Genomic DNA, 230686 nt, shown 5'->3' on the forward strand with positions numbered 1-230686 from the left:
TATAGGTGCTATATCCAATTAACGTCGCAATAACAATGGCTGCGACAATGTATAACGCCAGGCGCCGTCCGCGATAAATACCAAACATGGTTCCCCCTCGTTTAGGATTGGTTTAGAAATATTTTGTAAAAATCAGCTCGTCGAAATAATTTTAATCAATTTTGAATAACCCAGTGGTAAATATATTGCGGTAGATCAATTTTACCCGCAAGACTTTAAAATCAATTTATTTAAGCCAGAAAGGAATTCAGGCTTCTGTTCACCGGATATTGAAGGAAAAATACGATGACTGAAAAAAAATACTCCCCAAACATGCCGCCTTCCGGCGGGCTGGCATACCAGCAGACCGCAGAGCAGGTGCTTACGCACGTGCAGAGCCAGGCCAGCGGTCTGGATCGTGCAGAGGCGCAGGCGCGTCTGCAAAAACAGGGCCCGAACGCGCTGCCGGAGAAAAAAGGTAAACCCGCCTGGCTGCGTTTTTTAGCCCATTTTAACGATGTGCTGATTTACGTTCTGCTGGCCGCCGCGGTATTAACGGCGGTAATGGGCCACTGGGTCGATACGCTGGTTATTTTGGGCGTGGCGGTTATCAACGCCTTAATTGGCCATATTCAGGAAAGCAACGCGGAAAAATCCCTGAAGAGCATTCGTAATATGCTCTCCAGCGAGGCGCGCGTTATTCGCAACGGCAACCACGAAACTATACCCACAACTGAAATAGTCCCGGGCGATATTATTGTATTACGCGCGGGGGATCGTATTCCGGCGGATATGCGTTTAATCGAGGCGCATAATTTACGCGTGGAAGAGGCGATTCTGACCGGTGAATCCACCGTGGTGGATAAACACACGAATCCGCTGAGCGGCGAATTACCGCTGGGCGACCGCACCAATATGGTCTTCTCCGGAACGACCGTGAGCGCGGGCGGCGGCGTCGGCGTGGTCACCGCGACCGGTAAAGAGACGGAACTCGGCCACATCAACCAGATGATGGCGGGCATTGAAAAGCACCGCACGCCGCTGCTGGTGCAGATGGACAAGCTGGGCAAGGCGATCTTCGCCATTATTCTGGCGATGATGGCGGCGCTGTTCGTCTTCAGCCTGGTGTTCCGCGAGATCCCGATGGGCGAGCTGCTGCTCTCCCTGATCAGCCTGGCGGTCGCCTCCGTACCGGAAGGTCTGCCGGCCATTATCTCCATCATCCTCTCCCTGGGCGTGCAGGCGATGGCGCGCAAGCGGGCAATTATCCGCAAGCTGCCGACGGTTGAAACGCTGGGCGCGATGACCGTGGTTTGCTCGGATAAAACCGGCACCCTGACCATGAACGAGATGACGGTAAAAGCCATCATCACCGCCGACGTCTGCTACCGCGTGGACGGCAACAGCTACGAGCCGGTGGGCAATATCTACCTCGAAGGCAGCGACGAGCCGGTGCAGATCCAGCCGGGCACCGTGCTGGAGCAATACCTGCGCACCATCGACCTGTGCAACGACAGCCAGCTGATTCAGGACGAGCGCGGCCTGTGGGGCATTACCGGCGGGCCGACCGAGGGCGCGCTGAAGGTGCTGGCGGCGAAGGCCAGCCTTGAGCCGGTGGCGACTGCGCTGGTTAACAAGATCCCGTTCGACTCGCAGTACAAGTACATGAGCACCCACTACCAGATTGGCGGCGAGGAGCAGATCCTGATCACCGGCGCGCCGGACGTCATTTTCGCCCTTTGCGCCCAGCAGCAGACCCGCAGCGGTGCGGAAGCCTTCAACCGCGCGTACTGGGAAAGCGAGATGGAGCGCTATGCGCGTCAGGGGCTGCGCATGGTCGCCGCGGCGTTCAAGCCGGCGAACGGCGAGCAGGCGCTTACGCACGATGACCTGAGCCACGGCCTGATCTTCCTCGGCATCGCCGGGATGATGGATCCGCCGCGTCCGGAAGCGATTGATGCGATTAACGCCTGTCAGCAGGCGGGGATCCGCGTGAAGATGATCACCGGGGATCACCCGCAGACGGCGATGAGCATCGGCCAGATGCTGGGGATCGCCAACAGCGAGCAGGCGGTCACCGGCTACGAGCTGGAGAAGATGGACGACGCCGCGCTGGCGGAAGCGGCGATGAAGTATGACATCTTTGCCCGTACCAGCCCGGAGCATAAGCTGCGCCTGGTGAAAGCGCTGCAGGACAAAGGCGAAATCGTCGGTATGACCGGCGACGGCGTGAACGACGCCCCGGCGCTGCGTCAGGCGGACGTGGGCATCGCGATGGGCATCAAGGGCACGGAGGTGACCAAAGAGGCGGCGGACATGGTCCTGACGGACGATAACTTCGCCACCATCGCCAGCGCGGTGAAAGAGGGGCGTCGCGTTTACGACAACCTGAAGAAGACCATTCTGTTCATCATGCCGACCAACCTGGCGCAGGGTCTGCTGATTGTGATTGCGCTGCTGGCGGGGAACATCATTCCGCTGACGCCGGTGCTGATTCTGTGGATGAACATGGCGACCTCCGCCACGCTCTCCTTCGGCCTGGCCTTTGAGGCCGCCGAGCGCAACATCATGCGCCGCCCGCCGCGCCAGACCGGGCAGCACGTGATGGACGCCTACGCCGTGTGGCGCGTGGCCTTCGTCGGCACCATGATTGCCATCGCCGCCTTTGCGCTGGAAGCCTGGCTGGCCCCGCGTGGCCACAGCGCGGAGTTCATTCGCACCGTGCTGCTGCAGATGCTGGTCTGCGCCCAGTGGGTGTACATGATTAACTGCCGCAACACCGAAGGGTTCTCCCTGAACCGCGGCCTGCTGGCGAACAAAGGGATCTGGCTGGTGACGGGCGTGCTGTTCCTGCTCCAGGCGGCGATTATCTACCTGCCGTTTATGCAGATGCTGTTCGGCACCGAAGCGCTGCCGCTGCGCTACTGGTTTGTGACTCTGGCGGTGGCGGGCGTGATGTTCTTCGTCGTCGAAATCGAGAAGCGACTGACCCGCAGGTTCCGTAAGGCTGCATAACAAAGACCCCACACCCCTCACCCTAACCCTCTCCCCAAAGGGGAGAGGGAACTTGAACACCCTCGCCCCTTTGGGGAGAGGGCCGGGGTGAGGGGAAAACACTGAGGTACTTCTTAATGAAACTCCCACTCCTCCTCGCACTCCTCGCCTGCACCTTGCAACCCGCATTCGCCGCCATTCCGGTGCGCGTCGCCGCCGTGGAGCAGACCGCCCACGCCGCCGAGCGCCAGATCCCGGGCCGCGTCGAAGCTATCCACACCGTTGAGCTGCGCGCCCGCACGGAAGGCGTGATCACCAAAATCCACTTCCGCGACGGGCAGTACGTGAAAAAAGGCGACGTGCTGTTCGAGCTGGACGACGCCGAGCCGCGCGCCGCCCTGCGTCTGGCGCAGGCCGAGGTGAGAAGCGCCGAAGCCACTCTGCGTCAGGCGCAGCAGCAGCTTTCCCGCTTTGAAAGCCTGGGCAGCAGCAACGCCATCAGCCGTCACGACGTGGACAACGCCCGCATGCAGCGGGACGTGGCGAGCGCCGCGCTGGAGCAGGCGAAAGCCCGGCTCGATACCCGCAGCGTCACGCTGAACTACACCCGCATCACCTCGCCGATTGACGGCCGCGTGGGGCACAGCCAGTTCCACGTCGGCAGCCTGGTGAATCCTGCCAGCGGCGTGCTGGTGGAGGTGGTGCAGCTTGACCCGATCCGCATCGCCTTTGCGCTGGAGGAGGGGGCGTTTGCCACCAAAGCCGGACAGCATGCGGATATCAGCGCCATGAAGCAGGCCTGGCAGGCGTTCATTGACGGCAACGGCCAGCGCGTCAGCGGCGAGCTGACGTCCGTAGACAACCGCATCGATCCGCGTACCGCCAGCGTGATGCTGCGCGCGGAGTTTGCCAACCCGCGCCATCAGCTCCTGCCCGGCGGCAACGTGAACGTAACCCTGCGTCCGGCCAGCGAGCAGCCGGTGCTGACCCTGCCCGCCGCGGCGGTCCAGCAGAACGGCGACGGGTTCTTTGCCTGGATAGTTAACGCCGACGGCAAAGCCGAAATGCGCCCGCTGAAGGTCGCCGGGCAGCCTGGGCAGCAGTTTCACATTGCCTCCGGCGTAAAGGCCGGTGAGCGAGCGATTACTGACGGCGCGCAGCGCGTGCAGCCCGGCGCTGCCGTCCAGATACTCAATTAAGGAGCCATCATGCTGACGTTTTTCATCAAACGCCCGCGCTTTGCGATGGTGATTGCGCTGGTTATCACCCTGCTGGGGGCCATCGCGCTAAGGATTATCCCGGTGGAGCAGTACCCGCAGATCGCCCCGCCGGTGGTGAATGTGTCTGCCAGCTGGCCGGGCGCCAGCTCGGCTGACATGGCGGAGGCCATCGCCACGCCGCTGGAAACCCAGCTGAACGGCGTGGATCACATGCTCTATATGGAGTCCACGAGTTCGGACGAAGGCAGCTACAGCCTGAACATTACCTTTGCGGCGGGCACCGACCCGGACCTCGCCGCCATCGACGTGCAGAACCGCCTGTCGCAGGCCCTGGCGCAGCTGCCGACCGAGGCGCAGCAAAACGGCGTGCAGGTGCGCAAGCGCGCCACCAACCTGATGATGGGGGTAAGCCTTTACTCACCGAATAACACCCACACGCCGCTGTTCGTCAGCAACTACGCCAGCACCCAGGTGCGCGAGGCGCTGTCCCGCCTGCCGGGCGTCGGGCAGGTGCAGATGTTCGGCGCGCGCGACTACAGCATGCGCATCTGGCTGCGTCCGGACCGCATGAACGCCCTGAATGTCACCACCGACGACGTGGCCCAGGCGCTGCGCGAGCAGAACGTGCAGGGGGCGGCAGGCCAGGTCGGCACGCCGCCGGTGTTTAACGGCCAGCAGCAGACCCTGACCATCAACGGGCTGGGGCGCTTAAATCAGGCCGAAGACTTTGCCGACATTATCATCCGCGCGGGCGAGATGGGCCAGCTGGTGCGCCTGAAGGACGTCGCCACCATCGAGCTTGGCTCGCGCAGCTACAGCTCCGGCGCGCAGCTGAACGGGCACGACTCCGCCTACCTCGGCATCTACCCGACCCCGTCCGCCAACGCCCTGCGCGTGGCCGACGCGGTGCGCGCGGAGCTGGAGCGCCTCTCGACGCGCTTCCCGGACGACCTGGTCTACGAGGTGAAATTTGACACCACCGCCTTCGTTGCCGCCACCATTCAGGAGATTGGCGTCTCGCTGGCGCTGACCATGCTGGCGGTTGTGGTGGTCGTTTCCCTGTTCCTGCAAAGCTGGCGCGCGACGCTCATTGTCGCGCTCGCCATTCCGGTGTCGCTGGTGGGCACCTTTGCGGTGCTCTACGCGCTCGGCTACTCCGCCAACACGCTGAGCCTGTTCGCCATTATTCTGGCGCTGACCATGGTGGTGGATGACGCCATCGTGGTGGTTGAGAGCGTCGAAACGCTGATGGCGGAAGGGCAGAGCCGCACGGCGGCGACCGCGCTGGCGCTGCGCCAGATAGCCGGGCCGGTGATTGCGACGACGCTGGTGCTGCTGGCGGTGTTTTTGCCGGTGGCGCTCCTGCCGGGGATTGTCGGCGAGCTGTACCGCCAGTTCGCGGTGACGCTTTCCACCGCCGTGACGCTTTCAAGCCTGGTGGCGCTGACCCTGACGCCCGCCCTGTGCGCGCTGCTGCTGCGTCCGCGCCCGGAGAAACCCGCGGCAGTTTATCGCGCCTTTAACCGCGGGCTGGATGCCGCGCGCGGTTTCTACACCCGCATTGTGAACGTCTTAAACCTGCGCCCGTGGCTGGCGCTGCTGGCCACCGCGGGCGCGGCGGCCGTGTTGGCGTTCAGCTTTACGTCGATGCCCAAAGGCTTCCTGCCCCAGGAGGACCAGGGCTACTTCTTCGCCAGCGTCCAGCTGCCGGAGGCGGCCTCGCTGGAGCGCACCGAAGCGGTGATGGCTACCGCGCGCGAACTCATCGCTAAACATCCGGCGGTGGAGGACGTGATTCAGGTCTCGGGGTTTAACATCCTCAACGGCACCAGCGCCTCCAACGGCGGGTTTATCTCCATCATGCTGAAGGACTGGAGCGAGCGCCCGCCGCTGGACGAGGTGATGGGCACCCTGCAGCGTCAGCTGCTGGCCCTGCCGGAAGCGACCATCATGGCCTTCGCGCCGCCGACGCTGCCGGGGCTTGGCAATGCCTCCGGCTTCGACCTGCGCATCCAGGCGCAGGCGGGGCAGAGCCCGGCGGAGCTGGAGCGCGTGACGCGTGAGGTGCTGGCGAAAGCCAACCAGCATCCGCAGCTGAGCCGCGTGTTCACCACCTGGAGCAGCAACGTGCCGCAGCTGACGCTGGCCGTTGACCGCGAGCGCGCGGCCCGCCTCGACGTGCCGGTGTCGCGTATCTTCAGCAGCCTGCAAACCGCCTTCGGCGGCACGCGCGCCGGGGATTTCAGCGTCAACAACCGCGTCTACCACGTGGTGATGCAGAACGAGATGCAGTGGCGCGAGCGCGCGGAGCAAATCAGCGAGCTGTTCGTGCGCAGCAACGGCGGCGAGCGGGTGCGACTGAGCAACCTCGTCACCATCACGCCGACCGTCGGCGCGCCATTTATTCAGCAGTACAACCAGTTCCCGTCGGTATCGGTAAGCGGTTCGGCAGCGGAAGGGGTAAGCAGCAGCACCGCGATGGCGGCGATGGGCGAGATCCTGGCGCAGAGCCTGCCCGCCGGGTACGACTACGCCTGGAGCGGCATGTCGTATCAGGAGCAGCAGACCGGCAATCAGGCGATATGGATTGTGCTGGCGGCGGTGGTGATGGCGTGGCTGTTCCTCGTGGCCCAGTACGAGAGCTGGACGCTTCCGGCGAGCGTGATGCTCTCGGTGCTGTTCGCCATCGGCGGGGCGCTGGTCTGGCTGTGGATGGCGGGCTACGCCAATGACGTGTACGTGCAGACTGGCCTGGTCCTGCTGATCGCGCTAGCGGCTAAAAACGCCATTCTTATCGTGGAGTTCGCCCGCGCGCGGCGCATGGACGGCATGGAGATTGTCGATGCCGCAAGAGAAGGGGCATCGCGCCGCTTCCGCGCGGTGATGATGACCGCCGTGTCGTTCATTATAGGCGTTCTTCCGATGATGCTGGCGACCGGGGCGGGTGCCCAGAGCCGCCGCATCATCGGCACCACGGTGTTCAGCGGCATGCTGGTGGCGACCGTGGTGGGGATTGTGTTTATCCCCGCGCTGTTCGTGCTGTTCCAGCGCCTGCGCGAGTGGGGCCACGGCCTTACGGACCCGTCGCCCACAGCTCGCAGTGCTTCTGCACCAGAGAAATAAGCGAGCCGCCGTCGGCGATAAAGTCCCGCATGCGCTGCGCCTCGCTCTTGCCCTGCTTTAACAGCAGGGCAATTTCATTGACTGCGCTCGTCGCGCCGAGCTTCTCGGCCGACGGCGCAACCTGCTCCAGCAGCCAGGCAATGTCTTCCGCCACGGTTTTGTGCTCGCCGGTGTGCACGTCCGTCAGGATCCCCTCCAGCCCGTAGCGACAGGCCTGAAAGCGGTTAAAGCGGTACAGCAGAAAATCCCGTTCCTGATGCTTATATGGCCGCGCGGTCAGCAGCCAGTGGGACGTCGCCTGAATCAGCCCGGCGATGTTAATCGCATGGCCGAGCGTCAGCGGCGTATCCATCACCCGCACCTCGACGGTGCCGAAGTGCGGGCTGGGGCGGATGTCCCAGTGCAGATCCTTAATGCTGTCGATCATGCTGGTAGAGCTCAGGCGGCGGAACAGCCCCTCGAACTCCTGCCAGCTGTTGACCCACGGCATCTGGCCGTTATCCGGGAACCCGGAGAAGATGTTGAGCCGCGACGAGGAAAACTTTGTGTCGGTGCCCTGCATGTACGGCGAGGCTGCCGCCAGGGCGATAAAGTGCGGCACGAAGCGCGACAGGCCGTGCAGCAGGTAAATCGCGTCGTCCCCGGTCCGGCAGCCGACGTGCACGTGCTGGCCGAACACCGTCGCCTGCAAAATCAGATAGCCAAAGCGCTCCAGCGTGACGTTATAGCGCTCGTCGTCGCACACCTCCTGACGCTGCCACTTCTGGAACGGGTGCGTTCCGCCGCCGCAGATCTGGATATGCTGCTCCGCCGCCGCGCGCAGGATGCTCTGCTGCATCACCGAGAACTGCGCCGCCGCCTGGTCAATGTTCTGGCACACGCCGGTGGCGATTTCGAGCATGCTTTCGGTGATGTCGTGCTTAACCTCGCCGCCTTTGATCTCGTCTTTGACGGCAGCGATAAGGGCGGAGGAGTCCTGGCTCAGATCGTAGCCCGGCGGGTTAACCACCTGCAGTTCGAGCTCGATGCCGAGGGTGAAAGGTTCAGAGGACTTAAAATCGGGTAAAGGCATGGCGCACTCCGTTGTCTGTTGTGTGTTGAGTATAGACAACGACGTGGCGCTCACTTTTCAGGGTGGTATAACTGTTAGCAGGCTTAGCGAAAAGGGGAGTGAATGATGTCTGACAATCCAACCATTGCGCTGATAGGTCCCGGTGCGATTGGGACCACCATTGCCGCGGTATTGCATGACGCGGGCCGCACGCCGCTGCTGTGCGGACGTACCGCGCATCCTGAGCTGAGTTTGCGCTACGACGAGGGGGAAACGGTGGTGCCCGGTCCGGTATTAACCGATCCGTCCATCATCACGCGCCCTGCCGATCTCGTTTTTGTGGCGGTAAAAACGACGCAAAATGCCGACAGCGCCGGGTGGCTGCGCGCCCTGTGCAATGAAAACACCGTGGTCTGCGCCCTGCAAAACGGCGTGGAGCAACAAGCCCAGCTTGAGCCGTTGGTTAGCGGCGCAGCGGTGCTGCCGTCGGTGGTCTGGTTCCCGGCGCAGCGCGAGCCGGATGCCTCCGTCTGGCTGCGGGCGAAGCCGCGCCTGACCCTGCCGGAGGTGCCGCAGGCGCAGCGGGTGGTTGAGGCGCTTCACGGAACGCGCTGCGCGGTTGATCTCTCGGCAGACTTCGCCACCGTCGCCTGGCGCAAGCTGCTGCAAAACGCGGTCGCCGGGCTGATGGTGCTGGCCAACCGACGCGCCGGGATGTTCAGGCGCGAGGATATCAGCGAGCTTGCGCTGGCCTACCTGCGCGAGGGGCTTACCGTTGCCCGCGCCGAGGGGGCGAAGCTGGATGATGGCGTGGCCCAGGAGATTCTTGCGAACTTCCTGCGTGCGCCTGAGGACCTTGGCACGTCGATACTCGCCGACCGCCAGGCGGATCGCCCGATGGAGTGGGATATCCGCAACGGCGTGATCCAGCGATACGGCCGCAAGCACGGCATTGCGGTGCCCATCAGCGAGGTAGTGGTGCCGCTGCTGGCGGCGGGGAGCGAGGGACCTGGATGAAGAAAAGACCCGGCCAATATGCGCCGGGTAACGTCTCTACTTTGCCTGACGGGCTTTCTCAGCTTTCAACTCTTCCATCGTTGCCTCCAGGATCCAGAGGCATTGAGCACCGTCTACGGTTTCCAGCAGCGCCTGGCGGGTACGCTGATAAAACGCGTCGATTTCGGCGGGTGATTTCTCTAAAGGCGGCGTGCAGACGATATCGCTGCCTACCATGTGCGGCCACTTTCCGGCATCAAGGATACGGAGCGCTTTCAGCGTGGCGTTGGTGTTTGTGGTGAGCGCTGCGGCTAAGGCATCCTCCAGCTGCTGCGCCTGCTTAACGTCAGCCGTGGCAGCCAGCGCTGGGGCTTGCTCAATCCAGTGTGCATCACCTGAGGTGATTCCATTAAGTGCTGAGGGCCAGTCAGTCCTGGATGCAATGGCTGGGACGGTAAGCGCACATAGCAGCAGTACGATCGCGTATTTCATCGCACTACCTCCAGCACGCCGCCGTCGCGAAGAATCTTACGTCTCGTTGACGGTGAGAGAATGATGCACCCCTCGGATGCAAAACCGGCGGGACCATACTTGTGGTCACCATGAATGCGGAATTCTGAGCGACCAAAACTTTCTCCCGAGGTTTGCTCAAGAATGATGGTTATCGGTCCTTTAGAATTTGAATGACCCGCGATTTTATACGTCCCGCGAGGCAGTGGCCCCAGGCCTTTCACATGCTGACGGTCCGGGTTGTTTTTATTCGTAAGAGCACCGGAATACCCGGTCTCAATTAATTTACCGTCTTTATACATCTTGCCGGTCGACTGCTCATACTTCCATCCCATAACGTTCTCCTTATGCCGTCTTGCGGTCGCTCCAGCTATCTGAATGTATGATGTTACCGTCGACATAGCGCCAGGTAATTTTTTCATACAGCAGCTCTACCAGCTCAAGATGGTTATGCTTCTCGTAGTCAGGATCTTTGATATCTAGCATCATTGGACAGACGCTGACTATCGTCACTCCCTCCATAAGGGTGGAGAAATATTCCACTTCCTGACCGGCATCGTTGATATGGTAAAACTTTACCTCTGCGGATTTTAGCTTCTGACCTGTGCTGACAGCCCTGTACAAATAGGGGCTGGAGGCGTCGATCTCTTTATCAAAAGAGTAGGGGGAATGGACGCGAAGACTTGTCGCCTTACCGGTATGTTTGTCCGTGGGCTGCATTATGCCGTGGTTCATTGCGATTATCTCGATACTTCCATCACGACCATGTATATCGACAGAGCCTTTGATATCGGCACCGCCGTCATCTTTGAGCCATAAATAAGCGGGAATAGCCATTTGTTTAAAACTCCATGTAAGGAAATACTTAAAAAAAGCCTTTTAGTTTAGTTGGTTATGTAACAAGTGCAACGCTAGCGCTTACAAAGTGGTTCGTCAATTTTTGTACGGTATGGATATTAAATGATCTTCTGTTTCGTTGATGAAAATTAAGAAATGATGAGTTTTTACGGTTTGAAACTGGATAAATCATTAATGTTTAATACGGTGGTTTTGCTTAAAATTTAATTAAGAAAATGTTGATTGAAAGTGTAATGATAAATAGTTTGGCTAATATTAGGTCTACATTTATTTGACGATTTGTTAGCTGATTAAAAAACATAACGGCTCGTCAGAATATCCGCCGTACCGTAGTTGCACGCCTGAAAACGTTTAAAGCGGTACAGCAGAAAATATTTTCCCTGATGCTTATAAGGCATTATCGCCAGTAGGCAATGCGATATCGCTAGGATCAAATCCCGCGATATTAATGGCGTGGCCGAGTGTCAGTGGAGTATCCATCACACGCACTTCCATGGTGACAAAATGCGGGTTGGGGGGAATATCTCATTGAAGATCTTTAATGCTGTCGATCATCCTTGTGAAACTCAGGCTGCGGAACAACCGCTGAAAATCCTTTCAGATGTTTACCCACGCATCTGATTGTTATCCGGGAACCCGGAAAAGATGTTGAGCCGCGATGAGGACAACTACTTTTTCGTGCTCTGCATTTACGGCGAGGCGGCCGACAGCATGCTGGCCGAATACCCTTACTTGCAAAATGAGATAGCCAAAGCACTCCAGCGTGACGTTATAGCGATAGCGCTCGTCTGATAGAACCAGTTCTGGAATGGAGGCGTCCCGCAGCAGTACGTATGATGCTCTGATGCATCACCGAAAACTGCGCCTGGTCGATGTGCTAGGACACGTCGATGTCGATTTAGAGCATGCTGTGGTGATGTCATACGTCACTTCGCCGCCTTTTATCTCATATTTGATGGCGGCGATAAGGATAGAGGAGACCTAGCTCAGATCGTAGCTCGGCGGATTAACCACCAGCAGTTCGGGTTCGATGCCGAAGGTTTAGGGAGCAGAGAATTTTTTAATCGGGTAAGGGCATGGTGTACTCCGTTGTCTGTTATGAGTTGAGTATAGACAACGGCGGAACTTGGATTTTATAGTTGAGATTGATGTTTTTTTAATCATTTTTTTGATTTGAAATAAATTTGACTGAAGTTTACATGGCTGAAACTTGAATCAGAAATACTAAATTCTTGATATACTTCATGGTATTTTTTTTATTTTTTTCTATATTAACATTGTTTTTAATATCGAGAAAAATGTAAATGACAATTGTCACCGAAATTCCTCAGACAGCAAATAGTGTCCCAGCTTCAGCTACTGCCGGTGTCCAAGCCCGTCGTATAGGGCAAAAGCTCTTCGAACGATTTGAACCTCATCTTGATACTCGAGAATGTGCGGCGGGAAGTAGCCAATATGTTGAGAAAATGACTAGTCGAGCAATCGCAGCATTTGCAATTCAGTGCTACGGAGGCACTGATGACGTCGAGGCTAGTCATGCGGTATGTGATAGTTCAAATGATGGCGGAATTGACGCAATTTACGTTTCACATGTCGAAAAAAAACTTATTTGTGTTCAAGCTAAATATAACCAAAGCGGAAATAATACTTGGTCATTAACAGATTTTCTAAGATTTAAAGATGCCTGTTCTTGCTTGCAAAGAGAGGAGTATTACAGATTTGATGAGCGTCTTTCAGCTATTTCACAGGATATTTCATTAGCTCTGGACTCTATAGATTATAAATTTTATTTTGTTATGGCACATACCGGTAAAACCGGAGCTGCAAACCAAATATTATCTGACATGCAGTCTTGGCAGTCGGAGTTAAATGATGATGCATGCGTTAATGTTAGTTCAATGTCTTCATCAGATTACCCTTTTCAGGTGCATCTTTTTTCTGCAGAAGATATTTCCAACGCAATTCAAGGACAATCATTATCAGCAATCAATCTTGAAGATGTTGAGCTTATGGAATATGGAAAAATAACAGAGCCGCATAATGCATATTTTGGAGTTGTTACTGGTGAACAGATCTCAGAGTGGTGGTCTACACATGGAACACAACTTTTTTCGAAGAATATACGTAATATACTTGGTCAAACAGATGTAAACGACTCAATAAAGAAAACCATATCAGACGAGCCGAATAATTTTTGGTTTTATAATAATGGCATAACGGTATTGGTTCGAGAGGCTAGTCCACATCGAAGAAATACATCCGATAACGCACGAGGCCTTTTTACGTTTCATGACATAAGTATCATTAATGGTGCTCAAACAGTTAGCTCGATAGGCCTCATTTCCAAACAGCACGATTTATCAGAAGAGTATCTTAGAAGTATAAAGTTACAGGCTAGATTTATCGTTACAGATGATAATGATTTAGTGAAAAATATCACTCGAGCAAATAACCATCAGAACCGTGTTTTAGGTAGGGATTTTGCCTCCCAAGAAAGTGAACAGGTTAGGCTTAACAAGGATTTGATTGTTGAAGGATACGTTTATCAGCTATTGAGAACTAATGAAATACAAGTAAGTAGCGAGAAAGTTATAACGATTGATGAAGCGTTAAATGCTTTGGTTTGTGCAAATGGTACACCAAGTGCAGTTGTAACTTTAAAATCACAACGTGGTAAATTCTTTGAAAATCTTGATGGCTCGTTATATCGCTCAACTTTTAATTCTTCTGTGTCTGGTGTAAAAGTAATAAATGTGGTTAATTTCAATAAAATTATTGAACGGAAAGTTCATGAAAAACTCGCCAGTATAAATAGACAAAGGGATAAGAAACTTTACGGAATCTTAACTCATGGTAATAGATATTTATCTGCTATGATGTTCAAGTTAGATGATGCATGGAAAGCTCGGTCTATTGCAATATATGATGAGGATGAAATTGACCGTAAATTCAATGCTCTTACTAGTACTACGGAAATTTATCTCACACATTTCCATGATGGTGCTTATCTGGCAAGGTTGTTTACAAATGTAGAAAAAACAACAGCAACTATGAGTTACATTCAAAGCTCTTTAGTTCATTTGGAAAGCTAGTTGGGATAAAGAAATACTGGTTTTAGTGACCAGTATTTCGTGTTCCGAAAGATTTAAAATTAATAATCTTTTATTTAATCTTATGTGTAAATAATCCCTCACTTTCTTCGGGATATAATTGAGCGACATAAGTGTGAAATGTTTTCTGAGAGATTCTACCTTAGGAAAATATAAAACGTATATAGTAACTACTTACTTTTGATCTCTGTAATATACGGCTCCTTCACAAACTCCGCCAATAGCCAGACCATATCATGCAGCAGTCCGGTGAGTTCTTTCGCCACGCTCGCAGGCAGTGTTCCGCCCATCACCGCCAGCGTTAACGCCACGGCATAGTCCACTTGCAGCGTCGTCTCCTGCCAGCAGTCCGGTACACAGGAAACAATCTTCTCACCAGCGATTAGCTGTTCAACAAGATACGCCGGGAGTTCAGCATCGCAGCATTCACGCAGCCGTTTCAACACAGCCAGCAATCGCTTACAGAGCATGGCAAACGTCACTGCGTCGTCAGTTTCCACCAGAACGCTGACATACGCAGTGCAGGCATCGGCCAGTTCAAAAAGATCCGCAGAATCGGAAACTGAAGTGTTGATGAGGTGATGAACTGCGCTTTCCTCTGAGAGCGCGTAAGAAAATCCTGGGGTAGTCGCCATTTAGCATCCTCTTTGTCTAAAAAAACGTCATGTTATGCTAACGGGTTCCTACGCCCGGTTACGGATGTGCCGCAACGCAGGCACTTTACGACTGCGAAGAAGGGATGAAAAGGGATAACCCTGAATTACATAAGGTTGCTTGCAGGTTTGCGAGGCGGCTTCCAGAAAGGCATTGCCGGGCACCGTCGCACTGACGCTACCCCTCGCTCATCATCCCCAAAAACCGCTTCACCGTCCGCGAGCGTTCAAACCGCCGCCAGCAGAGCGCGATATCGGTGTAGAGCTCCGGCGAGTTCAGCGCATGATAGGTGACATTCGGCGGTGAAATGGCCGCCATGGATTTCGGCACCAGGGCAAACCCGCCGCCCGCGGAAACCATGCTCAGGGAGGAGGAGAGCTGCGACGACTGCAGCGCGTGCTGCACGTCAATCCCGGCCCGCTCGCAGCAGCCGTGCACCCGGTCGTACAGGCCCGGCGCGACCTCCTGCGGGAACAGCACCACCGGCGTATCCCGAAGCTGATCTAACGCCAGCGAACCGCACGCCGCCAGCGGATGATCGCGATGCAGCGCCACCACCATCGGCTCCCGGTCGAGGATTTTTATTTCGAACATCTTGCTGCTCTCGCAGGGCAGGCGCACGAAAGCGATATCCAGCTCACCTTCCGCCAGCATCGTCGTCAGCGAGGACATATTGGCTTCCACCTGGTGAACCTGCACCGCCATGTTCTGCACCTGAAACTGGCGAATCAGCGCGAAAATTTTGGGGTGGAAAGCGTCGGAGCTGGTGATGCCAATCGACAGGTTGCCGTTCAGCCCGCGCGCGATGCCGCGGGCTTTCTCCAGCGCGGCATCGCTCAGCGCCAGAATTTTACAGGCGTCCTCGTAGAATGCCTCTCCCGCTTCGGTCAGCTCCACGCCACGCGTCAGGCGCCTGAACAGCGGCGTGCCCACTTCCTCTTCGAGCCGTTTGATCTGCTGACTCAGAGGAGGCTGTGAAATACCCAGCGCTTCGGCCGCCCGGGTGAAGTGTCGCTCGCGTGCAACCGCGACAAAATACCGCAGATAACGAAGTTCCATATCTAAAACGTCTCAAACCAGCATGGTTTCTATATTGGAACTCTCTGCTGAATCGGGTCAACATTTATTTAACCTTTCTAAATAAAGTTGAAGAGGACGAGCACGATGATGCATTCATCTGCCTGCGACTGTGAGGCGAGTTTGTGCGAGACCCTGCGCGGGTTCTCCGCCCAGCATCCTGACAGCGTGATCTACCAGACATCGCTAATGAGCGCCCTGCTAAGCGGCGTGTACGAAGGGGAGACGACGATCGCCGACCTGCTGGCACACGGTGATTTTGGTCTCGGCACCTTTAACGAGCTGGACGGTGAAATGATTGCCTTCAGCAGCCAGGTGTACCAGCTGCGCGCCGACGGCAGCGCCCGGGCCGCGAAGCCGGAGCAGAAAACGCCGTTCGCGGTGATGACCTGGTTCCAGCCGCAGTACCGCAAAACCTTCGATGCGCCGGTCAGCCGCCAGCAGATCCACGACGTCATCGACCAGCAGATCCCCTCCGACAACCTGTTCTGCGCGCTGCGGATTGACGGTAACTTCCGCCACGCCCACACCCGCACGGTGCCGCGACAGAAGCCGCCGTACCGGGCGATGACCGACGTGCTGGACGACCAGCCGGTGTTCCGCTTTAACCAGCGCGAAGGGGTGCTGGTCGGGTTCCGCACGCCGCAGCACATGCAGGGCATTAACGTGGCCGGGTATCACGAGCATTTCATCACCGACGACCGCCAGGGCGGGGGACATCTGCTCGACTACCAGCTGGAGAGCGGCGTGCTCACCTTCGGTGAAATTCACAAGCTGATGATTGACCTGCCCGCCGACAGCGCATTTTTACAGGCCAACCTGCACCCCAGCAACCTTGATGCGGCTATCCGCGCCGTCGAAAACTAACAGGAGTACTACCGTGAACAGTGAGAAACAGTCACGTCAGTGGGCGCACGGCGCCGATATGGTTGTCGGCCAGCTGGAAGCGCAGGGCGTGAAGCAGGTGTTCGGCATACCGGGGGCGAAAATCGACAAGGTGTTTGATTCCCTGCTGGACTCCTCCATCGAGATTATTCCGGTGCGCCACGAGGCCAACGCGGCGTTTATGGCGGCGGCGGTGGGGCGGCTGACCGGCAAGGCCGGGGTGGCGCTGGTCACCTCCGGGCCGGGCTGTTCGAACCTGAGCACCGGCATCGCCACCGCCAACAGCGAGGGTGACCCGGTGGTGGCGCTGGGCGGGGCGGTGAAGCGGGCGGATAAAGCCAAGCTGGTGCACCAGAGCATGGACACCGTCGCCATGTTCAGCCCTGTCACCAAATACGCCGTGGAGGTCAGTTCGCCGGACGCGATTGCCGAGGTGGTATCGAACGCGTTTCGCGCCGCCGAGCACGGCAGGCCGGGGGGCGCGTTCGTCAGCCTGCCGCAGGATATTGTCGACCAGCCCGCGACGGGCGCGATTTTGCCCGCCAGCGGTCCGGCGCTGATGGGCCCGGCACCGGAGTCCGCGATTAACGACGTGGCGAAGCTTATCGAAAACGCCAAAAACCCGGTCATCTTACTCGGCCTGATGGCCAGCCAGCCTGCGAACAGCGCCGCGCTGCGCAAGCTGCTGGAGAAAAGCCGCATTCCGGTCACCAGCACCTATCAGGCCGCCGGGGCGGTGAACCAGGAGCACTTCACCCGCTTTGCCGGACGCGTCGGCCTGTTCAACAACCAGGCGGGCGACCGGCTGCTGCATCTGGCGGACCTGATTATCTGCATCGGCTACAGCCCGGTGGAGTACGAGCCGTCCATGTGGAACAGCGGTGACGCCACGCTGGTGCACATTGACGTGCTGCCGGCCTATGAAGAACGCAATTATGTACCGGATCTGGAGCTGGTGGGGGACATCGCCGAAACGCTGAACCTGCTCGCTAACCGGATCGATCGTAAGCTGGAGCTGAGCCAGCGTGCGTCAGAAATTCTGGTCGATCGCCAGCATCAGCGGGATCTGCTCGACCGCCGCGGCGCCTCGCTCAACCAGTTTGCCCTGCACCCGCTGCGCATCGTGCGCGCCATGCAGGACATTGTGAACAGCGACGTGACGCTCACCGTCGACATGGGCAGCTTCCACATCTGGATCGCCCGCTACCTCTACAGCTTCCGCGCGCGTCAGGTGATGATCTCCAACGGTCAGCAGACCATGGGCGTCGCGCTGCCGTGGGCGATTGGCGCGTGGCTGGTCAACCCGGGCCGCAAGGTTGTGTCAGTCTCCGGTGACGGCGGTTTTTTACAGTCCAGCATGGAGCTGGAAACCGCGGTGCGCCTCAACGCCAACGTGCTGCACATCATCTGGGTGGATAACGCCTACAACATGGTGGCGATTCAGGAAGAGAAAAAATACCAGCGTCTTTCCGGCGTGGAGTTTGGCCCGGTCGACTTCAAAGCCTATGCCGACGCGTTCGGCGCGAAGGGCTTCGCCGTGGAGAGCGCCGAGGCGCTGGAGCCGACGCTTCGCGCGGCAATGGATGTCGACGGCCCGGCCGTGGTGGCTATTCCCGTCGACTACAGCGATAACCCGCTGCTGATGGGCCAGCTCCATCTCAGCCAGATTTTGTGAATCAATATAAGGACAGAGAAATGCAAAAAGTGGCTCTCGTAACAGGCTCAGGCCAGGGGATTGGTAAAGCGATTGCGCTTCGCCTGGTGAAAGACGGCTTTGCCGTCGCCATCGCAGACTATAACGTTGAGACGGCAAGAGCCGTCGCAGATGAAATTATCCGCAACGGCGGTAACGCCGTCGCCGTGAAGGTCGACGTCTCTGACCGCGAACAGGTGTTTGCCGCGGTGGAGAAAGCCCGCACCGCGCTGGGTGGCTTCAACGTCATCGTTAACAACGCCGGGGTAGCGCCGTCTACGCCCATCGAATCCATCACGCCGGAGATTGTCGACAAGGTCTACAACATCAACGTGAAAGGGGTGATCTGGGGCATTCAGGCTGCCATCGACGCGTTTCGCAAAGAGGGGCACGGCGGGAAAATCATCAACGCCTGCTCCCAGGCGGGCCACACCGGCAACCCGGAGCTGGCGGTATACAGCTCCAGCAAGTTTGCGGTTCGCGGCCTGACCCAGACCGCCGCGCGAGACCTCGCGCCGCTGGGGATCACCGTGAACGCCTACTGCCCGGGCATCGTCAAAACGCCGATGTGGGCGGAAATTGACCGTCAGGTGTCTGAGGCGGCAGGCAAACCGCTCGGCTACGGGACCGAAACTTTTGCCAAACGCATTACGCTTGGCCGTCTGTCCGAGCCGGAAGATGTGGCCGCCTGCGTCTCATACCTGGCTGGCCCGGATTCCGACTACATGACCGGTCAGTCGCTCTTAATTGATGGTGGAATGGTGTTTAATTAAATTCTAATAAGCTCTGACATGAGTTTTCCCCTGCCTCCGTGCAGGGGCTTTTTTTTGTCTCCTCCGCCATTGTGCATTACACTGCGCGCTGCAAAACTTTAGTCATTACGATCTGACAGGCGGTAACAGCGATGAACGGTACAATCACAACGTGGTTTAAAGATAAAGGCTTCGGATTTATCAAAGATGAAAACGGCGACAACCGCTATTTTCATGTGATTAAGGTCGCGAACCCCGATCTGATTAAAAAAGACGCTGCGGTGACCTTCGAGCCAACCACCAACAACAAAGGCCTCTCCGCCTACGCGGTGAAGGTGATCCCCGAAAGTAAGCACCTCTATATTGCGGGCGAGCGCGTGAAGCTCACCTCGATCAAATCCTTCGTGGTGTTCAGCGAAGAAGAGCCCGTTGATACCAAAATCGACAAAGAGAACGCGGTGCTGTCGGTGGGGCTGCTGATGAACAGCATCAAACCAAAATCCGACAAAAAGCCGGGCGAAATGCGTACGGTGAAGAAGCTGGCGATCACCACCTTCCAGAACACGACGATGATCTTTACCGAAGATGAAATCGATATCGACGCTACGGTTAAGCTGCTGAAGTAATCTTATGCCGGGCGGCGGTTCCGCCTGACCCGGCCTGCAAATCCTCCCTTTTCGCCCGCTTTTTAACCTGCTATAACAAACTCCTTACCTTTCAGGGAGTCATCGCCGTGCCCGAAATCAATCAACATGGTCAAACCGTTAACGATATCGTCCCGGACTGGAAATGCGCCCGGGTCTTAACCCGCACCCCGCTCACCGGTCAGTATTGCCGTCTGGAGCCGCTGGACGCCGATCGTCACTCGGCTGATTTATACGAGGCCTACGCGCTGGGTGATGACAGCGACTGGACGTGGCTTGCCAGCACCCAGCCTGAAAGTGTGGAAGCCACCGCGCACTGGGTGCTCGGCAAGGTGATGGATGACGATCTGGTCCCGTTTGCGGTAATCGATTTACGCACTGAAAAAGCGGTAGGGCTGGTCAGCTACATGGCGATTGAGCGGTTTCAGGGATCGGTGGAAATCGGCCACGTTACCTGGTCGCGCAGGATGAAAGGCACCCGCATCGGCACCGAAGCGGTGTGGCTGCTGTTGAAAAATGCCTTTGAGCACAAGTACCGTCGGCTTGAGTGGAAGTGCGATTCGATGAACACCGCCTCACGCAGCGCGGCGGAACGGCTGGGCTTCGTCTGGGAAGGGCGCCTGCGCCAGAAGCTGGTGCGTAAGGGGCGTAACCGCGACAGCGATATGCTCTCTATTATTGACGGCGAATGGCCGCAAAGGGATGCGGAGCTGCGCGCCTGGCTGGCGGCGGAGAATTTTGACGCCCAGGGGCAGCAGATTACGCGGCTGGAGGCGTTTCGTTTATAAGCTTTATATGTAGGGTACAGCGTAAACGCGCGGTTAATCCGCGGAAATTACGATTTCAATCAGATTGGTTTTTCCTGACAGCAGCCCGCGGGCTACCGCTTCGGCGATGTCTGCGGCATCGGTTATCCGACAGCAGTGAATGCCCATGGCGGTGCCCAGGGACTGGAAGTCAATGTGCGGATTAATCAGATCCATTCCGATAAAGCGCCCCAGTTGCGTCGAGCTGTAGCCCGGCTGGCCCTTCATAAAGTTTTTAAGAACGTTGTACTCCAGGTTATTCATCACAATGAAGGTAACCGGCAGATTTTCGTGTGCCGCCGTCCAGAGCGCCTGCGGTGAATACAGTGAGGCGCCGTCGCCCATCAGGCAGACTACCGGCTCGCGGCCCAGCCCCAGCGAGTGACCCACCGCCGCAGGCATACCCCAGCCCAGACCGCCGCCGCGCATGAAATAGTAGCGCTGGTGCTGCTGGTCGGAAATAAAACGCCGGACATGTCTCGCGGTGGCAATTGCTTCATCAACAATGGTGGTGCCCGGCGGAACGGCTTTGATGACTTCATAGGCCGCCACCATCGGTGAAATGGCCGGGCGCAGCCTCTCTGCCGACAGGCGTTCTTCCTGCTGCTGCCACTCTTTTTCTCGTTCGCTGAGCGCTGTTTTAAGCAGCTGCTGATGAACCAGTTTGCCTGCCACCCGGCGTTGCTCAAGCTTCGGTAACAGTGCCTCCAGAGAGAGTTTGATATCCCCCATCACCGAGAGGCGGGTGGCGTAGGTGCGGCCCAGCTCGTTCATGTCGGCCGAAAGCTGGTAAACCGCGCACGTTCCCGGAATCGCGTCCCCTTCGCTGTATAAGATGGTGATCAGGCTTCTGCCGCCGATGATAAAGACGGCGTCGTAGGCGTTAACGATGCTGGCGATTTCGCAGGCGGTAGTGGGCATGTTGCCGCGCCAGAGCGCGTGTTGGGTGGGAAAGGGAAGGTTCAACGGCCAGGAGGAGCCGTAGACGTGAGCGCCCAGGTTTTCCGCCAGCTCGACAATCTCCTGCGTCGAGCCGCTGGAGTGAACCTCATCCCCCGCCACAATCATGATCCTGCCGGGCGTAACCTGGCTCAGCTCCTCCGCCAGCTCGTCCAGCGAGCCCGCGACGGTGTGATAGTTCACTTTGGATGCCGTTTGTATCCCGGCATCGCTGAGCTCTTCCATCACGTTCATCGGCAGTGAGAGCAATACGGGACCGGCGGGAGGATAACTGGCAGCGTGGAATGCACGACGCACCAGCACCGGAAGCTGGTCGGCGCTGGTGACCTCCTGCGCCCATTTCATGACCGGGGAACCGATGGAAACAATGTCATCATACAGGAGCGGGTCACGCACGTAGTGGCGCGTATCCTGTTGCCCGACGGTGACCACCAGCGGGGTTTTCATGATCCGCGAGTTAATGAGATTCCCCATGCCGTGCCCGAGACCGCTGGCGGTATGCAAATTGATAAAGCCCGTTTTGCCAGAGGCTTTTGCGTAGCCGTCGGCTATGGCGACCACGCTGCTCTCCTGGAGCGCCAGAATATAGTGAATGTTTTCATGCCGGAGCAGGGCATCAATCAGCGGAAGTTCGGTGGTGCCGGGGTTGCCAAAAATATATTCCACGCCTTCACTCTCCAGCACTTCAAGGAGAATGTCGGCACCTGTTCGCATATTTAAATCTGATAAGGACGTTAATGACTTAATCATAATGACACCTCATTCAGCGTTATTTAAGGCATGCTAAAATTCTTCCTGCGTGGGTCGGACGATAATTTCATTTACATCAACATCATCAGGCTGTTCGATAGCAAATAATACGGCCCGCGCAATGGCGTCTGCCGGAATAGCCTGCTTATAAAATTCATGGAGGAATTTTTTACTCTCTTCGTCAGAACTGCCGAATTGCAGTTCGCTTTCGACCGCACCGGGGGAAATAAGCGTTGTGCGGACCGTTTTACCAACCTCCTGGCGTAAGCCTTCGCTCAGCGCGCGGACGGCGAATTTCGTGGCGCTGTAGACCACGCCGCCGGGGGCAAGCACCTTAATTCCGGCCACCGAGGCAACGTTAATAAAATGTCCGCCGCCCTGACGCTGGAACACCGGTAACGCCGCCGCTATGCCATATAAAACGCCTTTGAGATTGGTATCGATCATCTGGTCCCACTCGTCGGTCTTGCGCTCGCTGATGGGGGCGATAGCCATAAAGCCCGCGTTGTTGATCAGCACGTCGACGCGTTGGTATGCGGCAACCGCAGCGTCAATCGCGTGCTGGACCTCCTCCTGACGGGTCACGTCCGCCTTAACGGCGATCGCCTGGCCGCCCTGCTGGACGATGCGATCCACCAGGGCGTTAACTCTGTCCAGGCGACGCGCCACCAGCACCAGCGAAAAGGACTTATTCGCTAAATACAGGGCAATAGCCTGACCTATACCGCTGCTGGCGCCGGTGATAACAACAACTTTGTTTGCACTATTATTCATGATCTTATCTCGCCGTTGAGTGATGCAAAAATAAAGGCGGGGGGGAATTAAAGAATAATGACGTTTTCTTTAATTTCAGGTTTAAATATATTGTATATTTCGAATGGAAAAACATTCGATTAAACATAGTTGAATTGCGGGAACAGTGTCAACAGACTTTTAAATGAACAAAATAATTGCCGGGTAATATTTATTTCTTATAGGTATCGAAAAATATTATCGTAATGAAGGGATGTATTGAAAACCCTCTCCTTTTACGGAGAGGGCAGAATATTAAACGTTCTGTAATGCCTGACGTACCGGCGCACCGTTCGCCACATAATACGCCACCGTGCTCTTCGCCAGCGGCTCGCGCCCGCGAATGGCGTCAGCAATTTTTTCACCGATCATAATGGTGGTGGCGTTCAGGTTGCCGGTAATAATCTGCGGCATGATCGACGCATCCACCACGCGCAGCCCTTCCAGCCCGTGAACGCGGCCTTCGCCGTCGACCACCGCCATTTCGTCGTAGCCCATCTTGCAGGTGCCGCAAGGGTGGAACGCGGTTTCCGCGTGGTTACGCACGAACTCGTCCAGCTGTTCGTCGGTCTGGCACTCAATCCCAGGGCTGATTTCCCGGCCGCGATATTTGTCCAGCGCAGGCTGGTGCATGATTTCGCGGGTGATGCGGATCGCGTCGCGGAACTCCTGCCAGTCCTGCTCGTGGGACATATAGTTGAACAGGATCGCCGGATGCTGGTGCGGATCGCGAGATTTAATGCGCACGTGCCCGCGGCTCGGGGAGCGCATGGAGCCGACGTGGCACTGGAAGCCGTGCTCTTTTACCGCGTTCGAACCGTTGTAGTTAATCGCCACCGGCAGGAAGTGGTACTGAATGTTCGGCCACTCGAACTCTTCGCGGCTGCGGATAAACCCGCCTGCTTCGAAGTGGTTGCTCGCGCCCACGCCGGTGCCGCCAAACAGCCACTCGGCGCCGATCTTCGGCTGGTTCCACCACTGCAGGGCAGGGTAGAGGGAGACCGGCTCTTTACACGCGTACTGGAGGTACATCTCCAGGTGATCCTGCAGGTTTTCACCCACGCCGGGCAGGTCGTGCACCAGCGGGATATCGAACTTCTTCAGCAGTTCCGCGCTGCCCACGCCGGAGCGCTGGAGGATCTGCGGGGAGGCAATGGCCCCCGCGCACAGCAGGACCTCTTTGTTCGCCGTCGCGTTGGACGGGATGGTGCTTTCGCCCTCCAGCCACTCGACGCCCACGGCGCGCTTGCCGTCAAAAATAATGCGATCGGTCGTGGCGTGGGTGCGGATGGTCAGGTTCGGACGCTGCTTCGCCTGGTCCAGATAGCCGCGCGCGGTGCTGGCGCGTCGGCCCTGCGGCGTGACCGTGCGGTCCATCGGGCCAAAGCCTTCCTGCTGGTAGCCGTTCAGATCGTCGGTGCGCGGGTAGCCCGCCTGCACGCCCGCTTCCACCATCGCCTCAAACAGCGGGTTCACGCCCGGCTTCGAGGTGGTAACGCTCACCGGACCGTCGCCGCCGTGGTAGTCGTTCGGCCCCACGTCGCGCGTCTCCGCCTTGCGGTAGTAGGGCAGGCAGTTGAGGTAGCTCCAGTGCTCCAGACCCGGTTCTTTCGCCCAGTTGTCCAGATCCATCGCGTTACCGCGCACGTAGCACATGCCGTTGATGAGCGACGAACCGCCCAGCCCTTTTCCGCGCCCGCACTCCATGCGGCGGTTGTTCATGAATGGTTCAGGCTCGGTTTCGTACGCCCAGTTGTAGCGCTTGCCCTGCAGCGGGAACGCCAGCGCGGCGGGCATCTGGGTGCGGAAGTCAAAGCGGTAGTCCGGCCCGCCCGCCTCAAGCAGCAGGACGGTGGTGTTTGGATCTTCGGTCAGCCGTGTAGCAAGGACGTTGCCGGCAGAGCCGGCCCCGATAATGATGTAGTCAAAGTGCAAATAAACCTCCCGGTTAAAATATGGACTGGAATTTACCCATCTCAACCTGGATGGACTTCACCTGGGTATAGCTCTGCAGCGTCATCACGCCGTTCTCGCGGCCAATGCCGGAGTGCTTGTAGCCCCCGACCGGCATCTCCGCGGCGGATTCACCCCAGGTGTTGATCCAGCAGATGCCCGCTTCGAGCTGATGAATCGCGCCGTGCGCGCGGTTCAGGTCGGCGGTGACGATGCCCGCCGCCAGACCGTAGTCGATGTCGTTGGCGCGGCGAATGGCTTCTTCATCGCTTTCATAGGTGAGGATGGACATCACCGGGCCGAAGATCTCTTCGCGCACGATGGTCATCTCGTCGGTGCAGTCGGTAAACACGGTCGGGGCAACCCACGCGCCGTTGTCAAAGCCTTCGCCCTTCAGCACGTCGCCGCCGCACAGCACGCGTGCGCCTTCCTCTTTGCCTTTGGCGATGTAGCGCAGCACGCTGTCGCGGTGCGGGAAGCTGACCATCGGGCCGAAGTTGGTCTTTTCATCGAACAGATCGCCCGCGCGGATGCGGCCCACGCGCTCAGCGATTTTTTGCTCAAACTCGGCCTTAAACTTCGCGGGCACGAACACGCGGGTGCCGTTGGTGCATACCTGGCCGGAGCTGAAGAAGTTCGCCATCATGGCGATGTCTGCCGCGAGATCCAGATCCGCATCGTCAAAAATAATCAGCGGAGATTTGCCGCCCAGCTCCATAGTCACCTCCTTCAGGGACGAGGCCGCCGAGTTGGCCATCACCTTTTTGCCGCTGGCGACGCCGCCGGTGAAGGAGACTTTGGCAATGCCCGGATGCTCGGTAAGGTACTGGCCGGTCTCCGCGCCAACGCCCGGCAGAACGTTAAACACGCCGTCCGGCAGGCCCGCTTCGGTGTAGATTTCCGCAAGCTTCAGCGCGGTGAGCGGGGTGACCTCGCTCGGCTTGAAGATCATCGCGTTGCCCGCCGCCAGAGCCGGGGCGGATTTCCACAGGGCGATCTGGATCGGGTAGTTCCACGCGCCGATGCCCGCCACCACGCCCAGCGGCTCGCGGCGGGTGTAGACGAACGAGGTCTCACGCAGCGGGATCTGGCTGCCTTCCAGCGCCGGGATCAGCCCCGCGTAGTACTCCAGCACGTCCGCGCCGGTGACGATATCCACGGTTGAGGTTTCGGAATACGCTTTACCGGTGTCGAGGGTCTCAAGCGTTGCCAGCTCGTCGTTGCGCTCGCGCAGGATATCGACGGCGCGACGCAGGATGCGCGAGCGCTCCATGGCGGTCATCGCCGCCCAGATTTTTTGCCCGCGCTGTGCGCTTTCCACGGCGCGGTCGACGTCTTCGCGCCCGGCGGCCTGTACGCTCGCCAAAACTTCACCGTTGGCCGGGTTGATGGTCTCGAAGGTGCGACCGCTGGTGGCGGATATATAACCACCATTGATATAAAGCTGCTGTTCTGCCATTCGGGACATAAATTCTCCTCGGTTATTCGGTCGGTAAATGCTGGCTGATAAAGTGGCTGGTGAGCGACTGCGCCAGGGTCTTGTCCAGCGGCTTGCCGCTCAGCGCGGCGCGCAGCCACAGCCCGTCGATCAGCGCCGCCAGCCCGTAGCCCGCCTCTTCAGCCTGTTCACGCGGCAGCTCGCGGCGGAACTCGTAGACCAGATTTGAGAGTAAACGGCGACTGCTCACCTGCTGCAGGCGGTAGAGCATCGGCTGGTGCATGCTGCTTGCCCAGAAGGCCAGCCAGGCCTTCATCGCCGCGCCGCTTACCTGGGTTTCATCGAAGTTGCCGGCGACAATCGCCTGCAATCGCTGCTCTGCGCTGCCGCCCGGCAGGGCGCGTAGGCGGCTTAATACCGCGTCGCGCAGCTGGCCGGTGATGTCGCGCATGGTCGCTTCCAGCAGACCGTTTTTGTCTTTGAAGTAGTGACTGATGATCCCCGTGGACACGCCCGCCCGACGGGCGATTTGCGCGATGGTCGCGTCATGCATGCCCACTTCATTTATTGCTTCCAGCGTGGCGTCGATAAGCTGCCTGCGCCGGATCGGCTGCATTCCCACTTTGGGCATTTTTGCCACTCCATTCATCAGCGTTGGTTATATATTAAAGCGGTTTTTGATTGGACGTTCAATATAAAATGTGTCTTAATTGTTGCGGATTTGGATTTTAATAGTTACAAAAACAGTGAGGATACTGGATGACAGACCTTTCACAGGACAGAGAAAAAGACAAAATCAACCCGGTCGTTTTTTATACTTCCGCCGGGCTGATTTTGTTGTTTTCCCTGACGACGATCTTCTTTCGTGATTTTTCTGCCGAGTGGATTGGGCGCACCCTGAACTGGGTGTCGAAGACCTTCGGCTGGTACTACCTGCTGGCCGCGACGCTCTATATAGTCTTCGTGGTGTGCATTGCCTGCTCGCGCTTCGGTTCGGTGAAGCTCGGGCCAGAGCAATCCAAGCCCGAGTTCAGCCTGCTGAGCTGGGCCGCGATGCTGTTTGCCGCGGGCATCGGCATCGACCTGATGTTCTTCTCCGTAGCCGAACCGGTCACGCAGTATATGCAGCCGCCGGAAGGGGCAGGGCAGACGATGGAGGCCGCGCGCCAGGCGATGGTCTGGACGCTGTTCCACTACGGCCTGACGGGATGGTCGATGTACGCCCTGATGGGCATGGCGCTCGGATACTTTAGCTATCGTTATAATTTGCCCCTCACCATCCGCTCCGCGCTTTATCCGATTTTCGGTAAAAAGATTAACGGCCCGATTGGTCACAGCGTCGACATTGCGGCGGTGATCGGCACCATCTTCGGTATTGCGACAACGCTCGGGATTGGCGTGGTGCAGCTCAACTACGGGCTGAGCGTGCTGTTTGACATCCCGGATTCGATGGCGGCCAAAGCGGCGCTGATTGCGCTGTCGGTGATTATCGCCACCATTTCGGTGACCTCCGGCGTGGATAAGGGCATCCGCGTGCTCTCCGAGCTGAACGTGGCGCTGGCGCTGGGCCTGATCCTGTTTGTGCTGTTTATGGGTGACACCTCGTTCCTGCTCAATGCCTTAGTGCTGAACGTGGGCGACTACGTGAACCGCTTTATGGGCATGACGCTGAACAGCTTCGCCTTCGACCGCCCGGTGGAGTGGATGAACAACTGGACGCTGTTCTTCTGGGCGTGGTGGGTGGCATGGTCGCCGTTTGTCGGCCTGTTCCTGGCGCGCATTTCGCGCGGGCGCACCATCCGTCAGTTCGTGATGGGCACGCTGATTATCCCGTTCACCTTTACCCTGCTGTGGCTGTCGATTTTCGGCAACAGCGCGCTGCATGAAATTATCCACGGCAATGCGACCTTCGCGCAGGAGGCGATGGCGCACCCGGAGCGCGGCTTCTACAGCCTGCTGGCCCAGTATCCGGCGTTTACCTTTAGCGCCTCCGTGGCGACCATCACCGGCCTGCTGTTCTACGTCACCTCGGCGGACTCCGGCGCGCTGGTGCTGGGGAACTTCACCTCGAAGCTCAAAGACATCAACAGCGACGCGCCGAACTGGCTGCGCATCTTCTGGTCCGTCGCCATCGGCCTGCTGACGCTCGGGATGCTAATGACCAACGGCATTTCGGCGCTGCAAAACACCACGGTGATCATGGGCCTGCCGTTCAGCTTCGTCATCTTCTTCGTGATGGCCGGGCTGTATAAATCGCTCAAGGTGGAAGACTACCGCCGCGTCAGCGCCAGCCGCGACACCGCCCCGCGTCCGATGGGCGCGCAGGACAGGCTGAGCTGGAAGAAACGCCTCTCGCGCCTGATGAACTACCCGGGCACGCGCTACACCAAACAGATGATGGAAACCGTCTGCTACCCGGCGATGGAAGAGGTGGCGCAGGAGCTGAAGCTGCGCGGTGCGTACGTGGAGCTGAAAAACCTGCCGCCGGAAGAGGGCGAGACCCTGGGGCACCTGGATCTGCTGGTGCACATGGGCGACGAGCAGAACTTTGTCTATCAGATCTGGCCGCAGCAGTATTCCGTGCCCGGGTTTACCTACCGGGCGCGCAGCGGTAAGTCGACCTACTACCGGCTGGAAACCTTCCTGCTCGAAGGCAGCCAGGGGAATGATTTGATGGACTACAGCAAGGAGCAGGTGATAACGGACATTCTGGACCAGTATGAGCGGCACCTGAACTTTATCCATCTGCACAGGGAAGCGCCGGGAAATAGCGTGATGTTCCCGGATGCCTAAACGAATTCTTAAAATATCTTTTCACTGTATATAAATACAGTTATTTGGCGCAGCATTACTCAAGGAAGAGTAACCATGCAGCAAGAGCCTGGTGCTGAAGCATTCGGGCTTTTGCTGCGTTTAGGGAAGGAACTATGGATGAGTCATGCGATAGAGTTTATCGAAACATCACTCTTTACCCGACAGATAAAAAACATTGCTACGGATGATGAATTAAAGGATCTGCAAAAGGAACTTATTGCCTGGCCTGATAAAGGCGACCTGATCCAGCAGACGGGTGGTTTACGTAAAATAAGGATGGCGGCAGGCTCAAAGGGAAAGAGAGGGGGTATCAGAGTGATTTACTTTCTGGCCACGGAGGAGGTGATCTATTTCATTATGGCCTATCCAAAATGCATAAAGGACAGCCTGACAGAAGCAGAGAAAGCAGAACTTAAAAAGCTGACTTCCATTCTGAAAAATACTGCTTCAAATGCCGTGAATGAAAGGTGTACTATGTACCCCAATCAGGCAGGGGGAGGCTGAAAATGAGTATCTTCGATGATTTAAAATCTTCGCTTGAAGAGGCGGTTGAGATCCATAGCGGAAGAAAAGCCGCTTCCCGAGTCACCCGCTATGAAGTTGCAGATGTGCGCGCCATCAGAGAGCAGCTCAATATCACGCAAAGCGAAATGGCGAAGGCGCTTGGCACGAGCGTCGATACGATAAAAAGCTGGGAGTCCAAACGCCGCAATCCAACCGGGCTGGCGGCAAAGGTACTCAATGTGATTCGGGAGAATCCTGCATTTTATAAGGCACTTGCCGGACAGTGAGTCGCCATTATGCCGGGTGGCGCTGCGCTTACCCGGCCTTCAAAACTGCTTTTCCGTAGGCCTGATAAGCGAAGCGCCATCAGGCACGCCCTTCATTGACACAACTTTAATGATAACTATTTTCATTTAAATATAGCCTGTGCTATACCTTATAGCACGGGCTAATTTTGCTTTGAATTTAATCACCTCTGGAGACTTCCGCGATGCACCCACTGCAAGGATTGAAGCGTCTGTTGCTCGGCGCGCTGCTTATGACTGCGACCACCACCGGCACGCAGGCGGCTGAAAAGTTTCAGGTCATCACCACCTTTACCGTTATCGCCGATATGGCGAAAAACGTGGCGGGTGACGCCGCAGACGTGACCTCCATTACTAAGCCGGGTGCGGAAATCCACGAATACCAGCCCACGCCGGGGGATATTAAACGCGCGCAGAAGGCGCAGCTGATCCTGGCGAACGGCATGAATCTGGAACTGTGGTTCCAGCGTTTTTATCAGCACCTGAACGGCGTACCGGAGGTGATTGTCACCAAAGGCATTACGCCGATGGGCATCAGCGAGGGGCCGTACGACGGCAAGCCCAACCCGCACGCGTGGATGTCGCCGGACAACGCCCTGATCTACGTCGACAACATTCGCGACGCGCTGGTGAAGTACGATCCGGCCAACGCGCAGACGTATCAGCGCAACGCGGAAGCCTACAAGCAGAAGATCGTCTCCACCCTTGAACCGCTGCGTAAGCAGGTCGCGGAGATCCCGGAAGACAAGCGCTGGATGGTCACCAGCGAAGGGGCGTTCTCTTATCTGGCGCGGGATCTGGGCCTGAAAGAGCTATACCTGTGGCCGATTAACGCCGATCGACAGGGCACGCCGCAGCAGGTGCGCAAGGTTATCGATCTGGTGAAAAAACATCGCATCCCGGCGGTGTTCAGCGAAAGCACGGTCTCGGATAAACCTGCCCGTCAGGTGGCGCGGGAAACCGGCGCCCATTACGGCGGCGTGCTGTACGTTGACTCCTTGAGCGCGGAAAACGGCCCGGTGCCGACCTATATCGATCTGCTGAACGTCACCACCCGCACGCTGGTGCAGGGCATCCGCGACGGGATGAAGGAGTGACCATGCAGAAGGGGATTGTCGTCACGGACGTAACCGTGACCTACCGCAACGGCCACACGGCGCTGCGCGACGCGTCGTTCAGCGTGCCGGGCGGATCGATTGCCGCGCTGGTGGGGGTGAACGGCTCCGGCAAGTCCACGCTGTTTAAGGCGATAATGGGCTTCGTGCGGGCGGCGAGCGGCACCATCACCATTCAGGGGCTGCCGCCTCACCGGGCGCTGCGTCAGAACCTGGTCGCCTACGTGCCGCAGTCGGAAGAGGTCGACTGGTCGTTTCCGGTGCTGGTGGAAGACGTGGTGATGATGGGGCGCTACGGGCATATGGGTTTCCTGCGTCGGCCCAAAGATCGCGACAGGCAGATCGTGACCGACGCCCTGAAGCGCGTGGACATGCTCGAGCTGCGCCACCGGCAGATCGGCGAGCTCTCCGGCGGGCAGAAGAAACGCGTGTTCCTGGCGCGGGCGATTGCCCAGCAGGGTGAGGCGATCCTGCTCGACGAGCCGTTTACCGGCGTGGACGTCAAAACCGAAGCCAGGATCATCAGCCTGCTGCGGGAGCTGCGCGACGAGGGCAAAACCATGCTGGTCTCGACCCATAACCTGGGCTCGGTCTCGGAGTTTTGCGATTACACGGTGATGGTCAAAGGCACCGTGCTGGCAAGCGGCCCGACGGAAACCACCTTTACCGCCGAGAACCTTGAGCGCGCCTTCAGCGGCGTGCTGCGCCACGTGGTGCTCAGCGGCTCGGAAGACCGCATTATTACCGACGATGAACGCCCGTTCGTGACGCACCGTCAGGAGGCCAAATGAACGCGCTTCTGGAACCGTTTGGCTACGAGTACATGCTCAACGCGATGTGGGTTTCGGCGATGGTGGGCGGGCTGTGCGCATTTCTTTCGTGCTATCTGATGCTCAAAGGCTGGTCGCTGATCGGCGATGCGCTGTCGCACTCCATCGTGCCCGGCGTGGCGGGGGCCTACATGCTCGGGCTGCCGTTCTCGCTGGGGGCGTTTCTCTCGGGCGGGCTGGCGGCGGGCAGCATGCTGTTTCTCAACCAGCGCAGCCGCCTGAAGGAGGACGCCATCATCGGGCTGATCTTCTCCTCCTTTTTCGGGCTGGGGCTGTTTATGGTCTCGCTTAACCCGACCTCGGTGAACATTCAGACCATCGTGCTCGGCAATATTCTCGCCATTGCGCCGGAAGATATCGTCCAGCTGGCGATTATCGGCGTGGTGTCGATGGTTATCCTGCTGTTCAAGTGGAAAGATCTGATGGTGACCTTTTTTGATGAGAACCACGCCCGCGCCATCGGCCTGCGTCCGGAACGCCTGAAAATTCTATTCTTCACGCTGCTGGCGGTCTCCACCGTGGCGGCGCTGCAAACCGTCGGCGCGTTTCTGGTGATCTGCCTTGTGGTCACGCCCGGCGCAACCGCGTGGCTGCTGACCGACCGCTTCCCTCGCCTGCTGATGATTGCCGTCGCCATTGGCAGCATCACCAGCTTCCTCGGCGCGTGGGCCAGCTATTATCTGGACGGCGCCACCGGCGGCATTATCGTGGTCGCCCAGACGCTGCTGTTCCTGCTGGCGTTCGTCTTTGCGCCGAAGCACGGTCTGCTCGCCAGCCGCCGTCGCGCGCGGGAGGCCCACCCATGATGACGCTGCTCCTTGAACCCTTCCAGTTTGCGTTTATGAACAACGCGCTGCTGATTTCACTCCTGGTGGCGGTGCCCTGCGCGCTGCTGTCGGTTTTTCTGGTGCTCAAAGGCTGGGCGCTGATGGGCGACGCCATGAGCCATGCGGTATTTCCCGGCGTCGTGCTGGCGTGGATGATGGGTCTGCCGCTGGCGATGGGCGCGTTCGTGGCCGGCCTGTTCTGCGCGGTCGCCACCGGATACCTGAAGGATAACAGCCGCATCAAGCAGGATACGGTCATGGGGATCGTCTTTTCCGGCATGTTCGGCGCGGGCCTGATCCTTTACATCGCCGTTAAGCCCGAGGTGCATCTCGACCACATCCTGTTCGGCGATATGCTGGGTATAAACGGGATGGACATTCTGCAAAGCGGCATCGTGGCGGGGCTGATCGCGCTGGTGATTGGCCTGAAGTGGCGCGATTTCCTGCTGTTCTGCTTTGACTATCAGCAGGCGCAGGCGAGCGGCCTGCGCACCCGCTGGCTGCACTACGGCTTACTGTGCATGGTCTCGCTGACCATCGTGGCGACGCTGAAGGCGGTGGGGATTATTCTGTCGATTTCGCTGCTCATTGCCCCCGGCGCGGTGGCGGTGCTCATCACCCGGCGCTTCCACATGGCGCTGCTGGTGGCGGTCGCCGTTTCAGCACTCGTGTCGGTTAGCGGCGTCTATGCCTCGTTTTATCTCGACAGCGCGCCAGCGCCGACCATCGTGGTGCTGTTCGCGATGGTGTTTATCGTGACGTTTGTGGTCACCAGCGTGAAGGCCCGTCGGCAGGAGAGCGTGACAGCAGGGTGATTGCCTGCTCGCCGCGCTGCTGCCAGTGCAGGGTGAAGGTGGCGCCTTCGTTAAAGCCTGCCAGCTGGCGGGTCAACGCCAGCGTAAGCGTCTTATCGTCGAGCAGGCTGACGCGGGCGCTGTCAAAACCCATATATGCCTGCACCTGAGGAAAGAGGGCCTTGAACAGGCTCTCTTTGGCGCTGAACGCCAGCGTCAGGGCGAGGGCAAACGGGTATCCCGAGCGGGAAAGCACGCCCTCTTCCTCGGCATCAATAATGCCGTCCTTGATTTCTCTGGCTTCATTTTCAGGCAGGATGGTTTCGCAGTCGATGCCGATAAGCGCGAGTCTGTCGCGAACCACCACCGCCATGGCCTGCGTGCCGCTGTGGGTGATGCTGCCGGAAACGCCCTCCGGCCAGAGCGGTTCCCCGCTGGGGCCGATGGCGGGAATGGTGCGCTCGTTTAGCGCATGCATGGCGGCGATGCGGCCTGCCAGGTGGTCGGCTTTGCGTTTGCGTCCGGCGTCAGCGAGCTGCGCGTGATGCGGGAGCCAGAGGAGATCGGCGTCGGTGAAGGTGGTGGGGTCGAAGGTGACGCGGTGGAGGGTGAGGCCGGCGAGAGAAAATGTGCTGTGGGTTGTGTGCATGGTTTTTCCCCTCACCCCTTCCCTCTCCCCGGAGGGGAGAGGGAAGGATTGACTTCAGTGCCTTAAAAACGCGTATTCACACTCATATACCAGGTGCGACCCGGTTCATTATACGTGTAGGCACCCGCACCGTACATATACGCACCGGTGGTGGCATTTCCGGTCGTTTGGGCATTACCCGCGCGCCACTGGCGCTTGTCGAAGACGTTGTCCACGCCGCCGGTCAGGCTGACGTTTTTGGTCATGTCCCAGGTCGCGCTCAGGCCAACGATGCTGTACGGGCTGACTTCGTCTTTCTCAGACCCGGTCACCGGCTGGCCTTTGTAGTTGTACTTCTTCGGCTGCTGCTTGCCGTACCAGGTGAAGGTGGACTGCAATGACACATCCTGGTGCACCTGCCAGCTCAGGGTCGAGTTCAGCGTGTACTCCGGGATGATCGACAGACGGTCGCCGGTCTCCTTGTTCTTGCTCTGCAGCATGTAGGTGATGTTGTTGGTCCAGTTGATCGTGTCGCTGACCGGCACGTTCAGGGAGCCTTCCAGCCCTTCCACCACCGCCTTCGGCACGTTTTCCCACTGGTAGATGTCCGTCTGCACTTTACCGGACGAGGTGTGGCCGACAGGCGCGTAGCCCGCTTCAATCTTGTCGCGGTAGTCGTTGCGGAACCAGGTCACGCCCGCCAGCCAGCCGTCGCGTTTCCACTCCAGGCCAATCTCTTTGTTGATGCTGGTTTCGGCTTTCAGGTCGTCGTTGCCCATCATGTAGCAGCCCACGCCGTCGGAGCTTGCGTAGCAGCCCTGGCCTTTGCTGTAGAGCAGGTAGTTCGGGTTGGTCTGGTACAGGCTCGGCGCTTTGTAGGCGCGCGCAATCCCCATCTTCAGCGTGAAGTCATCCCCCAGACCCTGCGACAGGTTAAGCGACGGGCTCCAGTTGTTGCCGACGATAGTGTGGTGATCGAAGCGCAGGGCAGGGGTCAGCATGGTGCTGTCGGTCAGCTCCATGTTGTTTTCGGCGAACAGGGAGAAGATCTCCGCCGAGGTGTACGGGCTGCGGTCGTCGCTCATGCCCGGAATGGTGCCGCCCTGCAGGGTTTGCGAGAAGGAGGTTGAGTCCTTCATGCGCTGCTGGTTCCACTCGGTGCCCAGCGTCAGGTTCTGGTTGACGAGGAAATCAATCGGCAGGTTGATTTCGCTGTGCAGCATCACGTCGGCCAGGTCGGTGTCGGTGAATTTATCGCTGTTGAACAGGCCTTCCGTACCGCCCGCCAGCCCTTCGCCCAGGCGGGAGTTGCGGGTGTGTTCGTACTGCGCCCAGCTGCTGGTGGTAATGCCGTTGTCCCAGCCGCCGTTCCAGGTCACCGCGAAGTTCTGGCGATAAATACGGTTAGTCTCTTTGCCGTAGTTCTTCTTCACCAGCGCGTTGTCGTTGTTGGTGTTCTGCGTGTCGCCCGCGTAGAGGTTGTTCTGGCGGCTGTAGCCCGCCTCAAACTCCAGGGACTGCATTGGCGCGAAGTCCCAGCGCACCACGCCGTTGATGTCTTTGTTCTCAACGCCCTCGCGGCCCGCGGGCAGGGTGTTGGCGTAGGCCCCGGTACGCTCGGACTGGTGGCCCTGGTTGATGTCCCACGCGTCGGCCTGGGTTTTATCCAGGTTACCGAACATGCGGAAGCTGAAGTCGCCGCCCAGCGGGCCGCTCAGGCTGAAGTTGGTGCGCTTGGTAGAGCCTTCATCCTTGTGTTCAGGCGCGTTCAGGTAGGTGTTCCAGGAGCCGTGCCACTGGTCGTCGAACTTTTTGGTGATGATGTTCACCACGCCGCCCGCCGCGCCGTTACCGTAGCGTGCGGCGGCCGGGCCGCGAATGACCTCGATGCGCTCGATCATCTCCGGCGGCACCCAGCCGGTATCGCCGCGGGTGTCGCGCTCGCCGCGCCAGCCCAGTCGGATGGAGTTGCGGCTGGTCACCGGCTTGCCGTCGATCAGGATCAGGGTGTTTTCCGGGCCCATGCCGCGAATGTCAATCTGGCGGTTGTTCCCGCGCTGGCCGCTGGTGGAGTTCCCGGTCAGGTTAACGCCCGGCATGGTGCGGATGATTTCCGCCACGTCGCGCGCGGGCGGGTTTTTGCGGATCTCGTCGGCGGTGATGGTCGACACGCCCGGCGCCTGCAAATTCTGCTCGGCGGCGGTGATCACCATGGTGTCTTCGTGCTGCGCAGAGGCGGTGTTGTCGTCTGCCATGGCGGGCAGCGCGGCGCCATAAATCCCTAAATTGACCAGCAAGGCCAGAGAGTGAATCTTCTTATTCATTGTACGTCCCGCTTTTATGGTTATTTAATGAGCGCGCTTCCCACAGCGCGGGCATTACGCTATTGCAAATGCAAATAGTTATCAATAATATTATCAATAAAATTTGCTCTGAAACAAAAAAGTCTGTTAAACATGGGGTTATAAGGGTGACGGCGTTAACAACCGGAAGTGAAGCGTGGTGGCAGTCGAAAAACGGGCCGGAATGGGAACGTCAGAAGGAGAGCTATCGCGTCACCTTCTGGTGGCGGGACCCTGCAGGCACGCAGAAAACGTCAACGGTTAAACGCGTCTGGCTCTACGTTACCGGCGTGACCGACCACCATCAGAATGCCCGTCCGCAGTCCCTGGAACGCATCCCGGATACCGACGTCTGGCAGTGGCAGGGCGAGTTCAGCCCCGAATGGCGCGGCAGCTACTGTTTTATCCCCTCCGTAAATGAAAACGATTTTGCCGATACCGTATTTGATGGCCAGCTGCCGGACCGCATGGCGCTGCGCGAAGGCTGGGGCAGGCTGCTGCCGCACGCGGTGTCCGACCCGCTGAATCCGCAGAGCTGGCGCGGCGGGCGCGGGCATGCCGTCTCGGCGCTGGAGATGCCGGAAGCCCCCGTTCAGCCGGGCTGGGATCGTCCCGATACGCCGTTTCAACCGCCCGTCTGCATTGAGTGGAACAGCGCGCGCCTGAAAAACTCCCGCCGCGTGTGGATTTTTACCACCGGCGATGAAGGCTCCGATCGCCCGCTGGCGGTGCTGCTCGACGGTCAGTTCTGGGCCGAAAGCATGCCCGTCTGGCCTGCGCTGGCCTCGCTCACCGAAGCGCGCAAACTGCCGCCTGCCGTCTATGCGTTAATCGATGTAATAGACATGGAACATCGCAGCCGTGAATTGCCCTGCAACCCCGATTTCTGGGTGGCGGTGCAGGAAGAACTTCTCCCTCACATAAACACTCTCGCACCCTTCAGCGACCGCGCCGACCGTACCGTGGTCGCGGGCCAGAGCTTTGGCGGGCTTTCCTCACTCTATGCGGGCCTCAACTGGCCGCAGCGCTTTGGCTGCATCCTCAGCCAGTCCGGATCCTACTGGTGGCCACACCGCGGCGGGCAGCAGGACGGGCTGCTTATCGGGCAGCTTAGAGCGGGTGAAAAAAACGCACGCGGGCTGCGCATCGTCCTTGAGGCCGGGCGCAACGAGCCGCTTATCTTCCGCGCGAACCAGGCGATTTACGCCGAACTACGCGCGCAGCAGGTTTACTGGCGTCAGGTTGACGGCGGACACGACGCGCTTTGCTGGCGCGGTGGGCTGACGCAGGGGCTGATGACCCTCTGGCAGCCGCTAATTCAATAACGGAGTCTGTATGGAATTCAGCAATCCTTTCGATAATCCGCAGGGACAGTTCGCCATTTTGCAAAACGACCGGGGGCAGTACAGCCTGTGGCCGCAGCAGTGCGAACTGCCCGCAGGCTGGCGCGTGGTGCGTGAAGCGCAGCCTCAGGAGGCGTGCCAGCAGTGGCTGGCCGGGCACTGGCAAACGCTTGAGCCGTCTTATTTTGCGGGAGAGAACGCATGAACCGTCTTCCTCTCGTCGCCGCCCAGCCGGGCATCTGGATGGCGGAGCAGCTGTCCGCATTGCCCAACGCCTGGAGCGTGGCGCACTACACCGAGCTTAAGGGCGATATCGACGCGCCGCTGCTGGCTAAAGCCATCGCCGAGGGCATGATGCAGGCCGATACCCTGCGCATGCGCTTTGCCGAAGAGAACGGTGAGGTGTGGCAGTGGGTGGATGACACCGTCATTCTGCCGGAGCCGTCCATCGTTCGCGTTGATTCACACGACGCCGCCGTAGCGCTGATGGAGGCCGATCTCAACCAGAACCTGCGCGTCGACAGCGGCCAGCCGCTGGCGTTTCACCAGCTCATTCAGGTAGGCGAAGGCCACTGGTACTGGTATCAGCGCTATCACCATCTGGTGGTGGATGGCTTCAGCTTCCCGGCCATTACCCGCCAGATCGCCGCAATTTACGCCGCCTGGAAAAAAGGTGAACCCACGCCTGCCTCACCGTTTACGCCGTTCGCTGAGGTCGTTGACGAGTATCAGCGCTATCGCGGCAGCGAGGCGTATCAGCGCGACGGCGCCTTCTGGGCAGAGCAGCGCAAGCGGCTTCCTTCTCCGGTCTCGCTCTCTTCCGCGCCGCTGCCGGGACGGGCCGCCACCACCGACATCCTGCGCCTGAAAATTGCCGCCGACGCTCGCGCCTTTAGCCAGCTTGCGCAGGCGGCAGGGCAGGCGCAGCGCACCGATCTGGCGCTTGCGCTGGTGGCGCTGTGGCTGGGCCGCCTCACCGGACGGCTGGACTACGCCGCCGGGTTTATCTTTATGCGCCGCATGGGGTCCGCGGCGCTGACCGCGACGGGCCCGGTGCTCAACGTCCTGCCGCTGGCGGTGAATATCAATCCGCAGGAGAGCCTGCCGGAGCTGGCGCTGCGCCTGGCTAACCAGCTGAAAAAAATGCGCCGCCATCAGCGCTACGACGCCGAGCAGATCGTGCGCGACAGCGGGCGTGCCGCGGGCGACGAAGCGCTGTTTGGCCCGGTGCTGAACGTTAAGGTGTTTGATTATCAGCTCGATATCGACGGCGTGGAGGCCATCACCCACACGCTGGCAACCGGCCCGGTGAACGATCTCGAGCTGGCGCTGTTCCCTGACCAGCAGGGCGGACTGAGCATTGAGATCCTCGCCAACAAGCAGCGTTACGATGAAACAGCGCTGAAGCGCCACGCGGCGCGCCTGAACGCGATGCTGACGCAGTTTGCCGCCAGGCCGGACCTGCGCTGCGGCGAGGTGGAAACCGTTTCAGCGCAGGAATATCAGAGGCTTGCCCGCATCAACGATACCGGGCTGGCGCTGCCGTCCACCACGCTGGCGGATCTGGTGGCGGAGCAGGCGAGCAAAACGCCGGAAGCCCCCGCGCTGGCGGATGCAAACGTTGAGCTGAACTACCGGCAGATGCGCGAGCAGGTGGTCGCGCTGGCAAACCTGCTGCGCGAGCGCGGCGTGAAGCCGGGCGACAGCGTGGCGGTGGCACTCCCGCGCTCGGTGTTCCTGACGTTGGCGCTGCACGGGATTGTTGAAGCAGGCGCCGCGTGGCTGCCGCTTGATACCGGCTACCCGGACGATCGCCTGCGGATGATGCTGGAGGACGCGAAGCCGTCCCTGCTCATTACCACCGACGAGCAGCTCCCTCGCTTTAGCGATCTGCCCATTTCTGCTTTTAGTTACAACATGCTTTTACCCGCTGCCGATGCTGAACCCCTGCGGCTGGCGAAGCCGGAGCAGACCGCGTACATCATCTTCACCTCCGGTTCGACGGGGCGTCCGAAAGGGGTCATGGTCGGGCATACCGCCATCGTTAACCGCCTGAAGTGGATGCAGGATCATTATCCACTGGCGGCGAATGACGTGGTGGCGCAGAAAACGCCGTGCAGCTTTGACGTGTCGGTGTGGGAGTTCTGGTGGCCGTTTATCGCCGGGGCGAAGCTGGTGATGGCCGAGCCGGACGCGCACCGCGATCCGCAGGCGATGCAGAGCTTCTTCGCACGCTACGGCGTGACGACGACCCACTTCGTGCCGTCGATGCTGGCGGCCTTTGTCGCCTCGCTGACGCCGGAAAACGTGGCGTGCTGCAAAACCCTTAAGCAGGTGTTCTGCAGCGGCGAAGCGCTGCCGGCCGACTTGTGCCGCGAGTGGGAGCTGCTCACCCGTGCGCCGCTGCACAACCTGTATGGCCCAACCGAAGCGGCGGTGGACGTCAGCTGGTATCCGGCGTTTGGCCCCGAGCTGGCGGCGGTGGAGGGCAACAGCGTGCCGATCGGTTTCCCGGTGTGGAACACGGGGCTGCGTATTCTGGACGCGATGATGCGCCCGGTGCCGTTCGGCGTGGCGGGCGATCTGTATCTCACCGGCATTCAGCTGGCGCAGGGGTATCTGGGCCGTCCGGACCTCACCGCCAGCCGCTTCATTGCCGACCCGTTCGCCCCCGGCGAGCGGATGTACCGCACGGGTGACGTCGCCCGCTGGCTGGACAACGGCGCGGTGGAATATCTCGGCCGCAGCGACGATCAGCTCAAAATTCGCGGCCAGCGCATCGAGCTGGGCGAGATTGACCGGGCGATGCTCGCGCTGCAGGACGTGGCTCAGGCCGTGGCGCACGCCTGCGTGTTCAACCAGGCGGCGGCAACGGGCGGGGATGCCCGCCAGCTGGTGGGGTACGTCGTCTCCGAGTCCGGCTTACCGCTGGACCGCGACGCGCTGCTGGAATCGCTAAAAGCCCAGCTGCCGCCGCACATGGTGCCGGTGGTGCTGTTGCAAATCAGCGCGCTGCCGCTCAGCGCCAACGGCAAGCTCGACCGCAAGGCGCTGCCGCTGCCGGAGCTGACCAGCAAAACATCCGGCCGCGCGCCGGAGACGGAAACCGAAGCCGCCGTCGCGCAGGCGATTTCCGCGCTGCTGGGCTGCGAGGTGAACGATATCGAAGCCGACTTCTTTGCCCTCGGCGGACACTCGCTGCTGGCGATGCGCCTGGCGGCACAGCTCAGCCGCACATTTTCGCGTAAGGTCACGCCGGGGCAGGTTATGGTTGCCTCGACGGTGAGCAAGCTCAGCGCGCTGCTGGACTCGCGGATGAGCGACGAGCAGGCGCAGCGTCTGGGGTACGAAACCCTCCTGCCGCTGCGCGAAAGCAGCGGGCCGACTCTGTTCTGCTTCCATCCGGCGTCCGGCTTTGCCTGGCAGTTCAGCGTGCTGGCGCGCTACCTCAGCCCGCGCTGGTCGATTACCGGCATTCAGTCGCCGCGCCCGGACGGCCCGATGCAGCAGTGCGCGGATCTGGATGGGGTGATCGAGCATCACCTTGCAACGCTGCGCGCGCAGCAGCCGCAGGGGCCGTATTACCTGTTCGGTTATTCCCTCGGCGGCACGCTGGCGCAGGGCATTGCGGCGCGTCTGCGCGAGCAGGGTGAAGCGGTGGCGTTCCTCGGCCTGCTGGATACCTGGCCGCCGGAAACCCAGAACTGGTCGGAGAAAGAGGCTAACGGGCTGGACCCGGAGGTGCTGGCGGAGATCGAGCGCGAGCGTCAGGCGTTTATTGCCGCGCAGCAGGGACAGGGCTCCAGCGAGCTGTTTAACGCCATTGAAGGCAACTACGCCGACGCGGTGCGGCTGCTCACTACCGCGCACAGCGCGCGGTTTGACGGCAAAGCGACGCTGTTTGTCGCCGAGCGCACCCGAACGATGGATCCGCATGTTGCGTGGTCGCCGTGGGTGGGTGAGCTTGAGGTCTACAGCCAGGACTGCGCCCACGTGGATATCATTTCACCGCAGGCGTTTGAGAAGATAGGGCCGGTGTTGAGGGAGATATTGGGATAACGTCAACAGCCCCTCACCCCAGCCCTCTCCCCATAGGGGAGAGGGTGTAATCGTCCCCTCTCCCCTATGGGGAGAGGGTCAGGGTGAGGGGTCATCAAACCGCACGTTTTCCAAGCGGCACCACCAGCGGCGTGCCCGCCACCGGATCGTCAATAATCATGCAGCGCATGCCGTAGATCCGCGCGATCAGATCCGGCGTGACAATCTCCTTCGGCGCGCCCTGCGCCACAATCTCGCCGTCGCGCAAGGCAATCAGATGCGTAGCGTAGCGGCACGCCTGGTTTAAGTCGTGCAGCACCGCCGCCAGGGTATATCCCTGCGTGCGGTTTAGCTCGCTCAGCAGCTCCAGCAGGTCAATCTGATGGCTGATATCGAGCCAGGTCGTCGGCTCGTCCAGCAGCATGATCGACGTTTCCTGCGCCAGCACCATGGCGATCCACGCCCGCTGGCGCTGGCCGCCGGAGAGGGTGTCCACGCTTTGCTGTGCGAGATCGGTAATCCCCGTCGCCTGCATCGCACGCTTCACGGCCTCGTCGTCCTCCTTGCGCCAGCGGGTAAACAGCGGCTGGTGCGGGTAGCGTCCGCGTGAGACCAGCTCCTGCACCGTAATGTCTCCCGGCGTTGTGGCGCTTTGCGCCAGCAGCCCGATGCGCCTGGCCACCTCTTTACTGGCGAAGCGCTGGATCTGCTCCCCGTCGAGGAACACGCTGCCCTCAGCCGGCGTCATCAGGCGGCTCAGCGTGCGCAGCAATGTCGATTTGCCGCAGCCGTTTGGCCCAATAATGGCGGTGAAGTGGCCGTCCGGAATGGCAACGGATAGGTCACGGGCAATGATTTTTTTGCCGTATCCGAGAGTGAGGTTTTCGCCGCGCAAGCGGGTGGTTGAGTCTGTCATTTCTTGCGTGACTCCTGAACGAGCAAGACGATGAGGTAAATCCCGCCGAGGCTGACGGTCACCACGCCCACCGGTAGTTGATAAGGCATAAACAGCCGCTGGGCGCAGAGATCGGCGGCCAGCAGCAGCAGCGCGCCGCACAGCGCTGCCTGGGTTAATCCCCACTTCGCGGTGCCGCTAAGACGCCGCGCGATGTGCGGGGCCACGAGGGCGATAAACGAGATCGGCCCGGCGATGGCGGTGGAGGCGGCGGTCAGCAGTACCGCGACCAGCATCAGCATCAGGCGCGAGCGCTCGACGCTTACGCCCAGCGCGCAGGCGCTGTCGTCGCCCATCTCCAGCAGGCGCATACGCCGCACCAGCAGCAGCGCGCCGATAAACATCAGCAAAATCAGCGGCGCGGCGGGCCAGGTTTTGCCCCACGTCAGGCCGTTGAGGGAGCCTGCGTACCACAGCCCGGCGGAGAGCGCGGTTTCCAGCGAGGCCTGTAGCAAAAGCCAGGTGTTAAAGGCCATCAGCATGGCGCGGATGCCAATCCCGATAATGATGAGGCGGAAGGTGTCGATGCCGTTGCGCCAGGCCAGCGCCCAGATCAGTAAGGACGTCAGAATGCCGCCCGCCATCGCCGTGAAGGTAATCGCCGTCAGGTGCTGGCCGAACAGCACCATCGCCACCAGCACGCCGCTCCAGGCCCCGGTGTTGAGGCCCATCACGTCCGGGCTGCCGAGCGGGTTGCGCATCAGCGACTGAAAAATCGCGCCGCTCACGCCGAGCGCCGCGCCGACCAGAATCGCCATCGCCACGCGCGGCAGTCGCCACTCCGTCACCACCATGGTGATGTTGCGCGGCGCGCTGCCTGTGAGGGCGTGAAAGACCTGCGTAAAATCGAGCGTCACCGCGCCGCTGCGCAGGCTCCAGACCGCCAGCAGCAGAATGGCGATCGTCAGCAGGGAGACGCCGATAACTAAACGACGGGACGGAGCCATCATGCGCCACCTCCGCGTTTACGACGAACCAGGAAGATCAGCACCGGCGCGCCGATAAAGGCGCTCACCACCGAAACGCGCAGCTCGCCGGGAACCAGCAGGCGGCCCAGCACGTCGGCAAACAGCAGCAGGGCAGGAGTGGCCAGCAGCGTTACCGGCAGCGACCAGCGGTGATCCGCCCCCACCAGCCAGCGCGCCATGTGCGGCATCATCAGGCCGATAAAGGCTATCGGGCCGACCACGGCGGTCGCGCTGCCGCACAGTACCGTTATGGCTAAAAGACCAATCAGCTGCGTGCGCGCAACCCGGTTGCCGAGGGCGGTGGCGGTGTCGCTGCCGAGGCTCAGGCTGTTCAGCGCCCGGCTTAAAAACAGCGCCACGGCGGCGGCGATAATGACCGGGATCGCCACCACGTTTAATGTTTCAAGGGTGCGGATATCCAGCGAGCCGGCCTGCCAGAAGCGCAGCTGGTCGTAGACGTCCGGGTTGAGCAGGGCGATGCCGCTGGACAGGCCTTCCAGCACCGCCGCGAGCGCGACGCCCGCAAGCGTCAGGCGCACCGGACTCAGCTGCCCGCCGCCCTGGCTGCCGGTAAAGGCGACGACCAGCGAGGCGGCCAGCGCGCCGCAGAAGGCCATCGCCAGCTGTTCAGAGGGCGACGTCAACCCGAACAGCGCCGCGCCGAGCACGATGGCAAAGCTGGCGCCGGAGTTGACGCCGAGAATGCCGGGGTCCGCCAGCGGATTGCGGGTGAGGGTTTGCATCAGGGCTCCGGCAAGGCCAAGCGCGCCACCGGCCAGCAGTCCGGCAAGGGTACGGGGCAGGCGGGCGTCGAGCACGATGACGCAGTCCGCGCTCTGACAGGTACCGGAGAGCGCATCAACAATAACGGATGCGGGTAGCGGCTTTGCGCCGACCAGCAGGCTGAGTGCAATCGCAAGGCTCAAAAGCAGCAATAAAGCGGGCACGGCAACGGCGCGCACCGCAGAAGAGGAAAACGACATAGCAACATCCATGATTTGATAATGATAGTGATTATCGTTATCTATCTTATTTGGCTATGTTAGCATGTGCGCCCATGGAATGGGTAGAAATAGACTCAAGGCTTTGTCATGAATCAAAAATCCTGGCTGCTCAACCTCAGCCTGTTGAAAACGCACCCGGCGTATCGCGCCGTTTTTATCGCTCGCTTTATCTCCATTTTGTCCCTCGGGCTGCTCGGCGTGGCCGTTCCGGTCCAGATCCAGACTATGACGCACTCCAGCTGGCTGGTGGGGTTATCCGTCACCTTAACCGGCGGGGCGATGTTTATCGGCCTAATGGTCGGCGGCGTGCTGGCGGACCGCTACGAACGTAAGAAGCTGATCCTGCTGGCGCGCGGCACCTGCGGCGTGGGCTTTATCGGGCTGTGCCTGAACGCCATGCTGCCGGAGCCGTCGCTGATTGCCATTTACGCGCTTGGCCTGTGGGACGGTTTCTTCGCCTCGCTGGGCGTGACGGCGCTGCTGGCTGCGACGCCCGCGCTGGTCGGGCGCGAGAACCTGATGCAGGCGGGGGCGATCACCATGCTTACCGTGCGCCTCGGGTCGGTGATTTCGCCGATGGTGGGCGGGCTGCTGCTGGCGACCGGCAACGTGGCGTGGAACTACGGGCTGGCGGCGGCGGGGACGTTTATCACCACCCTGACGCTGCTGCGCCTGCCGCTCCTGCCGCCTCCGCCGCAGCCGCGCGAGCATCCGCTGAAATCGCTGATGGCCGCGATTCGTTTCCTGTTCAGTAACCCACTGATTGGCGGCATTGCGCTGATCGGCGGCCTGCTGACGATGGCGAGCGCCGTGCGCGTGCTCTACCCGGCATTAGCGGGAGAGTGGCAGATGAGCGCCTCGGAAATTGGCGTGCTGTACGCGGCCATTCCGCTCGGCGCGGCGCTGGGGGCGCTGACCAGCGGCAACCTGGCGCAGAGCGCGCGTCCGGGGTTGATTATGCTGCTAGCCACGCTGGCCTCGTTTATCGCCATTGGCTTCTTCAGCCTGATGCCGGTGTGGGCGCTGGGCGTGTTGTGCCTGGTGATTTTCGGCTGGCTGAGCGCCATCAGCTCGCTTTTGCAGTACACGCTGATCCAGACCCAGACGCCGGAAGGGATGCTTGGTCGCATTAACGGCCTGTGGACCGCGCAGAACGTGACGGGCGATGCGATCGGCGCGGCGATCCTCGGCGGGCTGGGGGCAATAATGACCCCGGTGGCCTCAGCGAGCAGCAGCGGGTTTGCGTTAGCGATTGTGGGCGGAATTTTGTTACTGGCGTTGGTGGAATTGCGGCGCTTCAGGCAGGAGGTTGTGTTAAACGACGGTGCGGCCTGATGCGCTTACCCCGGCCCTCTCCCACGGGGAGAGGGAGGTAAAATGCTTACTTAAACAACGCATTCAATCTGTCTAACACCAGCATCGCGCTGTAATAATCCAGGCGGAACGTCTCCGTTCCCAGCGCCCAGACGCGTTTGTTCTTCACCGACGGCAGATGCGCCAGCAGCGGGTTGGCGTAAATCGCCTCCACGTCTTTCTGGTCGCCGGCAAAGACAAACAACCCTTCGCCGTTCAGCCCCGTCGCCAGGTTTTCTCCACCCAGCTGAATAATGTCGTGGCGTTTGCCCTGGCTTTGGGAGGTGTGCAGCCCGGCGGGCAGGTCCGCCAGCGTAAAGCCCAGCTGGTGCAGCAGCTTGCCCTGCGCGGATTCCGCGGTCCACAGGTTGGCCGAGTGCGCGGCGGCGGTGTAGACGATGGCGTTGACCGGCTGCGGCGGCAGCTTCATCTGCTGTTTCACCTGCGCGAGCTGTTTATCAAACGCGGCAATACGATCCGCGGCCTGTTTTTCCTGTCCGGTGAGGGTGCCCAGCTGCGTCAGCAGCGCCTGCCAGCTCTTGTCGTCGTAGTTGATGATGAGCGTCGGGGCGATGGCGGAGAGCTGATCGTACAGCGCCAGCGCGGAATCCCCGCCGGTGGCACCGATCAAAATCAGGTCCGGCATTTGTGCGGCGACCGCTTCGGCGCTCGGCTCGCCGATGTACAGCCGCGCAACCTTACGCTGTTTTGCAATATCCCCCCACTGGCGCAGGAAACCCTGCGCGTCCGCCACGCGGTTGTTGGGCGTGGTTGCGCCGCTGGCAATGACCGGCGCGTCAATCGCCAGCAGGGAGCCGGTTAAGGTCACGCTGGTGGAGACAATGCGCGTCGGTTTGCGCTCAAGCGTATGCACGCCGCGGCTGTCGGTGACCTGGCGCGGCCAGTCTGCGGCGGTAGCTGAGGTTAGTCCTAAAACATAAAGTCCTGTCAAAAAAAGGGCATTGCGGCAAACGGCAGGGAATTTCACTGAGCGGCATCCTGTTTTTGTTGAAGATAATGCTTCTCATTTTCATGGTTGTGGAGAGCGGATGCAAGGGTTTGTCGCACAAGTCTTTACCCGACGGTTGACAGCGGGGCGCTGTGGGATTAGGTTAGCCGACGAAAATATAAATGATAATCATTATTGCTTCTTTTATCATTTTGAGGAGGATGATATGGACACGTCCCTGGCTGAGGAAGTTCAGCACACCGCGACCGCGCTGCAATCAGACAGCTTTTTCTTTATGTCGCCTTACCGCAGTTTTACCACCTCAGGCTGTTTTGCCCGCTTCTCTGAACCTGCCGTCGGCGGCGACGATCCGGCGGGGCACTTCCAGCAGAAATTAGCCCAGGCTTTTCGGGATGCGAAAGCCAGCGGCATCGCCCATCCGGTCATGGTAGGGGCCATCCCGTTCGATACCCGCAAGCCGTCTTCGCTGTTTATTCCGCAACGCTGGGAGACATTTTCCCGTCCCGCGCGTCAGCAGTCCGCGCGCTATTTCTCCGGCGCGCAGGCGCTGAAGGTGGAACAGCGCACCGAGATCCCCGCTCAGCCCGTTTTTGAAGAGATGGTCGCTCGCGCCGCGTCGCTGACCGCCACGCCGCAGGTGAACAAGGTGGTGCTGTCGCGCCTGATTGATATTGCCACCGACAAAAAAATGGACAGCGGCGCGCTGATGGAGCGTCTGATCGCCCAGAACCCGGCGAGCTTTAACTTCCACGTGCCGCTGGAGGACGGCGGCGTGCTGCTCGGCGCCAGCCCGGAACTGCTGCTGCGCAAAGAGGGCAGGCACTTTAGCTCGCTGCCGCTGGCAGGCTCCGCGCGCCGTCAGCCGGACGACGTGCTGGATCGCGAAGCGGGCAATAAGCTGCTGGCCTCCGAAAAGGACCGCCACGAACACGACCTGGTGACCCAGGCGATGAAGGCCGTTCTGGCGCCGCGCAGCCATCACCTGAGCATGCCGTCTTCCCCGCAGCTCATCACCACGCCGACGCTGTGGCATCTGGCGACGCCGGTAGAAGGTGACGCGCGCGAGAACGAAAATGCCCTGACGCTGGCCTGCCTGCTGCACCCGACCCCGGCCCTGAGCGGCTTCCCGCATCAGGCGGCAAAAGAACTGATTGCCGAACTGGAGCCGTTCGACCGCGAGCTGTTCGGCGGCATCGTCGGCTGGTGCGACAGCGAAGGCAACGGCGAGTGGGTGGTGACCATCCGCTGCGCGCGTCTTCGCGAAAATACCGTTCGCCTGTTTGCCGGCGCGGGCATTGTGCCGGCCTCCTCGCCGGTGGGCGAGTGGCGCGAAACGGGCGTGAAGCTCTCCACCATGCTCAACGTGTTTGGCCTGCACTAAGGAACGCTCATGACTATTCCCTTTACCCGCTGGCCTGAGGAATTTACCCGCCGCTACCGTGAGAAAGGCTACTGGCAGGATCGGCCCCTGACCCACATTCTGACGGATCGTGCGGACAGCGATACGGTGGCGATTATCGACGGCGAGCGGCACATCACCTACCGCGCGTTTCATCAGGCGGTGAATAACCTCGCGTCCGCCCTTCAGGCGCAGGGACTGCACCGCGGCGAGACCGCGCTGGTGCAGCTCGGCAACGTGGCCGAGTTCTACATCACCTTTTTTGCGCTGCTGCAAATCGGCGTCGCGCCGGTTAACGCGCTTTTTAGCCATCAGCGCAGCGAGCTGAACGCCTACGCCGCCCAGATCAAACCCGCCGTGCTGATCGCCGATCGCAGCCATGCCCTGTTCGCGGGCGATGATTTTCTCAATACCTTTGTGGATGAACACCGTTCTGTGCGCGCGGTGCTGCTGCGCGGCGATAAGGGTGAACATGCGCTGGAAGCGGCGATTGCGCGCCCGGCGGACAATTTCATCCCCAACCCGACGCCCGCCGACGAGGTGGCCTTCTTCCAGCTCTCCGGCGGCAGCACCGGCACGCCGAAGCTGATCCCGCGTACGCACAACGACTACGACTACAGCATCCGCCGCAGCAACGAGATTTGCGGCATTACCGCCGAAACGCGTTACCTGAACGCGCTCCCCGCGGCGCATAACTACGCCATGAGCTCGCCGGGATCGTTAGGCGTTTTCACGGCGGGCGGCTGCGTGGTGCTGGCGAACGATCCGAGCGCCACGCTCTGCTTCCCGCTGATTGAGCAGCATCAGATCAACGTGACGTCGCTGGTCCCTCCGGCGGTGAGCCTCTGGCTGCAGGCGATTGCCGACGGCGCGGGCAACGCGCAGCTTAAATCCCTCAGGCTGCTCCAGGTGGGCGGCGCGCGCCTCTCCGCCACGCTCGCGGCGCGCATTCCGGCGGAAATCGGCTGTCAGCTTCAGCAGGTGTTCGGCATGGCGGAAGGGCTGGTGAACTACACCGCGCTCGACGACGCGCCGGAGCGCATCATCAACACCCAGGGCCGTCCGATGTGCCCTGATGACGAGGTGTGGGTCGCGGACGAGCACGGCAACCCGCTGCCGCGCGGGGAGGTCGGGCGTCTGATGACGCGCGGTCCGTATACCTTCCGCGGCTATTTCAACAGCCCGGAACACAACGCCAGCGCCTTCGACGCCGACGGCTTCTACTGCTCCGGCGATCTGATCGCCATCGACGAGCAGGGCTACATCACCGTGCAGGGGCGCGAGAAGGATCAGATCAACCGCGGCGGGGAGAAGATCGCCGCCGAAGAGATCGAAAACCTGCTGCTGCGCCACGAGGCGGTGATCCACGCCGCGCTGGTAAGCATGGAGGACAGCCTGCTGGGCGAAAAAAGCTGCGCGTATCTGGTGGTGAAACAGCCCCTGCGCGCGGTCGAGGTGCGCCGCTTCCTGCGCGAGCAGGGCGTTGCCGAATTCAAGCTGCCGGACCGCGTGGAGAGCGTTGACGCGCTCCCTCTGACGCCGGTCGGCAAAGTCGATAAGAAACAGCTGCGCCTGTGGCTTGCTGAACGCGCCCGGGGCTGAGGAACAGAATATGGCCATTCCAAAATTAACCGCTTACGCGCTGCCAACCGCCGCAGAGCTGCCGACCAACAAGGTGAACTGGGCGTTTGAGCCGGAGCGCGCCGCGCTGCTGATCCACGATATGCAGGAGTATTTCCTGAACTTCTGGGGCGAAAACAGCGCAATGATGCAGCAGGTGGTGGCGAACATCGCCAGACTGCGCGCCTACTGCAAAGAACACAATATCCCCGTGTACTATACCGCCCAGCCGAAAGAGCAGAGCGACGAAGACCGCGCCCTGCTGAACGACATGTGGGGACCGGGGCTGACCCGCTCGCCGGAGCAGCAGCGCATCGTTGCTGAGCTGACCCCGGACGAAGCGGACACGGTGCTGGTGAAGTGGCGCTACAGCGCGTTCCACCGCTCGCCGCTGGAGCAGATGCTGAAAGAGACCGGCCGCAACCAGCTGCTGATTACCGGCGTTTATGCGCACATCGGCTGCATGACCACCGCCACCGATGCCTTTATGCGCGACATCAAGCCGTTCTTTATTGCCGACGCGCTGGCGGATTTTACCCGCGACGAACACCTGATGTCGCTCAACTACGTGGCCGGACGCTCGGGCCGCGTGGTGATGACCGACGAGCTGCTTCCGTCCGTTCCGGCTTCAAAAGGCGCGCTGCGTGAGCTGATCCTGCCTTTGCTGGACGAATCCGACGAGCCGATGGATGACGAAAACCTGATCGACTACGGTCTGGACTCGGTGCGCATGATGGCGCTGGCCGCCCGCTGGCGTAAAGTGCACGGCGACATTGACTTCGTGATGCTGGCAAAAAATCCTACCCTCGACGCCTGGTGGGCGCTGCTCTCCCGCGAGGTGTAGTGATGGGTTTTGATTTCACAGGTAAAACCGTCTGGGTAACGGGCGCGGGGAAGGGGATTGGCTATGCGACGGCGCTGGCGTTTGTAGAGGCGGGCGCGCGGGTGACCGGGTTCGATCTGGCCTTTCCGCAGGACGATTATCCCTTTACCACCGAGACGTTGGACGTGGCGAACGCCGCGCAGGTGGGCGAGGTCTGCGGGCGCGCGCTGGCGTCGCTTGAACGCCTGGACGTGCTGGTTAACGCGGCGGGCATTCTGCGCATGGGGGCGACGGACGAGCTCTCGCTGGAGGACTGGCAGCAGACCTTCGCGGTCAACGTCGGTGGCGTGTTTAACCTGTTCCAGCAGACGATGGGCCAGTTCCGCCGTCAGCAGGGCGGGGCGATTGTCACCGTGGCCTCCGACGCGGCACATACGCCGCGCATCGGCATGAGCGCCTACGGCGCGTCGAAGGCGGCGTTGAAAAGCCTGGCTCTGACCGTCGGGCTGGAGCTGGCGGGGAGCGGCGTGCGCTGTAACCTGGTGTCGCCCGGCTCAACGGACACCGACATGCAGCGCACCCTGTGGACCAGCGACGACGCAGAACAGCAGCGCATTCGCGGCTTTGGCGAGCAGTTTAAGCTCGGCATTCCGCTCGGCAAAATCGCCCGTCCGCGGGAGATTGCCGACACGGTGCTGTTCCTTGCATCCGATGCCGCCAGCCATATCACCCTGCAGGATATCGTGGTGGACGGCGGCTCCACGCTGGGGGCGTGATGATCTGGAAACGTCATTTATCGCTTGAAGAACTGAACGCCACCAGCGTGAACACCCTGGTAGCGCACCTGGGCATTGTCTATACCCGCCTTGGGGACGACACGCTGGAAGCGGAGATGCCGGTGGATGCGCGCACCCATCAGCCGTTTGGCCTGCTGCACGGCGGGGCGTCGGCGGGGCTGGCGGAAACGCTGGGCTCAATGGCCGGTTATCTGATGACCCGCGACGGGCAGAGCGTGGTGGGCACGGAGCTGAACGCCACGCACCATCGCGCGGTCTCTCACGGTAAGGTGCGCGGCGTATGTCAGCCGCTGCATCTGGGGCGTTCGAGCCAGAGCTGGGAGATCGTGGTATTCGACGAGCAGGGGCGGCGGTGCTGCACCTGTCGGTTGAGTACGATGGTGCTGGGGTAGGTCATTCAGCTGAAAGTGATCGGCTTAACACTGTGGTGTAAATCTCTGGTTTGACCACGCATTATTGCGTTTCAAAGTTGTTAAATTTTATCCGTTGTTCTAGAAACAAAATGTAACATCTCACTGTTTCACAACAACGGAAAACAACTATGAACAACTCAGGGAAATACCTTACGTGGGCGGTGCTCTCCGTTGTGGGAGCCTTTGCCCTGGGCTATATCGCCCTCAACCGGGGGGAACAGATCAATGCGCTCTGGATTGTCGTCGCCTCCGTCTGCATTTATCTGATCGCGTACCGTTTTTATGGCCGCTATATCGCGAATACCGTGCTGGCGGTTGACGGCACGCGCATGACGCCTGCCGTGCGTCACAATGACGGACTGGACTACGTGCCGACCGACAAAAAAGTGCTGTTCGGTCACCATTTTGCGGCGATTGCCGGAGCGGGCCCGCTGGTAGGGCCGGTGCTGGCGGCGCAGATGGGCTACCTGCCGGGGATGATCTGGATCCTCGCGGGCGTGGTGCTGGCGGGCGCGGTGCAGGACTTTATGGTGCTGTTCGTCTCCACCCGCCGCGACGGCCGTTCTCTGGGCGAGCTGGTGAAAGAGGAGATGGGGGCAACCGCCGGGGTGATCGCCCTGGTGGCGACCTTTATGATCATGGTGATCATCCTCGCGGTGCTGGCGATGATCGTGGTGAAAGCGCTGACCCACAGCCCGTGGGGGACCTATACCGTCGCCTTTACCATTCCGCTGGCGCTGTTTATGGGGATCTACATTCGCTACCTGCGCCCGGGCCGCATTGGTGAAGTGTCGGTGATTGGCCTGGTGTTCCTGGTGTTTGCGATTATCTCCGGCGGCTGGGTGGCGGAAAGCCCGACCTGGGCACCGTTCTTCGACTTTACCGGCGTACAGCTGACCTGGATGCTGGTGGGCTACGGCTTCGTGGCGGCGGTGCTGCCGGTGTGGCTGCTGCTGGCCCCGCGCGACTACCTCTCTACTTTCCTGAAAATCGGTACCATCGTCGGGCTGGCGATCGGCATTCTGATTATGCGTCCGACCCTGACCATGCCTGCGTTGACCAAGTTCATCGACGGTACCGGCCCGGTCTGGACCGGTAACCTGTTCCCGTTCCTGTTTATCACCATCGCCTGCGGCGCGGTGTCCGGCTTCCACGCGCTGATTGCCTCCGGCACCACGCCGAAGATGCTGGCGAATGAAAATCAGGCCTGCCTGATCGGCTACGGCGGCATGCTGATGGAGTCCTTCGTCGCGATTATGGCGCTGGTCTCGGCCTGCATTATCGATCCGGGCGTCTACTTCGCTATGAACAGCCCGATGGCGGTACTGGCCCCGGCGGGCACCGCTGACGTGGTTGCCTCTGCCGCGCAGGTGGTGAGCGGCTGGGGCTTTGCAATCACTCCGGAAACGCTGACGCATATTGCTAACGAGGTGGGCGAGCAGTCGATCATCTCCCGCGCGGGCGGGGCGCCAACGCTTGCGGTGGGCATGGCCTACATCCTTCACGGCGCGCTGGGCGGGCTGATGGACGTGTCGTTCTGGTATCACTTCGCGATCCTGTTCGAGGCGCTGTTTATCCTGACGGCGGTGGATGCGGGAACCCGTGCGGCGCGCTTTATGCTGCAGGATCTGCTGGGGGTCATCTCCCCGAACCTGAAGCGTACCGACTCGCTCCCGGCTAACCTGCTGGCGACGGCGCTGTGCGTGCTGGCGTGGGGCTACTTCCTGCATCAGGGCGTGGTGGATCCGCTGGGCGGGATTAACACCCTGTGGCCGCTGTTCGGTATCGCCAACCAGATGCTGGCGGGCATGGCGCTGATGCTCTGCGCGGTGGTGCTGTTCAAGATGAAGCGCCAGCGTTACGCGTGGGTGGCGCTGGTGCCAACCGCCTGGCTGCTGATCTGTACCCTGACGGCGGGCTGGCAGAAAGCCTTCAGCCCGGACAACAAGGTGGGCTTCCTGGCGATCGCCAACAAGTTCCAGGCGATGATCGACAGCGGCAAGATCCCGGCTCAGTACACCGAGTCGCAGCTGTCGCAGCTGGTATTTAACAACCGTCTGGACGCCGGGCTGACCATCTTCTTTATGGTGGTGGTTGTAGTGCTGGCGTTGTATTCTCTCAAAACCGCGCTGGCTGCGCTGAAAGTCGACAAGCCAACGGCGAAAGAGACACCGTATGAGCCGATGCCTGAAAACCTGGAAGAGATTGTGACCCAGGCGAAAGGGGCGCATTAATTTAAACAATCGCCCCTCACCCTAACCCTCTCCCCAAAGGGGAGAGGGGACTTTTAACACCCTCTCCCCTTTGGGGAGAGGGTCGGGGTGAGGGGAAATAGCGAGAAACGACCTATGTTCGACACCCTATCCAAAGCAGGTAAGTACCTGGGCCAGGCCGCCAAAATGATGATTGGCGTGCCGGATTACGACAACTACGTCGAGCATATGCGCGTCAACCATCCGGACCAGACGCCGATGACCTACGAAGAATTTTTCCGCGACCGCCAGGACGCCCGCTACGGCGGTAAGGGCGGGGCAAAGTGCTGTTAACCCTCTTTGGGTAAATAGAGGCTGATTTGCTCCTGTTTACAGCCGTAGATGGCCGCCAGCTTTTCGCGGGTGCGCTTTTGCGGACGGGAGTCCAGCGCTTCCAGCTGTGACACGGCGGACTGGCTGATGCCAAGTTTCTCCGCCACCTCCTGCTGCGACATGCCGCGCAGGATACGCCACGCGGCCTGCAGGCTGACGTTCTGCCAGGTCATGATGCTGCACACTTCTCCGGGCAATTCCACGTCATCCAGGCTATCGTGTTCGACTTCAATATCCTCCAGGTCGTCATCGGTTTCGTCGTCAATTTCCGACATCTGTAAGAGCATACGAAAATATTCGTGATAGGGAATAACGGCGTACTGCGTTTTCCCGTTATCGTCCTTGATTAGCTGTACAGCCATAGGTGGCACTCTCCTCATGCAGGTAAGTCGTTGAAGTTCTGCGCTTGACGGCCAAAACATAACAATGGTTATCGGGATCGTCCCGAAGCGTATAGATGATGCGGTAATCGCCTACGCGTAACCGGTAACGATCTTCGGTCGCCGATATTTTTTTGATATCGGGCCGGGGAGCCGAGCGGTCATCCAGCTCAGTAAGCTTTACCTCAATGCGTCGCTGATACCGCTCGTCAATCTTTGAAAACGCCTTTTTTGCACCATTGGACCAGACAATCTTCATCCGTACCTCCACTGTACGACCACACAAAATATAAGGAAATAATAAGACTATTAGATAAATTCCGAATTTCTTATGGGGTACTGTAGAGCGGAGAAAAAACGCAGGTCAGAGGCAAAACGCAAACCGTCGAGGCGGCTCGACAAGGCCTCTGCCGGGCGACAGAGGCTTGCAGAAAATTTGCGATCAGGCGTTCAAACCGCCGTCCACGTCCAGACCGGTACCGGAGATCTGACCGGCAGCCGGGCTGGCGAGGAAGGTAACCGCCGCCGCGACGTCTTCCGGCTGGCCGTAATGGCCCAGGGCAATAAGCTGACGCTGTGAGTCAGCCTGCTCTCCGTCTTCCGGGTTCATGTCGCTGTTGGTGGGGCCGGGGTGGACCAGGTTGACGGTAATGCCGCGCGGCCCTAAATCACGGGCGAGTCCGCGGGTAAGGGAGTTCAGTGCAGATTTGGTCATCGAGTAAACGGCAATGCCCGGCTGCGCCACGCGGTTCGCCAGACAGCTGCCGATGTTGATGATGCGCCCGCCGTCAGACATGTGCACCAGCGCTTCCTGAATGGCGATCACCACCCCACGAATGTTGACGTTGATGAGGGCGTCGATGTCCGCCAGCGTCATCGATTCCAGCGGGCCGCCGCGCGCAATCCCGGCGTTGTTGACCAGAATGTCCAGCCCGCCGAGGGATCGCGCCGCATGGGTGACGGCATCCTGAATCGCCTGCGCGCTGGCGCTGTCCGCCTGAACGGCCTCGCCGTGCCGCCCCAGCGCCTTAATCTCATCGGCGACCGCCTGGGCTTTATCGGCGGATTTTTCATAGGTGATGACCACATCGGCACCGGCGCGCGCCAGCGACAGCGCAATGGCCCGACCCAGCCCGCGGCTGGCGCCGGTAACCAGCGCCTTTTTACCTGTTAAATCGATCTGCATGATGACCTCGTTACGAGAGTGGTGAGAACCATCATTAGGTATAGCCCGTCGGCGCGATTAACGGCAGAAGGATTCCACTTTCTCAAACGCGGTGCGAAGAACCTCAGGCGTTAGCGTAACGGGTAAATAGTGAACCGACTCCACCGGGCGCAGGGTGTGGGCAATGACCCTGTCCAGCTCGTCGCGGTTATTGATGTCGACGTCCAGCTCGTGAAGCGTGGTCGGCAGGTTAAAGCGCCGGTATGCCGCCACCAGCTGCGCCAGCACGTCGTCCTGGCCAAGCAGGGCGCTCTGCACCAGAATGCCGTAGGCCACCTTGGTGCCGTGGAGGAATTTTTCCGTCTGCGGCAGCACGGTTAAGCCGTTGTGCACCGCATGCGCCGCCGCCACGCGGGTGTAGCGTTCGCCCAGACCGCCGACCATCCCGCCGCCGGCGATAATCGCGTCCACCACGTCCCGGAACGCCTGCGTTTGCTCGCCGCGCTGCTGGTCGGCCAGCGCTTGCTCACTGTGTTCCAACAGCACGTCGCGGATCGCCAGCGCGCCGTTAAGGCCAAGACGCACGGTCAGCGGCAGGTTTTCCGGCTGCGGGGCAAGCACCACCGCCTCGTACCACTTCGCCAGCGTATCGCCGATCCCCGCCAGCAGGTATTCCGCCGGAGCGTTAAGGACGATCTGCGGCTCCACCAGCACCAGGAAGTTGGCGTCGTCGAAGATCTCAAACTGCAGCGCCTGCCCGGCATCGTTGTACCAGACGGAGAGCGGGGTCCACGCGGCGCAGGTGGCGGCAATGGTGGGAATGCCCACGAACGGCACCCCTAAGCGGCGCGCCACGGCCTTGACGGTGTCCATGACCGCGCCGCCGCCAACGCCAATCACCACGCTGGCATCGCCGCCGGACTCGTTCACCAGATGGGTGACGTCGCGCTCGCTGCAGTGGCCTTTAAACAGCAGGTGCTTCGCCCCCGGCGCGTTAAAGCTCTCCGGCAGGAACGGGCGCGCGCCCTCTATTGCACGCTCGCCGTAAATCCATACCGCACGGGAAAGCTGTTCCGGGGTAAAGAAGTCATTCAGATGCGCAAGGCTTCCGGAATGAGAGAAGTAGTTCGCCGGGCCGGGCACGACGCGGATGTCGGTGTTGCTCATGGTGTTGTCCTTTTTTCGCAAGCGCTAACCCGATGTTATGTCTGGACATCCGGATGGCTAATAATATTTCGCTTTATCTTATGCCTTTTCCGTCGTTGTCAGTCAACCGGAGCTGTGAAAAATTCGATAAATCAGAAGAGTTATGAAGGATTTACGCGGATGGTTTCCAGTCGCCTTGAAATGCGCGGTATCAGCCTGGCCTTTTCCGGCTTTCAGGCGCTGTCGCGCGTGGACTTCACGCTGAACGGCGGGTCGGTGCACGCGCTGACCGGCGCCAACGGCGCGGGGAAATCAACGCTGATGGCGGTGCTTTGCGGGACGCACGACCACTATGAAGGCGAAATCTGCATCAACAACCAGCCGGTAAGCATTCGCGAGCCGCTGGACGCCAAACGGCTGGGCATCCACCTCGTGCAGCAGGAGGTGGACGTGGCGCTGATCCCGGGGTTGAGCATTGCCGAAAACATCATGCTCGACCAGCTGGCGCAGCCGGGACACCGCTACCGCTGGCGCGATATCCGCCAGCAGGCGAGGCAGGCGCTGGCGCAGCTCGACGTTACGCTGGACGTTCGCCGCTCCATCGACGGCTGTTCGCTGGCCGAAAAGCAGCAGATTTTGCTGGCACGCGCCTTGTCACACCACTGCCGTTTTTTGATTCTTGATGAGCCCACCGCGCCGCTGGACGCGCACGAGAGCGAGCGCCTGTTTACGGTGGTGAGACGTTTAAAAGAGCAGGGCATCGGCGTGGTGTTTATCTCCCACCGCATTCACGAGCTGAAGGCCATCTGCGACACCTTAACGGTGCTGCGCGACGGCAGGCTGGTCGAGTCCGGCCCGATGGCGGATCTGAGCGGAGAGGAGATCGTCGAAAAGATGCTCGGCCACGTGCTGAGCGATATCTACCCGCCCGCGCGGCCGCCGCACGGCGACGAAACGCTGCTGCGGGTGGAAGGGCTGCACGACGACGCGCTGCTTAAAGATATCTCCCTGCACCTGCGCAAAGGCGAAATTCTCGGGATTGCCGGGCTGGCGGGGGCGGGGAAAACCGAACTCTGCAAGGCGCTGTTTGGCGCCACCAAAAGCCGCGTTGCGCGCGGTGAGCTGAATCATCAGGCCTGGACCCCGCGTGACCCGGCCGACTCCGTGCAGCGCGGACTGGCGCTGGTGCCGGAGGAGCGGCGTAAAGAGGGTATTTTTATCGACGAGCCGGTGAGCATGAACCTTGCCGTGAGCGCCGATAACAGCTTTTCGCGCTGGAGCCAGTTCGGCCATCGTCAGGCGTGGCGCTGGGCGGAAGAGGTGATTGCCCGTGTCGGCGTGCGCACCCGTGGGCCGGGGCAGGTGCTGCGCCGCTTATCCGGCGGCAACCAGCAGAAGGTCGCCATCGGCAAATGGCTGCGCAACGACGCCAGCGTGCTGATATTTGACGAGCCGACCAAAGGCGTGGACGTAAAGGCCAAAACCGATCTGTTCCAGCTGATTGACGGCCTGGCGCGCGAGGGCAAAGGGGTGATTTACGCCTCCGGCGAGTTCGCCGAGCTGGTGGGACTGTGCGACCGCATCTGCGTCCTGTGGGACGGGCGCATCGTGGCGGAAATCGCCGGGGCCGAGGCCCGCGAAGAGACACTACTTTATTATTCAACCGGAGGAACGGCGTCGTGAGCAAGACTCTTTCAGTAACGGCGGCGGCGTCTGGCCGTCAGCAACTTTTTGATTTTCTTTATAAGTGGGGCATGCTGCTGACCGTCGTCGCGCTGGTGGCTATCTTTGGCCTGGCGTCGGACAGCTTCCTCGACCCGAACAACATCATCAACATTCTGCGCGCGATCGCCATCGTGACGGTGATTGCCGTCGGCGTGTCGATTTCGCTGACCGTCGGCGGGTTCGATCTCTCCGTGGGATCGACCGCGTCGCTGGCGAACGCGCTGGTGATTTCGCTTTTTGTCTGGCACGGCTTCGGTACCACCGAGTCGATTCTGATCACCCTCGCGCTCTGCACGCTGGTCGGCCTGTTTAACGCCTTTCTGATCGTCATCCTGCGCATCCCGGACATGCTCGCGACGCTCGCCAGCCTGTTTGTTATCCAGGGCGTGGCGATGACCTACAGCTACGGCGGGTCGATTACCGAGAACATGGTGCTGCCGAGCGGCGACATGGCGGAAGGCACCATTCCGGCGGCGTTCAGCCTGCTGGGGCAGGTGCCGACCATCGTCATCATCATGCTGGCGGTGACCCTTCTGGCGCAGCTTGGACTGTCGCTGACCACTCATGGACGCCGGATGTACGCCATTGGCGGCAACCCGGAAGCGGCGCGCCTCTCGGGCATTCGCACCACGCGCTACAGGGTGGCGGCCTACGTCATCGCCTCGCTGCTGGCGGGGCTGGGCGGGATTTTGCTGGCCTCGCGCATCGGGTCGTCGCAGGTGAACGCGGGCGGCGGGTATCTGATGGACGCGGTGGCGGCGGCGTGGATTGGCTTCTCGCTGGCCGGGTCCGGCAAGCCGAACGCGCTGGGGACCCTGGTGGGAGCGGTTATTCTCGGTGTGCTGTCGAACGGGCTGGTGATGCTCTCCGTGCCGTATTACGCGATGGACATTATAAAAGGGCTGGTGCTCGCGGTGGCACTGGCGATTACTTACATACAAAAACGCTGACAACACAACGGGATAAAAAATGAAAAAGATTGCGCTCTCTTTGGTGGCACTGGGGTTACTCACGGCTCTGCCGGGCCATGCGGCCACGCCCGCGCCGGTTCCGGCTGCCATTGCGAACCACGACGGACCGATCCGCATCGCGGTGATCCGTAACCTCGGCTCGGACGACAACACCACGCAGTTTGTTGCCGGGGCGATTCAGGAAGGGAAAAAGCTTGGCTTTAAGGTCAGCACCTTTTTGAGCAACGGGGACGACGCCAAATTCCAGGACTTCGTTAACCAGGCCATCAGCCAGAAGTATGACGGGATCATTCTCTCTCAGGGCCGCGATCCGTACTCCACCGCGCTGGTGAAGAAGGCGGTGGATGCCGGGATTAAAGTCGCCGTGTTTGATACCGCCGTTAATGGGGAGAGCCCGGGCGTGACCGTGACGCAGCAGGACGATGCCTCCCTGACGAACCTCTCCTTCGGCCAGCTGGCAAAAGATTTCAACGGCAAGGCGAATATCGTCAAGCTGTGGGTGGCGGGCTTCCCGCCGATGGAGCGACGTCAGGCTGCCTATAAAGAATTGCAAAAGCAGTACCCGGAGATTAAAGAGCTGGAGTCCATCGGCGCGGTCTCCTCTGACGTGCAGGGCGACACCGCCAACAAGGTGGGCGCGATCCTGGCGAAATACCCGAAAGGCAAAATCGACGCCATCTGGGGCACCTGGGACGCCTTCAGCCAGGGCGCGTATAAGGCGCTGAAAGAGAACGGACGCACCGAGATCAAGCTCTACAGCATCGACATCTCCAACCAGGACTTACAGCTGATGCGCGAGCCGGGTAGCCCGTGGGCAGTGAGCGTGGCGGTGGATCCGAAGCTGATTGGTGCGACCAACGTGCGCCTGGTAGCCAACAAAATTGCCGGGGAAGCGACGCCTGCAACCTACGATTTCAAAGCGGCAGCCATTCCGCAGGCGCTGCTGACCGCCCAGCCGGGCGCGGTGAACGTGGCGTCGCTGGGGAAAATCATTCCTGGCTGGGGCCAGACGGAAGATTTTATCGCGCCGTGGTTTGCGACGCTGGAAGCAAAAAATAAATGAGCATCCTTCCCACGCCAGAATACAGCCGCAATATGCGGCTGATTGGCCATAGCGACCAGGGCGGCCGCCCGGACGGCGTGCAGCTGATGGTGCATCGCGGCTTCGCGTATGTCGGCCATATGGTGTCGCAGGGCTTTTCGATTGTTGACGTGCGCGACCCGAAAAAACCGAAAGCGGCGGGCTACGTGCCCGCGCCGCCGGGCACCTGGAACGTCCATTTACAGGCGCATGACGATCTGCTGCTGGTGATTAACGCACGGGATCTGTTTGCCGATGCCCGCTTTGCCGACGAGAAGGTCTACTACACCCGCCAGGTGGGGGAGACCGTCAGCGACGTGCAGGACAGGGGCTGGAGCGCCGGGCTGCGCGTCTTTGATATCTCCACGCCGGACGCGCCGCGCGAAATCGGCTTTCTGTCGCTGAGCGGCATCGGCATTCACCGCATCTGGTACGTCGGCGGGCGCTGGGCGTACGTGTCGGCGCTGATCGACGGCTTTACCGACTACATTTTTCTGACCATCGACCTGGCGGACCCGCGTAAGCCCGAGGTGGCGGGGCGCTGGTGGCTGCCGGGGATGAACCAGGCCGCAGGCGAACAGCCCAACTGGCCGGAAGGCAAACGCTACGCACTGCACCACGCGATTATCGCGGGCGATACCGCCTACGGCAGCTGGCGCGACGGCGGCCTGACGCTGCTGGACGTGAAGGACCGCAGTCAGCCGAAGCTGATTAGCCACCGCAACTGGAGCCCGCCGTTTGGCGGCGGGACGCACACCGCGCTGCCCTTACCGGACCGCGATTTGCTGGTGGTGCTGGACGAAGCGGTGCTGGATAACCAGCAGGACGGCGAGAAGCTGATCTGGCTGTTTGACATCCGCGAGCCGTCGAACCCGGTGAGCATTTCGACCTTCCCGCAGCCGAATGAAACCGACTACGTGGCAAAAGGGGCGCACTTTGGCCCGCACAACCTGCACGAGAATCGGCCGGGGAGCTTCGTCAGCTCGACGCTGATTTTTGCGACGTATCAGAACGCGGGCGTGCGCGCGTATGACATTTCTAATCCGTATCGCCCGGTGGAAACGGGGGCGCTGGTGCCCGCGGCACCGGAGAGGATGATGGACACGAGGCCGAATCGCCCGCATGTGATCCAGTCGTGCGACGTGTTTGTGGATGCGCAGGGGATTATTTACAGCACGGACTATAACGGCGGGCTGTCGGTGATTGAGTATTTGGGGTGAGTGCGGTTTGATGCCCCTCACCCTAACCCTCTCCCCAAAGGGGAGAGGGGAAAAATCAGCTGTACTGCCGCACCCTGGCCACCAGCTCTTCCGCACCGTCGATGCGGTCAGCAATCACAATCAGCGCTTTCCCGAGCGTTATCGCGTGGCGCAGGCATTCGTGGCGCATGGCCTCGTCCTGGATGCTGTCGATATCCGCGACGTGGGAAAGCCCGACGCTGCGGCGAATTAATTCGGTACCGCAGAAGCCGATGGCGTCGTGCCAGACCTTTTTCAGGAACGCGGAGGCATAGCCCGGCGCGCTGAGCGCGGCGTCGCGGGCTTTCTCGTTTGCCAGCGCCTGGAAGCGTTCCGCGAAGGTGTTCCACAGCTCCTGAATATCGGTCAGGCGCTGCTCGCGGGCGGCGGCGGCATCGCGAATGCCAAGATGCCCCGGCAGGCCGCAGAAGTTCAGCAGCAGGTTGCCGATGGCGGTGCCGACGTCAAAGCCAATCGGCCCAAAGTAGCCGAACTCTGCGTCGATGGCCTTCAGGCTGCCGTCGGCCACGAAAATCGACCCGCTGTGGATGTCCCCGTGCAGCAGGGCTTCGGCGTGTGAGAAGAAGCGGTGCTTCAGAGAGGCCACGGCAATTTTTAGCTGGGCGTCGTCGCGCAGGGCCGCTACGTCTTTTTCCAGCTCGGCCGGATAGCTGTTGCGCTCGTGGACCTGGTACGGATCGTTGAAGAACAGATCTTCGGTGATCTCGCACATCTCCGGGTTGATGAACTTCGCCACCTGCGCTTTTTTCTCGTGCGGATGCAGGTAGAAGTCGCTGGTGTGGAACAGCGCGTGCGCGAGGTATTCCCCCAGCTGGCGCGCCGCCTGCGGGTAGTAGATGTTGTTGATTAACTCGCCGCGCCAGATGCGATGGCTGGAGAGATCTTCCATTACCATCACCGCCAGTTCCGGGTCAAAGTGGTGGATTTTCACGGTGTGCTGCGGGCTGTGCTGGTAGTGCTCAACCAGGGTTTGCGCTTCAAGGCGAGCGCGATCCAGCGTCAGCGGCCAGGACTCGCCGACGCAGCGCACGTAGGGCAGCGCCTGCTTAACGATGATGCGGCTCACGCCCGCGCCGTCAAAAATTTTAAAGACCAGATTGAGGTTGCCGTCGCCTACCTCCTGCGCCTCTACCAGCGATGAAGGATCGTCAAGTCCGCCAAACTGCCTGGCATACTCCACGGCGTCCTGAGCGGTAAAGGTACGGTATTGCGACATGGCCTGCTCCTCACGAGTTTTACTTATTAAGACATGTAGACGTCTATACATCTGGATTTCATCCTGACACAATGTGCTACAACAACGCAACAGGGAATTAACGACATGCAGACATTACAGACGACCAGCCTGCGGGTGGCGGATAATCAGCTCTTTATTCTCGACCAGCAGGCGCTTCCGCAGGAGAAACGCTGGCTGGATGCCTCGACGGTTGAAGCGCTGGTTGGGCATATTCACGCTCTGCGCGTGCGCGGCGCGCCGCTGATTGGTCTCTCTGCAAGCCTGCTGCTGGCGCTGCTGGCGGAAAACGGCAAAAGCCGCGACGAGCTTGCGGCGGCGCTGGACACGCTTCGCGCATCCCGCCCGACGGCGGTGAACCTGATGAACAACCTCGACCGCATGAAGCGGGCGCTGTGGCAGGAAGAATTTGTTCCGGCGCTGGTCGCGGAAGCGCTGCGCCTGATTGACGAAGACAAACGGCTTTGCGAGGCGATTGCAAAAGCGGGCAGCGCGCTGGTGAAGCCCGGCAGCCGTCTGTTGACCCACTGCAACACCGGCGGGCTGGCAACGGCGGGCGTCGGTACGGCGCTGGGCGTAATTGCCCGCGCGCATCAGGAGGGTAACGTCAGCAGCGTCTGGGTGGATGAAACCCGTCCGCTCTTACAGGGCGGCAGGCTAACCGCGTGGGAACTCGGCGAGCTGGGCGTGCCGTATCAGCTGATTACCGACTCCATGGCCGCCAGCCTGATGGCGAAAGGGCAGGTGGACGCCGTGTGGGTGGGGGCAGACCGTATCGCCGCCAACGGCGACGTGGCGAACAAGGTTGGCACCTATTCTCTGGCGGTGCTGGCGAAGTTCCACGGCATTCCGTTCTACGTGGCAGCTCCGCAAACGACACTCGATCCGGACTGCCCGAACGGAGACGCGATCCCCATTGAGCAGCGCGCCGCCAGCGAGGTGACGGGCGTTGCCGGAAGCTTTGGCGCGGTGCAGTGGGCGCCGGAAGACGCGCAGGTCTATAACCCGGCGTTTGACGTCACGCCTGCCTCGCTGATTAGCGGCTGGGTGCTGGATACGGGCGTGGTCACGCCCCAGGAGGTTGCAGAAGGGAAATTTGCCTGAGTCCGGCTATCCTTTAAGGGGTTCCCTTAAGAGGACAACATCGTGACGCTCGATCCTGAAACAGACTTAAAACTGGAGCGCGTGGTGGATGCACCGCGCGACCTGCTGTGGCTCTGCTGGACCACGCCCGAGCACATCAAAAACTTCTTCATTCCTGCTCCCCATAAGGTGACCGAGTGCGACCTCGACCTGCGCGTGGGCGGGCGGTTCAACACCGTGTTTGAGGTGGACGGGCAGCGAATGGATAACCGGGGCGTGTTTCTTGAAATCGATCCCGGTAAAAAGCTGGTCTTTACCGACGGCTATACCGAAGGCTGGAAGCCGGCCGAGAAGCCGTTTATGACGGCGATCCTGCTGCTGGAGGATGTGGGCGAGGGCAAAACCCGCTACACGGCGATTGCGCGCCACCCGACGAAGGAAATTCGCGAGCAGCACGAGCAGATGGGCTTCCACGAAGGGTGGGGGATTGTGCTGGATCAGCTGGTGGGGTACGTGAAAGGGCTTAACGCGTAGCGCGCTGGTGCCCTCACCCCGGCCCTCTCCCTGTGGGAAAGGGAGAAAAGATTATGCGAGGCGCGGATAGGCATCCGCGATCGCATCGCCCGTAAACTTAGCAACCCAGCCTTCCGGATTGTCGAAAATACGAATCGCCGTAAAGTTCGGCTCTGAGCCCATATCAAACCAGTGGGGCGTGCCTGCGGGCACGGAGATCAGGTCGTTTTTCTCGCAAAGCACCTGATAGACTTCATCGCCAATGTGCAGGCAGAACAATCCCGCGCCTTCCACGAAAAAGCGCACTTCGTCTTCGCCGTGGGTGTGCTCGTTGAGGAATTTCGCGCGCAGCGCTTCTTTTTGCGGGTTGTCGGCGCGCAGGCTGATGACGTCCCAGCTCTGGTAGCCCTTCTCCGCCACCAGCTTGTCGATCGCATGTTGATACGCTGCGATCACGGCTTCGGGCGCAGGATCCTGTCCCAAATCGCGGTCCGCGTCCCAGCGTTCAAAACGTACGCCTTTAGCGTTGAGCTGTTGGGCAATCTCGGCGGCGTCGGTGCTGTGCCACTGGTGCTGGCTGGCGTCTTTATCGGAATAAATGGTCAATGCGCTCATGAAGGGATCTGCTCCGGATTAATCTCGTCAAACTGGTGGACCTGATGGTGATGGCTTGCGCCGTCATCATCACCGCGAATCAGCTGCAGGGTGCGAAAGCCTGCCCGTTCAGCCGCGTCCAGCTCCTGATGAATATCGGACAGGAACAGGATCTGCGACGGGGCGATGCCCGTTTGAGCCGCAATGTTCTGATAAGACTGCACCTCGCGCTTGGCGCCGATGTGGGTATCAAAATAGCCGCTGAACAGATGAGTAATATCACCTTCGTCGCTGTAGCCAAATAACAGTTTCTGCGCGGCGACGGAGCCAGAGGAATATACATAGAGATCAATCCCCTGCGCTTTCCACTTTTCCAGCGCAGGCAGAACGTCCGGGTAGAGGTGGCCGGTAAAGTCACCGTTGATGTAACCTTCCTGCCAGATGATGCCCTGCAGGGCTTTCAGCGCGGTGGATTTGCGGTCTTCATCCATAAAGGCAAACAGGGTGTCGATAAGCTCGCTCACGCTGGCCTGCGGGCTACCGATTTCCTCGCGCAGATTGTCCAGAATGGATTTCACCGGCTCGGCGTACTGCTGGGCGCTCACGAAGGCCGCCAGCCGCTCACGCGCGTAGGGAAACAAAACATCATGGACAAAACGAATATCGCTGGTGGTCCCTTCAATATCCGTCACAATCGCGCGAATCATACTCTCTCCAGTTGTCGTAAACGCATTTCGCATTCAAATAAGAACTCTAATCCTTCCAGATGACGGCGGGCTTCGGCCACGTCGCGTCCCCAGCAGGTTAAGCCATGGCCGCGCAGAAGAAAACCATAATTAAGCGGGCGTTCCTGCGCGTAATGGGCGATTCGTGAGGCGAGGGCGTTGATGTCCTGGTCGTTATCAAATACCGGGATGGCGACCGTATCCAGATGGGTAGTCTGCCCGGTAAGCGATTTTTGCATCTCGAAACCGCTGATATTCAGCTCGGCGTCTTTGACCAGACGCGAGAGCACCGTGGCGTTAACGGTATGAACGTGCAGGACGGCGTTGGCTTCCGGGAACAGACGATAGATCAGCGTGTGCAGCCCGGTTTCCGCCGACGGTTTACGACCGGACGGCGCGCGGCTGGTGGCGATCTCAACCTGCAGAAAATCCTCCGTCGTCAGGCTGCCTTTGTCTTTGCCGGATTCGCTGAGCCAGCAGAGGCGTTCGTCCTGACGCACCGACATGTTGCCGCCGGTGGCAGGTGCCCAGCCTTTGGCGCCGATCCAGCGGCAGGCGTCGACCAGTTGCGTGAGTTGCAGGTTGTCTGTCATTTCCTTTTACCCTCTCGGCCAGGAATATTTATAGCATATAGACGTCTAAGCGTCTTGATTGCCAAAGACTAACATCGTGTTATAGTGGCAGCAACATAAGTATTACAAGCAGGCACAACAAAATGAGCAATAACGCATTGATCCCGCAGAGTAAACTTCCCGGTCTCGGTACCACCATCTTTACGCAGATGAGCGCCCTGGCGCAGCAGCACAACGCCATTAACCTCTCGCAAGGGTTCCCGGATTTTGACGGGCCTGGCTATTTGCAGGAGCGCCTGGCGTACCACGTTGCGCAGGGGGCGAACCAGTATGCGCCGATGACCGGCGTGCAGGCGCTGCGGGAGGCCATTGCGGATAAAACGGCGGAGCTGTACGGCTATAGGCCCGATGCGAACAGCGACATTACGGTGACGGCAGGGGCGACCGAAGCGCTGTATGCGGCCATTACCGCGCTGGTGCGTGCGGGCGATGAGGTGATCTGCTTTGAACCGAGCTACGACAGCTACGCGCCAGCGGTTGAGCTCTCCGGCGGCGTGGTGAAACGCGTGGCGCTTCAGCCGCCGCATTTCCGCCCTGACTGGCAGGCGTTCGCGGCGCTGCTGAGTGACAAAACCCGTCTGGTTATTCTCAATACGCCGCACAACCCGTCGGCGACGGTCTGGCAAAAGGCCGATTTTGCCGCGCTGTGGCAGGCGATTGCGGAGCGTGAAATTTATGTCCTGAGCGACGAGGTGTATGAGCACATCTGCTTCGCGAAAGAAGGACACGCCAGCGTGCTGGCCCATCCGCAGCTGCGCGAGCGGGCTATTGCCGTGTCGTCATTCGGTAAAACCTACCATATGACCGGCTGGAAGGTGGGGTACTGCGTGGCCCCCGCCGCCATCAGCGCCGAGCTGCGTAAGGTGCACCAGTACCTGACGTTTGCCGTGAATACCCCTGCTCAGCTGGCGCTGGCGGATATGCTGCGCGCTGAACCCGAGCACTATCGCGACCTGCCGGATTTTTACCGTGCTCGACGGGATCTGTTCGTGACGGCGCTGGGCCAAAGTCGCCTGGAAATTTTGCCGTCTGAAGGAACCTACTTCCTGCTGGCGGATTACAGCGCCATTTCCGATCTGGATGATGTCAGTTTCTGCCAGTGGCTGACGAAAGAGGTCGGCGTGGCCGCCATTCCGCTGTCGGTATTCTGCGCCGATCCCTTCCCGCATAAGCTGATCCGCCTCTGCTTTGCGAAGCAGGAATCGACGCTGCTGGCCGCGGCGGAGCGTCTGAACACGCTCTGATTATTTTACCGTCCAGGCTTCAGAGTAACGGCGGTCTGCAAACAGCTCCAGCAGGCCGTTGATTTGTTTGAGACGCAACACCTCATCGCTGTCCATCCCGAGCTCTTCGCCAATTCTCTCATTGCTCCAGCCAAGCTGCGCAAGTTCCCGAACGATTTCGGACATGGCGTTGATTTGGTGTCGCCCGCGCGCCCGGTTGTGCCGAATGGTGGCGGCCATGCGGTCATGTTTATTCTGCCGGTCCTGGCGCAGGCAGGTGACGGGCAGGTAACCTCTGAGCTTACGCTTCAACGCAGCCCGACTTGTGCCAATTTCATGACGATGAAATCCATCCACAATTTCGTAATGTTGCGGTTCGCTTTCGGTCACAACAATAGGCTGGGTGAATCCATCAAGCTCCAGCGACTTGCTGAGCAGCCGTTTTTCCGGTGGGGCCACATTATTGGGATTGTAATCGTTGGCGGTAATGGCGTCCTGTTTGATCCACAGTACGCAGTCGATGGGCTGATCGTAAAACGGGCTATTTTTGTGCAGCGCCAGGCGAAAGGCATTAATGGCGTTAATTCTGTCCTCTTCGGGGAGAGACTGAAGATATGTTTCGATGTCGTTGATTATTCTTTGTCGCATAAAATGCCCCACTCCTTGCGTTTAGCCTTCACTCTGTCGCTGTAGCGTTGATAATGTTTGGGTTTGTTTGGGCTGAATGACAGTGCTCTGCACCAGTAGTCGTTATTCAGTAAAACCTTACAAATACGGCGCCATGAGGGAATGTCTTTGGCACCGATATCGCCTTCCTGGGTATCGGGAATATCCTCCATGCCTCTCTTTTGATACCAGTGCAGATAAACGGCGATTTTATTGCGGTAATGTTCGGCCGTATTTTGCGGCATGCTGTCGAGCAGCAGCATGGCGTATCCACGCCAGCAAAGGTGCTCGGGCTTCAGGATTTTCCTGTGACCATAGAAATGATTATCGTGACCAGCATAAATTCCCCCGCTGCGCACGCCGCTTACGCGTTCACACATATTCGCCCAGCGTTCAGGCTCCACAATGTGGTAGAGCCATAACCCCTGACGCTGCTCCGGGCCAAAGGGCTCGCAGATGCGCATGTAGCGGGGCGGCACGCCTGCCTGAAACATCAGGTCATACAGGGCGTTATAGCAACACCCCGATTTGGCGAACCAGGTCCAGATATCGGCGGTTTTCCAGTCGTAAAGAGGATAGATATACCAGGCATGTCCCCCCGGCGCGACGGTTGTCCAGGGTTTGTCGTCGGCAAAACGCTGCTTCCGCGCTGAAGCGATAGCCAGAAAGCGGTTGTAAGATTCATCGGCACGAATACCAATTAGCACGGCCGCCGGGCGATTGCGTGAATACCAGTCGGAGAAACTGCGAACGAAGACTTCAAACGTCATGCCTGGCTGGTAGAAAGGAAAAAAGGCGGGATCGGTAACTGCATCTTCTGGAGGTTGGCGAACCCACCGGGCGCCCGGTTCCCAGCATTGCCATTCCGGCTGAAATTGCGAAAGAGAATTTTGCGTCGTCAGGGGGAGGGCCACCCACCAGAAATGGTCAATGACGTCGCTGTATAATTCGCGCATATGTTCAACGTGGGCGATGGTATAAGAAAATTGCGCTTCCCAGTCGATAAACAGCACATCTATTTTTGTTTTCATCTGTCGCGCCCGAAGGGCAACCAGATGCAGCATGACGGTGGAGTCTTTACCCCCTGAAAAAGAGACACACACTCTGGATAGGTTTTCGAGCGTCCATGCGATGCGTTCCTGGGCTGCACAGAGGACATTTTTATCCAGCGGAAGCTTATAAATAGACATGATTATCCTCTTCCTGAGTATTCAAATCGGGTCGTTAAGTAAATATGTAAGAAGAGAATACTATTAGCTGATAATCACATCAGGAAATAAATTGTATAAATTCATTAAAATATAATTATTATGAATGCGTTAGAATGTGTTGGCTGAATGTGAATTCAGCCAGTCACCATTATCGATGCAAAGATAGCTCTTCAATAAAGCTTGAAAACGCCGAGCTATTCAATGCCGAGCGGTTGTACATCATAAATATTTGGATGGAAGGGAGGACTAATGTTGTTTCAATCTTCCGTAAATTTAACGACGCGCCATACTGATCGAATGCTGGTGTAGGAGCAAGACCAATTATATCGGTACAGCTGATCATTGACAGCAGAGAAATAAATGAATCACTACGAAATACAATGTTACGTTCTGGAAGGACTTTCTCTGCGCTTTCCTGATAGTTTTTAACGCTTAGTTCATCACTTAAAAATGCCGTGAAGTCTTCTTTAAGGAGTTCCTCAAGTGTTGCGCTCTGACCAATACGGGGATGATCCGCACGGCAAACAAGCGTAAAAGACATTTCATAGAACAGACTGCAGGCGATAGAACGACTGTTGAGAGATGAGAAGGAGAAAACCAGGTCTGCTTTACGGTAGGCTAACAGATCTTCTGCTGAATCTGGGGCGAGAAAAACATCATGAAGCTCAATTTGGTAGTTATGCTTTTCCATCAAAATTTGCATTGGACCCAGCATAATTTTGGGCGTCATAAACTGCGGGCAGTAAATGACAAAGTTCTTCTTTAACCCGCTGCTGTGCATGATGTTGATGGTCTGCTCAAGCTGATTCAGGTTTTGTTCAAGATGATGATGCAGATTGACGCCAACCGTAGTCGGCGTAATCCCCTTACCTGAACGAATAAACAACGGATCGTTGAGCTGCCCGCGCAAACGCTGCAGTGACTGGCTTACCGCGGAAGGTGTAATATAGAGCGTCTCGGCCGCTTTACTGATACTCAGATGTTGATAAATGCACTCAAAAATGACGAGCAGGTTGAGGTCGAATTTCTTGAGGTCGTAGAGATTTGCCATGTTTCGTCCTGATGATGTCGTGTTTGCTGTGGTTATCACATCACTGATAACTATAGTTTGAAGCTAACCATTTACAATCCTTTCGGTTAACTCTCTTAATTTTAAATTAAACTCACCTTAATATATCACGACGTCAGATTATTAAAATAGCGCTTCAAAGATGATTAAGATAATTTTATCTTAAAGAAGGGGTGAAACGCTTAAATGACAATTGTCATTTATATATTGAGGTATTTTTATCATAAAAATAAATTTATAACGCCTCGAAATGATGTTCGATACTGCCTATCACAGCCATAGGCAGAAATGCCTCTGTTATGGATTGCTCAATCTCTGCACGGGTGGTGTAATCAAACCGCTGTTACCGCCTTGATATTAAGGGTTGTAGAGCGCAACGCAACGCCAGCTTCGGCTGGCACTGAATGTACCTGCGGGGAATTCAGGTATCAGGGCCGCCCGTCGAGGCGGCCTTTTTACTTTTGGCGTTTCCTTTAAAAGGTTCACCTTACTGTCTTGTTGATGTTGTTAGGTTTGGCTGATTGATTTGATAAAGCATACGCATTAGCCCCGATGAAGAAAGTTGGTTACCTTACATCTCAACGAAAACACGGAGGAAGTACAGATGTCTTTGATTAATACCAAAATTAAACCTTTCAAAAACCAGGCGTTCAAAAACGGTGAATTCATTGAAGTCACTGAGAAAGATACCGAAGGCCGCTGGAGCGTGTTCTTCTTCTATCCTGCTGACTTCACCTTTGTTTGCCCGACCGAACTGGGTGACGTGGCAGACCACTACGAAGAACTGCAGAAGCTGGGCGTAGACGTTTACTCTGTCTCTACCGATACCCACTTCACCCACAAAGCGTGGCACAGCAGCTCTGAAACCATCGCGAAAATTAAATACGCGATGATCGGCGACCCGACTGGCGCCCTGACCCGTAACTTCGACAACATGCGTGAAGATGAAGGCCTGGCCGACCGTGCAACCTTCGTGGTTGACCCGCAGGGCATTATCCAGGCTATCGAAGTTACCGCTGAAGGTATCGGCCGTGATGCTTCTGACCTGCTGCGTAAAGTGAAAGCGGCTCAGTACGTGGCTTCTCACCCAGGTGAAGTGTGCCCGGCGAAATGGAAAGAAGGCGAAGCGACTCTGGCTCCATCTTTAGATCTGGTCGGTAAGATTTAAGTCTGTAAAGCCTGGCGGCGCTGCGCTTGCACAGGCCTACAGTATCGTAGGCCGGGTAAACGAAGTGCCACCCGGCAATCAATGGGCGCCCCCCGCGCCCATTTCATTTCAGCACCATGATGCAAGTTGCATTCAGGCCGCCCTTATAAGGCAGCTTGCATGATGACGTCTTAAGAGAGGGAAGAACCATGCTCGACACTACGATGAAAACCCAGCTCAAGGCCTACCTTGAGAAACTGACCAAACCCGTTGAGCTGATTGCCACGCTGGACGACAGCGCAAAATCGGCAGAGATCAAGGAACTGCTGGCAGAGATTGCTGAACTGTCACCGAAGGTGACTTTCAAAGAAGACAATACGCTTGCCGTCCGTAAGCCTTCTTTCCTGATCGCCAACCCAGGCTCTGACCAGGGGCCGCGCTTTGCCGGCTCTCCGCTGGGTCATGAATTTACCTCGCTGGTGCTGGCGCTGCTGTGGACCGGCGGTCATCCGTCTAAAGAAGCGCAGGCGCTGCTGGAGCAGATCCGCGATATCGACGGTGATTTTGAGTTTGAAACCTATTACTCGCTCTCCTGCCACAACTGCCCGGACGTGGTGCAGGCGCTGAACCTGATGTCGGTTCTGAACCCGCGCATTAAGCACACGGCGATTGACGGCGGTACGTTCCAGAACGAAATCACCGAGCGCAACGTAATGGGCGTTCCGGCGGTGTATCTGAATGGTCAGGAATTCGGCCAGGGCCGCATGACGCTGACCGAAATCGTTGCCAAAGTAGATACCGGCGCAGAAAAACGCGCGGCGGAAGAGCTGAACCAGCGCGATGCATACGACGTGCTGATTGTTGGCTCCGGCCCGGCGGGTGCGGCAGCAGCGGTTTACTCCGCACGTAAAGGGATCCGGACCGGCCTGATGGGCGAACGCTTCGGCGGCCAGGTGCTGGATACCGTGGACATCGAAAACTATATTTCCGTGCCGAAAACCGAAGGCCAGAAGCTGGCGGGCGCGCTGAAGGCGCACGTCAGCGACTACGAAGTGGACGTGATCGACAGCCAGAGCGCCAGCAAGCTGGTTCCGGCGGCGGTGGAAGGGGGGTTACATCAGATTGAAACCGCTTCTGGCGCGGTGCTGAAAGCGCGCAGCGTGATCGTTGCCACCGGTGCGAAATGGCGCAACATGAACGTGCCGGGCGAAGATCAGTACCGCACCAAAGGTGTGACCTACTGCCCGCACTGCGACGGCCCGCTGTTTAAAGGCAAACGCGTGGCGGTGATCGGTGGCGGTAACTCCGGAGTGGAAGCGGCTATCGACCTGGCAGGAATTGTTGAGCACGTGACGCTGCTGGAGTTCGCGCCAGAGATGAAGGCTGACCAGGTTCTGCAGGATAAAGTTCGCAGCCTGAAAAACGTCGACATCGTGCTGAACGCGCAGACCACGGAAGTGAAGGGCGACGGCAGCAAAGTGACCGGCCTGGAGTACCGTGACCGCGTAAGCGGCGACGTTCATAGCGTTCAGCTTTCGGGGATCTTCGTACAAATTGGCCTGCTGCCGAACACCACCTGGCTGGAAGGCGCGATTGAGCGCAACCGCATGGGCGAGATCATTATTGATGCGAAATGCGAAACCAGCGTGAAGGGCGTATTTGCCGCGGGCGACTGCACCACCGTGCCGTACAAGCAGATCATCATCGCCACTGGGGAAGGTGCAAAAGCGTCCCTGAGCGCGTTTGATTATCTGATCCGCGCCAAAACCGCATAATAAAAGAAAGTAAGACGATACCTGCACTAGCCACCTCTTTATGAGGTGGCTTTTTTTTTAGATTTTTTTTACCCTCAATTATCCTCGTTATTGACCACTTCATGCGTTAATTACCTGCTTCGATCAAAGAAATTAATGAGCCTGCTGATAATATCTCGTCGTTTTTTGTGTCGATAAATATTTATATTTAACATGAATGATAAAGATATATTCACCTCTTCAATATATGAGGCGTTAACCCCCTTTGAAATAAAGGGGTTGACGTTTCGTGATTTCTTTAACGCGGCAGACATGACATCGCGATGCGCCTCGTTACACCTTTTATTCCCTGAAAGTGAAGCCTGGCAGCAGGATGAGGCGTTAGAGGTTGAGTATGACTTCAACGCCCTGTTTGTCGGCCCTGCGACGCTGCTGGCGCCGCCTTATGCCTCGGTTTACCTTGACGAGGAGCCGCTGCTGATGGGGGCCACAACGCTGAGCGTGCGCGAATTCCTGCAAAGCATTGGGCTGTTCGTGACGGAGGAGAATAGCGTTCCCGACGATCACATCAGCTATGAAATGGAGCTGGCGGTGATGCTCTCCGTGCATGCCAGACATTCGCCGCAATATCATGATGCACTCACCCGCTTTGTGCGCGGCCATCTCGAATTATGGCTCCCTGCGTTTATCGCAAAAATAAATGATTGTGCAAAAACATCCGCAATGAAATGTCTCGCGTCGCAGCTGACTAATTGGTTTGATGAATTAAAAACGAGAGTAATATTATGAGTATTGATAAAGGGCAGCTAAACCGGCGCTCCTTTTTAAAAGGACTGATTGCGCTGGGTACCGTCGCCGCATTACCCGGCGGACTATTATCCTCCCGATGTGCCCTGGCACAGCCCCCCATTCCGTTTAACCCGAAAACCTACAAAATTTTCCGTAACGCTTGCCCGCGTAACTGCTACGACACCTGCAGCTTAAAAACCTGGGTCAAAGATGACGTAATCACCTTCGTCGACGGGGCAAGCGAGTCCACGTTTACGCACGGCGCGCCGTGTGTGAAGGGGCTGACCTACCCGCGCCGGGTCTACTCCCCGGACCGTATCAAATACCCGATGATTCAGGACGGTCGCGGCAGCGGTAAATGGCGTCGCATCTCCTGGGATGAGGCCATGCAGCGCATTGCCAGCAAGATGCTGGAGATTAAAAAGAAAGACGGATCTATGCTCGGCCTGGCGCTGTCGAAATACTCCGGCAACCTCGGCGTAATGAGCTATGCCGTGGAGGGGATGATGTCTTCTCTCGGTTACACCACGCGCTTTGCCGGTACGCCATGCTGGCCGGCAGGGATCGATGCCCAGCACTACGACATGGGCGACATGTGGTGTAACGACCCGGAAGATATGGTGAAAGCCAAATACATCATTATCTGGGGCGCAAACCCGGCGTGGTGCTCCATGCACACCATGAAGTACATCTATCAGGCGCGTGAGAAAGGGGCGAAAGTGGTGGTCATCGATCCGCTGTTCTCGCAAACCGCCGCCAAAGCCGATCTGTACCTGCGCGTGCGCCCCGGCTCAGACGGTGCGCTGGCGCTGGGAATGGCGCGCCACCTGCTGGATATCGGCCGCGTCGACCAGGAGTTTGTGAACAACTTTGCGCACGGCTTCCCGGAATTCGAGCAGTATCTGCGCAGCAACATCACCGTTGAGTGGGCGTCTGAAATCTGTGGTCTGTCGGTAGACGTAATTCACCAGCTGGCGGAAGAGTTTACCGCGGTAAAACCTGCCACCGTCTGGATCGGCTACGGGATGCAGCGCCACGTCAACGGCGGGGCGAACGTGCGCGCCATTGACGCCTTTGTTGCCATGACCGGCAACATCGGTGTGGAAGGCGGCGGTGCCCGCTACGGCCATCTGCAGACCTGGGGCTATAACTATCATGCGATGACGCAGAAGCCACCGGCCGGATCTGTTGGCATGGTGGGCGAAAGCGGCCCGGTAGGGGAGTTCGTCAGCGACAGCGGCGAAAAGAGCCACTATTCCGACCGCGCGCTGAACCTGAACCAGACCGCGCAGAGCATTCTTGATGCCAACGATCCGCCCATTCGCATGCTGTGGGTGGCATGCAAGAACCCGTTTGCCCAGGACTTTGACCGCAACAAAATGGAAAAAGCCTTCAGCAAGCTGGAGATGGTGGTCTGCGTCGATCAGTTCTTCAACGAGACGGTGCAGCATGCCGATATCGTGCTGCCGGTGACCACCACCTTTGAGCACTGGAACCTGTCGTCGTCTTACTGGCACTACTGGCTTTCGGTGAATGAACCGGCCATTAAACCGATGTACGAATGCAAGAGCGATCTGGATATTGCCGTGCTGCTCTCGCGCACCATCAATAAAATGGAGCCGGGCTCCTGTACCTTCCCGCAGGACATTGACCAGAAAAAATGGCTCGACCTGGAGTTCAATGAGGGCATGGCGAAGCAGTTTGGCATTCGCTCATGGGACGATCTGCTGGACGGGCCGGTGAAAGCCAAAATGGTCAGTTCTGCCGCCTGGCACGACCGCAAGTTTAAAACGCCATCGGGCAAGTATGAGTTCCTCTCCGAGCTGTGTGAAAAGAACGGCCATAAAGCGCTACCGGAGTATATGCCGGCCGCGGAGGGCAAGCTGCCGTTCCATCTCTTCACCCCGCATTTGCAGTACGGCCTTCACTCGCAGTTCGTCAACCTCGACTGGATGCAGGTCTTCTGGCCGGAGCCGTTTGTCTATATCCACCCAGCCGCCGCGCAGAAGAAGGGCATCCGCGAGCTGGCGAAAGTCCGCGTGTTTAACGAGGTGGGCGAAGTGGAGCTGCGGGCGAAGATCACCACCAACGTGCCGGAAGATTTCCTGGTCATGTATGAGTCCTGGTTTAACAAGCTTAAGTACAACGTGCAGAACGTCGTAAAAGATACGCCAGCCGATATGGGCAAGATGGCAACCGGCGCGCCTGGCGCGGCGATCCACAGCCAGTTTGTCGACATTGCCCTTATCGCGAATGAAGGAGCAGACGCATGAGACGCGCATTTTTAGTGAACAGTGATAAATGTATTGGCTGCCGCGGATGCGCCATGGCCTGCAAGAGCTTTAACCAGCTTGAGCCGGATCGCTTCTGGCGCTATGTCTATCCTCTGGATAAAGAAATTTATCCACATGAGGAGCGCGCGTTTTTCTCGCTGGCCTGTAACCACTGTGAAAACCCGGCCTGTCTGGCGGCGTGCCCGGTGGAAGCCTACACCAAACGCGATGACGGCGTGGTGGTGCATAACCCTGAGCGCTGCATCGGCTGTAAAAACTGCATCCGCAACTGCCCGTACGGCGCGCCGCGCTTCAACGAAGAGACGCAAAAGGCTGAGAAGTGCAGCATGTGCTATGAACGTCTGGATATCGGTATGGCCCCGGCCTGCGTGAACGCGTGTCCGGTCGGCGCGCTGACCATTATCGATCTGGATGCCGACCCGCTGCCGAACAATGCCGTGCAGTATCCGCCGGGCTTCCCGAAGATGCCTCAGCTTAATCCGGGTACGCGCTTCATTCTGGCCCGTCAGCCAAAACAGCCGGGGGATAAATAATGGAAAAGTATGAAATACCGCTCGTTATCTTTACCGTGCTGAGCCAGATGTCCGTCGGGATGACGCTGCTCCTGACCTGGCGCACGCTGCGTGGTGAAGTGCATGGCACCCGCCTTCACTGGCTGATTACCGGGCTGATTCTGGGCGTGGCCTCCGTCGCCGCGGTGCTGCATCTGGCGCACCCGGAACATGCTTACAACGCGTTGATTAACCTGAAACATGCCTGGCTGAGCCGCGAAATTCTGGGCGCGACCCTCTACGGCGCCATGATTGGGCTGGCCTTCCTGAGTAAGGGAAACAAAGGCGCGGCGCTGCTGGCGTCCCTGTTCGGGATCCTGCTGGTGGTGGTGCAGGGGATGACCTATGCGGCACCGGCGATGCAGGCTATTGCCAACGGCATCACCATGATGCTGTTCTTTGCGACGGTATGGGTGATGGGCTGTGCCGCCACGCCGCTGCTCGGGCTGAAAGCATCTAACGCCGCGCTGCGCCAGGGGATTGTCGCCCTGATGGCGCTGCTGATTGCCGCGCCGGTGATGTGGCTCAGCGGCGGCACCATCATGAAGATGACCGCTCACGCCTGGTTAAGCTCGCCGCTCTATCTGGGCAGCCTGCTGTGCTGCATTGTGGGGGGCGCGTTGTCGCTGAAGCGACAGCCGATGCAGAAAGTGGTGTTTGTGCTCCTGCTGGTGGGCGTGGTGCTCAGCCGCCTGACCTTCTTCGGCGATACCGTCAGCACCATCGTCAATATTGGTCACCTGTACTGATAAACAAAACCCCGCGAAAGCGGGGTTTTTTGTGGGTATTTACCGGACCACCATCACCGGAATATGGGTGTGGCGGATCACGCTGGAGGCGTTCGACCCCAGCAGGTGAGTGGTAATGGAAGGATTACGTGAACCGATCACCACCACGTCTGCATTCAGCTCTGCGGCCAGTTCATTGACGGCGTCGCGCACGCTGCCGAACCGGACGTGGGTTTTGATGCGGGAAGGGTCGATGCTGAAATGCCCGACCATGGTCTGCAGCCGCGTTTCGGCTTCGTGCTGTAAATGCTCCTCAAAGCGACGCACGTCGGCGGCAAAGCGGTGCAGGCTCAGGCTGGCAGAGCCCGGTAAGACATGTAAAAGATGAATAATTCCATCCTGCTGCGCGAGGAATTCCGCGTGGCGCACAGCTTTGTCGCTCAGTTCCATTTCGAAAACATCAACCGGCATAATGATTGTCTTATACATAACCGTTTCTCCTTGTTTATAAACGCTGGATACATTCAACCACAAAATATGAATGGTTTCTGTAAGCGCTTCGGCACTTTTCCTCTCTTGCCAGGATAAATCTCAAAAGGCGCGTATTTCCCGGCAGAGTTTCAGGGGTAGCTACCCTTTATAAACTTACCTGAAACCTTTCGGAGGTTGCATGAAAGCACTCACGTACCACGGTCCGCACCATGTTCGCGTTGAGAATGTCCCCGATCCCATCATTGAACAGCCCGACGATATCATCCTCCGCGTCACGGCCACGGCGATTTGCGGCTCCGACCTGCATCTCTATCGTGGGAAGATCCCAAAGGTGCAGCACGGCGACATTTTTGGACATGAATTTATGGGCGAGATCGTCGAGTGCGGTCGGGAGGTGAAGGATCTGCAAAAAGGCGATCGCGTGGTGATCCCCTTTGTCATCGCCTGCGGTGACTGCTTCTTTTGCCGTCTGCAGCAGTACGCGGCCTGTGAGAATACCAATGCCGGGCAGGGCGCTGCGCTGAATAAAAAGCAAATTCCCGCGCCGGCAGCGCTGTTTGGCTATAGCCATCTCTACGGCGGCGTGCCGGGAGGGCAGGCGGAATACGTACGCGTACCGAAAGGTAACGTCGGACCGTTTAAGGTGCCGCAGCTGCTCTCCGACGATAAGGCCCTGTTCCTGTCTGATATTTTGCCCACCGCCTGGCAGGCGGCAAAAAATGCGCAGATTGAAAAAGGCTCCAGCGTCGCCGTTTTCGGTGCCGGTCCGGTGGGGCTATTGACTATAGCCTGCGCGCGGCTGTTAGGGGCTGAGCAGATCTTTGTTATCGACCATCACCCCTACCGGCTGCGGTTTGCCGAGGCGCGCTACGGTGCTATCCCCATCAATTTTGATGATGATAACGACGCGGCGGAAAAGATAATCGAGCAAACCGCAGGGCAGCGGGGTGTCGATGCCGTCATTGATGCCGTCGGGTTCGAGGCCAAAGGCAGCACCACGGAGACGATCCTCAGCAACCTTAAAATCGAGGGTAGCAGCGGCAAAGCATTGCGTCAGTGCATTGCTGCCGTCCGGCGCGGCGGGGTGGTCAGCGTACCCGGCGTGTATGCCGGGTTTATTCACGGCTTCCTGTTTGGGGATGCCTTCGATAAGGGGCTGACGTTTAAGATGGGCCAGACGCACGTCCACGCCTGGCTGGGCGAACTGTTACCGCTGATCGAAAAAGGGCTGCTGACGCCGGAAGAGATTGTGACGCATTATCTCCCCCTGGCGGATGCGGAACGTGCCTATAAGATTTTCGAAAAACGGGAGGAGGAGTGCCGGAAGGTGATTCTGGTGCCCGGCGCGGAAACGCCTGAGGCCGCTGAACAAAAAGTGAAGGGCCTGGTGAATGCGTTCCCGGGCGGCGTGGTGTGAGGTCACTCGCCGGTGGCGGTCAAGATACAGGACCGCGGTGAAGCACAATCGGGTGAAGATGTTCGGAAAGAGGATGCAGACGCATCCTCTGTGCAACGCGGGTCGCGTTTGTTCAGAATGACATTAACGCAGGTAATCGCCCGCAGCTTCTGGCTGGTAGAGCAGCTCCAGCACTTCCAGATGGGTGGAGGCACCGCCCGGCAACTCCCAGTGGATGGTATCGCCCGTGCGCAGCCCCAGCAGCGCGGCACCCACAGGAGCAAGAACCGAAAGCTGCGCGCTGCTGTCGGTCATCTGAGCCGGATAAACCAGCGTGCGGGTCAGCTCTTCGCCGGTGGTCAGGTTGCGGAATTTCACCTGGCTGTTCATGGTGACCACGTCATGCGGCATGGACTCTGGCGTGCACATCTGCGCGCGGTCGAGCTCCTCATTCAGGGCGTCGGCCACCGGAAGTGAGGCGAATTCTGCTTTTTCCAGCAGCCTGTCGATACGTTCTGCGTCGAGCTCGTTGATGATGATTGTAGGTCTGGACATTTTTTACTCCATGTCGTTAATGCTGCGTCTAACGCAGAAACCAATCCAAAAGAAAACCCTCGCCGTCTGGCAGCGAGGGTTTAACTCTCCCGATGATACTGGCTGAACGCGCAAGTTTGAAGTGATGAAGGTCACATTCATGTGCCATATGAATTTTCACTGAAATTTATTCAGTCTTTATTCCTGGCGGATTGCGTTACGCTGTGTGTTCTGAACCCGGGCGCTGCGCGAAGCATCACCCTTACCAACGAGAGAGCGCTATGTACTTTTACCAACCGTCTCAGGGGCATGGCCTGCCGCATGACCCGCTGAACGCCATTGTCGGCCCCCGTCCGATTGGCTGGATCTCCTCTTGCGACCAGGCCGGTCAGCTGAACCTTGCGCCGTATAGCTTCTTCAACTGCTTCAACTATCGCCCGCCGATCGTTGGCTTTTCCAGCAACGGCTGGAAGGACAGCGTGCGTAATATTGTTGAAACAAAGGAGTTTGTCTGGAACCTGGCGACGCGCGATCTCGCGGAAGCGATGAATCTAACCTCTGCCACGCTTCCTCACGACCGCGATGAATTCACCTTTTCAGGGTTAACGCCTGCCGCAAGCCGGCTGGTGAGTGCTCCCCGCGTGGCGGAAAGCCCGGTCAATTTTGAGTGCCGCCTGTCTCAGTGTATTCAGCTTACCGGCGCCGACGGTACGCCGGTGGATACCTGGCTGGTGCTGGGAGAAGTGGTCGGGATCCATATTGCCGAAACGCTGCTGGAAGAGGGGATATACCAGACGGCGAAAGCGCGGCCCATCCTGCGAGCGGGTGGGCCGACGGCTTACTATGGTATCAGTGACGAACACCGGTTTGACATGGTGCGACCGGTGGTGGGCGATCAGTAACCGGCCTTATCAATGACAAATTGTTTTCCGCAGTTGCCTGGATGCGGCTGCGGAGCAAAGGATGCCGCAGAAAGCGGGGCGTTAATGGTGTCTGCTTTCAGTGAAATCTGCATCTCGGTCAGATACGCCGGATTACCGTTGCAGGTCAGCTTGAAGGCTTTGATATTTTCCTTGCCCCAGGTTTTGGCAACGGCGTTGTCAAAGTCGGTACGGCTGACGGTTTTACCGTAATTTTCCGCAAGGAAATGACCGACGGCGCTGGTTTTCATTTCCTGATTCATTCTCACCATGGTGCCGAAATAGGCATCGGGATCGAAGCCAAAGCAGACGCCATGTTTGGCATATTCATAACGTTCCAGACAGGAGTTTCCGCCCGCGCCCGGCATGACCTCGTTCAGCTTAGCCGCGCCGGAAAGCGACAGCCCGGTTTCGGCTGCTGCACATTTGCGGCTGGCCTTCACTTCCGGCATGTTCGGGATAGGGCGCGTGGCGCAGCCAAACCGCATCCATCGACGTTCATCCACGCCGCGTGCGGCAATGGATTTCGGCAGGCCGGGCCATAGCCCGTGAACGGTCAGAAAATCGGTTTTATTGTCGCGCTCTTTTTGCAGACGACATTCATCCGGCTCATTGCGGTTACGCTCGACCATGCTTTGACAAAACCCCGTTTGCCAGGACAAAGCCAGCACATAGCGATCGAAATCGCCGTACTGCGTGGCCTTGAGAGGTTCGGCCTGAGCTGAGAAGAGACTGAGTGCAAGCGCTACTGCGCCAGACGGGATAACGATATCCTTCCTGAACATGTGATTTCCTGATTGGTTGTGCGCAATTCATTTTTGTGGGTTATTAAAGCACAAAAAGCGCCCGCAGGCGCTTTTTGGCAATCAGGAATTTCACTTAGGCGGCGCCGGGCACCAGCACTTCGGTAGCAATAATGACGATGATCAGCCCAACCAGCACCGGCACTGACGTGCGTTTCACCACTTCAAACGGCGAGATTTTTGCCATCCCGGCAACCGCCACCACCACGCCTGAAACAGGCGAGATGGTACGACCCAGGTTTGAAGCCTGGAGCATGGGAATGGAAAGGTAAGCCGGGTTGATACCGGACGAGTGAGCCAGCTTAGGGATCATCTCAACGAAGGCGTAGAAAGGGGCGTTACCGGAGCCGGTGGTCATCGCCGCCAGCATGGTCAGTACCACCAGGACAAGCATCAGGATAATACTGGCCGAGCCAAACGAGGTGGCGATGGAGATCAGGCTCTGGATAAAGCCGATCGTGCTCAGACCCTGGGCAAAGACACCCGCCGCAACCAACAGCATCACCACGCCAGCAAACGCATCTGCCATACCGCGATACGCGACCTCAAGGCCGGAGAAGACTTTTTGGGTGTTGAAACCGCGCACGAACTCCAGCACAGCGGCTAGCAGCATACAGATAACCAGGATAGTAATAATGTGCAGCTGCGGGCCCCATTTTCCGTCAAAAATCAGCACGCCGATAATCGGCGTGAACGGCAGAATGGCGTAGAACGCCGGCGCTGTGGTGGTGATTTCGCTGACATCCATCATTTCATGGCTGATGTTCTCTTTCTTATCGAGATAGCGCTGCCAGAAGAAATGCGCGATACCCATTCCCACAATGGCGACGATCGAAATCGGCAGCGTGGTTTTAAAGGCGAAGTCGATAAGCGACATTTCGGCTGCTTTCGCCGCCAGCACCACGTCACCTGACGTCGGGGAGAGAATAATGGCCGCCGGGGAGGCGCAAATTGCCGCCGCCGCCCCGCGGCTGATGCCCACGTTTACCATCACCGGGAACAGCGTGGCCATTAACAATACGCCAAGCCCGGTTGCCGATGAAACGGCCAGCGACATCAGGCAGGCGAGGAAATAGGCGGCCACCATCAACAGATACGGCGAGTTAATGTACTGCAGGGGCTTCGAGGCAAGCTTCACAACCATGTCGTTCGCGCCGATATGGGTCATATAGGCTGCAAAACCGCACAGCATCATGATCATCATGCCCAGATCGCCACCGCGGCTCATGAGCAGGATTTTAATATATTCAACAATATCCGTGGCGGTGTAGCCCGTACTGGCTGCGCTGGCAGGTAAAACCTGATGCCCCATTAATGCGCTGATTATCAGCAGCGTTAAACCACCGACAAATAAAACGCCTGTGGCTGAGTAGCCTTTAATGATGTAGCGAGCTACACCCACAATGACGACGACCCCAATTAGGAGTTCGAAAAACGTAAGCATGATTTCCCCTGTGTCTTTCAGCCCTGAGATATAAAAAATTAATATAAAAAAGAAGGATGAAAATGTGCCGAATTAATGGCCCACCCTTGCTGATTAAAATCAATAAACAGACGACTAACGAACAGCATAACAGCGTTTTTGCCATGGCTAAGGCATTTATGTCATAAGGATCTTGACCGGCAAAGACAGCGTAACATGTCTACCTAATGATAACAAAATGTTAAACTTTTGTGTGGTCTGGCCTGATAATCCTGTAGACGGTTAACAGGCAGTAGGCGTACAAGATGTGGGATTATTCGGGATAAGCAGAACGGCACTTTAAGAATATTCCCGAAAAACGGCCTGATATTTAAGAGTAGCGGTGATGCCGTTAAGGCTTGGTTCAATTACTTTATGATAAACTTTGCCTCGAATATCAAGAATGGTAATTGCATTGTGATTGTACGTAATACTTTTTTCTCTATTTTATTGTTTATTATTGGTCAGTTAACGTTTTCTACTGTTGCACAGGCAGAGGACAACGCGACGGATAAAGGCTGGTTCTCTACTTTTACGGATAATGTTTCGCAGACCTGGTCAGCGCCTGAACATTACGATCTCTATGTCCCGGCAATAACGTGGCACGCGCGCTTTGCTTACGACAAAGAGAAGACGGATAAATATAACGAGCGTCCCTGGGGGGCGGGTTTTGGTCAGTCTCGCTGGGATGAAAAAGGAAACTGGCATGGCATCTATCTGATGGCCTTCAAAGATTCCTTTAACAAGTGGGAACCGATTGGCGGCTACGGCTGGGAAAAAACCTGGCGCCCGCTGGCGGATGAGAACTTCCACGTGGGTCTGGGCTATACCGCCGGGGTGACCGCGCGCGACAACTGGAAGTACATTCCGATCCCTGTATTGCTGCCTCTGGCCTCTGTTGGCTATGGCCCTGCAACGTTCCAGATGACCTACATCCCGGGGACGTATAACAACGGTAACGTTTACTTCGCCTGGATGCGTTTTCAGTTTTAACTGACAAAACGTTACATGTTGGTGAAAAAACGCGCAGCCGTTGATTCATAAGCGATAAAAATCTGTCAGTGAAAATTAACGCGACTTTAGTCACTTTTTGTCAAAGATCCGCTGGACAAAAGGTCCCACAATTGATGTACTGGTAACCGACACAGCATTTGTGTCGTTTTTTAATGTAAAGGTAATTTTGATGTCTAAGATTAAAGGTAACGTTAAGTGGTTTAATGAGTCCAAAGGATTCGGTTTCATTACTCCTGAAGATGGCAGCAAAGACGTGTTCGTACACTTCTCTGCAATCCAGTCTAATGGTTTCAAAACTCTGGCTGAAGGTCAGCGTGTAGAGTTCGAAATCACTAACGGTGCCAAAGGCCCTTCTGCTGCTAACGTAATCGCTCTGTAATTCAGACGCGTCAGCAAGAATTTCAAAACCCGCTCAATGAGCGGGTTTTTTTCGTTATGAATCAGCCAAGCAGGTAAATTTTCAGGAAGCTGGCCACGATCAGTACGCTCAACAACACCATGCCTGCGCTCATCAGACTCTGTTTCATTTGTCACCCTCGTTCAGTATTGCCTTCAGAGTGACAGAGAAAAATTAAGCCAACATTAACGCTCCGGCAGTTAATGCGTGCTTACAGAGGAAAAGAGCCAAAATGCGATCCCCGTCATCGCGAAAGATCCGATCATGTTGATCGCGATATTCACCAGCGCCCAGCCGATACGACCTTCCTGAAAGAGAAAAACCGTTTCCGCGGAAAAGGATGAAAAGGTGGTCAAACCGCCGCAGAAGCCGGTGGTAATCAAGACTTTCCACATGGGATCGATGTGCGTCATCCGGTTAAACCAGGCCAGCCCCATTCCAATAATAAAAGCACCAATCAGGTTGGCGGCCAGCGTCCCTAATGGAATTGCCTGATGCAGGGGGTTAAACCGCATACTCAGTAACCACCTCGCAACGCTCCCCGTGCCTCCACCAATAAAAACAGCTAAAAGGAGTTGTAACACGCTAAATACCTGCTATTTGATGTGTAAGAGTAGCGAGTTTAACGCTGTTTATAATGAGGGGACAAATATGTATGTTGCGGTAGGGCAGTTTGCGGTCACGCCTGACTGGCGGGTTAACGCTGTTCAGTGCGTTAACCTGATGATACAGGCTCGACAGAAAGGCGCGTCGCTGCTGGTGCTTCCTGAGGCGTTACTGGCAAGGGATGATAACGACCCGGATTTGTCCGTGAAGTCCGCGCAGGCCCTTGACGGCGAATTTTTACAGCAGCTGCTTGCCCAGAGCGTGGGCAGTACGATGACCACCGTCTTAACCGTGCATGTTCCCTCTACGCCGGGTCGCGCAGTGAATACGCTCGTGGCGATCCGTGACGGTGCCATTGTTGCGCGCTATGCCAAGCTTCATCTCTATGATGCGTTCAGCATCCAGGAGTCGCGACGCGTTGATCCGGGAGATGTCGTCCCGCCGCTCATTGATATCGACGGGTTTAAGGTGGGGTTGATGACCTGCTATGACCTTCGTTTCCCGGAGCTGGCGGTGCATCTGGCGCTGCAGGGAGCGGACGTGCTGGTATTGCCTGCTGCATGGGTTAAGGGGCCGCTAAAAGAGCAGCACTGGGCAACGCTGCTTGCGGCACGCGCGCTGGACACGACCTGCTACGTTGTTGCCGCCGGGGAGTGCGGCAATAAAAACATCGGGCAGAGCAGGGTGGTTGATCCGCTGGGAGTGACGATTGCCGCCGCAGCGGAAGCGCCGGCTCTGCTGATGGCGGAGATAATTTTAGAAAGAGTTGCGCTTGCGCGTCAGCAATTACCTGTTCTTCGCAACCGTCGCTTTGCGCCACCGCAATTATTGTGATGTTTTTTTCAACAATGCTTGATTCACCTTGTTACAGATTGCTATTGTGTGCACGCGCCAAATGACCGTTAATACGATCGGGTTTTTGGCGCTGAATGCAGCCTGTTTTAAGTAAAGAAGGTATCTATGGGTGAGATTAGTATTACCAAACTGCTGGTGGTTGCCGCACTGGTCGTCCTGCTGTTTGGTACCAAGAAGTTACGCACGCTGGGTGGTGACCTGGGGGCTGCCATCAAAGGCTTCAAGAAAGCGATGAACGACGATGACGCAGCCGCGAAGAAAAGCGCTGACGACATCCCGGCAGAAAAGCTTTCCCACAAAGAGTAACGGCAATGCCTGAGGGCTTGCGAAAAAAAACCGGCTCATGAAGCCGGTTTTTTTGCATTACTGTAAATGAATATTACGGCGTTATTTGACTTCTTCGCCCTTCGCCTGCATGTCCGCATGGTAAGAAGAACGAACAAACGGACCGCACGCTGCATGGGTAAAGCCCATAGCCAGCGCTTCGGCTTTCATTTCGTCAAACTCATCCGGGCTCACGTAGCGCTGTACCGGCAGGTGGTGACGGCTTGGCTGCAGATACTGGCCGAGCGTCAACATGGTCACACCGTGGCGGCGCAGATCGCGCATCACTTCGATGATTTCGTCATTGGTTTCACCCAGACCGACCATCAGACCTGACTTGGTAGGAATATGCGGATGTGCTTCTTTAAAGCGCTCCAGCAGCTTCAGAGACCAGTTATAGTCTGCGCCCGGGCGCACCTGACGATAAAGACGCGGAACGTTCTCCAGGTTGTGGTTAAACACATCTGGCGGCGTCGCGGTCAGGATATCCAGCGCGCGGTCCATACGACCGCGGAAGTCGGGAACCAGCGTCTCGATTTTGATGTTCGGGCTTTTTTCGCGGATAGCAGTAATGCAGTCAGCGAAGTGCTGAGCACCGCCATCACGCAGATCGTCACGGTCAACGGAGGTGATAACCACATAACGCAGCGCCATGTCGGCGATGGTTTGCGCCAGCTTTTGCGGCTCGTTGGCATCGGGTGCCACGGGGCGGCCATGCGCCACGTCGCAGAATGGGCAGCGGCGGGTACAGATGGCACCCAGAATCATAAACGTCGCGGTGCCGTGATTGAAACATTCAGCAAGGTTCGGGCAAGAGGCTTCTTCACAAACAGAGTGAAGGCCATTCTTACGCATCGCCGCTTTGATCCCCTGGATACGCGAAGAGTCTGCCGGAAGTTTGATTTTCATCCATTCCGGTTTTCTTAACAGCGCCTCGCGCTCTGTAGCCACGTTTTTAACCGGGATAAGGGCCATTTTATCGGCATCGCGGTATTTAACACCGCGTTCCATCACAATGGGTTTACTCATAGCGTGCGTGTTCCAGTTGCGAATATCGAAGGAAAGCGTTTCAATTCAAGGGAATGTTGTATTTATCAACTATTTTTGAACGAACGACAGGCAGTATATCATTGAAACGGTCGTTAAAGCAGCCTGCCGGGTCGCCAATTTGTAAAATAGTTGTTGTTTTGTGCGTTTTGCCCTGCAAGCGGCAGGGACGTGTACGGGTACGCTCAGTCAGAAGGCCTGACGGATAATGCGGATGACGTTTTCCAGTACCGGATCGCGCAGGCTGAGCTTGTTGTAATGCAGTGAAATCTCGATAGATTCTGCATTAAGCTGGCTAAGCGGAATACTCTCCAGCGGCCAGCATTTCCGCAGCAGGTTATACAGGCGTGAAGGCATGATGCACAGCATATCGCTGCTGCCAATCAGGGATGCGGTGGTGAACATATTGTAACTGCTGAAACTGATCTGACGTTCCGGGAAAATTTCATCGATACGCTGACGCAGAGCGTGGTTAGACTGTCCTTCGGTCATGAAAGACGAGTGGTCGTAGTTGCGCAGGTTCTCAATGGATAACGGCTCGGTGAGGGCGGGGTGCTGCCTGCGGCAAACCAGTACCAGGTTATCCGCATAAAGCACATTTTGCCCCAGCGCTCGGGCGCTAAAGCTGCCGCTTTCAATGACCAGGTCCGTCTGGAACTGAGCAAGCTGAACGTCAGGTTCGTTAAGAGGCACATTGCGAAGCAGAAGCTGGGGCGCATGCTCTTTCACAGCCTGGAAGATCGCGGGCATCACCAGCACGCCGACAGAAGGGGAGCAGCCGATGGTGATGGTTCTCTGTTTGTCATAGCTTCCGGTTAAATCCAGCGCACCCAGAATCGACTCCAGCCCCTGGCTGATGTATTCGTGGAGGTGTGTCGCATAGGCCGTTGGCGTGACGCCCTGGCCCTTACGGATAAATAAGGGATCGGGAAATATAGCCCGCAGCTTTTGAATTGACTGACTTATTGCCGATGGCGTGAGATTAAGAATTTTCGCAGCGTTAACGATACCCTTATGGACATATACTGCCTCAAAAATAGTCAGTAAATTGAGATCAATATTACGTAAAGTCCGAAAAATTTGCGGCTTATCTTCGCCACCAGGGTCATTCAGGCGTTTGGCTGGTAAATTATTATACTCCACGCTTTCACTCCGTATACATTCACAACATGAATGATAGTTCAATTTATTTATTATGCTTGTAGAGATTCGTAAAGTGTTGGTTTTGTTCCACTTGTTTATCAAAAACAAACAGTTGTGTGATTATCACTCAAGTTACTTAGCCTGTGTATGCCGTGCTGTCCGGAGGCTAAATAATATGTAAGGGCAATATTCGGGCGCTTCGAAAATATAGAATCTGCGGATTATTGTAAAGCGTAAAAGCGGTAAATAAACAGTGGCCCGTCAAATTATCGGGCCGTCTGAATGATATATTAAGCAAGGATATATTCGTGCGGGGGATTGTTAAGCAGTGCTAACACGTTCTTCAGAAGCACGGGGCGTATATTTTCTGGCGTAGCGGTGTCGACCCACTGGCGCATTTGCGTCATTTCCATGCCGGCGTAGCCGCAGGGATTTATGCGCTGAAAGGGCGTAAGATCCATATTAATATTCAATGCCAGGCCGTGGAAGGAACATCCTTTACGAATACGCAGCCCCAGAGAGCAGATCTTCATTTCGCCAACGTAGACGCCCGGTGCATCGGCACGCGGATGCGCGTCAATACCATATTCCGCCAGCGTGTTGACGACGGTCTGCTCCAGTAATGTCACCAGCTCACGCACGCCAAGCTTTCTGCGCTTCAGATTAAGCAGGACGTACATCACCTGCTGACCAGGCCCGTGGTAAGTCACCTGACCCCCGCGATCGCTCTGGATCACCGGGATATCGCCCGTCATTAATAAGTGCTCCGCTTTTCCCGCCTGGCCCTGCGTAAAAACCGGCAGATGTTCGACCAGCCAAATCTCATCAGGGGTGTTGTCATCGCGTGAATCGGTGAAGTCGTGCATAGCCTGAGAGACAGGCTCATAAGGTTGCAGCCCGAGATGACGGACCAGAATTTTATCCTGATACAAAACGCGTCTCCGAAGACGAGGGACAAAAGATGAGGGGGAGTATATCACAGCGGGGAAGAGGGGTTACCCGGCAAACCGGGTAACCGCAAAGGGACTACAGCACCATACGAACAATTTCGATATTGCCGAGCTCTTCGTACAGCGTCTCAACCTGCTCGATATGTGTGGCAGTGATGGTAATAGAAACCGAGTGGTAGTTGCCCTTGCTGCTTGGTTTTACTGACGGAGAGTAGTCACCCGGCGCATGGCGCTGTACCACTTCAACCACCTGATCAACCAGCTCAGGTTTCGCCAGACCCATTACTTTGTAGGTAAATGGGGTAGGGAATTCAAGCAGTTCGTTAAGTTTGGTTTTCATGTCAGCTCCGGCGTAACGTCAAAAAGAATAACTCCCACGTCAGGTGGGAGTTATCAGGATACTTAGTATATGGGGATCAAAATCACACTTTCAAGTGTTCGATTTTTAGCCAAACCAGTGATGGAACATCAATTTAATGTAATCAATGATTTTGCCGAAGAAATTGCCTTCAGGAATTTCTTCCAATACCACGAGGGGACGCTGGTCGATCGTTTTACCGTCCAGCTGGAAGTTGATGGTGCCCACTACCTGATTTTTCTGCAGCGGGGCATGCAGTTCAGTTGTGTTAAGCACATAGCTTGCTTTCAGATCCTTCATACGACCGCGTGGAATGGTCAGGTAGAGGTCTTTATCCACGCCCAGAGAAGCACGGTCGTTATCGCCGAACCAGACGGGTTCAGAAGCAAACTCTTTGCCTGCTTTCAGCGGGTTCACGGTTTCGAAGAAGCGGAAGCCCCAGGTCAGCAGTTTCTTGCTTTCGGTTTCGCGACCTTTGAAGGTGCGACCGCCCATCACGGCAGAGATCAGACGCATCTGGCCTTCAGTAGCAGAAGCCACCAGGTTGTAACCGGCTTTGTCGGTGTGGCCGGTTTTGATGCCGTCAACGTTCAGGCTGTTATCCCACAGCAGGCCGTTACGGTTGGTCTGACGAATGCCGTTGAAGGTGAACTCTTTCTCTTTATAGATAGAGTACTCGTTCGGCACATCGCGAATCAGCGCCTGACCGATCAGCGCCATATCGCGCGCGGAGCTGTACTGACCGTCTGCATCGAGACCATGTACGGTCTGGAAATGGCTGTTCTTCAGACCCAGAGCATTGACGTAGCTGTTCATCAGGCCCACGAATGCATCCTGACTACCGGCGGCGAAATCGGCCATAGCCACGCAGGCATCGTTACCGGACTGCAGGTTAATGCCACGAATTAACTGAGAAACCGGAACCTGCATTCCCGGTTTCAGGAACATCAGCGAGGAACCTTTGAAAACCGGGTTCCCGGTAGCCCATGCATCGTTGCCGATGGTGACCAGATCCGTCTCTTTGAACTTACCGGCTTTCATTGCCTGGCCGATGACGTAGCTGGTCATCATTTTGGTCAGGCTGGCCGGGTCACGGCGGGCATCGGCATTCTGTTCAGCCAGCACTTTGCCAGAGTTGTAATCGATCAGGATGTAGGATTCCGCGTCGATTTGCGGAACGCCAGGGATCATGGTCTTGATATTCAGGTCATCAGCATGAGCTGCAGAGAGTGCAGCCGCGCAAAGGGCCGTGGTCAGCGCCATGCGCTGCACAAAACGAGCAGAAAAAGTGGTCTTCATGGTCAGAACTACGACATCCGTGATGGAATTAAAAAAAAGTGCCTTACTATAGCAAATGCTATTCAGGCAGGCATCCGACTTTAAGCATGAGTTTGTGAATGTGTTTTACACAAACTGACATTTCGGATACCGCCGATTAATTACTTCGTAACAGCGATAAAGGACTGCAGCTGTGCCTCGCTCTGCAAACGCTGCTGCAGGGACGCTGCCTGCGACTTGCTGGCGAACGGCCCCATCTGAATACGCCAGACCGCGCCGTTTTGCTCAACGCGTCCAGGTACGCCAAACTGCTGGCTTAAACGCTGCTGATACTGCTGGGCACGGGCCCGATCGCTCACTGCGCCCACCTGGACGACAAAGCCGCCGCTGGCTGCTGCGGGAGCGGCAACGGCTGCGCTTTGAGTCGTGACCGGAGCCGTTACCGGGGCAGGCTGCTGCACGACGGGGGCGGCAACAGGGGCAGGTGTCGGCTCACTGCTCTCCAGCACGCCCGAAGCTAAGTTCGTTGGTGCACCAAGGAAGCCGCTGCTTTTTACCAGTGCGCCAGTGGAATCATCGCTTTGCAGGGTGTCATTGCTGATCGGGCGAATCTCTCCCGCCGGCTGAGAAGGTTCTGCCGGCGAGGAGACGCTTCCCATGCCGCCGTCCAGATTTGGACGGTCTGGGAGGGCATAGGTCTGTTTCGCCACCGTGGTACACGCGGTTCCCGGCCCGGAGAGCGAACCATCCTGCGCCACGATAATTGGGTCAATGCGGACTTTGGTGTTGTTCGAGGTGTTCAGACGATCGGCAGACGCGCGCGACAGGGAAATAACCCGGTCATTACCGTATGGGCCGCGGTCGTTAATACGCACGACGATCATACGGCCATTCGCCAGGTTGGTGATACGGGCGTAGCTAGGGATCGGCAGCGTCGGGTGCGCCGCAGTCAGCTGCATTGGGTCAAACGTTTCACCTGATGCCGTCAGGTTACTGCCCGGCTCAGCATCATAAATGGCGGCAAAGCCAGCCTGGCTAAAGCGGGACGGATCCTGCACGATTTTGTAGCTTTTGCCGTCGCGCTCGTAATCCTGATTCGCGCTGGCATTCAGCGGTTCATAAACGGGATCGGCACCGCTAATTTCAACGATTGGGCCATTACACACCGCAGGCTGCGGCGGCGCGACGGTTGCCTGTTGCTGACCATCATCACTTGTGCAGGCCGCAAGTAAACTTGCCGCAATGCAGATCCCCAGCCACTGCTTACGCATTCCGATCCCCTTATTTTTATACGCTTTTTGACAACATTTTTCTGTGGGTATGGATCGACATCACGATACCAAACCCGGCCATCAACACGATCAGTGCCGAGCCTCCGTAACTCACCAATGGTAGCGGTACGCCTACCACCGGCAGAATACCACTCACCATACCAATATTTACGAAGACATAAACGAATAAAATCAACATCAGTCCGCCCGCCATGACGCGGCCGAAGGTGGTTTGCGCGCGGGCCGCAATCCACAATCCTCGCATGATGAGCAGCACATAGAGCGCCAGCAGGATCAGGATGCCAACCAGCCCCAGCTCTTCTGCCAGTACCGCAAAGATAAAGTCGGTGTGGCGTTCCGGTAAAAACTCCAGCTGAGACTGGGTACCGTGCAGCCAGCCTTTACCGCGCAGCCCGCCGGAGCCAATCGCAATTTTGGACTGAATAATATGATAGCCCGCACCGAGCGGATCGGTTTCCGGATCGAGAAGCATCATGACGCGCTGGCGCTGGTAGTCATGCATCAGGAAGAACCACAGGATAGGGATAAACGCTGCAACCAGCACCACCGCGATACCGATCAGACGCCAGCTTAAGCCAGAGAGGAACAGGACAAACAGGCCGGAGAGGGCGATAAGGATCGAGGTGCCGAGGTCAGGCTGCGCCGCAACCAGCAGCGTCGGCAGGAATATCAGCACCAGGGCGATAGCGGTGTTTTTCAGCGACGGCGGACAGACGTCGCGGTTGATAAAGCGCGCTACCATCAGCGGGACCGCGATTTTGGCAATCTCCGAGGGCTGGAAACGGACTATGCCCAGATCCAGCCAGCGCTGTGCCCCTTTTGAGATGGCACCGAACGCATCTACCGCCACCAGCAAAATAATACAGAAGATGTAGAGATAGGGCGCCCAGCCTTCATAGACGCGCGGCGGGATCTGCGCCATTACCACCATAATGACCAGACCCATCGCGATCTGGCCGATCTTGCGTTCCATCATGCCGATGTCCTGGCCGCTGGCGCTCCAGATAACCAGGGCGCTGTAAACCAGCAGGGCCAGCAGGATCAGCAGCATGGCTGGGTCGATGTGAATTTTATCCCACAGCGATTTTTTATTTGGATTATCCGTCATGATTATTGGTCCTCCGCCGCAGCGGCGGCCGGGTTTTCAGCCGGCAGTTCGGTGTTGTTATCACCCAGCATAATGTGGTCCAGGATCTGGCGCATGATGGTCCCAACCGCCGGGCCAGCGCCGCCGTTCTCCAGAATCATCGCCACCGCCACCTGCGGGTTATCATAAGGGGCAAACGCCGTCATCAGCTTATGGTCACGCAGACGTTCGGCAATGCGGTGTGCGTTATAGGTTTCATTGGCTTTCAGACCAAAGACCTGCGCCGTACCGGATTTCGCGGCCACTTTATATGGCGTACCTGCGAAATACTTGTGCGCGGTTCCGTTTGGACGGTTTGCCACACCGTACATACCGTCTTTCGCTATTTCCCAGAAGCCGGAATGGATGTCGCCCACCGGCGCTTCATGGGGCTGCACCCACGGTACTTTTTTGCCGTCTTCAACGGTGCTTTGCAGCAGATGCGGAACTTTAACCACGCCGTCGTTAATGAGGATCATCATCGCTTTGTTCATCTGAAGCGGGGTGGCCGTCCAGTAGCCCTGGCCGATACCCACCGGTATGGTATCACCCTGATACCACGGCTTCTTAAAGCGCTTCAGCTTCCACTCGCGGGTTGGCATGTTGCCTGACCGTTCCTCTGCCAGATCCACGCCGGTGTAGTGTCCGTAGCCGAATTTGCTCATCCACTCAGACAGGCGGTCAATGCCCATGTCATACGCCACCTGATAGAAGAAGGTATCCGCAGACTCTTCGAGAGATTTCGTGACGTTCAGATGGCCGTGTCCCCATTTCTTCCAGTCGCGATAGCGTTTTTCAGAGCCGGGCAGCTGCCACCAGCCCGGGTCAAACAGGCTGGTATTGCGGTTGATGACGCCCGCGCTCAGCGCTGAGACCGCCACGTACGGTTTAACCGTTGATGCCGGCGGGTAAACGCCTTGCGTGGCGCGGTTCACCAGCGGGGTGTTAGGGTCATTCAGCAGGCCGGAGTAGTCTTTGCTGGAGATGCCGTCAACAAAGAGGTTCGGGTCATAGCTTGGCATAGAAACCATGGCCAGAATGCCACCGGTGCGCGGGTCGGTGACCACCACGGCGGCGCGGCTGCCTGCCAGCAGGGTTTCAATATACTGCTGCAGTTTGAGATCGAGCGTCAGATAGACGTCGTGCCCCGCCTGAGGCGGCACTTCTTTAAGCTGGCGGATGACGCGGCCACGGTTGTTAACCTCAACTTCTTCGTAGCCGGTCTGCCCGTGCAGGACATCCTCGTAGTAGCGTTCAATCCCCAGCTTGCCGATATCGTGCGTCGCGGCGTAGTTCGCCAGCTTGCCATCTTTATCGAGGCGCTCAACGTCTTTATCGTTAATCTTGGAAACGTAGCCAATCACATGCGTCAGCGCGGAGCCGTAAGGGTAGTAGCGACGTTTGTAACCCTTCACTTCCACACCGGGGAAGCGGTACTGGTTCACCGCAAAACGGGCGACCTGGACTTCCGTCAGGTTGGTTTTCACCGGGATGGAGGTGAAACGGTGTGAGCGGGCGCGCTCTTTTTTGAAGGCCGCGATATCATCATCGTTAAGATCGACAACGCTTCTTAGCGCCTCCAGCGTATTCTGCACGTTATCAACTTTCTCCGGCATCATCTCGACCTGATAGATGGTGCGGTTTAACGCCAGCGGGGTGCCGTTACGGTCGTAGATAATGCCGCGGCTGGGCGCGATAGGCACCAGCTTAATGCGGTTTTCGTTTGAACGCGTCTGGTAATCGGTAAAGCGGACAATTTGCAGATTATAAAGGTTGGCGATCAGCACGCCGGTAAGCAGCAAAATCCCCGTAAAGGCGACCAGCGCCCGGCGCACAAACAGCGCGGACTCAGCCGTATAGTCGCGAAAAGAATTCTGTAGTTTCATCCGCTGCTTAATCTACCCTGGTCAGTCATTACTCGCGGTGATAGGGGTGGTTGGTGGTAATGCTCCACGCGCGATACAAGCTTTCCGCCACCAGAACCCGCACGAGAGGGTGGGGCAGCGTCAGCGCAGAGAGAGACCAACTTTGTTCTGCTGCCGCTTTGCAGGCGGGGGATAACCCTTCAGGTCCACCAATCAACAGACTGACGTCGCGGCCATCCTGCTTCCAGCGCTCCAGTTCGTGCGCCAGCTGCGGCGTATCCCAGGGTTTACCTGGAATATCGAGAGTGACGATGCGGTTCTTGCCTGCGGCAGCCAGCATCAGTTCACCCTCTTTATCAAGAATACGTTTGATATCCGCGTTCTTGCCGCGCTTCCCGGCGGGAATTTCCACCAGTTCGAACGGCATATCTTTAGGAAAACGACGCAGATACTCAGTAAAACCGGTTTGTACCCAGTCCGGCATTTTGGTGCCGACGGCGACCAGCTGCAACTTCACGCATCAACCCCAGAGTTTTTCCAGCTCATACAGGCGACGGCTCTCTTCCTGCATGACGTGGACAATCACATCGCCGAGGTCAACAACCACCCAGTCAGCGGTCGCTTCACCTTCAACGCCAAGCGGTAACAGTCCTGCTGCGCGCGATTCCTGAACCACATGGTCGGCAATCGAAACAACATGACGCGTAGAGGTACCGGTGCAGATAATCATGCAGTCGGTAATACTGGATTTACCCTTAACGTCGATAGCGATGATGTCCTGACCTTTCAGGTCATCAATTTTGTCGATAACAAAATCCTGGAGTGCTTTACCCTGCAAGTTTTCCCCCTGGGTGAATGAGATTGTACAACTATGAATTCGTGGCCAGACAGTATACCTGAACTGACGCCCCTGTCGGGACAAATGTCACCGTCCGGGCTTTTGAAGGCGGGTATCATCCCACCCTCCGCCTGAGATTGCATCGCCATTTTTGTAAAACAATTTCTGTAAAGCAACGATCGGCGGGAAAGTCTGGCAGCGGAGGATAACAGTATGGCTTAACCTGTCAAGGCAGGATAATCAATATGCTGCTTTTTATGCCTTCCGGCTATTTATCTGCGGTTTTCTGATACAACCCGTGCGTATGAATATACGCCAACACCGGGGCGGGCAGCAGATCGTCACAGGCTAAACCCTGCTGTAAACGCTCGCGAATAAGGGTCGCAGAGATGTCGAACCACGGCGTCTCCGCCAGATAGATCTTCCCGGCGGGCTGGTTGTGAAGATCTTCAACGTTATCGGTGAGATGGTCTTCAAGCCACTGCTGATATTGCGCTTCGCGCATGGTCAGCGGGTAGCCCGGACGGCGGCAGACGAGCAGGTGGCTGTTCTCCAGAATGGTTTCATACTTGTGCCACGTGGGGAAGTTGAGCAGGGAGTCCTGACCGATTATAAAGGCGAGTGGCTGGTCAGGCCCCTGTTCGGCCCGCCACTCCTGCAGCGTTTGCGACGTCCACGAGGGGGTGTCGCGACGCAGTTCCCGTTCATCCAGCCTGAAGAGCGGCTTATCCGCGATAGCCAGAGCGAGCATCTCTTTTCGCTGCTCGCTGGTCGCCTCTGGCTGAGGGCGGTGCGGCGGAACATTATTGGGCATGATGGTTACGCGCTGCAGGCCGATCAGATTTGCCAGAATTTCTACCGGCTTCAGATGCCCGTAATGTACCGGGTCAAAGGTGCCGCCATACAGAGCCTGTAAAGAGTGCATACTATCCATCAATAAATACGTCAGCCAGCGCCTTGTGGCAGAGCAGCAGGGAAAGGCTTTCCAGCTCCGCCCACACCGACTGGCCGTAATCTTGTTTCAGGGTGAGCTCGGCGCGCATCAGAAGCTGCACAGCCTGACGCAGCTGTTCATGGCTCAGGCGGTTGATGGCCTCAGTGGTCATTGCCCGACGGTTTTGCCATACCCGGTGTTTATCAAATAGGGAGCGTAACGGCGCGTGGGCCGACTGGCGCTTGAGCGTTATCAGCAGCAACAGTTCGCGCTGCAGCGTGCGCAGCAGAATGACGGGTTCACTGCCCTCCAGGCGCAGCTGCTGGAGAATATGCAGGGCGCGTTTGCTTTTCGCCGACAACAGTGCATCCACCCAGTGGAACGGCGTGAAGTGTGCGGCATCGTTAACCGCCTGCTCAACGCGCGGTAAGGTCAGCTTGCCGTCCGGCCAGAGCAGGGAAAGCCTGTCCAGCGCCTGTGCCAGAGCCAGCAGGTTGCCTTCATAGCAGTAGCAGAGCAGCTGGTTCGCCGCATCGTCCAGCTGAAGGTTGTTCTGCTTTGCCCTTGCCGCCACCCATTTTGGCAGATGCGCCTGCTCAGGCGTCTGGCAGGTGACCTGCACCGCGTGGGTCGCGAGCTGAGTGAACCACGCCGCATTTTCCTGCGCTTTGGTGAGCTTGCTGCCGCGCACAATCAGCAGCAGATCGCTGTGAAGCAGGCTGACGAGCGTGGCCAGCTGTTCATTGATGGCCGCATTAGGGCCGTTCTCCGGCAGCAGGATCTGGATTGTCTGGCGTGACGCAAAAAGGCTCATTGCCTGACAGAGTGAGAAAAGGGCATTCCAGTCGGTGGAGTTATCCACCTGGACGGTATGGTGTTCATCAAAGCCCTGAGCGGCGGCCGTATGCCGCACGGCATCCAGGCTTTCCTGAAGAAGTAACGGATCGTTTCCGAGCAGCAGATACGCCGCGCGCAGCCCTTCATTGAGCTGCGCGCGGAGTTGTTCAGGATACAGCCTGATCATCATTTACCCAGAGAGGTAGAAACAGGAGGCGTGCTGGCATCCGGTTTTTCAATAATGTCAGAGCCTTCTCGGTTAGACGCTGCAATACCTGGCAGTTTGCGGATCAGCTGCTCCGCCGCCTTGTCGTACATTTCGTTGATAATAATCTGCTCTTCGGCATCTTTTGCCAGCGCCGTCTGCGGGTTATCAAAGAACGAACGGTACACTTTAGCGCTGATCGGATAGATATCTTTACCCGGGATCAGTACAGCCGCGTTGACCGTCAAGACCATCTGATACTCAGCGGTACGGCCATCCTGGAAAATAGAGGCGGTATCTTTAGACAAGCCTCCTCCCACAACACGCAGAGACGGTACGTCCTGGCGAAGCGTACCTTTCTCGATAAGTTCAACGTCGTTCAGGCGCAGCTGATTACGAATTGCTCGGCTTAGCGGGCCATTCGGATCTGATGAGTCGAAAATCATCGTTTTCATTTCAGGTGGCACCGCCGTGGTGTTGCGCAGGTGCCAGCCACAGCCAGCGGTGACAAGCACCGCCAGAGATAAGAATATTGTTGCCAGTTGTCGCACGTTTCCTCCCGCGCTTAGCCAACGACCAGATTGAGCAGTTTACCCGGTACGTAGATCGCTTTACGTAAGGTAACGCCCTCAAGATATTTCGCAACCAGAGGTTCCTGGCCCGCGCGCTCGCGAACCTGATCTTCGGTTGCATCGACCGCCACGGTAATTTTACCACGGACTTTGCCGTTGACCTGGACCACCACCAGCGTGGTGTTTTCTACCATCGCTGCTTCGTCAGCCACCGGCCACGGCGCGTTGTCGATATCGCCTTCGCCTTTCAGCTCCTGCCACAGGGTGAAGCTGACGTGTGGCGTGAACGGGTTAAGCATGCGAACCACGGCCAGCAGCGCTTCACGCATGATGGCACGATCCTGCTCGCCGTCCTGCGGGGCTTTCGCCAGCTTGTTCATCAGTTCCATAATAGCCGCAATTGCGGTATTGAAGGTCTGACGACGACCAATATCATCGGTCACTTTCGCAATCGTTTTATGAACATCACGACGCAGCGCCTGCTGATCTTCGCTCAGCGCAGCGGCGTTCAGTGCCGGGGCATCACCCTGTGCGGTGTGTTCGTACACCAGTTTCCAGACGCGTTTCAGGAAGCGGTTCGCGCCTTCCACGCCGGATTCCTGCCACTCCAGCGTCATATCAGCCGGAGAAGCAAACATCATGAACAGACGCACGGTGTCAGCGCCGTAACGCTCAACCATCACCTGCGGGTCGATACCGTTGTTCTTGGACTTGGACATCTTGCTCATGCCGGTATAAACCAGTTCATGGCCTTCAGCGTCTGTCGCCTTCACGATACGGCCTTTCTCGTCGCGCTCAACGATGGCATCAACCGGAGAAACCCAGTTGCGCTCGCCGTTCGCGCCAACGTAGTAGAAGGCGTCTGCCAGCACCATACCCTGGCACAGCAGCTGTTTCGCGGGTTCGTCAGAGTTTACCATGCCCGCATCACGCATCAGCTTATGGAAGAAGCGGAAGTAGAGCAGGTGCATGATGGCGTGTTCGATACCACCAATATAGATATCTACCGGCAGCCAGTAGTTGGCGGCGTCAGAATCCAGCATGCCTTCTTTGTACTGCGGGCAGGTGTAGCGCGCGTAGTACCAGGACGACTCCATAAAGGTGTCAAAGGTATCGGTTTCACGCAGCGCAGGCTGGCCGTTGACGGTGGTTTTGGCCCACTCAGGATCGGCTTTGATCGGGCTGGTGATGCCGTCCATAACCACGTCTTCCGGCAGGATCACCGGCAGCTGATCTTCAGGCGTTGGCATTACGGTGCCGTCTTCCAGGGTCACCATTGGAATTGGTGCACCCCAGTAACGCTGACGGGAAACGCCCCAGTCGCGCAGACGGAAGTTCACTTTACGCTCGCCCACGCCCAGTGAGGCCAGCTTATCGGCGATGGCGTTGAAGCCCTCTTCGAAGCTCAGGCCGCTGAATTCGCCGGAGTTGAACAGGGTGCCTTTTTCGGTCAGCGCCTGCTCGGACAGGTCGGGTTCAGAACCATCGGCGGCCAGGATAACGGCTTTAATCGGCAGGTTGTATTTGGTGGCAAACTCGTAGTCGCGCTGATCGTGACCCGGAACGGCCATGACGGCACCTGTACCGTACTCCATCAGCACGAAGTTTGCTGCCCAGACCGGGATCGCTTCGCCCGTCAGCGGATGCTTGGCATAGAAGCCCGTCGCAACGCCTTTTTTCTCCATCGTCGCCATGTCGGCTTCGGCCACTTTGGTGTTGCGGCATTCGTCGATGAAGGTGGCCAGTTCCGGGTTGTTCTCTGCCGCTTTCTGCGCCAGCGGGTGACCTGCGGCCACGGCCAGATAGGTCGCGCCCATGAAGGTGTCCGGACGAGTGGTGTAGACGGTCAGGGTCTGATCGTAGTTCTCAACGTTGAAGGTAATTTCCACGCCTTCAGAACGGCCGATCCAGTTGCGCTGCATGGTCTTAACGGTGTCAGGCCAGTGGTCCAGCGTATCCAGATCGTTCAGCAGTTCGTCAGCGTAAGCGGTGATTTTAATAAACCACTGCGGGATCTCTTTACGCTCAACTTTGGTGTCGCAGCGCCAGCAGCAGCCGTCGATAACCTGCTCGTTCGCCAGAACGGTCTGGTCATTCGGGCACCAGTTAACGGCAGAGGTCTTCTTGTATACCAGGCCTTTTTTGTACAGCTCGGTGAAGAACTTCTGCTCCCAGCGGTAGTATTCCGGGGTACAGGTCGCCAGCTCGCGGCTCCAGTCATAGCCGAAGCCCAGCATTTTGAGCTGGTTTTTCATGTACGCGATGTTGTCATACGTCCACGGTGCCGGAGCGGTATTGTTTTTAACCGCTGCGCCTTCTGCAGGCAGGCCGAACGCATCCCAGCCGATTGGCTGCAGAACGTTTTTGCCCAGCATGCGCTGGTAACGGGCGATCACATCACCGATGGTGTAGTTACGCACGTGGCCCATGTGTAGTCGACCAGAAGGATAGGGAAGCATCGACAGGCAGTAATACTTCTCTTTGCTCTCGTCTTCGGTTACTTCAAAGGTGCGCTTCTCGTCCCAGTGTTGCTGGACTTTTGATTCTATCTCTTCCGGGCGGTATTGCTCTTGCATGGCAGCCAGTGGTCCTGTGTTCAATACAGCTACAAAAATGTAGCCAATGGATGTGGTAATTCAGATCCGCATAGCATAGCCCAAACGCCCGCGTCAAAACAGCCTTTCGCGCAATTGCACTTTGCAGGAATTTACCGGGTCTGTGCTTCACCTGACAAAGCGGCGGCGAAATAAGGTCTATTATTAGAAATAGTTACTTACCCGGGAGGCAAAATGATGAACAAGGTTGCTCAATTTTACCGCGAACTGGTGGCGACACTGACGGAACGGCTGCGTAACGGCGAGCGCGATATTGACGCGCTGGTCGAACAGGCGCGTGAACGGGTGACGCAAACGGGTGAGTTAACGCGAACCGAAGTGGAAGAGGTGACGCGCGCCGTACGCCGCGATCTGGAAGAGTTCGCGCGCAGCTACGAAGAGAGCCAGGATGAGATTGCCGACAGCGTCTTTATGCGGGTGATCAAAGAGAGCCTGTGGCAGGAGCTGGCGGATATTACCGATAAAACCCAGCTGGAGTGGCGTGAGGTGTTCCAGGACTTGAACCACCACGGCGTCTACCAGAGCGGTGAAGTGGTGGGGCTGGGGAACCTGGTGTGCGAGAAGTGCCATCACCATATTGCGGTATACACGCCGGATGTGTTGCCGCTGTGTCCGAAGTGCGGGCACGATCAGTTCCAGCGTCGGCCGTTTGAGCCATAATTAAAAGCGCAGATTTGTTCCCTCTCCCGGTGGGAGAGGGCCAGGGTGGGGGCATCAGGCCGCACTATAGTAAGCCAGCCTCTCCGCCAGTAAATCCACAAACGCCTCCCGGTCGATATCCACCATCAGCGTCGTATTCGGTTTATTCCCCGTCAGCGAATAGTAATCCACCACCGTCATCCCCTGGGTGTATTTCCCCTGCGTCTCCACGCCAACCCAACGCTCCACCGTGGTAAACATGTCAGGCTTCAGCAGCCAGGCGATGGTGCACGGGTCATGCAGCGGCGCGCCGTGGAAGCCCCATTTCTCGGTTTTGTGGTACTCCATAAAGAAATCGAGCAGCTCGGCTACGGTTGTCGCAACCGGGTTGCCCACGGCGCGGAAGCGTTCAATATCGTCCGCCATAATCTGCGCACGGTGGGTAACATCCAGCCCCGCCATCACAATCGGTAAACCCGACTGGAAAACTATCTCCGCCGCTTCCGGATCGACAAAGATGTTGAACTCCGCCGCAGGCGTCCAGTTCCCCAGCCCCATGGCCCCGCCCATAATCACAATACGGGCGATTTTACCGTGCAGTTCCGGATGGCTGTTCAGCAGCAGCGCAACGTTGGTTTGCGGTCCGGTGGCGACCAGCGTCACGGGTTCCATGCTTTCACGCAGCACCTTCGCCATCAGCTCCACGGCGGTGCAGTTTTGCGGCGCAAAGCCCGGCTCCGGCAGTGCCGGACCGTCCAGCCCGCTTTCCCCATGAACGTTGTCGGCAATGATCAGCTCGCGCATCAGCGGCTTCACGGCTCCGCCGGCGACGGGAATATCGACGCGGTTAAGCAGCGTCAGCATGCGCAGCACGTTGTGCAGGGTTTTGTCCGGTGTTTGGTTTCCAGCGGACGAGGTGACGGCTTTTACGTCCAGTTCAGGGGAGGCAAGTGCGAGGACGAGCGCGATCGCGTCATCATGACCCGGATCGCAATCGAGAATAATTGGCTGTGCCATAGCGTTCTCCATACGTAGCGTTATTTTGTGACAAGGTTAACGCTGCAGTGTGACGCCGACGAGAGGAACTGAGTGAAAGCGTGAAGCAGTGCGCAATCCGCAGATTGCGCACCGGGAAGATTAGTGCAGGATTTTCGCGAGGAAATCTTTGGCGCGTTCGGATTTCGGGTTGGCGAAGAACTCTTCTTTCGGTGAGTCTTCGACAATTTTCCCTTCGTCCATAAAGATCACGCGGTTGGCCACTTTACGGGCGAAGCCCATTTCGTGCGTCACCACCATCATGGTCATCCCTTCGTGCGCCAGCTCGACCATCACGTCCAGCACTTCGTTGATCATTTCCGGATCGAGCGCCGACGTCGGCTCATCGAACAGCATCGCCACCGGATCCATACACAGCGCGCGCGCAATCGCCACACGCTGCTGCTGGCCGCCGGAAAGCTGTGCCGGGAACTTATCGGCATGTGCAGAAAGCCCCACGCGCTCCAGAAGCTTCAGCCCCTTTTCGCGCGACGCTTTTTTATCACGCTTGAGCACTTTGACCTGCGCCAGCGTCAGGTTCTCGATAATGGAGAGATGAGGGAACAGCTCAAAATGCTGGAACACCATGCCGACGTGAGAGCGAAGCTGGGCCAGGTTGGTTTTCTTGTCGTTCACTTTCGTGCCGTTAACAACAATTTCGCCCTGCTGCACGGGCTCCAGCCCATTAACGGTTTTGATCAGCGTGGACTTACCGGAACCGGACGGCCCGCACACCACCACCACGTCGCCTTTTTTGACTTCGGTGGAGCAGTCGGTCAGCACCTGAAAGTGCCCATACCATTTAGAAACATTTTTCAGGGAAATCATTATACCGTCCTTTTCTTCAGCCAGCTGACCAACAGCGACGCGCTTAAACTAATCACAAAATAGACCGCACCCGCGAAGAGCACCATCTCGACCTGCGTACCATCACGTTCACCGATGGTCGACGCGGTACGGAAGAAGTCCGCCAGGCTCAGAACGTAAACCAGAGAGGTATCCTGGAACAGCACGATACCCTGGGTCAGCAGGAGCGGAACCATGGCGCGAAACGCCTGCGGCAGAATGATGAGCTGCATGGACTGCCAGTGCGTCATTCCCAGCGCCAGCGCGGCGCTGGACTGCCCACGGGAGATACTCTGAATACCCGCACGGATAATCTCTGAGTAGTAAGCGGCCTCAAACATCGAGAACGCCACCATCGCAGAGATCAGGCGGATATCGGTTTTCGGCGACAGCCCCAGCACGTTCTGTAAGAAGCCGGGAACAATCAGATAAAACCACAGCAGCACCATCACCAGCGGGATGGAGCGGAAGACGTTAACGTAGGCAGTCGCAAACCAGGCGAGCGGCTTAAAGCTCGACAGGCGCATGACGGCCAGCAGGGTGCCCCAGACGATACCCACGACGATAGCGATCGCGGTGATCTTTAAGGTAATCACCAGACCATCGAGCAGGTAAGGCATGGATGGAACAATAGAACTCCAGTCAAATTCGTACATTATTTGCCCCCCAGATTGCCCGGCAGGCGTACTTTGCGTTCAACCAGGTTCATCACCAGCATGATGAAAGCGTTAATCAGAACATAGGCGAGCGTGATCGCGGTGAAGGATTCCCACGCGTGAGCGGAGTAATCCAGCAGCTTGCCCGCCTGTGCAGCCATATCCACCAGGCCGATGGTTGAGGCGATGGCCGAGTTTTTCACCAGGTTCATCATCTCAGAGGTCATCGGTGGAACGATAACGCGGTAGGCGTTAGGCAGCAGCACGTAGCGGTAGGTTTGTGGCAGGGTCAGGCCCATCGCCAGGCCCGCATTTTTTTGTCCGCGCGGCAATGACTGAATGGCGGCACGCACCTGCTCGCAAACGCGCGCAGCGGTAAACAGCCCCAGACACATCATGGATGAGACAAAGAACTGCACGTTCGGATCCAGCTCCGACTTGAACCACATGCCAATATTTTCCGGCAGCAGTTCCGGGATGACCAGATACCAGGTAAAGAACTGCACGATGAGCGGAACGTTACGGAACAGTTCCACATACAGTGTGCCAATTGTTGAAAGGAAACGGTTAGGGACGGTGCGCAGAATACCGAACAAAGAACCGACAAGAAACGCGATAATCCACGCCGTTATCGATAATGCCACGGTAACCTGAAAGCCGCTCCACAGCCAGCCAAGATAAGTGGTGTTGCCGAACGGGGCTTGTTGCAGGAATATGCCCCAGTTCCAGTCTATTGACATAATAAACTCCAGAAAAAAGAGGGTAGCAGCGCTACCCTCGAAGATTGGTGAGAAGCTCATTTTTCGCGCTGAGTGGGGAACGACCACTCAGCGTATAGTCTGTCCATGCTTCCCGACAATCGAGAGGGCAGGAGATCCCGCCCCTGTTGTTCTAATTAGTTAAGAGCCTTGTCATTTGGAGATTTGAACAGCGCTTTCATGTCGTCAGACAGTTCAAAGTTCATATTGAGATTTTTTGGTGGAATCGGGTTCTTGAACCATTTGTCAAACCATTTTTCCGCTTCGCCGGAGGTCTGCACCTGAGCGATGGTGTCATCGATCAGCTTTTTGAACTGCGGATCGTCTTTACGCAGCATACAGCCGTAGGCTTCTTTAGACTGCGCGGTACCGACGATATCCCAGTTGTCTGGTTTCTTCGCCTTCGCACGTTCGCCCGCCAGCAGGGCGTCATCCATCATAAACGCGACGGCACGACCGCTTTCCAGCGTACGGAAAGAGTCGCCATGGTCTTTCGCGCTGATGATGCGCATATCCATTTTCTTCTCGTCGTTCAGCTTGTGCAGCAGGACTTCAGAAGTGGTACCGGAGGTCACAACGACCGCTTTGCCTTTCAGGTCAGCAAAGTCTTTGATCGCGCCGCCCTTCTTGGTCAGCAGACGGGTGCCCACGACAAAGATGGTGTCAGAGAAGGCCGCCTGTTTTTGACGCTCGAGGTTGTTGGTGGTGGAGCCACACTCGAAGTCAAAGGTGCCGTTTTGCAGCAGTGGAATACGGTTCTGTGAAGTGATTGGGATCAGCTTCACCTGCAGGTCAGGTTTGTTCAGCTTTTTCTTCACAGCTTCAACGATAGCGTTGGAGTAATCCTGTGAATAGCCCACGACTTTTTGCGTGTTGTCGTAGTAAGAGAACGGGACGGAAGATTCACGGTGGCCGACCACGATGACGCCGTTTTTGGCAATCTTGTCGAGAGTGCTGCCTGCTGCCGGAGCGTCTTCAGCGTGAACCACGCCTGCGGACATTCCCATAACCAGCATTGCTGTGGCCAGTTTACGTAATTGCATACCCAACTCCTTTCTTATCAGCGCCAGTGACGCATTGATACCCATTGTGATGTTGTTATATCTCGCGCAATGCGAGTGCAGTGTTATGCAAGCTTGTTAACATTTAGTCTGGCTTAATGTAAAGATTTTGCTGCGTTATTGTTTATTTTTGCGAAGCGCGCCGCACCATTCAGAGGCAATAATCTCCCGTTGCACCGTTTCGGTGCTACCGACGATCTACGCTGGTGCGACAAGGTTGCACGTTAAGCCAAACTGCGTTTGCGTGAATAAACAAAGCAATAGGCGTGCCAGGATTTCCCCTCTCCCAGGAAGGGAGAGGGGAAAAGGCGGAGCGGGAAATTGAAATGTGTACAGGATTCTTCCCTCTCCCCTATGGGGAGAGGGCCAGGTGAGGGGTAAGATTATTTCCGACGCTGACGAAGGCTCATCAGCACAGCCCCAAAGCCGAACAGCGCGGTCAGGATCCACAGCGGCCAGTTGCCGGTGCGGGCGTACGGCGTCAGCCCCGTGGTTGGCGTGACGTGAGTGGTCAACACTTCGCGCGTAAACTGCGGGATCATGGCCTGGATTTCACCCTGCGGACCAATCACCGCGGTGATGCCGTTGTTGGTGCTGCGCAGCAGCGGGCGCGCCAGCTCCAGGGAACGCATGCGCGCCATCTGGAAGTGCTGCCACGGGCCGATAGACTTCCCGAACCACGCATCGTTGGAGATGGTCAGCAGATAGTCGGTATCCGGACGGAAGTTATCCCGTACCTGCTCGCCGAGGATAATTTCGTAGCAGATAGCGGCCGTCAGGGCCAGACCGTGCGCGTGCAGCTGGGGCTGAACGTACGGGCCGCGGCTGAAGGAGGACATCGGCAGGTCAAAGAACGGTGCCAGCGGACGCAGGATCGACTCCAGCGGCACAAATTCACCGAACGGCACCAGGTGGTTCTTGTTGTACCGGTCGGTGGAGTGGTAGCTGTATTCGCTGTCTTTGCCGAGCGTAATAATGGTGTTGTAGGTGTCGTAGCGGTTCTGCTGGTTCAGACGTGCATCAACAATGCCGGTAATCAGCGTGCTGCCGCGCGCCACCAGCAGGTCGTTCATCATGTTCAGGAACGGCTGCTGGTTAATTTCCAGATCGGGAATAGCGGATTCCGGCCAGATAATCAGCTGCGATTTACCCATCACCTCTTCGGTAGCGTTGGCGTAGATCTTCAGCGTGTTCAGCAGCTCTTTTTCGTCCCACTTCATGGACTGCGGGATATTCCCCTGCACCATGGAAACCTGCATGGCGCGCTCGGGCTCGGGCGTGAACCACTGGATATAGCGCAGCGGGAAGGGCAGGGCGAACAGCACCAGCGCAGCAACCAGCGGCTTCCAGCCGCGCGTGACCAGCGCCAGCACCAGCAGGCCGCTCACCACCATCAGCAGGAAGTTAATCGCTTCAACGCCCATGACCGGCGCCAGCCCTTTTAGCGGGCCGTCAATCTGGCTGTAGCCGAACTGCAGCCACGGGAAGCCGGTCAGTACCCAGCCGCGAAGGAACTCGGTAATCTGCCAGACAACCGGCGCGGCAATGGCGACGCGCAGCCAGGTGGTTTTAGGCCACAGGCGAGAGAGAATGCCGGCGAACAGACCGGTATAGAGCGAGAGATAGGCGGCGAGCAGGACGACCAGGAAGACGTTCACCGGGCCCGGCATCCCGCCAAACTGGGCGATGCTGACGTAGACCCAGTTAATCCCGGAACCAAACAGCCCCAGCCCCCAGAAGTAGCCGATCGCAGCGGCCTGTACCGGACGACGATTCAGGGTTAATCCCTGAAGCCCCATCAGGGAGAGAATGGCCGCGGGCCAGATATCGTAAGGAGAAAAAGCCAGCGTACCGCTGGCTCCGAGTAACAGCGCCAGCAGCAAACGGACGCGCTGGCGTTCAAGCAATGGGGCAAATGCCATTTACATTAATCTTCCAGTTTTGGCACCGGTGAATCGTCCGGCGTTCTGACGTGAACCTGTATAATACGTCTGCTGTCGGCCATTGCCACTTTGAACTGGTAACCGTCGATGTCAACGGTCTCACCGCGCGCCGGAAGATGGCCAAAGGCCTGCATCACCAGCCCGCCAATGGTATCGACCTCTTCATCGCTGAAGTGGGTACCGAAGGCGTCGTTGAAGTCCTCAATCGAGGCCAGCGCGCGCACGGTCCAGGTGTGGCGGCTGAGCTGACGGAAGTCGATATCCTCTTCTTCGTCGTACTCGTCTTCAATTTCGCCCACGATCAGCTCAAGAATATCTTCGATCGTGACAAGACCTGAGACGCCGCCGAATTCATCAATAACAATCGCCATGTGGTAACGCTGAGAGCGAAACTCTTTCAGCATCCGATCCACACGTTTACTTTCCGGCACAACCACGGCCTGGCGTAACACTTTTTCCATGCTGAAGGCTTCGGCATCGCTGCGCATAAACGGCAGCAGATCTTTGGCCATCAAAATCCCTTCGATGTGATCTTTATCTTCGCTGATGACCGGGAAACGCGAGTGGGCGGATTCGATGATCACATCGAGGCACTCGTCCAGCGTCTGGTTACGTTTCAGGGTGATCATCTGCGAGCGGGGGATCATGATGTCGCGGACGCGCTGGTCGGCGATGTCCATCACCCCTTCGAGCATTTCGCGCGTATCTTCGTCGATAAGGTCGTTCTGCCCGGAATCACGAATCAGCTCCAGCAGTTCATCACGGTTTTTCGGTTCGCCGTGGAAAAGCTGGTTCAGAATGAGGGAGAAAAATCCCTTTTTACTGGTTGTCGTGTCGCTACTGTGTGAATTGTCGTCGCTCATGGCGTTTGTTAAGGGTTCTCTTGTTAGTTCAACGTTAACCGCCGCGCTATGTCCCTGCGCGGCGGCATGGTAGTCAGTAACTGACTATTCTTTCTCGGCAATGTACGGATCCTCATAGCCCAGAGCAAGCATTATCTCTGTCTCAAGGGACTCCATCTCTTCCGCTTCGTCATCTTCAATGTGGTCGTAGCCCAACAGGTGCAGGCTGCCGTGTACCACCATGTGCGCCCAGTGGGCTTCCAGCGGTTTTTGCTGCTCTTTGGCTTCCTGTTCCACCACCTGACGGCAGATGATCAGATCGCCCAATAGCGGCATCTCAATGCCCGGCGGCGCTTCGAACGGGAACGAGAGCACGTTGGTCGGCTTATCTTTCCCGCGGTAGGTCAGGTTAAGCTCATGGCTTTCCGCTTCATCCACCAGGCGAATCGTGACTTCTGATTCTTCCTGAAACTGGGGGATTACCGCATCCAGCCATTTCTGAAACTGTGCCTCTTCTGGCATGCCGGAATTGTCTTCACACGCCAGCTGTAAATCGAGGATCACCTGACTCATTTCTGTTCTTGCTCCTGCGCTTCGCGCTTACGTTCCGCGGCCTGTTCGGCCCTGCGTTTTTGATCCGCCTCTTCCCAGGCTTCATAGGCGTTAACGATGCGCGCGACCACCGGGTGGCGAACGACGTCTTCACTGTGGAAGAAGTTAAAGCTGATTTCGTCTACCTCCGACAGCACCTCAATGGCGTGACGCAGGCCGGACTTGGTGCTGCGCGGCAGGTCGATCTGGGTGACGTCGCCGGTAATGACCGCTTTCGAGTTAAAGCCAATACGCGTCAGGAACATTTTCATCTGTTCGATGGTGGTGTTCTGGCTTTCATCGAGAATGATGAACGCGTCGTTGAGCGTGCGGCCGCGCATGTAGGCGAGCGGGGCAACTTCGATAACGTTACGCTCGATCAGCTTCTCAACTTTCTCGAAGCCGAGCATCTCGAACAGCGCGTCGTACAGCGGGCGCAGGTAAGGGTCGACCTTCTGGCTGAGATCGCCGGGCAGGAAGCCGAGTTTTTCACCCGCTTCAACGGCAGGGCGGGTCAGCAGGATGCGACGGATCTCCTGACGCTCCAGCGCATCCACCGCAGCGGCAACCGCCAGATAGGTTTTACCCGTACCCGCCGGACCCACGCCGAAGGTGATGTCATGGTCAAGAATATTGGCGATGTACTGCGCCTGGTTCGGCGTACGCGGCTTAATGACGCCACGCTTGGTCTTGATATTGATCGCCTTACCGTAGTCCGGCACGCTTTCCGCGCTCTGCTCAAGCACGCGCGCCTCTTTAATGGCGAGGTGGATCTGTTCCGGCTCAATATCCTGAATTTCGCCGCGCATCGGGGCGGTATCGACATACAGGCTGCGCAGAATATCTGCAGCCGCGTTGACGCAGATAGGGCGTCCGGTGAGTTTGAAATGGTTATCGCGACGATTGATTTCGATACCCAGACGTCGCTCCAGTTGTTTGATGTTGTCATCAAACGGCCCGCACAGGCTCAGCAGGCGAGCGTTGTCTGCGGGCTCAAGGCTAATTTCACGCGTATCTATGTTCAAACTGTTCCTCTTTGAGTAGTTAACTGACTCGCCGCCACACGGCGTAATAAAACGGTCATTACCGAAATTATTCACGCCACAGAATAAAGGCGCAAGCGTTGCGGAAGATATTGGGGACGATGAGAGGAAATACAAGGCCTGCCGGGCAGGCAGGCCTGAAGGATCACGGCTGGTAAATGCCCACGCCGGAGTCGTTCACTTTGCGGGTGCGAGAGATAACGGATTCAGGCGTCTCCGCAATGCGCAGGCCCATTTCGTCCTCGGTGCGTACCACCTTCGCGCGCAGCGAGTTGGTGAGCACTTCGACAATCTCGACGTCCACAAATTTACCGATCATGTCCGGGGTACCTTCAAAGTTCACCACGCGGTTATTTTCGGTTCGACCGGACAGCTCCATAATGCTCTTGCGGGAGGTGCCTTCCACCAGAATGCGCTGGACGGTGCCGAGCATACGGCGGCTCCAGGCGTTGGCCTGCTGGTTGATGCGCTCCTGCAGAATATACAGACGCTGCTTTTTCTCCTCTTCTGGAACATCGTCAACCATGTCGGCCGCTGGTGTTCCAGGACGCGCTGAGAAGATGAAGCTGTAGCTGACGTCAAAGTTCACTTCACCGATGAGCTTCATGGTGCGCTCGAAGTCATCAGCGGTTTCGCCAGGGAAGCCGACGATAAAATCTGAGCTAATTTGAATATCCGGGCGCGCTTCACGCAGTTTGCGGATGGTGGATTTGTACTCCAGCACCGTATGCGGACGGCCCATCAGGTTCAGCACGCGGTCAGAGCCGCACTGAATCGGCAGGTGCAGGAAGCTCACCAGCTCAGGGGTATCGCGATACACGTCAATGATGTCGTCGGTAAACTCCATCGGATGGCTGGTGGTAAAGCGAATACGGTCGATGCCGTCAATCGCGGCCACCAGGCGCAGCAGTTCGGCAAAGCTGCCGGTGGTACCGTCGTAGTTCTCGCCGCGCCACGCGTTAACGTTCTGGCCCAGCAGGTTCACTTCGCGGACGCCCTGCGCGGCAAGCTGCGCAATTTCAAACAGAATGTCGTCCGCCGGGCGGCTGACCTCTTCACCGCGGGTGTAAGGCACCACGCAGTAGGTACAGTATTTGTTGCAGCCTTCCATGATCGAGACGAAGGCGGTCGGGCCATCGGCGCGCGGCTCTGGCAGACGGTCAAACTTTTCGATCTCCGGGAAGCTGACGTCAACGACCGGGCTACGGTTGCCGCGAACCTGATTGATCATCTCCGGCAGGCGGTGCAGGGTCTGAGGGCCAAAGACGATATCCACATACGGGGCTCTCTGGCGGATAAGCTTACCTTCCTGCGACGCGACGCAGCCACCCACGCCGATGATCAGGTCCGGATTTTTCCGTTTCAGAAGCTTCCAGCGGCCTAACACATGAAAGACTTTTTCCTGTGCTTTTTCACGAATTGAACAGGTGTTCAGCAGCAGCACATCGGCTTCTTTCGCATTTTCAGTCAGCTGGTATCCGTGGGTGGTATCCAGCAGATCGGCCATCTTGGATGAATCGTATTCGTTCATCTGACAGCCCCAGGTTTTTATATGGAGTTTTTTAGTCATCGACTTGCTCAGCTCAGGATTGCAAGCCGCGTATTGTAATGCTTTGGTGGGGTTGTGACCAGTATGAAGGTTGTGTGTCTCATGACCGCAAAAATCCGGTAAACTTAAGGGATTCTCCAATAAGGAAAATTGACCATGACACTCCAACACACCGAAGTTGCCGTTGTCGGCGGCGGTATGGTCGGCGGCGCGCTGGCGCTGGGGCTGGCGCAGCAGGGATTTGAGGTAACGGTAATTGAGCAGTCGGCACCGCCGGCATTCGATCCCGCCAGCAAACCGGACGTGCGCATTTCCGCCATCAGCGCGGCGTCTGTCGATCTGCTGCGCGGCCTGGGCGTCTGGGAGGCGGTGCAGGCGATGCGCGCGCACCCATACAGCCGCCTTGAAACCTGGGAGTGGGAAAATGCCCACGTGTCGTTTGACGCCGCCGAGCTGAAGCTGCCGCGCCTGGGCTATATGGTGGAAAACAGCGTGCTCCAGCTGGCGCTCTGGCAGGCGCTGGAGGCTCATCCGAAGGTGACGCTGCGTATGCCTGCGTCACTTAAGGCACTGCATCCTCATGAAAGCGGCTATTTGCTGACGCTCGACAGCGGCGATGAACTGGCCGTGAAGCTGGTCGTCGGGGCGGACGGCGCTAATTCGCAGGTCAGGGAGATGGCGGGTATTGGGGTTCATGCCTGGCAATATCAGCAGTCCTGCATGTTAATCACCGTTCAGTGTGAGGATGCGCCGGGCGAAAGCACCTGGCAGCACTTTACCCCGAACGGTCCGCACGCGTTTTTACCGCTCTTCGATAACTGGGCGTCGCTGGTGTGGTACGACAAGCCGGCGCGCATTCGCCAGCTGCAGGGGCTGAGTATGGAGCAATTGCAGCGGGAAATCCTGCAGCACTTCCCGAGCCGCTTAGGTCACATCACGCCGGTGGCGGCAGGCGCATTCCCGCTCACGCGCCGTCATGCATTGCAATATGCCCGCGAAGGTTTAGCGCTGGTGGGCGATGCGGCGCACACCATCCACCCGCTGGCGGGGCAGGGCGTGAATCTTGGCTATCGTGACGTCGACGCCTTGCTGGATGTTTTAAGCAATGCGCGCAGCCATGCGGAAGCCTGGGCCAGCCATCAGGTACTCAAGCGCTACCAGACGCGCCGTATGGCGGATAACTTCATCATGCAGTCGGGTATGGATCTGTTCTATGCCGGGTTCAGCAATGACCTGGCCCCGGTGCGCATTCTGCGTAACATTGGATTGATGGCAGCGGAACGTGCCGGCGGTTTGAAGCGTCAGGCTCTGAAATACGCCCTCGGACTCTAATCTTTATTCCCTCTGCCCGTGGGAGAGGGTTAGGGTGAGGGCATCAGGCACAAAAAAGCCCGCAGAGCGGGCTTATTTGTTTTAAGTGGCTGGGGTGCAGGGATTCGAACCCCGGAATGCTGGTATCAGAAACCAGAGCCTTACCGCTTGGCGACACCCCAATTGCGTTAAACAGACTGCTTAACGACTTTTTAAATTGGCTGGGGTACGAGGATTCGAACCTCGGAATGCCGGAATCAGAATCCGGTGCCTTACCGCTTGGCGATACCCCAACAATTTTTTATTACCGAAACAAATCGATAATCTTAATTTGGTGGCTACGACGGGATTCGAACCTGTGACCCCATCATTATGAGTGATGTGCTCTAACCAACTGAGCTACGTAGCCAGTACTGCAGTCTTCGATGGCTGGGGTACCTGGATTCGAACCAGGGAATGCCGGTATCAAAAACCGGTGCCTTACCGCTTGGCGATACCCCAATACCGCGGAGAACCGCAAAATCGAAGAAATATGGCTGGGGTACCTGGATTCGAACCAGGGAATGCCGGTATCAAAAACCGGTGCCTTACCGCTTGGCGATACCCCATCCGTGCAACGCTTACCCGGGAATGGTGCGGGAGGCGAGACTTGAACTCGCACACCTTGCGGCGCCAGAACCTAAATCTGGTGCGTCTACCAATTTCGCCACTCCCGCAAAAAGATGGTGGCTACGACGGGATTCGAACCTGTGACCCCATCATTATGAGTGATGTGCTCTAACCAACTGAGCTACGTAGCCATCTTTTTTTCGCGTTACCTTATCGGCGTTGCGGGGCGCATTATGCGTATAGACCCTTGCAGCGTCAACACCTTTTTCAACGAAAATAGCCGGAATGTGACTGTTTGGTTAGGTTGCGAACAGCGTGGCCGAATATTCGGCAATTATTGGTTATTAATCGGTTTTTGGTGGTGAAATGTGAGGCAAAAAAAACAGGCCCCTGAGGGGCCTGTTTGAAATCGTTGTGATTATTTGTAGGCGGACTGGTGAACGCCTACCGCACGTCCTGATGGATCGTTCATCGCCTTGAAAGATTCATCCCATTCAATGGCTTTCGCGGAGGAACAGGCCACTGACGGACCGCCTGGAACACATTCGGCTGCGCTCGGCACCGGGAACAGCTCTTCAAAGATCTCACGGTAGAGGTACGCTTCTTTCGAGCCCGGCGTGTTGTACGGGAAGCGGAAGCTTGCGGTTTCCAGCTGCTGGTCAGAAATCTGTTTTGCCGCTACCTCTTTCAGGGTGTCGATCCAGCTGTAGCCAACGCCATCAGAGAATTGCTCTTTCTGACGCCATGCCACGCTCGCCGGCAGGTAAGATTCAAAACATTCACGCAGGATATGTTTTTCCATTTTGCCGTTGCCGCACATCTTGTCCTGCGGGTTGATGCGCATCGCGACGTCGAGGAATTTCTTATCCAGGAACGGCACGCGCGCTTCCACGCCCCAGGCGGACATCGCTTTGTTGGCACGCGCACAGTCAAACATGTGCAGCGCCTGCAGCTTACGCACGGTCTCTTCATGCAGCTCTTTGGCGTTTGGCGCTTTGTGGAAGTATAGGTAGCCGCCAAACACTTCGTCAGACCCTTCACCGGAGAGCACCATCTTGATGCCCATCGCTTTGATCTTACGCGACATCAGGTACATCGGCGTTGAGGCGCGAATCGTGGTCACGTCATAGGTCTCAATGTGATAGATCACATCGCGGATCGCATCCAGACCTTCCTGCACGGTGAAGTGAATTTCATGGTGCACGGTGCCGAGGTGGTTCGCCACTTCCTGCGCGGCTTTCAGGTCAGGTGCCCCTTCCAGGCCCACGGCAAAGGAGTGCAGCTGCGGCCACCAGGCCTCGGAACGCTCCTGATCTTCCACGCGGCGGGCCGCGAATTTCTTGGTGATCGCGGAGATCACGGAGGAGTCCAGACCGCCGGAGAGCAGTACGCCGTAAGGCACGTCTGACATCAGGTGGCTTTTCACGGAATCTTCCAGCGCCTGACGCAGCTCGGCTTTATCCGTCACGTTGTCTTTAACCGCGTCATAATCGAACCAGTCGCGCTGATAGTACGGACGGATTTCACCGTCTTTACTCCACAGATAGCTGCCCGCCGGGAACTCTTTAATGGTGCGGCAGACCGGAACCAGAGCTTTCATTTCGGACGCGACATAGAAGTTGCCGTGTTCATCGTGGCCCATGTACAGCGGGATAATGCCGATGTGGTCGCGGCCAATCAGCCAGGCGTCTTTTTCGCTGTCGTACAGGGCGAAGGCAAACATGCCCTGTAGATCGTCGAGAAACTCGGGACCTTTCTCCTGATACAGCGCCAGGATCACTTCACAGTCAGAGCCGGTCTGGAAGGCGTAGCGGTCGCCGTATTCGGCGCGCAGCGCCTGGTGGTTGTAGATTTCACCGTTGACAGCCAGCGCGTGCGTTTTTTTCTCGTTATACAGCGGCTGTGCACCGGCGTTGACGTCAACAATAGACAGACGTTCGTGAGCCAGAATCGCTTTGTCGCTGGCGTAAACGCCTGACCAGTCCGGACCGCGATGGCGCATCAGGCGGGACAGTTCGAGTGCCTTTTTACGCAGTTCGCCCGCGTCAGTTTTAATATCCAGTACGCCAAAAATTGAACACATAACCTTCTCCGTTAACCCTGTTGCATTGTGATGTTGCTTGCTTATGAAAATGCCGCAAAGGGGAGAGGGGCGCAAGAGTTTTACGGGCTAAAACGGAAATAGTGCAATAGTGATTGCGGAATAGTGAAAAAAGAGTACGTCACTCATCCTTTTATTGATGATTATGCAATGAAACACGCTTTTTGTTAGATGAGGTTTTATTTGTATGGGCCGAAAATGAAAAACCACGCCCTGAGGCGTGGTTCTGAATCAAATAACGTCGATTTCGTCGACGGAGGGGTATATCCAGCTTGGGCGGAACGGCATCGTATCAATGTCATCAAGCTGAGAGACGCCAGACAGCACCAGAATGGTTTCAAGCCCCGCCTGGAAGCCGGCCAGAATATCGGTGCGCAGGTTATCGCCAACAATGACGGTTTCTTCTGAGTGTGCCTGCATCGTATTCAGCGCGGCGCGGATGATCCACGGGCTCGGTTTGCCGACAACAAACGGCTTACGGCCCGAGATTTTCTCAATACCGGCGCAGAGCGCGCCGCAGGCCGGATAGAAACCACGGCCGTGCGTATCCGGGTTGGTGGCGATAAAGCGTGCGCCGCTGGCGACAAAGTAGGCTGCTTTATGCATCATCTCCCAGTTAAAGGAGCGCGTTTCACCGACGATCACAAAGTCCGGGTTCACATCGGTAATAGTAAAGCCTGCTTTATAAAGCTCGTGGATCAGCGCGCCTTCACCGACAACGTAAGCTTTTTTACCTTCCTGACGCTTCAGAAAATCCGCCGTTGCCATTGCCGAGGTATAAAACACGCTGTCCGGCACGTCGACGCCTGCGGTGGCAAAACGGTTCGCCAGATCCTGACCGGTTTGGGAAGGGTAGTTCGTGAGCAGAACCAGTGGCATTCCTTTGTCGATGATGCGGTGAAGAAACTCCGCAGCACCCGGCACGGCAACGTTGTCGTGCATCAGCACGCCGTCGATATCACAAATTACATTCTTAATGGTCATGGACAGTCCGACATCAAAAAAAGAAGGCGTTACTATAAGGTCCGATCAGGATTCCAGCAAATGCTGGAGCAGGATCCCGTTGAGCATGGCGCGCTTGACCAGCGCAAACGCGCCAATCGCCGAGCGATGGTCAAGCTTCGAACGCACCACCGGGAGGTTCTGGCGGAATGCTTTCAGCGCCTGGGTGTTAATACAGCCTTCAATGGCGGGCAGCAGCACCTTTTCCGCTTCAACAATTTCTCCGGCGATCACCACTTTCTGCGGGTTAAACAGGTTAATGGCGATCGCGATGGTTTTCCCCAGATGGCGACCTACCTGCTCGATTACCTCGCAGGCCAGCGCGTCGCCTTTATTGGCGGCTTTGCAGATGGTGCCTATCTTGCAATCGTCCAGCGTGACGCGGCTTTGATAACCCTGCTCAAGCAGGTGACGGACGCGCTGCTCGATGGCCGTGTTGGCGGCGATGGTTTCAAGGCAGCCGAAGTTGCCGCAGTGGCAGCGTTCGCCGAGCGGTTCAACCTGAATGTGGCCAATCTCGCCGACGTTACCGTTTCGACCAATGAAAATACGGCCATTGGAGATTATGCCTGCGCCCGTACCGCGGTGTACGCGCACCAGAATAGAGTCTTCACAGTCCTGACTCGCACCAAAGTAGTGCTCAGCCAGCGCTAAAGATCGAATATCGTGGCCGACAAAGCAGGTCACCTTAAAGCGTTTTTCCAGCGCGTCGACCAGGGCCCAGTTCTCAACCTGAATATGCGGCATGTATCGAATCACACCGCTTTCCGGGTCGACCAGGCCCGGCAGAATGACGGAGATGGCGATGAGCTCGCGGATCTTGCGCTGACAGCTTTCAATAAAGTGCGCGATGGTATTCAGCAGCGCGTGTTCCAGCGTCTCCTGGGTGCGCTCGGGCAGCGGGTAGTGCTCTTCCGCAATGGCTTTGCTGCTCAGATCGTAGAGCGTGAGCGTGGTGTCATGACGACCAAGCCGGACGCCAATGGCCTGGAAGTTGCGGGTTTCGGTAATAATGGAGATGGCGCGGCGGCCCCCGGTGGAGGCCTGCTGATCGACTTCTTTGATCAAACCGCGCTCAATGAGCTGGCGGGTAATTTTTGTCACGCTGGCGGGAGCAAGCTGGCTTTGTTCGGCTATCTGGATCCGCGAGATTGGACCGTGTTGGTCAATCAGGCGATAAACCGCCGCACTGTTAAGTTGTTTAACGAGATCGACATTACCGATTTGAGCTTGTCCGCCTGGTGTCATACTTTTACTTACTCAGTGACGACCTCGTTACCATTAACGATGGTCTTAATAATTTTATAATCGTGTGTGAATGCCGTCAGGTTTGCAACCATACCTGGTGCAATTCCGCCGAGCTGTTTATCCACGCCTATGGCGCGAGCCGGATAAAGGGTGGCCATACGCAGGACTTCATCAAGCGCAATCCCGCAATGTTCAACCAGGTTACGCACCCCTTCAATCATGGTTAAAGAGGAGCCACTCAGCGTACCGTTTTCATCCACACACAGTCCATTGCGGTAGTATATTGTTTTACCGGCAAAAATGAACTGCTCAATATTTGCACCTGCTGGCGCGGTGGCATCGGTGACCAGGCAGAGCTTGTCGCCTTTCAGCCGCTTGGCGTTGCGAATGTTGGTGTAATCAACGTGCATGCCATCAGCGATAATGCCGCAGTAGACGTCTGGTTCGTCGAAAATCGCCCCGACCAGACCCGGTTCACGGCCGGTAATATACGGCATGGCGTTGTAAAGGTGCGTGGCAAAGGTAATACCCGCGCGGAAGCCCGCTTTGGCTTCTTTCAGCGTGGCGTTTGAGTGGCCTGCTGAAACCACAATCCCGGCGGCAGCCAGTTTGCTGATGACATCCGTACCGGTCATTTCAGGCGCCAGCGTCACTTTGGTGATGACATCAGCGTTGGCACACATGTAGTCGACCAGTTCTGCATCCGGCTTGCGCACGTAATCCGGGTTATGCGTGCCTTTCTTCACTATGTTCAGCCACGGCCCTTCAAGGTGCAGACCCAGCGCCTGGTTCGGGTATTTGGCCAGGTATTCGCGCATCACGCGGATACCCTGTTTCATCAGGTCATCACTGCTGGTGATGAGCGTCGGCAGATAGCTGGTGCAGCCTGATTTCTCGTTAGCTTTCTGCATGATTTCCAGCGTTTCAACCGTCACCGCCTCGGCGGTATCATTGAACTGCACACCGCCGCAGCCGTTCAGCTGTACGTCGATGAAACCGGGGGAGATTACTGCTCCATTGAGTGAGCGCTGTTCAATCTCCGGCGGCAGCTCTGCCAGCGGACAAACACGTTCAATCAGGCCATTGGCGATAACAATCGCATGGTCATCCAGAATTTCATGGCCGGTATAAATCCGACCGTGGGTTAAAGCGTACATAACGACCCCCGGTTAAAAAAAGCGGCCGCCTCTTATGGAAGAGGCGGTTATTCAATTACAGACCTTTGATGTTCTCTGCTTCTAACTCGTTGAAGTATTTCAGCGTTTTCACCTTCAGTTCCATCGTGGACGGTTCGTCGCAGACAATGACTGATTTTGGATGCAGCTGCAGGCAGCTGATGGTCCACATGTGGTTAACGTTGCCTTCAACGGCAGCCTGGAGCGCCTGCGCTTTCACGCCGCCCAGCACCAGAATCATCACTTCTTCGGCATCCAGCAGGGTGCCTACGCCAACGGTCAGGGCGTATTTTGGAACCTGGTTCACGTCACCGTCAAAGAAGCGGGAGTTTGCCACGCGGGTGTCATGGGTCAGCGTTTTAATGCGAGTACGGGAAGCCAGAGAAGAGGCTGGTTCGTTGAACGCAATATGACCATCGTTGCCCACGCCACCCATGAACAGGTGGATTTTACCGTAAGAACGGATTTTTTCTTCGTACTGACGGCATTCTGCGTCAATATCAGGCGCATTTCCATTCAGCAGGTTAATATTTTCAGCTGGGATATCAACGTGATCAAAGAAATTGCGGTGCATGAAGCTATGGTAGCTTTCTGGATGCTCTTTTGGCAGGCCAACATATTCGTCCATGTTGAAGGTCACAACATGTTTAAAGCTAACCTGGCCCGCTTTGTGCATTTCAACAAGCGCTTTGTACGCGGTCAGTGGAGTACCACCGGTTGGAAGGCCAAGAACGAAGGGACGATCGGCAGTAGGGTTGAAGGCATTAATACGGTTAACGATATGGCGAGCGGCCCATTTACCGACTTGTTCAGCAGTTGCCAGGGGAATCAGTCTCATTGTTCACCTCAAAGTTTAAGTAGAAGAGTGGGCGGATGGGTATCGGAACCTGATGCTTAAGCGTAACCTGGAACCTTTCAGGCCGGATCAATCCGTCTCGATTTTTTGAATGATAAAATAAGTTTTGGCTGTTAGCCAGTGAAAGGGAGGGTTAATTACGATATTTGGTGACAAAAATCACAAAAAATGGGTGTTTAATTTGCGATACGAATTAATTTTTCACACACTCACAATGCCAGTGAATCATCAACTGTATTAATAGTTAGTGACACAATAAAAACACAGCAGAGAACGTGCCTGAAACGGGGTCTCATAGGGGGAAGAAAGTGAGTATTCTAGGTTATTTACAGAAGGTTGGCCGCGCGCTTATGGTGCCGGTCGCCACGCTGCCGGCGGCAGCGATATTAATGGGTGTCGGTTACTGGATTGACCCGGTAGGCTGGGGTGGAGACAACGCATTAGCGGCGTTCTTCATTAAATCCGGTTCCGCCATCATCGACAACATGTCCGTGCTGTTTGCCATTGGTGTGGCTTACGGTATGTCCAAAGATAAAGACGGTGCTGCGGCGCTGACCGGTTTCGTGGGCTTCCTGGTGCTGACCACGCTCTGTTCTCCGGCTGCGGTTTCCATGATCCAGAAGATCCCGGCGGACCAGGTTCCAGCCGCGTTCGGTAAGATCAGCAACCAGTTCGTGGGTATTCTCGTCGGTATTATCTCTGCGGAACTGTACAACCGCTTCAGCAGCGTTGAGCTGCCAAAAGCGCTGTCTTTCTTCAGCGGTCGCCGTCTGGTGCCAATCCTGACCTCATTTGTGATGATCTTCGTTGCGTTCATCCTGATGTACATCTGGCCGGTTATCTTCGACGGTCTGGTGAACTTCGGTGAACACATTCAGAAGCTGGGTTCCGTCGGTGCGGGCGTGTACGCGTTCTTCAACCGTCTGCTGATCCCGGTCGGTCTGCACCACGCGCTGAACTCCGTATTCTGGTTCGACGTTGCCGGTATTAACGATATTCCTAACTTCCTGGGTGGCGCACAGTCCATCGAAGCAGGTAAAGCGGTGGTAGGTATCACCGGTCGTTACCAGGCGGGCTTCTTCCCAATCATGATGTTCGGCCTGCCGGGTGCAGCGCTGGCTATCTACCACTGCGCGCGCCCTGAAAACAAAGCGAAAGTGCTGGGTATCATGATGGCAGGAGCGTTCGCTGCCTTCTTCACCGGTATCACCGAGCCGCTGGAATTCTCCTTCATGTTTGTTGCGCCGGTTCTGTATGTGATCCACGCTGTGCTGACCGGTATCTCCGTGTTCATCGCTGCAAGCATGCAGTGGATTGCCGGTTTCGGCTTCAGCGCCGGCCTGGTGGATATGGTGCTGTCGTCCCGTAACCCGCTGGCGACCCACTGGTGGATGCTGATCCCACAAGGTCTGGTGTTCTTCGTTATCTACTACGTGGTGTTCCGCTTCACCATCACCAAATTCAACCTGATGACCCCGGGTCGCGAGCTGGCTGTGGCCGGTAGCGAAGCGGATGGTCAGGATGTGAACGTGAGCGGCGGTCAGGAGCAGGACGTTTCTGGCCTGGCGCGTCAGTACATCGCCGCTGTGGGTGGTTCTGACAACCTGACCGGTATCGACGCCTGTATCACTCGTCTGCGTCTGAACGTGAAAGACTCCTCTCTGGTGAACGAAGCGCTGGCAAAACGTCTGGGTGCTTCTGGCGTTATCCGCCTGAACAAAACCAGCGTGCAGATTATCGTTGGCTTCGTGGCTGAGAAAATTGCCAACGCCATGAAAACCACCGGCCCGGTAGCCGCAGCAGAAGCTTCTGCCGCACCTGCCGCTGCGCCATCGGCTGCAAAACCGCAGGCGGTGCCAAACGCGGTGACCATCGCTGCGCTGGTTTCTCCTGTCACCGGTGAAGTGGTTGCGCTTGAGCAGGTGCCTGACGAAGCGTTCGCCAGCAAAGCGGTCGGTGACGGCGTGGCGGTGAAACCAACGGACAAAACCGTTGTATCTCCTGCGGCCGGTACCATCGTGAAAATCTTCAACACCAACCACGCGTTCTGCCTCGAAACCGAAAAAGGCGCGGAGATCGTTGTCCATATGGGTATCGATACCGTTGCGCTGAACGGTCAGGGCTTTACTCGCCTGGTGGAAGAGGGTGCCGAAGTGGTGGCTGGTCAGCCGATTCTGGAAATGGATCTGGACTTCCTGAACGCCAACGCGCGCTCGATGATTAGCCCGGTCGTGTGCAGCAACATCGACGACTTTAGCGGTCTGGTTCTCCAGGCAAAAGATCAGGTGGTTGCGGGTCAAACACCACTGTACGAGATTAAAGGCAAATAATCGCTCCTGAGTAGAGTCATGCCTTAAGCGGCGGGGGATATCCTCCGCCGCTTTTTTTTGCAGCAAACGCCCCCATTATTTTCATCTGATACGTATTTTCCGTAACTAAGGGTTGTCACTACGACCGGCTTATAAGATCATACGCCGTTATACGTTGTTTACGCTTTGAGGAATCCACGATGAGTGAGGCAGAAGCCCGCCCGAGTAACTTTATTCGTCAGATCATCGATGAAGATCTGGCCAGTGGTAAGCACACCACGGTACATACGCGTTTCCCGCCGGAGCCGAACGGCTACCTGCACATTGGTCACGCGAAATCGATCTGCCTGAACTTTGGCATTGCGCAAGATTACCAGGGGCAGTGCAACCTGCGTTTCGATGACACCAACCCAGTAAAAGAAGACATCGAATACGTTGAGTCCATTAAAAACGACGTGCAATGGCTGGGCTTCAACTGGTCTGGCGATATCTGCTACTCCTCTGACTATTTTGATCAGCTGTATGCCTACGCGGTGGAGCTGATCGGCAAAGGCCTGGCATACGTCGACGAGCTATCTGCTGACGAAATTCGCGAGTATCGCGGTACGCTGACCGCGCCGGGTAAAAATAGCCCGTTCCGCGACCGCAGCGTGGAAGAGAACCTGGCGCTGTTTGAAAAAATGCGTGCCGGTGGCTTCGAAGAAGGCAAAGCGTGCCTGCGTGCCAAAATCGACATGGCATCGCCGTTTATCGTGATGCGCGATCCGGTGCTGTACCGCATTAAGTTCGCAGAACACCACCAGACCGGCAACAAGTGGTGCATCTACCCGATGTACGACTTCACCCACTGTATCAGCGATGCGCTGGAAGGCATTACGCACTCGCTGTGTACGCTGGAGTTCCAGGACAACCGTCGTCTGTACGACTGGGTGCTGGATAACATCACCATTCCTGTGCACCCGCGTCAGTACGAGTTCTCTCGTCTGAACCTGGAATACACCGTGATGTCCAAGCGTAAGCTGAACCTGCTGGTGACCGATAAGCACGTTGAAGGCTGGGACGATCCGCGGATGCCAACCATCTCTGGTCTGCGCCGTCGCGGTTATACTGCCGCCTCTATTCGCGAGTTCTGCAAACGTATCGGCGTGACCAAGCAGGACAACACCATCGAAATGGCGTCTCTGGAATCCTGCATTCGTGAAGATCTCAACGAAAACGCCCCGCGCGCGATGGCCGTTATCGATCCGGTGAAACTGGTTATCGAAAACTACCCGCAGGGTGGAAGCGAGCTGGTTTCCATGCCTAACCATCCGAACAAACCGGAAATGGGAAGCCGCGACGTGCCGTTCAGCGGTGAAATCTGGATCGACCGTGCTGACTTCCGTGAAGAAGCCAATAAGCAGTACAAGCGTCTGGTGTTGGGTAAAGAAGTTCGTCTGCGTAACGCCTACGTCATTAAAGCCGAGCGCGTAGAGAAAGATGCAGAAGGTAACATCACCACCATCTTCTGTTCGTACGACGCAGAGACGCTGAGCAAAGATCCGGCTGATGGCCGCAAGGTGAAAGGCGTGATCCACTGGGTGAGCGCTTCCCACGCGCTACCGGTAGAAATTCGTCTGTACGATCGTCTGTTTAGCGTGCCTAACCCGGGCGCGGCTGAAGACTTCCTGGCGACGATCAACCCGGAATCTTTGGTGATCAAGCAGGGTTATGCGGAGCCATCGCTGAAAGCCGCTGAAGCGGGCAAAGCGTTCCAGTTCGAGCGTGAAGGTTACTTCTGCCTGGACAGCCGTTACAGCACAGCAGAAAAGCCGGTATTTAACCGTACCGTAGGTCTGCGTGATACCTGGACGAAGATCGGCGAATAATAACGCTGCACTGGTCAATGAGAAACAAACGCCGCTTATAGCGGCGTTTTTTTGTTTAATGATCATATCGTTAAAGTAGGCCCATAATTAGACCAGCTAAAAATTTAGGTCAATGTGGTGCTACTTATTTTTCTAAAAAAAGTTTGTCTGTTATATGAAATGGCGAATAAAGGAAAATACGGCTTTTTTAACGATATCATTCGCAGAAATTGCCTGTTTTACCCCCGTCATACCTCGCTTCCGGTTAAATGTTACAAAGCACTACCAATTATGTGCACTTCGTCATAATCCTGACTTTTGCCCACCGAAAAGCATTGATAATTCGCGTCGCGAAAAATAACCTAAAGACGGTAGTTAATTCGAGGGTATTTATAACTACCCCTGACCTTTGGTCTTTTCTATTTTCGCCGTTTAAGGCGCTTTAATTCGTCAAAGAGGAATAATCTATGCGTACGTTCAGTGGCAAACGTAGTGCGCTGGCGCTGGCTATTGCCGGTGTGACAGCAATGTCGGGCCTGGTGGTGACACCAGAGGCGAAAGCAGCAGGTTTCATCGAAGATTCTACCCTCACTGGCGGTATTTATTACTGGCAGCGTGAACGTGACCGTAAAGATGTCACAGAAGATAAATACAAAACCAACCTCTCTCACTCCACCTGGAACGCCAACCTGGACTTCCAGTCAGGCTACGCCGCCGATATGTTCGGTCTGGATATCGCCGCATTCACCGCAATTGAAATGGCTGAAAACGGCGACAGCGGCCACCCGAACGAAATTGCCTTCTCCTCCAGCAATAAAGCCTATGACGAAGACTGGTCCGGAGATAAAAGCGGTATCAGCCTTTATAAGGCCGCAGCGAAATTTAAATACGGCCCGGTGTGGGCGCGCGGGGGGTATATTCAGCCAACCGGCCAGACGCTGTTAGCGCCGCACTGGAGCTTTATGCCTGGTACCTATCAGGGGGCAGAAGCCGGGGCTAACTTTGACTACGGCGATGCAGGTGCGTTGAGCTTCTCCTATATGTGGACCAACGAGTACAAAGCGCCGTGGCACATTGAGATGGACAAGTTCTACCAGAACGATAAGAAAACCAAAGTCGATTACCTCCACTCGCTGGGCGCGAAGTACGACTTTAAAAACGATCTGGTTCTGGAAGCCGCATTTGGTCAGGCGGAAGGCTATATCGATCAGTACTTTGCAAAAGCCAGCTACAAATTTGATATCGCCGGTAGCCCGCTGAGCACCAGCTACCAGTTCTACGGTACGCGCGATAAGGTCAGCGATGGCAGCGTAAATGACATTTATAACGGCACCGCGTGGCTGCAGGCGCTGACCTTCGGCTACAAAGTAGGCCAGGTTGATTTGCGTCTGGAAGGAACGTGGGTGAAGGCGGAAGGGCAGCAGGGCTACTTCCTGCAGCGTATGACGCCGACCTATGCCTCATCCAACGGTCGTCTGGATATCTGGTGGGATAACCGCTCCGACTTCAACGCCGACGGCGAGAAAGCGGTCTTCTTCGGCGCTATGTATGACCTGAAAAACTGGAACCTGCCGGGCTGGGCGGTGGGCGCTTCTTACGCTTATGCCTGGGATGCAAAACCTGCTGATATGGCGACGCCGGATGCGTACTACGATCCAAACTATCGCCTGAAGGAGTCCTCCTACAGCCTGGATGCTATCTACACCCTGCAGGATGGCCGCGCGAAGGGCACGATGTTCAAGCTGCACTTCACCCAGTATGACAACCACTCCGATATCCCAAGCTATGCGGGCGGTTACGGCAACATCTTCCAGGATGAACGTGACGTCAAATTCATGGTTATCGCCCCATTCACCATCTTCTGATGAGCACACCGGCGGGCTGAGTCCCGCCGGTCTGGAGACTGCACATGATGAAAAAAATCGTAATCGTCGCGCTGATGGCATCAGGGCTGGTGGCGTGTGTTCAGACTCAGGCGCCGAAAGAGGACGCCCGTCTGAAGGAAGCGTATAGCGCCTGTATTAATACCGCGGAAGGATCGCCTGAGAAAATTGAAGCCTGCCAGAGCGTGCTAAATGTGCTGAAGAAAGATAAAGCGCATGAGGCGTTCGCAACGCAGGAGAATGTTCGCGTGATGGATTATCAGGCCTGTATCCAGGCACGTAAAACCGGTAACGATCAGGAAGTGGCGAAGCGTTGCGATAAGATCTGGGACGAGATACGCAATAACAACAAATAAGTTGTTTTACGCCCGGTGGCACTTTGCTTACCGGGCTTTTTTAATGCAAAAAAAAGCCAACCTTGCGGCTGGCTCAGAGTATGAACGCTAACTTATTTTGTGTCGTGAGCGTGTTCATTCTCGCGGCAGTCACCTTCAGCGCAGTGACCGTAAAGGTACAGGCTGTGGTTGGTCAGGCGAATGCCATGACGAGCTGCGATTTCACGCTGACGCGCTTCGATGGAATCATCGCTAAATTCAATGACCTTGCCGCAGTCGAGGCAGATCAGGTGATCGTGGTGATGCTGCTGGGTCAGTTCGAATACAGATTTACCGCCTTCGAAATTATGACGGGTAACAATGCCCGCGTCATCAAACTGGTTCAGCACGCGATATACGGTGGCCAGCCCAATCTCTTCACCCATGTCGATAAGACGTTTATAAAGGTCTTCCGCACTGACATGGTGATTGTCTGGACCCTGAAGCACTTCCAGGATTTTTAACCGAGGAAGCGTTACTTTCAGGCCAGCCTTCTTTAATGCGGTATTGTTGTCAGTCATGCGGAATCTGTCCTGTTGCTAAACGATTCACTTCTATAGGAAGTGACAGAAAATGCACCCGGGATAATGCGTCTCATTATAGAACTGCCATGCCTAAATGAAAACTGCAAGTCTCAGGCAAAGTATGCTTATAAAAACGTGGTATCACCAACAAACTTGCTCAATGGAAACCACATTTTACCAGGGAGACATTGTACAGGTCTGGGCGAAAAAGTTAAAAGTTTGTAGCAATTAATTTAATCGGTTTTACCTGGAAAACGGGCGCAACCTGCGTTGCGCCGTATAAAAATCAGGCGTTGAGAATAGCGTCCAGGTGCAGTTCTTCGCGGATCTGCTTAACCCACTTCTCTACGCGCTCTGCCGTCAGTTCTGGCTGACGGTCTTCGTCAATGGCAAGTCCGACAAAATGATCGTCATCGGCCAGGCCTTTAGAGGCTTCGAAGTGGTAACCGGCAGTCGGCCAGTGGCCAACAATAACCGCGCCATTAGGCTCAATGATGTCGCGAATCGTCCCCAGCGCATCACAGAAGTACTCTGCATAGTCTTCCTGATCGCCACAGCCAAACAGTGCGACCAGCTTACCGTTGAAGTCCACCTCTTCCAGCGTCGGGAAGAAATCGTCCCAGTCGCACTGGGCTTCACCGTAGTACCAGGTTGGAATACCCAGCAGCAGAATGTCATAGCCCTCGAGATCTTCTTTGCTGCTCTTGGCGATGTCATGCACATCAGCAACGTCTTTACCGAGCTGTTTCTGAATGTTTTTTGCGATATTTTCGGTATTGCCGGTATCACTGCCGAAGAAAATGCCGATGATTGCCATGAGTAAAATAACCTCTTGAAACTTAATGGTATGGTGGCGCAATTCGGCCACGGATAAGGGCAATAATAGCAGAACTGGCAACCTTGCGGAAACCGCTATCGCGCAGGACTGCACTCTGTGCTACATGAAAAGGGCGATAAAGGGGTTTTTCAGACTTATGCCTGGCTGCGTAGCGTCTCAAGTTGGGCGATGAGCATCTCTTCAATAAGCTCGCTGCGGCTGATATGACGCGCCTCTGCCAGCTCGTTAAGCGCATCGACAGCGTCGGCGTTGAGCTTCAGTTCGACACGCTTAAGCCCACGATTTTTATCGCGTTTAAGCTGATTGCGTTTATTGATACGCAGCTGTTCATCGCGCGAAAGCGGATTCGTTTTCGGTCGTCCCGGTCGACGCTCATTCGCGAACAGATCTAGTGTCGTACGGTCCGTTTGTTCTTTGGCCATGATTATGAGACTTCGGGGGAAACACGCCGCCCTGCTAAAGCCCGGGCGATAAGCGCGCCATCATACATCACCAAAAACGGCACGCCAACGACTGGAAGCCCGCAGCCTTCCAGTCGCTCTCTTTTTAATCAATTTGCAGTATCAGCGAGATAGCGGCGAATGGCGCGCAGTACAGCATCCGGTTTTTCCGCATGCACCCAGTGCCCGGCACCGGCAATCACGTGGGCGCGCGCCTGCGGGAATTGTGCCAGCAGCGTGTCGCGGTAGGCGTCGGTTATATAAGGAGAGTTACCGCCGCGAATAAAGAGGGTAGGGTGCGGCCAGGCGGGGACGGTTTCCCAGCCCACGATGTTGTTGTACTGGTCCCACAGCACCGGCACGTTAAAACGCCATTGCCCGTCAACAAACGATTTCAAAAGGAACTGCACCACGCCTTCTTCATCAAGATATTCACGCATAACCGCTGCCGCCTGCTGACGTGTGGAAACGCCAGCTTCGGTTACCGCATTGATCGCCGCGAAAATCTCATCGTGACGGCGAACGTCGTAGTTCACGGGCGCAACGTCAATCACGACAAGTCCGGAAATTCGCTCTGGCGCCAGCGCGGTGAGCGCCATAACCGCTTTACCGCCCATTGAATGCCCTATGAGGGTCACCTTTTGCAGGTTGTGCGCGTCCAGCGTATCCAGCAGATCCTGCGCCATTGCCGCATAGGTCATTTCGTCTGAGCGGCCGGAAAGCCCGTGGTTGCGCATATCGACCTGCAAAATATCGCGATCGGTAACCAAATCGCGGGCCAGCACGCCGAGGTTATCCAGGCTGCCAAAAAGCCCATGAACCAGCACGATGGGGGAATTATTGTTCGGCGATTGTGCAGTTTGCGCTCGGGTATTCAATTTCATGGCAAAGTTCTTTTTTTACGTATGTCAGGTTAGGGTATCATGTTGACCATTCTGCCGCCCGGCTGCAAGGTTCCAGTTTAATCTGACTTTTGCCGCCAACCTGGTTTGACGCTATCCGCTGTTGGGATTTGACCTTATAATCCCAATGACTTGTATTCAGATAAGATATCGCACTGGATTAAGATGAAAACAATCGAAGTTGATGACGAACTCTATCAGTATATTGCCAGCCAGACGCGGCATATCGGGGAGAGCGCGTCCGACATTTTACGGCGCATGCTTAAAATTTCCGCCGCTTCACAGCCTGCCACCCCAGTTACCAAAGATGTCGTGTCTCAGCCGAGCGTTGCTGCACAAGCAAAACCTGCCGTGACGCCGGTAAAAGATAAAGTACGCGCGATGCGCGAGCTGCTGCTGTCCGACGAATATGCGGAGCAGAAAAAGGCGGTCAACCGTTTTATGCTGGTGCTGTCTACACTTTACTCCCTGGATAACAAAGCGTTTGCTGAAGCGACCGAGTCGCTGCACGGCCGTACCCGCGTCTATTTCGCGGGCGACGAGCAGACGCTGCTGCAAAATGGCAATCAAACCAAACCTAAACATGTCCCTGGCACCCCGTACTGGGTGATCACCAATACCAATACGGGCCGCAAGTGCAGCATGATTGAACACATCATGCAGTCCATGCAGTTCCCGGCGGAATTGATTGAAAAGGTTTGCGGTACAATTTAACCCTTGCATCATAAGGACCCGGTAATGGCAAATCACAGCCGTGCAGGCCAACCTGCACAACAAAGCGATTTGATTAACGTCGCTCAGCTGACCGCGCAGTATTACGTGCTGAAACCGGTCGTGGGCAACGCAGAACACGCAGTGAAGTTTGGTACATCTGGTCACCGCGGCAGCGCGGCGCGCCACAGCTTTAACGAACCGCACATTCTGGCCATTGCTCAGGCCATTGCGGAAGAGCGCGCTAAAAACGGCGTTACCGGTCCGTGCTACGTGGGCAAAGATACCCATGCGCTGTCTGAACCGGCATTTATTTCCGTGCTGGAAGTGCTGGCGGCGAACGGTGTGGACGTGATTGTTCAGGAGAACAATGGGTTTACTCCAACACCGGCGGTATCAAACGCGATCCTTGTGCACAATAAAAAAGGTGGCGCGCAGGCTGACGGTATCGTCATTACACCATCCCACAACCCGCCGGAAGACGGTGGTATCAAATACAACCCACCTAACGGCGGCCCGGCTGACACTAACGTCACCAAAGTGGTGGAAGATCGCGCAAACGCGCTGCTGGCCGACGGCCTGAAAGGCGTTAAACGTATTTCTCTTGATGAGGCGATGGCCTCCGGCCACGTGAAAGAGCAGGATCTGGTTCAGCCGTTCGTGGAAGGGCTGGCGGATATCGTCGATATGGCGGCGATTCAGAAAGCCGGCCTGAAGCTGGGCGTGGATCCGCTGGGCGGCTCCGGTATTGAGTACTGGAAGCGCATCGCCGAGCACTACAAGCTGGATCTGACCATCGTGAACGATCACGTCGATCAGACCTTCCGCTTTATGCACCTGGACAAAGACGGCGCGATCCGTATGGACTGCTCCTCCGAGTGCGCGATGGCGGGCCTGCTGGCGCTGCGCGATAAATTCGACCTGGCGTTTGCTAACGACCCGGACTATGACCGTCACGGCATCGTCACCCCTGCGGGGCTGATGAACCCAAACCACTATCTGGCTGTTGCGATCAACTATCTGTTCCAGCACCGTCCGCAGTGGGGCAAAGAGGTGGCAGTCGGTAAAACGCTGGTCTCTTCTGCGATGATCGACCGCGTGGTGGACGCGCTGGGCCGCAAGCTGGTGGAAGTGCCGGTGGGCTTCAAGTGGTTCGTTGACGGTCTGCACGACGGCAGCTTTGGCTTCGGCGGCGAAGAGAGCGCGGGCGCGTCCTTCCTGCGTTTCGACGGCACCCCATGGTCGACCGATAAAGACGGCATCATCATGTGCCTGCTGGCGGCGGAGATTACCGCTGTTACCGGCAAGAACCCGCAGGAACACTACAACGAGCTGGCGGCACGCTTTGGTGCGCCAAGCTATAACCGTATCCAGGCTGGCGCGACCTCTGCGCAGAAAGCTGCCCTGTCCAAACTCTCCCCGGAGATGGTCAGCGCAAGCACCCTGGCAGGCGATCCGATCACCGCGCGTCTGACGGCGGCACCGGGTAACGGTGCGTCTATCGGCGGACTGAAAGTGATGACCGAAAACGGCTGGTTCGCCGCGCGTCCGTCCGGTACGGAAGATGCGTACAAAATCTATTGTGAAAGCTTCCTCGGCGCTGAGCACCGTCAGCAGATTGAGAAAGAAGCGGTAGAGATTGTCAGCGAAGTGCTGAAAAACGCATAAGTTGTATTCTGGTGCGGGCTGATGCCCTCACCCCGGCCCTCTCCCACAGGGAGAGGGAGAAAACAATAAAGACGGCAGCCCAAGGGCTGCCGTCTTGCTTTTACCTAGCTATGCTTATTCTTCAATTCAAATCTCGGCGACACCAGACCGTACAGCGTCCAGCCCATAAAGGTCACCATCGCCCCGTACAGCATCGCCTCCTGGCCGGATGAGTAGAGCGCATAGAAACTGTATATCGCCCCAACCAGCGCCACGATATTCGCGACTCGCGCTTTGTGCGGATCCACCTTCGCCACCTTCTGAATGATCACCAGTGCCGCCATAGACAGAATATATGGAATGATGTTCGTCACCACCGCCAGGTTGACCAGCACGTTGAACTGGCTGTTCAGCGACGGGCTGATGGTCATCAGCGACAATCCGCTCTGGAAGATAACAATTGCCAGCATACCCTGCACCGGCGCATCCGCTTTGGTCACGTGGGAGAAGATTTTCGGGAAATAGCCTTCGTCAGCCGAGGATTTAAACACCTGTGCAATGGTGAACTGCCAGCCAAGCAGCGAGCCGCAGCAGGACATCACCATCAGCCCCATAATCACCTTCCCGACTTCCGGCGTAAACATCTGCGCAAAGGCCAGTCCGAACGGAGCCGTGGAGTTAGCCAGATCCATGTTTGGCACGATGCCCGCAATCACGTTGGTTGAAACGATATAGATCACCGCCGCGCCCAGCGTCCCGCCGAGGACCGCAATCGGCACGTTCTTCTCCGGGTTTTCCACCACTTCCGCGTTCGCGCAGGCGGATTCCAGGCCCAGGAAAGCCCAGAGCGTCATGGCGATAGACGAGCCCACTGCGGTAAAGAACGGCACGTGATGCGGGTTCCAGGAGTTGGCGTACAGCGTCGGGCTAAACCAGAACCAGCCGATAATGCACAGGCCGACAACCGGAATAATCACGCCCCAGACGGTGATGCTGGAGAGCTGCCCGGTGATGCGCGCGCCGCCAAAGTTCGCCACGGTGCAGATCCACAGCACCCCGATGGTTGCCAGCCCAATTTGCACCGGGCTGAGCGTCGTGCCAAACAGCTCCGTGCCGTAACCCACGGCGGAAATGGCAATCGCCACGTTGGCGATCAGCAGCGACACGCCGTAGGTGTAGTTCGCCATAAAGTTGCCGGACTTGCCGAAGGCGTACTCGGCATAGCCGCCCATCCCGCCTGACTTACGGCTGAACATCCCGCACTTGGCAAACGCCCATGCCAGCGCCATCGATCCGACAGCCGTCACCAGCCAGGAGATGATAGAGATGGTTCCAACCTCGGCAAGCTTGGTGGGCAGCATAATAATCCCGGATCCCATCATGTTGACCATGGTGAGGATAGTCAGCTGCACCACGCCCATCTTATTGGACTTGCTCATAATTTTTCTCCTTTCAGCAGCGATGGCTGAGCGGCGGTTTGTTTGATGACGTAGCAGCGAACCTGTTTGCGACCGTCACACTCCTCGACGTACACGCCCTGCAGCTCCGGCGCGAAGCCCGGCAGCAGGTTGATGCCTTCTTCCAGCGCGGCAAAGTAGCGCAGCACGGAACCGCCCCAGACTTCCCCTGGGACCACGCACAGCACCCCCGGTGGGTAAGGGAGTGCGCCTTCGGCGGCGATGCGGCCTTCCGCGTCGCGCAGGGAGACCAGCTCAACTTCACCGCGCAGATAGGCGTAGTTCGCGTCCTGCGGGTTCATCATCACGCGCGGGAAGTGAGACTTGCGGAACATCTCTTTTTGCAGCTGCTTCACGTTGTGGCGGGCGTACAGGTCGTGCATCTCCTGGCAGATCTGACGCAGAGTGTAGCCCGCGTAACGTTCCGGATGCTGTTTATAGAGAGAAGGCAGGACGTCTTTCAGCGGAACATCGCTCTCGAGCAGTTTTTCGAAGCGCACCAGTTGCGCCACCAGCTGTTGCAGCTTGCCCATGTCCTCCGCAGGGGTGAGCAGGAACAGGATCGAGTTGAGGTCGCATTTTTCCGGTACGATGCCGTTTTCACGCAGGAAGTTGGCGAGAATGGTGGCGGGCACGCCGAAGTCGTCATATTCGCCGGTGCGGGCGTTAATGCCCGGCGTGGTCAGCAGCAGCTTGCACGGGTCGATAAAATACTGGTGCTCAGCGTAACCTTCAAAGGCGTGCCAGCGTTCACCCGGTACGAAATGGAAGAAGCGCAGATCGGTCGCAATCTCTGCCGTGTCCCAGCTTTCCCACGCGCGGCCATCCACCGTCTCCGGCACGAACGGACGAATAAACCGGCAGTTCTCCAGGATCAGCTTGCGCGCCTCAATGCCCGTCACCACGCAGTCCATCCACATGTTGCGGCCGCTTTGCCCTTCATGCATGCGGGCGTTAATGTCCAGCGCTGCAAACAGCGGATAAAACGGGCTGGTGGAGGCGTGCATCATAAAAGCATTGTTGAGCCGCTTATGTGGGACATAGCGCTGCTGGCCTTTGATATGGCTGTCCTTCTTGTGGATCTGCGAGGTCTGGGAGAAACCGGCCTGCTGTTTATGCACGGACTGGGTGACCAGAATCCCCGGATCGTTTTCGTTCAGCTCAAGCAGCAGCGGCGAGCAGTCGGCCATCATCGGGATAAACTGCTCGTAGCCCACCCAGGCCGAGTCAAACAGGATGTAATCACAGAGATGCCCAATCTTATCCACCACCTGACGAGCGTTATAGATGGTGCCGTCGTAGGTGCCCAGCTGGATCACCGCCAGACGGAACGGACGCGCATCGCGCGCGCGGTCCGGCGCCACCTCGGCGACCAGCTCGCGCAGATAACTTTCTTCAAAGCAGTGGGCGTCAATGCCGCCGATAAAGCCGTACGGGTTGCGCGCGGTTTCCAGATACACCGGGGTTGCCCCCGCCTGCAACAGCGCGCCGTGGTGGTTAGATTTGTGGTTATTACGGTCAAACAGCACCAGGTCGCCTGGGGTAAGCAGGGCGTTAAGCACCACTTTGTTGGATGACGAGGTACCGTTCAGCACGAAGTAGGTCTTATCGGCGTTAAAGACTTTTGCCGCATGCTGCTGGGCAATGCACGGTGCCCCTTCGTGGATCAGCAGATCTCCCATCGCCACGTCGGCGTTGCACAGGTCGGAGCGGAAAAGCGTTTCGCCAAAGAAATCGACAAACTGATTGCCGGCAGGATGACGGCGGAAAAACTGCCCGCCCTGATGCCCGGGGCAGTCAAACGCGGTGTTGCCCTGGTTTACGTAGTCGACGAGGGCCCGGAAAAACGGCGGGCGCAGCTGGGTTTCATACTTCTGCGCGGCCGCTTCCAGCTGGCGTCCGTAAAAGTCGTTGCTGGTGTCCGAATGTTCAAATACGCCGTGAATGCGTGATAAATAGTCTGCCGGGATGATCTCTTCTTTGTGCGTCGCGACAAATACGGGAATGCCAAAACCGGTGGCTTCTATTTCTTCCAGGATACCGCTGGCAATATCCGTCACCGACAGAACAATGGCGGCTACATCAATATAATCAGAAGCGCGGATATCCACCACTTCACGCTGGGTAGTAAAGCAGTCCGGGCATGCACGGCTGGCTGCGATTTTTAAACTTTTCATCTTTCTCTCTTTATTTTAGGTAATAAGCGTCCCTCGATTTCTTGCAAGAAAGAAATCGATAATTTTCCGGAAAAAAAGCAAAGGGTAGCCGCTGATTAAAATCAGTGAATTGCTTTTTTGATGATTGAAATTCAGTCCGCCCGGTGCGGATGAGTCTGAATCAAGATGAATGAGCGCACGAGTTCACAGGCAATTGCCTGTAAGATAAGGTATTTCAGGATAACCTGTAAGCGAGTGCGCCAGAAGTCGAAGGACTACCGGGCATTAAAGAGATGAAAGTCAAAGCAGTTTCGGTGGGCAAACATCATGATATGCGTTGTCCGCCTTATATGGGGCATTAAGCGATTGTTGTTTTCCATGTTTCATTTTCCTTTCAGTAATTGAAAGCATGGTCATTTTATCCAGGAAAAGGCGATTAACTGTGAAACAGATCACCATTAACCGATCATTACAGAAATAAATAGTCGTTTTTGATGAATATCGCAGATCAAAATTCTGATTTGTTGATATCACGTTAATGGATTGTGTTGTGAATGTTTGAAGTGAGCATAAATAATCCAAAAAATAACGATTGGGTTATTTATGAAATATTTTCTGAGGGGTTTCGTTTTTATTTAAAAATAAAATGAATAGTTATTCAAAGCATAAACCGATAGCCGATACCGGTTTCAGTTAATAAATGACGGGGGCGCGCGGGGTCAACTTCAAGTTTCTGGCGAAGATGTCCCATATATATGCGTAAATAGTGACTATGCTCCACCGCGTTGGGTCCCCACACCTGACTTAACAGCTGGCGCTGGGTGAGTACTTTGCCGTGATTATTAAGCAGCACGGCGAGCAGGCGAAACTCGATTGGCGTGAGATGGATTTCTTCTTCACCGCGCACAATGCGCCGCGCGGCCAGGTCAACCCGGATATCCCCAAACGTGTAGGTCGGGTCAGCAGGCGTGGTTGCGCTGTGGCGGCGCAGGGCCACGCGCAGGCGAGCCTGCAGCTCGCCGATACCAAAAGGTTTTATCAGATAGTCGTCCGCCCCGGCATCCAGTGCGGCGATTTTATCCGTCTCCTCAGTACGGGCGGAGAGCACCAGAATCGGCATCTGGCTCCACTGGCGCACCTCGCGAATAAAATCGATCCCGTCACCGTCCGGCAGGCCAAGATCGAGGATCACCAGGTCCGGCTTGCGGGTCGCGGCTTCAATTAACCCCCGCTGAAGCGTACCCGCATCATGAACGCGCAGACCATCGCCTTCCAGCGCAGCGCGCAGAAACCGGCTAATGGCGATCTCATCTTCAACAATCAGAACGTTGATCACAAATCCTCTGGTAATTCATTCAGTTCTGGCGGGGTTTCCAGAGGAAGTGTAACACAAAAACGCGCGCCGCCTTCCGGACGATTCTCCGCGAAAATGGTTCCGCCATGGACATCAATGATTGCCTGACAAATCGCCAGCCCCAGCCCCACGCCCGGGATGGCAGACTCCTTATTGCCGCGGGCGAATTTTTCGAAAATAGCCATCTCCTGTCCGGCAGGAATGCCCGGTCCGGTATCCCAGACGTCAAGACGAAGCGTGTCATCGTCCACCGTCGCATCCACGCCAATCCGGGCGCTGGCACCCGCATATTTGCCGGCGTTTTCCAGCAGGTTAATTAACACTCGTTCAAACAGCGGACCGTCGACGTGAATTAAGGTCAGCGGTTCCGGCATGTTCAGCGCAATATGCCGCCCACCGAGGCCGGGCTCGAGCATTTTCAGCGCGCTGCCCACCACCTCTTCGAGCGTGAGCCACTCTTTTTTAAGGTTAAAACCGCCTGACTGGATCCGCGCCATATCGAGCAGGTTATTCACCAGACGCGTGGTATTGAGCACGTGCTGGCGGATTTCGCTGGCCTGCATGGCGTGTTTTGAACCTTCCGCCGCCAGGTCCAGCGTCAGGATTTCCGACTGCCCAAACAGGACGGTAAGCGGCGTACGCAGGTCGTGGGAGAGCGCCGCCAGCAGCGAGTTTCGAATGCTTTCGCGCTCGCTTGCCAGCCGGGCTTGCTCTTCGCTGGCGGTAAGCGCCAGCCGCTCCAGCGCGCTGGCAACCAGCAGGGTGAAGGTCTCCAGCAGTCGCTGCTGTTCGGGGATCATCAGTTGGCGCAGATTGGAGGGCTCCACGATAACCAGCCCCTGATTTTTATCGGCACTGCGCAGGGGCAGGATTTGATAGGGCACGCCGGGCAAGGTGTCGGTCCCTGCACCCGCCGGTAGCCCTTTATCAAAGCTCCAGCGGGCGATGGCTTCGTCCCAGGGCGTCATGCCCGAGGCCGACGTCAGCGGGCGCAGCTTGCCGTGCTCGTCCGGGAGTAAAATCAGGTTGCTGGCATGAAACGTCGAGCGAATAAACTGCTCACTGGTCTGCACAATATCCAGCGGCGTGCGGCCCACCGCCAGCGATTTCGACATCTCATAAAGATGCCGCGTGCGCTGTTCGCGATAGCGGGCGATACGCGCCTGGTAGCGCACGCCAGCCGTTAAGTTCCCGATCACCAGCCCGACGGTCAGCATCACGGCGAAGGTGAGGATGTACTGTACGTCCGAAACCGCGAGCGTCCCGCGGGGGGCAATAAAGAACAGGTCGAAGCTGATAACGTTAATAACCGTCGCCAGTACCGACGGCCAGCGTCCGTAAAAGAGCGCCACCACCACCACGCCCAGCAGGTAGATCATCACCAGGTTGGCCGCATCAAAAGCAATCAGCCATTTGCTGGCGATAATGGTGATCAGGGCGCAGAGCACAACGGCGACAAAACAGCCGCGAAGCTGAATGCGCCATTTATCGCTGAAGGCACGGCTGTCCGGCGCTCGGCTGGGGAGGGGAGCGGGTTTATCATCCAGCGCCACGATCACCAGGTCCAGATCCGGCGCGCGGCGGGCCAGCTTGTCGGCGAAGGATTCGCGGCTAAACCGGCGGCGATGCTGGCGGCGGCCAATGACAATTTTCCCCAGGTTATGCTCCCGCGCGTAGCGCAGAATGGCCTTATCTTCCTGCGGATCGGAAAGGGTAGCGGTTTCGGCACCCAGCTCCTGCGCCAGGCGCAGCGAGCTCAGGATCGCGCGGCGCTGGTTTTCGGGCAGAGCGTGCAGCTGCGGCGTTTCGACATACACCGCATGCCAGACGCTGCCAAATTTGGCCGCCAGGCGAGCGGCGGTGCGGACCAGCTTTTCATTGCCGCTGCCGTGCCCCACACACAGCAGAATGGCATCCCGCGTATGCCAGACGCGCTCCTGTCCCTGCAGATCGCGCCAGGCTCGCATCTGATCGTCGACGCGATCGGCAGTACGCCGCAGGGCCAGCTCGCGCAGGGCAATCAGGTTACCTTTTCGGAAGAAATGTTCGATGGCGCGCTCGGCCTGGCCGGCAATATAAACCTTGCCTTCGTGCAGGCGCTGGCGCAAATCGTCAGGAGGCAGGTCAACCAGCACCACCTCATCGGCAGAATCAAAGAACGGGTCGGGAACCGTCTCCCGTACCTGAATGCCGGTCACGCCGCTTACCACGTCGTTCAGGCTTTCCAGATGCTGAACGTTAACCGTCGTGAATACATCGATGCCGGCTTCGAGCAGCTCTTCAACATCCTGCCAGCGCTTTGGATGACGCGAGCCCGGCGCATTGCTGTGCGCCAGTTCGTCCATCAGGATAAGGGCAGGGCGGCGGGCGAGGGCGGCGTCAATATCAAACTCCGTGACTAACCGACCGCGGTGGCTGATGCGGCGGGGCGGCTGGGTAGCCAGCCCCTTCAGCAGCGATGCCGTCTCTTTGCGTCCGTGGGTTTCGACCACGCCGATCAGAATATCGAGCCCCTGCGCCCGAAGTCGCTGGGCTTCTGTGAGCATGGCGAAGGTTTTCCCGACGCCCGCGCAGGCGCCAAAGAAAATTTTCAGTTTGCCGCGATGGGCTTCAGCCGTCTGTTCAAGCAGCCTGTCCGGATCCGGGCGCATGGGCTCGTCGGTCATTTAGTTTTTCCTTAGCGCGTCCAGCGCCAGATTCAGCTCAACAATATTTACCACGGGCATGCCGATGAAGCTGACCAGCGGCTTTTGCGTGTGCTCGGCCACCAGCTTGCTCACCTGTTCGACGGTCAGCTGACGGGCGGCGGCGACGCGCGGGATCTGCCAGGCCACTGCTGCCGGCGTCAGGCTGTAGTCCAGCCCGCTGGCCGAGGCGGTTACCAGCTCGACGGGCACTTCACGGCTGGCCTGCGGATTGGCGGCACGCAGGGCTGCCACGCGCTCAGCGACGGCTTTGTCCAGCTCCGGGTTGCTGCCCGCCAGGTTACTGCCGCCGGACGCCATCGGATTATACGGGCTTTCGGCGGTGGCGGAAGGGCGTCCCTGGAAGTAGCGGGCATCCGTAAAGTTCTGACCAATCAGGCGCGAACCGCGGTTTTCACCGTTTTGCATAATCAGCGAGCCGTTGGCCCGATCCTTAAACCACCACTGGCCCAGCGCGGTGGTCACCAGCGGGTACAGCCCGCCGGTAATGAGAGACAGCAGAATAAACAAAAGTATAGCGGGGCGTAACATCGTCATTTGATTCACCTTTTAAACCAGCCCGAACAGGGTCAACAGCAGGTCGATAGCCTTGATACCGATGAAAGGCACCACCAGCCCGCCCAGGCCGTAAATCCACAGGTTGCGGCGCAGCATGGCGGCCGCCGTGAGCGGCTTATAGCTCACGCCCTTCAGCGCCAGCGGGATCAGGAAGACAATAATCAGGGCGTTAAAGATCACCGCGCTCAGAATGGCCGATGCCGGAGAGTGCAGGTGCATCACGTTCAGCGCATTGAGCTGCGGATAGGTGGCCGCAAAGGCCGCCGGGATAATGGCGAAATACTTCGCCACGTCGTTGGCGATACTGAACGTGGTTAGCGAACCGCGCGTCATCAGCATCTGCTTGCCGATGTGCACCACCTCAATCAGCTTGGTCGGGTTAGAGTCGAGGTCGACCATGTTGCCCGCCTCTTTTGCCGCCTGGGTGCCGGAGTTCATCGCCACCGCCACGTCGGCCTGCGCCAGGGCAGGGGCATCGTTGGTGCCGTCGCCCGTCATCGCCACCAGACGACCTTCCGCCTGATACTGACGAATCAACGCCAGTTTCGCTTCCGGCGTGGCTTCGGAAAGGAAATCATCCACGCCCGCTTCGGCGGCAATCGCCGCGGCGGTAAGCCGGTTATCCCCGGTGATCATCACCGTTTTAATGCCCATTTTACGCAGCTGGGCAAAGCGCTCTTTGATGCCGCCTTTGACGATATCCTTCAGGGCAATCACGCCCAGCACGTTCGCGCCTTCTGCCACCACCAGCGGCGTGGCCCCCTGACGGGCTACGCTTTCGACCAGGTTGTCGACTTCTGGCGGGAAGTGGCCGTTGTTGGCCTCAATGTGGCGACGAATGGCGTCCACAGAGCCTTTACGGATCATGCGGTCCTGAATGTTAATCCCGCTCATTCGGGTTTGCGCCGTAAACGGCACGAAGGTGGCATGCAGGCTCTGAACGTCGCGCTGGCGCAGGTTAAAGCGCTGCTTGGCGAGGATCACGATACTGCGTCCTTCCGGGGTTTCATCGGCAAGCGAGGAGAGCTGCGCGGCATCCGCCAGCGTTTTTTCATCCACGCCCGGGGCGGGTAAGAAATCCGACGCCTGGCGGTTACCGAGGGTGATGGTCCCGGTTTTGTCCAGCAGCAGGACATCCACGTCACCGGCGGCTTCAACCGCGCGCCCGCTGGTGGCGATAACGTTAGCGCCGAGCATGCGGCTCATGCCGGCCACGCCGATGGCCGACAGCAGGCCGCCGATGGTGGTGGGGATCAGGCAGACCAGCAGCGCCACCAGCACGGTGATGGTGACCGGCGTGCCGCCATAGGCGGAAAATGGCCACAGCGTCGCGGTTGCCAGCAGGAAGACGATGGTCAAGGCCACCAGCAGAATGGTCAGGGCAATTTCGTTAGGTGTTTTACGGCGCTGAGCGCCTTCCACCATGGCGATCATCCGGTCGAGGAAGGTTTCGCCCGGGTTGACGCTGCACTGGATCACCAGCCAGTCGGAAAGAATGCGCGTGCCGCCCGTTACGGAGGCAAAATCGCCGCCGGATTCACGGATCACAGGCGCGGATTCCCCGGTAATGGCGCTTTCGTCTACCGATGCGCCACCTTCAATGACTTCTCCGTCGCACGGGATGATGTCGCCGGCTTCCACCAGCACCACATCGCCTTTACGCAGCTCATCCGCCGGAACGTGGTCCATCTGCGCGCCGTATTTCGGTTCACGTAATTTCCGCGCAAACGCCGTTTTTTTCACCCCTTTCAGGCTGTTGGCCTGCGCTTTACTCCGGCCCTCCGCCAGCGCTTCCGCAAAGTTGGCGAACAGCACGGTAAACCACAGCCACAGGCTGATGGCGCCGGTGAACATCGCGTTCCCCGGCATGTGGCCCGTCCCCATGGCAATCGCCAGGGCGGTAGTCAGGACGCTGCCCGCCCAGACGATAAACATCACCGGGTTGTGCCACTGCACGCGCGGGCTCAGCTTTTTGACCGCATCCATAAGCGCCTGACGAACTAACGTCGGTTCGAGCAGGGCCAGTTGTTTACGACTCATGACAAATACTCCGCAAAATCAGCGTAAAGAGAGAGTTTCCGCGACCGGGCCTAACGCGAGGGCGGGGATAAAGGTCAGGGCACCCACCAGCAAAACGGTACCCATCAGCAGGCCGATAAACAGCGCGCCGTGGGTGGGTAAAGTCCCGGTGGTGGTCGGTTGAATTTTCTTATTCACCAGCGATCCGGCAATCGCCATCACCGGCACAATCACCCCGAAGCGACCCACAAACATGCAGAACGCCAGCAGGCAGTTCCAGAACGGGGAGTTGGCGCTTAAGCCCGCAAAGGCGCTGCCGTTGTTGTTGGCGGCAGACGAAACGGCATACAGCACTTCACTAAAACCGTGTATGCCTGGGTTAAAGATGCCGCTGCGTCCAGCCTCGGTCATCAGCGCCAGCGCGGTGCCGAGCAGCACAAGGGCAGGAGTGACCAGAATCGCCAGCGCGGTTAATTTCATCTCGCGAACGTCGATTTTTTTACCGAGGTATTCCGGGGTGCGGCCAATCATCAGGCCGGCAATAAATACCGCCAGCAGCACGAACAGCAGCATGCCGTAAAGACCCGAGCCCACGCCGCCAAACACCACCTCGCCGATCTGCATCAGCCACATCGGGATCATGCCGCCCAGCGCGGTGAAAGAGTCATGCATGGCGTTCACCGCCCCGCACGAGGCAGCTGTGGTGACGACTGCATAAAGGCTGCTGGCGAGAATGCCGAAGCGGCTCTCTTTGCCTTCCATATTGATATTGCTGTTCGCCCCAAGCGGCATGAAATGGCTGTTACCGCTCCATTCCGCCCACATCACCAGCGCCACGCAGACCACGAAGATCAGCGACATGGTCCAGAGCAGGGTACGCCCCTGACGGCGATCGTTGACCACATCACCAAAGGCGAAGCAGAGCGCGGCGGGGATCAGGAAGATCGCCAGCATCTGCACAAAATTGGTCAGGGCGGTAGGGTTTTCAAACGGATGCGACGAGTTGGCGTTGAAGAAGCCGCCGCCGTTGGTGCCGAGCATCTTGATGGCTTCCTGCGACGCCACTGGCCCCATCGGCAGGATCTGTTTTGCTCCTTCAAGCGAAGTATACGGGGTGTAAGGCTGCAGGTTTTGCAGGGCGCCCTGCTGAATAAAGAACAGCGCGATCAGCAGCGCAATCGGCAGCAGGATCCACAGCGTAATGCGCGTTAAATCCACCCAGGCGTTACCCAGGGTACTGATTTTCTGACGCGCAAACGCGCGCGTCAGCGCGAAAATCACCGCGATACCGCTGGCGGCAGAGAGGAAGTTCTGCACGGTTAATCCAGCCATCTGGCTGAAATAGCTCAGCGTGGTTTCACCGGCATAGGACTGCCAGTTGGTATTGGTGACAAAACTGACTGCCGTGTTCAGCGCCAGGTGCCAGGACAGGCCCGGTAACTGCTGCGGATTCAGCGGCAGGCTACCCTGCAGCATCAGCATGGCAAAAAGTGCAAAAAGCCCAACGATATTCAGCAGCAGAATGGCGAACAGATATTCACGCCAGCTCATCTCCCGATCGTCGATTCCCAGTACGCGCCAGATCCCTTTTTCAACGCTTCCCGTGCCGGGCAGGGGGACGTTGTTGATAAGCCTGGCCAGCCCCGTTCCCAGCGGCCTTGCCAGAACGAACAATACCGCTAAGAAGCTGGCAATAAGCAAAAACGCCTGAGCAGCCATCAGAATGCCTCCGCGTTAATCAGGGCATAGACCAGATAACCCAATAACAGGAACACCAGCACGATGCCGACAATAAGACCTGCACTCACAATCCACCTCCGGGTGACTTTTGTTGTTGTGCTAACGGTAGGATTTACGGCGCAAAGATTTCGCAAAAATCAGAAGGGTGGGTGTAAAAAAAGTATAAAAATGGAAAGACCACAATTTAACTATTGATAAGTAAATCATTAACTTTTTTGTAACTTAGTTACGGCGTGAATGTAAATATTCACTAAATGAATAAAAATAAGTGGTCGGATGAGTAGTAAAATTACACGCAAAGCGATATTATTTTATCCAGGTCACAGATTTCACATTTTCCGGAGAAGGTTTCCGCCCAACTACAGGGGAGAAAAATATGGATCTTTATAAAGAGTATCCGGCTCATATCGTGTTCATGCGTCGCACTTTCGCCGTAGTGGCTGGCGTGCTGGCCCTGCCGGTAATGCTGTTCTGGAAAGATCGTGCGCGTTTTTACAGCTACCTGCACCGCGTCTGGGCGAAAACCAGCGACAAGCCGGTGTGGATGGATCAGGCCGAGAAAGCGACCTGCGATTTCTATTGATACAACGCTGACGCGTAGCCATAAAAAAACCGCCAATAGCAATATGGCGGTTTTTTTGTCCCTCGGGATTCGCGGTCCGTTGGGTGGTCTTGCAGCCCCTACCCGGGATTTTTATCATACCTTCCTCTAAGCAGATGGCAATCCTTTGAAACCTTTATAAATTCCTAATTTTATTCGGGTATCTTACCTTTGCAGCGGATGTTAATTATGATGCTGCGTCCCTTTCCGCCATCTCGCAAATGGGCATCGGTCCTGGGAAAGGTGTATTTTCAGCCGTAAAGCAGCCCACCTACCCGGGCTTGTGTCCACCGACTTATCACCGGTGGTGAACGGTGGAGCGGTTAGCAGCAGGGACCGCATAATGAAACGCTATTTTTGCATCGCGTTCATTGTCGCCAGCGTACTCGTTGTCAAAAGTGATGAACCAACCGTGTTTATTACATTTACCACGACAGCGCAGGACAAGTAGCGTTAAGGCCGCCCCAGGCGGCCTTTTTTATTTCATCCCGTCTACACTTCATGGCAAAGTAGTTCAATGCATGCTTTTTCCTTTTACGGCATGCCCTTATGGACATAATGGACAATAGCCTGGAGTTTTATGCCCACCCATCTGGTTTGGTTTCGCGCGGATTTACGCGTACATGACAACATCGCTCTCGCGGCAGCCTGCCGCGCAAAAGACGCGAATGTGCTGGCCCTGTTTATCGCCACGCCTGAACAGTGGCAGCAGCATGATATGGCTCCGCGGCAGGCGGCTTACCTTAAATCACACCTGAACGAACTGCAGCGCGCGCTTGCTGAGAAAGGCATTCCGCTGATCTACAAAGAGGTCAGTGATTTTACCGCGCAGCTTCATATGCTGCAGGAGATATGCCAGCAGAACGGCGTCACGCATCTTTTTTATAACTACCAGTACGAACTTAACGAACAGCAGCGGGACCGCCAGCTGGAGAAAATGCTGGGAGAGGTGGTTTGTGAGGGATTTGATGACAGCGTGATGCTGGCTCCGGGCAGCGTGATGACCGGCGGTCACGAAATGTATAAAGTGTTTACGCCGTTTAAAAATGCTTTTGTTAAGCGCCTGAAAGAGGCGCTGCCGGAGTGCGTACCCGCGCCCGCCGCCAGAGGAGAGGCGATAACCGATCTCCCCGAATTAACGTTCAACTATCCCCAACGGGCATTTGATGAGCTTCTGTTCCCTGCCAGTGAGAAGGCCGCTATTGCGAAGCTGCGCCAGTTTTGCAAGCAGGGCGCGGGAGAATACGACGCGCGCAGGGATTTCCCGGCAATTGAAGGGACAAGCCGGTTATCGGCCTGCCTGGCGCTGGGCGTGCTCTCCCCCCGCCAGTGTTTGCATCGTCTTCTGGCCGAACAGCCGCAGGCGCTGGACGGTGGTGCGGGCTCGGTGTGGCTGAACGAACTTATCTGGCGCGAATTCTATCGCCATCTGATGACGTATCATCCCGATCTCTGTAAGCATCGTCCGTTTATTCCCTGGACCGATAACCTAAAATGGCAGCACGATGAGGCGCTTTTACAGGCCTGGCAAAAAGGGGAGACGGGCTATCCGATTGTTGATGCCGCTATGCGCCAGCTGAATGAAACTGGGTGGATGCACAATCGTCTGAGAATGATTACCGCGAGCTTCCTGGTGAAAGATCTGCTTATCGACTGGCGAATCGGGGAGCGCTATTTTATTTCTCAGCTGATCGATGGCGATCTGGCTGCGAATAACGGTGGCTGGCAGTGGGCGGCCTCTACCGGCACCGATGCAGCTCCCTATTTCAGGATTTTTAATCCGACCACTCAGGGGCAAAAATTTGATGCCAGCGGCGACTTTATTCGCCGCTGGTTGCCCGCGCTCAGGAACGTTCCTGAAAAAGCGATCCACGACCCGTGGGCATGGGCGGATAAACAGGGCGTAAAGCTCGATTATCCCCGCCCGATTGTTGACCATAAACAGGCGCGCGTCGCCACGCTGGCGGCGTACGAGGCCGCACGAAAAGTTTGAGAGAATGATGATGAAAAACAGTGAACTGGAACGCCTGATTAACGAAAAACTTAATACCGCCTCCTTCAGCGACTACGGCCCGAATGGCCTGCAGGTCGAAGGGCGCGAAACGGTGCAGAAAATCATCACCGGCGTGACGGCAAGCCAGGCGCTGCTGGATGAGGCGGTGCGTCAGGAAGCCGATGCGGTGATTGTCCATCACGGCTACTTCTGGAAAAACGAATCGCCGATTATCCGCGGCATGAAGCGCAACCGCCTCAAAACGCTGCTGGCGAATGACATCAACCTGTACGGTTACCACCTGCCGCTGGATGCGCATCCTGAGCTGGGCAACAACGTCCAGCTGGCGCAGCTGTTGGGCATTACCGTGATGGGCGAAATCGAGCCGCTGGTGCCGTGGGGCGAACTGTCGATGCCGGTACCGGGGCTGGAGCTGGCCTCGTGGATCGAGGCGCGCCTGGGACGCCGTCCGCTCTGGTGTGGCGATACCGGGCCGGATACCGTGAAGCGCGTTGCGTGGTGTACCGGCGGCGGTCAGGGCTTTATCGACAGCGCCGCGCGCTTTGGCGTTGATGCGTTTATTACCGGTGAAGTCTCTGAGCAGACGGTTCACTCTGCCCGCGAGCAGGGGCTGCATTTTTACGCGGCAGGCCACCACGCTACCGAGCGCGGCGGTATTCGCGCCCTCAGCGAATGGCTGACGGAAAATACCGATCTGGATGTGACCTTTATTGATATCCCTAATCCGGCCTGATGAGAGGTGCCCGAGTGCAGAGAGCGCGTTGTTATCTTTTGGGTGAAAGCGCAGTGGTACTGGAACTTGAACCGCCGGTTACGCTCGCCACGCAGAAGCGAATCTGGCGGCTGGCACAGCGTCTGCCCGATATGCCGGGCGTCGTTGAGGCCATTCCGGGTATGAATAATATCACCGTGGTGTTGCGTAACCCGCACACGGGGGCGCTGGATGCGATTGAGCGCCTGCAGCGCTGGTGGGAGGAGAGCGAAGCGCTGGAGCCGGAATCGAGGATGATTGAGATCCCGGTCGTCTATGGCGGTAAGGCCGGCCCCGATCTGGGCGTGGTAGCCGAACACTGTGGGCTCACGGAAAAGCAGGTTGTTGAGCTGCACAGCTCGGTGGAATACGTCGTCTGGTTTCTGGGTTTTCAGCCGGGCTTTCCGTATCTGGGCGGATTATCTCCCCGGCTGCATACCCCGCGTCGGGCCGAACCACGCCTGAGCGTACCCGCGGGAACGGTGGCGATTGGCGGCGAACAAACCGGCATTTATCCGCTTACCTCACCGGGCGGCTGGCAGCTTATCGGGCACACCTCTATGCCGCTATTTGAACCGGGGCAGGAGGCGCCGATCCTCCTGCGTCCGGGTGATACCCTGCGCTTTATCCCGCAGAAGGAGGGGGTATGTTAACGCTTATTCGCGCGGGGCTTTATACCTCTGTTCAGGACGCCGGACGCTTTGGCATGCGTCAGTCCGGCGTGAGCTACTGCGGCGCGCTTGACCGCCCATCTCTTGAGATTGCTAACCTGCTGGTTGGCAACCCGGGCAGCACGGCGGCGCTAGAAATTACGCTGGGTCAGTGTGTGATTGAGTTTGGTCAGGAGACCTGGTTCGCCTTAACCGGCGCGGGCTGCGACGCGACGCTGGACGGCAAAGCGGTGTGGACCGGCTGGCGCCTGCGGGCGAAGGCCGGGCAGCGTTTGACGCTCAAACGTCCGCTCCACGGCGTGCGGAGCTATCTTGCGGTGGCGGGCGGCATTGACGTGCCGGAGATATTGGGTTCATCCAGTACCGATCAAAAAGCGGGTATCGGCGGCCATGAAGGCCGCCTGCTGCGCGACGGGGATCGCCTGGCGATTAAGCCGTCAGCGCGCCATTTCTCCACCACGCAGGGCGTAAAACAGCTGCTGTGGGGGAACGTGATCCGGGCCCTGCCGGGCCCGGAATATCAGGAGTTTGATGAGGCTTCTAAAGAGTCTTTCTGGCGCGCGCCGTGGAAGATCAGCCCGCAGAGTAACCGCATGGGCTACCGTTTGCAGGGGCAGCCGCTGACCCGCACGACGGACCGGGAGCTCCTTTCCCATGGCCTGCTGCCGGGCGTGATTCAGGTGCCGGGCAACGGGCAGCCCATCGTGCTGATGAACGACGCGCAAACCACCGGCGGTTATCCGCGCATTGCCTGCATTATCGACGCGGATCGCTACCATCTGGCGCAAATTCCTCTCGGCCAGCCAATTCATTTCGTACAGTGTTCGCTGGAGGAAGCGCTAAAGGCGCGGCAGGATCAGCAGCGTTATCTCGAACAGCTGGCGTGGAGGCTTGATGGTAAAGATTGATTTAAACGCCGATCTGGGTGAGGGCAGCAGCGCCGATGCGGAACTGATGACCCTGGTCTCCTCGGTCAATATCGCCTGCGGCTTTCACGCGGGCGATGCGCAAACCATGCTGGAGAGCGTGCGTAATGCCATTAGAAATGGCGTCGCGATAGGCGCTCATCCGAGCTTCCCCGACCGGGAAAACTTTGGCCGTACGGCGATGGATCTGCCCCCTGAGACGGTCTACGCTCAGGTGCTCTACCAGATTGGCGCGCTGGAGGTGATAGCGCGCGCTGAGGATGGCGCGCTGCGCCACGTGAAGCCGCACGGCATGCTCTACAATCAGGCGGCGAAAGATCCGGCGCTGGCGGAGGCGATTGCCCGCGCGGTGCGGGACTGTAATCCGCAGCTGATTCTGGTGGGCCTGGCGGGCAGCGAGCTTATTCGCGCCGGAGAGAGGCTGGGGCTGACGACGCGGCAGGAAGTCTTTGCCGATCGGGGATACCTGCCGGACGGCAGCCTGGTTCCGCGCACGCAGGCCGGGGCGCTGATTACTGATGAAGGCAAAGCGCTGGCGCAGACGCTGGAGATGGTGCGCTTCGGGCGGGTGACCGCCGTGGATGGAACATCCGCAAACGTTCAGGCCGAAACGGTGTGCTTACACGGCGACGGCGAGCATGCGCTCCAGTTCGCGCGCCGCCTGCGGGCGGCGTTCTCTGAAGAGGGCATTCTCGTCAGCGCAGATTAAACATGAAAGGATAATAACATGCCAGAAGGTCCGGAGATCCGCCGCGCGGCGGATAGCCTGGAGGCGGCGATAAAGGGCAAACCCCTGACGGATGTCTGGTTTGCCTTTCCTCAGCTTAAGCCGTTTGAATCACAGCTGGTGGGACAGACGGTGACCCACATTGAAACGCGGGGCAAAGCGTTGCTCACGCACTTTTCCCATAACCTGGCGTTATATAGCCATAACCAGCTTTACGGCGTCTGGCGCGTGGTGGAGTCGGGTGAACAGCCGCAAACCACCCGCGTGCTGCGCGTCAGGCTGCAAACGGCGGATAAGGCGATCCTGCTGTACAGCGCGTCTGATATCGAAATGTTAACGCCGGAGCAGTTGCTCACGCATCCGTTTCTTCAGCGCGTCGGGCCGGACGTGCTGGACATACGCCTGACGGCGAGCGAGGTCAAAGCCCGTCTGTTATCCCCCAAATTCCGTAACCGGCAGTTTTCCGGATTATTGCTCGATCAGGCGTTCCTGGCTGGCTTAGGCAACTATCTGCGGGTGGAAATCCTTTGGGAAGTGGGGCTGGCGCCGCAGCACAAGGCCTCTCAGCTGAGCGATGAACAGCTGGACGCGCTGTCTCACGCGCTGCTGGATATTCCGCGGCTGTCGTACAACACGCGCGACCTGGTGGATGAGAACAAACATCACGGGGCGCTGTTCCGGTTCAAGGTGTTCCATCGGGCGGGGAAGAAGTGCGAGCGGTGCGGCGGGATTATCGACAGGATGATGCTCTCCTCAAGACCCTTTTACTGGTGCCCGCACTGCCAGAAATAAAACAAAAAACGGTAACCCAGAGGTTACCGTTTTTAATGTTTTCACCCTCTCCCTGTGGGAGAGGGCCGGGGTGAGGGCATCAGGCCGCACCCAATTTCTGTTAGCGCTTAATGTCAGACTTAAAATCACGCTGCTCGTAGCCGGTGTACAGCTGACGAGGACGGGCGATTTTCATGCCTTCGCTGTGCATTTCGTTCCAGTGCGCAATCCAGCCCACGGTACGCGCCATGGCGAAGATCACGGTGAACATGGAGGACGGAATACCCATCGCTTTCAGAATAATGCCAGAGTAGAAATCGACGTTCGGGTAGAGTTTCTTCTCGATGAAGTACGGGTCGTTCAGCGCGATGTGTTCCAGCTCCATCGCCACTTCCAGCAGGTCATCTTTGGTACCCAGCTCTTTCAGCACTTCGTGGCAGGTCTCACGCATCACGGTAGCGCGCGGGTCATAGTTTTTGTAGACACGGTGACCGAAGCCCATCAGGCGGAAGGAGTCATTCTTGTCTTTCGCGCGACGCACGAATTCAGGAATGTGCTCAACGGTGCTGATCTCTTCCAGCATCTTCAGCGCCGCTTCGTTCGCGCCGCCGTGCGCCGGTCCCCACAGGGAGGCGATGCCCGCAGCGATACAGGCGAACGGGTTCGCGCCTGAAGAGCCCGCGGTACGAACGGTCGAGGTAGAGGCGTTCTGTTCGTGGTCAGCGTGCAGGATCAGAATACGGTCCATCGCGCGTTCCAGCACCGGGTTCACTTCGTACTCTTCGCACGGTGTAGAGAACATCATGCGCAGGAAGTTACCGGCGTAGGAGAGGTCGTTACGTGGGTACACAAACGGCTGGCCGATGGAGTATTTGTAGCACATCGCCGCCATGGTCGGCATTTTGGACAGCAGGCGGAACGCCGCGATATCACGGTGACGCGGGTTATTCACGTCAAGGGAGTCGTGGTAGAACGCCGCCAGCGCACCGGTAATCCCGCACATCACCGCCATCGGGTGAGAGTCACGGCGGAACGCATGGAACAGACGGGTAATCTGCTCATGGATCATGGTATGACGGGTTACGGTGGTTTTGAATTCATCGTACTGCGCCTGGGTCGGCTTTTCGCCGTTCAGCAGGATGTAGCACACTTCCAGATAGTTGGATTCGGTGGCTAACTGATCGATGGGGAAGCCGCGATGGAGCAGGATACCTTCGTCACCGTCAATGTAGGTGATTTTGGATTCGCAAGATGCGGTAGAGGTAAATCCAGGGTCAAAGGTAAATACCCCTTTGGAACCCAGCGTACGGATATCAATAACATCCTGACCGAGCGTGCCTTTTAGCACATCCAGTTCAATAGCATCATCACCATTTAGGGTGAGTTTTGCCTTTGTATCAGCCATTTACGGTCTCCTTAGCGCCTTATGCTTAAGACTGCTTTTAGCGGATTTGCATTCAGCTGTTAATCACCGTTACCAGATTGTTATTTGGCTTACCGCTCAGCTCACGAGGAGTAACCAGGGTACAGAGCTATGGCGCCTTGCAGGTAAACGAATGAAATATCAGTGAAACAACAGCAAATCAGCGTTTTTGCAGTCCGAATTATTCAAACCTGTATATCACTAATAACTGTCCTGATAACTTCGGTCAATACCATCACACTGTTACATAACTATTTGTCAGGTGAAAGAGAGACCTCATAACTTTTGCGCATTATATGCCTTTTCTGATGACGTTTGTAACAATATTGTTTAACATTTGTCAAATCAGATGATTAAAAATTAAAAAGATGTTGTTATCGTGACCCTGATCACTGTTCCAGAGAAAACCCAACAAACTGTATGTAGGTTAATTGTAATGATTTTGTGAACGGCCTATACTGCCGCCAGGTCTCCGGAACACCCTGCAATCCCGAGCCACCCAGCGTTGTAACGTGTCGTTTTAGCATCTGGAAGCAATGTTTTGCATGACGCGCAGTTATAGAAAAGGAACGCTGCTTGACCCGCATCGCAGTCCGGAGGAAGGAAACAATAAGAACAGCATGTGGGCGTTATTCATGATAAGAAATGTGAAAAAACAAAGACCTGTCAATCTGGATCTCAAAACGATCCGGTTCCCCGTAACAGCAATAGCGTCCATTCTGCACCGTGTTTCTGGTGTGATTACGTTTGTGGCGGTCGGTATTTTGCTGTGGTTACTGGGCACCAGCCTCTCTTCCCCTGAAGGATTCCTCCAGGCCTCTGCCATCATGAACAGCTTCTTCGTGAAATTCATCATGTGGGGCATTCTCACCGCGCTGGCCTATCACGTCGTTGGCGGCGTTCGCCATATGCTGATGGACTTTGGCTACCTGGAAGAGACGTTCGAGGCCGGAAAACGTACCGCTAACATTTCATTTGTGATCACTGTCGTGCTTTCACTTCTCGCAGGAGTTCTCGTATGGTAAGCAACGCCTCCGCATTAGGACGCAACGGCGTACATGACTTCATTCTGGTCCGCGCTACCGCGATCGTCCTCACCCTTTACATCATCTACATGATCGGTTTCTTCGCGACCAGCGGCACGCTGACGTGGGAAATCTGGAGTGGTTTCTTCGGATCGGCCTTCACCAAAGTGTTCACCCTGCTGGCGCTGTTCTCCATCCTTATTCATGCCTGGATCGGCATGTGGCAGGTGTTGACCGATTACGTTAAACCGCTGGCGATTCGCCTTCCGCTACAGCTTGCTATTGTTGTTGCGCTGGTGGTTTACGTCATTTATGGATTTGTTGTGGTGTGGGGTGTGTAATGAAACTGCCAGTCAGAGAATTTGATGCTGTTGTGATTGGTGCGGGTGGCGCAGGTATGCGCGCCGCACTGCAAATTTCCCAGAGCGGCCAGACCTGTGCGCTGCTCTCTAAAGTGTTCCCGACCCGTTCCCACACCGTATCTGCGCAGGGCGGTATTACCGTTGCGCTGGGTAACTCCCACGAAGATAACTGGGAATGGCACATGTACGATACGGTAAAAGGTTCCGACTACATCGGCGACCAGGATGCCATCGAATATATGTGTAAAACCGGCCCGGAAGCGATTCTGGAGCTGGACCATATGGGTCTGCCGTTCTCCCGTCTGGAAAATGGCACCATCTATCAGCGTCCGTTTGGCGGCCAGTCGAAAAACTTCGGCGGCGAGCAGGCGGCTCGTACCGCAGCGGCAGCTGACCGTACCGGTCACGCGCTGCTGCACACCCTGTATCAGCAGAACCTGAAAAACCACACCACCATCTTCTCCGAGTGGTATGCGCTGGATCTGGTGAAAAACGCCGATGGTGCGATCGTTGGCTGTACCGCACTGTGCATCGAAACCGGTGAAGTGGTTTACTTCAAAGCCCGCGCGACCGTGCTGGCGACCGGCGGCGCAGGCCGTATTTACCAGTCCACCACCAACGCCCACATCAACACCGGTGACGGCGTCGGTATGGCTATCCGCGCCGGCGTGCCGGTGCAGGATATGGAGATGTGGCAGTTCCACCCAACCGGTATCGCCGGTGCGGGCGTTCTGGTGACGGAAGGCTGCCGCGGTGAAGGTGGCTACCTGCTGAACAAACACGGCGAGCGCTTCATGGAGCGTTATGCCCCGAATGCGAAAGACCTGGCGGGTCGTGACGTGGTGGCGCGTTCCATCATGATCGAAATCCGTGAAGGCCGCGGCTGCGACGGCCCATGGGGTCCACACGCGAAGCTGAAGCTCGACCATCTGGGTAAAGAGGTGCTGGAATCCCGTCTGCCGGGCATTCTGGAGCTGTCCCGCACCTTCGCCCACGTCGATCCGGTGAAAGAGCCGATTCCGGTTATCCCAACCTGCCACTACATGATGGGCGGTATTCCGACCAAAGTGACCGGTCAGGCGCTGACCGTGAACGAGCAGGGTGAAGACGTGGTTATCCCGGGCCTGTTCGCGGTAGGCGAAATTGCCTGCGTATCCGTACACGGCGCCAACCGTCTGGGCGGCAACTCCCTGCTGGACCTGGTGGTGTTTGGTCGCGCGGTGGGTCTGCACCTGCAGGAGTCCATTGCCGAGCAGGGCGCGCTGCGTGACGCCACCGACGACGAAATTGATGCCTCTCTTGAGCGCCTCAACCGCTGGAACGGTAACCGTAACGGCGAAGATCCGGTGGAAATCCGTAAGGCGCTGCAGGAGTGCATGCAGCACAACTTCTCGGTATTCCGCGAAGGCGACGCGATGGCCAAAGGGCTTGAGCAGCTGAAGGCGATCCGCGAGCGTCTGAAAAATGCCCGTCTGGACGATACCTCCAGCGAGTTCAACACTCAGCGCGTTGAGTGCCTGGAGCTGGATAACCTGATGGAAACCGCCTTCGCGACCGCGATGTCGGCAAACTTCCGTACCGAAAGCCGTGGCGCGCATAGCCGCTTCGACTTCCCGGAGCGTGACGATGAAAACTGGCTGTGCCATTCCCTGTATCTGCCAGAGTCGGAAACCATGACGCGTCGTAACGTCAACATGGAACCGAAACTGCGTCCGGCGTTCCCGCCGAAGATTCGTACTTACTAATGCGGAGACAGGATAATGAAACTCGAATTCTCAGTTTATCGTTATAACCCGGATGTAGACGATGCTCCGCGCATGCAGGACTACACCCTGGAAGCGGAAGAAGGTCGCGACATGATGCTGCTGGATGCCTTAATCCAGCTGAAAGAAAAAGATCCGACACTGTCGTTCCGCCGCTCCTGCCGTGAAGGGGTGTGTGGCTCTGACGGCGTGAACATGAACGGCAAAAATGGCCTGGCCTGCATCACGCCAATTTCAGCGCTGCAGCGTCCCGGCCAGAAAATTGTTATCCGTCCTCTGCCAGGCCTGCCGGTCGTGCGTGATTTGGTGGTAGACATGGGGCAATTCTATGCACAATATGAGAAGATTAAGCCTTACTTATTGAATAATGGGCAAAATCCACCCGCTCGCGAGCACTTACAGTCTCCTGAGCAGCGTGAAAAACTCGATGGGTTGTACGAATGTATTCTCTGTGCATGTTGTTCAACGTCCTGCCCGTCGTTCTGGTGGAACCCGGACAAGTTTATCGGCCCGGCCGGTCTGCTGGCTGCCTATCGCTTCCTGATCGATAGCCGCGACACCGAAACCGACAGCCGTCTGGAAGGGCTGAGTGACGCTTTCAGCGTATTCCGCTGCCATAGCATCATGAACTGCGTCAGTGTGTGTCCGAAGGGGCTGAACCCGACGCGCGCCATCGGCCATATTAAGTCGATGCTGCTGCAGCGCAGTGCGTAAGTAGTGAGAGGGGAGTGCTGTTCCCCTCACCCTAACCCTCTCCCAAAGGGAGAGGGAACAGATTGCAGGAAATCTTTAAAAACTGCCGACGACCTTCCCCCTCTCCCCGTGGGAGAGGGTCGGGGTGAGGGGAAACCCTTAAGACAGTTTCTAAAGGTTCCTTCGCGGGCCACAAAGAGCTCGCAGGTGAACCCCGGCACGTACACGCGGTGTGCGTGGTAGTTTCTACGGCGAAAGTAAGCATAAAAATGCTTAAGGGATCACGATGCAGAACGGCGCAATGAAAGCCTGGCTGGACTCTTCTTACCTCTCTGGTGCCAACCAGAGCTGGATAGAACAGCTCTATGAAGACTTCTTAACCGATCCTGACTCAGTGGACGCAAACTGGCGTTCCATGTTCCAGCAGTTGCCTGGTACAGGGGTCAAACCGGATCAATTCCATTCCAAAACACGTGATTATTTCCGTCGTCTGGCGAAGGATGCCTCACGTTACTCTTCTGCGATTTCCGACCCTGACACCAATGCGAAGCAGGTTAAAGTCCTGCAGCTTATCAACGCTTATCGCTTCCGCGGTCACCAGCATGCGAATCTCGATCCGCTGGGACTGTGGCAGCAGGAACGTGTGGCCGATCTCGATCCGGCGTATCACGATCTGACCGAGGCCGATTTCCAGGAAAGCTTTAACGTAGGTTCTTTTGCCATCGGCAAAGACACGATGAAGCTGGGCGACCTGATCGACGCGCTCAAGCAAACCTACTGCGGCTCCATCGGCGCGGAATATATGCACATTACCTCTACCGAAGAGAAACGCTGGATCCAGCAGCGCATCGAATCCGTAGCGGGCCACGCGACCTTCTCGGCTGACGAGAAAAAACGCTTCCTTAACGAACTGACCGCAGCGGAAGGGCTTGAGCGCTATCTGGGCGCGAAGTTCCCGGGCGCAAAACGCTTCTCGCTGGAAGGCGGCGACGCGCTGGTGCCGATGCTGAAAGAGCTGATTCGCCATGCAGGCAAGAGCGGCACCCGTGAAGTGGTGCTCGGCATGGCGCACCGTGGTCGTCTGAACGTGCTGGTCAACGTGCTGGGTAAAAAACCGCAGGACCTGTTCGACGAATTCGCGGGCAAACATAAAGAACACCTCGGCACCGGCGACGTGAAGTACCACATGGGCTTCTCGTCGGATATCGAAACCGAAGGCGGTCTGGTTCACCTGGCGCTGGCGTTTAACCCGTCGCACCTGGAAATCGTCAGCCCGGTGGTTATCGGCTCCGTGCGCGCGCGTCTGGATCGTCTGGACGAGCCGAGCAGCAACAAAGTGCTGCCAATCACCATCCACGGCGATGCGGCGGTCACAGGGCAGGGCGTGGTTCAGGAAACCCTGAACATGTCGAAAGCGCGTGGTTACGAAGTGGGCGGTACCGTTCGCATCGTGATCAACAACCAGGTGGGCTTCACCACCTCTAACCCGCTGGACGCGCGTTCTACGCCATACTGCACCGACATCGGTAAGATGGTGCAGGCGCCGATCTTCCACGTTAACGCGGATGACCCTGAAGCCGTTGCGTTCGTTACCCGTCTGGCGCTGGACTTCCGTAACACCTTCAAACGCGATGTGTTCATTGACCTCTTCTGCTATCGCCGTCACGGCCACAACGAAGCGGATGAGCCAAGTGCAACCCAGCCGCTGATGTACCAGAAGATCAAAAAACACCCGACGCCGCGCAAAATCTATGCTGACAAGCTGGAAAGCGACAAAGTGGCGACGCTGGAAGATGCGACCGAAATGGTCAACCTCTACCGCGACGCGCTGGACGCGGGTGAATGCGTGGTGAAAGAGCTGCGCCCGATGAACATGCACTCCTTTACCTGGTCGCCGTACCTCAACCACGAGTGGGATGAGAGCTACCCGAACAAGGTTGAGATGAAGCGCCTGCAGGAGCTGGCTAAGCGCATCAGCACCGTGCCGGACGCCATCGAAATGCAGTCACGCGTGGCGAAAATCTACGCTGACCGTCAGTCCATGGCGGCAGGCGAGAAGCTGTTCGACTGGGGCGGCGCGGAAACGCTGGCTTACGCAACGCTGGTTGACGAAGGTATTCCTGTTCGTCTGTCCGGTGAAGATGCGGGCCGCGGCACCTTCTTCCACCGTCACGCGGTGGTTCACAACCAGTCTAACGGTTCAACCTACACCCCGCTGCAGCACGTGCATAACGGTCAGGGCCAGTTCAAGGTCTGGGACTCCGTGCTGTCTGAAGAAGCGGTTCTGGCATTCGAATACGGCTACGCCACCGCCGAACCGCGCACCCTGACCATCTGGGAAGCGCAGTTCGGTGACTTCGCCAACGGTGCGCAGGTGGTTATCGACCAGTTCATCTCCTCCGGCGAGCAGAAGTGGGGCCGCATGTGTGGCCTGGTGATGCTCCTGCCGCACGGTTATGAAGGCCAGGGTCCGGAGCACTCCTCCGCGCGTCTGGAACGTTATCTGCAGCTCTGCGCCGAGCAGAACATGCAGGTCTGCGTGCCGTCCACCCCGGCTCAGGTCTACCACATGCTGCGTCGTCAGGCGCTGCGCGGTATGCGCCGTCCGCTGGTGGTGATGTCGCCGAAATCCCTGCTGCGTCATCCGCTGGCGGTCTCCAGCCTGGAAGAGCTGGCGAACGGCACCTTCCTGCCGGCCATCGGTGAAATTGACGAGCTGGATCCGCAGGCCGTGAAGCGTGTGGTGATGTGTTCTGGTAAGGTTTATTACGACCTGCTGGAACAGCGCCGTAAGAACGATCAGAAAGATGTCGCCATCGTGCGTATCGAACAGCTTTATCCGTTCCCGCATCAGGCGATGCAGGAAGTGCTGAAACAGTACGCTCACGTACATGATTTTGTCTGGTGCCAGGAAGAGCCGCTCAACCAGGGCGCATGGTACTGCAGCCAGCATCATTTCCGTGAAGTGATTCCATTTGGGTCAGCCCTGCGCTATGCAGGTCGCCCGGCCTCCGCCTCTCCGGCGGTAGGGTATATGTCCGTTCACCAGAAGCAGCAACAAGATCTGGTCAATGACGCGCTGAACGTCGATTAATTAAAGGATACAAAATGAGTAGCGTAGATATTCTTGTTCCCGACCTGCCTGAATCCGTAGCAGATGCGACCGTCGCTACCTGGCACAAAAAACCAGGCGATGCCGTTAAGCGCGATGAAGTGCTGGTAGAAATCGAAACTGACAAAGTGGTACTGGAAGTACCGGCTTCGGCGGATGGCGTTCTGGACGCGGTGCTGGAAGATGAAGGCACCACCGTTACCTCTCGTCAGATCCTGGGTCGCCTGCGTGAAGGCAACAGCGCGGGCAAAGAGTCCAGCGCCAAGTCTGAAGAGAAAGCCTCTACGCCGGCTCAGCGCCAGCAGGCTTCTCTGGAAGAACAGTCTAACGACGCCCTCAGCCCGGCGATCCGTCGCCTGCTGGCTGAACACAGCCTTGACCCGGAAGCCATCAAAGGCACCGGTGTGGGCGGTCGTCTGACGCGCGAAGACATCGACAAACACCTGGCGAAAGCGCCAGCTCAGGCAGAAGCGAAAGCCCCTGCGGCGGCACCGGCAGCTCAGCCTGCTCTGGGTGCTCGCAGCGAAAAACGCGTACCGATGACGCGCCTGCGTAAGCGCGTGGCCGAGCGTCTGCTGGAAGCGAAAAACTCTACCGCGATGCTGACCACCTTCAACGAAGTCAACATGAAGCCAATCATGGACCTGCGTAAGCAGTACGGTGACGCGTTTGAAAAACGTCACGGTATCCGTCTTGGCTTTATGTCCTTCTACGTGAAGGCGGTGGTTGAAGCGCTGAAACGCTACCCGGAAGTGAACGCGTCCATCGATGGCGATGACGTGGTTTACCACAACTACTTCGACGTCAGCATGGCGGTTTCTACCCCACGCGGCCTGGTGACCCCGGTACTGCGTGATGTGGATACCCTGGGTATGGCTGACATCGAGAAAAACATTAAAGAGCTGGCTGTTAAAGGCCGCGACGGCAAGCTGACCGTAGACGACCTGACCGGCGGTAACTTCACCATTACCAACGGCGGCGTATTCGGCTCGCTGATGTCTACCCCGATCATTAACCCGCCGCAGAGCGCGATCCTGGGTATGCACGCCATTAAAGATCGCCCGATGGCGGTAGACGGTAAAGTAGAGATCCTGCCGATGATGTACCTGGCGCTCTCTTACGATCACCGCCTGATCGACGGCCGCGAGTCCGTGGGCTTCCTGGTTGCTATTAAAGAGCTGCTGGAAGATCCAACGCGCCTGCTGCTGGACGTCTAGTCACTTTTAGCATCACCTGCCCCGTAGGCCGGCACACGCTGCGCCGGTCTACAGGTTTGAAGATAACGATTACCCTGAAGGATGGATAGAACACATGAACTTACATGAATATCAGGCCAAACAGCTGTTTGCCCGGTATGGCTTACCGGCTCCGGTGGGTTATGCCTGTACTACCCCGCGTGAAGCAGAAGAAGCCGCATCTAAAATCGGTTCCGGCCCGTGGGTAGTTAAATGTCAGGTTCACGCTGGTGGCCGTGGTAAAGCGGGCGGTGTGAAGGTTGTTAAGAGCAAAGAAGAAATTCGTGCGTTTGCTGAACATTGGCTCGGCAAGCGTCTGGTGACCTACCAGACAGATGCGAACGGCCAGCCGGTTAACCAGATCCTGGTGGAAGCGGCGACCGACATCGCGAAAGAACTGTACCTGGGCGCGGTTGTTGACCGTAGCTCCCGTCGCGTGGTGTTCATGGCGTCTACCGAAGGCGGCGTGGAAATCGAAAAAGTGGCGGAAGAGACCCCGCACCTGATCCACAAAGTGGCAATCGATCCGCTGGCGGGCCCAATGCCTTACCAGGGTCGCGAGCTGGCGTTCAAACTGGGCCTGGAAGGTAAGCTGGTTCAGCAGTTCACCAAGATCTTCATGGGTCTGGCGACTATCTTCCTGGAGCGCGATCTGGCGCTGATCGAGATCAACCCGCTGGTGATCACTACCCAGGGCGATCTGATCTGCCTCGACGGCAAGCTGGGCGCTGACGGCAACGCGCTGTTCCGCCAGTCGGATCTGCGCGAAATGCGCGACCAGTCTCAGGAAGACCCGCGTGAAGCGCAGGCTGCTCAGTGGGAGCTGAACTACGTCGCGCTGGACGGCAACATCGGCTGCATGGTTAACGGTGCGGGCCTGGCAATGGGCACCATGGACATCGTTAAGCTGCACGGCGGTGAGCCGGCAAACTTCCTCGACGTTGGCGGTGGCGCCACCAAAGAGCGCGTAACCGAAGCGTTCAAAATCATTCTCTCTGACGATAACGTTAAAGCGGTACTGGTTAACATCTTCGGCGGCATCGTCCGTTGCGACCTGATTGCTGACGGCATCATCGGTGCGGTAGAAGAAGTGGGTGTTAACGTTCCGGTGGTTGTGCGTCTGGAAGGTAACAACGCTGAACTCGGCGCGAAAAAACTGGCTGACAGCGGCCTGAATATTATTGCAGCGAAAAGTCTGACGGATGCAGCTCAGCAGGTTGTTGCCGCAGTGGAGGGGAAATAATGTCAGTTTTAATTAATAAAGATACCAAGGTTATCTGCCAGGGCTTCACCGGTAGCCAGGGGACTTTCCACTCCGAACAGGCGATTGCCTACGGCACGCAGATGGTTGGCGGCGTAACGCCAGGTAAAGGCGGCACCACGCACCTCGGCCTGCCGGTGTTCAACACCGTGCGTGAAGCGGTAGAAGCGACGGGCGCAACCGCGACCGTTATCTACGTTCCGGCACCGTTCTGCAAAGACTCCATTCTGGAAGCGATCGACGCAGGCATCAAACTGATCATCACCATCACCGAAGGCATCCCGACCCTGGATATGCTGACCGTGAAGGTGAAGCTGGACGAAGCGGGCGTGCGCATGATCGGCCCGAACTGCCCAGGCGTTATCACCCCGGGCGAATGCAAAATCGGCATCATGCCGGGCCACATTCACAAGCCGGGCAAAGTGGGCATCGTGTCCCGTTCCGGTACGCTGACCTATGAAGCGGTTAAGCAGACCACCGATTACGGTTTCGGCCAGTCCACCTGCGTGGGCATCGGCGGTGACCCGATCCCGGGCTCTAACTTCATCGACATCCTGAAGCTGTTCCAGGAAGATCCGCAGACCGAAGCGATCGTGATGATCGGTGAGATCGGCGGTAGCGCGGAAGAAGAGGCGGCTGCTTATATCAAAGAGCACGTAACCAAGCCTGTTGTCGGTTACATCGCGGGTGTGACCGCGCCGAAAGGCAAGCGTATGGGTCACGCAGGCGCGATCATCGCCGGCGGCAAAGGTACGGCTGATGAAAAATTCGCAGCGCTGGAAGCCGCGGGCGTGAAAACCGTTCGCAGCCTGGCGGATATCGGCGAAGCACTGAAATCCATCATTAAGTAAGTCCTCTCTGCTCCCCGAATGGGGAGCGATGAAGTATAAAAATGTCCGTTTCGACATGGTTGGCCGCTGTAAAGCGGCCTTTTTTTTACATTATGATACTGACACCTGCGAACAGGGTGAACTCCGGTAAATAGTCCCCTTTATGCGCCACGGTCCATTGCGGCTCTATAAAAGCGCTCATTACTTTATCGCCCATCGCCCAGGCGCGTCCGCCGCCAAAACCGAGTGGGATGTAATAATTGTCGCTTTTCATATTCCAGGTCCAGATGCCGGAGGTGCGTAAATACCAGCCTTTTGGCAACTTATAGACCACGATGGGCTGAAACGTACCCGTTTCTACATCATCGCGTTCGCCATCCCCCGCAAAACTTTTTTGCCACTGCACCAGCGTGCCCGCCATCCATCTGGGGCTGGATTTGATGGCGACAGCGGATAGTCCCGCCTGCCATTTGCCGCTTCCCAGTTCGTCTTCCGAGGCGGAAGAGGCCGTGATTAGCGGGCCGACGCCGATTTTAATGCCGTCCTGTTTAAGCAGAAAAATATCGAACAGATTGATATTACCTAACCCGGTGCTGTAGCCGCTGCCGGGCTGGGGGCGGGTAGCCAACGGGGCGGTCATGCGCAGAATCTGCGGCACGGGCACCCAGTCGTTAGCGGCAATCGGCACGGTTGCGCGCAGCAGGGTGTCGTTGGTGTGCTGATCGCTACCGTAAAGCTCCGGGGTGTAATAGTCCTGAAGCGCGATGGAAGTGGAAAGATGTAACGGATTGGTGGCTTTTTCTACTGCATCCGTCTCCTCCGCCAGGCTCAGCGCTGGCAACGCGCCCAGTAGCGCGATAAACAATGTCATACAGCGCATTGGCGTCGTCTCCTTACCAGAAATACTGGAGCCTGAAGGTCCACGTTGTGATGTCAGGTGAGGCATCCCGGTGTTTGGCTGTATCGGTGTAAGCAACCATTCCGCCGAGGTGGGGGCTCAGCATAAAGCCGACGGAGCCGCCCAGCAGCACGTTTTCCTGCTCATCGTCCTGTAGCTGGCCATCGACGCGCGTTTCACCTCCTTTTGCCCAGCTTCCGTCTAATGACAGCCACAGCGCGGGGGAGAGGGTGTAGCTCCAGTGGCCTTCCAGCGCATAGAGCGGGCGCTGCTCAAGGCGGCTGTTTTGCTGATAGTCTTTATTGTCGGTGTAAAAACTTACCCAGCTGTTAAGCTCCAGCCAGGTTGGGCCAAGGGGTAAACCAAACGCCAGCTCGGGTTTAAACGACCAGCGGTTCGCGCCGATATTGATCGTATTGCTGCTGTCATAGTCGCCGGTCGGTAACGTTAGCCACATGGCGGCGCTGAGAAACATTTCAGGCTGCCAGCGGCGAAACTCCTCTTCGCTTAGCGCGGGGGCTCCAAACAGGTTATGGGCAAAAATAACCTGCGTATCGCCGAGATTTTCATGGCTCAACGATCCGGTGAAATAACGGGCGTTATCGAGTGAGGCCGTCACGCTGGCGTAAGGTTGAATGATTTGTATCGCCGATATTCGCCCGTCAATATCAAAAGAGCGGGCATAGCGCAGCAGGTAGAGATCGGCATCGACGCTCGCGCCGTCCACGGGGAGGGCGCTGTCAATGGATGTGTTGGTATGAATATTACTGTAGTAACCGAAAATGACGTTTTTATCTTTTGGCATGTTTTGCCAGTCGCGGGCATTATCGGCGCGCACGTAGACCGGCAATAAGACGAGCAGCATTCCCACTATCAAAACAATAATGGCGACCAAAAGGTTACGCTCAGAGCTTCGCATAAAGCCCTCCTGTTATTTTTAGGCGCACGGCTCCCGCCCGCTAAAGCCGGGAGCCGTCAGAGTTTAAGGGGTGACGATATTGAACATCTGCGGGAAGACATCCAGTAGCCCGAGTAATTCGTCCAGCTTCTGCGGGTTACCCTTCAGAGATACCGTGCCGTCGCCGAGGATTTTATCCACGGGAACGGTGTGGCTGATTAGCCGCGCCACGTCGACGACATTGGCTTTGAGGCTGAATGCCGCATCGGTAAACGGCAGCCCTTTGTGATAGATAATTACGCTGTTATTGAGCTCCACGCCGTAGGTGTCGCCCTCTGGCAGCGTCCAGTTGAAACGAAGGGTTTTGCCGTTCGCTTTCGGGCCGTTTAACGTCACGCCCATATAATCAAGCAGGGTGTCAGGTTCGATACTGGCGGTTAAATCGCTATCCAGCGTACTGGCGACCGGCAGGACAGGAACGCCATCACGAAGCTCCTTCGCTCCGCTGAGGTATTCGTTGCGCCAGATGGCGTTTTCGCTTTGATAGCCCAGCTGCGTAAAGATTTCCGCCTGCAGATCTTTCGCCTGCTTGTTGTCAGGATTGGCGAAAATAAGATGATTGAGCAGCTGCGCCGCCCAGCGATAGTTCCCGCTGTCCGCCGCCTGTTTTGCCTGCTGATAAACCTTCTTCTCGCCCCCCATCAGGCGAACATATCTCGGGGCAGCCTCTTTCTCTGGTAGCGGGTGCAGGTTGGCAGGGTTGCTGTCATACCAGCCCATGTAATACATATACATCGCTTTGGCGTTATGGCTGAGCGAGCCGTAGTAGCCCCGGTTGAACCAGCGTTTGCCGATGCTGTCCGGCAGGGTGAGTTTTTCAGCCACTTCGTCCATGCTGTAGCCTTTGTTGATGAGGTTCAGCGACTGGTCGTTGATGTATTTGTACATGTCGCGCTGGGCGGCGATGTAATCTTTTACCCGCGCATTATCCCAGACGGGCCACAGATGCTGGCTCAGCGCGATCTCTGCCTTATCGCCATATTTCACCAGCGCTTTATCCAGCGCCTTCCACCAGTTAACGGCGCTGCGGACTTTTGCACCGCGCAGGGTGTACAGGTTGTGCATCGTGGCGTTGAAGAGTTCGGAGCCATCAAACACTTTGAACTGCGGGAACCACATCATCATTTCCGATGGTGCCTCGGTGCCCGGCGCGAGAATAAAGTTCACCTCAACACCATCAATCATTACGCGCTGCTCTGGCTGGCTGATGATATTGGTGGGGGCGATGAGCGTGTTTTTGCTGGTGGCGATAGTTTTACCGATCCCGTTGTCCACGTGGCCCACAGCGCTCGGTTTGACCATCATCGCGTACATATAAAGCGCGCGGCGACTCATCGCGTTACCGGCCAGGAAGTTTTCGCTGGCGGCTTCTTCCATAAACCCTTCCGGCGCATATATTTTGACTTTGCCGCTCTTAACATCCGTTTCGGACGCTACGCCTTTGACGCCGCCGAAATGGTCGAGATGGCTATGGGAATAAATCACCGCGACAACCGGCTTTTTGGGCCGATGCTGATAATAAAGCTCCAGCCCGGCACGTGCTGACTCGGGAATAACCAGTGGGTCGATGATAATTAATCCGCTATCCCCTTCTATGATGGTCATGTTTGAAACATCGATACCGCGTATTTGATATACGCGATCGGTAACCTTAAAGAGACCGTTAATATTATTCAGCTGTGCGTGGCGCCAGAGGGAAGGGTTAACGGTATCGGGCGCTTCCCCTTTTAAAAATGACCAGTTCTCAAGGTTAACAACGGTTTTTCCATTGTCGTTTTTTATGATCAAAGGATTTATGGTGGCGATAAATCCCCGTTTTGCATCTTCGATATCGCGCTTGTCATCGAAGTTGAGCTTCTGATACATCGCCGCGTTATATTCACGGGTGTAGGCAGAGGCGGAGGGGGCGACGCCGGTTGCGCAGGCCTGCGCAGATGCCGCCAGGGTGAGCATGAGGAAAGCAATTTTCTTGAGTTTCATAGCCTGAATCCCTTTGTGTAAAAGACCACGCCGAGAATGAGGCATAACGAAACCGGAAAAGAGAAATTATATCCGCGAGTAGTATGAACTGTGCGGAAAGAAAACGAAAGTTTGGCAATTCATCTCTTGAGTGAATGAATGACGCAGAGCCAGCGTTGATAAGGGGTAAAAGCGCAGGGTTTGTTAAAATGAAAATAATAAGCGTGAGCGCGCTCACTTTATATTATTTATGTCGTAAATAGTAAACTTGTCAGGGCTTACAAAAAGGTACAGACAGAAATATTTCAATCCATCAATTATTATGCCCTGCTGTAATACAGGGCGTAAAATTAGCGATGGCGACGCGCAATTAACGTGAAGCGGTAATCATCGCTTTTAAAACGATTGCGGCTGTATTCAAAAACTCTGCCGTCTTTGAGAAAGCCGCGCGAAATCTTTTCCAGGATCGGTCTGGTGGGATCAATACCCAGCGCGGCGATCGCTTCCTCATCCGGCATGACCGGGACGATCTCCTGCTCGCTGCGATCGATAACCATTTTTTTGATCTGCTCAATGTAGTGGTATTTGGAGTTTTCCATCACTTCCCAGGTCAGGTCAGGAAAGAGCGCGAGCGGCATCCATGTCTCTTCCAGCGTCACCGGTTTTTGCTTAATAAAGCGTACGCGTTTGACGTGCCACACTTTCTCGCCCGCTGTCAGCAGCAGCGTCTGCGCCAGCGATTCATCCGCTTTGACAACCTCAAAAATCTGCACGTCGCTGTGGGTTTCAACGTTCCGGTCCGCGAGTTTTTCGTAAAAACTGGTGAGTTGATAAATATCGTAATTGACCCGCTCCTCTTTCACATACGATCCGCTGCCCTGAATGCTCTCAATGATGTTCTGTTCGGTGAGCAGCTTAAGCGCCTGACGTACCGTGACGCGGCTGACTGCGTAGGCTTCCTGCAGGGCAGACTCTGTGGGTAACGCATCGCCAGCTTTAAGTTCGCCGCGCTGAACTTGCTCGCGCAACGCGTCTGCAATCTGTCGATACATCGGTTTGCTGGTCATGTTATTCCGTTTTTGTATTGTTTTCGTAATACTATTCTCGCTAATTATGCACCGTCATTGAACTTTGTAAATAATACAAATCAAATACAAATATTGCACCGTAAGTGAAAGTGATCACATAAATGTATGGTTTGTTCTGGCACACTCGGCGCATACATTTTTTCTTATGGTGAGAATGATGATTAACCTGACGGCGTTAACGCATCCTGATGCGCTGTGCCTCAACGCACATTTCAGTAGCCGTGACGAAGCTATTCACGCGCTGGCCGAGCGGCTGGTCTCGCTTGGCAAAATTACCGACTCGCAGGCTTTCATTGATGAAGTCTTTGCTCGCGAAAGCCTGGGGCCAACGGCGCTGGGTGAGGGGCTGGCCGTGCCGCACGGTAAAAGCTCCGCGGTGAAAGAAGCGGCCTTTGCGGTGGCAACATTGCGCGAGCCGCTGCTGTGGGAAGGCGTGGAGGGTCCGGAGCCGGTGGACCTGATTTTTCTTCTGGCAATCCCTCCTGCGGAAGCAGGCAGTACGCATATGCAGCTGTTGACGGCGTTGACCACCCGGCTGGCGGATGATGATTTACGGGCACGCGTGCAGGCGGCGTCCACCCCTCAGGCGCTGCTTGAGGCACTGGATACGAAAGAGGATGCGCAAGTAAGTGCGTTCTCGCAGGATGCCCCGACCGTCGTCTGCGTCACCGCCTGTCCGGCCGGGATCGCCCATACCTATATGGCAGCGGAGTATCTTGAAAAAGCGGGACGCAAGCTTGGCGTCAACGTGGTGGTCGAAAAGCAGGGGGCGAACGGCATTGAGGGGCGCATTACCGCGCAGCAGCTGCGGGAGGCTAAAGCGTGCATTTTTGCCGCAGAAGTGGCGATCAAAGAGAGCGAGCGTTTTCAGGGGATCCCCGCTATCTCCGTGCCCGTCGCAGAGCCCCTGCGCCATGCTGAAGCGCTTATTGAGCGCGCGCTGGCGCTGCAGCCTGCATCCGATACGCGTCCTGCGCATGTCGATACCGAAACGAAAAAGAGCGTTAAAACTGAACTCAAGCAGGCGCTTCTCAGCGGTATCTCTTTTGCGGTGCCGCTGATCGTCGCTGGCGGTACGGTGCTTGCCGTGTCGGTACTGCTGGCGCAAATTCTGGGCCTGCAGCACCTGTTTGACCAGGAAAACTCGTGGCTGTGGATGTACCGCAAGCTTGGCGGCGGCATGCTCGGCATTCTGATGGTGCCTGTTCTGGCGGCCTATACCGCTTATTCGCTGGCGGATAAACCCGCGCTGACGCCGGGCTTTGCGGCCGGTCTTGCTGCGAATATGATCGGCTCCGGTTTTCTGGGCGCTATCGTCGGGGGGCTGATCGCGGGCTACCTGATGCGCTGGGTGAAAAATCACATCCGCCTGAGTAGCCGCTTCAACGGTTTTTTGACCTTTTATCTCTATCCGGTCATCGGCGTGCTGGGCGCGGGCAGCCTGATGCTGTTTGTGATCGGCGAACCGGTGGCCTGGCTCAATAACGCGCTCACCGCCTGGCTTAACGGTCTGTCCGGCGCGAATGCGCTGCTCCTCGGGGCGATACTCGGGTTTATGTGCTCATTCGACCTCGGCGGGCCGGTTAATAAAGCCTCTTACGCGTTCTGCCTGGGGGCGATGGCGAACGGGGTATACGGGCCCTATGCGATCTTTGCCTCCGTCAAAATGGTGTCGGCCTTTACCGTGACGGCGTCAACGATGCTGGCGCCGAAGCTGTTCAAACCATTTGAAATTGAAACCGGTAAATCGACGTGGCTGCTCGGCCTGGCGGGCATTACCGAAGGGGCGATTCCGATGGCGATTGAAGATCCGCTTCGCGTCATTGGCTCATTTGTGCTCGGCTCGATGGTAACAGGCGCGGTTGTCGGCGCGATGGGGATCGGGTTATCCACGCCGGGGGCCGGTATTTTCTCTCTCTTTTTACTTCACGATGCAGGGCTGGGCGGTGTGGTTGCGGCGGCGGGCTGGTTTGGCGCGGCGCTGGCGGGGACCGCTATCTCCACGTTTGTTCTGCTGCTCTGGCGACGTCAGGCGGTAAAAAAGGGCAAGTACGTCACTGAAGACGCCATACCGTAAAAACTCACAAAACAGGAAACGAAGATGAAAGCTGTATCTCGCGTTCATATCACGCCGCATATGCACTGGGACCGTGAGTGGTACTTCACCACTGAAGAGTCGCGTATTCTTCTGGTCAATAATATGGAAGAGATCCTGGCCCGCCTGGAGCAGGATGACGAATATAAATATTACGTCCTCGATGGCCAGACGGCGGTGCTGGAGGATTATTTTGCCGTCGTGCCCGAAAACCGGGCACGCGTGAAGGCGCTCGTCGAGCGCGGAAAGCTGATAATCGGCCCATGGTATACCCAGACCGATACCACCCTTGTCAGCGGCGAGTCGATTGTCCGCAACCTGATGTACGGCATCCGGGACTGTATGGCATTCGGCGAGCCGATGAAGATCGGTTATCTGCCGGATTCGTTTGGTATGTCCGGCCAGCTTCCGCATATCTATAACGGATTTGGCATTACCCGCACCATGTTCTGGCGCGGCTGCTCTGAACGGCACGGGACCGATAAAACCGAATTTCTCTGGCAGAGCCAGGACGGCAGTGAAGTCACGGCACAGGTGCTGCCGCTGGGCTACGCGATTGGTAAGTACTTACCGGAGGACGAAGCCGGGCTGCGCAAACGGCTCGACAGCTATTTCGACGTTCTGGAAAAGGCCTCCGTCACCAAAGAGATTTTGCTGCCCAACGGCCACGATCAGATGCCGCTGCAGCAGAATATTTTCGCGGTGATGGACAAGCTGCGTGAAATCTATCCGCAGCGTCAGTTTGTGATGAGCCGCTTTGAGGAGGTGTTTGACCACATCGAGGCGCGCCGCGATGAGCTGGCGACCCTGAAAGGGGAGTTTATCGACGGGAAATACATGCGCGTGCACCGGACCATCGGCTCCACGCGCATGGATATCAAAATCGCCCATGCGCGCATCGAGAACAAAATTGTCAACATCCTCGAGCCGCTGGCAACGCTTGCCTGGACGCTGGGCTTCGATTATCACCACGGCCTGCTGGAGAAGATGTGGAAAGAGATCCTCAAAAACCACGCTCACGACAGCATCGGCTGCTGCTGCAGCGACAAGGTGCATCGCGAGATTGTCTCCCGCTTTGAACTGGCCGAAGACATGGCGGACAACCTGGTGCGTTTCTATATGCGCAAGATTGTCGACAACATGCCGCAAAGCGACGCCGACAAGCTGGTGATGTTCAACCTGATGCCATGGCCGCGTGAAGAGGTGATGAACACCACGATTCGACTGCGCGCCAGCCAGTTCCGTCTGTTGGATGATAAAGGCAACGAGATCCCGTATTTCATTCGCAGCGCGCGCGAGCTGGACCCTGGCCTCATTGACCGGCAGATTGTCCATTACGGCAATTATGAGCCGTTTATGGAGTTTGATATTCAGCTCAGCCAGATACTGCCGTCGATGGGCTACCGTACGCTGTTTATCGAGCCAAACGTGGCCGGGAAGGTTCTCCCTCCGCTGAAAAACACCGAATCCCTGCTTGAAAACGCCTTCTGGCAGATTGATTTAAATAACGACGGTACGCTGCGCCTGCGCGACAAAGAAACCGGGCTGATTTATGACCGGGTGCTGGAAATCGAAGAGAGTTCGGATGATGGTGATGAGTACGACTACTCGCCTTCGCGGGAAGAGTGGAGACTCACTTCAGCACAGGGCGAGCATCAGGTCGAGGTGATACACGAAGGCTGGCAGAGCAGGGCGGTGATCCGCCATCGAATTGCTGTACCGGCGAATCTGGCCGAACGCGCGGCGCGCCAGCTAAATGGCTCTCTCAACGTAGAGTTTGACGTCACGCTTAGCCATAACAGCAGGCGTATTGATGTGGCCGTGCGTCTGGATAATCAGGCTGACGACCACCGCGTTCGCGTGCTGATCCCAACGCCGTTTATGACAGAGGACGTGTTAGCGGATACGCAGTTTGGCACGCTCACTCGTCCGGTGCAGGACCCTGCGATGGAAAACTGGCAGGAGGAGGGGTGGAAAGAAGCGCCGGTTCCCGTCTGGAACTTACTCAACTATGCCGTCCTGCAGGAAAAACGAAACGGGCTTGCGCTGTTCACCGAAGGACTACGCGAATTTGAAGTGGTAGGCGAGGATAAAAAAGCATTTGCTTTGACCCTGCTGCGCGGCGTGGGGTTACTCGGCAAAGAAGATTTGCTGTTGCGCCCCGGCAGACCTTCAGGAATCAAAATGCCCGTCCCTGACTCCCAGGTGCGCGGCTCGTTAAGCTGTCGCTTTAGCCTCTTTAGCTTCAGCGGCACGCCGGAAAACGCGGGCGTCGCGCAGCAGGCTAAATCGTGGTTAACGCCGGTGCAGTGCTATAACAAAATTCCCTGGGATGCGATGAAGCTGAATCGCTCGTCGTTTACCACGCCAGAAAGTTACAGCCTGCTGGCACTTTCGCCAACGGGATGCGTGCTCAGTACGCTCAAAAAGGCTGAAGATCGAGACGAGCTCATCCTTCGCTTGTTCAACCCTTCCGAGTCCAGCGCATGTGACGCGACCTTATCCGTGAATCCGACGGTGAAGCGGTGCTGCGAAACGGACATGAATGAACGGGTAATTGACAATCGTGAAGAAGAGGGCATTGTCGGGGCGTTCAGACCGGGACAGTCACGGACCTTTAGCATCCTTCTTGCCTGAAAACCGCTGACGCGATCAAAAGGCCGCAGAGTTTGCGGCCTTTTTTCATTAAATAGTCACGCTTCGGTGTTAACTTACGGGATAATAAAAGTAAATCAAATGTAATTTCTAAAGGTTGCAAAAACAGAATGGAAAAATAAACTGGCCCAGCTACGCTTATTGTTTGTCCCGCTTCGGCAGGGCGTTTTTCTCTCGCGTTAAATAAAATCACTTCTGTTTATATTTTTTTCGTCTTCGATAACCAATCGCATCTTTGCATGCACATATCATTAACATGGTTTTTACCATTCTTACCGCGGATAAACATGATTAACATTAGGACCTGTTTTTGATTTAAATCAAAGTTTAATGCTTGGAAAAAGATGCTGAAAAGCGCTAAATTGTCCCCGATCAAAATGGCCGAAAAGTGGTAATTTTGCTATAAATTGATCGCCGTCGAAAAACGTAAATGTGATTCAATAAAAACCTGTTTATTGTAAGGGTTTTGCAGCGTATTATATTTGCGGGATCAATTTGAGTTTTTTATTAACCTATTTGTAACCTGTCGTCATCGTTTTTATCCTTCTCCAGGGTAATAACGACGACCAGGATGCGAATAATTTGTATTGGGGCATGCGTGTGGATCTCTCTCTGACGGGGTTCACTCTCGGAGTCTTCATGCGATGAGCAAGGAGTCATAATGTTAGACGTAGTCGAACTGTCGCGCTTACAGTTTGCCTTGACCGCGATGTACCACTTCCTGTTTGTGCCACTGACGCTCGGTATGGCGTTCCTGCTGGCAATCATGGAAACGGTTTACGTCCTCTCCGGCAAACAGATTTATAAAGATATGACCAAGTTCTGGGGCAAGTTGTTTGGTATCAACTTTGCGCTGGGCGTGGCAACCGGTTTGACCATGGAGTTCCAGTTCGGGACTAACTGGTCTTACTATTCCCACTATGTAGGGGATATCTTCGGTGCGCCGCTGGCCATTGAAGGTCTGATGGCCTTCTTCCTCGAATCCACCTTTGTAGGTCTGTTCTTCTTCGGCTGGGACCGTCTGGGTAAAGTCCAGCACATGGCCGTAACCTGGCTGGTGGCATTAGGTTCGAACCTGTCCGCGCTGTGGATCCTGGTGGCGAACGGCTGGATGCAGAACCCGATCGCGTCTGACTTCAACTTCGAAACCATGCGTATGGAGATGGTCAGCTTTGCCGAGCTGGTCCTGAACCCGGTCGCTCAGGTTAAATTTGTTCACACCGTCGCATCTGGCTACGTGTGCGGCGCGATGTTCGTGCTGGGTATCAGCTCCTACTACATGCTGCGCGGTCGTGACTTCGCGTTTGCCAAGCGCTCCTTTGCTATCGCAGCAAGCTTCGGTATGGCTGCAATCCTCTCCGTTATCGTTCTGGGTGATGAATCCGGTTACGAAATGGGCGACGTGCAGAAAACCAAACTGGCCGCTATCGAAGCCGAATGGGAAACCCAACCGGCGCCTGCTGCCTTTACGCTGTTCGGTATTCCCGATCAGGACGCGCAGGAAAACCGCTTCGCCATTCAAATTCCTTACGCGCTGGGTATCATCGCAACCCGTTCTGTCGATAAACAGGTAACGGGTCTGAAAGAGCTGATGGTTCAGCACGAAGAGCGTATCCGTAACGGTATGAAGGCTTACTCGCTGCTGGAACAGCTGCGTGCCGGCTCTACCGACCAGGCCGTTCGCGATCAATTTAACGACGTGAAGAAAGACCTGGGCTACGGTCTGCTGCTGAAGCGTTATACCCCGAACGTTTCTGACGCGACGGAAGCACAGATTCAGATGGCGACCAAAGACTCGATTCCACGCGTTGCGCCACTGTACTTCGCATTCCGTATCATGGTGGGCTGCGGCATCATCATGCTGCTGATCATTGCGGCGTCCTTCTGGTCCGTGATTCGTAACCGCATTGGCGAGAAAAAATGGCTGCTGCGCACCGCGCTGTACGGTATTCCACTGCCGTGGATCGCGATTGAGTCCGGCTGGTTTGTTGCAGAGTACGGCCGTCAGCCATGGGCGATTGGTGAGGTGCTGCCAACGGCGGTCGCGAACTCTTCCCTGACGGCAGGCGACCTGATCTTCTCCATGCTGCTGATCTGTGGTCTGTACACCCTGTTCCTGGTGGCTGAACTGTTCCTGATGTTCAAGTTCGCGCGCCTTGGCCCAAGCAGCCTGAAAACCGGTCGCTATCACTACGAGCAGTCCACTGCGACTACTCAGCCGGCACGCTAAGACAGGAGTCATCAAATGATCGATTATGAAGTATTGCGTTTTATCTGGTGGCTGCTGGTTGGCGTTCTGCTGATCGGTTTCGCCGTCACGGATGGTTTCGACATGGGGGTGGGGATGCTCACCCGTTTCCTCGGTCGCAATGACACCGAGCGTCGAATCATGATTAACTCCATCGCCCCTCACTGGGACGGTAACCAGGTGTGGCTGATCACCGCAGGCGGCGCGCTGTTCGCTGCCTGGCCGATGGTCTACGCGGCTGCGTTCTCCGGCTTCTATGTGGCGATGATTCTGGTGCTGGCCTCTTTATTCTTCCGTCCGGTCGGTTTCGACTACCGTTCCAAGATTGAAGATACCCGCTGGCGCAACATGTGGGACTGGGGCATCTTCATTGGTAGCTTCGTTCCACCGCTGGTGATTGGCGTAGCGTTCGGTAACCTGCTGCAGGGCGTACCGTTCCACCTCGACGAATACATGCGTCTTTACTACACCGGTAACTTCTTCCAGCTGCTGAATCCGTTTGGCCTGCTGGCCGGCGTGGTGAGCGTGGCGATGATCATCACTCAGGGCGCAACTTACCTGCAGATGCGTACTGTCGGTGAACTGCACCTGCGTTCCCGTGCTACTGCTCAGGTTGCGGCACTGGTGACCCTGGTCTGCTTCGCTCTGGCAGGCGTGTGGGTGGTGTACGGTATTGATGGTTACGTGGTGACGTCTGCGATCAACCACTCGGCACCGTCTAACCCGCTGACCAAAGAAGTGGCGCGTCAGGCTGGCGCATGGCTGGTGAACTTCAACAATACCCCTGCGCTGTGGGCGATCCCGGCTCTGGGCGTGCTGCTGCCGCTGCTGACCGTGCTGACGTCTCGTCTGGAGAAAGGTGCTCTGGCGTTCGTGTTCTCTTCACTGACGCTGGCGTGCATCATCCTGACTGCGGGTATTGCCATGTTCCCATTTGTCATGCCATCCAGCACCATGCTGAATGCTAGTCTGACCATGTGGGATGCAACCTCCAGCCATATGACGCTGAACTTAATGACTTACGTTGCTTGCGTGTTCGTTCCGATTGTTCTGGCATACACCATCTGGTGTTACTGGAAAATGTTCGGTCGTATCACTAAAGAACATATCGAAAGCAACACCCACTCTATGTACTAAGTAAGGAGCTGAATATGTGGTATTTCGCATGGATTTTAGGGACGCTTCTTGCCTGTGCTTTTGGTGTCATCACTGCCCTGGCGCTTGAGCACGTGGAAGCGACCAAAGCGGGTGAAGAAAAACACTGATGAATATTATCGCGAAGCTTTACGCGGTAATGGATAAGCGCCCGTTACGGGCGCTTTCTTTAGTGATGGCATTACTGCTGGCAGGCTGTATCTTCTGGGACCCGTCGCGATTTGCGGCAAAGACCAGCGAGCTTGAAATCTGGCACGGCTTCCTCATCATGTGGGCGGTGTGCGCAGGTGTAATTCACGGCGTGGGCTTTCGTCCGAGAGCGGTCCACTGGCAGGGTATCTTCTGCCCGCTCGTTGCCGACCTGGTTCTCCTCGCAGGTCTGATTTTCTTCTTCTTCTGAATAAGAAATGTCCGTTAACGTTATGGGCTTACCCGAGCCCATAAAAATTTACTCTCCGTTTACTTTCTCCCATTCCAAACCATCTTTCCCGCGCGTATAGTAGCGAAGTTTGAAAGCTCCAACTTTTATTGCATTACCGGGATGTAAAGTGAATACAACGCTGTTTCGATGGCCGGTTCGTGTCTATTACGAAGATACCGATGCCGGTGGTGTGGTTTACCACGCCAGCTACGTTGCTTTTTATGAACGGGCACGCACAGAGATGCTGCGCCATCATCACTTTAGTCAACAGGTGCTGTTGGCTGAGCGAGTTGCCTTCGTGGTACGCAAGATGACGCTTGAGTATTTTGCGCCTGCCAGACTCGACGATATGCTCGAAGTCCAAACTGAAATTACATCAATGCGCGGGACCTCACTGGTATTCACGCAGCGGATAGTCAACGCAGAGAACACCGTACTGAACTCAGCTGAAGTACTGATTGTTTGTGTTGATCCAACCATAATGAAGCCTCGTGCGCTTCCTAAGTCTATTGTCGCGGAGTTTAAGCAGTGACTGACATGAATATCCTTGATTTGTTCCTGAAGGCAAGCCTTCTGGTTAAACTTATCATGTTGATTTTGATTGGTTTTTCAATCGCATCCTGGGCCATCATTATCCAGAGAACGCGTATCCTCAATGCTGCTGGCCGTGAAGCGGAAGCGTTTGAAGATAAGTTCTGGTCGGGTATTGAGCTTTCTCGTCTGTATCAGGAGAGCCAGGGACGCCGTGAAAACCTGACCGGCTCCGAGCAAATTTTCTATAGCGGGTTCAAAGAGTTTGCTCGCCTGCATCGGGCAAACAATCATGCGCCGGAAGCGGTTGTGGAAGGGGCCTCGCGTGCGATGCGTATCTCCATGAACCGTGAACTGGAAAACCTTGAAACGCACATTCCTTTCCTCGGCACCGTGGGTTCTATCAGCCCGTATATCGGTCTGTTTGGTACCGTGTGGGGGATCATGCACGCCTTTATCGCGCTGGGCGCGGTGAAGCAGGCGACGTTGCAGATGGTTGCACCGGGTATCGCTGAAGCACTGATTGCGACCGCTATCGGTCTGTTTGCGGCAATCCCGGCGGTAATGGCTTACAACCGTCTGAACCAGCGCGTGAACAAACTGGAACTGAACTACGACAACTTTATGGAAGAGTTCACCGCGATTCTGCACCGTCAGGCGTTTACCAGCACCGAGAGCAACAAGGGGTAAACCATGGCCAGATCGCGTGGACGAGGTCGTCGCGAGCTCAAGTCCGAAATCAATATCGTTCCACTGCTGGACGTCCTGCTGGTACTGCTGCTGATCTTCATGGCGACAGCGCCGATCATCACCCAGAGCGTGGAAGTCGATCTGCCGGATGCGACAGAATCACAGGCGGTGAGCACCAATGACGATCCTCCGGTCATCATTGAGGTTTCCGGCGTAGGGCAGTACAGCGTGGTGGTAGAAAAAGATCGTATGGATCAGCTTCCACCCGAGCAGGTGATTGCTGAGGCGCAGCGTCGCCTGGAATCAAATCCGAAAACGGTCTTCTTGATCGGTGGCGCGAAAGACGTACCTTACGATGAAATTATTAAAGCGCTGAACTTGCTACATAGTGCGGGTGTTAAGTCAGTTGGCTTAATGACTCAACCTATTTGATCATCCGCGTAGTTTTTGGGAACCGATAGTGTCAAAGGCAACCGAACAGAACGACAAGCTTAAGCGAGCGATAATCGTCTCCGCAGTGCTGCACGTGATTCTTTTTGCAGCGCTGATCTGGAGTTCGTTCGACGAGCATATTGATGCATCAGCAGGCGGCGGTGGGGGATCTTCCATTGACGCCGTAATGGTGGATCCCGGTGCGGTAGTGCAAAACTATAATCGCGAACAACAGCAGAAGGCGAGTGCCAAACGGGCTGAAGAGCAGCGTGAAAAACAGGCGCAACAGCAGGCGGAAGAGCTGCGTGAAAAGCAGGCCGCCGAGCAGGAGCGTTTGAAGCAGCTTGAGAAAGAACGTTTGCAGGCGCAGGAAGCCGCGAAAGCGCAGGCGGAACAGCAAAAGCAAGCCGAAGAGGCCGCGAAGAAAGCGCAGGAACAGCAAAAACAGGCGGAAGCGGCGGCAGCAAAAGCCGCAGCGGATGCCAAAGCGCAGGCTGATGCCCAGGCGAAATTAGCGGCAGAAGCGGCGAAGAAAGCGGCTGCCGATGCCCAGAAGAAAGCTGAGGCGGAAGCCGCGAAGAAAGCCGCTGCGGATGCTCAGAAGAAAGCCGAAGCGGAAGCCGCGAAGAAAGCCGCTGCTGACGCTCAGAAGAAAGCTGAAGCGGAAGCCGCGAAGAAAGCCGCTCAGGAAGCAGAGAAGAAAGCGGCTGCCGAGGCTGCGAAGAAAGCCGCTGCGGCTGAGAAGGCTGCTGCAGAAAAAGCTGCCGCCGCTGAAAAAGCCGCTGCTGATAAAAAAGCTGCAGCCGAGAAGGCTGCTGCCGATAAGAAAGCTGCTGCTGAAAAAGCGGCTGCCAAAAAGGCTGCTGCCGCTGAAAAAGCCGCTGCCGCCGCAGGGGTTGACGATCTGCTGGGCGACTTAAGCTCCGGTAAGAATGCACCGAAAACGGGCGGTGGGGCGAAAGGAAACAACGCAGCGCCGACCGGAAGTGGTAACACTAAGAGTAACGGTGCGACAGGGGCTGAAATCAACGGCTATGCCGCGCAGATTAAATCGGCGATTGAAAGCCGGTTCTATGATGCGTCTTCCTATGCCGGTAAAACGTGTACGCTGCGTATAAAACTGGCTCCGGACGGCATGCTGCTTGATATTAAGTCTGAAGGTGGCGACCCGGCTTTATGTACTGCGGCTCTGGCTGCAGCGCGTCAGGCGAAGATGCCTAAACCGCCTTCTCAGGCAGTCTACGAAGTCTTCAAAAATGCGCCGCTGGACTTCAAACCTTAAGTTACATTTTCCCCGTGCAAACGGGGAAAAATAGACCAGGTTTAGTCACAGGGTTCTGGTAGTTTTGTCTATTTGAGTTTGTTAACATTCTGCTAAATTATCGTGGGTAAGGTTACCCGGATAAGGGAGATATGATGAAGCAGGCATTACGTGTAGCATTTAGTTTTTTAATGCTGTGGGCAGCAGTCCTGCACGCAGAAGTACGTATCGAGATCACCCAGGGGGTGGACTCGGCACGTCCAATCGGTGTTGTTCCGTTCCAGTGGGCCGGTCCTGGCGCTGCACCTGAAGATGCCGGCGGCATCGTGGCGGCTGACCTGCGTAACAGCGGTAAATTCAACCCGTTAGATCGTTCTCGTCTGCCTCAGCAGCCGGGCAGCGCGCAGGAAGTACAGCCTGCAGCATGGTCTGCGCTGGGTATTGATGCGGTGGTTGTGGGTCAGGTTACGCCTAACCCGGACGGTTCTTACAACGTGGCCTGGCAGCTGGTTGATACCGGCGGTGCACCGGGTACCGTTCTGGCACAGAACTCTTACAAGGTCACTAAACAGTACCTGCGCTACGCGGCACACGCGGCCAGCGACGCGGTGTTCGAAAAGCTGACCGGCATTAAAGGTGCGTTCCGTACCCGTATTGCTTATGTGGTGCAGACCAACGGTGGTCAGTTCCCGTACGAGCTGCGCGTCTCTGACTACGACGGTTACAACCAGTTCCTGGTGAAACGCTCTTCACAGCCGCTGATGTCTCCAGCCTGGTCTCCGGACGGGTCTAAACTGGCCTACGTGACCTTCGAGAGCGGTCGTTCTGCGCTGGTTATCCAGACGCTGGCTAACGGTGCGGTGCGTCAGGTAGCGTCGTTCCCACGTCACAACGGTGCGCCTTCGTTCTCTCCGGATGGGTCTAAACTGGCGTTCGCGCTGTCTAAAACCGGTAGCCTGAACCTGTACGTGATGGACATTGGCTCCGGCCAGATCCGTCAGGTGACCGACGGTCGCAGCAACAACACTGAACCATCATGGTTCCCGGACAGCCAAAACCTGGCGTTTACCTCTGACCAGGCCGGCCGTCCACAAATCTATAAAGTGAACATCAACGGCGGTGCTCCGCAGCGTATTACCTGGGAAGGTTCGCAGAACCAGAACGCAGACGTGAGCAGCGACGGTAAATTCATGGTAATGGTCAGCTCCAACGGTGGGCAGCAGCACATTGCCAAACAAGATCTGGTAGCGGGTGGCGTCCAAGTTCTGTCGTCAACGTTCCTGGATGAAACGCCAAGTCTGGCACCTAACGGCACTATGGTAATCTACAGCTCTTCTCAGGGGATGGGATCTGTGCTGAATCTGGTTTCTACAGATGGGCGTTTCAAAGCGCGTATTCCGGCCACTGATGGACAGGTAAAATCACCTGCCTGGTCGCCGTATCTGTAAATAATAATTAATTGATTACTAAAGGAATCATAGAAATGCAACTGAACAAAGTGCTGAAGGGGCTGATGATCGCTCTGCCTGTAATGGCAATCGCAGCGTGTTCTTCTAACAAGAACGCCAGCAATGACCAGAGCGGCGAAGGCATGATGGGTGCCGGTACCGGTATGGACGCGAACGGCAATGGCAACATGTCTTCTGAAGAGCAAGCGCGTCTTCAGATGCAGCAGCTGCAGCAGAACAACATCGTTTACTTCGATCTGGATAAATACGACATCCGTTCTGACTTCGCTGCGATGCTGGATGCTCACGCTAACTTCCTGCGTAGCAACCCATCTTACAAAGTCACCGTAGAAGGTCACGCGGACGAACGTGGTACTCCAGAGTACAACATCTCCCTGGGTGAACGTCGTGCTAACGCCGTTAAGATGTACCTGCAGGGTAAAGGCGTTTCTGCTGACCAGATCTCCATCGTTTCTTACGGTAAAGAAAAACCTGCAGTACTGGGTCACGACGAAGCGGCTTACTCCAAAAACCGTCGTGCCGTACTGGTTTACTAAGAGAATTGCATGAGCAGTAACTTCAGACATCATCTGTTGAGTCTGTCGTTACTGGTTGGAATAGCGGCCCCCTGGGCCGCTTTTGCTCAGGCACCAATCAGTAGTGTCGGCTCAGGCTCGGTAGAAGACCGGGTCACTCAGCTCGAGCGTATTTCTAACGCTCACAGTCAGCTTTTAACCCAACTCCAGCAGCAACTTTCCGATAACCAAAACGATATTGACTCTCTCCGCGGCCAGATTCAGGAAAGCCAGTATCAGCTTAACCAGGTTGTGGAACGTCAGAAGCAGATTTTATTGCAGATGGATAGCCTGAGCAGCGGTGGTGCAGCAGCACAGCCAGCGGCAGGCGATCAGAGCGGAGCGGCGACCTCCGCACCTGCGCCGTCTGCTGATGCTTCAGCGTCAACAGGGGCGCCTGTACAGAGCGGTGACGCGAATACGGATTACAATGCGGCCATTGCCCTGGTGCAGGATCAATCTCGTCAGGATGACGCGATAGCTGCGTTTCAGAACTTTGTTAAGAAATACCCTGATTCAACCTACCAGCCAAATGCCAATTACTGGCTCGGTCAGTTGAATTACAACAAGGGTAAAAAGGACGATGCGGCGTTTTATTTTGCCTCAGTGGTGAAAAATTACCCGAAATCGCCGAAAGCGCCAGATGCGATGTACAAAGTTGGCGTGATCATGCAGGACAAAGGCGACACGGCGAAAGCCAAAGCGGTTTATCAGCAGGTGGTCGCAAAATTCCCGGGCACCGAAGGTGCTAAGCAGGCGCAAAAACGCCTGAATTCGATGGGATGATTATCGCATGACCAGAAATCGCGTTATTTCTGGTCGTGCAGCATGATTCGTAAGCAGTTAAGTGATCTTCATCGAAATTTTTGTTGCGCTGAATTCTTAAATCAGTAATATATGCCGCCGTTGCCACGGGATATCAAACAACGTGAAAACAGCGTAAAAGTGGGTCGTTAGCTCAGTTGGTAGAGCAGTTGACTTTTAATCAATTGGTCGCAGGTTCGAATCCTGCACGACCCACCACTTAACGCATTACCGGCAGTACAGAGTGGGTGATTAGCTCAGTTGGTAGAGCATCTCCTTTACACGGAGGGGGTCGGCGGTTCGAGCCCGTCATCACCCACCACTCGGGTCGTTAGCTCAGTTGGTAGAGCAGTTGACTTTTAATCAATTGGTCGCAGGTTCGAATCCTGCACGACCCACCAATTTAATTGGTACCGAGTGATAATTCAGGCAACACCCAGATGGGTCGTTAGCTCAGTTGGTAGAGCAGTTGACTTTTAATCAATTGGTCGCAGGTTCGAATCCTGCACGACCCACCAGCCTGAATAAATTTGAAGTACATCCCGCAAGGGGTCGTTAGCTCAGTTGGTAGAGCAGTTGACTTTTAATCAATTGGTCGCAGGTTCGAATCCTGCACGACCCACCAATGTTAAAAAGCGCCCTAAAGGCGCTTTTTTGCTATCTGCCGTACAACAAATGCTCCTCCCATCTATTCCCGGTGACTTTTCACTTCAGATTCGCTATCTTGTTTAGTATATAAAACATAATTGCCGCGCGTTTTGCTTTGTCAGGCAAAAGAAAGGCAATATTGTTAAGCCAGTAAAACGAGAAGCCATAATGAGCGTGATGTTTGATCCAGAAGCCGCAATCTATCCGTTTCCGCCAAAGCCTGTGCCATTAAGCCAGGATGAAAAACAATTCTACCGCGAGAAGATCAAACGGCTTCTCAAAGAGCGCGATGCGGTGATGGTGGCCCATTACTACACCGACCCGGAAATTCAGCAGCTGGCGGAAGAGACCGGGGGCTGTATTTCTGATTCACTGGAGATGGCCCGCTTCGGTGCAAAACATCCCGCTTCCACGCTGCTGGTTGCAGGCGTGCGTTTTATGGGCGAAACGGCAAAAATTCTCAGCCCGGAAAAAACCATTCTGATGCCGACGCTCAATGCGGAATGTTCGCTCGATCTCGGCTGCCCGATTGACGAATTCAACGCCTTCTGCGATGCCCATCCTGACCGGGCCGTGGTGGTTTACGCCAACACCTCTGCGGCGGTAAAAGCGCGCGCAGACTGGGTGGTTACGTCGAGCATCGCCGTTGAGCTGATTGAGCATCTGGACAGCCTGGGTGAGAAAATTATCTGGGCCCCGGACCGCCATCTTGGCAAGTATGTTCAGAAGCAGACCGGCGCTGACGTTCTCTGCTGGCAGGGCGCATGCATTGTGCACGACGAATTTAAGACCCAGGCGCTGTCCCGCATGAAGGCGCTTTATCCTGACGCAGCCATTCTTGTTCACCCTGAATCACCGCAGTCGATTGTCGATATGGCCGATGCGGTTGGCTCAACCAGCCAGCTTATCAACGCGGCCAGGACGCTGCCGCACAAGCAGCTCATCGTCGCGACCGATCGCGGTATCTTCTATAAGATGCAGCAGGCCGTACCGGAGAAAGAGCTGCTGGAAGCGCCAACGGCGGGCGAGGGCGCAACGTGCCGCAGCTGCGCGCATTGCCCGTGGATGGCGATGAACGGCCTGAAAGCGATTGCCGAAGGGCTCGAGACAGGCGGTGCGGCGCATGAAATCCATGTCGATGCCGCCCTTCGTGAAGGTGCGTTAATTCCGCTTAACCGCATGCTGGATTTTGCGGCTACACTACGTACTTAATTCAAAGACGCCCTGGGGAAAAGATGGATTTTTTTAGCACGCAGAACATTCTGGTTCATATACCAATTGGTGCAGGTGGCTATGACCTGTCATGGATTGAAGCCGTAGGCACGCTGGCGGGTTTGCTGTGCATCTGGCTGGCAAGCCTGGAGAAGATCGGCAACTACGCGTTCGGGCTGATTAACGTCACGCTGTTTGCGATTATCTTCTTCCAGATCCAGCTGTACGCCAGCCTGCTTTTGCAGCTGTTTTTCTTCGCCGCCAATATTTACGGCTGGTACGCCTGGTCCCGGCAGAATAGCCAGCAGGAGGCTGAGCTGCAGATCCGCTGGCTGCCCCTGCCGAAAGCCATCGCCTGGTTCGTTGCCTGCGTGGTTGCCATTGGTTTGATGACCGTCTACATCAACCCGGTGTTTGCGTTCCTGACCCGCGTTGCCGTTTCGGTCATGTCCGCTATGGGCCTCAACGTGACGATGCCGGAGCTTCAGCCGGATGCCTTCCCGTTCTGGGATTCCTGCATGATGGTGCTGTCGATCGCGGCGATGGTCCTGATGACCCGTAAATACGTTGAGAACTGGCTTCTGTGGGTCATCATCAACGTCATCAGCGTGGTGATTTTTGCCCTTCAGGGCGTTTATGCCATGTCGCTGGAATATCTGCTGCTGACCTTCATTGCCCTGAACGGCAGCCGGATGTGGATCAAGAGCGCGCGTGAGCGTGGCTCACACGCGCTTTCCAGCTAATGGTGATGATGATGTGAACGGTCGGGCTGCGCCTCGTTAAGGTGGCAGTCCGGCCCGCTACAGGGCTGGTACTCCATCTGGATGGTGGCGTGACCAATCTCATAGTGATGTTCAAGAAAGTGCTGGATGCGTTCGAGCAGCGCATCGTGGTCGTGCGGCGGGATCACCTGGACGTGTAATGTCATAACCGGTTTCTCGCCCACCAGCCAGACGTGTACGTGATGAACGTTACGCACTTCCGGGACAGTACGGCGCAGGTTGCGCCTAAGCTCGTCAATGTTCATAGATGCCGGCGCCCCTTCCAGCAGTTCATTGACGCTCTCCTTCAGCAGTCGCCAGGCGCTGCGCAAGACCAGACACGACACCAGCACGGAGAGAATCGGGTCAACGGGCGTCCAGCCGGTATAGAGTATCACCAGCGCGGCGACAATCGCCCCAACTGAACCGAGCAAATCCCCCAGCACGTGCAGAGCCGCAGCGCGCACGTTGAGGTTCTTTTCCCCGCTGCCGCGATGCAAAATCCAGAACGCCAGAATATTTGCCAGCAGCCCCGCCACGGCAATCACCATCATTGTCGTCCCGGCGATGGGCTGCGGGTGCCTGAAACGCTGTACGGCTTCCCAGACGATAAGAACAGTAATAACCACCAGCGCGATGGCGTTAACAAACGCGGCAAGGGTGGTCAGCCTCAGCCAGCCGAAGGTATGGCGCGCGTTGGGCGGGCGGCGAGCAAACTGCACCGCCAGCAGGGCGAAAAGCAGCGCTGCGGCATCGGTCAGCATATGTCCGGCATCAGCCAGCAGCGCCAGCGAGCCGGAAACCAGGCCGCCAATGACCTCGATAACCATAAACGTGGCCGTAACGCCAAAGGCCAGCATAAGTCGTTTTGCGTTGTCGTTGCCGGGAGAAGATGGGTGTGAGTGGGTGTGCGCCATGTCTGCTTTCCTGATTCGTTATTATTTTAGTGTAGCGTTTTTAACAGGTTACTCCAAAAAGAAAGGAGAGCCTGGGCTCTCCTTTCGCACTTAACGCATCCAGAATTACTGGGTTGTGCCGTCGGTTTTGGTATTGGCGTCGTTACCCACTTTGTCGTTCGGATCGGGACATTTGCCGTCCTTACACATCGAGTTCTTATGAACCTCATCCGAGCTCATATTGTCATGATTCATGGTGTCAGAAGCACTACCGTTCGGATGCAGCATGGTGCCGCCGGTGTTGGTATTGCCGGTATTGATCTGGCTGTTATCGACATTATTCGGGGCGATATTCTGTTTCGCATCAGGCGCAACCTGGCCTGCCGCTGCTGCCGCATTGGCATCACCGTTGCTGTCTGAAGCCCCCGTTTCTGCGGCCAGGACGCTGCCGCTGGCAAGGGTGAGTGTGGCAGTCAGGAAGAGGGTGGTCAGTTTTGTCATTTTCATGATGGTGCTCCTGTTCTTGTCGTTACGCTGGATAACATTCTCCAACAGTGCATCTTTTTAGAGGCGAAAGATTCCGCCTTACGGACTTACGTCAGTAGGGAATCGCGTTTAAGCATTTAAAAATGGTTGTTACAGTTAAAAAGCTTAGGTTAGATCTCATTTTTCGCTATTTTGTGGCGATTTTTAGGCGAATTCCAGGAATTATCTGCGTGAAGTGTAAAACCGTGTTTACACTTCCTGGTCGACAAGATAGATTGAAAGGATTGCTTTCATTACTAAAGATATGGCAGAGCTGGAAAGAAGATGAATTATCAGAACGACGATTTACGCATTAAAGAGATCAATGAGTTATTACCTCCTGTAGCACTCCTTGAGAAATTCCCCGCCACTGAAAATGCCGCAAACACGGTTTCTCATGCTCGTAAAGCGATCCACAAGATCCTGAAAGGTAATGACGATCGTCTTCTGGTGGTGATTGGCCCGTGCTCCATTCACGATCCTGCCGCCGCGAAAGAGTATGCGGCGCGTCTGCTCACCCTGCGTGAAGAGTTGAAGGACGAGCTGGAAATCGTTATGCGCGTCTATTTTGAAAAACCGCGCACGACCGTGGGCTGGAAAGGGCTGATTAACGATCCGCATATGGATAACAGCTTCCAGATCAACGACGGCCTGCGCATTGCGCGCAAGCTGCTGCTGGAGATCAACGACAGCGGCCTGCCTGCTGCCGGCGAGTTCCTGGATATGATTACGCCACAATACCTGGCAGACCTGATGAGCTGGGGCGCGATTGGTGCGCGCACCACCGAATCTCAGGTTCACCGCGAGCTGGCTTCCGGTCTCTCTTGCCCGGTGGGCTTCAAAAACGGCACTGACGGCACCATTAAGGTGGCTATCGACGCCATCAACGCCGCGGGTGCGCCGCACTGCTTCCTGTCCGTGACCAAATGGGGTCACTCCGCCATCGTTAACACCAGCGGTAACGGTGATTGCCATATCATTCTGCGCGGCGGCAAAGAGCCAAACTACAGTGCAAAACACGTGGCAGAGGTGAAGGCCGGGCTGGAAAAAGCCGGGCTGCCGCCGCAGGTGATGATCGACTTCAGCCACGCCAACTCCAGCAAGCAGTTCAAAAAGCAGATGGAAGTGGGGACTGACGTCTGTCAGCAGATCGCCAACGGTGAGAAGGCGGTAATTGGGGTGATGATTGAAAGCCATCTGGTTGAAGGTAACCAGAACCTGGAAGGCAGCGAGCCGCTGGTGTATGGCAAAAGCGTTACCGATGCCTGCATTGGCTGGGACGATACCGATGCCATCCTGCGTCAGCTGGCGAATGCGGTAAAAGCGCGCCGCGGCTGAGTCTTAACGCACAAATAAAAAAGCGCGGAAGGCTCCGCGCTTTTTTTACGTCCGGCGAAAATTACTTCGCTTTACCCTGGTTCGCGACAGCCGCTGCTTTCGCTGCGATTTCATCCGCGTTACCCAGGTAGTAGTGTTTGATTGGCTTGAAGTTTTCGTCGAACTCATACACCAGCGGTACGCCAGTTGGGATGTTCAGTTCGAGGATCTCGTCTTCGCCCATGTTGTCCAGGTATTTCACCAGCGCGCGCAGGGAGTTACCGTGAGCAGCGACGATCACGCGCTCGCCGCTTTTCAGGCGTGGCAGAATGGTTTCGTTCCAGTAAGGCACAACGCGGTCGATGGTCAGCGCCAGGCTCTCGGTGGTTGGCAGCTCAGCGTCGGTCAGTTTCGCGTAGCGCGGGTCGTGGCCCGGATAGCGCTCGTCATCTTTGGTCAGCTCTGGTGGGGTTACCGCGAAGCCGCGACGCCACTGTTTAACCTGCTCGTCACCGTATTTCTCAGCGGTTTCCGCTTTGTTCAGGCCCTGCAGCGCACCGTAGTGACGCTCGTTCAGTTTCCAGGATTTCTCAACCGGCAGCCAGGCCTGATCCAGTTCGTCCAGCACGTTCCACAGGGTGTGGATGGCACGTTTCAGCACAGAGGTGTAAGCAAAATCAAAGCTGAAGCCTTCTTCCTTCAGCAGTTTACCTGCTGCTTTTGCTTCGCTTACGCCTTTCTCGGACAGATCAACGTCGTACCAACCGGTGAAGCGGTTTTCGTTGTTCCACTGGCTTTCGCCGTGACGCACCAGGACCAGCTTAGTAATAGCCATCTCTTACTCCTCAAGCATTTTTAGAATGATAACAATTCTCATTATATTGCTGTGGCCGTGCCAGCAGCAACGCTTAACCCTAACCATAGCGAAAATAGTCTCTGAGTGTAAGATGCTTGTGAATTCAGGGTTATGATTTTGTCTGCGATCGGCGCTATTTTCAGCAAGACGCGCAGAAAAAAGCCCTCCGATGGGAGGGCTGGAAATCATTTCGGAATAAAATGGTATTCCGTCACGCTAATGTACTCTCCACCGGGGCGCAGCACGCAGTCCGGCTGCGGCCATTCAGGATGATTCGGGCTGTCCGGCAGGAACTCGCTCTCTAATGCAAGGCCTTGCCAGTCGCTGTACTCATCGTGTTCGCGTGCCGTCGTGCCGCCGAGGTAGTTGCCCGAATAGAATTGCAGAGCAGGAGCGGTGGTATACACCGTCATCTGCAGTTTCTCATCGCTGGACCAGACCTGCGCGGCAGGCTGCTTCACATCACCTTTGGCCTGCAGCAGGAACGCGTGGTCGTAGCCTTTCACCTTGCGCTGATCGTCATCGCTCAGGAAATCCTCGGCGATAACCTTAGCGCTGCGGAAATCAAAGCTGGTTCCGCTCACGTCTTTGAGGCCCTGATACGGAATGCCCGTCTCGTCAACCGGCAAATAGGCATCTGCCAGGATCTGCAGCTTGTGGTTACGCACGTCGCACTGGTTGCCGTCGAGATTGAAGTAGGCATGGTTAGTCAGGTTGACCGGACACGGCTTGTCGACCGTCGCACGGTATTCAATGGCGATACGGTTGTCGTCCGTCAGCGTAAAGCGCGCGGAGGCGGTAAGGTTCCCCGGGAAGCCCTGATCGCCATCAAGCGAATCCAGCGAGAACAGCACTTCGCCGTCGTTTTGACGAACAATTTTCCAGCGGCGTTTATCAAACCCGTCCGGGCCGCCGTGCAGCTGGTTCTCCCCCTGGCTTGGCAGCAGGGGATACTGCACGCCGTCGAGCTCAAAGCGGCTCTTCTCGATGCGGTTGGCATAGCGCCCGACGGACGCGCCCAGATAGGCAGACTGATTCACGTACTGCTCGGGCGAGGCGCAGCCGAGCAGGGTTTCGCGCACGCTGCCGTCCGGCATCGGTACGCGGGCTGAAAGCAGGGTCGCACCCCAGTCCATAAGCGTAACCACCATTCCCGCGCTGTTGCGCAGGGTTAACAGGCGATACGGCAGACCATCCGGTGCGAGGGTGGGTGTTTCGTTTAGCACTGTCCGGCTCCTTGTGATGCTTTACATACATAGAACGTTTCTTTGATGCCCGTTTTCGCTTCGTACTGCTTCGCCACGGCGTCCTGGACGGCAGGAACCAGCTCTTCCGGAACCAGCGCGACGATGCAGCCGCCAAAGCCGCCGCCCGTCATGCGTACGCCGCCTTTGTCGCCAATGACCGCTTTAACAATGTCCACCAGGGTGTCGATCTGCGGCACGGTGATTTCAAAATCATCGCGCATGGAGGCGTGAGATTCTGCCATCAGCTCACCCATGCGCTTCAGGTCGCCTTTCGCCAGCGCGGAGGCGGCTTCAACGGTACGGGCGTTCTCCGTCAGCACGTGGCGCACGCGTCTGGCGACGACAGGATCCAGCTCGTGCGCCACTTTGTTAAATTCATTGAGCGTCACGTCGCGCAGGGCAGACTGCTGGAAGAAGCGCGCGCCGGTTTCGCACTGTTCGCGGCGGGTGTTGTACTCGCTGCCCACCAGCGTGCGTTTAAAGTTGCTGTTGATGATTACCACGGCCGCGCCTTTTGGCAGCGGAACGGCTTTGGTGCCAAGCGAGCGGCAGTCGATCAGCAGCGCGTGCTCTTTTTTGCCCAGCGCGGAGATCAGCTGGTCCATGATGCCGCAGTTGCAGCCCACGAACTGGTTTTCCGCTTCCTGACCGTTCAGGGCGATTTGCGCCCCGTCCAGCGGCAGATGATACAGCTGCTGAAAGACGGTTCCCACGGCCACTTCGAGCGAGGCCGACGAGCTTAAGCCCGCACCCTGCGGCACGTTGCCGCTGATAACTAAATCCGCACCGCCAAAGTTCTTGTTGCGCTTCTGCAGATGCTTCACCACGCCGCGCACGTAGTTAGACCACTGCTGGCTGTCGTGCGTCACAATCGGGGCGTCGAGGGAAAACTCGTCCGTCTCATTACCGTAATCTGCCGCAATGACGCGGACTTTGCGGTCGTCGCGCTTTGCGCAGCTGATGACCGTCTGGTAATCAATGGCGCACGGCAGCACGAAGCCGTCGTTGTAGTCGGTATGTTCACCGATCAGGTTGACGCGACCAGGCGCCTGAATAACGTGGGTGGCAGGGTAGCCAAATTTCTCAGCAAACAGGGATTGTGTTTTATCTTTCAGACTCATTTTTAGACTCCTGATTCGCGATAGTGGACGTCGCTGACGGCGCGCAGACGCTCTGCCGCCTGTTCCGCCGTCAGGTCACGCTGGGTTTCCGCCAGCATTTCATAGCCCACCATAAATTTACGCACCGTCGCAGAGCGCAGCAGCGGCGGATAGAAATGGGCGTGCAGCTGCCAGTGCTGATTCTCTTGACCGTTAAACGGCGCGCCGTGCCAGCCCATGGAGTACGGGAAGGAGCACTGGAACAGGTTGTCGTAACGGCTGGTCAGTTTTTTCAGCGCCAGCGCCAGGTCGTCGCGCTGCGCGTCGCTGAGATCGGTAATGCGCTGAACGTGCGCTTTCGGCAGCAGCAGCGTTTCAAACGGCCAGGCGGCCCAGTAAGGCACGACCGCCAGCCAGTGTTCGGTTTCCACTACGGTACGGCTGCCGTCGGCCAGCTCGCGCTGGGTGTAGTCCACCAGCATGGGTGAGCCGTTTTCTGCGAAATAGGCCTTCTGCAGGCGGTCTTCACGCTCGGCTTCGTTGGGCAGGAAGCTGTTCGCCCAGATCTGGCCGTGCGGATGCGGATTAGAGCAGCCCATCGCCGCGCCTTTGTTTTCGAACACCTGCACCCACGGATAGCTCTGCCCCAGCTCAGCGGTTTGCGCCTGCCAGGTGCTGACCACCTCTTTCAGCGCGTCCACGCTCAGCTCCGGCAGCGTTTTGCTATGATCGGGCGAGAAGCAGATCACGCGGCTGGTACCGCGCGCGCTTTCGCAGCGCATCAGCGGGTCGTGGCTCGCGGGCGCGTCCGGGGTGTCGGTCATCAGGGCGGCAAAATCGTTGGTAAACACGAAGGTGCCTTTGTAGTCCGGGTTTTTATCCCCGGTTACGCGCGTGTTGCCTGGACAGAGGAAGCAGTCCGGGTCGTGGTGTGGCAGCGTCTGTTTTGCAGGCGTCTCCTGCGCCCCCTGCCAGGGGCGCTTGGCGCGATGCGGAGAGACCAAAATCCATTGCCCGCTTAGCGGGTTAAAACGACGATGCGGATGATCGACGGGATTAAACGAAGTCATGACGGATCCTTAGTCCGGATAACCCTGCGGGTGGCGTGACTGCCAGTGCCAGGTATCCTGTGCCATTTCATCAAGCGTGCGGGTGACACGCCAGTTAAGCTCTTTGTCGGCTTTGGTGGCATCGGCCCAGTAAGCAGGCAGGTCGCCATCACGACGCGGAGCGAAGTGGTAGTTCACCGGCTTACCGCAGGCTTTGCTGAAGGCGTTAACTACGTCCAGCACGCTGCTGCCGACCCCGGCGCCGAGGTTATAAATATGCACGCCCGGTTTGTCAGCCAGCTGCTGCATGGCTGCAACGTGGCCGTCTGCTAAATCCATCACGTGAATATAGTCACGCACGCCGGTGCCGTCTTCGGTCGGGTAGTCATTACCAAAAATGGCCAGCGACTCGCGACGGCCTACCGCCACCTGAGCGATGTACGGCATCAGGTTGTTCGGGATCCCCTGCGGATCTTCACCCATATCGGCAGACGGATGGGCACCGACCGGGTTGAAGTAGCGCAGCAATGCGATGCTCCACTCCGGCTGGGCTTTTTGCAGGTCGGTCAGGATCTGCTCCACCATCAGCTTGCTTTTGCCGTACGGGCTTTGCGGCGTACCGGTCGGGAAGCTTTCAACGTAAGGAATTTTTGGCTGATCGCCATAGACGGTGGCGGAGGAGCTAAAGATAAAGTTTTTGACGTTTGCCGCGCGCATGGCGGAGATCAGACGCAGGGTACCGTTGACGTTGTTGTCGTAATACTCAAGCGGTTTCGCAACGGATTCACCGACCGCTTTCAGACCCGCGAAGTGGATCACCGCTTCGATGGCGTGGTCGTGAAGGATCTCGGTCATCAGGGCTTCGTTGCGGATGTCGCCTTCCACGAAGGTCGGCTGTTTACCGCCAAGACGTTCAATCACCGGCAGCACGCTGCGCTTACTATTGCACAGGTTGTCGAGGACGATCACATCGTGACCATTTTGCAGCAGTTGCACACAGGTATGACTTCCGATGTAACCGCTACCACCTGTTACCAGAACTCGCATAATTCGCTCCATTGGGCATATGGTATGTAATAACCATAGCATAACAGAGACGCGAAAAGTGTGACATGGGATAAAATAGTGGAATCGTTTACACTCGTTTTCACACTCGCTTTTTTGATGACTCAGCGCATTCTAGATCAAAGAGATAGTGATGTATTGATGCAAGTTATCTGAAAAGAGGAGGGCAACGCCCTCCGTGGTTAACCAACGTTGCTGAGAAGGTAACGATAACCCTCGCCGTCCGCGACAAACTCCAGACGGTGGGTGATGCAGGCGGGGGCATCTTCGGCATGGTGTGAAACGAACAGCAGCTGCGTTTCACCTTCGCTAATTAGCACGTCCACAAAGCGGCGGACCAGCTGTCGGTTAAGCGGATCCAGCCCCTGCAGCGGCTCGTCGAGGATCAGGAGCGTAGGGTGTTTTACCAGCGCGCGAACGATCAGTGCCAGGCGTTGCTGCCCCCACGACAGGCTATGAAACGGCGCGTCAGCCACCCGGCTATCCATCCCCAGAATATCCAGCCACTGCTGGGCCAGCTTGTGCTGTTTATCCGACACCGCCTGATAAATGCCGATGGAATCAAAATACCCGGATAGGATCACGTTGCGTACCGTGGTACTGACCCGGTAATCCAGATGCAGGCTGCTGCTGACGTAGCCGATGTGCTTTTTGATATCCCAGATGGTTTCGCCGCTGCCGCGACGGCGGCCAAACAGCGTCAGATCGTTGCTGTAGCCCTGCGGGTGATCGCCGACGATCAGGCTCAGCAGCGTGGATTTCCCCGCGCCGTTGGGGCCGACGATCTGCCAGTGTTCGCCAGGATTGACCGTCCAGCTGAGGTGGTTAAGGATCGGACGGTCATCATAGGAGACCACCCCGTCGCGCAGAACGATAAGCGGCTGCCGGGGATCGAGACCGTGGCGTGCTGCCTGCGCGTCGGGCTCCGGCAGCGCAATGCCCGCCAGCTTTTCGCTGTGCGCAAGCTGGGCTATCAGCGCCTGTCGGAGCAGGGCGGATTTTTCCCCGGTTTCGATCAGGCTGCAGTCTGCCAGCACGCCCGCGTTCTGCACGAAATCAGGAATTTCATCAAAGCGGTTCAGCACCAGTACGATCGTATAGCCTTCCTGATTCAGAGAGCCCAGCAGGGCGGCCAGCTGGGCGCGGGAGTGGATATCCAGCCCGTCAAAGGGCTCATCCAGAATCAGCAGCTCCGGCTGGCCCATAAGCGCCTGGCACAGCAGCGTTTTCCGCGTCTCGCCGGTAGAGAGATATTTAAACCGCCGGTTCAGCAGCGCGGAAATGCCAAATTGTTCGGCCAGATGCTGGCAGCGAGCGGGATCTTTCAACTCATCCTGAATAATTTCCGCCGCCGTGCGGCCGGTATCTTCTTCGCCAGGACTGAGCAAATCGGTGTTATTGCGCTGCCACTCGTCGCTGACCAGCTTCTGCAGCTGTTCAAAGGACAGGCGCGTCAGGCGCGTGAAATCGCTCCGGCATTCGCCTTTGAGAAGGGGAAGCTCTCCCGCCAGCGCGCGGGCCAGCGCGGATTTACCGCTGCCGTTTGTGCCGACAAACGCCCAGCTTTCACCCGCGCGTATTGTCAGACCGGCAATCGTCAGCGTTCGGGTATCGCTAAGACGAAACGTACCTTGCGAAATATGCAATGATGACATGATGTATCCCATTTTTTGCAGCAACAGATGTCAGGGATACGCACTGTCGGCACGATTGTCAATGCGCTCAGCACAATGTGGCGATAATCACCCGGTCTGCGTTGAAATATGCGGTGACGATAGCACCTTCTTCTAAACCGTCCGCCTCGCTGAGCGGAACCGTTGCGCAGAGCGCCTGTCCGTCTGCCAGGGGCATCAGCACCTCACACTGCTCCTTGCCGCGTTCGATATGGCTGACGGTGCCGCGCAGCTGGTTATCAGCCGCTTTTGCCGCGTTTGGGTCGCGTGTGATATTTACCCATGGCGCTTTCAGCAACACCAGCACCTCTTTGCCTTCATCCAGATCGAGGCGCTGTGCACTCTGCGCCGTTATCGCCGCTTTCAGACGAGTGACGCCGTCGGCAAGCAGGATCTCAATATGCTGCTGTACCTGGAGATTATCGCGCGCCGTCACCGTACCAAACCACTGGTTGCGGGCGCTGGTCTGCAACGAGAAGCGGGAAATGGCGGCCAGCAAGCTGTCCAGCGGAACGTTGTCGTCGTCACTCAATACATCGAACGCTTTTTGCTGAATCTGTCCCAGGAGATCGTAAAGCTGAATCAGGCGCTTGCCGTAACGTGTGACGACAGCACCTCCACCGCCTTTGCCCCCTGTGGCTCTGTCCACCAGCGGTTGTTCGCTCAGGGTGTTCATTTCATTGATGGCATCCCAGGCGCTTTTATAGCTAATCCCGGCGTTCTTAGCGCCCTGGCTAATTGATCCGGTTTGTTCTATCTGTTTAAGCAGGGCAATACGTCGTGGATCGGCGAAAAGCTTTTGCTGAAGTCGGAGAGTAAGAAGAATTTCGGCCTGCATAACAGTGTCCTGGCAAAAAGAATATTGTGACCCAAATGGTGCAGGGCGCAAAGGGCACCGCACAAAAGGGGATGTTTTTCTTACTTTTCGGGGTAGAATAGTCCATTCACAAAATCTGGAGAAAACCATGTTAGAGTTGTTGAAAAGTCTGGTATTCGCCGTGATCATGGTACCAGTAGTGATGGCCATCATCCTCGGTGCCATCTACGGCCTGGGTGAAGTGTTCAACGTCTTTTCGAATATCGGTCACAGAGACCGTGCGAAAAAGCAGCATTAATTTCCCACAAAACGCCCGGCTTGCCCGGGCGTTTTGCTCTCAAGCTTTTCTTACTTTCGCCGATATTATTTAACGCATCACACCGATTACCTCTTGAGCGGTACGAATTACCGCTGGGATCTCTCTGACGATACCGTTATATTGATGTGTATATAACGATACTCACAGGAGTTACAGATGGCACGTTCATGGGTACGCCTTTTCGCAGGGGCAACGCTGACGCTTTCACTTACCGGACACGCGCTGGCGGACGAAGGTAAAATCACGGTCTTTGCGGCGGCGTCGTTGACCAACGCGCTGCAGGATATTGCGGCGGCGTATAAAAAAGAGAAAAACGTCGAGGTGGTCTCCTCTTTTGCCTCTTCCTCTACGCTGGCACGCCAGATAGAAGCGGGCGCTCCGGCAGATCTGTTTATCTCTGCTGACCAGAAGTGGATGGACTACGCGGTGGAGAAAAAATCGATTGATGCGGCGACCCGCGAAACGCTGCTGGGGAATAGCCTTGTTGTGGTTGCACCGAAGGCCAGCGCGCAGGGTGAATTCACCATCAACAAAGAGACAAACTGGACTCGTCTGCTGAACGGTGGCCGTCTGGCGGTGGGTGACCCGGAACACGTTCCGGCCGGGATTTACGCTAAAGAAGCGCTGCAAAAGCTGGGCGCATGGGAGACCCTGTCACCAAAACTGGCCCCGGCGGAAGATGTGCGCGGCGCGCTGGCGCTGGTGGAACGTAACGAAGCTCCGCTGGGCATTGTGTATGGCTCCGATGCCGTTGCCAGCAAGGGCGTAAAAGTGGTTGCCACCTTCCCGGAAGACTCACACAAGAAAGTGGAATATCCTGTGGCGATTGTTGATGGACATAAAAATGCGACCGTAACGGCCTTCCGCGATTATCTGAAGGGGCCGGAGGCGTCCGCAATCTTTAAACGTTATGGATTTACGACTCACTGATGATACTGACCGATCCTGAATGGCAGGCTGTTCTGCTGAGCCTTAAAGTCTCCTCCCTTGCGGTTGCGCTGAGTTTGCCCTTTGGGATCTTTTTTGCCTGGCTACTGGTTCGCTGTCGGTTTCCCGGCAAAGCCCTGCTCGACAGCGTCCTTCATCTTCCTCTCGTTTTGCCGCCCGTGGTGGTCGGTTATCTGCTGCTGATTTCGATGGGGCGACGCGGCTTTATCGGCGAAAAGCTCTACGACTGGTTCGGAATCACCTTTGCCTTTAGCTGGCGCGGTGCGGTACTGGCGGCGGCGGTGATGTCATTCCCGCTGATGGTCAGAGCGATCCGCCTCGCGCTGGAAGGCGTGGATATGAAGCTCGAACAGGCAGCCCGCACGCTCGGCGCCGGGCGCTGGCGCGTCTTTTTTACCATCACGCTTCCGCTTACGCTGCCGGGCATCATTGTCGGGACGGTGCTGGCGTTCGCCCGCTCGCTGGGCGAGTTTGGTGCGACCATCACGTTTGTGTCGAACATTCCCGGCGAGACGCGGACCATTCCGTCGGCCATGTATACTCTGATCCAGACGCCGGGGGGAGAGAGTGCCGCAGCGCGGCTGTGCATCATCTCCATCGTGCTAGCCCTGGTTTCGCTGCTGGTTTCTGAATGGCTGGCGCGTCTGAGCCGCGAGCGGATGGGGAAATAACGATGCTGGAACTGAATTTCACCCAGACGCTGGGAAACCACACCCTGACGCTTAACGAGACGCTGCCTGCAAGCGGCATCACCGCCGTCTTCGGCGTGTCGGGCGCGGGAAAAACGTCTCTGATTAACGCCATCAGCGGCCTGACGCGCCCGCAGTCAGGCCGTATTGTCCTGAATAACCGCGTCCTGAATGACGTGGAGAACAAGGTTTACCTCTCGCCGGATAAACGCCGCATCGGCTATGTTTTCCAGGACGCGCGCTTGTTCCCGCACTACAGCGTGCGCGGCAACCTGCGCTACGGCATGGCGAAAAGCATGGCCGGACAATTTGATAAGCTGGTGACGCTTTTAGGCATTGAACCCCTGCTCGACAGGCTGCCGTCCTCGCTCTCCGGCGGTGAGAAACAGCGCGTGGCCATTGGCCGCGCGTTGCTTACCGCCCCCGAACTGCTGCTGCTCGACGAGCCGCTGGCCTCGCTGGATATACCGCGCAAGCGCGAACTTCTGCCTTACCTGCAGCGTCTGACCCGCGAAATTAATATTCCGATGCTTTACGTCAGCCATTCACTGGATGAGATCCTCCATCTGGCCGATAAGGTGCTTGTGCTGGAAGAGGGCAGCGTGAAGGCCTTCGGCAATCTGGAAGAGGTGTGGGGCAGCAGCGTGATGCACCCCTGGTTACCCAGAGAGCAGCAGAGCAGCATCCTGAAGGTCAGCGTTCTGGAGCATCATCCGCACTACGCGATGACCGCCCTGGCGCTGGGCGACCAGCATCTGTGGGTCAATAAGATCGATAAACCGTTACAGTCCGCGCTGCGTATTCGCATTCAGGCATCGGACGTCTCGCTGGTGCTGCAGCCGCCGCTGCAAACCAGTATTCGAAATATTCTGCGCGCCAAAGTGGCGGAGTGTTTTGATGATAACGGGCAGGTGGAAGTGAAGCTCGACGTGGGCAGCAGGACGCTCTGGGCGCGCATCAGCCCGTGGGCCAGGGATGAGTTAGCAATCAAGCCCGGCCTGTGGCTTTACGCGCAAATCAAGAGCGTCTCGATTACCGCCTGATTACAGCAGGTGGGTATAGATGTACTGCGCGATGCTGTCGGTGGTGTTGTCGCCAATCACCACGTTAGCGCGCGCTTTTACCGCGTCGTCGGCATTGCCCATCGCCACGCCCGTACCGGCGGCTTCCAGCATGCTGATGTCGTTGTAGTTGTCGCCGAAGGCAATCACGTCCTGCATAGACCAGCCTTTTGATTCCACGTACTGCGTCAGGCGCTTGCCTTTGCTGTTACCCTTGCGGGCAATATCCACCTGATCGTGCCAGGACCATTCGCACTCCAGCCCCAGCGTGTCCTCGACGTGTTTCGCGAAGGTGTTCAGCTTGTTGGTGTCTTCATCCGTCAGGGCGAATTTCCAGATAGCTTCAACATCCCGGGCCGCCTGGCGCAGGGAGGAAACCTGGGTAAAGACCGGACGCTGCGCTTCAGGCAGGGACAATGCCCAGTTGCTGGTGCGCACCACGTGGCCGGTTGGGCGCTCGTACACCATCGCGTTATCCACGTACATCAGGCCGTGAACGTTATGCTCATCCAGAAGATCAATCAGCTGCAGCGCCTGGGGAACCGGCAGCGGGTCGGAGGCTAAAACCTTTTTTGCCTGATAATCATACAAATAAGTGCCATTACAACAAATTGCAGGTGTATCTAGCGCCAGTGCCTGATAAAAAGGGTGAATGGCAACGTGATGTCGACCCGTTACGATAAGGAGTTGATATCCCACTTCCTGCGCACGTTTAAGCGCTTCAAGGGAAGAGGGGAGCAGGGTTTTCTGAGGGGTAAGTAATGTTCCGTCTAAATCCAGTGCAATCACACGCGAGGTCATTTGTTCTTCCGGGTTAATGTTGAATTTTAGGTCTCAGGGGATGTTACACCGAGAGTAAATCGCTGCAAAATTCCTGGCTAAAATTCAGCATTCACCGTTAAAAATAATCACTTTCACGTGCAGTGAGGAAAGGAGTATTCATGAAACAAACCGTTTATACCGCCAGTCCTGAAAGTCAGCAGATCCACGTCTGGCGCTTGAATGCAGAAGGTTCGCTCACGCTGGTTCAGGTTGTCGATGTGCCGGGCCAGGTGCAACCGATGGTCGTCAGCCCGGATAAACGTTTCTTGTACGTGGGCGTGCGTCCGGAGTTTCGCGTGCTGGCCTACCGCATCTCTCCTGACGACGGCGCGCTGACCTACACCGCTGAAGCGCCACTGCCGGGCAGCCCAACCCACATCTCGACCGATCGTAAAGGCAACTTTGTCTTCAGCGGCTCATACAACGCAGGCTGCGTTAGCGTTACGCGTCTGGAAAATGGCCTTCCGGTTGATACCGTGGATGTCGTGGAAGGGCTTGAAGGCTGCCACTCGGCGAATATCTCTCCGGACAACCGCACGCTGTGGGTGCCTGCGCTTAAGCAGGATCGTATCTGCCTGTTTACCCTGAGCGACGATGGTCACCTGGTGGCGCAGAATCCTGCTGAAGTCACCACCGTTGAGGGCGCAGGTCCTCGCCATATGGTCTTCCATCCGAACCAGCAATATGCCTACGTCGTTAATGAACTGAACAGCTCTGTGGACGTATGGGAGCTGAAAGATCCTAACGGCCAGATTGAGTGCGTGCAGACGCTGGATATGATGCCGTCTGACTTCTCCGACACCCGCTGGGCGGCGGATATTCACATCACGCCGGATGGCCGCCATCTGTACGCCTGCGATCGTACCTCCAGCCTGATTACCGTCTTCAGCGTCTCCGAAGATGGCAGCGTGCTGGCGATTGAAGGCTTCCAGCCAACGGAAACCCAGCCGCGCGGCTTTAATATCGATCGCAGCGGTAAATACCTGATTGCGGCGGGGCAGAAATCCCACCACATCGCGCTATATGAAATCAAAGGCGAGCAGGGGCTGCTGGAAGAGAAAGGACGCTATGCGGTCGGCCAGGGACCAATGTGGGTGGTCGTTAACGCTCACTAAGCGGCTTAAAACAAAAAACCTCGCGAATGCGAGGTTTTTTTATGCCCGGTGGTTGCCGGGTGAGCACATCAAAACGTAACCAACACGTCCATCATAATATTGGCTTGAGGTGATGTAAATTCATCATCAACGAAGAAAAAAGATTATGAGACGATGTGAGATATAAATATTTAATATAATCAGTTGGTTATTTGTGTTCTCTTTATAAATTCCTAAACTCCCTTTAACTGTTTTTATGTACAGTAATGGTCTGATATCATTCTGTCCGTTGGTTTGATGTGTTGCAGTTCCGCAATTCAGGATCCCTTTTAAGTCCTGGCTGTCGGGTGGTGCCGGCGGTGCCTAAACTGCGGAGCACATCAAAACATAACCAACACACCTCTGGTGACAGGCAGCGGAAAGGTAAATCAGAGGAGAAGTGCTCTATACCAAAGGAGTGGCGTATGAGCGGTGTGGAATGGGCAATTCTGTTCCTGCAACTCATGGTTGCGATTATGCAACTATTGGATGCGTATCTTAAGTTTGGTGCCTGACGTATCCAGTCGCAGTAAAAAGGGGGATTAACATCCCCCTTTTACTCTTATATTACTGCTTCGGCTCAGCAACCACGTTGCTGCCCAGACCGCGGTTGTTGTATTCCCACATGCGGTTGAAGTTCGCGTCGTTCAGGTTGCGCTGCACGTTCCCTTTGTCATCCACCGCACCGGTATTGCCGGAGAACGGACGTTTAGAGATAGCGGCATCAGCCCACGGCTTCGCCACGTTAAAGCCTTCGTTGATTACGCTGTCGCGGATAACGACCTGGCCGTTGGTAGCGGAGTCCACGTCCAGGGAGCGGCCCAGCTGCGCCACGCCGTCACCGGCCGCGTTAAAGCGGCTGTTCACGGCCAGGAAGCCGTAGAACAGGTTAGACTGGGTTGCCGGAGCAAACACATAGCCTTCCTGCTGGGTACGGGAATTCACCACGCGGAAATCGGTGTTATCAAACACCACCGCGCCGCGACCGGACACCAGATCCACGTCACCTTCAACGTAGCTGTTGGTCACCAGCGTACGGGTCAGACGGTTGTTCTGCAGCGTGTTCTGTACGCCGCTGTTGGTCACGAAGAAGGTGTTCTGACGGCCCAGAATGTTGACGTTGTTAATCTGCACCTTATCGCCGTCGCTACGCAGCGCAACGGCCTGGTGGTTACCGGCATCCACGCTGTCACCCAGGGTATTCTGAATGGTCAGGTTCTGCAGCTGCAGGCCATTATTCTGCGACCAGAATACCGCCGAGCACATCATGCCAACGGTGGCGGAACGCTTGCTCTGGCAGTTATCAAACATATACCACGCCGGTTTGCCCGGCATATATTTGCCTGCCGGGTTTACCAGGTGACGCCAGGCGGTACTGTCGATTTCGGAATCAATCGCCAGGCCAATTTTTACATCGATGGCTTTTTCGCCCAGACCGTAAATCGTAATGCTGCCAGGAGCCGCCGGAACATACACGGTGCCTTCGTATTCACCCGGCAGGATCGCGATGTACTGGCGAGACGCGCTGTGTTTAGCGATCGCCGCGTCAACCGCTGCCTGGATAGAGGTATGCGTTACGCCCTGCGCGCCAGCCGGGCCAACAACGAAGTCAGGCTGTTTAGGCAGGTTAATCGAAGACGGTGTCCACGGTGCGGCGTTAGGATCCATCGACGAGAAGTAATGGGCGCGGTCGAAATTCTTCGCTTCATCCGCTGACAAAATCGGGCGGGAGGCGGTACCGGGCGCTACCTGCTCAGAAGGACGCTGATCCGGTGGTGTAGAACTGCATGCGGATAATGTCACGCCAAAGGCGAGCGCTAACGCCAGACGGGAAATCCTGGAAATGTTCAAGGTGAAGCTCCTGGGTATGCAAGTCTTTACGGGATAGACGAAATAGCCTGCTTTTTTATACTAAGTTGAGCGAAACGGGAAGATAAAAAGGGTAAAAGTTGCATTTTTTGCCCGGAGGTGACGGGAAAGTCATCACAAATAAATAACATTTTCCCTCAAGGCGGTTGACAGCCGACGATGGATGCAAATAAATGTCTATACAACCCATGACAAGTGGAATGCCCATGCAGCTTCATCCTGACGATGTAATATGGCGAAATGCGCGCCTGGCAACAATGGTTCCCGATACATCCGCGCCTTATGGCCTGAAAGAGCAGCACGCGCTGGTCGTGCGCGGCCAAACTATCCTTGCCGTGCTCCCTGAATCTGATCTTCCTTCCGGACACCGTCACGTCATCGATCTTGAGGGACGTCTGGTCACGCCAGGCCTGATTGACTGCCATACCCATCTGGTGTTCGGCGGCGACCGCGCGGCGGAGTGGGAGCAGCGTCTGAACGGCGTCTCTTACCAGACCATCAGCGCTCAGGGGGGCGGGATTAACGCCACCGTGACGGCAACGCGCAGCAGCTCACCCGAAACCCTGCTTAAGCTGGCGCAGCAGCGGCTCCAGCGTCTGATGAATGAAGGGGTAACGACCGTTGAAATCAAATCGGGATACGGGCTAAACCTTGATACCGAAGAGAAGATGCTGCAGGTTGCCCGCCAGCTGAGCCTCGATAATCCGATCGATATCAGCCCAACGCTGCTGGCTGCCCATGCGGTGCCGGCAGAATATCGACAGGATCCGGATGCGTACCTCGCGCTGGTCTGTGAGCAGATCCTGCCCGCGCTGTGGCAAAAAGAGCTATATGAAGCAGTAGACGTGTTTTGTGAAAACGTCGGCTTTACCCCGTCGCAAACCGAGCGCCTCTTCCAGGCCGCTGCCGCGCTCGGTATCCCGGTGAAAGGGCATGTTGAACAGCTGTCGAATCAGGGCGGCGCGGCGCTGGTCAGCCAGTATAACGGGCTGTCGGCCGATCATATCGAATATCTCGACGACGCGGGCGTTCAGGCGATGGCGCAAAGCGGCACGGTTGCCGTCCTGCTGCCGGGGGCGTTCTATTTTCTGCAGGAGCGCCAGCGTCCGCCGGTTGAACAGCTCCGAAAATACGGTGTTACGATGGCCGTCGCCACCGACTATAACCCCGGCACCAGCCCGTTTGCGAGCCTGCACCTGGCGATGAACATGGCCTGCGTCCAGTTTGGCCTCACCCCTGAAGAGGCCTGGGCTGGCGTCACGCGCCATGCGGCTCAGGCGCTGGGCCGTGGCGCAACCCACGGGCAGCTGCGGGCGGGGTTTGTTGCCGATTTTATCGTCTGGGATGCTCGCCATCCGGTGGAGATGGTCTACGAGCCGGGGCGCAACCCGCTTTATCAACGCGTTTTCCGTGGGGAGGCAGCATGAGCTTATGGCGGCCCGTAGCCGAAACGGTCTGGCAGGGGCGCGACGACAGCGCCGAGGCCACCTATGCAACGCGCATTTTCCAGACGATAAAGCAGCAGGGGCAGTTCACGCCGCTTTCATCCGGCATCGCGCTGGTAGGATTTGAGTGCGATGCAGGGGTTAAACGCAATCAGGGCAGGCCCGGCGCCGCGCAGGCCCCTGATATCCTGCGCAAAGCGCTGGCGAATATGGCAAGCCATCAGGGACACGAGCGGCTGGCGGATATGGGCTCGGTGTACGTTGAAGGCGATGAGCTTGAACCCGCACAGCGGGCGTTAAGCGATGCCGTGACGGCCTGCCAGCAGTCCGGGATGCGCACGCTGGTCTTTGGCGGCGGGCACGAAACCGCCTGGGCGCACGGCCGGGGTGTTCTGGATGCGTTCCCCGGCGAGCGCGTGGCGGTGATAAACCTGGACGCGCATCTTGACCTGCGCAAGGCCGACCGGGCGACGTCCGGCACCCCGTTTCGTCAGCTGGCTAACTACTGCGATGAACGCGGGCGCGAGTTTCGCTACGCCTGCTTTGGCGTCAGCCGCGCGGCGAACACTCAGGCGTTGTGGGATGAGGCCGAACGCCTGAACGCTACGCTGGTGGAGGATCTCCATTTCAGGCGCGAGGCATTATCGGCGCTGGAAAAGGTGCTGGCGCAGGCCGATCGCGTCTATCTGACGATCGATCTGGACGTCCTGCCCGCGGGCGAAATGCCTGCCGTTTCCGCCCCTGCGGCATTAGGGGTTCCGGCGCTGGATCTGCTGCCGGTTATCGAACAAATCTGCCGCAGCGGTAAGCTGCAGGCCGCCGATCTGGTAGAGTTTAACCCGCAGTACGATCGGGACGGACAGGGCGCAAAGCTCGCCGCCCGTCTGGCCTGGCAAATTGCTCACTGGTGGGCATAACACTTTTTAAGGAGTCATGATGTTTTCACGCTCGCCCCTGCCGCAACCGAGCCCTCCCGCGCCTTTTTATGAAAAGGTGAAGCAGGCGATCAGCGAAAAGATTGCTACCGGCGTCTGGCGCCCGCACGATCGCATTCCGTCGGAGGCTGAGCTGGTGGCGCAGTTCGGTTTTAGCCGGATGACCGTCAACCGGGCGCTGCGCGAGCTCACCGACGAAGGGCTTCTGGTGCGCCTGCAGGGGGTTGGGACCTTCGTGGCGGAGCCCAAAGGACAGTCGGCGCTGTTTGAAATCCGCAGCATCGCGGACGAAATTGCCGCGCGTAACCATCAGCACCGCTGCGAAGTGCTGGTGCTGGAAGAGACTCAGGCCAGCGCCGAGCAGGCCGTTGAGCTGAACGTCAAAGAGGGCAGCCGCATCTTCCACTCTGTGATGGTGCATTTTGAAAACGACGTTCCGGTGCAGATTGAAGATCGCTGCGTCAGCGCAGAGCGGATACCGGACTATCTGAACCAGGATTACACCCACACCACGCCGCACGCCTATCTCTCGCTCGTCGCACCGCTCACGGAAGGGGAGCACATTGTGGAAGCCGTGCGCGCGACGCCGCAGGAGTGCGAGCTGTTGCGCATTAAAGAACACGATCCGTGCCTGCTGATCCGCCGCCGTACCTGGTCGTCATCGCACATCGTGTCGCACGCCCGACTGCTTTTCCCGGGGAACCGTTACCGGCTGCAGGGCCACTTTATGTCATAAGTTTTATAAGCGTGATCGCTAACGCAATATAACAAAATTGTATCTTTTTTGTTAAATACGACCTTGTGTGTGCTTGTCTATACAAGTATATCTAAATGCATCATCTGTCCCTTATGAGGAGCACACAATGTCGTCAAGTAAATACCGCCAGCAGGACGTCCGCGCCGCGCGCGGCACCACGCTTACCGCTAAAAGCTGGCTCACCGAAGCCCCGCTGCGCATGTTGATGAACAACCTTGATCCTGAGGTGGCGGAAAATCCCCACGAGCTGGTGGTCTACGGCGGCATAGGCCGCGCCGCGCGCAGCTGGGAATGCTATGACGCAATTGTAAAATCCCTGACCGAACTCGAACACGACGAAACCCTGCTGGTGCAGTCCGGCAAGCCGGTTGGCGTGTTCAAAACCCACAAGAACGCGCCGCGCGTGCTGATCGCCAACTCTAACCTCGTGCCGCACTGGGCCACCTGGGAACACTTCAACGAGCTGGACGCGAAAGGGCTGGCGATGTATGGCCAGATGACCGCCGGGAGCTGGATCTACATCGGCAGCCAGGGGATTGTGCAGGGCACCTACGAAACCTTCGTGGAAGCGGGGCGTCAGCACTATAACGGCTCGCTGAAGGGGCGCTGGGTGCTGACTGCGGGTCTCGGCGGCATGGGCGGCGCGCAGCCGCTGGCCGCCACGCTTGCCGGTGCCTGCTCGCTGAACATTGAGTGCCAGCAGAGCCGCATTGATTTCCGCCTGCGCACCCGCTACGTCGACGAACAGGCAAACGATCTGGATGACGCGCTGGCGCGCATCAAAAAATACACCTCAGAAGGTAAAGCCGTATCGATTGCCCTGTGCGGCAACGCGGCGGATATTCTGCCGGAGCTGGTTGCCCGCGGCGTGCGCCCGGATCTCGTCACCGACCAGACCAGCGCCCACGATCCGCTGCACGGCTACCTGCCAAAAGGCTGGACGTGGGAAGAATACCAGCAAAAAGCGGAAACCGACCCGGAAGGCACGGTGCTCGCCGCCAAACGGGCCATGGCAGAACACGTCTCCGCAATGCTGGCCTTCAGCCAGATGGGCATTCCGACCTTTGACTACGGCAACAACATTCGCCAGATGGCGAAAGAGATGGGCGTGAATAACGCCTTTGACTTCCCGGGCTTCGTGCCTGCCTATATTCGTCCGCTGTTCTGCCGCGGCATCGGCCCGTTCCGCTGGGTGGCCCTGTCCGGCGATCCTGAAGATATCTACAAAACCGACGCCAAAGTGAAGGAGATCGTCGCAGACGACGAACACCTCCACCACTGGCTGGATATGGCCCGCGAGCGCATCAGCTTCCAGGGCTTACCGGCGCGCATCTGCTGGGTAGGGCTGGAGTGGAGGCAAAAGCTGGGCCTGGCCTTCAACGAAATGGTTCGCAGCGGTGAAGTCTCCGCGCCGATCGTCATTGGCCGCGACCACCTGGACTCCGGCTCCGTAGCCAGCCCGAACCGTGAAACCGAAGCCATGCGCGACGGCTCTGACGCGGTCTCCGACTGGCCATTGCTTAACGCCCTGCTGAATACCGCCAGCGGCGCCACCTGGGTCTCGCTGCACCACGGCGGCGGCGTCGGGATGGGCTTCTCCCAGCACTCTGGAATGGTCATTGTCTGTGACGGAACCGATGAAGCGGCCGCGCGCATCGCCCGCGTGCTGCACAACGACCCGGCAACCGGGGTGATGCGTCACGCGGATGCGGGTTACGAGATTGCCATTGACTGTGCCAAAGAGCAGGGACTGAACCTGCCGATGATCCCTGCCACACAAGGAAAGCATGCATGAACGCGTTAACACTCACTCCCGGCTCGCTGACGCTCAAACAGCTGCGTAACGTCTGGCGCCAGCCGGTCACCCTTTCACTTGATGAAAGCGCCCACGCCGCGATAAACGACAGCGTCGCCTGCGTAGAAGCGATTGTTGCCGAAGGGCGCACCGCCTACGGGATCAACACCGGATTTGGCCTGCTGGCGCAGACCCGCATCGCCACGCACGATCTGGAAAACCTGCAGCGTTCTCTGGTTCTTTCCCACGCGGCGGGCGTCGGCCAGCCGCTGGACGACGAGATTGTCCGTCTGATGATGGTCCTCAAGATTAACAGCCTGGCGCGCGGCTTCTCCGGCATCCGCCTGAGCGTGATCCAGGCGCTGATGGCGCTGGTGAATGCGGAAGTCTATCCGTGGATCCCCGCCAAAGGCTCCGTCGGCGCGTCTGGCGATCTCGCGCCGCTGGCGCATATGTCGCTGCTGCTGCTGGGTGAAGGCAAAGCGCGCTGGCAGGGCGAATGGCTTCCTGCGAAAGAGGCGCTGAAAAAAGCAGGATTAGCCCCGATCACCCTGGCGGCGAAAGAGGGGCTGGCGCTGCTGAACGGCACCCAGGCGTCGACCGCTTTCGCGCTGCGCGGCCTGTTTGAAGCGGAAGATCTGTTTGCCTCGGCGGTGGTGTGCGGTGCGCTGACCACGGAGGCGGTGCTGGGCTCGCGCCGTCCGTTTGATGCGCGTATTCATGACGTACGCGGCCAGCGCGGGCAGATTGACGCCGCCGCGATGTACCGCCACGTGCTTACCGATACGAGTGAGATTGCGGATTCACACCATAACTGCGAGAAGGTGCAGGATCCGTATTCCCTGCGCTGCCAGCCGCAGGTAATGGGCGCATGCCTGACGCAGCTGCGCCAGGCGGCAGAAGTGCTGCTGGTGGAGGCCAATGCGGTGTCCGACAACCCGCTGGTGTTCGCCCAGGAAAACGAGGTGGTCTCCGGGGGCAACTTCCACGCCGAGCCGGTGGCGATGGCGGCGGATAATATCGCGCTGGCGATTGCCGAAGTCGGAGCGTTATCCGAGCGCCGCATCGCGCTGATGATGGATAAACATATGTCCCAGCTGCCGCCGTTCCTGGTGCGTAACGGCGGGGTCAACTCGGGCTTTATGATTGCCCAGGTGACCGCGGCGGCGCTGGCAAGCGAGAACAAAGCCCTGTCGCACCCGCACAGCGTGGACAGCCTGCCAACCTCGGCGAACCAGGAAGATCACGTTTCGATGGCCCCGGCTGCCGGACGTCGTCTGTGGGAAATGGCCTCCAACACCCGCGGCGTGCTGGCGGTGGAATGGCTGGCGGCGTGCCAGGGTATCGATCTGCGTGATGGGCTAAAATCCAGCCCGCTGCTGGAGCAGGCGCGCCATGCGCTGCGCGAGCACGTATCGCACTACGATGATGACCGCTTCTTTGCGCCGGATATTGATAAGGCGATGCAGCTTCTGGAAGAGGGGAGGCTGGTGGGACTGTTGCCTTCCGTGCTGTGATGTTTCCCCTCACCCCGGCCCACTCCCCATAGGGGAGAGGGTGTTCAAGTTCCCTCTCCCCTATGGGGAGAGGGATAGGGTGAGGGGCCATTAACCCGCTCGATTATGAATACATCGCCGTAATCGACGCGCTGCCAAGCGTATGGAAATGCACGTTGAACCCGACCATCGCGCCGCTCGCCCCTTCATCGACCTCAATTTTCTCCACGTCCAGCGCGTGCACCGTGAAGATATAGCGGTGGGTTTCCCCTTTTGGTGGCGCCGCGCCGCCGTAGCCCGCTTTACCAAAGTCGGTGCGGGTCTGGATCGCACCCTCAGGCAGGGCAACCAGATCGGAACCGGAACCCTGCGGCAGCACGCGCGTGTCGGCAGGCAGGTTCGCCACAACCCAGTGCCACCAGCCCGAGCCGGTCGGCGCGTCTGGGTCGTAGCAGGTCACGACAAAGCTTTTGGTTCCGGCCGGCACCTCGTCCCACGCCAGGTGCGGGGAGATATTATCGCCCTGATACCCCATGCCGTTGAAAACGTGGCGTTCCGGAAGTTTTTCACCGTCGCGCAGATCTTTACTGATGATTTTCATACGGTTTACCCTCGTTATTCACTCGTTCAGGAAGTGTAACGCATGGGGTTAAATCGCGAAATGCGCGGGAATGTTAACGGCTGTTACGACCGCGTCGGTTAATTTACGCAGCTGCTCCGGCGTGATGCTGTACGGCGGCATCAGATAGATAAGCTTGCCGAAAGGCCGCACCCAGACGCCCTGCTCAACGAAGAAGCGCTGCAGCGCCGCCATGTTCACCGGATGGGTGGTTTCAATCACCCCGATGGCACCCAGCACGCGCACGTCCGCCACGAAATTTGCACCCGATGCGGCGCTCAGCGCGTCTTTCAACTGCGCCTCAATCGCTGCGACCTGCGTCTGCCACTCGCCGCTCTCCAGAATGGCGAGGCTTTCGCTTGCGACGGCGCAGGCCAGCGGGTTGCCCATAAACGTCGGGCCGTGCATAAAGCAGCCCGCCTCGCCGTCGCTGATGGTGTCGGCAACCTGACGGGTGGTGAGGGTGGCGGAGAGCGTCATGGTGCCGCCGGTCAGCGCTTTGCCCAGACACAGAATATCCGGCGCAATCCCCGCGTGTTCGCAGGCAAACAGCTTGCCGGTGCGGCCAAAGCCGGTGGCAATTTCATCGGCAATCAGCAGAATGCCCTCGCGGTCGCACATCTTGCGAATGCGCTTCAGCCATTCCGGATGGTACATCCGCATCCCCCCCGCGCCTTGCACAATCGGTTCCAGGATCACGGCGGCAATCTCATGACGATGCGCCGCCATCAGCCGCGCGAAACCGACCATGTCCATCTCGTTCCACTCGCCGTCGAAGCGGCTCTGCGGGGCCGGGGCGAACAGGTTTTCCGGCAGATAGCCCTTCCACAGGCTGTGCATCGAGTTGTCCGGATCGCACACCGACATCGCCCCGAAGGTATCCCCGTGATAGCCGTTGCGGAAGGTGAGGAACCGCTGGCGCGTTTCGCCCTTCGCATGCCAGTACTGCAGCGCCATCTTCATCGCCACTTCCACCGCCACCGAGCCGGAATCGGCCAGGAACACGCACTCCAGCGATTCAGGCGTCATCGCCACCAGGCGACGGCATAAATCCACCGCGGGCTGATGGGTGATTCCGCCAAACATCACGTGCGACATCTGGTCAATCTGGGCCTTCATCGCCGCGTTCAGGCGCGGGTGGTTATAGCCGTGAATGGCTGCCCACCAGGAGGACATCCCGTCAACCAGCCGCTCGCCGCTGGCGAGGTGCAGCTCGCAGCCGTGGGCCGAGGCCACCGGATAGACGGGAAGGGGGCGGGTGGTGGAGGTGTAAGGGTGCCAGATATGCTGCTTGTCGAAGGCGAGATCGTCCTGGGTCATAATCGACTTGTAAACCATTTTGAAAAGTTTTAGGTTTACGAGTATAAACCGAACCGAAAATTAACAAAACCCTTTGGAGAAGCCCAATGGCTCACCACGCACGCTGGACGATGTCGCAAGTTACTGAATTATTCAACAAACCTTTCCTTGAGCTGATGTTTGAAGCCCAACAGGTGCATCGTCAGCACTTCGATCCGCGTCATGTTCAGGTCAGCACGCTGCTGTCGATCAAGACCGGCGCCTGTCCTGAAGACTGCAAATATTGCCCGCAGAGCGCGCGCTACAAAACCGGTCTCGAATCCGAGCGCCTGATGGAGGTGGAGCAGGTGCTCGACTCCGCTCGCAAGGCGAAAAACGCCGGCTCAACCCGCTTCTGCATGGGAGCAGCGTGGAAGAATCCGCACGACCGCGACATGCCGTATCTGGAGCAGATGGTGAAGGGCGTGAAGGAGATGGGCCTCGAAGCCTGTATGACGCTCGGCACGCTGAACGAGGAGCAGGCGCAGCGCCTCTCGGCGGCGGGGCTGGACTACTACAACCACAACCTGGACACCTCGCCGGAGTTTTACGGCAACATCATCACCACGCGCACCTACCAGGAGCGCCTGGACACGCTGGACAAAGTGCGTGACGCGGGGATCAAGGTCTGCTCCGGCGGGATCGTTGGCTTAGGCGAAACGGTGAAAGACCGCGCGGGCCTGCTGCTGCAGCTGGCGAACCTGCCAACCCCGCCGGAAAGCGTGCCGATCAACATGCTGGTGAAGGTCAAAGGCACGCCGCTGGCGGATAACGAGGACGTGGATGCATTTGATTTTATCCGCACCATCGCGGTGGCGCGCATCATGATGCCAACCTCTTACGTCCGCCTTTCTGCGGGCCGCGAGCAGATGAACGAGCAAACTCAGGCGATGTGCTTTATGGCCGGGGCCAACTCCATCTTCTACGGCTGCAAGCTGCTGACCACGCCGAACCCGGAAGAGGACAAAGACGTTCAGCTGTTCCGCAAGCTGGGGCTGAACCCGCACCAGACCGAGGTGCTGACGGGCGATAACGAGCAACAGCAGCAGCTGGAGCAGCAGATTTTCAACGCCGACACCGACCAGTTCTACAACGCGGCAGCCGTATGACCTGGCAGGCACGGATTAATGCCGCGCTGGAAGAACGCCGGGCGGCAGAGGCGTTTCGCGTTCGCAGGGTAGTGGAAAACGGCGCGGGCCGTTTTCTGACCCGCGAGGGACGGCAGTTTTGTAATTTCTCCAGCAACGACTATCTCGGGCTGAGCCAGCATCCGGCCATCGTCCGCGCCTGGCAGCAGGGCGCGGAGCGGTTTGGCGTGGGCAGCGGCGGCTCGGGACACGTCAGCGGCTACACCACGGCGCATCAGGCACTTGAGGAAGAGCTGGCCGACTGGCTGGGCTACCCGCGCGCGCTGCTCTTTATCTCCGGCTTTGCCGCCAACCAGGCGGTCATCGCGGCCCTGATGGGGAAAGAGGACCGCATTGTCGCCGACCGCTTAAGCCACGCCTCGCTGCTGGAGGCGGCAAACTTAAGCCCGGCGCAGCTGCGCCGCTTTGCCCATAACGATGCGTCACAGCTCGCTACGCTTTTGGATAAGCCCTGCGACGGGCAACAGCTGGCGGTCACGGAAGGGGTATTCAGCATGGACGGCGACAGCGCGCCGCTTGCCGCACTGCACGAGGCCGCAAAGCGGCAAAACGCATGGCTACTGGTCGACGATGCCCACGGCATTGGCGTGATGGGCGACGAAGGACGCGGCAGCGCCCATCAGCAAAACGTGAAGCCGGAACTGCTGGTGGTTACCTTCGGCAAAGGCTTCGGCGTCAGCGGCGCCGCCGTGCTGTGCAGCGAGCCGGTCGCCGACTATCTGCTGCAGTTTGCCCGTCACCTTATCTACAGCACCAGCATGCCCCCGGCGCAGGCCGTGGCGCTGTCGGCGTCGCTGGCGGTGATCCGCAGCGCAGAAGGGGATGAACGTCGCCAGCGGCTGGCAGAGCACATCTCCTGCTTCCGTCAGGGACTGGCGGCGCTTCCCTTCCAGAGTCCCGATTCGCAGAGCGCGATCCAGCCGGTGATTGTCGGCGAAAACAGTCGCGCGCTGGCGCTGGCCCAGGCGCTGCGCGGGCGCGGGATGTGGGTAACGGCCATTCGTCCGCCGACCGTCCCGCCGGGGACGGCGCGTCTGCGCTTAACCCTGACGGCGGCGCATGAGGCGCAGGATATCCAGACGCTGCTGGAGGCGCTTCATGATGCCGGTGAATAAGCAGGCCGTTGCAGCGGCGTTTGGCCGGGCCGCGCGGAGCTATTCGCAGCACGATGAGCTGCAGCGTCAGAGCGCGCAGGGGCTTCTGGCCGCGCTTGGCGAGAACCGCTTCCTGCAGGTGCTGGACGCCGGCTGTGGTCCCGGCAGCAACAGCCGCTACTGGCGCGAGGCGGGGAGCGAGGTGACGGCCATCGACCTGTCGCCCGCCATGCTGGACGAGGCGCGCCTGCAGCAGGCTGCGCATCACTATTTAGCGGCGGATATTGAGGCTATCCCGCTCGCGGACGCGCAGTTCGATCTGGTCTGGAGCCATCTGGCGGTGCAGTGGTGCAGCAGCCTGCCGCAGGCGTTACGCGAGCTTTATCGCGTCGCACGACCGGGCGGAAAGGTCGCTTTTACCACCCTGCTGGAAAGCTCGCTGCCGGAGCTGAATCAGGCGTGGAAAGCGGTGGATGAGCAGCCGCACGCCAACCGCTTCTTATCGCATGAGCAGGTGACGCAGGCGCTGGCAGGCTGGCGCTGTCGCAGCACGGTACAGACCATCACGCTTAATTTTAGCGATGCGTTCAGCGCTATGCGCTCGCTGAAGGGCATCGGCGCCACGCACCTGCACGCCGGGCGGGAGAAAAAACCGCTGACCCGGGGGCAGCTGCAGCGCCTGGAGCTGGCCTGGCCGCAGCAGCGGGGCCTTTTCCCGCTCTCTTATCAACTTTTTCATGGGATTATCGAACGTGACTGAACGTTATTTTGTTACCGGCACGGATACGGAAGTGGGCAAAACGGTTGCCAGCGCTGCGCTGCTGCAGGCGGCACGACAGCTTGGGAAAAACACCGCCGGATATAAGCCCGTCGCCTCCGGCAGCGAGATGACGGCGGAAGGGTTACGCAACACCGACGCGCTGGCGCTCCAGCGTCACAGTACCCTTGAGCTCGCCTATTCGGCGGTGAATCCGTATACCTTTGCCGAGCCGACGTCGCCGCACATTATCAGCGCTGACGAAGGCCGTCCGATTGATTTCGCCGTGCTGTCTGACGGGTTACGGGCGCTGGAAAGCCAGGCCGACTGGGTGCTGGTGGAAGGCGCGGGCGGCTGGTTTACCCCGCTTTCGGACACGCAGACGTTTGCTGACTGGGTGCAGGCCGAGCGGCTTCCGGTCATTCTGGTCGTCGGCGTGAAGCTGGGCTGCATCAATCACGCCATGCTGACGGCGCAGGCCGTTCAGCAGGCAGGGCTGACGCTGGCAGGCTGGATAGCCAACGACGTGGTGGCGCCGGGCAGGCGGCATCAGGAATATCTGGCGACTCTAAAGCGCGTGCTGCCGGCGCCGTTCCTCGGGGAAATCCCCTGGATTGCTGGCGATGCTGAGCAGGCCGAAACCGGGCGCTATCTCGACCTCAGCGCCTTGCTTCCCGCGACATCCAGTGGGCAATAAGCTCATCGTTCAGCTCGCTAACGTGGCCCTGCGCCACGTTACGCCCGCGATAAAGCATGCAAAACCGATCCGCCACCCGGCGGATAAACGACAGCTGCTGCTCCGCCAGCAGCACCGTCATGCCTAACTCCCGGTTTAAGCGCACCAGCAGCTGCGCCAGCTTCTGGGCAAAGCCGTGTCCCGCGCCGTGCATGGGTTCATCCAGAATCAGCATCCGCGGGCGGTTGACCAGCGCATTCGCCAGGGCGAGCTGATACTGATCCTCTGGCGAAAGAGCATTGCCCCGCGTCTGACGTCGCGCGTAAAGTTCCGGGAACAGATCGTACACGTCGCTTTTCGCCGCCGGGTCGGGTTTCCCCACCGCCCGCATGGCAATATGCAGATTCTCCTCAATCGTCAGCTGAGAAAAAATACGCCTGTCCTGCGGCACATAGCCTATTCCCGGCCCTGAACGCTGTTCCGGTGGCTGACTAAGCAAATCACGCGGCGGTGCGCCCGCTTCATGCCAGATGATGGTGCCGCTATCGACGGGCACTTTTCCTGTAATGCAGTTCATGAGGGTGGTTTTGCCCATCCCCGGCAGGCCAACAACGCCTGTACACATCCCTTGCGGAAAATCTAAATCCACGTTCCATAGCGTATGTTGGCTTCCGTAAAACTGATTCACTGCACGCAGACTCAACATCTTTCTCTCCTTAAAAATGCGTAGGGATAGGCCTGATGTGAAGCTGCAAAACTCCTGCCAGAAACCTGAAATCGATTAAAAAAACGCCTTTTTTAGGAATAAGCCACAGGAGAGCAGGGTAAAAACGCGTGGCTTGCACATCGGTGGTGCCGGGAATGTTGAGTCGTGGTGCAGGACGGAAAATGGCCGAAACGTGAGCAGGATCGCATCTGTTGGTTATGAATGACTCAACTGTTTATCGTCAAAAAATAGCTATAAAAATTTTTTGTTGCCGCCTCGTGGGAAAATCCGGGAATTTGCTGAGCGGCGGTCTGCACGGGCTGGAAGCAGTTATCCACTATTCCTGTGGATAACCATGTGCATTAGAGTTAGAAAACACGCGATAAGCGAGAGAAGACGCGGCTTTCGCCCAAATTGACGCGAAACGCGGCTTTAGAAAATATCGTTTAAAATTTAATTGCTTAGATAAAAGCAATTACCGTAATGAAAGTGTCACTCGTTGCCATAAAACTATCATTACCTGGCTTGACAAATGTTAAAAAAGAAAAAGTTCTGGGGATAACCCAGCCTGGCTGGTTTTTTATCTCGTCGGAGCCTAAATTTTGTCCGCTAACGCGCTAATGACTCCGCCGCTACGCTAAATATCCTGACACGCCACTGGTTTTTCATCCAGTGTTTTTTACTGGCATTCCTGCCAACAACGAGTAAAATTACTCACCTGCCGCTTATAACGTCATCAGGTCGTCGCCCATGAGTAAACCGTTCAAACTGAATTCTGCTTTCCGCCCATCTGGCGATCAGCCTGAGGCGATCCGTCGTCTTAAAGAGGGGCTGGAGGACGGGCTGGCGCACCAGACGCTGCTGGGGGTAACCGGCTCGGGCAAAACGTTTACTGTCGCCAACGTGATCGCTGACCTGCAGCGCCCCACTATGGTGCTTGCACCTAACAAAACCCTTGCGGCACAGCTTTACGGCGAGATGAAAGAGTTCTTCCCGGAAAACGCGGTGGAGTATTTCGTCTCCTACTACGATTACTACCAGCCGGAAGCCTATGTGCCGAGCTCTGACACCTTCATCGAGAAAGATGCTTCGGTGAACGAGCACATCGAACAGATGCGACTGTCTGCGACCAAGGCGCTGCTTGAGCGTCGCGATGTGGTTGTGGTCGCGTCTGTTTCGGCGATTTACGGCCTGGGCGACCCGGATCTCTATCTGAAGATGATGCTGCACCTGACGCAGGGGATGATCATCGATCAGCGCGCGATTTTGCGCCGTCTGGCCGAGCTGCAGTACACCCGTAATGACCAGGCCTTCCAGCGCGGGACGTTCCGCGTGCGCGGTGAGGTGATCGACATCTTCCCGGCGGAATCGGACGATATGGCGCTGCGCGTCGAGCTGTTTGACGAAGAGGTCGAACGTTTGTCGCTGTTCGACCCGCTGACCGGCCACGTTGAGTCGGTGATCCAGCGTTTTACCATCTACCCTAAAACGCACTACGTAACGCCACGCGAGCGTATCGTGCAGGCGATGGAAGAGATCAAAGAGGAGCTGGCAGAGCGCCGTAAGGTGCTTCTGGCCAACAATAAGCTGCTGGAAGAGCAGCGCCTGAGCCAGCGCACCCAGTTCGATCTGGAGATGATGAACGAGCTGGGCTACTGCTCGGGTATCGAAAACTACTCGCGCTTCCTCTCCGGGCGCGGGCCGGGCGAGCCGCCGCCGACGCTGTTTGACTACCTTCCGGCCGACGGTTTGCTGGTGATCGACGAATCCCACGTCACGATCCCGCAGATCGGCGGGATGTACCGCGGTGACCGCGCGCGTAAAGAGACGCTGGTGGAGTACGGCTTCCGCCTGCCGTCAGCGCTGGATAACCGTCCGATGAAGTTTGAAGAGTTTGAGGCGCTGGCGCCGCAAACTATCTACGTGTCGGCCACGCCGGGCAACTACGAGCTGGAGAAATCCGGCGATGAGGTGATCGACCAGGTGGTCCGTCCGACCGGTCTGCTGGACCCGGTTATCGAGGTGCGCCCGGTGGCGACCCAGGTGGACGATCTGCTCTCTGAGATCCGGGCCCGTTCCGCCATCAACGAGCGCGTGCTGGTGACGACGCTCACCAAGCGCATGGCGGAAGACCTGACCGAGTATCTGGAAGAACACGGTGAGAAGGTGCGCTATCTGCACTCGGACATCGATACCGTGGAGCGTATGGAGATCATCCGCGATCTGCGTCTGGGCGAGTTTGACGTGCTGGTGGGGATCAACCTCCTGCGAGAAGGTCTGGATATGCCGGAAGTCTCGCTGGTGGCGATTCTGGACGCCGATAAAGAGGGCTTCCTGCGCTCTGAGCGCTCCCTGATCCAGACCATTGGCCGCGCCGCGCGTAACGTCAACGGGAAAGCGATTCTGTACGGGGACAAAATCACCCCGTCGATGGCGAAAGCGATTGGCGAAACGGAACGCCGCCGCGAGAAACAGCAGCGCTACAACGAAGAGCACGGCATCACGCCGCAGGGGCTGAACAAGAAGGTGGTGGATATTCTGGCGCTGGGTCAGAACATTGCGAAGACCAAAGCGAAAGGCCGCGGCAAGGCGCGTTCAGTGGTGGAAGAAGATACCGTCGTGCTGACGCCGAAGGCGCTGCAGCAGAAAATCCACGAGCTGGAAGGGCAAATGATGCAGCACGCCCAGAACCTGGAATTCGAAGAGGCGGCGCAGATCCGCGACCAGCTTCATCAGCTGCGGGATCTGTTTATCGCGGCATCGTGAGTAAGCGTTGTTTTCTCCCTCTCCCTGTGGGAGAGGGTCGGGGTGAGGGCATCAGGCCGCACCAAACGAACCTAACCCAACGCCTGAATCGCCTTCTCCAGCGCTTCGCGCAGCAGGTGACGGTCGTGGCGATACTTGATGTCTGAGGCCTCCAGCGGCTCCTGTACCACCAGGCGATCGCCGATGCCGGACACATCAACCTTTGGCCCCACCACCACGCCGTCAATGATCTTCTTCCCGACGTAATGCTCCATCAAATTGAGTTTGTCCGCCAGCGACAGGCTCGCCGCGGCCGGGCTCAGCTCGCGGCCGAGGTTACCGATATAGACCATCGGGGCAGGGGTGCGACGCAGCGCCTGCGCCAGCTCTTTCACCAGCAGGATCGGCATCAGGCTGGTATAAAAGCTGCCGGGGCCGATCAGAATTAAATCCGCTTCGCCAATGGCTTCGACGGCTTCACGCGTCGCCGGCACGTTCGGGTAGGTCATCAGCTCTTTTGGCGGCAGCAGAAGCTGGTCGATATTCACTTCGCCGTACACTTCGTGATCGTCGGCATCAATCGCCATTAAATCCACCGGCTGTTCAGACATCGGGATCAGAAACGCATCCACTTTCAGCAGGTTTCTTATCAAATTGATGGCTTCAAGCGGGCGCACGCTCAGGTGATCCAGCGCTTTAAGCATTAAATTTCCGAGGTTATGCCCGGAAAGTTCACCATTGCCGCCAAAACGGTACTCAAACATCGCCGACGCGACGCTCGGCTCGGTAATTAACTGGTTCAGGCAGTTGCGCATATCTCCCCAGGCAATGCCGCCTTCAGCCCGCCTGATCCGCCCGGTTGAGCCGCCGTTGTCGGTGGTTGTCACTATTCCTGTCAGCCGTGAGCCCAGTGACGACAAAGAGGACATAACGCGGCCCAGGCCGTGGCCTCCGCCAAGAGCGACCACCCGGTCAAGATCCGCAAAAGTGCGACTGCGCATACATATTCCTTTTCACCCGTAATCGCGTAACAGTAACTTAACTACCCCCAAAAGACGATGCCTCACCCAACGCAAAATGACGTATATCAATGCGAAAATGCGGTTTTTAGGTATTCTGTAGTGAAAATGCAGGACTGAGTCGCTATATACATAATTATATAGCGTAAAGCGATGATGGCGAAGTGAGAATTTCCGCGCTACTATCGCCATAACCACGTTTTCTCAACTGAAAACATACACTCTAGCCCTGGCGCCTGTGTCGAATGATATGGCGCCCTGGCCGTGGCGGATTTGCCACCAGGGTACAGAAAGAAATGACTGTGCCTCCCGTATCTGGAAAGGTGTACATGGCTTCACAACTTACTGATGCTTTCGCGCGTAAGTTTTACTACTTGCGTCTGTCGATTACCGACGTGTGCAACTTCCGTTGCACCTACTGCCTGCCTGATGGCTACAAGCCGGGCAGCGTCACCAACAATGGCTTTCTCTCCGTGGACGAAGTGCGCCGCGTCACGCGTGCGTTCTCTGAGCTCGGTACGGAAAAAGTCCGTCTGACCGGGGGCGAACCCTCCCTGCGTCGTGATTTCCCCGACATCATTGCCGCCGTTCGTGAAAACGAACGCATCCGCCAGATTGCGGTGACCACAAACGGTTACCGCATGGCGCGTGACGTGGCCAACTGGCGCGATGCGGGCTTAACCGCTATCAACGTCAGCGTGGACAGCCTTGATGCCCGGCAGTTTCACGCCATTACCGGGCAGGATAAATTCCGCCAGGTCATGGACGGCATCGACGCGGCGTTTACCGCCGGGTTCGAAAAGGTCAAGGTCAACACGGTGCTGATGCGCGACGTTAACCACCATCAGCTCGACACCTTCCTGGCGTGGATCAAACCACGCCGCATTCAACTGCGTTTTATTGAACTGATGGAAACCGGCGAGGGCAGCGAGCTGTTCCGTCGCCATCACATCTCCGGCATGGTGCTGCGCGACGAACTGCTGAAACGCGGCTGGATCCACCAGATCCGCCAGCGTAGCGACGGCCCGGCACAGGTCTTCTGTCACCCGGATTACGAAGGCGAGATTGGGCTTATCATGCCCTATGAGAAAGACTTCTGCGCCAGCTGCAACCGGCTGCGCGTATCGTCGGTGGGCAAGCTCCATCTCTGCCTGTTCGGCGACGGCGGTGTAGATCTGCGCGATCTGCTGGCAGACGATGCTCAGCAGGATGCGCTTGAAGCGCGCATTTCCGGGGCGCTGACGCACAAAAAGCAGACCCATTTCCTGCATCAGGGCAACACCGGCATTACTCAGAACCTGTCCTATATCGGCGGGTAATCAGGCTTTAGAAGGAACCAGAAGATGAGTCAGGTAAGCGCGGAATTTATCCCGACACGCATTGCTATTCTTACCGTTTCCGACCGCCGTGGCGAAGAGGATGATACCTCCGGCCACTGGCTGCGCGAGGCGGCCCACGAAGCCGGACACCATATTGTTGATAAAGCGATCGTCAAAGAGAACCGTTACGCCATTCGCGCGCAGGTTTCGCAGTGGATTGCGAGTGACGACGTCCAGGTGGTGCTGATCACCGGCGGCACCGGCTTTACCGCAGGCGATCAGGCGCCGGAAGCTCTGCTCCCGCTGTTCGACCGCGAAGTGGAAGGCTTCGGCGAAGTGTTCCGCATGCTCTCGTTTGAAGAGATCGGCACCTCCACGCTTCAGTCTCGCGCCGTAGCGGGCGTGGCGAACAGGACGTTGATTTTCGCCATGCCGGGCTCGACCAAAGCCTGCCGCACCGCGTGGGAAAATATTATTGCCCCGCAGCTGGATGCCCGTACCCGTCCGTGTAATTTTCATTCCCATTTAAAGAAATAAGCTATGTCACAACTGACCCACATTAACGCCGCTGGCGAAGCGCATATGGTGGACGTCTCTGCCAAAGCGGAAACGGTGCGCGAGGCGCGCGCGGAGGCGTTCGTCACCATGCTGCCCGAAACGCTGTCGATGATCATCGACGGCAGCCATCACAAGGGTGACGTGTTTGCGACCGCCCGCATTGCCGGTATTCAGGCTGCGAAACGCACCTGGGACTTAATTCCGCTCTGCCATCCGCTGATGCTGAGCAAGGTGGAAGTGAACCTGCAGGCGCAGCCGGAGCACAACCGCGTGCGTATTGAGTCCCTCTGCCGCTTAACCGGGAAAACCGGCGTGGAGATGGAAGCCCTGACGGCGGCCTCCGTCGCCGCGCTGACCATCTACGACATGTGCAAAGCGGTGCAGAAAGATATGGTGATTGGCCCGGTTCGTCTGCTGGCGAAAAGCGGCGGCAAATCCGGTGATTTTAAGGTGGACAGCTATGATTAAGGTGCTCTTTTTCGCCCAGGTGCGCGAGCTGGTCAATACCGACAGCCTGACGCTGGACGCCTCTTTTGAAAACGTCGCCGCCCTGCGCGCGCATCTGGCGGCACAAAGCGACCGCTGGGCGCTGGCGCTGGACGAAGGCAAACTGCTGGCCGCCGTTAACCAGACGCTGGTGGAGTTCACCCATCCGCTGACCGAAGGGGATGAAGTGGCCTTCTTCCCGCCGGTCACAGGGGGATAAGATGGCGGAAACCCGAATTCTGGTCGGTCCCGAGCGCTTTAACGTCGGTACAGAATATGACTGGCTGGCGGAGCGCGATGAAGACGGCGCGGTCGTTACCTTCACCGGTAAAGTGCGTAACCACAATCTCGGCGACAGCGTGAAGGCGCTGACGCTGGAGCATTATCCGGGCATGACGGAGAAATCGCTGGCGGCAATTGTGGATGAAGCGCGAGGCCGCTGGCCGCTTGGGCGGATCACGGTTATCCACCGCATCGGCGAGATGTGGCCCGGCGAAGAGATTGTCTTTGTCGGCGTGACCAGCGCGCACCGCGGTAGCGCCTTTGCGGCAGGGGAGTTCATTATGGATTACCTCAAAACCAAAGCTCCGTTCTGGAAGCGCGAAGCCACGCCGGAAGGCGACCGCTGGGTGGAATCTCGCGACAGCGATAAACAGGCCGCCAGCCGTTGGTAGTCGGTTTACGTGGATGTGTTACTCTTAACGTGTGTGTCTTCTTAACCTTAATCAGGAGTGAATCATGGACCGATTTCCGCGTTCCGATTCAATAGTACAGCAGACCCGTAGCGGCCTGCAGACGTATATGGCACAGGTGTACGGCTGGATGACGGTCGGCCTGCTGCTTACCGCGTTCATCGCGTGGTATGCGGCGAACACGCCTGAGCTGATGATGTTTATCTTCTCCAGCAAAATCACCTTCTTTGGGCTGATTATCGCGCAGCTGGCGCTGGTGTTTGTGCTTTCTGGCCTGGTGCAGAAGCTCAGTGCCGGAATGGCGACCACGCTGTTTATGCTCTATTCGGCGCTGACCGGGCTGACGCTCTCCAGCATTTTCATCGTCTACACCTACTCCTCCATCGCCAGCACGTTTGTGGTGACCGGCGGTATGTTTGGCGCGATGAGCCTCTATGGCTACACCACCAAGCGTGACCTGAGCGGCTTAGGCAACATGCTGTTTATGGGGCTGATCGGGATTGTGCTGGCGTCGCTGGTGAACCTGTGGCTGAAGAGCGACGCGCTGATGTGGGCCGTGACCTACATCGGGGTGGTGGTCTTCGTTGGCTTGACGGCCTACGACACCCAGAAGCTGAAAAACATTGGCGAGCAGATCGACGTGCGCGACAGTTCCAACCTGCGCAAATACTCGATTCTGGGCGCGCTGACGCTCTATCTGGACTTCATCAACCTGTTCCTGATGCTGCTGCGGATTTTTGGCAACCGTCGCTAAAGATTGCCCCTCACCCTAACCCTCTCCCCAAAGGGGAGAGGGGACTTTAACACCCTCTCCCCTTTGGGGAGAGGGCCGGGGTGAGGGGGGATTATTTCGCCATCGCCTTCTCGTTCTTCGCCCTCAGCTTCTTCGCCCGGCTCTCCAGCACCAGATAGCAGACCGTTGCCAGCGCCAGCGGCAGGAAGTAATAGAGCATGCGGTAGGCGAGCAGAGCGGCAATAATCGTCCCCTGTGAAACATGTTCTCCGGCCAGCAGCGCGATAAATACCGCCTCCAGCACCCCAATCCCCGCCGGAATATGCACGATAACCCCGGCGATACTGCTCACCAGCAGCACGCCCAGCACGAAGAAGTAATTCACGTCCTCGCCAATCAACAGCCAGATGATTGCCCCCATCGCCATCCAGTTGGCGCTGGATACCGCCATCTGCAGCACCGCGAACTTCCACGACGGCAGGACCAGTTTCTGCCCTTTAATGGTCATATGGCGACGCTTAGCAAAGGCGCAGGCCCACAGATACACGGCGATAATCAGCAGCAGCACGACGCCGAGAATGCGCAGCGTGGCTTCGTCGATATACCAGTGCGCGGGCAGCTGCACCACGCCAATGGTGAAAATCACCCCGCCGAGCAGAATATAGCCCAGCCAGTTGGTGGTGATGCTTAGTGAGAAAATACGCGTGATGGTCCCACCCGGCAGGCCAAGCCGCGAGTACAGGCGATAGCGCATGCCAATCCCCCCGACCCAGGTGCTCAGCGTCAGGTTAAAGGCGTAGCAGATAAACGACACCAGCATCACCTGACGTTTAGCCAGCTTGTGGCCGCAGTAGGCGCGCCCGAGCAGGTCATAGCAGCCGTACATCAGGTAGCTGACGACAACCAGCCCTGCGGCGCCCAGCAGCACCAGCCGGTTATAGTTGCGGATAGCCTTCCACACCTCCTCCCAGTCCACTTTCTGCGCGTACACCACCAGCAGTACCGCGACCGCAATGAAGAACACCCAGGTGAGGATTTTTTTTGCCAGCCGCCAGCGAGGATGAGATTTTGACATCAGGGTTTGCCTCCATCTTCCGCTTCAATGCGGTCCTGGGTTTCCATTTCGGGTTGTACCGGCGGATCCACCTGCGCCAGCTTCGGCGTATGCGCCGGCAGCCAGCCGACCATCGCCGGGAAGTGGCGCAGGAAGTGGAACACCACCACGCCGATGCCAACGTTCCACCAGCTCCGTTTCGGCACCATGGATTCATCCACCCGCACGCAGTCCTTATGGATAAGCCCCTGAAGGTTATCGCGCAGGGTCTGGTTAAACTGACGGTCATGGATGATCAGGTTCGCTTCCAGGTTAAGCGACAGGCTCAGCGGATCGAGGTTACTGGAGCCGACGGTTGCCCAGTGGTCATCCATGACGGCCACTTTGCCGTGCAGCGGGCGGCGGCGGTATTCATAAATCTGCACGCCGCTTTTCACCAGGTAGCGGTAGAGCAGGCGGGCGCCCACCTTCACAATCGGCATATCCGGCTCGCCCTGCACAATCAGTTTAACGCTCACGCCGCGTCGGGCCGCGTTGCGCATGGCGTGCAGAATACGGTAGCCGGGGAAGAAATAGGCGTTGGCGATAATCACTTCGCGCTTCGCATTGGCCAGCATCTTCAGGTAATGACGTTCAATGTCGTCCCGATGCTCCTCGTTGTCCCGCCAGACAAACAGGGCCTGCGCTTCGCCGGGCTTGCGGTTCTCTTCCGGGCGATGACGGCGTCGCCACCAGCGGCGAGCGGCCTCTTTACCGGGCAAGTTTTCCAGCACGAACAGCTGAATGTCCTGAACCACCGGTCCCTCAATGCGGATCGCGTAGTCCTGCTTGGCCTCCGGGCCGTAATCCGACATATGCTCGGCGGAGTAGTTAATGCCGCCCACGAACGCCACCGTTTCGTCCACCACCACGATTTTGCGATGCATGCGGCGGAACAGGTTGGTTCGCATGCCGAACAGGCGCGGACCGGGATCGTAGTAACGGAACACCACGCCAGCGGCGGTGAGCTCGTTAACAAATTCATCGCTAAGATCCGGCGAGCCATACCCGTCGAGCAGGGCCTCGATTTTTATCCCGCGCCGGGCGGCATGCAGCAGTACGCTGTGCAACTGCCTGCCAACGTCGTCTTCAAACCAGATAAACGTTTCAAGGTAGACTTTCTGCTGTGCGTGGCTAATCGCCTCAAAGACCGCCGGATAAAAGTTATCGCCGTTTTCCAGCAGCGTAATACGGTTACCTTCCTGCCATGTGCATTTCATAAGTGGATCTCCGCGCTCAGCGGGGCATGGTCGGAAAGATGTCGCCAGTTAAGTAACGCCAGCGCCGTCGGGCTGCTGGCATGCGCATTTTTCACGTAGATGCGGTCCAGGCGCAGCAGGGGAAAGCGCACGGGAAACGTCCGTGCGGGACGACCATGTGCCCGGGTGAAAATTTCCTCCAGCCCCGCATTCACCTTCAGAGGGTGGTTGGCACGCTGCCGCCAGTCGTTAAAATCTCCGGCCACCACCACGGGTTCGCCTTCCGGCAGCGCATTGGTCCAGTCAGCCAGCATCTCCAGCTGCGCCTGACGGTGGGCTTCACGCAGTCCGAGGTGAACGCAGCCCACGTGAACGGGAACGTCAAGATCCGGCGGCGTAATGCGGCAGTAAAGCAGCCCGCGCTTTTCGCTCTCCCCGACGGAAACGTCCCGGTTCTCATAATGTTCGATAGGAAAACGCGACAGCACCGCATTACCGTGATGGCCTTCCGGATAGACCGCGTTGCGGCCGTAAGCGTAATCGCTCCACATGGTGTCGGCCAGAAATTCATAGTGCGGCGTATCGGGCCAGTTTTCGAAATGCATGGGGTGTACCTCGTGCGCGCCCATCACCTCCTGCAGGCAGACAATGTCCGCGCTGACGGTGCGTACCGCGTCGCGCAGCTCCGGTAAAATGAAGCGGCGGTTAAATGCTGTGAAGCCCTTATGAATGTTAATCGTCAGCACCTTAAGCGAGAAATGCTGCGTTTTTTTGCTCATAAACACCTTCCTGGGTGACTATCCCGATGAAAATAAAGTGTAGTCGGCGTCACAAAAAGATGCGGCGTTACGGAATTTTCCGTAAAGTGCGGTAGTCTGATTAAGCAGAGAAAAATCCTTCAGGAGAGAAGCCATGAAGTGGCAACAACGTGTTCGTGTCGCAACCGGTTTGAGTTGCTGGCAGATAATGTTGCATTTACTGGTCGTGGCCGTACTGGTGATGGGCTGGATGAGCGGCACGCTGGTGCGTGTTGGCTTAGGGCTATGCGTCCTCTATGGCGTCACCGTGCTGTCGATGCTGTTCTTACAGCGCCACCATGAAGCGCGCTGGCGCGAGGTAGGTGATGTGCTCGAAGAGCTCACCACCACCTGGTACTTTGGTGCCGCGATGATCGTGCTTTGGCTGCTGTCACGCGTGCTGCAAAACAACCTGCTGCTGGCCCTGGCGGGTCTGGCAATTCTCGCAGGGCCAGCGGTAGTGTCGCTGCTCACCAAAGAGAAAAAGCTACGCAATGTTGCGTCTAAACATCGCATAGGCCACTGAGCCCGTCGTGGCCGCTATGACCAGTAGCGGCCACAAACTCCCCCAGACAATGTCCAGACTCGCATCCTTCAGATAGATCTGCTTGGTGATATCCGTAAAGTGTCGAATCGGGTTTATCCACGTTAAATCCTGCAGCCACACCGGCATGTTCTCGACGGGCGAAACGTATCCGGAGAGCAGAATCGCCGGCATCATAAAGACGAATACCCCGATAAACGCCTGCTGCTGCGTGGAGCAGAGCGCCGAAATCAGCAGCCCAAACCCCACCAGCGACAGCCCGTAAATCACCATCGTGAAGTAAAACAGCGCCAGCGATCCGGCAAACGGGATCTGGTAAGCAAATATCCCCACGCCGAGCACGATGGTGGCCTGGAACGTCGCGACGATCAGCGCCGGCACCGCTTTGCCGACGAAAATCTGCCAGGTGGCGAGCGGCGAGACCAGCAGCTGATCCAGCGTGCCCTGCTCGCGTTCGCGGGCAACGGAAAGGGAAGTCACGATCATCACTCCGATGGTGGTGATCATGGCGATCAGCGACGGCACCACAAACCACTTGTAGTCCAGATTCGGGTTGTACCAGTTGCGCACCACCAGCTCGCTGTTGTTGGGCTTCGGTTTGCCCTCCATCAGCTCCTGCTGATAATCCTTCACCACCTGCTGCAGGTAGTTGGCCGCTATCTGGGCGCTGTTGGAGTTGCGCCCGTCGAGGATCAGCTGCATCGGCGCGGTCTGGAAGGTATCCAGGTTGCGGGAGAAATCCGCCGGGAAGCGCACCAGCAGCAGCGCTTTTTGCGTGTCGATGGTGGGCTGGATCTCCTGCGGGCTTTTCAGCAGCAGGATATGGGTAAAAGCCTTCGCCCGGGCAAAGCGCTGCGTCAGCTCGACGGCGTGTTTGCCGTTGTCTTCGTTATAAATGGCAATGGTGGCGTTAGTGACCTCAAGGGTGGCGGCAAACGGGAACAGTAAAACCTGAAGCAGCACCGGCAGCACCAGAATGGCGCGGGTTTGCGGCTCGCGCAGCAGGGACTGCAGCTCTTTGCGGATCAGTGTCCATAAACGGTGAAACATGTGCGCTCCTTAATCCAGTCGCCGCTTGGTTTTCAGCCACGTCAACCCGATAAACATCACCGCCGACGCCATCAAAAACAGGGTGTTGATAATCAGCACCACCGGAATATTCCCCGCCAGGAACAGGCTCTGCAGCGTGCTCACGAAGTAGCGCGCCGGAATGACGTAGGTCACGGCGCGGATCACCGCCGGCATGCTGTCTATCTGGAAGATAAACCCGGAGAGCATAATCGACGGCAGGAAGGCGGCGTTCAGCGCCACCTGCGCGGCGTTAAACTGGTTGCGGGTGATGGTGGAGATGAGCAGCCCCATTCCCAGCGTGCTGAGTAAAAACAGGCTGGTGATAAAGAACAGCACCACCAGCGAGCCGCGGTACGGCACGCCGAGGATAAAGACCGCGACCAGCATGCAGAGCAGCATCGCCAGCATGCCGAGGAAGTAGTAGGGGATGAGCTTGCACAGCAGCAGCTCAACCCGCGTCACCTCGGTGGAGAGCAGCGCCTCCATGGTGCCGCGCTCCCACTCGCGGGCGATGACCAGCGAGGTCAGTATCGCGCCGATCACCGTCATGATGATGGTCACCGCGCCCGGAATAATAAAGTGCTGGCTGATGGCGGCGGGGTTAAACCAGTAGCGCGTCTGCACGTCAATGAGCGATTCAAACGTCTCACCCCGGTCTTCGGCGCGCTGCATCTGCCAGAGCTGCCAGATGCCCTCCGCGTAGCCCTGCACGAAGTTCGCGGTGTTCGGCTCGCTGCCGTCGGTAATCACCTGGATCGGCGCATCGGCACCCGGTCGCGCCATATTGGCGGCGAAATCCACCGGGATGACGATCAGGCCGCGAATTTTCCCGGCCTGCATTTTCTGGATCAGTTCCTGCCGGTTGTCGCTGACGGTGGCGTCAATATAGGGCGAGCCGGTCATGGCGTGGGTGAAGTCCAGCGCCTCTTCGCTCTGCTGCTCCAGCAAAATGCCGACCCGCAGCTTGCTGGAGTCGAGGTTAATGCCGTAGCCAAAGATAAACAGCAGCAGCAGGGGGATCACCACCGCAATCAGCCAGCTGCTGGGGTCGCGCACGATCTGCCGCGTCTCTTTGATACACAGCGCGCGCACCCGGCGCCAGGAAAGGGCACTACTGCGCATGGGTATTCTCCTTATCCCAGTCGTGGATGAGGGTGATAAACGCCTGCTCCATAGTTGGGTCTGGCTGTTCTTCGTCAGCGGCCTGCTCCTTCAGGTCGTCCGGCGTGCCGTGGGCGATCAGCTTGCCGCGATACACCAGCCCGATGCGGTCGCAGTACTCCGCCTCGTCCATAAAGTGGGTGGTCACCATCACCGTCACCCCTTTTTCCACCATGCTGTTGATGTGAAGCCAGAATTCGCGGCGGGTAATGGGGTCAACGCCCGAGGTGGGCTCATCCAGAAACAGAATATCGGGCTCGTGCATCAGCGAGCAGGCCAGCGCCAGCCGCTGCTTAAAGCCGAGTGGCAGCTCGTCGGTGGCGTGTGACGCAATATTCGTTAACCCGAAGGCGTCGCTCATGCGGCGGATTTTTTCATTCTGAGCCCGCCCGCGCAGGCCGTACACGCCGGAGAAAAAGCGCAGATTCTGCTCGACCGTCAGGTTGCCGTACAGCGAGAACTTCTGCGCCATATAGCCGAGATGCTGGCGCGCCTTGCCGGAACTGACTTTCAGATCCATGTCCAGCACCAGCGCCTTGCCGGACGTCGGGACCAGCAGGCCGCACATCATCTTAAAGGTGGTCGATTTTCCCGCGCCGTTCGGCCCGAGCAGGCCAAATATCTCGCCGCGCTTCACGGCAAAATTCACGTTGTCGGTGGCGGCGAAATCCCCGAATTTTTTGGTGAGCGATTTTGCTTCGATCACCGTTTCGCCCGGAGTGCCTTCCACCGTGTGCAGGATCGCGCCAAGGGGCGATTCTGACGTGCCCGCACCGCCCAGCAGGTCGATAAACGCATCTTCAAAGCGCGGGGCGGTCTCGTCCATTTCAATTTCAGGCATGCCTGGCGCACGGCGAATATCGTCGACGGTGGCCTCTTTTTTGAGGATCGCGCGCACCGAGCGGCCCTGAATCATCCCGTCGCTCACCTGCGGCAGCTTCAGCACCCGCTGGAGCAGCCTGCGGTTAGACTCCTGCGGGCTGTGCAGCAGGAAGCTGCGCCCGGCCATGGTTTGCGTCAGCTCGGTCGGTTCACCCTGATAGAGCAGTTCGCCCTCGTTCATCAGCAGCACGTCCCGGCACTGCTCCGCTTCGTCGAGGTAGGAGGTGCTCCAGAGGATCAGCATCCCGTCGCCCGCCAGCTCGTGCACCATCTGCCACAGCTCGCGGCGGGATATCGGGTCCACGCCCACGCCGGGCTCATCCAGCAGCAGCACCTTCGGCTCGCCCACCAGCGTGCAGGCCAGCCCCAGCTTCTGCTTCATCCCGCCGGAAAGCTTGCCCGCCAGCCGCCCGGTAAACGGGCCGAGGGAGGTGAACTCCAGCAGGCGGGCGAAGGTTTTCTGCCGGGCTTCACCGGTGACGCTGCGCAGGTCGGCGTACAGATTGAGGTTTTCCATCACCGTCAGATCTTCGTACAGGCCAAACTTCTGCGGCATATAGCCGAGCATAGCGTGGAGCGCGCCGTCGTCTTTAATCGGGTCCAGGCCAAGCACGCTGGCTGAGCCTTCATCCGGCTTCAGCAGCCCCGCCAGCATCCGCATCAGCGTGGTTTTGCCCGCGCCGTCCGGGCCGACCAGTCCGGTCACGTAGCCTTTCTGAATGGTGCAGTTCAGCGGCGCGACCGCCGGCTTGTCCATGCCCGCGAAGCGTTTGACCAGACCGTTGAGCTGGATAACCGCATCATTCATGACGTTCCCCGTCGTTTAAGGTCACGGTAACAGGCATGCCCTGACGCAGCGCGTCGTCCGCATCGGTGACGATGATGCGCAGGCGGTACACCAGGTCGGTACGCAGATCCGGCGTTTCAACGGTTTTCGGCGTGAATTCGGCGGTAGGGGAGACAAAGCCGACCTTGCCGTGATACGGCTTGTCCGGGCGGCCGTCGGTGTAGAGCAGCAGCTCGCGCC

The 230686-nt window shown here is 57.2% G+C and carries 211 protein-coding genes, 12 tRNA genes, 1 pseudogene and 1 riboswitch (1 of these 225 cut by a window edge); of the genes and pseudogenes, 114 read left to right on the forward strand and 110 right to left on the reverse strand.

Annotated features, from left to right (window positions below; genetic code table 11):
- Window positions 1-285 precede the first annotated feature (285 nt).
- The 3 genes from UTO39_RS07635 to UTO39_RS07645 all read left to right on the forward strand — a co-directional run bounded on the left by UTO39_RS07635 (window position 286) and on the right by UTO39_RS07645 (window position 7316).
- The gene (locus UTO39_RS07635; protein WP_320726877.1) at window positions 286-2994 is read left to right on the forward strand and encodes a cation-transporting P-type ATPase; all 2709 of its coding nucleotides are present in this window, start codon (window positions 286-288) and stop codon (window positions 2992-2994) included.
- 116 nt (window positions 2995-3110) lie between these two features.
- The gene (locus tag UTO39_RS07640; RefSeq protein WP_320726878.1) at window positions 3111-4172 is read left to right on the forward strand and encodes an efflux RND transporter periplasmic adaptor subunit; all 1062 of its coding nucleotides are present in this window, start codon (window positions 3111-3113) and stop codon (window positions 4170-4172) included.
- Between the two features lie 9 nt (window positions 4173-4181).
- Window positions 4182-7316: an efflux RND transporter permease subunit gene (locus UTO39_RS07645; protein WP_320726879.1), complete on the forward strand. Its 3135-nt coding sequence runs from the start codon at window positions 4182-4184 to the stop codon at window positions 7314-7316.
- Here the strand turns inward: UTO39_RS07645 and UTO39_RS07650 are convergent.
- The gene (locus tag UTO39_RS07650) at window positions 7267-8388 is read right to left on the reverse strand and encodes a YbdK family carboxylate-amine ligase (protein ID WP_320726880.1); all 1122 of its coding nucleotides are present in this window, start codon (window positions 8386-8388) and stop codon (window positions 7267-7269) included. The two genes, UTO39_RS07645 and UTO39_RS07650, sit on opposite strands and share 50 nt — an antisense overlap.
- Window positions 8389-8493: 105 nt before the next feature.
- Here UTO39_RS07650 and UTO39_RS07655 point away from each other — a divergent pair, with 105 nt between their 5' ends.
- Window positions 8494-9384, forward strand: a complete 891-nt coding sequence (locus UTO39_RS07655) for an oxidoreductase (RefSeq protein ID WP_320727070.1) — start codon at window positions 8494-8496, stop codon at window positions 9382-9384.
- Between the two features lie 36 nt (window positions 9385-9420).
- On the opposite strand, the gene UTO39_RS07660 is transcribed toward UTO39_RS07655, so the two are convergent.
- The 4 genes and pseudogenes from UTO39_RS07660 to UTO39_RS22330 all read right to left on the reverse strand — a co-directional run.
- Window positions 9421-9855: a hypothetical protein gene (locus tag UTO39_RS07660; RefSeq protein WP_320726881.1), complete on the reverse strand. Its 435-nt coding sequence runs from the start codon at window positions 9853-9855 to the stop codon at window positions 9421-9423.
- Window positions 9852-10208 carry a tlde1 domain-containing protein gene (locus UTO39_RS07665; RefSeq protein WP_248237513.1) on the reverse strand — a complete coding sequence of 119 codons (357 nt, stop codon included), beginning with the start codon at window positions 10206-10208 and terminating at the stop codon, window positions 9852-9854. The genes UTO39_RS07660 and UTO39_RS07665 overlap by 4 nt, the downstream gene beginning before the upstream one ends.
- A 10-nt stretch (window positions 10209-10218) precedes the next feature.
- On the reverse strand, window positions 10219-10710 hold the full coding sequence (locus UTO39_RS07670; RefSeq protein ID WP_320726882.1) for an Hcp family type VI secretion system effector: 492 nt from the start codon (window positions 10708-10710) through the stop codon (window positions 10219-10221).
- 329 nt (window positions 10711-11039) lie between these two features.
- A pseudogene (locus tag UTO39_RS22330) lies at window positions 11040-11396 on the reverse strand (glutamate-cysteine ligase family protein); the annotation flags it as partial.
- Window positions 11397-12035: 639 nt separating this feature from the next.
- Here UTO39_RS22330 and UTO39_RS07680 point away from each other — a divergent pair.
- Complete coding sequence (locus UTO39_RS07680; RefSeq protein WP_320726883.1) at window positions 12036-13823, forward strand: AIPR family protein; 1788 nt, start codon at window positions 12036-12038, stop codon at window positions 13821-13823.
- A gap of 188 nt (window positions 13824-14011) precedes the next feature.
- Here the strand turns inward: UTO39_RS07680 and UTO39_RS07685 are convergent, their stop codons facing one another.
- On the reverse strand, window positions 14012-14476 hold the full coding sequence (locus UTO39_RS07685) for a hypothetical protein (RefSeq protein ID WP_320726884.1): 465 nt from the start codon (window positions 14474-14476) through the stop codon (window positions 14012-14014).
- Between the two features lie 196 nt (window positions 14477-14672).
- Window positions 14673-15554 (reverse strand): LysR family transcriptional regulator, encoded by an 882-nt coding sequence (locus UTO39_RS07690; RefSeq protein WP_253541151.1) that lies wholly within the window; start codon window positions 15552-15554, stop codon window positions 14673-14675.
- 105 nt (window positions 15555-15659) lie between these two features.
- Here UTO39_RS07690 and budA point away from each other — a divergent pair, with 105 nt between their 5' ends.
- From budA to UTO39_RS07715, 5 genes are all read left to right on the forward strand, one after another.
- Window positions 15660-16439 (forward strand): acetolactate decarboxylase, encoded by a 780-nt coding sequence (budA, locus tag UTO39_RS07695; RefSeq protein ID WP_061098944.1) that lies wholly within the window; start codon window positions 15660-15662, stop codon window positions 16437-16439.
- On the forward strand, window positions 16411-18132 hold the full coding sequence (alsS, locus tag UTO39_RS07700) for an acetolactate synthase AlsS (RefSeq protein ID WP_407065102.1): 1722 nt from the start codon (window positions 16411-16413) through the stop codon (window positions 18130-18132). The genes budA and alsS overlap by 29 nt, the downstream gene beginning before the upstream one ends.
- A 20-nt stretch (window positions 18133-18152) precedes the next feature.
- The gene (locus UTO39_RS07705; protein ID WP_266178578.1) at window positions 18153-18923 is read left to right on the forward strand and encodes a (S)-acetoin forming diacetyl reductase; all 771 of its coding nucleotides are present in this window, start codon (window positions 18153-18155) and stop codon (window positions 18921-18923) included.
- A gap of 131 nt (window positions 18924-19054) precedes the next feature.
- A complete protein-coding gene (locus UTO39_RS07710; RefSeq protein ID WP_227442104.1) occupies window positions 19055-19528 on the forward strand; it encodes a cold-shock protein in 474 nt (157 codons plus the stop codon).
- Window positions 19529-19635: 107 nt separating this feature from the next.
- The gene (locus UTO39_RS07715; protein ID WP_266178577.1) at window positions 19636-20334 is read left to right on the forward strand and encodes a GNAT family N-acetyltransferase; all 699 of its coding nucleotides are present in this window, start codon (window positions 19636-19638) and stop codon (window positions 20332-20334) included.
- Window positions 20335-20367: 33 nt separating this feature from the next.
- Here UTO39_RS07715 and UTO39_RS07720 read toward each other — a convergent pair whose 3' ends face one another.
- The 5 genes from UTO39_RS07720 to betI all read right to left on the reverse strand — a co-directional run bounded on the left by UTO39_RS07720 (window position 20368) and on the right by betI (window position 26876).
- Window positions 20368-22062 (reverse strand): thiamine pyrophosphate-binding protein, encoded by a 1695-nt coding sequence (locus UTO39_RS07720; protein ID WP_320726886.1) that lies wholly within the window; start codon window positions 22060-22062, stop codon window positions 20368-20370.
- A gap of 33 nt (window positions 22063-22095) precedes the next feature.
- Entirely contained in the window at window positions 22096-22836 is a 741-nt protein-coding gene (locus UTO39_RS07725) for an SDR family oxidoreductase (protein ID WP_320726887.1), read from the reverse strand.
- A gap of 273 nt (window positions 22837-23109) precedes the next feature.
- Window positions 23110-24789, reverse strand: coding sequence for a choline dehydrogenase (betA, locus tag UTO39_RS07730; protein ID WP_320726888.1), 1680 nt, complete (start codon window positions 24787-24789; stop codon window positions 23110-23112).
- Window positions 24790-24802: 13 nt separating this feature from the next.
- Complete coding sequence (betB, locus tag UTO39_RS07735) at window positions 24803-26275, reverse strand: betaine-aldehyde dehydrogenase (RefSeq protein ID WP_320726889.1); 1473 nt, start codon at window positions 26273-26275, stop codon at window positions 24803-24805.
- Window positions 26276-26288: 13 nt separating this feature from the next.
- A complete protein-coding gene (gene betI / locus UTO39_RS07740) occupies window positions 26289-26876 on the reverse strand; it encodes a transcriptional regulator BetI (RefSeq protein WP_061098935.1) in 588 nt (195 codons plus the stop codon).
- Between the two features lie 128 nt (window positions 26877-27004).
- On the opposite strand from betI, the gene betT reads away from it, so the two are divergent.
- From betT to UTO39_RS07775, 7 genes are all read left to right on the forward strand, one after another.
- A complete protein-coding gene (gene betT / locus UTO39_RS07745; RefSeq protein WP_320726890.1) occupies window positions 27005-29038 on the forward strand; it encodes a choline BCCT transporter BetT in 2034 nt (677 codons plus the stop codon).
- A gap of 138 nt (window positions 29039-29176) precedes the next feature.
- The gene (locus UTO39_RS07750) at window positions 29177-29563 is read left to right on the forward strand and encodes a type II toxin-antitoxin system RelE/ParE family toxin (RefSeq protein WP_320727071.1); all 387 of its coding nucleotides are present in this window, start codon (window positions 29177-29179) and stop codon (window positions 29561-29563) included.
- A 2-nt stretch (window positions 29564-29565) separates the two neighbouring features.
- Window positions 29566-29850, forward strand: coding sequence for a NadS family protein (gene nadS, locus UTO39_RS07755; protein WP_320726891.1), 285 nt, complete (start codon window positions 29566-29568; stop codon window positions 29848-29850).
- Between the two features lie 203 nt (window positions 29851-30053).
- A complete protein-coding gene (locus UTO39_RS07760; RefSeq protein ID WP_320726892.1) occupies window positions 30054-30965 on the forward strand; it encodes a metal ABC transporter substrate-binding protein in 912 nt (303 codons plus the stop codon).
- Window positions 30966-30967: 2 nt separating this feature from the next.
- Window positions 30968-31774, forward strand: coding sequence for an iron/manganese ABC transporter ATP-binding protein SitB (gene sitB, locus UTO39_RS07765; RefSeq protein ID WP_320726893.1), 807 nt, complete (start codon window positions 30968-30970; stop codon window positions 31772-31774).
- Complete coding sequence (sitC, locus tag UTO39_RS07770) at window positions 31771-32619, forward strand: iron/manganese ABC transporter permease subunit SitC (RefSeq protein WP_047355404.1); 849 nt, start codon at window positions 31771-31773, stop codon at window positions 32617-32619. Before sitB ends, sitC begins: the two co-directional genes overlap by 4 nt.
- Window positions 32616-33455, forward strand: coding sequence for a metal ABC transporter permease (locus UTO39_RS07775; protein ID WP_320726894.1), 840 nt, complete (start codon window positions 32616-32618; stop codon window positions 33453-33455). The genes sitC and UTO39_RS07775 overlap by 4 nt, the downstream gene beginning before the upstream one ends.
- Here UTO39_RS07775 and entD read toward each other — a convergent pair.
- Together entD and UTO39_RS07785 are read right to left on the reverse strand one after the other, a co-directional pair.
- On the reverse strand, window positions 33409-34083 hold the full coding sequence (gene entD, locus UTO39_RS07780) for an enterobactin synthase subunit EntD (RefSeq protein ID WP_320726895.1): 675 nt from the start codon (window positions 34081-34083) through the stop codon (window positions 33409-33411). The two genes, UTO39_RS07775 and entD, sit on opposite strands and share 47 nt — an antisense overlap.
- A 62-nt stretch (window positions 34084-34145) precedes the next feature.
- Complete coding sequence (locus tag UTO39_RS07785; protein ID WP_253541172.1) at window positions 34146-36386, reverse strand: TonB-dependent siderophore receptor; 2241 nt, start codon at window positions 36384-36386, stop codon at window positions 34146-34148.
- A gap of 146 nt (window positions 36387-36532) precedes the next feature.
- On the opposite strand from UTO39_RS07785, the gene fes reads away from it, so the two are divergent.
- Genes fes through entF form a run of 3 tightly spaced genes read left to right on the forward strand, consistent with a single transcriptional unit; the run spans window position 36533 to window position 41806 of the window.
- Window positions 36533-37729, forward strand: a complete 1197-nt coding sequence (fes, locus tag UTO39_RS07790; RefSeq protein ID WP_320726896.1) for an enterochelin esterase — start codon at window positions 36533-36535, stop codon at window positions 37727-37729.
- 10 nt (window positions 37730-37739) lie between these two features.
- Window positions 37740-37952: an MbtH family NRPS accessory protein gene (locus UTO39_RS07795; protein WP_061098924.1), complete on the forward strand. Its 213-nt coding sequence runs from the start codon at window positions 37740-37742 to the stop codon at window positions 37950-37952.
- A complete protein-coding gene (entF, locus tag UTO39_RS07800) occupies window positions 37949-41806 on the forward strand; it encodes an enterobactin non-ribosomal peptide synthetase EntF (RefSeq protein WP_320726897.1) in 3858 nt (1285 codons plus the stop codon). The genes UTO39_RS07795 and entF overlap by 4 nt, the downstream gene beginning before the upstream one ends.
- A 94-nt stretch (window positions 41807-41900) precedes the next feature.
- Here entF and fepC read toward each other — a convergent pair whose 3' ends face one another.
- From fepC to fepD, 3 genes are read right to left on the reverse strand one after another with little or no spacing between them, the layout of a single operon-like run.
- Window positions 41901-42701: an iron-enterobactin ABC transporter ATP-binding protein gene (gene fepC, locus UTO39_RS07805; RefSeq protein ID WP_320726898.1), complete on the reverse strand. Its 801-nt coding sequence runs from the start codon at window positions 42699-42701 to the stop codon at window positions 41901-41903.
- Window positions 42698-43687: an iron-enterobactin ABC transporter permease gene (gene fepG / locus UTO39_RS07810; protein ID WP_266178648.1), complete on the reverse strand. Its 990-nt coding sequence runs from the start codon at window positions 43685-43687 to the stop codon at window positions 42698-42700. Before fepG ends, fepC begins: the two co-directional genes overlap by 4 nt.
- The gene (gene fepD / locus UTO39_RS07815) at window positions 43687-44691 is read right to left on the reverse strand and encodes a Fe(3+)-siderophore ABC transporter permease (RefSeq protein WP_320726899.1); all 1005 of its coding nucleotides are present in this window, start codon (window positions 44689-44691) and stop codon (window positions 43687-43689) included. The genes fepG and fepD overlap by 1 nt, the downstream gene beginning before the upstream one ends.
- Window positions 44692-44799: 108 nt before the next feature.
- On the opposite strand from fepD, the gene entS reads away from it, so the two are divergent.
- Entirely contained in the window at window positions 44800-46047 is a 1248-nt protein-coding gene (entS, locus tag UTO39_RS07820) for an enterobactin transporter EntS (RefSeq protein ID WP_320726900.1), read from the forward strand.
- Window positions 46048-46093: 46 nt separating this feature from the next.
- Here the strand turns inward: entS and fepB are convergent, their stop codons facing one another.
- Window positions 46094-47053 (reverse strand): Fe2+-enterobactin ABC transporter substrate-binding protein, encoded by a 960-nt coding sequence (fepB, locus tag UTO39_RS07825; RefSeq protein WP_320726901.1) that lies wholly within the window; start codon window positions 47051-47053, stop codon window positions 46094-46096.
- Window positions 47054-47240: 187 nt separating this feature from the next.
- On the opposite strand from fepB, the gene entC reads away from it, so the two are divergent.
- The 7 genes from entC to UTO39_RS07860 all read left to right on the forward strand — a co-directional run bounded on the left by entC (window position 47241) and on the right by UTO39_RS07860 (window position 54633).
- Window positions 47241-48416 (forward strand): isochorismate synthase EntC, encoded by a 1176-nt coding sequence (gene entC / locus UTO39_RS07830; protein WP_320726902.1) that lies wholly within the window; start codon window positions 47241-47243, stop codon window positions 48414-48416.
- A gap of 9 nt (window positions 48417-48425) precedes the next feature.
- Window positions 48426-50036: a (2,3-dihydroxybenzoyl)adenylate synthase EntE gene (gene entE / locus UTO39_RS07835; protein WP_320726903.1), complete on the forward strand. Its 1611-nt coding sequence runs from the start codon at window positions 48426-48428 to the stop codon at window positions 50034-50036.
- Window positions 50037-50046: 10 nt separating this feature from the next.
- Window positions 50047-50898 (forward strand): isochorismatase, encoded by an 852-nt coding sequence (locus tag UTO39_RS07840; protein ID WP_320726904.1) that lies wholly within the window; start codon window positions 50047-50049, stop codon window positions 50896-50898.
- A gap of 2 nt (window positions 50899-50900) precedes the next feature.
- Complete coding sequence (entA, locus tag UTO39_RS07845; protein WP_407065103.1) at window positions 50901-51653, forward strand: 2,3-dihydro-2,3-dihydroxybenzoate dehydrogenase EntA; 753 nt, start codon at window positions 50901-50903, stop codon at window positions 51651-51653.
- Entirely contained in the window at window positions 51653-52066 is a 414-nt protein-coding gene (entH, locus tag UTO39_RS07850) for a proofreading thioesterase EntH (RefSeq protein WP_320726906.1), read from the forward strand. The genes entA and entH overlap by 1 nt, the downstream gene beginning before the upstream one ends.
- 149 nt (window positions 52067-52215) lie before the next feature.
- A complete protein-coding gene (gene cstA, locus UTO39_RS07855) occupies window positions 52216-54321 on the forward strand; it encodes a pyruvate/proton symporter CstA (RefSeq protein ID WP_061098912.1) in 2106 nt (701 codons plus the stop codon).
- 114 nt (window positions 54322-54435) lie between these two features.
- Complete coding sequence (locus tag UTO39_RS07860; protein WP_006809671.1) at window positions 54436-54633, forward strand: YbdD/YjiX family protein; 198 nt, start codon at window positions 54436-54438, stop codon at window positions 54631-54633.
- On the opposite strand, the gene UTO39_RS07865 is transcribed toward UTO39_RS07860, so the two are convergent.
- The 4 genes from UTO39_RS07865 to UTO39_RS07880 form a co-directional block, all read right to left on the reverse strand.
- Window positions 54630-55034 (reverse strand): helix-turn-helix domain-containing protein, encoded by a 405-nt coding sequence (locus tag UTO39_RS07865; RefSeq protein WP_032670385.1) that lies wholly within the window; start codon window positions 55032-55034, stop codon window positions 54630-54632. The genes UTO39_RS07860 and UTO39_RS07865 overlap by 4 nt on opposite strands.
- Complete coding sequence (locus UTO39_RS07870) at window positions 55006-55311, reverse strand: type II toxin-antitoxin system RelE/ParE family toxin (protein WP_253541190.1); 306 nt, start codon at window positions 55309-55311, stop codon at window positions 55006-55008. Before UTO39_RS07870 ends, UTO39_RS07865 begins: the two co-directional genes overlap by 29 nt.
- Window positions 55312-55494: 183 nt before the next feature.
- Window positions 55495-56238 (reverse strand): SDR family NAD(P)-dependent oxidoreductase, encoded by a 744-nt coding sequence (locus UTO39_RS07875; protein ID WP_061098910.1) that lies wholly within the window; start codon window positions 56236-56238, stop codon window positions 55495-55497.
- Window positions 56239-56295: 57 nt separating this feature from the next.
- Window positions 56296-57384, reverse strand: a complete 1089-nt coding sequence (locus UTO39_RS07880) for an oxidoreductase (protein ID WP_320726907.1) — start codon at window positions 57382-57384, stop codon at window positions 56296-56298.
- A gap of 159 nt (window positions 57385-57543) precedes the next feature.
- On the opposite strand from UTO39_RS07880, the gene UTO39_RS07885 reads away from it, so the two are divergent.
- From UTO39_RS07885 to UTO39_RS07900, 4 genes are read left to right on the forward strand one after another with little or no spacing between them, the layout of a single operon-like run.
- Window positions 57544-59046 carry a sugar ABC transporter ATP-binding protein gene (locus tag UTO39_RS07885; protein WP_320726908.1) on the forward strand — a complete coding sequence of 501 codons (1503 nt, stop codon included), beginning with the start codon at window positions 57544-57546 and terminating at the stop codon, window positions 59044-59046.
- The gene (locus tag UTO39_RS07890) at window positions 59043-60038 is read left to right on the forward strand and encodes an ABC transporter permease (RefSeq protein ID WP_320726909.1); all 996 of its coding nucleotides are present in this window, start codon (window positions 59043-59045) and stop codon (window positions 60036-60038) included. Before UTO39_RS07885 ends, UTO39_RS07890 begins: the two co-directional genes overlap by 4 nt.
- 19 nt (window positions 60039-60057) lie before the next feature.
- Entirely contained in the window at window positions 60058-61122 is a 1065-nt protein-coding gene (locus UTO39_RS07895; RefSeq protein ID WP_320726910.1) for a sugar ABC transporter substrate-binding protein, read from the forward strand.
- Window positions 61119-62360 (forward strand): LVIVD repeat-containing protein, encoded by a 1242-nt coding sequence (locus tag UTO39_RS07900; RefSeq protein ID WP_320726911.1) that lies wholly within the window; start codon window positions 61119-61121, stop codon window positions 62358-62360. Before UTO39_RS07895 ends, UTO39_RS07900 begins: the two co-directional genes overlap by 4 nt.
- Window positions 62361-62415: 55 nt before the next feature.
- On the opposite strand, the gene mtnK is transcribed toward UTO39_RS07900, so the two are convergent.
- Complete coding sequence (mtnK, locus tag UTO39_RS07905; protein WP_253541200.1) at window positions 62416-63615, reverse strand: S-methyl-5-thioribose kinase; 1200 nt, start codon at window positions 63613-63615, stop codon at window positions 62416-62418.
- A 105-nt stretch (window positions 63616-63720) separates the two neighbouring features.
- Between mtnK and mtnA the strand changes: the two genes are divergently transcribed.
- Together mtnA and UTO39_RS07915 are read left to right on the forward strand one after the other, a co-directional pair.
- Window positions 63721-64737 carry an S-methyl-5-thioribose-1-phosphate isomerase gene (gene mtnA / locus UTO39_RS07910; protein ID WP_320726912.1) on the forward strand — a complete coding sequence of 339 codons (1017 nt, stop codon included), beginning with the start codon at window positions 63721-63723 and terminating at the stop codon, window positions 64735-64737.
- A gap of 42 nt (window positions 64738-64779) precedes the next feature.
- Window positions 64780-65250 (forward strand): SRPBCC family protein, encoded by a 471-nt coding sequence (locus UTO39_RS07915; protein ID WP_023343575.1) that lies wholly within the window; start codon window positions 64780-64782, stop codon window positions 65248-65250.
- Between the two features lie 51 nt (window positions 65251-65301).
- Here the strand turns inward: UTO39_RS07915 and UTO39_RS07920 are convergent, their stop codons facing one another.
- Genes UTO39_RS07920 through UTO39_RS07930 form a run of 3 tightly spaced genes read right to left on the reverse strand, consistent with a single transcriptional unit; the run spans window position 65302 to window position 67141 of the window.
- Window positions 65302-65844: an acireductone dioxygenase gene (locus UTO39_RS07920; protein WP_320726913.1), complete on the reverse strand. Its 543-nt coding sequence runs from the start codon at window positions 65842-65844 to the stop codon at window positions 65302-65304.
- On the reverse strand, window positions 65841-66530 hold the full coding sequence (gene mtnC, locus UTO39_RS07925; RefSeq protein ID WP_320726914.1) for an acireductone synthase: 690 nt from the start codon (window positions 66528-66530) through the stop codon (window positions 65841-65843). Before mtnC ends, UTO39_RS07920 begins: the two co-directional genes overlap by 4 nt.
- Window positions 66527-67141, reverse strand: a complete 615-nt coding sequence (locus UTO39_RS07930; protein ID WP_320726915.1) for a methylthioribulose 1-phosphate dehydratase — start codon at window positions 67139-67141, stop codon at window positions 66527-66529. Before UTO39_RS07930 ends, mtnC begins: the two co-directional genes overlap by 4 nt.
- A gap of 122 nt (window positions 67142-67263) precedes the next feature.
- On the opposite strand from UTO39_RS07930, the gene UTO39_RS07935 reads away from it, so the two are divergent.
- Window positions 67264-68424 carry a pyridoxal phosphate-dependent aminotransferase gene (locus UTO39_RS07935; RefSeq protein ID WP_266178545.1) on the forward strand — a complete coding sequence of 387 codons (1161 nt, stop codon included), beginning with the start codon at window positions 67264-67266 and terminating at the stop codon, window positions 68422-68424.
- Here UTO39_RS07935 and UTO39_RS07940 read toward each other — a convergent pair whose 3' ends face one another.
- The 3 genes from UTO39_RS07940 to citR form a co-directional block, all read right to left on the reverse strand.
- Window positions 68425-69051 carry a ParB/RepB/Spo0J family partition protein gene (locus UTO39_RS07940; protein ID WP_320726916.1) on the reverse strand — a complete coding sequence of 209 codons (627 nt, stop codon included), beginning with the start codon at window positions 69049-69051 and terminating at the stop codon, window positions 68425-68427. It abuts the gene before it with no gap.
- A complete protein-coding gene (locus UTO39_RS07945) occupies window positions 69036-70259 on the reverse strand; it encodes a phosphoadenosine phosphosulfate reductase (protein ID WP_320726917.1) in 1224 nt (407 codons plus the stop codon). Before UTO39_RS07945 ends, UTO39_RS07940 begins: the two co-directional genes overlap by 16 nt.
- 169 nt (window positions 70260-70428) lie before the next feature.
- A complete protein-coding gene (gene citR / locus UTO39_RS07950) occupies window positions 70429-71331 on the reverse strand; it encodes a DNA-binding transcriptional repressor CitR (protein WP_266178542.1) in 903 nt (300 codons plus the stop codon).
- 622 nt (window positions 71332-71953) lie between these two features.
- On the opposite strand from citR, the gene ahpC reads away from it, so the two are divergent.
- The 6 genes from ahpC (at window position 71954) to UTO39_RS07980 (ending at window position 78633) form a co-directional block, all read left to right on the forward strand.
- Entirely contained in the window at window positions 71954-72517 is a 564-nt protein-coding gene (gene ahpC, locus UTO39_RS07955; RefSeq protein ID WP_014882974.1) for an alkyl hydroperoxide reductase subunit C, read from the forward strand.
- Between the two features lie 188 nt (window positions 72518-72705).
- Entirely contained in the window at window positions 72706-74271 is a 1566-nt protein-coding gene (gene ahpF / locus UTO39_RS07960; protein WP_320726918.1) for an alkyl hydroperoxide reductase subunit F, read from the forward strand.
- A gap of 192 nt (window positions 74272-74463) precedes the next feature.
- On the forward strand, window positions 74464-75039 hold the full coding sequence (locus UTO39_RS07965) for a molecular chaperone TorD family protein (protein ID WP_320726919.1): 576 nt from the start codon (window positions 74464-74466) through the stop codon (window positions 75037-75039).
- On the forward strand, window positions 75036-77312 hold the full coding sequence (locus UTO39_RS07970; RefSeq protein WP_320726920.1) for a molybdopterin-dependent oxidoreductase: 2277 nt from the start codon (window positions 75036-75038) through the stop codon (window positions 77310-77312). Before UTO39_RS07965 ends, UTO39_RS07970 begins: the two co-directional genes overlap by 4 nt.
- Window positions 77309-77866, forward strand: coding sequence for a 4Fe-4S dicluster domain-containing protein (locus tag UTO39_RS07975; RefSeq protein WP_080327917.1), 558 nt, complete (start codon window positions 77309-77311; stop codon window positions 77864-77866). Before UTO39_RS07970 ends, UTO39_RS07975 begins: the two co-directional genes overlap by 4 nt.
- A complete protein-coding gene (locus UTO39_RS07980) occupies window positions 77866-78633 on the forward strand; it encodes a DmsC/YnfH family molybdoenzyme membrane anchor subunit (protein WP_320726921.1) in 768 nt (255 codons plus the stop codon). The genes UTO39_RS07975 and UTO39_RS07980 overlap by 1 nt, the downstream gene beginning before the upstream one ends.
- Window positions 78634-78672: 39 nt before the next feature.
- Here the strand turns inward: UTO39_RS07980 and uspG are convergent, their stop codons facing one another.
- Window positions 78673-79101 carry a universal stress protein UspG gene (gene uspG / locus UTO39_RS07985; protein WP_028012323.1) on the reverse strand — a complete coding sequence of 143 codons (429 nt, stop codon included), beginning with the start codon at window positions 79099-79101 and terminating at the stop codon, window positions 78673-78675.
- Window positions 79102-79282: 181 nt separating this feature from the next.
- On the opposite strand from uspG, the gene UTO39_RS07990 reads away from it, so the two are divergent.
- Window positions 79283-80521 carry a zinc-dependent alcohol dehydrogenase gene (locus UTO39_RS07990; RefSeq protein WP_028012324.1) on the forward strand — a complete coding sequence of 413 codons (1239 nt, stop codon included), beginning with the start codon at window positions 79283-79285 and terminating at the stop codon, window positions 80519-80521.
- 123 nt (window positions 80522-80644) lie between these two features.
- Here UTO39_RS07990 and rnk read toward each other — a convergent pair whose 3' ends face one another.
- Window positions 80645-81055, reverse strand: a complete 411-nt coding sequence (gene rnk, locus UTO39_RS07995; protein WP_061098890.1) for a nucleoside diphosphate kinase regulator — start codon at window positions 81053-81055, stop codon at window positions 80645-80647.
- 260 nt (window positions 81056-81315) lie between these two features.
- Between rnk and UTO39_RS08000 the strand changes: the two genes are divergently transcribed.
- A complete protein-coding gene (locus tag UTO39_RS08000; protein WP_151412726.1) occupies window positions 81316-81936 on the forward strand; it encodes a flavin reductase family protein in 621 nt (206 codons plus the stop codon).
- Here UTO39_RS08000 and rna read toward each other — a convergent pair.
- Window positions 81930-82739: a ribonuclease I gene (gene rna / locus UTO39_RS08005; protein WP_151412727.1), complete on the reverse strand. Its 810-nt coding sequence runs from the start codon at window positions 82737-82739 to the stop codon at window positions 81930-81932. The genes UTO39_RS08000 and rna overlap by 7 nt on opposite strands.
- A 94-nt stretch (window positions 82740-82833) precedes the next feature.
- Window positions 82834-84201, reverse strand: coding sequence for an anaerobic C4-dicarboxylate transporter DcuC (dcuC, locus tag UTO39_RS08010; protein ID WP_061098887.1), 1368 nt, complete (start codon window positions 84199-84201; stop codon window positions 82834-82836).
- A gap of 393 nt (window positions 84202-84594) precedes the next feature.
- Here dcuC and pagP point away from each other — a divergent pair, with 393 nt between their 5' ends.
- Window positions 84595-85212, forward strand: a complete 618-nt coding sequence (pagP, locus tag UTO39_RS08015) for a lipid IV(A) palmitoyltransferase PagP (protein WP_320726922.1) — start codon at window positions 84595-84597, stop codon at window positions 85210-85212.
- 190 nt (window positions 85213-85402) lie between these two features.
- The gene (gene cspE, locus UTO39_RS08020; protein WP_002439184.1) at window positions 85403-85612 is read left to right on the forward strand and encodes a transcription antiterminator/RNA stability regulator CspE; all 210 of its coding nucleotides are present in this window, start codon (window positions 85403-85405) and stop codon (window positions 85610-85612) included.
- Between the two features lie 218 nt (window positions 85613-85830).
- Here cspE and crcB read toward each other — a convergent pair whose 3' ends face one another.
- Window positions 85831-86214, reverse strand: coding sequence for a fluoride efflux transporter CrcB (gene crcB, locus UTO39_RS08025; RefSeq protein WP_320726923.1), 384 nt, complete (start codon window positions 86212-86214; stop codon window positions 85831-85833).
- 67 nt (window positions 86215-86281) lie between these two features.
- Here crcB and UTO39_RS08030 point away from each other — a divergent pair, with 67 nt between their 5' ends.
- On the forward strand, window positions 86282-87070 hold the full coding sequence (locus UTO39_RS08030; RefSeq protein ID WP_320726924.1) for a deaminated glutathione amidase: 789 nt from the start codon (window positions 86282-86284) through the stop codon (window positions 87068-87070).
- A gap of 126 nt (window positions 87071-87196) precedes the next feature.
- Window positions 87197-87397 (forward strand): twin-arginine translocase subunit TatE, encoded by a 201-nt coding sequence (gene tatE / locus UTO39_RS08035; RefSeq protein ID WP_028012332.1) that lies wholly within the window; start codon window positions 87197-87199, stop codon window positions 87395-87397.
- Window positions 87398-87478: 81 nt separating this feature from the next.
- On the opposite strand, the gene lipA is transcribed toward tatE, so the two are convergent.
- The 14 genes from lipA to leuS form a co-directional block, all read right to left on the reverse strand.
- Window positions 87479-88444: a lipoyl synthase gene (gene lipA, locus UTO39_RS08040; RefSeq protein WP_008501032.1), complete on the reverse strand. Its 966-nt coding sequence runs from the start codon at window positions 88442-88444 to the stop codon at window positions 87479-87481.
- Between the two features lie 207 nt (window positions 88445-88651).
- Entirely contained in the window at window positions 88652-89605 is a 954-nt protein-coding gene (locus UTO39_RS08045; protein WP_061098883.1) for a YbeF family transcriptional regulator, read from the reverse strand.
- A gap of 290 nt (window positions 89606-89895) precedes the next feature.
- Window positions 89896-90537: a lipoyl(octanoyl) transferase LipB gene (gene lipB, locus UTO39_RS08050; protein WP_320726925.1), complete on the reverse strand. Its 642-nt coding sequence runs from the start codon at window positions 90535-90537 to the stop codon at window positions 89896-89898.
- Window positions 90538-90631: 94 nt separating this feature from the next.
- On the reverse strand, window positions 90632-90895 hold the full coding sequence (gene ybeD, locus UTO39_RS08055) for a DUF493 family protein YbeD (RefSeq protein ID WP_003858718.1): 264 nt from the start codon (window positions 90893-90895) through the stop codon (window positions 90632-90634).
- A gap of 105 nt (window positions 90896-91000) precedes the next feature.
- Entirely contained in the window at window positions 91001-92212 is a 1212-nt protein-coding gene (gene dacA / locus UTO39_RS08060; RefSeq protein WP_045261014.1) for a D-alanyl-D-alanine carboxypeptidase DacA, read from the reverse strand.
- Window positions 92213-92352: 140 nt separating this feature from the next.
- A complete protein-coding gene (rlpA, locus tag UTO39_RS08065) occupies window positions 92353-93462 on the reverse strand; it encodes an endolytic peptidoglycan transglycosylase RlpA (RefSeq protein WP_320726926.1) in 1110 nt (369 codons plus the stop codon).
- A 16-nt stretch (window positions 93463-93478) separates the two neighbouring features.
- Complete coding sequence (gene mrdB / locus UTO39_RS08070; RefSeq protein WP_042715186.1) at window positions 93479-94591, reverse strand: peptidoglycan glycosyltransferase MrdB; 1113 nt, start codon at window positions 94589-94591, stop codon at window positions 93479-93481.
- A 2-nt stretch (window positions 94592-94593) separates the two neighbouring features.
- The gene (gene mrdA / locus UTO39_RS08075) at window positions 94594-96495 is read right to left on the reverse strand and encodes a peptidoglycan DD-transpeptidase MrdA (RefSeq protein WP_028012338.1); all 1902 of its coding nucleotides are present in this window, start codon (window positions 96493-96495) and stop codon (window positions 94594-94596) included.
- A gap of 28 nt (window positions 96496-96523) precedes the next feature.
- Window positions 96524-96991, reverse strand: a complete 468-nt coding sequence (rlmH, locus tag UTO39_RS08080; protein ID WP_003858701.1) for a 23S rRNA (pseudouridine(1915)-N(3))-methyltransferase RlmH — start codon at window positions 96989-96991, stop codon at window positions 96524-96526.
- A gap of 3 nt (window positions 96992-96994) precedes the next feature.
- Window positions 96995-97312 (reverse strand): ribosome silencing factor, encoded by a 318-nt coding sequence (gene rsfS / locus UTO39_RS08085; protein WP_003858696.1) that lies wholly within the window; start codon window positions 97310-97312, stop codon window positions 96995-96997.
- A gap of 268 nt (window positions 97313-97580) precedes the next feature.
- On the reverse strand, window positions 97581-98246 hold the full coding sequence (nadD, locus tag UTO39_RS08090; RefSeq protein ID WP_320726927.1) for a nicotinate-nucleotide adenylyltransferase: 666 nt from the start codon (window positions 98244-98246) through the stop codon (window positions 97581-97583).
- Window positions 98239-99270, reverse strand: a complete 1032-nt coding sequence (gene holA / locus UTO39_RS08095) for a DNA polymerase III subunit delta (RefSeq protein WP_320727072.1) — start codon at window positions 99268-99270, stop codon at window positions 98239-98241. Before holA ends, nadD begins: the two co-directional genes overlap by 8 nt.
- Window positions 99270-99839, reverse strand: coding sequence for an LPS assembly lipoprotein LptE (gene lptE / locus UTO39_RS08100; RefSeq protein ID WP_248038684.1), 570 nt, complete (start codon window positions 99837-99839; stop codon window positions 99270-99272). Before lptE ends, holA begins: the two co-directional genes overlap by 1 nt.
- 14 nt (window positions 99840-99853) lie before the next feature.
- Window positions 99854-102436, reverse strand: a complete 2583-nt coding sequence (leuS, locus tag UTO39_RS08105; protein ID WP_048338851.1) for a leucine--tRNA ligase — start codon at window positions 102434-102436, stop codon at window positions 99854-99856.
- Window positions 102437-102652: 216 nt separating this feature from the next.
- On the opposite strand from leuS, the gene UTO39_RS08110 reads away from it, so the two are divergent.
- Window positions 102653-103135, forward strand: a complete 483-nt coding sequence (locus UTO39_RS08110; RefSeq protein ID WP_028012343.1) for a zinc ribbon-containing protein — start codon at window positions 102653-102655, stop codon at window positions 103133-103135.
- 54 nt (window positions 103136-103189) lie between these two features.
- Here the strand turns inward: UTO39_RS08110 and rihA are convergent, their stop codons facing one another.
- From rihA to miaB, 10 genes are all read right to left on the reverse strand, one after another.
- On the reverse strand, window positions 103190-104131 hold the full coding sequence (gene rihA, locus UTO39_RS08115) for a pyrimidine-specific ribonucleoside hydrolase RihA (RefSeq protein WP_320726928.1): 942 nt from the start codon (window positions 104129-104131) through the stop codon (window positions 103190-103192).
- Between the two features lie 120 nt (window positions 104132-104251).
- On the reverse strand, window positions 104252-104977 hold the full coding sequence (locus tag UTO39_RS08120) for an amino acid ABC transporter ATP-binding protein (protein WP_014883001.1): 726 nt from the start codon (window positions 104975-104977) through the stop codon (window positions 104252-104254).
- Window positions 104977-105651, reverse strand: a complete 675-nt coding sequence (gene gltK / locus UTO39_RS08125; protein ID WP_028012346.1) for a glutamate/aspartate ABC transporter permease GltK — start codon at window positions 105649-105651, stop codon at window positions 104977-104979. The genes UTO39_RS08120 and gltK overlap by 1 nt, the downstream gene beginning before the upstream one ends.
- The gene (locus tag UTO39_RS08130) at window positions 105651-106391 is read right to left on the reverse strand and encodes an amino acid ABC transporter permease (RefSeq protein ID WP_028012347.1); all 741 of its coding nucleotides are present in this window, start codon (window positions 106389-106391) and stop codon (window positions 105651-105653) included. The genes gltK and UTO39_RS08130 overlap by 1 nt, the downstream gene beginning before the upstream one ends.
- A gap of 155 nt (window positions 106392-106546) precedes the next feature.
- Window positions 106547-107452 carry an amino acid ABC transporter substrate-binding protein gene (locus tag UTO39_RS08135; protein ID WP_014831086.1) on the reverse strand — a complete coding sequence of 302 codons (906 nt, stop codon included), beginning with the start codon at window positions 107450-107452 and terminating at the stop codon, window positions 106547-106549.
- A gap of 401 nt (window positions 107453-107853) precedes the next feature.
- The gene (gene lnt / locus UTO39_RS08140) at window positions 107854-109392 is read right to left on the reverse strand and encodes an apolipoprotein N-acyltransferase (protein WP_061098876.1); all 1539 of its coding nucleotides are present in this window, start codon (window positions 109390-109392) and stop codon (window positions 107854-107856) included.
- 5 nt (window positions 109393-109397) lie between these two features.
- Window positions 109398-110276 (reverse strand): CNNM family magnesium/cobalt transport protein CorC, encoded by an 879-nt coding sequence (gene corC / locus UTO39_RS08145; RefSeq protein WP_021242574.1) that lies wholly within the window; start codon window positions 110274-110276, stop codon window positions 109398-109400.
- Between the two features lie 84 nt (window positions 110277-110360).
- Window positions 110361-110828, reverse strand: a complete 468-nt coding sequence (gene ybeY / locus UTO39_RS08150; protein ID WP_003858677.1) for an rRNA maturation RNase YbeY — start codon at window positions 110826-110828, stop codon at window positions 110361-110363.
- Window positions 110825-111871 (reverse strand): PhoH family protein, encoded by a 1047-nt coding sequence (locus UTO39_RS08155; RefSeq protein ID WP_028012349.1) that lies wholly within the window; start codon window positions 111869-111871, stop codon window positions 110825-110827. Before UTO39_RS08155 ends, ybeY begins: the two co-directional genes overlap by 4 nt.
- A 163-nt stretch (window positions 111872-112034) precedes the next feature.
- Window positions 112035-113459 (reverse strand): tRNA (N6-isopentenyl adenosine(37)-C2)-methylthiotransferase MiaB, encoded by a 1425-nt coding sequence (gene miaB, locus UTO39_RS08160; protein WP_059357943.1) that lies wholly within the window; start codon window positions 113457-113459, stop codon window positions 112035-112037.
- Window positions 113460-113594: 135 nt separating this feature from the next.
- On the opposite strand from miaB, the gene ubiF reads away from it, so the two are divergent.
- A complete protein-coding gene (ubiF, locus tag UTO39_RS08165) occupies window positions 113595-114770 on the forward strand; it encodes a 3-demethoxyubiquinol 3-hydroxylase (protein WP_061098873.1) in 1176 nt (391 codons plus the stop codon).
- Between the two features lie 86 nt (window positions 114771-114856).
- Here ubiF and UTO39_RS08170 read toward each other — a convergent pair.
- The 12 genes from UTO39_RS08170 to nagB form a co-directional block, all read right to left on the reverse strand.
- Window positions 114857-114931: transfer RNA gene (locus tag UTO39_RS08170), tRNA-Gln, on the reverse strand.
- 36 nt (window positions 114932-114967) lie between these two features.
- Window positions 114968-115042 (reverse strand) — tRNA-Gln (locus tag UTO39_RS08175).
- A gap of 39 nt (window positions 115043-115081) precedes the next feature.
- A tRNA-Met gene (locus tag UTO39_RS08180) sits at window positions 115082-115158 on the reverse strand.
- Between the two features lie 17 nt (window positions 115159-115175).
- Window positions 115176-115250 (reverse strand) — tRNA-Gln (locus UTO39_RS08185).
- A gap of 32 nt (window positions 115251-115282) precedes the next feature.
- A tRNA-Gln gene (locus UTO39_RS08190) sits at window positions 115283-115357 on the reverse strand.
- A gap of 23 nt (window positions 115358-115380) precedes the next feature.
- A tRNA-Leu gene (locus UTO39_RS08195) sits at window positions 115381-115465 on the reverse strand.
- Window positions 115466-115472: 7 nt separating this feature from the next.
- Window positions 115473-115549 (reverse strand) — tRNA-Met (locus tag UTO39_RS08200).
- 227 nt (window positions 115550-115776) lie between these two features.
- Entirely contained in the window at window positions 115777-117441 is a 1665-nt protein-coding gene (gene asnB, locus UTO39_RS08205; protein ID WP_061098872.1) for an asparagine synthase B, read from the reverse strand.
- Window positions 117442-117690: 249 nt separating this feature from the next.
- On the reverse strand, window positions 117691-118443 hold the full coding sequence (gene nagD, locus UTO39_RS08210; RefSeq protein WP_061098871.1) for a ribonucleotide monophosphatase NagD: 753 nt from the start codon (window positions 118441-118443) through the stop codon (window positions 117691-117693).
- A 45-nt stretch (window positions 118444-118488) separates the two neighbouring features.
- The gene (locus UTO39_RS08215; RefSeq protein ID WP_028012354.1) at window positions 118489-119709 is read right to left on the reverse strand and encodes an N-acetylglucosamine repressor; all 1221 of its coding nucleotides are present in this window, start codon (window positions 119707-119709) and stop codon (window positions 118489-118491) included.
- A gap of 8 nt (window positions 119710-119717) precedes the next feature.
- Window positions 119718-120866, reverse strand: a complete 1149-nt coding sequence (gene nagA / locus UTO39_RS08220; RefSeq protein WP_266178527.1) for an N-acetylglucosamine-6-phosphate deacetylase — start codon at window positions 120864-120866, stop codon at window positions 119718-119720.
- Between the two features lie 55 nt (window positions 120867-120921).
- A complete protein-coding gene (gene nagB / locus UTO39_RS08225) occupies window positions 120922-121722 on the reverse strand; it encodes a glucosamine-6-phosphate deaminase (protein WP_320726929.1) in 801 nt (266 codons plus the stop codon).
- A 326-nt stretch (window positions 121723-122048) separates the two neighbouring features.
- On the opposite strand from nagB, the gene nagE reads away from it, so the two are divergent.
- From nagE to chiQ, 4 genes are all read left to right on the forward strand, one after another.
- Window positions 122049-124070 carry an N-acetylglucosamine-specific PTS transporter subunit IIBC gene (gene nagE / locus UTO39_RS08230; protein ID WP_320726930.1) on the forward strand — a complete coding sequence of 674 codons (2022 nt, stop codon included), beginning with the start codon at window positions 122049-122051 and terminating at the stop codon, window positions 124068-124070.
- Window positions 124071-124249: 179 nt separating this feature from the next.
- On the forward strand, window positions 124250-125917 hold the full coding sequence (gene glnS / locus UTO39_RS08235) for a glutamine--tRNA ligase (RefSeq protein WP_320726931.1): 1668 nt from the start codon (window positions 124250-124252) through the stop codon (window positions 125915-125917).
- 446 nt (window positions 125918-126363) lie between these two features.
- Window positions 126364-127761 (forward strand): chitoporin ChiP, encoded by a 1398-nt coding sequence (gene chiP, locus UTO39_RS08245; RefSeq protein ID WP_028012359.1) that lies wholly within the window; start codon window positions 126364-126366, stop codon window positions 127759-127761.
- Window positions 127762-127808: 47 nt separating this feature from the next.
- A complete protein-coding gene (gene chiQ / locus UTO39_RS08250) occupies window positions 127809-128135 on the forward strand; it encodes a ChiQ/YbfN family lipoprotein (protein WP_061099693.1) in 327 nt (108 codons plus the stop codon).
- A gap of 92 nt (window positions 128136-128227) precedes the next feature.
- On the opposite strand, the gene fur is transcribed toward chiQ, so the two are convergent.
- The 4 genes from fur to ybfF all read right to left on the reverse strand — a co-directional run bounded on the left by fur (window position 128228) and on the right by ybfF (window position 130839).
- A complete protein-coding gene (gene fur, locus UTO39_RS08255) occupies window positions 128228-128674 on the reverse strand; it encodes a ferric iron uptake transcriptional regulator (RefSeq protein ID WP_028012361.1) in 447 nt (148 codons plus the stop codon).
- 289 nt (window positions 128675-128963) lie between these two features.
- A complete protein-coding gene (gene fldA, locus UTO39_RS08260) occupies window positions 128964-129494 on the reverse strand; it encodes a flavodoxin FldA (RefSeq protein ID WP_061098867.1) in 531 nt (176 codons plus the stop codon).
- A gap of 155 nt (window positions 129495-129649) precedes the next feature.
- On the reverse strand, window positions 129650-129937 hold the full coding sequence (gene ybfE, locus UTO39_RS08265; protein WP_061098866.1) for a LexA regulated protein: 288 nt from the start codon (window positions 129935-129937) through the stop codon (window positions 129650-129652).
- Window positions 129938-130065: 128 nt separating this feature from the next.
- On the reverse strand, window positions 130066-130839 hold the full coding sequence (ybfF, locus tag UTO39_RS08270) for an esterase (RefSeq protein WP_320726932.1): 774 nt from the start codon (window positions 130837-130839) through the stop codon (window positions 130066-130068).
- 183 nt (window positions 130840-131022) lie between these two features.
- Here ybfF and seqA point away from each other — a divergent pair, with 183 nt between their 5' ends.
- Complete coding sequence (gene seqA / locus UTO39_RS08275; protein WP_028012363.1) at window positions 131023-131571, forward strand: replication initiation negative regulator SeqA; 549 nt, start codon at window positions 131023-131025, stop codon at window positions 131569-131571.
- Between the two features lie 24 nt (window positions 131572-131595).
- On the forward strand, window positions 131596-133236 hold the full coding sequence (gene pgm / locus UTO39_RS08280; protein WP_028012364.1) for a phosphoglucomutase (alpha-D-glucose-1,6-bisphosphate-dependent): 1641 nt from the start codon (window positions 131596-131598) through the stop codon (window positions 133234-133236).
- 104 nt (window positions 133237-133340) lie between these two features.
- Here the strand turns inward: pgm and potE are convergent, their stop codons facing one another.
- From potE to kdpF, 9 genes are all read right to left on the reverse strand, one after another.
- The gene (gene potE, locus UTO39_RS08285; protein WP_320726933.1) at window positions 133341-134654 is read right to left on the reverse strand and encodes a putrescine-ornithine antiporter; all 1314 of its coding nucleotides are present in this window, start codon (window positions 134652-134654) and stop codon (window positions 133341-133343) included.
- On the reverse strand, window positions 134651-136849 hold the full coding sequence (speF, locus tag UTO39_RS08290) for an ornithine decarboxylase SpeF (protein ID WP_320726934.1): 2199 nt from the start codon (window positions 136847-136849) through the stop codon (window positions 134651-134653). Before speF ends, potE begins: the two co-directional genes overlap by 4 nt.
- A gap of 254 nt (window positions 136850-137103) precedes the next feature.
- On the reverse strand, window positions 137104-137208 hold the full coding sequence (gene speFL / locus UTO39_RS08295; protein WP_003858645.1) for a leader peptide SpeFL: 105 nt from the start codon (window positions 137206-137208) through the stop codon (window positions 137104-137106).
- A gap of 278 nt (window positions 137209-137486) precedes the next feature.
- Entirely contained in the window at window positions 137487-138164 is a 678-nt protein-coding gene (gene kdpE, locus UTO39_RS08300) for a two-component system response regulator KdpE (protein ID WP_008501074.1), read from the reverse strand.
- Window positions 138161-140848 (reverse strand): two-component system sensor histidine kinase KdpD, encoded by a 2688-nt coding sequence (gene kdpD, locus UTO39_RS08305; protein WP_320726935.1) that lies wholly within the window; start codon window positions 140846-140848, stop codon window positions 138161-138163. The genes kdpE and kdpD overlap by 4 nt, the downstream gene beginning before the upstream one ends.
- On the reverse strand, window positions 140849-141424 hold the full coding sequence (kdpC, locus tag UTO39_RS08310) for a potassium-transporting ATPase subunit KdpC (RefSeq protein ID WP_061098861.1): 576 nt from the start codon (window positions 141422-141424) through the stop codon (window positions 140849-140851). It lies immediately after the preceding gene.
- A 12-nt stretch (window positions 141425-141436) separates the two neighbouring features.
- Window positions 141437-143485 carry a potassium-transporting ATPase subunit KdpB gene (gene kdpB, locus UTO39_RS08315; RefSeq protein ID WP_320726936.1) on the reverse strand — a complete coding sequence of 683 codons (2049 nt, stop codon included), beginning with the start codon at window positions 143483-143485 and terminating at the stop codon, window positions 141437-141439.
- An 18-nt stretch (window positions 143486-143503) separates the two neighbouring features.
- The gene (gene kdpA, locus UTO39_RS08320; protein ID WP_320726937.1) at window positions 143504-145183 is read right to left on the reverse strand and encodes a potassium-transporting ATPase subunit KdpA; all 1680 of its coding nucleotides are present in this window, start codon (window positions 145181-145183) and stop codon (window positions 143504-143506) included.
- Window positions 145183-145272: a K(+)-transporting ATPase subunit F gene (gene kdpF, locus UTO39_RS08325; protein ID WP_260660840.1), complete on the reverse strand. Its 90-nt coding sequence runs from the start codon at window positions 145270-145272 to the stop codon at window positions 145183-145185. The genes kdpA and kdpF overlap by 1 nt, the downstream gene beginning before the upstream one ends.
- Before the next feature lie 308 nt (window positions 145273-145580).
- Between kdpF and UTO39_RS08330 the strand changes: the two genes are divergently transcribed.
- The 7 genes from UTO39_RS08330 (at window position 145581) to nei (ending at window position 151686) form a co-directional block, all read left to right on the forward strand.
- On the forward strand, window positions 145581-145787 hold the full coding sequence (locus UTO39_RS08330) for a YbfA family protein (protein WP_061098857.1): 207 nt from the start codon (window positions 145581-145583) through the stop codon (window positions 145785-145787).
- Between the two features lie 598 nt (window positions 145788-146385).
- A complete protein-coding gene (gene phrB, locus UTO39_RS08335; RefSeq protein ID WP_061098856.1) occupies window positions 146386-147798 on the forward strand; it encodes a deoxyribodipyrimidine photo-lyase in 1413 nt (470 codons plus the stop codon).
- Window positions 147799-147808: 10 nt separating this feature from the next.
- Complete coding sequence (locus UTO39_RS08340; RefSeq protein WP_253543474.1) at window positions 147809-148552, forward strand: type 2 GTP cyclohydrolase I; 744 nt, start codon at window positions 147809-147811, stop codon at window positions 148550-148552.
- A 14-nt stretch (window positions 148553-148566) separates the two neighbouring features.
- Entirely contained in the window at window positions 148567-149223 is a 657-nt protein-coding gene (gene pxpB, locus UTO39_RS08345; protein WP_320726938.1) for a 5-oxoprolinase subunit PxpB, read from the forward strand.
- Window positions 149217-150149 (forward strand): 5-oxoprolinase subunit PxpC, encoded by a 933-nt coding sequence (gene pxpC, locus UTO39_RS08350; RefSeq protein WP_061098854.1) that lies wholly within the window; start codon window positions 149217-149219, stop codon window positions 150147-150149. Before pxpB ends, pxpC begins: the two co-directional genes overlap by 7 nt.
- The gene (gene pxpA, locus UTO39_RS08355; protein ID WP_320726939.1) at window positions 150136-150876 is read left to right on the forward strand and encodes a 5-oxoprolinase subunit PxpA; all 741 of its coding nucleotides are present in this window, start codon (window positions 150136-150138) and stop codon (window positions 150874-150876) included. Before pxpC ends, pxpA begins: the two co-directional genes overlap by 14 nt.
- Before the next feature lie 18 nt (window positions 150877-150894).
- Complete coding sequence (nei, locus tag UTO39_RS08360; protein ID WP_320726940.1) at window positions 150895-151686, forward strand: endonuclease VIII; 792 nt, start codon at window positions 150895-150897, stop codon at window positions 151684-151686.
- 100 nt (window positions 151687-151786) lie between these two features.
- On the opposite strand, the gene UTO39_RS08365 is transcribed toward nei, so the two are convergent.
- On the reverse strand, window positions 151787-153070 hold the full coding sequence (locus UTO39_RS08365) for a citrate synthase (RefSeq protein WP_047347070.1): 1284 nt from the start codon (window positions 153068-153070) through the stop codon (window positions 151787-151789).
- Window positions 153071-153708: 638 nt separating this feature from the next.
- Here UTO39_RS08365 and sdhC point away from each other — a divergent pair.
- The 8 genes from sdhC (at window position 153709) to sucD (ending at window position 163390) form a co-directional block, all read left to right on the forward strand.
- Window positions 153709-154113, forward strand: a complete 405-nt coding sequence (gene sdhC / locus UTO39_RS08370; RefSeq protein ID WP_026080740.1) for a succinate dehydrogenase cytochrome b556 subunit — start codon at window positions 153709-153711, stop codon at window positions 154111-154113.
- Entirely contained in the window at window positions 154107-154454 is a 348-nt protein-coding gene (sdhD, locus tag UTO39_RS08375) for a succinate dehydrogenase membrane anchor subunit (protein WP_008501088.1), read from the forward strand. Before sdhC ends, sdhD begins: the two co-directional genes overlap by 7 nt.
- The gene (gene sdhA, locus UTO39_RS08380; RefSeq protein ID WP_059355294.1) at window positions 154454-156220 is read left to right on the forward strand and encodes a succinate dehydrogenase flavoprotein subunit; all 1767 of its coding nucleotides are present in this window, start codon (window positions 154454-154456) and stop codon (window positions 156218-156220) included. The genes sdhD and sdhA overlap by 1 nt, the downstream gene beginning before the upstream one ends.
- A gap of 15 nt (window positions 156221-156235) precedes the next feature.
- Entirely contained in the window at window positions 156236-156952 is a 717-nt protein-coding gene (gene sdhB, locus UTO39_RS08385; protein WP_008501090.1) for a succinate dehydrogenase iron-sulfur subunit SdhB, read from the forward strand.
- A 265-nt stretch (window positions 156953-157217) separates the two neighbouring features.
- Window positions 157218-160025, forward strand: a complete 2808-nt coding sequence (gene sucA, locus UTO39_RS08390) for a 2-oxoglutarate dehydrogenase E1 component (RefSeq protein WP_061098851.1) — start codon at window positions 157218-157220, stop codon at window positions 160023-160025.
- 14 nt (window positions 160026-160039) lie between these two features.
- Window positions 160040-161260 (forward strand): 2-oxoglutarate dehydrogenase complex dihydrolipoyllysine-residue succinyltransferase, encoded by a 1221-nt coding sequence (gene odhB, locus UTO39_RS08395; RefSeq protein ID WP_320726941.1) that lies wholly within the window; start codon window positions 160040-160042, stop codon window positions 161258-161260.
- Between the two features lie 94 nt (window positions 161261-161354).
- Window positions 161355-162521 carry an ADP-forming succinate--CoA ligase subunit beta gene (gene sucC, locus UTO39_RS08400; RefSeq protein ID WP_059355295.1) on the forward strand — a complete coding sequence of 389 codons (1167 nt, stop codon included), beginning with the start codon at window positions 161355-161357 and terminating at the stop codon, window positions 162519-162521.
- On the forward strand, window positions 162521-163390 hold the full coding sequence (sucD, locus tag UTO39_RS08405; protein ID WP_008501094.1) for a succinate--CoA ligase subunit alpha: 870 nt from the start codon (window positions 162521-162523) through the stop codon (window positions 163388-163390). The genes sucC and sucD overlap by 1 nt, the downstream gene beginning before the upstream one ends.
- A gap of 85 nt (window positions 163391-163475) precedes the next feature.
- On the opposite strand, the gene UTO39_RS08410 is transcribed toward sucD, so the two are convergent.
- From UTO39_RS08410 to UTO39_RS08425, 4 genes are all read right to left on the reverse strand, one after another.
- Window positions 163476-164249, reverse strand: coding sequence for a hypothetical protein (locus UTO39_RS08410; RefSeq protein WP_320726942.1), 774 nt, complete (start codon window positions 164247-164249; stop codon window positions 163476-163478).
- Window positions 164250-164262: 13 nt separating this feature from the next.
- Complete coding sequence (locus UTO39_RS08415) at window positions 164263-165186, reverse strand: transporter (RefSeq protein WP_320726943.1); 924 nt, start codon at window positions 165184-165186, stop codon at window positions 164263-164265.
- Window positions 165187-165249: 63 nt separating this feature from the next.
- Window positions 165250-167205: an alkyl sulfatase dimerization domain-containing protein gene (locus tag UTO39_RS08420; protein WP_320726944.1), complete on the reverse strand. Its 1956-nt coding sequence runs from the start codon at window positions 167203-167205 to the stop codon at window positions 165250-165252.
- A gap of 329 nt (window positions 167206-167534) precedes the next feature.
- Entirely contained in the window at window positions 167535-168251 is a 717-nt protein-coding gene (locus tag UTO39_RS08425; protein WP_061098847.1) for a GntR family transcriptional regulator, read from the reverse strand.
- Window positions 168252-168432: 181 nt separating this feature from the next.
- On the opposite strand from UTO39_RS08425, the gene mngA reads away from it, so the two are divergent.
- The 20 genes from mngA to pnuC all read left to right on the forward strand — a co-directional run bounded on the left by mngA (window position 168433) and on the right by pnuC (window position 185190).
- Entirely contained in the window at window positions 168433-170349 is a 1917-nt protein-coding gene (gene mngA, locus UTO39_RS08430) for a PTS 2-O-a-mannosyl-D-glycerate transporter subunit IIABC (RefSeq protein ID WP_320727073.1), read from the forward strand.
- A gap of 24 nt (window positions 170350-170373) precedes the next feature.
- Entirely contained in the window at window positions 170374-173004 is a 2631-nt protein-coding gene (mngB, locus tag UTO39_RS08435; RefSeq protein WP_320726945.1) for a mannosylglycerate hydrolase, read from the forward strand.
- Window positions 173005-173683: 679 nt separating this feature from the next.
- Complete coding sequence (gene cydA / locus UTO39_RS08440) at window positions 173684-175252, forward strand: cytochrome ubiquinol oxidase subunit I (protein WP_045261075.1); 1569 nt, start codon at window positions 173684-173686, stop codon at window positions 175250-175252.
- A gap of 15 nt (window positions 175253-175267) precedes the next feature.
- Entirely contained in the window at window positions 175268-176407 is a 1140-nt protein-coding gene (gene cydB / locus UTO39_RS08445) for a cytochrome d ubiquinol oxidase subunit II (protein WP_028012386.1), read from the forward strand.
- A 14-nt stretch (window positions 176408-176421) separates the two neighbouring features.
- Complete coding sequence (gene cydX / locus UTO39_RS08450) at window positions 176422-176535, forward strand: cytochrome bd-I oxidase subunit CydX (RefSeq protein ID WP_003858598.1); 114 nt, start codon at window positions 176422-176424, stop codon at window positions 176533-176535.
- A complete protein-coding gene (gene ybgE, locus UTO39_RS08455; RefSeq protein ID WP_266178512.1) occupies window positions 176535-176825 on the forward strand; it encodes a cyd operon protein YbgE in 291 nt (96 codons plus the stop codon). Before cydX ends, ybgE begins: the two co-directional genes overlap by 1 nt.
- Before the next feature lie 148 nt (window positions 176826-176973).
- On the forward strand, window positions 176974-177378 hold the full coding sequence (gene ybgC, locus UTO39_RS08460; protein WP_003858593.1) for a tol-pal system-associated acyl-CoA thioesterase: 405 nt from the start codon (window positions 176974-176976) through the stop codon (window positions 177376-177378).
- Window positions 177375-178067 (forward strand): Tol-Pal system protein TolQ, encoded by a 693-nt coding sequence (gene tolQ / locus UTO39_RS08465; RefSeq protein WP_008501101.1) that lies wholly within the window; start codon window positions 177375-177377, stop codon window positions 178065-178067. The genes ybgC and tolQ overlap by 4 nt, the downstream gene beginning before the upstream one ends.
- A 3-nt stretch (window positions 178068-178070) precedes the next feature.
- On the forward strand, window positions 178071-178499 hold the full coding sequence (tolR, locus tag UTO39_RS08470) for a colicin uptake protein TolR (RefSeq protein WP_003858589.1): 429 nt from the start codon (window positions 178071-178073) through the stop codon (window positions 178497-178499).
- 28 nt (window positions 178500-178527) lie between these two features.
- Entirely contained in the window at window positions 178528-179781 is a 1254-nt protein-coding gene (gene tolA, locus UTO39_RS08475) for a cell envelope integrity protein TolA (RefSeq protein ID WP_061098844.1), read from the forward strand.
- A 134-nt stretch (window positions 179782-179915) separates the two neighbouring features.
- On the forward strand, window positions 179916-181208 hold the full coding sequence (tolB, locus tag UTO39_RS08480; protein ID WP_013097529.1) for a Tol-Pal system beta propeller repeat protein TolB: 1293 nt from the start codon (window positions 179916-179918) through the stop codon (window positions 181206-181208).
- A gap of 35 nt (window positions 181209-181243) precedes the next feature.
- The gene (gene pal / locus UTO39_RS08485) at window positions 181244-181765 is read left to right on the forward strand and encodes a peptidoglycan-associated lipoprotein Pal (protein WP_003858578.1); all 522 of its coding nucleotides are present in this window, start codon (window positions 181244-181246) and stop codon (window positions 181763-181765) included.
- Window positions 181766-181774: 9 nt separating this feature from the next.
- The gene (cpoB, locus tag UTO39_RS08490) at window positions 181775-182569 is read left to right on the forward strand and encodes a cell division protein CpoB (RefSeq protein WP_320726946.1); all 795 of its coding nucleotides are present in this window, start codon (window positions 181775-181777) and stop codon (window positions 182567-182569) included.
- A 161-nt stretch (window positions 182570-182730) separates the two neighbouring features.
- Window positions 182731-182806, forward strand: a tRNA-Lys gene (locus UTO39_RS08495).
- Window positions 182807-182833: 27 nt separating this feature from the next.
- A tRNA-Val gene (locus UTO39_RS08500) sits at window positions 182834-182909 on the forward strand.
- 3 nt (window positions 182910-182912) lie between these two features.
- Window positions 182913-182988 (forward strand) — tRNA-Lys (locus tag UTO39_RS08505).
- A 41-nt stretch (window positions 182989-183029) separates the two neighbouring features.
- Window positions 183030-183105, forward strand: a tRNA-Lys gene (locus UTO39_RS08510).
- 31 nt (window positions 183106-183136) lie between these two features.
- Window positions 183137-183212: transfer RNA gene (locus tag UTO39_RS08515), tRNA-Lys, on the forward strand.
- 191 nt (window positions 183213-183403) lie between these two features.
- Window positions 183404-184447 carry a quinolinate synthase NadA gene (gene nadA, locus UTO39_RS08520; RefSeq protein ID WP_320726947.1) on the forward strand — a complete coding sequence of 348 codons (1044 nt, stop codon included), beginning with the start codon at window positions 183404-183406 and terminating at the stop codon, window positions 184445-184447.
- 23 nt (window positions 184448-184470) lie between these two features.
- Complete coding sequence (pnuC, locus tag UTO39_RS08525; protein ID WP_266178510.1) at window positions 184471-185190, forward strand: nicotinamide riboside transporter PnuC; 720 nt, start codon at window positions 184471-184473, stop codon at window positions 185188-185190.
- On the opposite strand, the gene zitB is transcribed toward pnuC, so the two are convergent.
- Complete coding sequence (gene zitB, locus UTO39_RS08530) at window positions 185187-186125, reverse strand: CDF family zinc transporter ZitB (protein ID WP_320726948.1); 939 nt, start codon at window positions 186123-186125, stop codon at window positions 185187-185189. The genes pnuC and zitB overlap by 4 nt on opposite strands.
- Before the next feature lie 105 nt (window positions 186126-186230).
- Window positions 186231-186611: a protein YbgS gene (locus UTO39_RS08535; RefSeq protein ID WP_045259933.1), complete on the reverse strand. Its 381-nt coding sequence runs from the start codon at window positions 186609-186611 to the stop codon at window positions 186231-186233.
- Between the two features lie 303 nt (window positions 186612-186914).
- Between UTO39_RS08535 and aroG the strand changes: the two genes are divergently transcribed.
- Window positions 186915-187967 carry a 3-deoxy-7-phosphoheptulonate synthase AroG gene (gene aroG, locus UTO39_RS08540; protein WP_151412752.1) on the forward strand — a complete coding sequence of 351 codons (1053 nt, stop codon included), beginning with the start codon at window positions 186915-186917 and terminating at the stop codon, window positions 187965-187967.
- 61 nt (window positions 187968-188028) lie between these two features.
- On the opposite strand, the gene gpmA is transcribed toward aroG, so the two are convergent.
- From gpmA to modE, 7 genes are all read right to left on the reverse strand, one after another.
- Entirely contained in the window at window positions 188029-188781 is a 753-nt protein-coding gene (gpmA, locus tag UTO39_RS08545) for a 2,3-diphosphoglycerate-dependent phosphoglycerate mutase (RefSeq protein ID WP_266178509.1), read from the reverse strand.
- 206 nt (window positions 188782-188987) lie between these two features.
- A complete protein-coding gene (gene galM / locus UTO39_RS08550) occupies window positions 188988-190028 on the reverse strand; it encodes a galactose-1-epimerase (RefSeq protein WP_320726949.1) in 1041 nt (346 codons plus the stop codon).
- Window positions 190022-191170 (reverse strand): galactokinase, encoded by a 1149-nt coding sequence (gene galK, locus UTO39_RS08555; protein WP_320726950.1) that lies wholly within the window; start codon window positions 191168-191170, stop codon window positions 190022-190024. The genes galM and galK overlap by 7 nt, the downstream gene beginning before the upstream one ends.
- Window positions 191171-191172: 2 nt before the next feature.
- Window positions 191173-192219 carry a galactose-1-phosphate uridylyltransferase gene (gene galT, locus UTO39_RS08560; protein WP_320726951.1) on the reverse strand — a complete coding sequence of 349 codons (1047 nt, stop codon included), beginning with the start codon at window positions 192217-192219 and terminating at the stop codon, window positions 191173-191175.
- Window positions 192220-192228: 9 nt separating this feature from the next.
- Complete coding sequence (gene galE / locus UTO39_RS08565) at window positions 192229-193245, reverse strand: UDP-glucose 4-epimerase GalE (protein WP_320726952.1); 1017 nt, start codon at window positions 193243-193245, stop codon at window positions 192229-192231.
- A gap of 200 nt (window positions 193246-193445) precedes the next feature.
- Window positions 193446-194918 (reverse strand): molybdate ABC transporter ATP-binding protein ModF, encoded by a 1473-nt coding sequence (gene modF, locus UTO39_RS08570; RefSeq protein WP_320726953.1) that lies wholly within the window; start codon window positions 194916-194918, stop codon window positions 193446-193448.
- A 67-nt stretch (window positions 194919-194985) separates the two neighbouring features.
- On the reverse strand, window positions 194986-195774 hold the full coding sequence (gene modE / locus UTO39_RS08575; RefSeq protein ID WP_061098834.1) for a molybdenum-dependent transcriptional regulator: 789 nt from the start codon (window positions 195772-195774) through the stop codon (window positions 194986-194988).
- 127 nt (window positions 195775-195901) lie between these two features.
- On the opposite strand from modE, the gene UTO39_RS08580 reads away from it, so the two are divergent.
- From UTO39_RS08580 to modC, 4 genes are all read left to right on the forward strand, one after another.
- Window positions 195902-196051: an AcrZ family multidrug efflux pump-associated protein gene (locus tag UTO39_RS08580; protein ID WP_013097516.1), complete on the forward strand. Its 150-nt coding sequence runs from the start codon at window positions 195902-195904 to the stop codon at window positions 196049-196051.
- Between the two features lie 177 nt (window positions 196052-196228).
- Complete coding sequence (gene modA, locus UTO39_RS08585) at window positions 196229-197002, forward strand: molybdate ABC transporter substrate-binding protein (protein ID WP_320726954.1); 774 nt, start codon at window positions 196229-196231, stop codon at window positions 197000-197002.
- Window positions 197002-197691: a molybdate ABC transporter permease subunit gene (modB, locus tag UTO39_RS08590; RefSeq protein ID WP_041910749.1), complete on the forward strand. Its 690-nt coding sequence runs from the start codon at window positions 197002-197004 to the stop codon at window positions 197689-197691. Before modA ends, modB begins: the two co-directional genes overlap by 1 nt.
- A gap of 2 nt (window positions 197692-197693) precedes the next feature.
- Window positions 197694-198752 (forward strand): molybdenum ABC transporter ATP-binding protein ModC, encoded by a 1059-nt coding sequence (gene modC / locus UTO39_RS08595; RefSeq protein WP_151412756.1) that lies wholly within the window; start codon window positions 197694-197696, stop codon window positions 198750-198752.
- Here the strand turns inward: modC and UTO39_RS08600 are convergent, their stop codons facing one another.
- Window positions 198753-199571 (reverse strand): pyridoxal phosphatase, encoded by an 819-nt coding sequence (locus UTO39_RS08600; RefSeq protein WP_266178500.1) that lies wholly within the window; start codon window positions 199569-199571, stop codon window positions 198753-198755.
- A 140-nt stretch (window positions 199572-199711) separates the two neighbouring features.
- On the opposite strand from UTO39_RS08600, the gene pgl reads away from it, so the two are divergent.
- Complete coding sequence (gene pgl, locus UTO39_RS08605) at window positions 199712-200707, forward strand: 6-phosphogluconolactonase (protein WP_253541272.1); 996 nt, start codon at window positions 199712-199714, stop codon at window positions 200705-200707.
- Between the two features lie 443 nt (window positions 200708-201150).
- Window positions 201151-201240: a type I toxin-antitoxin system toxin TisB gene (gene tisB, locus UTO39_RS08610; protein WP_023332440.1), complete on the forward strand. Its 90-nt coding sequence runs from the start codon at window positions 201151-201153 to the stop codon at window positions 201238-201240.
- Window positions 201241-201292: 52 nt separating this feature from the next.
- Here the strand turns inward: tisB and UTO39_RS08615 are convergent, their stop codons facing one another.
- Window positions 201293-202576, reverse strand: a complete 1284-nt coding sequence (locus UTO39_RS08615) for a putative acyl-CoA thioester hydrolase (protein ID WP_320726955.1) — start codon at window positions 202574-202576, stop codon at window positions 201293-201295.
- Between the two features lie 224 nt (window positions 202577-202800).
- Between UTO39_RS08615 and hutI the strand changes: the two genes are divergently transcribed.
- From hutI to hutH, 5 genes are all read left to right on the forward strand, one after another.
- Window positions 202801-204021, forward strand: coding sequence for an imidazolonepropionase (gene hutI / locus UTO39_RS08620; RefSeq protein WP_320726956.1), 1221 nt, complete (start codon window positions 202801-202803; stop codon window positions 204019-204021).
- On the forward strand, window positions 204018-204956 hold the full coding sequence (hutG, locus tag UTO39_RS08625; protein ID WP_320726957.1) for a formimidoylglutamase: 939 nt from the start codon (window positions 204018-204020) through the stop codon (window positions 204954-204956). Before hutI ends, hutG begins: the two co-directional genes overlap by 4 nt.
- Window positions 204957-204975: 19 nt before the next feature.
- Window positions 204976-205710, forward strand: coding sequence for a histidine utilization repressor (locus tag UTO39_RS08630; protein ID WP_320727074.1), 735 nt, complete (start codon window positions 204976-204978; stop codon window positions 205708-205710).
- Between the two features lie 127 nt (window positions 205711-205837).
- Complete coding sequence (hutU, locus tag UTO39_RS08635; RefSeq protein WP_320726958.1) at window positions 205838-207526, forward strand: urocanate hydratase; 1689 nt, start codon at window positions 205838-205840, stop codon at window positions 207524-207526.
- The gene (gene hutH / locus UTO39_RS08640) at window positions 207523-209043 is read left to right on the forward strand and encodes a histidine ammonia-lyase (protein ID WP_320726959.1); all 1521 of its coding nucleotides are present in this window, start codon (window positions 207523-207525) and stop codon (window positions 209041-209043) included. The genes hutU and hutH overlap by 4 nt, the downstream gene beginning before the upstream one ends.
- Before the next feature lie 103 nt (window positions 209044-209146).
- Here hutH and UTO39_RS08645 read toward each other — a convergent pair whose 3' ends face one another.
- Window positions 209147-209623 (reverse strand): kinase inhibitor, encoded by a 477-nt coding sequence (locus UTO39_RS08645; protein WP_061098822.1) that lies wholly within the window; start codon window positions 209621-209623, stop codon window positions 209147-209149.
- A 48-nt stretch (window positions 209624-209671) separates the two neighbouring features.
- The gene (bioA, locus tag UTO39_RS08650; RefSeq protein ID WP_407065104.1) at window positions 209672-210961 is read right to left on the reverse strand and encodes an adenosylmethionine--8-amino-7-oxononanoate transaminase; all 1290 of its coding nucleotides are present in this window, start codon (window positions 210959-210961) and stop codon (window positions 209672-209674) included.
- Window positions 210962-211047: 86 nt separating this feature from the next.
- Here bioA and bioB point away from each other — a divergent pair, with 86 nt between their 5' ends.
- Genes bioB through bioD form a run of 4 tightly spaced genes read left to right on the forward strand, consistent with a single transcriptional unit; the run spans window position 211048 to window position 214675 of the window.
- On the forward strand, window positions 211048-212088 hold the full coding sequence (bioB, locus tag UTO39_RS08655) for a biotin synthase BioB (RefSeq protein ID WP_008501133.1): 1041 nt from the start codon (window positions 211048-211050) through the stop codon (window positions 212086-212088).
- Window positions 212085-213242: an 8-amino-7-oxononanoate synthase gene (gene bioF / locus UTO39_RS08660; RefSeq protein ID WP_320726961.1), complete on the forward strand. Its 1158-nt coding sequence runs from the start codon at window positions 212085-212087 to the stop codon at window positions 213240-213242. Before bioB ends, bioF begins: the two co-directional genes overlap by 4 nt.
- A complete protein-coding gene (gene bioC / locus UTO39_RS08665; RefSeq protein WP_320726962.1) occupies window positions 213226-213981 on the forward strand; it encodes a malonyl-ACP O-methyltransferase BioC in 756 nt (251 codons plus the stop codon). The genes bioF and bioC overlap by 17 nt, the downstream gene beginning before the upstream one ends.
- On the forward strand, window positions 213974-214675 hold the full coding sequence (gene bioD / locus UTO39_RS08670) for a dethiobiotin synthase (protein WP_253541286.1): 702 nt from the start codon (window positions 213974-213976) through the stop codon (window positions 214673-214675). The genes bioC and bioD overlap by 8 nt, the downstream gene beginning before the upstream one ends.
- Here the strand turns inward: bioD and UTO39_RS08675 are convergent.
- The gene (locus UTO39_RS08675; RefSeq protein ID WP_151412762.1) at window positions 214638-215360 is read right to left on the reverse strand and encodes an ABC transporter ATP-binding protein; all 723 of its coding nucleotides are present in this window, start codon (window positions 215358-215360) and stop codon (window positions 214638-214640) included. The two genes, bioD and UTO39_RS08675, sit on opposite strands and share 38 nt — an antisense overlap.
- 750 nt (window positions 215361-216110) lie before the next feature.
- On the opposite strand from UTO39_RS08675, the gene uvrB reads away from it, so the two are divergent.
- Window positions 216111-218126, forward strand: coding sequence for an excinuclease ABC subunit UvrB (gene uvrB / locus UTO39_RS08680; RefSeq protein ID WP_320726963.1), 2016 nt, complete (start codon window positions 216111-216113; stop codon window positions 218124-218126).
- A gap of 71 nt (window positions 218127-218197) precedes the next feature.
- Here the strand turns inward: uvrB and yvcK are convergent, their stop codons facing one another.
- Window positions 218198-219106, reverse strand: a complete 909-nt coding sequence (gene yvcK / locus UTO39_RS08685; protein ID WP_151412763.1) for a uridine diphosphate-N-acetylglucosamine-binding protein YvcK — start codon at window positions 219104-219106, stop codon at window positions 218198-218200.
- Window positions 219107-219331: 225 nt separating this feature from the next.
- Window positions 219332-219466, forward strand: a riboswitch (molybdenum cofactor riboswitch).
- Here yvcK and moaA point away from each other — a divergent pair.
- The 6 genes from moaA to UTO39_RS08715 all read left to right on the forward strand — a co-directional run bounded on the left by moaA (window position 219454) and on the right by UTO39_RS08715 (window position 222933).
- Window positions 219454-220443, forward strand: coding sequence for a GTP 3',8-cyclase MoaA (gene moaA / locus UTO39_RS08690; RefSeq protein WP_253541292.1), 990 nt, complete (start codon window positions 219454-219456; stop codon window positions 220441-220443). (Overlaps the previous riboswitch by 13 nt.)
- Window positions 220444-220467: 24 nt before the next feature.
- Window positions 220468-220980 (forward strand): molybdenum cofactor biosynthesis protein B, encoded by a 513-nt coding sequence (gene moaB / locus UTO39_RS08695; protein ID WP_320726964.1) that lies wholly within the window; start codon window positions 220468-220470, stop codon window positions 220978-220980.
- 3 nt (window positions 220981-220983) lie between these two features.
- Complete coding sequence (gene moaC, locus UTO39_RS08700; RefSeq protein ID WP_320726965.1) at window positions 220984-221469, forward strand: cyclic pyranopterin monophosphate synthase MoaC; 486 nt, start codon at window positions 220984-220986, stop codon at window positions 221467-221469.
- On the forward strand, window positions 221462-221707 hold the full coding sequence (moaD, locus tag UTO39_RS08705; protein WP_045259953.1) for a molybdopterin synthase sulfur carrier subunit: 246 nt from the start codon (window positions 221462-221464) through the stop codon (window positions 221705-221707). Before moaC ends, moaD begins: the two co-directional genes overlap by 8 nt.
- 1 nt (window position 221708) lies before the next feature.
- Window positions 221709-222161, forward strand: coding sequence for a molybdopterin synthase catalytic subunit MoaE (moaE, locus tag UTO39_RS08710; protein ID WP_151412765.1), 453 nt, complete (start codon window positions 221709-221711; stop codon window positions 222159-222161).
- A 64-nt stretch (window positions 222162-222225) separates the two neighbouring features.
- On the forward strand, window positions 222226-222933 hold the full coding sequence (locus tag UTO39_RS08715; RefSeq protein ID WP_061098812.1) for a Bax inhibitor-1/YccA family protein: 708 nt from the start codon (window positions 222226-222228) through the stop codon (window positions 222931-222933).
- 91 nt (window positions 222934-223024) lie between these two features.
- On the opposite strand, the gene UTO39_RS08720 is transcribed toward UTO39_RS08715, so the two are convergent.
- The 3 genes from UTO39_RS08720 to UTO39_RS08730 are packed head-to-tail and all read right to left on the reverse strand — an operon-like array spanning window position 223025 to window position 225983.
- Entirely contained in the window at window positions 223025-223987 is a 963-nt protein-coding gene (locus tag UTO39_RS08720; protein WP_266178485.1) for a YbhN family protein, read from the reverse strand.
- Window positions 223987-225225: a cardiolipin synthase ClsB gene (clsB, locus tag UTO39_RS08725; protein WP_320726966.1), complete on the reverse strand. Its 1239-nt coding sequence runs from the start codon at window positions 225223-225225 to the stop codon at window positions 223987-223989. Before clsB ends, UTO39_RS08720 begins: the two co-directional genes overlap by 1 nt.
- The gene (locus tag UTO39_RS08730) at window positions 225222-225983 is read right to left on the reverse strand and encodes an endonuclease/exonuclease/phosphatase family protein (RefSeq protein ID WP_151412767.1); all 762 of its coding nucleotides are present in this window, start codon (window positions 225981-225983) and stop codon (window positions 225222-225224) included. The genes clsB and UTO39_RS08730 overlap by 4 nt, the downstream gene beginning before the upstream one ends.
- A gap of 133 nt (window positions 225984-226116) precedes the next feature.
- On the opposite strand from UTO39_RS08730, the gene UTO39_RS08735 reads away from it, so the two are divergent.
- Entirely contained in the window at window positions 226117-226527 is a 411-nt protein-coding gene (locus UTO39_RS08735; RefSeq protein WP_115874544.1) for a YbhQ family protein, read from the forward strand.
- Here the strand turns inward: UTO39_RS08735 and UTO39_RS08740 are convergent.
- The 4 genes in view from UTO39_RS08740 to hlyD are tightly spaced (at most 9 nt apart) and all read right to left on the reverse strand, a layout consistent with a single transcriptional unit that may run on beyond the window.
- Window positions 226489-227595, reverse strand: a complete 1107-nt coding sequence (locus UTO39_RS08740; RefSeq protein ID WP_253541296.1) for an ABC transporter permease — start codon at window positions 227593-227595, stop codon at window positions 226489-226491. The two genes, UTO39_RS08735 and UTO39_RS08740, sit on opposite strands and share 39 nt — an antisense overlap.
- A gap of 9 nt (window positions 227596-227604) precedes the next feature.
- A complete protein-coding gene (locus UTO39_RS08745; protein ID WP_320726967.1) occupies window positions 227605-228738 on the reverse strand; it encodes an ABC transporter permease in 1134 nt (377 codons plus the stop codon).
- A complete protein-coding gene (locus UTO39_RS08750) occupies window positions 228728-230467 on the reverse strand; it encodes an ATP-binding cassette domain-containing protein (RefSeq protein WP_320726968.1) in 1740 nt (579 codons plus the stop codon). The genes UTO39_RS08745 and UTO39_RS08750 overlap by 11 nt, the downstream gene beginning before the upstream one ends.
- Window positions 230460-230686: the 3' end of a secretion protein HlyD gene (gene hlyD, locus UTO39_RS08755; RefSeq protein ID WP_320726969.1), read on the reverse strand. 769 nt of this gene lie beyond the right edge of the window; 227 of the gene's 996 nt are visible here — the last part of the coding sequence; its start codon lies off the right edge, out of view — the gene reads right to left on this strand; it ends in the stop codon at window positions 230460-230462. Before hlyD ends, UTO39_RS08750 begins: the two co-directional genes overlap by 8 nt.

The organism is Enterobacter sp. 118C5, from assembly GCF_034107645.1.
Lineage (GTDB): Bacteria > Pseudomonadota > Gammaproteobacteria > Enterobacterales > Enterobacteriaceae > Enterobacter > Enterobacter nematophilus.

Coding starts and splice junctions, on each gene's coding strand:
- UTO39_RS07970 (WP_320726920.1), top strand. CDS start 75,036: ATGAGTATTGATAAAGGGCAGCTAAACCGGCGCTCCTTTTTAAAAGGA.
- UTO39_RS07945 (WP_320726917.1), bottom strand. CDS start 70,259: ATGTCTATTTATAAGCTTCCGCTGGATAAAAATGTCCTCTGTGCAGCC.
- UTO39_RS07710 (WP_227442104.1), top strand. CDS start 19,055: ATGAACGGTACAATCACAACGTGGTTTAAAGATAAAGGCTTCGGATTT.
- kdpD (WP_320726935.1), bottom strand. CDS start 140,848: ATGACCGACGAGCCCATGCGCCCGGATCCGGACAGGCTGCTTGAACAG.
- ubiF (WP_061098873.1), top strand. CDS start 113,595: ATGACACTCCAACACACCGAAGTTGCCGTTGTCGGCGGCGGTATGGTC.
- betT (WP_320726890.1), top strand. CDS start 27,005: ATGACAGACCTTTCACAGGACAGAGAAAAAGACAAAATCAACCCGGTC.
- UTO39_RS07840 (WP_320726904.1), top strand. CDS start 50,047: ATGGCCATTCCAAAATTAACCGCTTACGCGCTGCCAACCGCCGCAGAG.
- modE (WP_061098834.1), bottom strand. CDS start 195,774: ATGCAGGCCGAAATTCTTCTTACTCTCCGACTTCAGCAAAAGCTTTTC.
- UTO39_RS07635 (WP_320726877.1), top strand. CDS start 286: ATGACTGAAAAAAAATACTCCCCAAACATGCCGCCTTCCGGCGGGCTG.
- ahpF (WP_320726918.1), top strand. CDS start 72,706: ATGCTCGACACTACGATGAAAACCCAGCTCAAGGCCTACCTTGAGAAA.
- sucC (WP_059355295.1), top strand. CDS start 161,355: ATGAACTTACATGAATATCAGGCCAAACAGCTGTTTGCCCGGTATGGC.
- UTO39_RS07760 (WP_320726892.1), top strand. CDS start 30,054: ATGCACCCACTGCAAGGATTGAAGCGTCTGTTGCTCGGCGCGCTGCTT.
- betI (WP_061098935.1), bottom strand. CDS start 26,876: ATGCCCAAAGTGGGAATGCAGCCGATCCGGCGCAGGCAGCTTATCGAC.
- UTO39_RS08600 (WP_266178500.1), bottom strand. CDS start 199,571: ATGACCTCGCGTGTGATTGCACTGGATTTAGACGGAACATTACTTACC.
- UTO39_RS08645 (WP_061098822.1), bottom strand. CDS start 209,623: ATGAAAATCATCAGTAAAGATCTGCGCGACGGTGAAAAACTTCCGGAA.
- UTO39_RS08330 (WP_061098857.1), top strand. CDS start 145,581: ATGGATCTTTATAAAGAGTATCCGGCTCATATCGTGTTCATGCGTCGC.
- mtnK (WP_253541200.1), bottom strand. CDS start 63,615: ATGTCGCAATACCGTACCTTTACCGCTCAGGACGCCGTGGAGTATGCC.
- rihA (WP_320726928.1), bottom strand. CDS start 104,131: ATGGCACAGCCAATTATTCTCGATTGCGATCCGGGTCATGATGACGCG.
- UTO39_RS08630 (WP_320727074.1), top strand. CDS start 204,976: ATGTTTTCACGCTCGCCCCTGCCGCAACCGAGCCCTCCCGCGCCTTTT.
- sdhA (WP_059355294.1), top strand. CDS start 154,454: ATGAAACTGCCAGTCAGAGAATTTGATGCTGTTGTGATTGGTGCGGGT.
- UTO39_RS07900 (WP_320726911.1), top strand. CDS start 61,119: ATGAGCATCCTTCCCACGCCAGAATACAGCCGCAATATGCGGCTGATT.
- UTO39_RS07895 (WP_320726910.1), top strand. CDS start 60,058: ATGAAAAAGATTGCGCTCTCTTTGGTGGCACTGGGGTTACTCACGGCT.
- UTO39_RS08675 (WP_151412762.1), bottom strand. CDS start 215,360: ATGTTGAGTCTGCGTGCAGTGAATCAGTTTTACGGAAGCCAACATACG.
- UTO39_RS07720 (WP_320726886.1), bottom strand. CDS start 22,062: ATGATTAAGTCATTAACGTCCTTATCAGATTTAAATATGCGAACAGGT.
- UTO39_RS07940 (WP_320726916.1), bottom strand. CDS start 69,051: ATGCGACAAAGAATAATCAACGACATCGAAACATATCTTCAGTCTCTC.
- UTO39_RS08420 (WP_320726944.1), bottom strand. CDS start 167,205: ATGAAACTCAAGAAAATTGCTTTCCTCATGCTCACCCTGGCGGCATCT.
- moaA (WP_253541292.1), top strand. CDS start 219,454: ATGGCTTCACAACTTACTGATGCTTTCGCGCGTAAGTTTTACTACTTG.
- kdpB (WP_320726936.1), bottom strand. CDS start 143,485: ATGAGTCGTAAACAACTGGCCCTGCTCGAACCGACGTTAGTTCGTCAG.
- holA (WP_320727072.1), bottom strand. CDS start 99,270: ATGATCAGGCTGTATCCTGAACAACTCCGCGCGCAGCTCAATGAAGGG.
- UTO39_RS08135 (WP_014831086.1), bottom strand. CDS start 107,452: ATGCAATTACGTAAACTGGCCACAGCAATGCTGGTTATGGGAATGTCC.
- nadS (WP_320726891.1), top strand. CDS start 29,566: ATGAGTATCTTCGATGATTTAAAATCTTCGCTTGAAGAGGCGGTTGAG.
- ybeY (WP_003858677.1), bottom strand. CDS start 110,828: ATGAGTCAGGTGATCCTCGATTTACAGCTGGCGTGTGAAGACAATTCC.
- UTO39_RS07650 (WP_320726880.1), bottom strand. CDS start 8,388: ATGCCTTTACCCGATTTTAAGTCCTCTGAACCTTTCACCCTCGGCATC.
- cydB (WP_028012386.1), top strand. CDS start 175,268: ATGATCGATTATGAAGTATTGCGTTTTATCTGGTGGCTGCTGGTTGGC.
- zitB (WP_320726948.1), bottom strand. CDS start 186,125: ATGGCGCACACCCACTCACACCCATCTTCTCCCGGCAACGACAACGCA.
- UTO39_RS07785 (WP_253541172.1), bottom strand. CDS start 36,386: ATGAATAAGAAGATTCACTCTCTGGCCTTGCTGGTCAATTTAGGGATT.
- cydX (WP_003858598.1), top strand. CDS start 176,422: ATGTGGTATTTCGCATGGATTTTAGGGACGCTTCTTGCCTGTGCTTTT.
- fldA (WP_061098867.1), bottom strand. CDS start 129,494: ATGGCAATCATCGGCATTTTCTTCGGCAGTGATACCGGCAATACCGAA.
- entF (WP_320726897.1), top strand. CDS start 37,949: ATGAACCGTCTTCCTCTCGTCGCCGCCCAGCCGGGCATCTGGATGGCG.
- ybeD (WP_003858718.1), bottom strand. CDS start 90,895: ATGAAAACCAAACTTAACGAACTGCTTGAATTCCCTACCCCATTTACC.
- speF (WP_320726934.1), bottom strand. CDS start 136,849: ATGAAAAGTTTAAAAATCGCAGCCAGCCGTGCATGCCCGGACTGCTTT.
- modC (WP_151412756.1), top strand. CDS start 197,694: ATGCTGGAACTGAATTTCACCCAGACGCTGGGAAACCACACCCTGACG.
- rnk (WP_061098890.1), bottom strand. CDS start 81,055: ATGTCCAGACCTACAATCATCATCAACGAGCTCGACGCAGAACGTATC.
- ybfE (WP_061098866.1), bottom strand. CDS start 129,937: ATGGCCAAAGAACAAACGGACCGTACGACACTAGATCTGTTCGCGAAT.
- UTO39_RS07860 (WP_006809671.1), top strand. CDS start 54,436: ATGTTCGACACCCTATCCAAAGCAGGTAAGTACCTGGGCCAGGCCGCC.
- uvrB (WP_320726963.1), top strand. CDS start 216,111: ATGAGTAAACCGTTCAAACTGAATTCTGCTTTCCGCCCATCTGGCGAT.
- UTO39_RS07875 (WP_061098910.1), bottom strand. CDS start 56,238: ATGCAGATCGATTTAACAGGTAAAAAGGCGCTGGTTACCGGCGCCAGC.
- pnuC (WP_266178510.1), top strand. CDS start 184,471: ATGGATTTTTTTAGCACGCAGAACATTCTGGTTCATATACCAATTGGT.
- bioA (WP_407065104.1), bottom strand. CDS start 210,961: ATGACCCAGGACGATCTCGCCTTCGACAAGCAGCATATCTGGCACCCT.
- rna (WP_151412727.1), bottom strand. CDS start 82,739: ATGTTCAGGAAGGATATCGTTATCCCGTCTGGCGCAGTAGCGCTTGCA.
- pal (WP_003858578.1), top strand. CDS start 181,244: ATGCAACTGAACAAAGTGCTGAAGGGGCTGATGATCGCTCTGCCTGTA.
- yvcK (WP_151412763.1), bottom strand. CDS start 219,106: ATGCGCAGTCGCACTTTTGCGGATCTTGACCGGGTGGTCGCTCTTGGC.
- miaB (WP_059357943.1), bottom strand. CDS start 113,459: ATGACTAAAAAACTCCATATAAAAACCTGGGGCTGTCAGATGAACGAA.
- tolR (WP_003858589.1), top strand. CDS start 178,071: ATGGCCAGATCGCGTGGACGAGGTCGTCGCGAGCTCAAGTCCGAAATC.
- UTO39_RS07975 (WP_080327917.1), top strand. CDS start 77,309: ATGAGACGCGCATTTTTAGTGAACAGTGATAAATGTATTGGCTGCCGC.
- rlpA (WP_320726926.1), bottom strand. CDS start 93,462: ATGCGTAAGCAGTGGCTGGGGATCTGCATTGCGGCAAGTTTACTTGCG.
- entE (WP_320726903.1), top strand. CDS start 48,426: ATGACTATTCCCTTTACCCGCTGGCCTGAGGAATTTACCCGCCGCTAC.
- ybfF (WP_320726932.1), bottom strand. CDS start 130,839: ATGAAATTGAATACCCGAGCGCAAACTGCACAATCGCCGAACAATAAT.
- fepC (WP_320726898.1), bottom strand. CDS start 42,701: ATGACAGACTCAACCACCCGCTTGCGCGGCGAAAACCTCACTCTCGGA.
- galT (WP_320726951.1), bottom strand. CDS start 192,219: ATGACTTCGTTTAATCCCGTCGATCATCCGCATCGTCGTTTTAACCCG.
- phrB (WP_061098856.1), top strand. CDS start 146,386: ATGCCCACCCATCTGGTTTGGTTTCGCGCGGATTTACGCGTACATGAC.
- cspE (WP_002439184.1), top strand. CDS start 85,403: ATGTCTAAGATTAAAGGTAACGTTAAGTGGTTTAATGAGTCCAAAGGA.
- chiP (WP_028012359.1), top strand. CDS start 126,364: ATGCGTACGTTCAGTGGCAAACGTAGTGCGCTGGCGCTGGCTATTGCC.
- UTO39_RS08410 (WP_320726942.1), bottom strand. CDS start 164,249: ATGCGCTGTATGACATTGTTTATCGCGCTACTGGGCGCGTTGCCAGCG.
- pxpA (WP_320726939.1), top strand. CDS start 150,136: ATGGTAAAGATTGATTTAAACGCCGATCTGGGTGAGGGCAGCAGCGCC.
- kdpC (WP_061098861.1), bottom strand. CDS start 141,424: ATGACGATGTTACGCCCCGCTATACTTTTGTTTATTCTGCTGTCTCTC.
- nagA (WP_266178527.1), bottom strand. CDS start 120,866: ATGTACGCTTTAACCCACGGTCGGATTTATACCGGCCATGAAATTCTG.
- pagP (WP_320726922.1), top strand. CDS start 84,595: ATGATAAACTTTGCCTCGAATATCAAGAATGGTAATTGCATTGTGATT.
- UTO39_RS07725 (WP_320726887.1), bottom strand. CDS start 22,836: ATGAATAATAGTGCAAACAAAGTTGTTGTTATCACCGGCGCCAGCAGC.
- UTO39_RS07990 (WP_028012324.1), top strand. CDS start 79,283: ATGAAAGCACTCACGTACCACGGTCCGCACCATGTTCGCGTTGAGAAT.
- betB (WP_320726889.1), bottom strand. CDS start 26,275: ATGTCCCGAATGGCAGAACAGCAGCTTTATATCAATGGTGGTTATATA.
- UTO39_RS07690 (WP_253541151.1), bottom strand. CDS start 15,554: ATGGAACTTCGTTATCTGCGGTATTTTGTCGCGGTTGCACGCGAGCGA.
- glnS (WP_320726931.1), top strand. CDS start 124,250: ATGAGTGAGGCAGAAGCCCGCCCGAGTAACTTTATTCGTCAGATCATC.
- nagB (WP_320726929.1), bottom strand. CDS start 121,722: ATGAGACTGATTCCCCTGGCAACTGCTGAACAAGTCGGTAAATGGGCC.
- seqA (WP_028012363.1), top strand. CDS start 131,023: ATGAAAACAATCGAAGTTGATGACGAACTCTATCAGTATATTGCCAGC.
- bioC (WP_320726962.1), top strand. CDS start 213,226: ATGATGCCGGTGAATAAGCAGGCCGTTGCAGCGGCGTTTGGCCGGGCC.
- UTO39_RS07750 (WP_320727071.1), top strand. CDS start 29,177: ATGAGTCATGCGATAGAGTTTATCGAAACATCACTCTTTACCCGACAG.
- lipA (WP_008501032.1), bottom strand. CDS start 88,444: ATGAGTAAACCCATTGTGATGGAACGCGGTGTTAAATACCGCGATGCC.
- hutU (WP_320726958.1), top strand. CDS start 205,838: ATGTCGTCAAGTAAATACCGCCAGCAGGACGTCCGCGCCGCGCGCGGC.
- UTO39_RS08750 (WP_320726968.1), bottom strand. CDS start 230,467: ATGAATGATGCGGTTATCCAGCTCAACGGTCTGGTCAAACGCTTCGCG.
- UTO39_RS08110 (WP_028012343.1), top strand. CDS start 102,653: ATGAACAAGGTTGCTCAATTTTACCGCGAACTGGTGGCGACACTGACG.
- galK (WP_320726950.1), bottom strand. CDS start 191,170: ATGAGTCTGAAAGATAAAACACAATCCCTGTTTGCTGAGAAATTTGGC.
- UTO39_RS08745 (WP_320726967.1), bottom strand. CDS start 228,738: ATGCGCAGTAGTGCCCTTTCCTGGCGCCGGGTGCGCGCGCTGTGTATC.
- hutI (WP_320726956.1), top strand. CDS start 202,801: ATGCAGCTTCATCCTGACGATGTAATATGGCGAAATGCGCGCCTGGCA.
- sucD (WP_008501094.1), top strand. CDS start 162,521: ATGTCAGTTTTAATTAATAAAGATACCAAGGTTATCTGCCAGGGCTTC.
- odhB (WP_320726941.1), top strand. CDS start 160,040: ATGAGTAGCGTAGATATTCTTGTTCCCGACCTGCCTGAATCCGTAGCA.
- mtnC (WP_320726914.1), bottom strand. CDS start 66,530: ATGATTCGCGCGATTGTGACGGATATTGAAGGGACCACCAGCGATATT.
- UTO39_RS08365 (WP_047347070.1), bottom strand. CDS start 153,070: ATGGCTGATACAAAGGCAAAACTCACCCTAAATGGTGATGATGCTATT.
- gpmA (WP_266178509.1), bottom strand. CDS start 188,781: ATGGCTATTACTAAGCTGGTCCTGGTGCGTCACGGCGAAAGCCAGTGG.
- mrdB (WP_042715186.1), bottom strand. CDS start 94,591: ATGACGGATAATCCAAATAAAAAATCGCTGTGGGATAAAATTCACATC.
- entD (WP_320726895.1), bottom strand. CDS start 34,083: ATGCACACAACCCACAGCACATTTTCTCTCGCCGGCCTCACCCTCCAC.
- pxpC (WP_061098854.1), top strand. CDS start 149,217: ATGTTAACGCTTATTCGCGCGGGGCTTTATACCTCTGTTCAGGACGCC.
- entS (WP_320726900.1), top strand. CDS start 44,800: ATGAATCAAAAATCCTGGCTGCTCAACCTCAGCCTGTTGAAAACGCAC.
- UTO39_RS08740 (WP_253541296.1), bottom strand. CDS start 227,595: ATGTTTCACCGTTTATGGACACTGATCCGCAAAGAGCTGCAGTCCCTG.
- UTO39_RS07795 (WP_061098924.1), top strand. CDS start 37,740: ATGGAATTCAGCAATCCTTTCGATAATCCGCAGGGACAGTTCGCCATT.
- gltK (WP_028012346.1), bottom strand. CDS start 105,651: ATGTACGAATTTGACTGGAGTTCTATTGTTCCATCCATGCCTTACCTG.
- pgm (WP_028012364.1), top strand. CDS start 131,596: ATGGCAAATCACAGCCGTGCAGGCCAACCTGCACAACAAAGCGATTTG.
- moaC (WP_320726965.1), top strand. CDS start 220,984: ATGTCACAACTGACCCACATTAACGCCGCTGGCGAAGCGCATATGGTG.
- modF (WP_320726953.1), bottom strand. CDS start 194,918: ATGTCATCATTGCATATTTCGCAAGGTACGTTTCGTCTTAGCGATACC.
- bioB (WP_008501133.1), top strand. CDS start 211,048: ATGGCTCACCACGCACGCTGGACGATGTCGCAAGTTACTGAATTATTC.
- hutG (WP_320726957.1), top strand. CDS start 204,018: ATGAGCTTATGGCGGCCCGTAGCCGAAACGGTCTGGCAGGGGCGCGAC.
- UTO39_RS08735 (WP_115874544.1), top strand. CDS start 226,117: ATGAAGTGGCAACAACGTGTTCGTGTCGCAACCGGTTTGAGTTGCTGG.
- dacA (WP_045261014.1), bottom strand. CDS start 92,212: ATGAAGACCACTTTTTCTGCTCGTTTTGTGCAGCGCATGGCGCTGACC.
- UTO39_RS07965 (WP_320726919.1), top strand. CDS start 74,464: ATGAATGATAAAGATATATTCACCTCTTCAATATATGAGGCGTTAACC.
- pgl (WP_253541272.1), top strand. CDS start 199,712: ATGAAACAAACCGTTTATACCGCCAGTCCTGAAAGTCAGCAGATCCAC.
- UTO39_RS07645 (WP_320726879.1), top strand. CDS start 4,182: ATGCTGACGTTTTTCATCAAACGCCCGCGCTTTGCGATGGTGATTGCG.
- moaD (WP_045259953.1), top strand. CDS start 221,462: ATGATTAAGGTGCTCTTTTTCGCCCAGGTGCGCGAGCTGGTCAATACC.
- UTO39_RS07980 (WP_320726921.1), top strand. CDS start 77,866: ATGGAAAAGTATGAAATACCGCTCGTTATCTTTACCGTGCTGAGCCAG.
- UTO39_RS08720 (WP_266178485.1), bottom strand. CDS start 223,987: ATGTCAAAATCTCATCCTCGCTGGCGGCTGGCAAAAAAAATCCTCACC.
- entA (WP_407065103.1), top strand. CDS start 50,901: ATGGGTTTTGATTTCACAGGTAAAACCGTCTGGGTAACGGGCGCGGGG.
- clsB (WP_320726966.1), bottom strand. CDS start 225,225: ATGAAATGCACATGGCAGGAAGGTAACCGTATTACGCTGCTGGAAAAC.
- UTO39_RS07670 (WP_320726882.1), bottom strand. CDS start 10,710: ATGGCTATTCCCGCTTATTTATGGCTCAAAGATGACGGCGGTGCCGAT.
- UTO39_RS08340 (WP_253543474.1), top strand. CDS start 147,809: ATGAAAAACAGTGAACTGGAACGCCTGATTAACGAAAAACTTAATACC.
- fepD (WP_320726899.1), bottom strand. CDS start 44,691: ATGTCGTTTTCCTCTTCTGCGGTGCGCGCCGTTGCCGTGCCCGCTTTA.
- UTO39_RS07865 (WP_032670385.1), bottom strand. CDS start 55,034: ATGGCTGTACAGCTAATCAAGGACGATAACGGGAAAACGCAGTACGCC.
- UTO39_RS07640 (WP_320726878.1), top strand. CDS start 3,111: ATGAAACTCCCACTCCTCCTCGCACTCCTCGCCTGCACCTTGCAACCC.
- alsS (WP_407065102.1), top strand. CDS start 16,411: ATGCGGCTATCCGCGCCGTCGAAAACTAACAGGAGTACTACCGTGAAC.
- UTO39_RS07880 (WP_320726907.1), bottom strand. CDS start 57,384: ATGAGCAACACCGACATCCGCGTCGTGCCCGGCCCGGCGAACTACTTC.
- cstA (WP_061098912.1), top strand. CDS start 52,216: ATGAACAACTCAGGGAAATACCTTACGTGGGCGGTGCTCTCCGTTGTG.
- nagD (WP_061098871.1), bottom strand. CDS start 118,443: ATGACCATTAAGAATGTAATTTGTGATATCGACGGCGTGCTGATGCAC.
- asnB (WP_061098872.1), bottom strand. CDS start 117,441: ATGTGTTCAATTTTTGGCGTACTGGATATTAAAACTGACGCGGGCGAA.
- nadA (WP_320726947.1), top strand. CDS start 183,404: ATGAGCGTGATGTTTGATCCAGAAGCCGCAATCTATCCGTTTCCGCCA.
- nei (WP_320726940.1), top strand. CDS start 150,895: ATGCCAGAAGGTCCGGAGATCCGCCGCGCGGCGGATAGCCTGGAGGCG.
- UTO39_RS07920 (WP_320726913.1), bottom strand. CDS start 65,844: ATGAGCGCATTGACCATTTATTCCGATAAAGACGCCAGCCAGCACCAG.
- entC (WP_320726902.1), top strand. CDS start 47,241: ATGGACACGTCCCTGGCTGAGGAAGTTCAGCACACCGCGACCGCGCTG.
- UTO39_RS07680 (WP_320726883.1), top strand. CDS start 12,036: ATGACAATTGTCACCGAAATTCCTCAGACAGCAAATAGTGTCCCAGCT.
- ybgE (WP_266178512.1), top strand. CDS start 176,535: ATGAATATTATCGCGAAGCTTTACGCGGTAATGGATAAGCGCCCGTTA.
- mngB (WP_320726945.1), top strand. CDS start 170,374: ATGAAAGCTGTATCTCGCGTTCATATCACGCCGCATATGCACTGGGAC.
- corC (WP_021242574.1), bottom strand. CDS start 110,276: ATGAGCGACGACAATTCACACAGTAGCGACACGACAACCAGTAAAAAG.
- UTO39_RS08715 (WP_061098812.1), top strand. CDS start 222,226: ATGGACCGATTTCCGCGTTCCGATTCAATAGTACAGCAGACCCGTAGC.
- UTO39_RS08535 (WP_045259933.1), bottom strand. CDS start 186,611: ATGAAAATGACAAAACTGACCACCCTCTTCCTGACTGCCACACTCACC.
- modA (WP_320726954.1), top strand. CDS start 196,229: ATGGCACGTTCATGGGTACGCCTTTTCGCAGGGGCAACGCTGACGCTT.
- nadD (WP_320726927.1), bottom strand. CDS start 98,246: ATGGATAGTATGCACTCTTTACAGGCTCTGTATGGCGGCACCTTTGAC.
- tisB (WP_023332440.1), top strand. CDS start 201,151: ATGAGCGGTGTGGAATGGGCAATTCTGTTCCTGCAACTCATGGTTGCG.
- UTO39_RS08030 (WP_320726924.1), top strand. CDS start 86,282: ATGTATGTTGCGGTAGGGCAGTTTGCGGTCACGCCTGACTGGCGGGTT.
- sitC (WP_047355404.1), top strand. CDS start 31,771: ATGAACGCGCTTCTGGAACCGTTTGGCTACGAGTACATGCTCAACGCG.
- cpoB (WP_320726946.1), top strand. CDS start 181,775: ATGAGCAGTAACTTCAGACATCATCTGTTGAGTCTGTCGTTACTGGTT.
- uspG (WP_028012323.1), bottom strand. CDS start 79,101: ATGTATAAGACAATCATTATGCCGGTTGATGTTTTCGAAATGGAACTG.
- UTO39_RS07660 (WP_320726881.1), bottom strand. CDS start 9,855: ATGAAATACGCGATCGTACTGCTGCTATGTGCGCTTACCGTCCCAGCC.
- UTO39_RS08415 (WP_320726943.1), bottom strand. CDS start 165,186: ATGCGAAGCTCTGAGCGTAACCTTTTGGTCGCCATTATTGTTTTGATA.
- UTO39_RS07655 (WP_320727070.1), top strand. CDS start 8,494: ATGTCTGACAATCCAACCATTGCGCTGATAGGTCCCGGTGCGATTGGG.
- UTO39_RS08120 (WP_014883001.1), bottom strand. CDS start 104,977: ATGATTTCCCTGAAAAATGTTTCTAAATGGTATGGGCACTTTCAGGTG.
- speFL (WP_003858645.1), bottom strand. CDS start 137,208: ATGGAAAACAACAATCGCTTAATGCCCCATATAAGGCGGACAACGCAT.
- UTO39_RS08730 (WP_151412767.1), bottom strand. CDS start 225,983: ATGAGCAAAAAAACGCAGCATTTCTCGCTTAAGGTGCTGACGATTAAC.
- bioF (WP_320726961.1), top strand. CDS start 212,085: ATGACCTGGCAGGCACGGATTAATGCCGCGCTGGAAGAACGCCGGGCG.
- sdhD (WP_008501088.1), top strand. CDS start 154,107: ATGGTAAGCAACGCCTCCGCATTAGGACGCAACGGCGTACATGACTTC.
- leuS (WP_048338851.1), bottom strand. CDS start 102,436: ATGCAAGAGCAATACCGCCCGGAAGAGATAGAATCAAAAGTCCAGCAA.
- citR (WP_266178542.1), bottom strand. CDS start 71,331: ATGGCAAATCTCTACGACCTCAAGAAATTCGACCTCAACCTGCTCGTC.
- entH (WP_320726906.1), top strand. CDS start 51,653: ATGATCTGGAAACGTCATTTATCGCTTGAAGAACTGAACGCCACCAGC.
- chiQ (WP_061099693.1), top strand. CDS start 127,809: ATGAAAAAAATCGTAATCGTCGCGCTGATGGCATCAGGGCTGGTGGCG.
- fepG (WP_266178648.1), bottom strand. CDS start 43,687: ATGGCTCCGTCCCGTCGTTTAGTTATCGGCGTCTCCCTGCTGACGATC.
- sdhC (WP_026080740.1), top strand. CDS start 153,709: ATGTGGGCGTTATTCATGATAAGAAATGTGAAAAAACAAAGACCTGTC.
- aroG (WP_151412752.1), top strand. CDS start 186,915: ATGAATTATCAGAACGACGATTTACGCATTAAAGAGATCAATGAGTTA.
- UTO39_RS07775 (WP_320726894.1), top strand. CDS start 32,616: ATGATGACGCTGCTCCTTGAACCCTTCCAGTTTGCGTTTATGAACAAC.
- UTO39_RS07665 (WP_248237513.1), bottom strand. CDS start 10,208: ATGGGATGGAAGTATGAGCAGTCGACCGGCAAGATGTATAAAGACGGT.
- tolB (WP_013097529.1), top strand. CDS start 179,916: ATGAAGCAGGCATTACGTGTAGCATTTAGTTTTTTAATGCTGTGGGCA.
- moaE (WP_151412765.1), top strand. CDS start 221,709: ATGGCGGAAACCCGAATTCTGGTCGGTCCCGAGCGCTTTAACGTCGGT.
- potE (WP_320726933.1), bottom strand. CDS start 134,654: ATGAGCAAGTCCAATAAGATGGGCGTGGTGCAGCTGACTATCCTCACC.
- mrdA (WP_028012338.1), bottom strand. CDS start 96,495: ATGAAACTACAGAATTCTTTTCGCGACTATACGGCTGAGTCCGCGCTG.
- UTO39_RS07930 (WP_320726915.1), bottom strand. CDS start 67,141: ATGACAGACAACCTGCAACTCACGCAACTGGTCGACGCCTGCCGCTGG.
- UTO39_RS07870 (WP_253541190.1), bottom strand. CDS start 55,311: ATGAAGATTGTCTGGTCCAATGGTGCAAAAAAGGCGTTTTCAAAGATT.
- lnt (WP_061098876.1), bottom strand. CDS start 109,392: ATGGCATTTGCCCCATTGCTTGAACGCCAGCGCGTCCGTTTGCTGCTG.
- UTO39_RS08130 (WP_028012347.1), bottom strand. CDS start 106,391: ATGTCAATAGACTGGAACTGGGGCATATTCCTGCAACAAGCCCCGTTC.
- UTO39_RS08580 (WP_013097516.1), top strand. CDS start 195,902: ATGTTAGAGTTGTTGAAAAGTCTGGTATTCGCCGTGATCATGGTACCA.
- moaB (WP_320726964.1), top strand. CDS start 220,468: ATGAGTCAGGTAAGCGCGGAATTTATCCCGACACGCATTGCTATTCTT.
- ahpC (WP_014882974.1), top strand. CDS start 71,954: ATGTCTTTGATTAATACCAAAATTAAACCTTTCAAAAACCAGGCGTTC.
- sdhB (WP_008501090.1), top strand. CDS start 156,236: ATGAAACTCGAATTCTCAGTTTATCGTTATAACCCGGATGTAGACGAT.
- budA (WP_061098944.1), top strand. CDS start 15,660: ATGATGCATTCATCTGCCTGCGACTGTGAGGCGAGTTTGTGCGAGACC.
- UTO39_RS07935 (WP_266178545.1), top strand. CDS start 67,264: ATGAGCAATAACGCATTGATCCCGCAGAGTAAACTTCCCGGTCTCGGT.
- dcuC (WP_061098887.1), bottom strand. CDS start 84,201: ATGCTTACGTTTTTCGAACTCCTAATTGGGGTCGTCGTCATTGTGGGT.
- galE (WP_320726952.1), bottom strand. CDS start 193,245: ATGCGAGTTCTGGTAACAGGTGGTAGCGGTTACATCGGAAGTCATACC.
- UTO39_RS08215 (WP_028012354.1), bottom strand. CDS start 119,709: ATGACACCAGGCGGACAAGCTCAAATCGGTAATGTCGATCTCGTTAAA.
- UTO39_RS07885 (WP_320726908.1), top strand. CDS start 57,544: ATGGTTTCCAGTCGCCTTGAAATGCGCGGTATCAGCCTGGCCTTTTCC.
- modB (WP_041910749.1), top strand. CDS start 197,002: ATGATACTGACCGATCCTGAATGGCAGGCTGTTCTGCTGAGCCTTAAA.
- UTO39_RS08425 (WP_061098847.1), bottom strand. CDS start 168,251: ATGACCAGCAAACCGATGTATCGACAGATTGCAGACGCGTTGCGCGAG.
- kdpA (WP_320726937.1), bottom strand. CDS start 145,183: ATGGCTGCTCAGGCGTTTTTGCTTATTGCCAGCTTCTTAGCGGTATTG.
- tatE (WP_028012332.1), top strand. CDS start 87,197: ATGGGTGAGATTAGTATTACCAAACTGCTGGTGGTTGCCGCACTGGTC.
- UTO39_RS07705 (WP_266178578.1), top strand. CDS start 18,153: ATGCAAAAAGTGGCTCTCGTAACAGGCTCAGGCCAGGGGATTGGTAAA.
- cydA (WP_045261075.1), top strand. CDS start 173,684: ATGTTAGACGTAGTCGAACTGTCGCGCTTACAGTTTGCCTTGACCGCG.
- sucA (WP_061098851.1), top strand. CDS start 157,218: ATGCAGAACGGCGCAATGAAAGCCTGGCTGGACTCTTCTTACCTCTCT.
- fur (WP_028012361.1), bottom strand. CDS start 128,674: ATGACTGACAACAATACCGCATTAAAGAAGGCTGGCCTGAAAGTAACG.
- sitB (WP_320726893.1), top strand. CDS start 30,968: ATGCAGAAGGGGATTGTCGTCACGGACGTAACCGTGACCTACCGCAAC.
- UTO39_RS07685 (WP_320726884.1), bottom strand. CDS start 14,476: ATGGCGACTACCCCAGGATTTTCTTACGCGCTCTCAGAGGAAAGCGCA.
- UTO39_RS08000 (WP_151412726.1), top strand. CDS start 81,316: ATGTACTTTTACCAACCGTCTCAGGGGCATGGCCTGCCGCATGACCCG.
- mtnA (WP_320726912.1), top strand. CDS start 63,721: ATGCAGACATTACAGACGACCAGCCTGCGGGTGGCGGATAATCAGCTC.
- hutH (WP_320726959.1), top strand. CDS start 207,523: ATGAACGCGTTAACACTCACTCCCGGCTCGCTGACGCTCAAACAGCTG.